The following is a 230,686-nucleotide window of genomic DNA, read 5'->3' as shown; positions in this document are numbered from 1 at the left end:
CGACGACCAGTTTGGCAGCGGCGAGGGGCATCCGGGTCTCGTCGCGCAGGATCTTGATGGCCAGGATCTGGCGGCCCGACAGCGCAGTGCTGCGCACCCGCTCCGCGAGCTCCGGCGAGATGGTGACGTCGGTGAAATCGGCGCCCCGGGTCGCCGCGCGCCGCGCAGCGAACACCAGTACGACGCACGCGCCCAGCACCAGCAGCAGCAGCAGGATCCAGACCGAGGAGGACACAGCTGAACAGTACTCACCCGTTCGGGTTGGAACGTCACCTACCGTGGGCCGATGGGTAGCCCTGGAAATCATCGTCGTCGCCGCGCTGCGGTGGCGGCTGCACTGCGGAGCGCGGACCTGCAAGCACTGCTGGTGACGGATCCGGTGAACATCCGGTACCTGACCGGGTTCACCGGTTCGGCCGGTGCCCTGCTGATCGGGTCCGGGTCCGGGTCCGGGTCCGGGTCCGGGGACGGGTCCGGTGACGTTGGCGGCACGGGCGGGGACGACCCGGCGAGCGCGCTGTGCACCGACGACCGGTATGCGCTGCAGGCAGCCGAGCAGACCCCTGACCTGGCATTGGTGATCGACCGCACCTACGAGTTGGCGCTGCTGCCCTCAGTCCGTGGTCGGTGCGGATTCGAGGCCGACCACGTCACCGTCGCGCGCTCCCGGCTGTTGACCGCCGCGGCGCAGGACGCCGGGTTCGCGTTGGTGCCGACCAGCGACGTGGTCGAGCGCGGGCGGGAGATCAAGGACGCCGGCGAGATCGCGCTGCTGCGTCGGGCATGCGCGGTGGCGGACGAAGCACTCGCCCGGCTGATCCAGGCCGGCGGACTTGCCGTCGGCCGGACGGAACGGGAGGCAGCCCTCGATCTGGATTTCCGGATGATGCGACTCGGCGCCCACGCACCGTCGTTCGCGACGATCCTGGCCGCCGGTGAGCACTCGGCCGTCCCGCACCACGAGCCGACAGACCGTCCGCTGGCGGCGGGCGACCTGGTCAAGATCGACTTCGGCGCCGAGGTGGCCGGCTACCACTCGGACATGACCCGCACCTTCGTGCTGGGCCGCGCCGCCGACTGGCAACGGGACCTGCATGCGCTCGTGCTGACGGCGCAGACGGCCGGTCGGGTAGCCGTCGCTGCGGGTGCTGACGGTGCCGCGATCGATGCTGCGGCCAGGGACGTCATCGTCGCAGCAGGTCAGGGCGAGTACTTCGGTCACGGTCTCGGACACGGGGTGGGGTTGCGGATCCACGAGGCACCGGCACTGGACGCTCGATCCACGGCTATCATGAGACCCGGAATGTGCGTCACCGTCGAACCCGGGATCTATCTGACCGGCCGCGGCGGTGTTCGCATCGAGGACACCGGGGTGGTCCGTGCGAGCGGGCCCGATGCTTCCGGGTACGAGGTCCTCACCCTGACCGGCACCGAACTCCTGGAGCTGTGACGCGCCGACAAGGCGTCGACCACGGCCTCGGGCGCAGCGAGTACAGAAAGAGGAACGACAGTGGCGAGCACCAGCGATTTCAAGAACGGCGTGGTCCTGAACCTCGAGGGTCAGCTCTGGACGATCACCGAGTTCCAGCACGTGAAGCCGGGTAAGGGTCCAGCCTTCGTCCGGACCACGTTGAAGAACGTGATGTCCGGCAAGGTCGTCGACAAGACCTTCAACGCGGGTATCAAGGTCGACATCGAGACGGTCGACAAGCGGGACATGACCTTCCTCTACAAGGACGGCGCCGACTTCGTCTTCATGGACGGCGACACCTTCGACCAGATCACCGTGGCGTCCGCGACCGTCGGCGACGTCGCGAACTTTTTGCTGGAGAACCAGGAGGCGCTGGTCGCGCAGAACAACGGCACCGTGCTGTACGTCGAGCTGCCTGCCTCCGTCGAGCTGGTGGTGCGGCACACCGACCCCGGCCTGCAGGGCGATCGCTCCACCGGCGGCACCAAGCCGGCCACCCTGGAGACCGGCGCCGAGATCCAGGTGCCGCTGTTCCTCAACACCGGTGACAAGATCAAGGTCGACACCCGCGACGGCCGCTACCTGGGTCGCGTCAACTCCTGACCTTCGCGGTCGTGACGGTCGTTTGCACCTGACCTTCGCGGTCGTGACGGTCGTTTGCACCTGACCTTCGCGGTCGTGACGGTCGTTTGCACCCGACTTTCGCGGACGTGACGGTCGTATCGCCCCGCCCCCGCCGCCCCGGCGGCACCCGAGCAGAAGGCAGTCAGCCGTGTCAGCCAGATCCAAGGCCCGCAAACGAGCCCTGGACGTGCTGTACGCAGCAGAGGCCAGGGGCGTCGACCCGATCGATGTGATGAGCGACCGGATCGACTCGCCGGAGCCGTACATCCTCGGCGAGTACGCCGAGGTGCTGATTCGCGGAGTCAGCGGGCATCTGCGACGGATCGACGACCTGCTGAGCCAGCACATCGAGGGTTGGACGCTGGAACGACTGCCGGCCGTCGACCGCGCGATCCTGCGCATCGCCATCTTCGAGATGGTCTACTCCACCGACGTGCCGCCGGCCGTGGTGATCGACGAGGCGGTCGAGGCGGCCAAGACGCTGTCCACCGACAACTCGCCGAAGTTCGTCAACGGCGTGCTCGGCCAGATCCAGGCGATCAGCAGCCGACTGCGCTGATCCGCCCACCGCGGACGTGCGTCAGGCAGGGTCCTCGCCGACCAGGCCGTCGATCGACTCCCGGATCAGGTCGACGTGACCGACGTGTCTGCCGTACTCCTCGATCATGTCGTGGACGATCCGGCGCAGGTTCGGGTGGCTGTCGCCCCAGTCCATCGCCCCGGGATGGTCCAATCCGCCCGCGGCCAGGGCTCGTGCAGTCTGCTCCCGGGATTCGGCGCACGACTGCTGCCAGAGCGCCATCAACGCTTCCGGGTCCCGCTCGCCGCCGAGATAGGGGTTGGCCCATTCGTCGGGTGTGTCCTGCTGGTCCCACGGGGATCGCGGTCGCTCACCCCACAACACCCAGCTGAACCATGAGTTCTCGGTGCGTGCGAGGTGCTGCAGCATCCCGGCCAGGGTGATCGCCGACGGCGGCAGGCGCTGGTCGAGCTGCTCGGCCGTCAGACCCCCGCACTTCCAGGCGATGTAGAACCGCAGCCGATCGAGGCTGGCGAGCAGGGCAGCGACCTCGTCGCCGGCGACCGGTGGTTCGGGGTAGTCCGCGAGGTCGATGTTCGGCGTCCGGGAGGTGGCGTCTGTGGCGGTCATGGAAGCAAACTAGAACCGTTCCCGGACGGAACTCGTCCTCATCGGGGGCTAGATTTGCCGGATGGGTGCGGACGTCGCAGGTCCAGTCGCGCGAGCGCTGCTGGCCCTGGAGACGATCCAGGGCGCCCCCGGTATCACCGCTGATGCGCTGGCCCGCCGGCTCGGAGTCTCCGACCGCGCGGCGCGGCGCTACGTCCAGACGCTGCGCGAGGCGGACATCCCGATCGAGTCGACTCCCGGGCGGTACGGCGGCTACCGGCTGGGGCGCTCGTTCCGTCTGCCACCGCTGATGCTCACCACCGCGGAGGCGCTGGGCCTGCTGATGGCGGTGCTGCCTGGCAGCGACGACGCGGACGCAGTCGCCGGTTCGGGCGACGGGACCGTGAGAGGGGACGCCGTCGCGCGGACCGCCCGGCAGCGGGCCGTCGCCAAGATCCTACGGGTGCTGCCGGCACCGGTGGCGGCGTCTGCAGAGCTGCTGCGAACGGTGCACCGAACGCGTAGATCATCTGCGCCGCAACCGGATCCGGAGCTCCTCGCGGTCCTGGTGCGGGCGGTGGACGATGCCCGTCTGGTCGGCTTCCGGTACCGCCTCTCGTCCCAGGAGAGCCGCCGGATGACGGTGGCGCCGTGGGCCGTGGTGCTGCGTCGCGAGCTGTGGTACCTGCTGTGCTGGTCGCACACGTCGGATGCCCGGCGGTTGTTGCGGATCGATCGCATGGACGAGGTCGGGCTGGAGCACGAGACCTTCTCCGCACCAACGGATCTGAGGGTCCTCGAGGTCGTCGAGCAGCACCTCAGCGAGGGCTGGCGACATCAGGCGGTGATCGAATTCACCGCCTCGGTCGCGGAGGTGCAGCACTGGGTCCCGCGCAGCATGGGAAGCCTGGAACCGTTGCCGGGCAACAGCTGTCGGCTTGCTGGAACCACACAGGACCTGCGCTGGTATCTCAGTGTGCTGGTGGAGATCCCGCTGGAGTTCCGGATCGTCGGTGGTGCCGAGCTCCTGGGAGCCGCCGAGGACGCTGCGCGCCGACTACTGGCACCGGTGGATCGATGACGTTCCCGCTGGATGCACCTGCTGGGCCGACGGTGTTGCTCGATCGAGTCGTGCTCACCGACTACGGCACCTTGGTCATCTTCTGGGACTGGGAGGGCTGTGCACCCGATCCCGACGAGGTGTTCCGCGGTCAGCACAACGGGATCATCGGGACCGGTAGGTCGGACTGCGTTTACTTCTTCCTGGCGGGCGGGTTCGGATACTCGCGCGTTCGCGTGCAAGTGACGAAGGACGAGCCCCGCCTGCTCGATGCGGAGTGGGGCGATGTCGTCGAGGTGTCGGTCGAGATTCCGACATCCGAGTTCGTGCGGTGGACGACCACGCAAGACCTCGACGGTGGCGAACTTCCGGAGCTCGCGCCGGGCAGCTACCGGGTGCGGCTGTCCGAGTTGGATCGCGATGCGGCTTCCCGTCGGCCGGGAACCCAGGACGATCCCTCAACGGACGGGCTGATCGAGCTCTGGCCGCACAGCCCTGAACCGGACCGGATCGTGCGGCTCACCAGTGCGAGCGCTCGCAGCATGCATGACGATCGACACTGATCGCCGCGTCGACGGCGGAGATCCCGATCGACGTCAGTGCAAGGTGGTGCCCTCGGGCAGCACACCCCATTCGACGAACTGCTCGGCCAGAGTCTGGGCACCCATTCCGTAGATCACTGCGAGTGAGCGGAGGTCCTCGGCGCGGATGGTCAGCGTGCGGCCCTGGTAGTCGCCGCGCTGGGACTGGATGGTGGAGGCATAGCGCGCCAACGGGCCGGCCTGGTACGTCGGCAGCTCGGAGAGTCGCTCGAGGTCGATGACCAGCTTGGCGGTCGGCGCGCTGGAGGAGGTCAGGTTCACGTCCGGCAGCAGTTCGGTGATCGGCACGGAGTAGAACTCGGCCAGCTCGGCCAGCTTGGTCACCGTGATGGCCCGATCGCCGCGTTCGTAGGAGCCGACGACGACGGCCTTCCAGCGGCCGGTGGATTTCTCCTCGACGCCGTGCAGGCTCAGACCTTGCTGGTTTCGCACGGCGCGAAGCCGAGCACCGAGTGCGTGCGCGTAATCCTGCATGCTCACTCCTCCCGTGTCCCCCGACACTACTGACCGTGACGCGATAGGTCGGTCCGCTACGAAGAGTAGTGCCCCCGACCGATCTGTACACCCTGGAGGGGCCTGTGTCCTGAACTTGCGTCCCGGCTACGATGGCAGACAGCCACTTCCTTCAAACCCGTCCGGTGAGGCGGGAAAGGAGAGCCCGGGATGAATCCTGGACCCAGTTCTGCGCGCCCGACAAGGGAGCAGCCGGGTTCCGCCGCCGGCGACACCCGCGGCAACGCCATCGTGTTGACATCCGGTGATCTCTCCCGGACCGTCGACCGGATCGCTCACCAGATCCTCGAACGCCTCGGTGACCGACCCTTCACCCTGCTCGGTATTCCGACCAGGGGAACCGACCTCGCCGCGCGGCTGGCGGAGCGGATCTCGGTCTTCTCCGGACATCCGTGCCCGGTCGGCTCGCTCGACATCACCCTCTACCGCGACGATCTGCGTCGCCGTCCCCCCAGGACGCTCGAGGAGACCCACATCCCGCCCGAAGGGGTCGACAACCGGGTCTGTGTGCTCGTCGACGACGTGCTGTTCTCCGGCCGCACCGTCCGGGCTGCGCTGGATGCGCTGCGTGATCTCGGCCGGCCGGCCGCCGTCCAGCTCGCGGTGCTGATCGATCGCGGGCATCGGGAGCTGCCGATCCGCGCCGACTACGTCGGCAAGAACATCCCCACGTCCCCGGTCGACGATGTCGCCGTCCGGCTCGTCGAACGCGACGGTCGAGATCTCGTGGAGTTGATCCGAGCATGAGCACCGCTACCCACACACCAGGACAGACTGCGCCCGCAACGTCCGGTCCCGCCGACTCCGCACCCTCGGGTCCGGTCGGCCCAGCGCCGCGGATGCCCCGGCATCTGCTCTCGGCGGGCGATCTGGACCGTCCAACGGCGCTGCACGTGCTGGACACCGCCCGGCGACTGGAACAGGCCATGGCGGGTCGCGAGGTGCGCAAGCTGCCGACGCTCCGCGGCCGCACCGTCGTCAACCTGTTCTACGAGGACTCCACCCGTACCCGGGTCTCGTTCGAGGTGGCGGCCAAGCGGTTGTCCGCCGACGTCATCAACTTCTCCGCCAAGGGCTCCAGCGTCTCGAAGGGCGAGTCGCTCAAGGACACCGCGCTCACCCTCCAGGCGATGGGGGCGGATGCCGTGGTGTGCCGACATTTCGCCTCCGGCGCCCCGCAACGCCTGTGCCAGTGGGTCGAGGGCAGCGTGGTGAACGCGGGTGACGGCACCCACGAGCACCCCACCCAGGCGCTGTTGGACGCCTACACCCTCCGGCGCCACCTCGGCGAGTTGGAAGGCCGGAAGATCGTCGTGGTCGGCGACGTCCTGCACTCGCGGGTCGCGCGGTCCAATGTGCTGCTGCTGTCCACGCTGGGCGCCCAGGTCGAACTGGTGGCGCCGCCCACCCTGCTGCCGGTCGGCGTGTCCGCCTGGCCCGCAACGGTCTCCTACGACCTGGACGCATCCCTGCGCGGTGCGGACGCGGTGATGATGCTGCGGGTGCAGCGGGAGCGGATGAGCGGATCGTTCTTCCCGACGGCCCGCGAGTACTCCCGCTCCTTCGGCCTCGACGGCCGCCGCCGCAGCCTGCTGGCTCCGCACGGAGTCGTACTGCACCCGGGCCCGATGAACCGCGGCATGGAGATCACCCCGGACGTCGCCGACGGCGCCGGGTCGCTCATCGTCGAGCAGGTCGGCAACGGCGTCACCGTCCGGATGGCCGTGTTGTACCTGCTTCTGTCCGGAGAAATGGAAGGCACCGCGTGAGCCACCCCTACCCTGCACCACCCCTGTTGATCACCGGGGCCGCTCCCTACGGTGAGGAGCCGGCCGACATCGCGATCGCCGGCGGCGTGATCCTCACAGTGGGCGCCGACGCCCGCGCAGCTGCCGAACGAGCCGCTCGCGAATCGGACATCGCACTCGTCGAGACCGATGGCGGCGGACTCGTGGCGCTGCCAGGTCTGGTCGACCTGCACACGCATTTGCGCGAGCCTGGTCGGGAGGACGCCGAGACCGTCGAGACCGGTTCTGCTGCAGCGGCTCTGGGCGGTTTCACCGCGGTCTTCGCGATGCCGAACACGCACCCGACAACGGACACCGCCGGTGTCGTCGAGCAGGTCTACCGGCTCGGTGCGGACGTCGGTCTGGTGGACGTGCAGCCGATCGGTGCTGTCACCGTCGGACGGCAGGGGCAGCAGCTCGCCGAGCTCGGCGCGATGAACGCCTCCGCGGCCGGGGTCACGGTGTTCTCCGACGACGGCGACTGCGTCGCCGATCCGCTGCTGATGCGCCGCGCGCTGGAGTACGTGAAGGCGTTCGGCGGAGTCATCGCCCAGCACGCCCAGGAACCGCGGTTGACGGTCGGCGCGCAGATGCACGAGGGGGACGTCTCCGCGGTGCTCGGGCTGGCCGGTTGGCCCGCCGTCGCCGAGGAGGCGATCATCGCCCGCGACTGTCTGCTGGCCGACCACGTCGGATCCCGGCTGCACGTCTGCCATCTGTCCACCGCCGGGTCCGTGGCGGTGGTCGCTGCGGCCAAGGCGCGCGGCACCGCCGTCACCGCGGAGGTGACGCCGCACCACCTGCTGCTCACCGATGAGTTGGCGCGCAGCTACGACGCCGTCTACAAGGTCAACCCGCCGCTGCGCACGGAGGCTGACGTGCAGGTGCTGCGGCAGGCGGTCGCGGACGGGGTGATCGACATCGTCGCCACCGACCACGCCCCGCATGCAGCGGAGGACAAGGACTGCGAGTGGGACTCGGCCTCGCCGGGGATGCTCGGTCTGCAGACGGCGCTGTCGATCGTCATCGACAGCTTGCTGGTGACCGGTCTGCTCGACTGGCGGGGTGTGGCCAGGGTGCTGAGCGAGAAGCCCGCAGAGATCGGCGGCCGGGCCGACCATGGTCGCCCGATCGCGGCCGGCGAACCGGCGAACCTGGTGTTCGTCGATCCGTACGCGCGCTGGACGGTGCGCGGGGCGGAGCTCGCCAGCCTCTCCCGCAACACCCCCTTCGAGGGAATGGAGCTGCCGGGCGTCGTTCGGCACACCCTGCTGCGCGGGCGGTTCACCGTCCGCGACGGCGTCGTCACCGGCTCCCAGGACGCTACGAACAGCACTGCGCAGCAAGGAGTCTCGGCATGAGCGGCCCGGCAGCACTCGTCCTGGAGGATGGTCGGATCCATCGGGGGACGGCCTTCGGTGCGCTCGGCGCGACCTTCGGTGAGGCGGTCTTCTCCACCGGCATGACCGGTTATCAGGAGACGCTCACCGACCCGTCGTACCGCCGGCAGGTGGTGATCGCCACGGCGCCGCAGATCGGCAACACCGGCTGGGTCGACCACCCCGATGTCGCCGAGGCCGCCAACGCCACCCTCGAGGGCAGCGACGACGAGTCCGGCCGGATCTGGGTCTCCGGTCTGGTGATCCGTGATCTGTCGCCGCGTCCCTCCAACTGGCGCTCGACGCGGTCGCTACCGGAGCAGATGACCGCCGATGGGGTCGTCGGCATCTGCGACGTCGACACCCGCGGGCTGACCCGGCACCTGCGCACCGGCGGTGTGCTGCGGTGCGGAATCTTCTCCGGTGACGAGCTGGGCACCGACGAGCAGATGCTCGCGCGGGTGCGCGCCACCCCGTCGATGGTCGGCGCCGACCTGGCCGGCGAGGTCTCCACCGGTGAGATCTACACGGTGGAACCCGCAGGGGAGCACCGGTTCTCGGTGGCCGCACTCGACCTGGGGATCAAGTCGAACACCCCGAAGATGTTCGCTGCCCGCGGGATCCGCACCCACGTGCTGCCCTCCGACGCGACGATCGACGACCTGCTCGCGCTCGAGGACGGCCGCGGGGTCGACGGGGTGTTCCTGTCGAACGGGCCGGGGGACCCGGAGACCGCCGAGGGGCCCGTCTCCCTGACCCGCGAGGTGCTGAGCCGCCGGATCCCGCTGTTCGGAATCTGCTTCGGCAACCAGATCCTCGGCCGCGCACTGGGTTTCGGCACCTACAAGCTGAAGTTCGGGCACCGCGGCATCAATCAGCCGGTGCGCGACCACCGCACCGGCAAGGTGTTCGTCACCGCTCAGAACCACGGTTTCGCGGTCGACGTCCCCGGCCCGCTGGGCGAGGTGGTCGACACCGAGTTCGGCCGCGCCAGGGTGGCCTTCACCTGCCTCAACGACGACGTGATCGAGGGCCTCGAATGCCTCGACGTGCCGGCGTTCTCGGTGCAGTTCCATCCGGAGGCAGCCGCCGGCCCACACGACGCCGGATACCTCTTCGACGATTTCATCTCGCTCATGAGCGCTACCCGGAAGGACGCCCATGCCGCGTCGTGACGACATCAAGCACATCCTGGTGATCGGATCCGGTCCGATCGTGATCGGTCAGGCGTGCGAGTTCGACTACTCCGGCACCCAGGCCTGTCGGGTGCTGCGCAGCGAAGGCATCCGTGTCTCGCTGATCAACTCGAACCCCGCGACGATCATGACGGATCCCGAGTTCGCCGATGCCACCTACATCGAGCCGATCACTCCCGCGTTCGTCGAGAAGGTGCTGGCGGACCAACGGGACCGTGGGTTCCCGGTGGACGCCGTGCTCGCCACCCTGGGCGGTCAGACGGCCCTGAACACCGCGATCGCGATGGACTCCCAGGGCATCCTCGATCGGTTCGGAGTGGAGCTGATCGGCGCCGACATCCCGGCCATCCAACGTGGTGAGGACCGGCAGATCTTCAAGGACATCGTGCGGTCGGTCGGCGGCGACGTCCCGCGGTCGGCGGTCTGCCACTCGATGGATGAGGTCCGCGCCACCGCGCAGGATCTCGGGCTGCCGGTCGTCATCCGGCCGTCGTTCACCATGGGCGGCCTGGGATCCGGGATGGCCTACACACCGGAGGATCTCGACCGGATCGCCGGGACCGGGCTGGCCGCATCACCGGTGACGGAGGTGCTGATCGAGGAGAGCGTGCTCGGCTGGAAGGAGTTCGAGCTGGAACTGATGCGCGACTCGGCCGACAACGCCGTGGTGGTCTGCTCGATCGAGAACATCGATCCGATGGGCGTGCACACCGGCGATTCGGTGACCGTCGCCCCGGCGATGACGCTCACCGATCGCGAGTACCAGCGGATGCGCGACCTGGGCCTGCAGATCCTGCGGGCGGTCGGCGTCGCCACCGGCGGCTGCAACATCCAGTTCGCGATCGATCCGGATTCCGGCCGGATGATCGTCATCGAGATGAACCCGCGGGTCTCCCGCAGCTCGGCGCTGGCGTCGAAGGCCACCGGTTTCCCGATCGCGAAGATCGCCGCGAAGCTCGCCATCGGCTACACCCTCGACGAGATCGCCAACGACATCACAACGCTCGGGGGGACACCCCCCGAGTCCCCCCCGAGGAAGTCGACGCTCGGGGGGACACCCCCCGAGTCCCCCCCGAGGAAGTCGACGCTCGGGGGGACACCCCCCGAGTCCCCCCCGAGGGAGTCGGCGCTCGGGGGGACACCCCCCGAGTCCCCCCCGAGGAAGTCGGCGCTCGGGGGGACACCCCCCGAGTCCCCCCCGAGGAAGACCTCTGCCGCCTTCGAACCGGCGCTCGACTACGTGGTGGTGAAGATCCCGCGGTTCGCGTTCGAGAAGTTCCCGGGCGCCGACCCGGTGCTCACCACCACGATGAAGTCGGTGGGGGAGGCCATGTCGTTCGGCCGGTCGTTCGCTGAAGCGTTCGGAAAAGCCCTGCGGTCCATGGAGACGAAGGCAAGTGGCTATCTGCTGGCGGCTGCTGCGGTCGGGCCGGACGAGGACCGGGCCGAGGTGATCGAGGCGCTGCGGCAACCGCAGGACGGTCGCTGGTACCGGGTGATCGGGGCGATCCGGGCCGGCATTTCGGTGGAGGCGATCCATGAGGCGACCGACATCGATCCCTGGTTCCTGGACCAGATCGCGCTGGTCACCTCGATTGCCGACGAGGTCGCCGCTGCCGACTCACTCGGCGCGGATCTGCTGCGCAGGGCCAAGCGGTACGGCCTGTCCGATGCCGATCTCGCGCAGCTGCGCGCCGAGGCAGGAGACGCTGCGCTGGGAGCCGAGGCGGCGATCCGCGCGCTGCGCACCGAACTGGGCGTGCACCCTGTCTTCTTCACCGTCGACACCTGCGCCGCGGAGTTCGAGGCGACGACGCCCTACCACTACTCGGCGTACGAGATCGACCCGCTCGCCGAGTCGGAGGTCGCTCCGCAGACCGAGCGGCCGAAGGTGATCATCCTGGGGTCCGGGCCGAACCGGATCGGCCAGGGCATCGAGTTCGACTACTCCTGCGTGCACGCGGCACTGTCGTTGCGGGATGCCGGTTTCGAGACCGTGATGGTCAACTGCAACCCGGAGACGGTGTCCACCGACTACGACACCTCCGACCGGCTCTACTTCGAACCCCTGACGATCGAGGACGTGCTCGAGGTGGTGGCCTCGGAGCAGCGCTCCGGCACCGTCGCCGGGGTGATCGTCACCCTCGGCGGGCAGACGCCGCTGAAGCTCGCCGCCGAGCTGAAGGCCTCCGGGGTGCCCATCCTGGGCACCCAGCCGGAGGCCATCGACCTGGCCGAGGATCGCAAGCTGTTCGGCGATCTGCTGACGCAGCAACAGCTTCCGGCCCCCGCGTTCGGCACGGCGATCTCCTTCGAGGGTGCACGGGACGCCGCCGCGCGGATCGGCTACCCGGTCCTGGTGCGGCCGTCGTTCGTGCTCGGCGGTCGTGGGATGGAGATCGTCTACGACGAGCAGTCGCTGTCGGACTACATCGACCGGGCCACCGAGATCGCCCCCGACCGGCCGGTACTGGTCGACCGATTCCTGGACGATGCCATCGAGATCGACGTCGATGCGCTCTGCGACGGCACCGAGGTCTACCTCGGCGGCGTGATGGAACACATCGAGGAAGCCGGTGTGCATTCCGGTGACTCCGCGTGTGTGCTACCGCCGATCACTCTGGGCCGCGGCGACATCGCCAAGGTGCGCGAGCACACCACCAAGCTCGCGCTCGGCATCGGCGTGCGGGGCTTGATGAACGTCCAGTACGCCCTCAAGGGCGAGACGCTCTACGTGCTCGAGGCGAACCCGCGGGCGTCCAGGACGGTGCCGTTCTCCTCGAAGGCGACCGCCGTCCAGCTGGCCAAGGCGGCCGCCAGGATCATGACCGGCAGCAGCATCGCGGAGCTGCGCGCCGAAGGGCTGCTGCCGGCCACCGGAGACGGGGGACAGCTCCCGCCGGGCGCCCCGGTCGCCGTGAAGGAGGCCGTGATGCAGTTCCACCGGTTCCGCCGCCCGGACGGCCGCGGGGTAGATTCGCTGCTCGGTCCTGAGATGCGCTCCACCGGTGAGGTGATGGGCATCGACAGCGCGTTCGGGCCGGCGTTCGCCAAGTCGCAGACCGCCTCCTACGGCTCGCTGCCGACCGCCGGCACCGTGTTCGTCTCGGTCGCCAACGCCGACAAGCGCTCGATCGTCTTCCCGGCGAAGCGGCTCGCGGATCTGGGGTTCGAGATCCTGGCGACCGAGGGTACCGCGGAGATGTTGCGCCGCAACGGGATGGAGGTGGAGACCGTCGGCAAGTACTTCGAGAGCACCGACACCGAAGGGGATCTGATCGCCGGCGTGGCCACTGTCGACCCGGCAGCAGGGGACTCGGTGGTGCACCGGATCCGGGCCGGGCAGGTGGACCTGGTGATCAACACTCCGTACGGCAACTCGGGTCCCCGGATCGACGGCTACGAGATCCGCACCGCCGCGGTGGCCGCAGACATCCCGTGCATCACCACCATCTCGGGTGCGGCCGCCGCCATCCAGGGCATCGAGGCGTTGATCCGCAGCAACATCGGGGTCGCCCCGCTGCAGGAGCTGCACAAGCGGCTGCGCTTCCCGGCCGCCGATCAGCCCGAGCCCGCGGTGGTCGGGGTATGAACCGTCTGGTCGATCGGGCCTATGCGCGGCTGGTGCGGCCGGCGATGTTCCGCTGGGGCGGTGGTGATCCGGAGATCGCGCACCACCGCACACTCGGAGGCCTGCGCAGGGTGGCGCGCAGTTCAACGGCGCTGAGCCTGCTGAGCCGCCTGCTGCGAGTCGATCCGTCACCACGCACGGTGTGCGGGATCGACTTCCCCAACGCCGTGGGCCTCGCGGCCGGGATGGACAAGGACGGCGTCGCGCTGAAGGCTTGGGGGGCAATGGGTTTCGGCTTCATCGAGGCCGGCACGGTGACGGCTCATCCGCAGCCGGGAAACGAGAAGCCGCGGCTGTTCCGGTTGCCGACCTCCGAGGCGATCATCAACCGGATGGGCTTCAACAACGACGGTGCGGCTGCGCTCGCCGACCGGGTCACGTCGTCGGGCGGCCGGGGCAGCCTCGGTGTGCCGCTGGGGATCTCGCTCGGCAAGTCCAAGGTGACGCCGGTGCAGGATGCGATCGGTGACTACCTGGCGTCGCTGGCCGCGGTCTACCCGGTGGCCGACTACCTCGCCGTCAACGTCTCCTCGCCGAACACCCCAGGGCTGCGCTCGCTGCAGGACCACGGACCGCTGAACGAACTGCTCGGCGCCCTGACCGAACAGGTCGGGGTGCTGGCGGGACCGTCAGCGACCCCGATCCCGGTACTGGTGAAGATCGCCCCGGATCTCACCGAAAACGCAATCGCCGAGCTGCTGCAGGTGTGCACCGACCGTGGGGTCGCCGGCGTCATCGCCACCAACACCACGACCGGGCGGACCGGGATCGCGGACGCCGATCTGCTGACCTCCCGCGAGCGCGGCGGGCTGTCCGGTGCGCCGTTGCGCGCGCGTGCCAGGGCGGTCGTCTCCTTCGTCACCAGGACCAGCGATCTGCCGGTGATGGGTGTCGGCGGCATCATGAACTACGACGATGCGGCGGCACTGCTCGACGCCGGCGCTTCCCTGCTGCAGTTGTACTCGGGGTTCATCTATCGCGGACCCGCGCTGATCGCAGAAGCGACCGCTGCGGCCGCCGATTCCGCGCGGCATCCGGACGGACAGAAGGAGACCCCATGACCACCACGACCTTCGGCGCGCGCTACGCCTCAGCACTGGACGATCGAGGCCCGTTGTGTGTCGGTATCGACCCGCACCCCGCGCTGCTGCAGGCCTGGGACCTGGACCCCGGGATCGACGGGCTGAAGCGGTTCGCCCTGGAAGCCACGGCGGCGCTGGCCCCGGAGGCGGCAGTCGTCAAACCGCAGTCCGCATTCTTCGAGGCCTACGGCAGCGCCGGGATCGCGGTGCTGGAAGCAGTGATCGCCGATGCCCGCGACGCCGGCGCGCTGGTGCTGCTGGACGTCAAACGCGGCGACATCGGATCGACCATGGACGCCTACGCGCGGGCCTACCTGAGCGACGACTCACCCCTTGCCGCGGATGCGATCACCGTGTCGCCGTACCTCGGCTTCGGGTCGCTGGGCCCGGCGATCGAGCTGGCGGCACGGACCGGGCGTGGCCTGTTCGTGCTGTGCCGCACCAGCAATCCGGAATCTGCACACGTGCAGCATGCGGTGCTCGACGGTGTCAGGACGGTGGCGCAGGAGATCGTCGACCAGGTCGCTGCACTGAACGTCGGTGCCGTTCCGCTCGGGTCGTTCGGCCTCGTGATCGGCGCCACCCTCACCGAGCTGGACGTCGACCTGTCCGCCTTGAACGGCCCGATCCTGGCGCCCGGTCTCGGCGCGCAGGGAGCCGACGCGACGAAGGTCGCCGCACTCTTCGGAGCCGTACTTCCGGCGGTCGCCTCCTCCTCCAGCCGGGAGGTGCTCTCGGCCGGACCGGATCCGGTGGCCCTGCGGGATGCGGCCCGCCGGCAGAACGAGGCCCTGCAGGACGCTGCCCGGCGCTGACAGCGCTGCCCTGCCGTCACCCCACGAACAGTGGGCTCGGGGATGGGATCTCGACTCACCGCGTTCGCTCCTTGCTCCCATGTCAAGCCGCGGCGGGCATCATCGAAACCTGACGGTGGTCGAGCGAGCGAGCGAGCGACGAAGGAGCGAGTCGAGGCCCCGTCCTCGGTCGATGGGCCCGGTCTCGTTCGATTCTCTGGATCACCGGGATTTCCGCGTCGGAGTTTGCAACGATGTGGCCATGGGGATCTCCTGGGGCCTGACCGGACCTCAATTCCTGGTGATCTACGGGATCGTGCTGGCAGGGCTGATCGTCCTGGCCGTGGTGGTGCGGTGCTGGCCACGTCCGGCCCTGACGGTTCCCGTCCGGATCACCGGCGAGGAACTCGGCTACCTGGTCGGTGGGGCACAACGGGCCCTGTTGGTGGCAGTGGGCGAGTTGCGCCGCCGTGGACAGCTGGTCGCCGGCCCGCTGGGCTGGCTGGGCCTCGCTCCTGACGCCGCCGCGCGGACCGATCTCGAAGCGGCCGTGCTGGACTGCGTCCGGGACAGGGTCGACAGCTCCCGACTGCTCACCGACCGTCGGATGCTGCGCGCTGTGGTCCGTCTGCGGGATGCGCTCGCGGAGCGGAACCTCGTGCTGGGTCGGGGTCGGCATGCGCTGCTGTTGGTCCTTCTGGGCGCGCTCTGGGTGACCTGGGCCGTCGGGACCGGCTACGCGGTGGTCGGTCACCACCCCGGTGTCCCCACGTTCTGGCTGTTCGTCGCACAGGCCGTGCTGCTGGTGGCGCTGCCGAAGGTCGGTCCCGCGCTGACCCGTCGGCAGCTCCGGGTCACTGCTGCCCTCGTCACCGAAGTGCGGCAGGCCAGGATCGATCCGGGTTCCCATGAGGATGCGGATCACCGGTTCGGTCCGCAGGTGGTGGTCGCCGGGATCTCCGGTGTGCCGGTGGCACTCGGCGGGTCAGGCGCCCTCACCGCGCTGGATCCCGTGCTGGCCCAGGCGGTCGGCGCCCAGCGGCTCACCTCCGATGGCCGGAAATCCTCTCGGACGAGGCGCCGGGCCACCGCGACCGGCGGCGCCTCCGGCTGGGTGGACTCCGGGAACTCGTCGACCTGCGGCACCACGTCCTCCGGCTGCGGCAGCGTGTCGAGTTGTGGGAGCTCGTCCAGCTGCGGCGGCGGGAGCAGTTGCGGCGGCGGCGGCGGATGCGGTAGCAGCTGATGAGCGAAGACAGCACCGACAGCATCGTCGGAACAGGGACCAGCGGCGTGGTGCGCACGGGGACCGTCGCCGGGGTCGGCATCGGCTGGCGCCCGGAGATCGACTTCGCGGTCCGCTCGCTGCCCGGGCTGCGCTGGTGTGAGGTGATCGCGGAATCGATCGATCCCGCCCGGCTCCCGGGCGGTCTGATCGGCCTCCGGGCCGCCGGCGTCGCGGTGGTCCCGCACGGGGTCCGGGTCAACCTGGGCAGCGCCGACGAACCCGATCACGCCCAACTCGACAGGTTCGCCGCGGTCGCAGCTGCGCTGCATGCTCCGCTGGTGAGCGAGCACATCTCGTTCGTCCGCGCCGGCGGCGTGGACGTGGGTCACCTGACGCCGCTCCCGCGTACCCGGGATGCCGTCGAGGTGATGGTGCGCAACGTCGCCACCTTCCGGTCCGCCGTGGGGCTGCCCGTCGCGCTCGAACCGATCGCCGTGCTCTTCGACTGGCCGGACGACGAGCTCACGGAGGGCCAGTTCATCACCGAGATCTGCGAGCGCAGCGACGCCCTGCTGCTGCTGGACGTCGCGAACGTGCACGCCAATGCACGCAATGCCGTCGGCGGGCGAGCAGGATCGGCGCCGACGCTTTTCGAGCAGATCCCACTGGAGCGGATCGCCTACGTCCACATCGCCGGCGGCGACGAGCACGACGGGATCTACCACGACACCCATACCGCGCCGGTGTCGCCGGAGGTGCTGGACCTGCTCACCGTGCTGACGTCGCGTCAGCCGATCCCGGCGGTGATGCTGGAGCGCGACGGCAACTATCCGCCGCAGGCGGAGATCTTCGCCGAGCTGGACTCGATCGCCGAAGCCTCCGGGCACCCGCGGATCACCGCAGCAGGCACCGCGGCGGGCGCAGTTGCAGGCACCGCAGCAAGCACCACGGCGGTCGGTGCGGCAGCCACGACTAGGCTGGACCCGCCGGCCTGATCGCCACCGCCGGTCGCCATGAAGGAGTGCGGATGTCCGTCGTCACCCGGGGTTTCGTCGGCAGACGCGACCATTCGGCCAAGCTCCCGCCCGGTCAGCACTTCGAGACCGGATTCCCCGTGCTGACGGTCGGCCCGGCGCCGCGGATCAGCACCGAGCGCTGGGAACTGACCGTCACCACCGAGACCGGTGACCGGACGGTCTTCGACTGGGCGAGCATGCAGGCGCTCGGCCTGGAGGAACTGCAGGTCGACATCCACTGCGTCACGTCGTGGTCGAAGTTCGACACCCGCTGGCGGGGCGTCAGCGTCGAGCGCGTACTCGCCGGGATCTCCACCAGCGCAACACATCTGATGGCGCACTGCTACGGCGGTTACACCACCAACCTGCCCCTGGCCGACGTGCTGGACGGGCGCGCCTTGATCGCCACCGAGTTCGACGGCGAGCCGCTGGCCCGGGATCACGGCGGTCCGGCGCGGTTGCTGGTGCCGCACCTGTACTTCTGGAAATCGGCGAAGTGGGTCTCCGAGCTGCGGCTGATGACCGAGGACGAGCTGGGATTCTGGGAACGCAACGGCTACCACGCCTACGGCGATCCGTGGCGTGAGCAGCGGTACTCCGATGTCTGAGTCGTCGGTGTCGCAGTCGTCGGTGTCGCAGTCGTCCGTGTCGCAGTCGTCGGTGCCGCGGCCACCGCGCATGGTGAGTGACCGCGCCAACCGGTCACTGGACGTCGTGCCGGACAGCGCGCGGTCACCGATTGCGAAACGCTGGCAGCGGGGCGTCCTGCGGGAGCGGATCGCCGAATCGTCGACCGCGGCGACATTGGTCTTCGACGTTCCCGGGTGTGTCGGCGCGTTGGCCGGTCAACGGATGGAGATCCGGCTGACGGCTGCCGATTTCTATCGCGCCCAACGCGCGTACTCGCTGTCCAGGGTGGGTGTGCCCGGTGAAGTGGAGGTGGCCGTCCAGGTGACACCGGGTGGTGAGATCTCCCCGTTCCTGGTGCGGGACCTCGCTGTCGGCGACGAGGTCGAGTTCCGCGGACCGATCGGTGGCTGGTTCACCTGGGAGCCCGCGCAGCCGGAACCGATCCTGCTGGTCGGCGGCGGATCCGGGATCACGCCGCTGATGGCGATGCTGCGTGAGCGGCGTCGAGTGCTCGATGCGGGTGAGCGCGCCACCCTGCCGCCGATGCGGATGCTCTACTCGGTGCGTACCCCGAGCGACGTCTGGTTCGCGCAGGAACTCCTGGCCGCTGCTGCGGGTGAGGAGATCTGCGTGGTCCACACCCGCCAGACCACGACGGGCGCACCCCGTCCGGCGGGCCGGATCTCGCCGGACGACCTGGTCTGGACCTCGCATGCCGTCGATCCGTCCGCGACGACCGCCTACGTCTGCGGACCGTCGGGATTCGTCGAACACGTCAGCGATCTGCTGCTCGGGTGGGGTCATCAGGCCACCCACATCCGGACCGAGCGGTTCGGCTGGACCTGAGCGTCTCGGCCCTGCAGCGCCTCAGCGACGGCGCCGGCTTGCCAGTGCCTCCTCGTAGGCGACGTCCTCCCCCGGGACGGCGTCGAGCGCGGCACCTTCGCGCGCGAGTCCGGTGAGAGCTGCCGCCGCGACGGTCGCGGTACCGGCGGCAGTGTCCGCGTGTGCGTCTTCGTGGACGAACTTCTTGCCGCGCAGCAGCGATGCCCCGGCCGCGATCAGCAGCATCACGATCGCCGAGGTGAAGGCGATCGCCAGGCCGTGGCGGAACGGGGCCGAGATGAGGTCGGGGAAGAACGAGTCGCCGTAGACCCTGGCGGCGACCGCGGGGTCGGCATTCGGGACGAGTTCCTTGATCGGGTTGCCGCCGAGGAACGCCGCGAACAGGATCCCCACCGGTGACGCACCCGAGGCAGCGGCCGCCTGGGACGGCGCCACGCCGGCTGCGACGAGGCCGGCGTTCATCGCCTGGGGGAGGCTGCCGGCCAGGCCGATCGCCATCAGCGTGAAGAACCCGCCGAGCGAGATCACCTGGCCGGCGTTCATGCCGGTGGCCCTGATACCAGAGGCCGCCCCACGCTGGGAGGCCGGAACAGCGTTCATGATCGCGGCGGAGTTCGGTGCAGCCATCAGGCCCATGCCGATGCCGTTCAGCGCCAGCAGGCCCGCGAACAGGACGTAGTTGAAGTCGGCGGGCAGCAGGATCAGACCCAGGAACGTCGCCGCCGACAGCAGCAGACCGCCGGTGGCGAACGCCCGCGCACCGAACCGGTCGGACAGCGCCCCGGACGCCGGCCCGGCGATCAGGAAGCCGATCGTCAGCGGCACCATGTAGATGCCGGCCCACAGCGGGGTGTCCTCGAAGGCATAGCCGTGCAACGGAAGCCAGATGCCCTGGAGCCAGATGATCAGCATGAACTGCAGGCCGCCGCGGGACATCGATGCCAGCAGGTTGACGGCCTGACCCGCAGAGAAGGCGCGCACCTTGAACAGCCTCATGTCGATCATCGGTTCGGCGACCCGGTTCTCGATGAGGACGAAGGTGACGAGCAGGGCGACACCGCCGATGACGGAACCGAGCACCAGGGGTGACGTCCAGCCCATGGTGTGGCCGCCGTAGGGCTGCAGGCCGTAGGTGACGCCGACCAGCAGGGCGATCAGGCCGACACCGAAGGTCAGGTTGCCCCAGAGGTCGATGACCACCTTGTGGCTGCGGTCGCGTGGCGGATCGCTGAGCGATCGGTACCCCCGCCAGGTGCCCCAGACGCCGACGGGAACGCTGACCCAGAACACCGCGCGCCAGTCCCACTCCGACAGCACGCCGCCGATGATCAGCCCGAGGAAGCCGCCGGCCAGCCCGGCGACCTGGTTGACGCCGAGCGCAAAGCCGCGCCGGGCCGGCGGGAAGGCGTCCGTGATGATCGCGGTCGAGTTCGCCATCACCATCGCGCCGCCGATGCCCTGCACGACGCGCCAGATGATGATCTCCAGGGCGCCGGCAGCGCCGCTGTTGGGAACCAGGGCGCACCCGAGCGAGCCGACCGTGAAGACGGCGAAGCCCAGATTGAACACCTTCGCCCTGCCGTACTGGTCACCCAGTCGACCGAACGTCACCACCAGCACTGCGGTGACGAGCATGAATCCCATCAGCATCCAGAGCAAATAGGAGATGTTCTGTGGCGCAAGAGGATCGAGGCCGAGCCCGCGGAAGATCGCCGGCAGCGAGATCAGCAGGATCGACGAGTTGAGGGTGACGGCGAGGATGCCGACGGTCGTGACGGACAGCGCGGTCCGGCGGCTCCTGGTCGCGGCCGCGATGGTGTCGACAGCGTCCGTCCGAGGCCTGTTGGTTGTCTGAGGCACACTTTCTCCCTGGTTCCATAGGGACCCTATGTAATTTCCTGGGGCAACGGGTTCTGCGGCGCTCGAGTGTGACCGGACAGTCAGTCGGTGAGTCTTGCGATGATGTCGGGACATCAAGGTTGCAGGTCTCGTCGGCCGGGGATTCCGGACCACGGGAGTGCGCTCTACGGTGGCTGGATGACCGGATCCGATGGCCCAGCGGCTCAGTCCGAGGCCGCTGCTGAGGCCGCTGCTGAGGTCGCTGCTGCCGCCGAACGACTGGCGGCAGCCCAGCACCGACTGGTCGCCGCCGTCACCGGTATCGGCGATACCCCGCCAGGTTTCGACGTCGCCCGGGTGGAGCTGGCGCGGACGTCTCTGCTGGCCAAACGATCCGGAGAGGTGCGGGCTGCCTGGCCGGCGCTGGCGAACAGCATGCGCTCGCGGTTCGCGGCGGAGTTCGCGCTGTGGGCGGCGCACCGGCCGACCCGTGGATCGCTGCAGGACGGCTGGCTGTTGGCCAGGGAGCGTCTCGCCGCCGGGCTGCTCGACGACGCGGCCGCGCTCGAGCTGGCGATGTGCGAAGCGCGGATGGTGTTCGACGGACAGGCGCCGCCGCGTCGTCGTCGGGGGTTGTGGACCCGGCGGACGGCCGATGGTGTGCGCGTCATCGGGTGGCGTGGTCGCGTCCGGGTGCGGTGACGACGAACTGCTCACATGGGCGCGTGTGCACTGTCCGCGCAGGTCACGCTCCGGTACCATGGCCTCTGACACGCACGCCCCGGGCTCGAGAAGCCCGGAGCGTCCGGTGCAGGGTTGCCACTGCGACGAGTTCAGCTCGATCGTGCCGCCCGAGTCCGGCCCCCGAGATCGCCGCGAATCGCGTGGCGTCGACATGCTCAAGGGAGCCCCCCGCTGTGACTGCAGCAGAAGCCATCAACCACTACGACGTCGACCTCACCGCTGACGTGGTGAACGGTCTCGACTTCAAGGTCGCCGACCTGTCGCTGGCCGATTTCGGCCGCAAGGAGATCACTCTCGCCGAGCACGAGATGCCCGGCCTGATGTCGCTGCGGCGCGAGTACGCAGATGTCCAGCCGCTCAAGGGCGCCCGCATCGCCGGCTCCCTGCACATGACCATCCAGACCGCCGTGCTCATCGAGACCCTCGTCAGCCTGGGCGCCGATGTCCGCTGGGTGAGCTGCAACATCTACTCCACCCAGGATCACGCCGCGGCCGCGACCGTCGTCGGGCCGCACGGCACCGAAGAGGCGCCGAAGGGCGTCTCGGTGTTCGCCTGGAAGGGCGAGAGCCTCGCCGAGTACTGGTGGTGCACCGAGCAGATGCTGCGCTGGCCCTCGGCTGACGGTTCGCATCTCGGCCCGAACATGATCCTGGACGACGGCGGCGACGCCACCCTGCTGATCCACAAGGGCCTGCAGTACGAGAAGGCCGGCGTCGTCCCGTCCACCACCGATGACGACTCCGACGAGTACAAGGTGATCCTCGACCTGCTGCGCAGCTCGCTCGCGCGTGACAACGGGTACTGGACCGCCATCGCCCCGGCGATCATGGGCGTCACCGAGGAGACCACCACCGGCGTCCTGCGGCTGTACCAGCTCGCCGCCGCAGGTGAGCTGCTGTTCCCGGCCATCAACGTCAACGACTCGGTGACCAAGAGCAAGTTCGACAACAAGTACGGCTGCCGCCACTCGCTGATCGACGGCCTGAATCGCGCCACCGACACGCTGATCGGCGGCAAGGTCGCGCTGATCTGCGGCTACGGCGACGTCGGCAAGGGCTCCGCGGAGTCGCTCCGCGGTCAGGGCGCGCGCGTCGTCATCGCCGAGATCGATCCGATCTGCGCGTTGCAGGCGCTGATGGATGGCTACGAGGTCGACACCGTGGACGACGCGGTCGGCCGCGCGGACATCATCATCACCACGACCGGCAACAAGGACATCATCACCCTGGACCACATGAAGGCGATGAAGCACCAGGCGATCCTGGGCAACATCGGCCACTTCGACAACGAGATCGACATTGCCGGTCTGCACCGTTCGGACGCCACGCAGCTGGAGATCAAGCCGCAGGTGCACCTGTGGACGTTCGCCAGTGGCAAGACGCTGCTGGTGCTCTCCGAAGGACGTCTGTTGAACCTCGGCAACGCCACCGGTCACCCGTCGTTCGTCATGAGCAGCTCGTTCGCGAACCAGACCATCGCCCAGATCGAGCTGTTCACCAAGAACAACGAGTACGACAAGGAGGTTTACCGGCTCCCCAAGCACCTGGACGAGAAGGTTGCCAAGATCCACGTCGAGGCGCTCGGCGGCAAGCTCACCAAGCTCACCAAGGACCAGGCGGAGTACATCGGCGTCGACGTCGAGGGCCCGTTCAAGGCGGATCACTACCGCTACTGAGCTTGTCCTCGTGAGCACCAGATGCTGACGTGTGCGGTACAGGCGCGCAGGTCCCGGACGTCCGGGGCCTGCGCGCCTCGCCGTTCCCGGATGCCGGGAGCGCACCGTCTGCGTAGCTTTTTTCCAGACTTTCCAGCCCGACCGCAATCGGGTTGCTGAAGCTGGTGTGCTGACACCCGTCCTACTCACCCAGGAGGGTTTCCATGAAGAACAGACTTGCAGTACTCGTCACCAGCGTGCTGATCGCCGCCGGCCTGTCCGTCGCCCTGCCCCAGGTCGCTTCCGCTGCCTCGTGCGCCGGGACCTACCGGATCGTGGTTCCTGGATTCGGACACGGCAGTGATGCCGGCGGGTTCTACAACTTCGACCAGCGCGTGGGGTATTCGGCCCAGCTGACCAGCCAGAGCGCCCGGGAGGGTGTGAACGAGCTGAACCGGCTCGTTCGCGACCAGCGCAATGTCTGTCCCGGCCAGCACGTGCGGATGATCGGCCACTCCGAGGGAGCCGCCGTCGTGCACATCTGGGTGACAGCGAACTGGCAGTCGTTCGGCAACGTCAATGCGGTACTGCTGGCCGACCCGAAGCGCGCCCCCGAGGGCCATGGCAGCGGTGGCCTCGCTGGTCAGCCGGGCACCGGCATCGTCGGCTTCCCGTTGGTGGGCGTCGACAATTTCTACGGCAACGTCCCGACGGTGACCATCTGCACCGACGACATCATCTGCGACAGCACCGCCCCGTCCGGCTGGTTGGGCTACTACCCGGGCACCAACCACATCAACTACAACTTCGATGCCAACGCCTACTCCGACAACGGGAACGGCCAGTGGTTCTACGGCCAGTTCTTCCCCCGCTGACGCGGATCCGGAATGTGCCGATGACCTGATGTGCAAGAACCCCGCTCGACCGAACCGGTCGGGCGGGGTTCTCGCGTTCCGGTGGGAGGTGCTCAGGCGCCGATCAGGTCGATGACGAAGATCAGCGTCTTGCCCGAGAGGCGGTGGCCGGAGCCCGCAGCGCCGTAGGCGAGCTGCGGCGGGATGGTGAGCTTGCGCCGTCCGCCCACCTTCATGCCGGGGATCCCTTCCTGCCACCCGGCGATCAGGCCGCGCAGCGGGAACGAGATGGACGCCCCGCGGTCCCACGAGGCGTCGAACTGCTCGCCGGTGTCGTACTCGACGCCCACGTAGTGGACCTCGACGGTACCGCCCGGGACGGCTTCGGTCCCGTCGCCGACGGTGATGTCCTCGATGACCAGCTCGGCAGGAGCCGGACCCTCGGGGAACTCGATCTGGGGCTTGCCCGTGTTCGCTTCTGTCATGTGACCATCCCAGCATGTCGGCCGTGCCGGGGCGAACCGGGGGATCACTAGAGTCGGCACTCGTGAGCGCACACCGAGGCCGACTGGTCGTCATCGAGGGATTGGACGGCTCCGGCAAGAACACCCTCACCCGGTCGCTGGTGGCGCGTGCGGAGCGCGCAGGTGCCCGGGTCGCGACCCTCGACTTCCCCCGGTACGGCCGCAGCATCCACGCCGACCTGGTGCGCGACATGCTCTACGGACGGTTGGGCGATCTGTCGCACTCGGTGCACGGCGGTGCACTGCTGTTCGCCCTGGATCGGCGGGATGCGCTGCCAGACATCGAGAGCGCCCTCGCCGACAACGACCTGCTCGTGCTGGACCGCTACATCTCGGCGAACGCGGCCTACGCCTCCGCCCGGCTCGGTGGCCCCGCGGGGGATGCAGGCACCGCGATGCCGAAATGGGTCCGGGAGTTGGAGGTCGATCGTTTCGGGCTACCGGTGCCGGATCTTCAACTGCTGCTGGACACAGATGCGGACGAGTCGGCCCGCCGGGCTGCACAGCGCGCCGGCGGGGACGCCACCAGAGAGCTCGACGACTTCGAACGCGACGGTGATCTGCAGGTCCGCACCGGGCAGATGTACGCCCGGTTGGCAGCTGGGTGCTACCTCTCTCCCTGGACCGTGCTGCGGTCCGGGCCGGACGGTGTCGATGAGGTGTCCGAGCGGGATCTGCTGGGCTGAGGTCGGGTGGCGGCTGCCCGCGCCGTGCCAGGTTCCGGTGCGGCTCCGGACAACCGCGCGCCGCGTTCAGGATCCGGCGGCCGCCGACAGGGTGACGGCGAAGTTCTCGGTGCGGATGCGCAGGTCGACATAGCTGAGCGCCATCGCCGCGGCTCCCCAGCTGGTCGTCACCATGGCCACCACGGCCCCGGCCAAGTCGGCGACGAGCAGGGCTGCCAGGTCCGAGGCGGACGCGGTCAGCGGCGCGACGAGTGAGCTGACCAGGATCGAAAGGACGAGGCCGATCGCGAGCAGGGCCACCGCCAGACCGAGCAGCCGCCCCCACGAACCGCGGGTCAGGACGAGTGACCGGCGCAGCGCGACGCCGGGTGTTCCGCGTTCCATCACCAGTGCCGGGCCGACGACGAACCAGGCCAGCATCAGCAGCAGGCCAGGCACGATCAGGAACGCGAACCCGACGGCGATCCCGGCGCCGGCCAGCACCGACACGCCGACGAGCTGCCACAGCCGCGGACCGGCCAGGCGGGCTCGACGCTCCTGGGTGGAGACGGACGTCCCCAGCACGTCCTGACCGACATACACCGCGGCCACCCCCGCGATCAGCACCGTCGTGGTCCCGTCGACGATCAGTTGCGCCAGGGTGGCGATCGAGATCCCTGCCGGCGGGAGGGACAGCTCGGTACCGCTCAGTGCCGCATCGATCCAACTGGCGTCGATGTACGCGTCGATGGTGCCGGTCGCTGCCAGCACACCCCAGACGACCGCCGATCCCAGCAGCGACGCGAGCAGCGCCAACGGTCCGAGGCGGGCGAAGTGCCGCCTGGCCATCCGGAACGACAGTCCCAGCACCTCGCTGATCGTGAGGGGGCGCAGGGGCACCAGACCGGGCTGGCGGACGGGGAGTGACGGGTGCGGGAACCAGGGCGCTTGACTCACCCAGCCATCGTTCCACGCGGCAGTTCGCGGCCCCACCTCCGCGGATCTGCGGGACGATGCGGCCACGGGATCCGCGGTCATCCGTGGCTCACCTCCGCGGATCTGCGGGACGATGCGGCCACGGGATCCGCGGTCATCCGTGGCCCACCTCCGCGGATCTGCGGGACGATGCGGCCACGGGATGACACGATGGAGGGATGAGACCGCGCGTACTGGTGGTGGACGACGATCCTGCGCTTGCCGAGATGCTCACGATCGTGCTCCGCGGAGAAGGCTTCGACACCGCTGTCGTCCGGGACGGGGCGAGGGCGGTCGACGCCTTCCGTGACAGTCACCCGGATCTGATCCTGCTCGACCTGATGCTGCCGGGCGTCTCCGGGCTGGACGTGTGCAAGGAGATCCGGGCCGAATCCGGGGTGCCGATCATCATGCTGACCGCCAAGACCGACACCGTTGATGTGGTGCTCGGCCTGGAGTCGGGTGCCGACGACTACGTGATGAAGCCGTTCAAGCCGAAGGAACTGACCGCGCGCATCCGCGCCCGACTGCGCCGCAGCGACACCGGTTCCGCCGAGCTGCTGCGGGTCGCCGACGTTGAGATCGACGTCCTCGGTCACCAGGTCACCCGTGCAGGCAGGCCGATCTCGCTCACGCCGCTGGAGTTCGACCTGCTGGTGGCACTGGCCCGCAAACCGCGTCAGGTGTTCTCCCGAGAGGTGCTGCTGGAGCAGGTCTGGGGGTACCGGCACGCCGCCGACACCCGGCTGGTGAATGTCCACGTCCAGCGGCTGCGCTCCAAGATCGAGAAGGATCCCGAGCGCCCCGAGGTCGTCGTCACGGTCCGCGGTGTCGGCTACAAGGCCGGCGTCTCGTGAGTCGTCGTGACTGCATGAGCAGTCCGGACAGTGGCCGTGATGTCGGCTCTGGCTGAGGATCCGGCACCCGCACCACAGCGACTGGCCAGAGCCAGGGCCGCCCAGCGTCGCGCCCGCTGGGGCCGGATCAGCCAGGCAGCCCGCAGCGGAGTCTCCTTCTGGAGCCGCTCGCTGCGGCTGCGGGTGCTCGTGCTGACGCTGTCGACTTCGATCCTGGTGATCGCCGTGCTCGGGCTGGTGCTGCAGCAGCAGATCACCGACCGCCTGCTCGAGACCAAGCGCGACGCAGCGATCGCCGAGCTGGAGAATGCCCTGGGGGTCACCCAGAGCCAGCTCTCCAACGCGGATCCGGAAGAGACGAGCCTGCAGAGCCAGCTGCTCAACGTGGTGAACGTGTTGGGCCGCCCGGTCGACGCGGGTGCTGCCCAGGGCGGACAGGCCGGCGTGTTCGAACCGGTGGTGGCCACCCTGCGTGGGGTGAGCGTGACAGCCGGGCTCTGGTCGGACGTCCCCGCCGAGCTGCGCAACAAGGTCTCCGAGGGCACCCTGGCCTGGCAGTACACGTCGATCATCCGCGAGGGTCAGCAGGGCGCAGCGTTGGTGGTGGGCGGTCCCGCCATCACCGGCACCGACTCCTTCGGGGTGTTCCTGATCTTTCCCCTGTCCGGTGAGCAGCGCACCATCCAGGTGATCCAACGGACCCTGCTGGTCGCCGGAGCGGCACTGGTCGCCGCAATGACGTTGATCGCGGTGGTGGTCGCCAGCCAGGTGGTGCGACCGGTCCGCCGGGCGGCGGCGGTCGCCGAGCGGTTCGCGGCCGGTGCGCTCGAAGAGCGCATGCCGGTCAAGGGCGCCGCCGAGCTGACCACCATGGCCCGGTCGTTCAACGGGATGGCCGAGGCGATCCGGGCGCAGATCCGGCAGCTGGAGGAGTTCGGTCGGTTGCAGCGCCGGTTCACCTCCGACGTGTCCCACGAGTTGCGCACCCCGGTCACCACCGTGCGGATGGCCGCCGATCTGCTGCACGCCGAGCGCAAGCAGTTCCCCGCCCACCTGGGCAGGGCCACGGAGTTGCTGGTGGACGAACTGGACCGTTTCGAGACCCTGCTGGCAGACCTGCTCGAGATCAGTCGCCACGACGCTGGCATGGCCGAGCTCAACGCGGAACCCACCGATGTGCGCGGCCACGTCGAGTCCTGCGTCACCGCCGTCCACGCGTTGGCCGATCGGGTCGGGGTCAGCATCTCCGTCGAGGTGCCGGACGACCCGGTGATCGCCGAGGTGGATGCCCGGCGCTTCGAGCGGATCCTGCGGAACCTGCTGGGCAATGCGATCGATCATGCCGACGGCGGGCGGGTGGAGGTCGAGGTGGCCGACGGCCCGGAGAGCATCGCGATCGCGGTGACCGACTACGGCGTCGGGCTGCGGCCCGGCGAGGCCGGGCTGGTGTTCAACCGGTTCTGGCGGGCCGACCCGTCGCGTCAGCGACAGACCGGTGGTACCGGCCTCGGGTTGGCCATCTCGCTGGAGGACGCACGGCTGCACGGTGGCTGGCTGCAGGCCAGTGGAACCCCCGGGCTCGGAGCGCGGTTCCGACTCACGCTGCCCAAGGTGTCGGGAACGCTGGTCACCGGTTCGCCGCTGCCGCTGCGATCGCCGGCGCACCGGGAGGGGCGGGACGATCATCTCGACCCGCACGACGATGTGGACGAGCACATCATCGATCCCGTCGCCGTTCGCACCGAGGGCGCCCGCGACCGCGATCCACGTGCCGGGATCGGGCGATGAGCGGCGCCCGGCGCTGGAGGATCGCCCTGGCGGTCGTCGTCGGTCTGCTGTCCGCGTCGTGCTCCGGTATCCCCTCCGGCGGCCAGGCCGAGGTGGTGCGCACTGTCGAGGGCCCGCAGAACCCCTCCCAACCTTTGACCCCGCAGTCCGGCCAGGCTCCCGACCAGGTGATCCGCGGTTTCATCGCGGCCAGCGCGGACAACCGATCCGACCAATCGCAGGGAAAGCCCTTTGCGGCGGCGCGGCCGTTCCTCACGGCGCGGGCCTCCGAAGCGTGGCAACCGGCGAAGGAGCGGATCGTCGTCGTGGGTGACGACTACGCCCTGAGCCAGGACAAGGACGACGCGAGCACCTACACATTGGTCGCCCAACAGGTGGGCGTGCTCGCCGTCGACAAGTCGTACACCGCAGCCGCCGCCGGCGTCGAGGCCCTGAAGATCCACGTCGTGGAGGTGGACGGCGAGTGGCGGATCGACGTCCCACCGACGGCGCTGGTGATCACCACCTCCGACTTCTCCGCCAACTACCTCGAGCGCCCCGTCTACTTCCTCAACAGCACGGGGACCAACCTGGTGCCCGACCTGCGTTACCTGCCCCGCAGCTCCACGGAAGCGGTGCGGGCCGACCGACTCGTCTCGATGCTGCTGTCCGGACCCAGCGCACGGCTGAGTTCCGGGGTGACGAGCATGCTGTCGGGCTCCGTGCGGCTGGCGGCCAACGTGGTGATCGACACCGGCGGTGTGGTGCGGGTCGATTTGACCGGTGTCTCGCTGCCCACCGACCTGGCCCGGCAGGCCCTGGCTGCTCAGCTGGCCTGGACCGTCCGGTCGGAAGGGACGGTGGCGATCACCGTGGACGGCGCCCCGCTGGATTCGGCTCAGCCCGATCAGATCTACTCCTCGGGCACGACGGCCTCCTTCGACCCGGACACCACACCGGCCATCGGCCGGACGGCCGCCCGCGACCCCTACTACCTGGACAGCGACGGCCGGATCGTGTCGCTGGTGGACAGCAAGCCCATGTGGGGCGAATGGGGCACCCGCGGCGAGGTGAAGTCTGCGGCCATGTCGGCCGCGACAGGCGCGGTCGCGGCGGTGGTGCAGGACGGCGACTCGCAGCAGCTGCGTCTCGGCTATCCGTTGGAGCAAGCGGAGGCCGAGCGCACCGTCCTGACGGCCAGCTCCCTCACCCAGCCCACGTTCGACCGCTTCGGCAACGAGCTCTGGGTGGTGCAGGACGGCCAGACGGATCCGCAGGTGATCCGGTTGACCATCTCCGCCCAGGTGTCGCAGCAGGTGGTATCGGTCCCGGGGCTGGACAAGCTGGGCAAGGTGACTGCGCTGCAGCTGTCGCCGGACGGGGTCCGGGTGGCGGTGGTGGCGAGCGAGTCGCTGTACATCGGGACCATCGAGCGGATCAGCCAGGAGGGCACGACCCGCGTGCAGGTGGTGGGTCTGACCGAGCTGTCGAGGGCACTCCCGGGGGGCGTCGGAGCGGTGGTGTTCCGCTCGGCCGCCGAGCTGCTGGTCGCCGCCGGGCCCGACAGGAGTCACCGGCCGGTCTCGGTCTCGATCGACGGTCGGGAGATCAGTCCGCGCACCAGCAGCGGGATCTTCGACAATGTGACCGCGCTGGCCATCGACGACGAGCATGCCTACATCTCCTTCGGTAGCCGGATCTGGAGACTGTCGGGGTCGCTGACGAGCGGCGAATGGGAGACGCCCGATCCGAAGATCCCGGCCTTCGTCGGGACTGCTCCTTTCCTACCGAACTGATCCCGGCGTCCTCCGGGCGATCAGCGTGTCGCCACCGTGTTGTCCACAGACCCGAAGTTGTCCACACTGAACGGCGCCGCGCTGCCGGGAGGTCGACCGGCGCAGCAGGCTGGGGTGTGTGCAGATCACCGGCGAACGGATCGACCAACCGCCCGGCCATCGCAACCGGCCGGGCGGATGGCCGCGCGGGCGGCCGCGCCCCGGCAACGGTGTGGCGGCAGCTGTGCGGGCTCGGTGGCGCCCTGGTTGAGCTGGTGCTGCCGCTGCCCTGTCCGGGCTGCGGAAGGGCCGGGCCGTTCTGCGCGGGGTGCCGGGCGGTGCTGGGCGGGCGCCCCAGGGAGCCGGTGCTGACGGAGGCGGCGGTGGAGGCACTGGCCGAGGCGGGGCCGCTGCCGTCGGTCCGGGCCCTGTGCCGGTACACGGCAGGAGTGCGGGCCGCGGTGATCGCCGGCAAGGAGCGCGGGCGCCGCGACCTGCCGCCCATGCTCGGCACGGCCCTCGGGGACGGCCTGCTCCGACTGCACGGGGTCGGCCTGGTGCCGGACCGGGTGACGCTGGTCCCGGCGCCGACGAAGCCATCCGCCGCGAGACGCCGGGGCGGCGATCCGGTGCACCGGATGGCGCGGGCGGCTGCCGCGTCGCTGGCCGGGGCGGGCCTCACCGCGGCGGTCGCTCCCGTGCTGTCCACCGCGCGGTCGGCGGCGGACCAGGCCGGGCTCGACGCGTCGGCGCGTGCCGGCAATTTGGCCGGGCGGGTCCGCTTCCGCGGTCGACTTCCCGAGGAGCCTGGGCAGATCGTCCTGCTCGACGACGTGTTGACCACCGGTGCCACCATGGTGGCCGCCTGCGCCGCGCTGTCCCGGCACGGCGCCGAGGTAGGGCTGGTGCTGACCGTCGCCAGCGTGCCGAAGTTCCGATCAGTACGGTGACAGCACCCGACCCCGGCGGCTCACGCAGCGGCCGGTCGCCCAGCGGCCGGGCACGCGGCGGCAGGAAGCAGGTGATTCTCCATGGCCTGTCGGATCGGCGAGCTGGTCCTCGGCTGTCGCGATGCCGAGGTCATGGCGCAGTTCTGGTGCGAGGTGCTGGACTTCGTGGTGCTGGGTCGTGAGGACGACGGCTCCGTGGAGATCGGCTCTGGTGCGGGATCCGCCGGGGGGCAACCGACGATCTTCCTCAGCACCCGAGAAGAGCCCGAGCCGGGGAAGTCCCGGCTGCACATCGACGTCAACGCCACCGACCGCGACCAGGACGCCGAGCTCACCCGGCTGCTCGCGCTGGGCGCCCGTCCCGCGGACATCGGTCAGACCGGTCGGGAGTCCTGGCACGTGCTCCTGGACCCGGAGGGCAACGAGTTCTGCCTGCTGCGCTCTCGCCTGGATCCGCTCTGATCCGGGCTCGCCGTTCCCGTCAGCGCAATCCGAACGATCTGCGCGCGACGACCACGGCGACCAGCGACAGCAGCGCCACAGCGATGAAGTAGTAGATCAGCGACATGTTCGAGCCGGTCCACTCGATCAGCGCGGTGAAGATCAACCCGGCGAAACCGCCGAACAGCAGCACGCCGATGTTGTAGCCGACGGCCATCCCGGTGGTGCGCACCGCGGTCGGGAACAGGTCTGCGTACAGCGCCGGCAGGGGGCCGAAGTACAGCGCCATCAGGATGCCGAAGCCGATCTGCACCACCGTGAGGGTGCCGACGGACGGCCAGGTGTTGAGGATCTTGAACAGCGGCCAGGCGAACACTGCGGCAGCGGCCGCAGCAATCGTCATCACCCGACCGGCACCCACCCGGTCGGCGAGCTTGCCGACGAACGGGGTACCGCAGAGGGTCACCAGACCGGCGATGATGCCCCCGAGATACCCCGCATAGGAGGGCAGCCCCAGGCTCTTCACGCTGTAGGTGGGCATGTACAGGATCAGGTAGACGGAGATGGAGGCCAGTCCGACGATGCCGGCGGAGGCGAGCACCCTCGTCAGGTGGGTGGTCAGCGCGGAGCCGAGCGGCGACTTCACCTTCTCCGCATCGGTGAACTCCGCGGTCTCGTCCATCTTGCGGCGGATGTACCAGCCGACGGGGCCGATCAGCACGCCGAAGAAGAACGGCACCCGCCACCCCCATGAGTCGATCTGGGCCGGGGTCAGTTGGGTGAAGATGACCAGCCCGAACAGCGACGCCAGGAACATCGCCGCACCCTGGGTGGCCACCTGCCAGCTTCCGTAGAAGCCCTTGCGGTCCGGGGCGCTCTCCACCAGGAAGGTGGTGGCGGTGCCGAACTCCCCGCCCGCGGAGAAGCCCTGGATCAACCGCGACACGAGCAGCCACAGCCCGGCGGCGACCGGACCGATGGCGGCCGCGGACGGCGCCACCGCCATCAGCAGGGTGCCGATCATCATCGCGATGATGGTGAGCGAGAGCGCCTTCTTGCGTCCGACGCGGTCGGCGTAGTTCCCGATCACGGCGGCGCCCACCGGCCGGATCAGGTAGGTCACCGCGAACAACAGGAACGACATCATCAGGCCGGCGAACCCGGACAGCCCGGGGAAGAACACCCTCGCGATCACGGTCGCGAAGCTCGAGTAGACGATGATGTCGAACCACTCGAGGGCGTTGCCGATCGACGACGCGACGACGGCCTTGCGGGCGCGCGCCCGGTCGGAGTCGGTCGGCCGGGGAGCGCGGAGGGTGATGGGTGTGTCGACCATCCGCCTACCGTTGCACCATCGGCCTCGATGCGCGAAACGGCGCCGCCGGGTGCCGGGACCGGGTCGCCGAGCAGACTGCGACCCACCCCCGGTCGGACGCTGGGTGCGATGCGCGCGTCAGTCGGTTGCGAGTGTTCTGTGACCACCCTCCGCCGAGCCAGGTGTCGCTTGCCAAAGCGGACATCACCGGTAGGTTCACAAGGACATTCCCGACGCGCGAGCCGGGACTTTCGACGCAGGTGTCACCCCGGCCGCCAGAGTTCAGGAGGTCTGCGTGGAGATCGTCGTCAAAGGCCGCAACGTGGAGGTTCCGGAGCATTTCCGGACCCATGTGGCCGAGAAGCTGAGCAAGACGGAACGGTACGACGCGAAGATCATCCGGGTCGATGTCGAGCTGTCGCACGAAACGAATCCCCGCCTGGCCAAGACCGCGCAGAAGGTGCAGATCACTCTCGGGTCCAAAGGCCCCGCCGTCCGGGCCGAAGCCTGCGCCGACAGCTTCTACTCCGCGCTGGACGCGGCCTCGCACAAGCTGGAGAGCCAGCTGCGCAAGGCAGCCGACCGGCGCCGCAGTCGCGAGCGCACCCCGGCGTCCGCGGTGGCGGCAACGCCGGACGAGCTCCTGCCGTCGGATCCCGCGACGGAGAACGCCGAGAGCGTGGAGGAAGGACACGTCCCGGGCAGGATCGTGCGGGTCAAGGACCACCCGGGCCTCCCGATCACCGTCGACCAGGCTCTCTACCAGATGGAGCTCGTCGGTCACGACTTCTATCTCTTCAAGGACGCCGAGACCGGGCTCAGTTCGGTCGTGTACCGACGGGTGGGTTTCGACTACGGCCTGCTCCGCCTGGCGGACGACGCTGCAGCCGAGGTGGCCGACGTCGCAGCGTCGTAACGCCTACGATGGAGCGCGACGTGGGGGCACCACTGGAGTGCTCCCGGTTGTGACGCGTGTCCGCGCCGAGTGCGCCGGCCGATCGGGATTCTGCGACCCGGCCGACGCACCCGGCGGCGGACACCCCTGTGCCCACCGGCGCGGGGCTGGACAAAGACGAGGGTGCGAACGTGGTTCTGTCCCGATTGCTACGGGTCGGCGAGGCGAAGACGGTCAAGCGGTTGGCTGCCATCGCTGCGCACATCAACTCCCTGGAACCCGACTACGAGAAGCTCAGCGACACCGAGCTGCGGGAACTGACGGACAAGTACAAGCAACGGCTCGCTGACGGCGAGTCGCTGGACGACCTGCTGCCGGAGGCCTTCGCCACGGTCCGCGAGGCCGCCAAGCGCACCCTGGGTCAGCGGCACTACGACGTCCAGCTGATGGGCGGCGCCGCCCTGCACCTCGGCAACGTCGCGGAGATGAAGACCGGTGAGGGCAAGACCCTGGTGGCCACCATGCCGCTGTACCTCAATGCGTTGCAGGGCAAGGGCGCGCACCTGGTCACCGTCAACGACTACCTGGCCAAGTACCAGGCCGAGTGGATGGGCCGGGTGTTCACCTTCCTCGGCATGGAGACGGGAATCATCCTGGCGCAGCAGACGCCGGACGTCCGGCGCGAGCAGTACCACGCTGACATCACCTACGGCACCAACAACGAGTTCGGCTTCGACTACCTGCGCGACAACATGGCCTGGTCGCTGAACGACCTCGTGCAGCGCGGTCACCACTTCGCCATCGTCGACGAGGTCGATTCGATCCTCATCGACGAGGCCAGGACGCCGCTGATCATCTCCGGCCCGGCCGACCAGAGCTCCAAGTGGTACGTCGAGTTCGCCCGCCTCACGCCGCGGATGGCCAAGGACGTCGACTACGAGGTCGACGAGTCCAAGCGCACCGTCGGTGTCACCGAGGCCGGGGTCGCCAAGGTGGAGAAGGCCTTCGGGATCGAGAACCTCTACGAATCGGTCAACACCCCGCTGGTCGGCTTCCTCAACAATGCGCTCAAGGTCAAGGAGCTCTACAAGAAGGACCGCGACTACATCGTGGTCTCCGGCGAGGTGCTCATCGTCGACGAGTTCACCGGTCGCGTGCTGCACGGCCGCCGGTACAACGAGGGCATGCACCAGGCGATCGAGGCCAAGGAGGGTGTGGAGATCAAGGCGGAGAACCAGACGCTCGCCACGATCACCCTGCAGAACTACTTCCGGCTGTACGAGAAGCTCGCCGGCATGACGGGTACCGCGCAGACCGAGGCCTCCGAGCTGCACCAGACGTACAAGCTCGGAGTCGTCCCGATCCCGTCGAACAAGCCCGTCGTCCGGCTCGACCAGACCGATCTGATCTACCGGGCCGAGGACGCGAAGTTCGACGCGGTCGTCGCCGACATCACCGAGCGCCACGAGAACGGCCAGCCGGTGCTGGTCGGCACCGCGTCCGTCGCGAAGTCCGAGAAGCTCAGCAAGCTGCTGTTGCGCGCCGGCGTTCCGCACGAGGTGCTCAACGCGAAGAACCACGCCAGGGAGGCGCAGATCATCGCGCAGGCCGGGCGCGCCGGCGCCGTCACCGTCGCCACCAACATGGCCGGCCGAGGGACCGACATCATCCTGGGCGGAAACCCGGACTTCCAGGCCGACCTCGATCTGCGGGCCCGCGACCTCAACCCGCTGGAGACGCCGGAGGAGTACGAGGCCGGGTGGCCCGAGGCCCTGGAGGAGGCGACCAAGAAGTCGAAGACCGAGGCTGACAAGGTCCGCAAGGCCGGTGGCCTGTACGTGCTCGGAACCGAACGGCACGAGGCCCGGCGCATCGACAACCAGCTGCGCGGCCGGTCCGGCCGTCAGGGTGACCCAGGGGAGTCGCGCTTCTACCTCTCGCTCGGTGACGAGTTGATGCAGCGGGTGGGCGGCAACGCCGTCGACATGATGATGATGCGACTCGGTGTCGATGACGACATGCCGATCGAGCACAAGTTCGTCTCCAAGGCGATCAAGAGCGCGCAGACCCAGGTCGAACAGCAGAACTTCGAGATCCGCAAGAACGTCCTCAAGTACGACGAGGTGATGAACCTGCAGCGCACCGTCATCTACGACGAGCGCAAGCGGGTGCTCGAGGGTGAGGACCTGCACGATCAGGTCCGCAGCATGATCGATGACGTCGTCAAGGCCTACGTCTCCGGCGCGACCGACACCGGCTTCGCCGAGGACTGGGACCTCGACACCCTCTGGGCGGCGCTCAAGACGCTGTACCCGGTGAAGACGACATCTGCCGAGATCGCCGAGACCGGTGAGCTGACGGCCGAGCGGATCACCGAGCTGGTGACCGAGGACGCGCGACGCGCCTACGACGAACGTGAGGAGACCCTGACCCCCGAAGTCACCCGCGAGCTGGAGCGCCGCGTCGTGCTGTCGGTCCTGGACCGGAAGTGGCGCGAGCACCTCTACGAGATGGACTACCTCAAGGAGGGCATCGGGCTGCGCGCGATGGCCCAGCGCGATCCGTTGGTGGAGTACCAGCGCGAGGGCTTCGACATGTTCGCCGCCATGCTCGACTCGCTCAAGGAGGAGTCGGTCGGCTTCCTGTTCAACCTGCAGGTGCAGGTGGTCGCCGAGGACGGCGCCACCACCACCACCGAGGGTTCCGGTGGTCAGCTCCCGTCCCAGGTGCCAGCGGTCGCCGCCGACGGCACCCCGGAGGGCGGCAGCACCGGCAAGGCCCTGCCGTCTGCCAAACGCCGCCGGCAGCGCCCGATCGCGGCCCTGCCGACCGATGAGGTCGCGGTAGCTCCGGCCCCGTCGAAGCCCGCGGAAGCTCCGAAGGCGTTGCGCGCCAAGGGACTCGCCGGCGATGCGCCGACGTCGTCGGCACTGAGTTTCTCCGGCCCCGGTGAGGACGGCGAAGCAACTCAGACCGGCGCCAGGCCGTCCGGCAAGGCGTCGCGCACCGCGCAGGACACCAAGGAGCCGGCACGCAATGCGCCGTGCCACTGCGGATCCGGCAAGAAGTACAAGCAGTGCCACGGCCGCCCCGGCGCCGTCTGAGCCGCGCCCGCTGAACCGCTGCTGCTGAACCAGTCGAGGCCCCCACCGGAATCCGGTGGGGGCCTCGTCCTACCCCGCCGCGGTCAGGCGCGGCGGGGCAGCTCAGCCGACCTGCAGTGCTGTGATCCGCCACCGTCCGTCCAGGCCGGTCATCCGGAATGCGATGGCGCGGCAGCGATCACCGCGTCGGAGCACCAGGCATACTTCAGCGACCCCGTCGGAGGGTTCACTCGTGTGCACCGACTGCACCCGCGCCAGGCCCCGCCCGGTGAGCGGGATGTGTCGCTGCAGTCCGGCGAAGACCGGCGGCGTGCAGTGGGAACGTAGCTGGGCGATCGGGCGGACCCCGGTGAGCGTCTCGATCAACGCCCGCCCGAGCGTCACCGCAACCTTCGCCGCTGGCGGTAGCTGGGAGCTGGGGGTCTGCTCCACGCCGAAGTCGGGCGCGTAGGACAGGTCGGGGACGTCGGCAGCGATGAGCGGGGCGGCTGCAGTCCCCGCCGCTCGGAACGCGGTCGCCGGCGCATGCGCATCCGGATCGGCCAGAGCCACCGGGCGCCGGGGGACAGCCCGGCGGATCCGATCGACGCTGCGGCGTTCGTCGTCGAACGGTGGCTCGGCATCGGGGACGGCGATCAGCCGCGGCCGACCCGGCTGGGACCGACGGGTCCGGCGGACCCGCGGGCCGGCCGGGATTGGGCCGACGGGGGAGATGGAAGTGGCCTCGGTGGCCGGAGCGAGTGCGGTGCTCATCGAGCTCTCCTTGCGGTGGATGGTCGGATGTCGGCAGCGGCCGGAGGAGCTGAGGAGCGGAAGATCATGGCGTCTGCGCGGGTGGGGCGTTGAGTTCCTGGCCGGGCAGGATCACGTCGGGGTCGTCCCCGATCACCCCGCGGTTCGCCCCGTACCAGCGGTGCCAGGCACTGTCGATCTGGGCGTCGGTGGCGTCCGGGCCGAGCTGGCGAGCCGCGATCGACCACAGCGTGTCGCCACGATGGACGACGACCGTCGTCGGCATCGGCCAGTCCAGGTCCACCGGAGCGCGCGACGTCATCGACGGACGGTGCACAGGCCAGTCGAGGTTGATCTCGCCGGCGGACGCCGGGGACGGCACCCCTCGTGCAGCTGTCCCCGATGCCGTCGGTCCCGGCGCAGCCGTTCCCCGTGCCGCTGTTCCCCGTGCCGCCGTTCCCGGTGCCGCCGGCGCGGATCCAGCGGTCCTCGATGTCGCCGTCTCCCCGGTCGGCCAGGAGACGCCGTCCTGCTGCCCGTCAGCGGACAGCAGCAGGCAGACCCGCGCGGCGGGTGCGGTGGTCGCGTGGTCGCCCACCCGATCTGCACCCGTCGCCACCGCGGACGCCACCCGGGTGATCGAGCCCGCGAGCTGACCGGCGGGCACCAGCGGTCCCGGCGCTGGTGCAGAGCCGCCGATGCTGATCGTGGCGACGGCGGTGCCCGCGACGGCTGTGCCCGCGACGGTGGGTGCCGTGCTGGTGGCCACCCCGGTGAGTGCGCCCACGCTCATGCCGATCGCGATGCTGCGACGGAGGAATCCGGGCGTGATCCGGGCCAGCGCACTGCGTGCCACTCGGCCGAGAGCACCGGGGGCGTTGGCAACGAGCGTGAGAACACCGATCACGAGCACCCAGCCGAGCAGCAGCCAGACCGCGATCGAGGCACCTCCGAGCGTCAGCGCGGTCAGCACGCTGTCGAGATCACGACCCGACGTGACCTCGCGGGCGCTCAGGTCGGCGGCGATCCGCCACGGCAGCGGGACCAGCAGGGTCGCGGTGCCCACGGCCAGCAGCAGTGCAGGCAGTCGCATTCGATCGAGCGCCTTTGCGGGCTGATCGCTGCGTTTGATGTCGTTTGGCACAAATCAAAGTGAATCAGATCGGGCGGAATGCCGTCAAGTCGAGGCAAACGAGTTCAAACGAACGAGTGAAGGCTCAGCACGGGCGACAGACGCAGATCGGGCGCCCCGGCGCCGTATGTGCCACCGTTGGTGCATGCGGTGGGAGCAGCTGTTCGGAGACCTCGAGGCACAGTTCGACGCGTTCGCGGAGGCCGGAGCACTGGCCGAGGTGGCAGAACGTCAGCGGATCGAGTTCGGTGGAGTGGGGCTGGTGGCCCGCTTGGTGCCGGCCGTCGGTACCCCGATCCGCGCCACGACAGCAGCCGGGACCGGGATCAGCGGGATCCTGCGACAGGTCGGACCGGATTGGCTACTCATCGACGAGTCCGCTGGTCGTGACGTGGTGCTCCCGCTGGCATCGGTGAGCATGCTGGAGGGTCTGGCGGCGGCCGCCGGTCAACCGCTCGGGGCGATCGCCGGAAAGTTGACGTTGACCTCGGCGCTGCGGGGTCTGGTCCGCGACCGGTCGCCGGTCGCGGTGGTGATCCCCGGCGGGGACGGTGGAGCGGAGCTGACCGGAACCCTGGACAGGGTGGGCGCCGACTTCTGTGAGCTCGCACTGCACCCGGCGTGGGAGGTGCGCCGGGCGAACGCCGTCCGGCAGGTGGTGGTGATCCCGCTGGGCGCGGTGATGTTCGTCCGTGCCCAGCCGCTGAACTGACCGAGGAGTTGAGGTGCGCGAGTCGAGGACCGACCGGCCCCGGGCGTGCGGATCGGCCGCTCAGCTCTCGCTCTCGGCCAGCGTCTGCGGCGCCTCGACGAGTGCTTCCTCGGTCCGCCGGTAGGCGCGTTCGATGTAGTCCTCCAGCTTGCTGCGTTCGACCCGCCACTGGTTGCGGCCGCCGATCTGGATCCCCTGCAGGTCGCCACTGCGGACCAGCGCATAGGTCTGCGACGCGGAGATGTTCAGGACGTCGGCGACGTCGGCCAACGTCAGGAACCGATCGTTCGCCATCGATGAAGTCCTCCCGAGTCGCAGCACTACCGGCTCCCAGGGCCGGCACTTCGCGCCGTGTTGCTGGACCCAGTATGACGAGGTTCCTGGCCACCCCGTGAGTTGTCCACACGCGCGCCGGTCGAGTTGCACACCATCGGGCGATCCGGCAGGCTCCGGCCAGGCAGAGTGGTGGATGGTCCGGGGGGAGCGTTGATGACGGTCGGTGGGAACGACGTGGGTGGGTCGCGACCCGATCCGCGGATCCCGGCAGCCCCGTCCCCGAGACGGATGAGCAGGCCGAAGTGGCTGAACACCAGGGTCGTGCTCGGGGTGCTGGTGGTCGTCGGCGCGGTCGTCCTGGGGTCCAGGGTGGTCGGCGCCCAACGTCAGCTGTCGACGGTCTGGGCGACCACGACCGACCTGCAGGCCGGCACCATGCTGACCGGCGCCGACCTGGCCGAGATCGAGGTCAACCTCGACGACACCGCCGGGCGCTACTTCGGCTCCAGCGCTGCGATCGTCGGCAAGCAGTTGACCAGGGCGCTCGGGGCGGGGGAGATCGTGCCGGTGGCCGCGGTCGGCGATCCGGTGGCCGACACCCGGTTGCTCGCGCTCACGGTGGCCGGCGACCAGATGCTGCCAGGCCTGACGCGCGGATCGGTGATCGACGTCTATCTGGTGCAAGGTTCGGGCGCCGATCTCACCACGAAGCCGGCAGCCGCGGACCTCACCGTCCAGGAGGTCACCGCGCCGTCCAGCGGGGGTCTGTCCGGCGCCGGCAGCAGCGGCTACCAGGTGGTTGTCCGGTTGCCGACGAAGAGGGCACAGGAGCTGGTCACCCAACTGTCCACCGGCACCCTCAAGATTCTCCTGCACCCGGCGGGCTGAGCAATGTCGGACGGTGTGCTGACCGCCGGTGGCGGCCACCAGTGGGAGAACGAATTGGTCGGCGCACTGTCGGCACCGGGCTCCCAGCTGACGGTGGTCCGTCGGTGCGTCGACGTCGCCGAGGTGCTCGCCGTGGCCGGCACCGGGCAGGCGGCCGCGGTCGTGCTGGCCGCCGACCTGCGGCAGCTGACCAGCGATGTCATCCAGCGGTTGCGTTCCTCCGGGGTTGCGGTGATCGGTGTCCACCCGGGTGATGATCCGGCCGGCAGACAGCGGTTGGAGCGCATCGGGGTGTCGATGCTGGTGGCCGACGATCTCGGCGCCGAGGCTGTCGCCGACGCGATCCGGACGGCGGTGGCGGAGTTCGGTTCGAGCGACCAGGGCAGCAGTGTGTCGTTGGCCGACCCGAGATCGGCACTCGGCGCGAACTCGTCGCGTGCGTCGGCGATGGATGCGACCGGCCCCGTCGAACTGTCGGCGCCGACTCCGCGGCCGCCGGGTCGGGTGATCGCCGTCTGGGGACCCACCGGCGCTCCGGGGCGCACGACCATCGCCCTCAACCTGGCCGCCGAGCTGGCCGACCAGGGAATGCTCACGATGCTCGTCGACGCCGACACCTACGGGGGTGTGGTGTCCAGCGCGCTGGGACTGCTGGACGAGTCGCCCGGTCTGGCCGGCGCGTGTCGGCTGGCGGCGAACGGCCGCCTGGACGCGACCCAGCTCGCGGCGCTGTGCTGGCAGGTCGGTCCCATCCGGGTCCTGAGCGGGGTGGCGCGGGCAGATCGCTGGCCCGAGGTGCGGCCGTCGGCGATCCCGGTGGTCCTGACCCTGGCGCGACAGCAGGCCGAGGTCGTGGTTGTCGACTGCGGCTTCGCCGTCGAGACCGACGAGGAGATCTCCTACGACACGGCGGCGCCGCGCCGCAATGGGGCGACGCTGGCTGTGCTCGAGGAGGCGGACCTGGTGCTCGCGGTCGGTTCGTGCGATCCGCCCGGAATGGAACGCCTGGTCCGTGGGCTCGCCGAATTGCAGTTGGTACTGCCTGGGGTGTTCCCGAGGGTCGTGCTCAACCGGCAACGAGGTTCCGCTGCCGGAGTGCAGGAATCCGTCGGCGCGGTCTCCCGTTTCACCGGCAGCGAGGTGATGGCGGTGATCCCCGAGGACAGGGAGGCGACGGACCGGGCCTGGCGCGACGGGCTTCCGTTGTCGCAGGCCGCCCCCGCGTCGCGGACCAGGACGGCGATCGCGCAGCTTGCCAGGGCCCTCTCGCCGCAAGCACCGTCCGGCACGGTCGAGTCCACTGCGCGACGCTCAGGTGGGCAGCGGGGTGCCCGCAGCCGGTGAGCGATGGCCGCTGCTCGCCACCGCCGGCGCGTGACACGATGACCTGGTGACGGACCGGCTCTCCGCAGCGGACACTGCCTTCCTCTATGCCCAGGACGAAGGCAGCCCGATGCACGTCGGGGGAGTGGTGGTGCTCGAGAGGTCGACCACCGACGGCGCCCGCCCGATCAGCTACGACGACATCGTCAGCCACATCGCCGACCGGATCTCGCTGGTGCCGCGGTACCGCCAGAAGGTCAGGATGGTGCCGGGTCGACTGGCCCGCCCGGTGTGGGTGGACGACGACGAGTTCGATCTGACCTACCACGTGCGGCGTTCCGCACTGCCCCGTCCGGGCACCGACGCCCAGCTGGACGATCTGATCGGCCGGCTCATCTCGCGGCCGCTGGACCGGGCGCGGCCACTGTGGGAGATGTACATCATCGAGGGCCTGGCCGACGGTCGGGTCGCGGTGGTCAACAAGACCCACGAAGCGCTGGTGGACCGGCTGGGAGCGGTCGATCTGGCCGCCGCGATCCTCGACCTCGATCCCGCCGCGCAGCGGGTCACCGACGGCGGCTGGATCCCGCGGCCGCAACCCTCCGACGTCGACCTGCTCGTCGATGCCGTAGCCGATCTGGCCGCCCGTCCGTCGGAGCTGATCGACGTGCTCAAGTTGGCCGCCGTCGATCTGCGGTCGACGATGTCCCGGGTGGGCGACGTCGCCGGCGGTGTGGCCGGCATCGTGCGCCAGACCCTGTCGCCGGCGCCACGGACCGCGTTGGGCGGCACCGGTACGGGACAGCGTCGCTACGGTCGGTTCTCCGCCGAGCTCGACGTGATCCGCCGGATCCGCACCCGCCACGAGGGCACCGTGCACGACGTGGTGCTGGCGGTGATCGCCGGGGCGTTGCGCAACTGGCTGCTCTCCCGCGGGGAAGCCGTGACGGGCGGCGGCACGCTGCGTGCGTTGGTGCCGATGTCGGTGGGGCGCGCAGAAACCTCGACGGTCTCGTCCCTGCTGCTCGATCTGCCCACCGGCGAACCCAACCCGGTGATGCGGCTGCACCAGATCGCCTTCGCCACCCGCGAGCACACCGCTGCTGATCGCGGAGTCGGCGCCGACTCGTTGATGGCCCTCGGCCGCTATTCACCGCCCACGCTGCACGCGCTCGGCGCGCGCCTGGGCATGCAGCTGTCCCGACGGTCCTACAACCTGCTGGTCACCAACGTCCCGGGGCCGCAGATCCCGCTCTACGTGGCCGGGCACCGGGTGCAGACGATGTACCCGGTCGCGCCGCTGGCGCTCGGGCACGCACTCGCGGTGGCGTGCACGTCGTACAACGGGCAGGTCCACTTCGGGCTGACCTGTGACCGGGAGGCCATCCCGGACGCCGGCGAGTTCAGCGAGCTGCTCGCCGAATCGTTGGCGGAGCTGGCCGCCGAGACCGTGCCGCGATCCACCGGCACCCGACACCACCAGGAGGACCAGTGAGGGTCTACATCCCGTCGACGGTCACGCAGCTGCGGACGGCGTCGGATCGCGGGAGCGTGCCGGCGACCGTCGGGTTCGGCGTCACCGCGTCGCTGCGGAGCGAGTACCCGGCAGCAGAGGAGGACGAGCTCGAGTACCTGGCGATGACGGATGCCGCGCGGGCGTCGCTACGGCTGCTCGCCGGCGAGGACGGAGCCGGCGGTGCCGACGGGGGCCATCCGGCGGCCGGCGTGCGGGTGGTGATCGCGGCGGATGTCGACGCGGTCACCGAGTACCCGCAGGGTGACAGGGCAGCGGTCAGGGTGGACGCGGAGATCACCTGGCGGCAGGTGGCCGCCGTCCACCTGGACGGCGCGGACGCCGCCGATGCGGTGCGGGCGGCGGTGGCGGTCGTCGACGAGGCCGACCTGGACGACCCGGACGCCGAGTTCGTCGTCGGTGAGGCGGAGTCCTACGAGCTCGCCTGGTATGCACCGGACGAGATCAGGTTCCTGCTGGAGGAACTGGGCTGAGCAGGTCCGGGGTCCCGGAACGGGCCCGGGAACGCACCGAGCCCAGTCCGCCGGAGATGATCCGGCGAACTGGGCTCGAATGGGTCTTGGCCCGGTGCATCAGTCGCTCAGTTGCGTGTCGTTCGGCGTGGTGGCTTCACCGGCGAGTCTCTCAACGGCGGGACACGCTGCGGTCGCTCACTCAGCAGCGTTGAGGGTGTACTCCAGCTCGAGGGCGATCTCGATCTTGTCGGCGACGACAGCGTTGCCCGCGCCGAAGCCCATCTCGATGTCGATCCCGAAGACCTTGCGGCTGATCGAGGTGGTGGCGGAGAAGCCGGCTCGCTCCGCGCCGTAGGCATCGGTCGTGGCGCCGAGGAACTCGACCGCCAGGTCGACCGGCTGGGTGACGCCGTGCAGGGTCAGGTTGCCCGCGAGGGTGAACTCCTCGCCGTCGAAGTTCTTGACACCGGTGGAGGTGAACTCCATGGTCGGGTGCTTCTCGACGTGCAGGAAGTCCTCGGACTTGACGTGGCCGTTGCGCTGCTCGTTCTTGGTCTCGATCGAGGCGGCATCGATGACGGCGGTCACCGAAGCGCCCTCGATGCCGTCGGCGCCGACCGTCAGGGTGGACGACAGCAGCTCGAAGTTGCCGCGGGCCTTGCCGACTGCCATGTGGCGGACCTTGAACGACACGTCGGAGTGGACGGTGTCGCCGGTCCAGGTGCCGGCGGCGATGGCGGTGGTGCTGGTGGTCATGTCGATGTCCCTTTCGGAAGGTGGAGCGGCCGGCGGACCCGCCATGCCGTTTCATGAGTGTTCAACGAATTCGATCCTCGCGCATTCCTCGTCAACCGTCGAACCGGCGTGAGATGGGTCACCTCGGGGCGTCTGGCAGGCTGCCGGGATGAGCTGGATCCGGTTGAACGACGTGTCCGTCGGTTACGAGCAGCGCACCGTGCTGAGGGAGGTCTTCTTCCGCCTGAGCGACGGCGATCGGGTCGGGCTGATCGGTCGGAACGGTACCGGCAAGACCACCCTGCTGCAGGTGCTGCTGGGCCGCGTGGCACCCGATACGGGGACCCTCGACGTCACCGAAGGGGCCCGGATCGGCTACTTCTCGCAGTTCTCCGAGCTCGACGGAGACACCAGCATCCAGACCGAGCTGGAGAATTTGTTCGCCGCAGTGCGTGCGATCGAGGCAGAGTTGGGAGAGGTCGAGGCGAAGCTCGGCGGAGACATCGACGAAGCGCAGATGTATCGGCTCGTGGACCGACAGGCCGAGCTGCTGGAGGCGATGGAGAGCGGCGGCGGGTGGACCTACCACCAGCAGATCGACACCGTGCTGTCGAAGTTGGGGTTCGATGCCGACCACCGGGACCTGCCCGTCGGCAAGCTGTCCGGCGGCTGGCGCAACCGCGCGGCGTTGGCGAAGATCCTGCTGGAAGCGCCGGACGTGCTGCTGCTCGACGAGCCGACCAACTTCCTGGACGTCGCCGGCATCGCCTGGTTGGAGCGGTGGCTGCGCACGTTCCGCGGCGGGCTGCTCGTGGTCTCGCATGATCGGCACTTCCTCGAGCAGGTGGCGAGCAGCATCGTCGAGATCGAGAACAACCGCCTGCAGGTCTACGAGGGGAGCTACGCCGACTACGTGCAGCAGAAGCAGTTCCGGCTCAAGAGTCTCGAGCGTGAGTTCAGCAACGAGCAGCAGTTGCTCGTCTACGAGCAGGAGGCGATCGCCGATCGGCGGGAGGCGATGAAGAATCCGTCGGGGGTGCTGAAACGGCGGCTGGCGAACATCAAGAAGAGCCGGACCAAGGGCTCGATCGACGCCGTGGTCACGGCGATCTACGGTGGTCTGCATGTGAACGACAGCCTGTGCGAGGTGACCGGGCTGACCAAGGCACAGGACGGACGGGTGCTCTTCGAGGACGTCTCGTTCGAGTTCGGACGGGGTGACCGGATCGCCATCACCGGCCCGAACGGCTGCGGCAAGAGCACACTTCTGGATGTCCTCACTGGTGCGCGGGAGGCTGATGCCGGTCGGGTGAAGTGGAAGACGCGGGGGCAGCCGTTCGTCCACTACAACCGGATGCTGGCGGACCTCGACGACGACGACACCGTCACCCACGCCGTCAACGGCATGCCTGACAGCCTTGCGCTGACCGCCACCCGCAAGGACGTCCATCGCTTCCTGACCCTGCTGCAGTTCTCCGAACTGGACCAGAAGCAGAAGATCGGCACGCTCTCCGGGGGTCAGCGCGCGCGTGTCGCACTGGCCCAGTGCTTGCTGTCGGGAGCCGGGGTGATCGTGCTGGACGAGCCGACCAACCATCTCGACCTGCCCAGCGCGCAGGTGCTCGAGCGCGCGCTCACGGCCTTCCCGGGCGCCGTCGTGCTGGTCAGTCACGACAGGTTCTTCATCGAGAAGGTCGCGTTCCGGCAGCTCGCGTTCGACGGCGCCGGTGGAGTCGCCCAGATCGCCGGCGTGCAGCTGTCCTGACGCGCACACCTGATCAGGGAGGTGTGGATCTCCTCGAGCACACGTCCGAGAGGTCGGACACGGCCACCTGGATCGCGCAGCAGCGTCCGCCGTTGACGAAGTGCCCGCGGCCGACGTTCCGTGGACCGGCCGGCCGTCGGGGGAGCCTGACGCCGAGCGGTGCGCCGTCGGCGCTGTCGGCGCCGAGCAACAGACCGGTGCCGCTCCTGGTCAGCTCGGCCACTGCACCGCGGAAGGCTCCGAGGCGCTCCAGCCGGGTACCCAGGACCATCGACTGACCGGGCTCGGCGTGTTCCAGGAATCGAACGAGCACGTCGCCGAGCTGGTCCTGCTCGAACCGGTGCGCATCATCGGCGACGAGCAGCAGGTGCCCCTCGTGGCGGGCCAGAATGCTGGCGAGCTCGGCCGCCGACGGGTCGGCGAGGACGCGCACCCGATCGTCGATGTTGCGCGGCTCCTGGGGAGCATTCCTGCCGATCCACAAGGTGGGGATTCCCGTCATCGATCCGCCGCGGACGATCGTGCGCAGCGCGGCGCTGGTTCCCGCGCCGGCCGTCCCTGCCACCACCAATCCGGCGGAACCGGCGGGGTCCCAGTGCACCGGGACACCCTCGTCGCCGCCGAGACCGAGGGTGATCGAGCCGACCGCCGGCTGTGCGAGGTTCGCGAGCCCGACGACCTCCGGCAACCTCCGGACCACGATCGGCGCAGCCGCATCTGCACTGCCTGCAGTGTCTGCGGCCCCGCTGCCCGGATGGCTGGGCCAGCGTCCCGGCAGTGCCCACTGCAGTTGCGCTCCCGGGATCTCGGCCACCCAGGCCCTGCCCGGTGCAGTGTCCGGTCGTGGTGTGGACGCTGCATCCGGAAGTCCCAGCTGCACGTGGTGGCCGAACGCTGCCGCCAGCCGTCCGCGGTCGGTGGCCGCGTCACCGCTGATCGCGCACCGGATCCCACAGGACGGCCCGCGTGCGATGAGGTCGGTGAGCTGCTGTGACCAGAGGGTCGGGTCCAGCGTGTCGAGCGCGGCAGCCATCGCCTCGTAGCCGTCGATCACGAGGCCGATCACTCCCGGGGGGATCCGATGCGGTTGATGGCGGCGCCGGGCCGCCTCGGCGGAGAGCCGTACGAACAGCCGCAGCACCAGGTCAGGCTGGTCGAGGCCGAGATGGCTGCTCACGCCGTCCGATCCGACGAGCTGCCCGAGATCCCCGGAGGCGTCGATCACCACCAGCCGGCCTCCCGATGCGCGGACGGCGGCCGACCACCGCAGCAGCGCCCGACTCCGTCCGCTGCGGGCCGGCCCGGAGATCAGCAGCGACCCGGCGGGCAGCGGCCACGGCTCGACCCGTTGCTCGTCCGGGCGGTCGAGCAGTCCGAGGACGCCCGGATCGTCGTGCTCCACGACAGCGCCCGGTGGGGGTCGCCACGGCGGTGCCGGCAGCGGGACCCCGCGCCGGGCGGCGACCCGGACGGCGGCATCGATCAGCAGGGACAGCGCGCTCGGCGCGCTCGCCACCGGGACCGGGTCGCCGATCCGGCCGACGGTCGCGACCTGCGAGCCAGGGCTGCTCATCCGGGCGACGTGCAGACGCTCCGGCGCCCGACCGGCACGCTGCAGGAATCCCTGCCCCGGGCTCTCCGCACGGATCGTGGCCGCGTCCGGCCGGCCGATCAGATCCACCGATTCGGCCGGGTCGGTGACCCGCAGACAGATCCTGGTGCCGATGTTCGCCCGGATGGCGGGCGTCACGACACCGGCCGGCCGCTGGGTTGCCAGGACGAGGTGCATGCCCAGCGATCGTCCTCGCTGGGCCACGTCGAGCAGACCGGGGACGAACTCCGGCAGCTCGGCGGCGAGGGTGGCGAACTCGTCGACGACGATCACCAGCCGTGGCGGCGCGTGTTGCAGGTGCCGGTTGCCGATCGTCGCGGTGCGTCCGGCCGGATCGTCGGGTTCGTGGTCGACGGCGTGCTGCTCCCGTCGTCTGAGCTCCGCACGCAGACTGCGCAGCACCCGCTCGCCCAGGGCAGGATCGAGGTCGGTGACCAGGCCGGCGACGTGCGGTGCCCGTACCAGGGGGGCGAAGGTGGAACCGCCCTTGTAGTCGATGAGCAGCAGCGACATCCGCTCCGGCGGGGCCGCGGCGATCAGCCCGCCCACCAGGGTCTGCAGCAACTCGGACTTGCCGGAACCAGTGGTTCCGGCGATCAGCAGGTGCGGGCCGTCCGCGACGAGGTCGAGCTCGACGGTGATGCTTCCTGCCGACCCGCTGCCCGCCGACCCGCTGCCCGCCGCGCTGCCGAGTGCGACGACCGGCGCAGCGTCCACGGCCCAGGCGCGATCCAGGTCGTGGTCCGAGGGGACCCGGAACGGGCCTGGTGGGCCGTCGTCCCCGGTGCCGCGCACGGTGAGCGGCGTGAGCGCCTCGGCCAGTTCCCGGAACCGAGCACGGGACAGACCGATCGCTGTCCCCGTGAGCTCGTCCAGATCGATGACCGCAGAGCAGGCGCGGGGCAGGCGTGACCGGGATCCGGCGGTCACCAGGACCAGACCCTCCGGCCGCGCCAGGATCTGCGCCACGACCGGATCGCGGTGCCAGCGTTCGTGGTCGTCGATCAGCACCGTGCGAGTCGGTGAGGAAACGTTGTTGCTGTTCCGGGGGGTATCGGACGGCAGCGGCTGCCGGTGGACCCTGCCGACCGACCCGGTGTCCGAACGCAGTTGAGGGATGCCGTCCAGACACCACAGATCTTCACGGCTCGAATGCACTTGCAGCTGCAGCCGGTGCGGGGGAACGGAGGTCAGCAGTTGCGCGAGCAGCCAGCGAAGACTCCCGCGCTCACCGCCGCAGAGCCCGACCACCCCGCGCGTCGGCAGGATGGTCTCCACCGGGACTGGACCGGTCCGCAGCGACAGCGCTTCGCTGCCCGAACCGACCGGAGCCAGGCCCGGCTCCGGCGCACCCACGCGGGTCGGGCGGATGCCGACGCCCATCGTCAGAGCATGACCGTTTTCCGGATCGTCCCGCCACAGGTCCTGCGCGCCCGTGAGCGCCCACCGCAGTCGATGTGCAGGGTCGGCGAATTCCCGCCACGCAGTTCGCAGGTCGGCGCGCACCACCGCGCGACACCGGCGGCGGTACTCCAGCTCGTCGGCACGCCAGCTGCGCACCGCCTGACTGTGTGAGCGTCGATCGCCGGCCCGGTCCCCGAGAGCGGTGGCGGCCATCGTGAGCGGGCCGAACAGCGCCATCAGCAGGAACATCCACATCCCGGTCACTGCGCTGATGACGACCCCGGCCAGCGCCCCCACCACGGTGGCGAGCCAAGGCGTCACCCTCGACGTGCGCAGTGGCCGTGAGCCAGGGTGCCGCGGAGCACTCGGGTCGATCCGGGTCGAGGGGACCCGCGCGGCGAGGGTCAGCTGCCACCGGCCACGTGCGTCCGGTTCGCGCAGCAACGAGGGTGTGCCGGCGAGCTCCACCCGGATGACGCTGCCGCCGAGCTGCAGTGGTTCGCCGATCGCGAGTGACTCATCGGTACCCATCAGCAGGGTCGTCGGCTCCGTTGCGTCGAGTCGGACGGTGCCGTTCGTGGAACCGAGGTCGCGTATCCGGAGCACCCCGGATGCGGTGCTGGTGACCCGCAGGTGGCGTTGTGAGACTCCCGGATCATCGATCACCAGGTCGCACCCGGCCGATCTGCCGACGACGACGGGACGACCGGCGATCAGCTCGATGCTGCCGCCGGCGTCGGGACCGGTGATGCAGTCGAGCACCAGCCCGTCACCGGCGGTCGCCGGTAGCGCGGGCACCGTCGCCAGCACCGCCCCGGCCATCAGCGGAGGGTGCCCGACGAGTTCGTCGCCCAGCAGCTCGGCCGGGCCCCGGTGCAGCACGGTCCCGGCGGGCAGCCCCGCGGTCACCGCGACCTGATCGGCCACCGCGCGCCAGGGGACCGCTGCCGGCGCCCGCACCACGGCCACCACAGGTCCCTGCGGACCGATGACGGTCAGTGGGATCTCGAGGGGTGGCGGCGCCGGCGTGCAGATCGCACCGCGGTCGGACCCAGGGCTGGACATGCACCCATCGTGGGACGCCGGCGTCGGCCGCCGGGTGGTCTGACTGCCCGGGTGTGGACTACTCACAGGCTGTGGACAGCCGGGTCCGATCGGGCGGGGGCTGTCGGACGTCCGTGCTGCGGATCAGCCCGCCGACGTGCCGGGGTCGGTGGGGTGCTCCGGCGCAGCACCCTGCTCCGGCGCAGCACCCTGGTCCGGCGCAGCACCTTGGTCCGGCGCAGCACCCTGGTCCGGCGCAGCACCTTGGTCCGGCGCAGCACCCTGGTCCGGCGCGGACTCGTCCGAAGCCGCACCGCTACGCGAGGAGAGCAGCCGCCGGAAGGATGCCAGCCGGCGGCGGTCTGCGGCACCGGCCTGGACCGCAGCGTCGAGCGCACACGGCAGGCCCTGGTGATCACAGTTCGGCGGGCAGTCGACCGAAGCCTCGTTGAGGTCGTCGAACGTCCTGAGCAGGTCGTCCGGGGTGACGTGGGCCAGACCGAACGAGCGCACCCCCGGTGTGTCGATCACCCAGCCGCCGTCGGGCAGCGCGAGGGCGATCGCGGAGGTGGACGTGTGCCGCCCCTTGCCGACCCCGCTGACCACACCGATCGCCCGGTAGGCGTGCGGCACCAACGCGTTCACCAGCGTCGACTTCCCCACGCCTGAGTGTCCGACGAGGACGGACTCCTTCTCGTTCAACAGCTCCCGGACCTCCTCGACCAACCGGTCGTTGAGGATCGCCCCCTGCGAGGCGTCGGCGGAGTCCTTGCGTTTGGACACCAGTACCGGCAGCTCGAGATCTGCGTAGAGATCCAGCAGGGCCTGTGGATCGGCCAGGTCGGTCTTGGTGACCACCAGCACCGGCTGCAGGTCGCCGGTGTACGCGGCCACCAGGCAGCGGTCGATGAATCCGGTGCGGGGCAACGGATCTGCCGCTGCCACCACGATCACCAGCTGGTCGGCGTTGGCCACCAGTACCTTCTCGACGGTCTCGGTGTCGTCGTCGGCCGACCGACGCAGCACGGAGGTGCGCTTCTCGATCCGCACGATCCTGGCCAATGTGTCGGTGGCGCCGGTGATGTCGCCGACGATCGCGACCCGGTCGCCGACCGCGACAGCGCGTCGGCCCAACTCCTTGGCGCGCATGGCCATCACGATCCGTGCCGCGGATGTCGAGCCCACCAGGCAGGTGTACCGGCCGCGGTCGACGGTCACCACGAAACCGGCCGCCGCGTCCTCGTGGGTCGGTCGGGTCTTGGTGCGCGGACGGGAGCTCCTGGACGGGCGGATCCGGACGTCGTCGTTGTCCCAACCGTCGGACAGCTTGCTCAGGAGGACCACCCCGTTCCGGGACGGTCGCCGTCCAGCAGTCCGGCCCAGAAGGTCCCGAAATCGGGGAAGGTCTTTGCGGTGCAGTCGATCTCGTCCACGACGATTCCCGGCACCCGCAGGCCGATGATCGCTCCGGCGGTCGCGATCCGATGGTCGGCGAAGGCGGCCCAGGCCGCCCCGTGCAGCGATCCGGACGGTGGGACGATGTGCAGTGCGTCGTCATCGCTGCCGGCATCGACGCCCACCGCCCGCAGGTTCTGTTCCAGCGCTGCCAGCCGGTCCGTCTCGTGGCCGCGGATGTGGCCGATCCCGCGCAGGTGCGACGGACCTTCGGCCATCGCCGCGAGCGCGGCAACTGTCGGTGTCAACTCGCTCGCACCGTGCAGGTCGATGTCGATGCCCTGCAGTCGATCCGGGCCGGTGACCCGCAGCACCCCCGCGGTGAGCGACACGGTGGCCCCCATCCGCTGGACGATGTCCCGGAACTCGTCCCCGGGCTGGGTGGTGAGCTCCGGCCAGTGCAGCACACTGACCGTTCCGCCGGTGACGGCCGCCGCCGCCAACGGCACGGTGGCGTTGGACAGATCCGGCTCGATGGTCTGCGTCCAGGGCCCGATCGGTCCAGGGTCGACGTGCCAGGTGTTCGGCTCGCTGTCGTCGACCGGCACGCCGTGACGCCGCAGGAGGTCGATCGTCATCGCGATGTGCGGCAGCGAAGGGACCGACCTGCCGTCATGGTGCACGGTCAGGCCTCGCTCGAACGACGCACCCGAGAGCAGCAGTCCGGAGATGAACTGCGACGACGCGGAGGCATCGATCGTCACCTCCCCACCGCGGAGCGATCCGGTGCCCTGCAGGACGAACGGCAGTCCGTCGCCCTCGAGGTCGGCGCCGAGTGCCCGAAGTGCCCGCAGGATCTCGCCCATCGGCCGTCGCCGGGCAGCCGGATCACCGTCGAAGCGGATGCGGCCGGCACCGGTGGCGACCAGCGGCGGCAGGAATCGCATGACGGTCCCGGCCAGACCGCAGTCGATGTCGGCCGGGCCACGGAGGGGAGCGGGTCGGACGAGCCAGCCGTCGGACTGCTGGTCCTCGCGCACCTCGGTGCCGAGCTGACGCAGCGCCGCAACCATCAGGTCGGTGTCCCGGCTGCGGAGCGGAGCGCCGATCCGTGACTCGCCGGCAGCCTGGGCGGCCAGGATGATCGCCCGATTGGTGACGGACTTGGATCCCGGCAGGGTGACCGTCGCGCTGACCTTGCCGTCGGCGACCGGAGCGGTCCAGGGCCTGGTGGCCGCTGCTGGCTGGGAGCTCATCCGTCCATGATCCCGCATCCGGTACCGGGTTCCGCTGTCGGTGCCGTGTGCCAGCATCGGAGTATGTGCGGTCGATACGCCACCACGATGGATCCCGAGACGCTCTACGGAGTGTTCGAGGCCGAGCCCGACCCGGTCGCCCCGCCGGGCACCGGGATGTACGGCGGCGACGTTCCGCGCCCGCGGTACAACATCGCACCCACCGACAGCGTGGCTGTGGTCCGGGTACGTCCCGCACGTGACGACCGCCCGGAGGGCCGCTTCGTCGGCGAGGCCAGGTGGGGGCTGGTGCCCTCGTGGGCGAAGGACCTCTCGATCGGCAGCAGGATGTTCAATGCGCGGGCCGAGTCGGTGGGCGACAAGGCGGCGTTCCGGTCCGCGTTCGAGCGGCGGCGCTGCCTGGTTCCGGCGACGGGGTACTACGAGTGGCAGGTCGTCGGTCTGGACGCCAAGGGCAAGCCCCGCAAGCAGCCCTTCTTCATCACTCCGGCAGACGGGTCGGTGATGGCGTTCGCGGGCCTGTGGGAGTTCTGGCGATCGCCCGAGGGTGAGCCGGTGGTGTCGACGACCATCATCACCACCCGCGCTCCCGAGCGGATGGCCGCGATCCACGACCGGATGCCGCTGGTGCTGCCGGCCTCCGAATGGCGGGACTGGCTCGATCCGGCGATCGAGGGTGCCGCGCTGCAGGCATTCCTCGAGCCCACGACGCCGGCACTGGTGGACGCGTTGGAACTGCGCCCGGTGGGCGCGGCGGTCGGCAACGTGCGCAACGACTCGGCCGAACTGATCGACCCGGTCGAGCCGCTCGCTGTCGGCTGACCCACGCCGGAGAGTCAGCGAGTGGTGCGGGAGGACGCGGCAGCGAGATCCGCCCTGGCGCGGCTGGAATCGGTGTCCCGGATCTGTTCGTCGGTGGCGAAGAGCGAGACCCGGTCCGTTCCGAACGGGGCCCCACCGATGACGGCGGCACTGCCCGAGCGGGACAGCGAGACCAGCACGGCGATGAAGAAGACGATGGCGGCGGCAGCGATGAGAGTGGTCATGGCAGTTATCCTGCGCGCGAAGACAATCCGCCACCAGTGGCAGTCAAGCCACCTGTCGTCGAGTTCCTGCCAATCTGTGGCACAGTGGAGAGATGGCACTCCGGACCGTTGCCCTGTTGGTGCTCGAGGGCACCGCACCGTTCGAGCTCGGGTTGATCCACGAGGTCTTCGGTGTCGACCGGACGGACGATGGGGTTCCGCCCTTCGACCTGCGGATCTGCGGTCCTCGCCCCGGCGAGATGATCTCCTTCGGTGCCGCCGCCGCCGGGATGCAGATCGTCGTGCCGCACGGCCTCGAGGTCCTGCAGGACGCCGACCTGATCGCGATCCCGGCCTACCAACAGGCCAGTGACGGGATGACGCTGGCCGGCCGGACCCCGCCGCACGTGCACGCGGCCCTGCGGGCGGCGTACGCCCGCGGAGCACATCTGTTGTCCGTCTGCTCGGGGGCGTTCCTTCTGGGCGAGGCAGGGCTGCTGGACGGCCGGGCCTGCACCACCCACTGGCGCCACGCGGCCGAGTTGCAGGAGCGGGTGCCGACAGCCCGTGTCGACCCCGACGTGTTGTTCGTCGAGGACGGAACGATCATCACCAGCGCCGGCACTGCCGCAGGGATCGACGCCTGCCTGCATTTGGTGCGTTCCGAGCTCGGTGCTGAGGTGGCGACCAGGATCGCCCGCCGGATGGTCGTCCCGCCGCAGCGGGACGGCGGCCAGCGCCAGTACATCGATCTGCCGGTACCGGAGTGCACGGGAGATTCGTTGCAGCCGGTGCTGGAGTTCATGGTGGAGCACCTGGGGCAGGAGCATTCCGTGAGCGCGCTGTCTGCCAGGGCCGCCATGTCGACACGCACCTTCGCCCGTCGGTTCGCCGCCGAGACCGGCACCACGCCAGGCAGGTGGCTCACCCTGCAGCGGCTCGGTCAGGCGAGGCGCCTGCTGGAGGAGACGGAGCTGACCGTGGAACAGGTGGCAGCCAGGTGTGGGTACTCCTCTGCCGCGCTGCTCCGGCACCACTTCACCCGTGCCGTCGGGGTGCCCCCACAGCAGTACCGCCGGCAGTTCAGCACGGTCGGCTGACCGGAGCGTCAACCCGCGATCGGCGCGAATCGCCCGCGGCACGCCCGCGCCAGATCCTGCGGCGCCAGCTCCACCTGGAGTCCGCGTTTCCCAGCGCTGACGCTGATCAGTGAGTGGTCCTCGGCAGAGGCGTCGATCACGGTCTGCAGCGCCGTCCGCTGCCCCACCGGTGAGATGCCGCCGGCCACGTAACCGGAGGACCGCTCCGCGTCGGCCACCGCCGCCAGCACTGCCTTCTTGCCGCCCAGCACGGCGGCCAGGGCCTTGAGGTCGAGGGAACCCGACATCGGCACCACCCCCACCACCAGGGTTCCGTCCATCCTGGCGACCAAGGTCTTGAACACCTGATGGGGATCCCGTCCCAGGGCCTCCACCGCTTCGTCGCCGAACGCGGTGGACCGGGGGTCGTGGTGGTAGGGCAGCAACGTGTGCGGGATCTTCGCGCGGATCAGCGCGGCAACGGCGGGGGTGGGAGCAGCGGCCATGACGTGGTCTCCTCCGGAAGTTCCGGGTCCCACCGGGAGACCCACGTGATGCGAAGGCGTGAGGTTTCCAGACCCTAGTACCGGGTAGGCAGCAGGGGACCTCGGCGGGCGCGCGACCCCGGTGTCGGTGGGTTGTGCTTGGCTTGCGACAAGTGGCAGGCTCCTGCCACCCGTTGGCAACACCCTGCAAGTTTCCGAATCGCCACCGACGTGCGAGCGCCGGCAGTCCCCGGGGAGGGCAGATGATGGTGGAACGGTCCTCAGTGCTCAGCGCTGTCCCGTCCGGTTCGACCCGGACCGTGGATCGTGCGCTCGACCTGCTGGCGGTGGTCTGTGAGCACTTCCCGGTCTCGTTGGCAGAGTGCTCGCGCCGGTGCGACCTGCCTGCCAGCACTGCACTGCGCCTGTTGCGCACCCTGACCGCCGCTGGATTCGTCGCCCGCGACGAGGGCGGCGCCTTCCGGCCGGGAGCCACCGTGCTGCAACTGGGCGCCCGCGCGCTCAGCCGTCAGTCGCTGGTCGAGCTGGCCGAACCCAGCCTGGCCAGGATCGTCGAACGCACCGGGGAGTCCGCCTACCTGGTCGTCCGGGGGACGGGCGACACTGCGCTGTACCTCGCAGTGGCTGAGGGCACCCACCCCGTCCGGCACACCAGCTGGGTCGGGCGAGCCATCGAGCTCGCCGATCTGGCCGTCGGTGCCGCGCTGCGCGGTGAAGTCCCGTCCGCCGGCTACCTGGCGCAACGCGACCGGCTGGATCCGGACATCACGGCCATCGCCGCTCCCGTCCGTCGCCCCGGCGGGATCGCCGCCGCGCTGAACCTGCTCGGACCCACCTACCGCATCGACACCGAGACTGCTCATCATTACGGGCGCATCGTCTCGGACGAAGCGGCCGTCATCGGGGCGCTGCTCGGCGCCGACGCACTCGCGGAGGCGACATGATCAGGTTCGAGAACATCGTGAAGAAGTACCCGGACGGCACGGTCGCAGTCGACGACCTCTCCCTGGAAGCACCGTCGGGTCAGATCACGGTGTTCGTCGGTCCGTCAGGATGTGGCAAGACCACCTCGCTGCGGATGATCAACCGGATGATCGACCCCACCTCCGGGCGGATCTGGCTCGACGACCGCGACACTTCGGCCGTCAAGCCGGCCGAGTTGCGGCGCGGAATCGGCTACGTCATCCAGCATGCCGGGCTGTTCCCGCACCGGACGGTGGTCGACAACGTTGCTACCGTCCCGCTGCTGGTGGGGGAGAACAAGCGGACGGCCAGGGCGAAGGCCATGGAGCTGCTGGAACGCGTCGGGCTCGATGTCGCGATGGCGAACCGCTATCCGGCGCAGCTGTCCGGGGGACAGCAGCAGCGGGTCGGGGTGGCCAGGGCACTGGCCGCCGATCCGCCGGTGATGCTGATGGACGAGCCGTTCAGTGCGGTCGACCCGGTGGTCCGCGAGCAGCTGCAGAATGAGTTTCTCAGGTTGCAGAGCGAGCTGGGCAAGACGATCGTGTTCGTCACCCATGACATCGACGAGGCCATCAAGCTCGGAGACACCGTCGCGGTGATGCGGGTGGGTGGGACGCTCGCGCAGTTCGCGGCGCCCGCCGCGCTGCTGTCGCGGCCTGCGGACGCCTTCGTGGCAGGTTTCGTCGGGCGTGACCGCGGCTATCGCTCGCTCGGTTTCGCCGAGGCCGGCGTCCTGCCGCTGCACCGGGAGGACACCGTGCGGCTCGGGGCGACGGTCGGCGAGGCCCGCTCGGTCGCCCAGGAGGGCTGGACGCTGGTCGTCGATGCGCAGGCGCATCCCCAGGGCTGGTTGGCCAGCGCGGGGCTCGGCGACGCGGAGAACCCGGCCGAGATCACCCCCGTGCTGCTGAACCTCGGCGGCACCCTGGCCGGAGAGGCCGGCACGCTCCGCGAGGCGCTGGACGCGGCGCTCTCCTCGCCCAGCGGGCGCGGCGTGGTGGTGCACGAAGACGGTAGTTTCGCCGGCACGGTGTCCGCGTCCGAGGTGGTGGCGCAGATCGAGAACCGAGCGGTGCAGACCCGCGCGACGGCTGCCGCCGCCGGCTTGCCGGGCGGTGAACGGCCGTGACGATCTGGAGCTACCTGACGAACGCGCAGACGATGGAGTGGCTGGTCACCACGCTGTGGTTGGCGGCCGTGCCCATCGTCGTCGGGTTGGCCGTGGCCCTGCCGATCGGCTGGGTGGCCAGCCGCTACCGCTGGAGCTATCCGCCGATCGTCTCGATCTTCGGCATCCTCTACACGATCCCGTCGTTGGTGCTGTTCCTGGTGCTCCCCGGCATCCTCGGCACCGGCATCCTCTCGCCCGTCAACGTGGCCGTGGCGCTGACGGTGTACACCATCGCCCTGCTCGCGCGCACGGTCGCCGACGGTCTCTCGTCCGTCTCGCAGGACACCCTGGCCGCGGCAGCAGCAATGGGATACACCAGCCGGCAACGGCTGCTCAAGGTGCAGCTGCCGCTCGCGCTCCCAGTGATCGGCGCCGGGCTGCGGGTGGCGGCGGTCTCCAACGTCAGCCTGATCTCGGTGGGCTCGGTGATCGGCGTCAGCCAGCTCGGCGGGCTGTTCGTGACCGGCTATGTCAACAGTTCGGTGACACCGACCATCGCCGGGCTGATCTGGTTCGTGGTGATCGCCCTCGTCTTCGACGCGATCGTGCTGCTGGTCGTCCGTTCGCTGACACCGTGGCAGCGGGCGGTGAGCGCTCGATGACGCTGTCGCTGCAAGCTGCCGACGACTCCCTGCTCCCGCCACTCGGAAGGGTCGGCGTCTGGTTCAACGACCCGGACAACTGGACGGGCCCGCAGGGTCTGCTCGCCCGCATCGTCGAGCACCTGGAGTACACGGCGATCGTGCTGGTGATCGCCGTGCTCATCGCGCTCCCCCTCGGGCTGCTCATCGGGCACACCGGCAGGGGGGTCGTGCTGGCCGTCGGCCTGGCCAATGCCTTCCGCGCCATTCCGACGCTCGGACTGGTGATCCTGCTGGTGGGTTGGCTCCGCCCACTGATCGAGTTCAAGGGAGCCGTCCCCGGCCTGCTGCAGAAGGGGGCGTTCCCGTTCTTCGTGCCGGTGATGATCGTGCTGGTCCTGCTGGCCCTCCCGCCCATCTTGACCAGCACCTACGCGGGTGTGAAGAACGTCGACCCGGCCGTCCGGGATGCGGCGAAGGGCATGGGGATGACGGGCTGGCAGGTGGTGCGGAAGGTCGAGATCCCGAACGCGTTGCCGCTGATCGCCTCCGGGATCCGCAGCGCGACGCTGCAGGTGATCGCCACCCTGACCGTGGCGGCCTACCTGCCCTTCCTGGGCGGATTGGGCCGGTTCATCAAGGACGGCACCGGGAGACTGCTCGACCCCCGGTACGGGTACCCGGCAATGGTGGCCGCCGGGCTCACCGTCGCCCTGCTGGCGGTCGCGATCGACGGCCTGATGAACCTGGTGCAGCGAGCGGTCGTCTCTCCCGGCGTCTCCGGTCGCTTCAGCAAGAAGGACCGCACCGCGGTCACCTCGTCGCCCACCTCGGTGGCGCAGGTGGTCCAGGAATGACCACGACAACAACCCCCGAAGAAGGAGAATCATGAAGCGCATTCCTCTGGTGTCGGCGCTCGCCGCCGCACTGCTGCTCGTCGCCGCCTGTGGAGACAGCGGCAGCTCGTCCACCACCAACACCCCGACCGCCCCCGCGACCAGCTCGGCCGCTCCCAGCACCTCCGCCGGTGGCTCGTCCCCCGGGGCCTCGTCCACCGGTGCCTCCTCGGATGGTGAATCCTCGTCCGCAGGGACCTCGGAGAGCTCCGCACCGTCCTCGAGCGGATCCGGGGGTTCCTCGTCGGCGGCCCTGCCGACCGAGCCCGGATCGATCGTCATCGGCTCCGCCGCATTCCCCGAGAACGTCCTGCTCGCCGAGATCTACGGCGGCGCGATGGCCGCGAAGGGCGTCACGGTCACCAAGAAGCTCAGCATCGGTGAGCGCGGCATCTATCTGACGGCGCTGAAGAACGGCGAGATCGGCTTCGTTCCGGAGTACTCGGGCTCCATCCTGAGCAACCTCGATCCGAGCGCGAAGGCGAAGTCGCCCAAGGACGTCGACGCGGCACTCAAGACGGTGGCTGCCGCCCAGGGCTTCGGCACGACGAACTCGGCCGAGGCACAGAACGCCGACACGATCACGGTCACCCAGGAGACCGCGGACAAGTACAAGTTGACGTCCATCGAGGATCTCAAGGCCGTGGCCGGCGAGCTCACGCTGGGCGCGCCCGCGCAGTTCCAGACCCGACCCGATGGTGTTCCGGCGCTGGAGAGTGTCTACGGCGTCAAGTTCGGCACCTTCACCCCGACCGAGTCCGGCGGCACGATCACCGTCGATGCACTGAAGGGCGGCAGCATCGATGCCGCCGACATCTTCTCGACGGACCCGTCGATCACGGCCAACGGCTTCGTGGTTCTCACCGACCCGAAGAGCATGTTCGCGGCGCAGAGCATCGTGCCGCTGTTCTCCCAGAAGGTGTTGACCCAGCCGATGGCAGACGCAGCGGACGCCGTCTCGGCAAAGCTGGACACCAAGACCCTTGCCGGCCTGGACGCGAAGCTCAGTGGCGACAACGCTGCCCAGATCGCCCAGGAGTGGCTGAAGAGCGAGAACCTCGGATAACTCCTCCGTGTGTCGGATGCGGCTGTGCCCCGGGTCCCGCCCGGCGGGCTCCGCGGGTTCGCAAGCTCGCCCGCGGTGTCCCGCCCATGCCCGAGCCAATCCCTGACCCGGGGCACAGCCGCATCCGGTCACCCTCGTCAAGAACGAGGGAGAAGAGGACGGATCTGCGATCCGGCCCGAGACCTTCGGTGGAATAGCGCACCGGCCCGTCCGGTTGACCCGTCCAGATGGCCCCGCCGCCGAGCGGAGCCGGGAAGGACGGGTTGACCGTGACGCAGATCGCAGGCCTGGAGCGCCCCGCACGCCGGGCGCTCCGAGTCGCTCCGGGACGTCCGCCGGGCAGAGGGCAGGGTGTAAGAATGTCCTCGAGCACCGATGTGAAAGTGAGGCGCGTGGACACCACACCGACGCCGCAGGATCCCGCAGTCGACACCACCGTCGCCGATGCTGCCTCACGGGCCGCGGCGACAGAGGTCGGCGGCGCTGCTGCCGCGCCCACGCTGAGCGAGGCCGAACTCTCGCAGCGATTCACCCAGGATGCGATGCCGCTGATGGATCAGCTCTACGGTGCTGCGCTGCGGATGACCAGGAACCCGCCCGACGCCGAGGACCTGGTCCAAGAGACCTACCTCAAGGCGTACGCGGCCTACCCGCGGTTCACCCAGGGCACCAACCTGCGGGCCTGGCTGTACCGGATCCTCACCAACACCTACATCAACTCGTACCGCAAGAAGCAGCGGCAACCGATCGTCACCCCGACCGACGAGATCACCGACTGGCAGCTCGCCGAGGCAGAGTCGCACACCTCGACCGGGCTGCGGTCCGCGGAGATGGAAGCACTGGACCGGCTGCCCGACTCGGATGTCAAGAACGCGCTGCAGGAACTCCCGGAAGACTTCCGGCTGGCCGTCTACCTGGCCGACGTCGAAGGCTTCGCCTACAAGGAGATCGCGCAGATCATGGGAACGCCGATCGGCACCGTGATGTCGCGGCTGCACCGTGGCCGGCGACAGCTCAAGGAGCTGCTGTCCGAGTACGCCACCGAGCGTGGGTTCATCCGTTCAGCGGCGTTGACCGGCGGGGGTGACGAGCGATGAGCGAGCAGCCCGGCGGTCTGACCCCGATCGGCGTGGACGGCGCCGGTGTCTGCGGCGGCGACGACGAGTGTTTCGAGGTGCTCCGCGACGTGTGGTTGTTCCTCGACAACGAGATGGACACCGATGCCCGGGCAGCGGTGCAGCGTCATCTGGACGACTGTTCCCCGTGCCTGGAAGAAGCCGGCGTCGAGGAGAAGCTGAAGAAGCTGGTCCAACGCACCTGCAGCGGTGAGCGTGCGCCGGACGAACTGCGGCTGCGGGTGGTCACCGCAATCACCCGGACCAGTGGCGCTGACGGCGTCGAGCGATTCCGGGACTCCGTCGAGATCGAGATCCAGACCCGCTCCGAGCAGTGACCTCCGGCCGTCGCGGAACTCGAGTCAGCCGGGGTGCGGGCCCGTACGGGACGAGACCATGCGCCCCCTGAGTCGGCCGATGGCCCAGAACAGGTAGCCGAGGACGGCAAAGCCGAGGAGCACCCCGGCGGCGACGATCCAGAAGTCTCCGTTGTCAGGATCCAGGAAGACGTACAGCGGCCGACCCCGTTGGTGCGTCGCCGCGATGTAGAACGGCAGATAGACCACCGGTCCGGCCAGCCACACCAGCGGCCACCACCACTGCAGGCGAGAGCTGTTGCGGCCGACGACGATCCAGTCGATCGCCGCCAGGACAGGCACCACCAGATGCTCGAGCTTCGAGCTCAACGACGAGTAGCTGCCGTGCAACAGGGTCGCGAAGACGATCATGATCAGCACCGACCAGGTGGTGGACGCACCCCGCAGGAAACCGCGGGCGCCTTCGATCCGGCCGTCGTTCCACAGCGGTGACAGCAGCCCGCCGAGTGCGGTGAGCCCGACGGCCAGCGCACCGAGCTGCGAGAAGTAGTTCAGGTTGAACGGGATGAACCCGCGTTCGAAGTCGCCGGTCAGTGCCGCGGCGAACCCGGTGAGCGCAGTGGCGGCCAGTACCAGCCGCCAGGTACTGATCAGCACCAGCGGTCCCGCGTGGTCGCGGGAACTGCCGCTGATGCCGCTCTGCACGTCTCGAACTGCTCGATCGGAGAAGCTGATCAGGCGTTGGGGCGCTTGCCGTGGTTCGCGCCACCCTTCCTGCGTGCTTTCCTCTTACGTCCGCGCTTGCTCATCGCCTCGCGCCTCTCTTCACTGGAGTGGTAGCCCTGCGGGCCGGTCGATCCATCCTGCCACGGAGGACGGGCCAGGGCCGAAACGAGCATCGCTGCGTGGTTGGATGGCAGAGCAGTTCCGCAGACTTCCCGGCCGGCTCCCGCAGCTGCTCCGGACCAACCCCGAGGAGATCGCGATGGCCGAGCAGGTCCTTGCCGAGATGGTCGCCAACGTCTGGAAGGTCCTCGTCGCCGAGGGCGATCAGGTCGCGGACGGCGACACGTTGGTCATCCTGGAATCGATGAAGATGGAGATCCCGGTGATCGCCGAGGTCGACGGCACCGTGACGAAGATCGCCGTCGCCGAGGGCCAGGTCGTCCAGGAGGGCGACCTGATCGCCGAGATCGGTTGATCGACCCCGGCCGCTGATGTCGACCCTCTCCGACCTGCTGGCCGAGCACACCTCGCTGACCGGGGGCGCTGTTGCGCACCTGCAGCAGCTGGTGTCCGAATGGCAGTTGATCTCCGACCTGTCCTTCGCCGACCTGACGTTGTGGGTGCCGACCGACGCCCCGGACAACCGGGGTGCGGGGCATCACGGCGACACTCTGGTCTGCGTGGCGCAGGTCCGCCCGACGACGGTGGGCACCGTGCACCCGGACGATCTGGTGGCCCGCAGGATCGACGGACCGGACGCCAGGGTCTTCCACCAGGCAGTGCTGGGTGTCACGTCCTCCGGCCCGATCGACACCGGCGCCGACGGCGAGGTGCAGCGCACCTGCCTGGCGGTGCCCTACCAGGACGCCGCGGTGGCGGTGCTGGTGCACGATTCCGCCGATCACCCGGCGGACGGGCCGAGTGCCCTGGAGACGGCCTACCGGGATGCGTCCCAGTCGCTGCTCGGGATGGTGGCAGACGGCACCTTCCCGTGGCCCGACCAGCCCGGCGAGATGCACACCGGTCCCCGCGCCGGTGACGGCCTGCTCCGCCTCGACCCCGACGGTTCGGTCGAGTACGTGAGCCCCAATGCGCTGTCCGCCTACCACCGCCTCGGCTTCGCCGGCGACCTCGCGCACACCCAGGTCGCCGCGCTCACCCGGAGCCTGGTGCCCGATCCGTTCGACGCCTCCGAGCTGGCCGCCAGGATCGTCGGCGCCGTACACGGACGACCGAGCCTGCGGATGGAGATCGAGGCCAAGGGTGCGACCGTGCTGTTCCGCGCCATCCCGTTGCTGATCGCCGGAGTGCCGGCAGGTGCACTGCTGCTGGTCCGGGACGTCACCGAGGTACGTCGGCGGGACCGGGCGCTCATCAGCAAGGACGCGACCATCCGGGAGATCCACCACCGGGTCAAGAACAACCTGCAGACGGTGGCGGCGTTGCTGCGGCTGCAGGCCAGACGGTCGAAGGAGGAGTCGGTCCGGCACGCGCTCAACGAGTCCGTCCGCCGGGTGGCCTCGATCGCGCTCGTGCACGAGACACTGTCGACAGCACCCGACGACCGGCTCGACCTCGACCAGATCATCGACCGGCTCGTGCCCACGTTGTCCGAGGTCGCCGCCGCGGAGAGCCCAGCCAGGATCCAGCGGGTGGGCAGCTTCGGGGTGCTCGCCGCCGATCGGGCGACGCCGCTGGTGATGGTGCTCGCCGAGGTGGTCCAGAATGCGCTGCAGCACGCCTATCCGCAGGGCGGCAGCGGCAACAAGGTGGTGGTGAAGGTGGAGCGCACGGCCCGGGAGCTGCAGGTCGACGTGATCGACGACGGGGTCGGCCTGCCGGAGGGCTTCCGGCTCGATGCGAGCACGGGCCTCGGTCTGCAGATCGTCAAGACGTTGGTCTCGGCCGAGCTCGGCGGCTCGCTGGTGATGCGCAACCGCGAGGACGGCCCCGGTTCGGTCGCCCGGATCTCGGTGCCGCTGCGCCGCCGCGGCTGAGTGATTCGTGACGGGGTCTCGACCACTCCTTCGTCGGCGGCGCTCGCGCTGGGCACGACTGCCCTCAATGCTCGACCACCGTCACCGTGCCGACGAGGCAGAACCCCCACGGTGCTCGAGCGAACGCAGTGAGTCGAGATCCCGATGTTCGGATCCACGAGTGCCGCTCCGCCACGGGCATCCTCGACCACCCTCACCGTGGCCGACGACGCAGAACCGCCCCCGGCCGGGCCGGGGGCGGTTCGCGATGCTGTGGTGTGCGGCAGCTCAGTGGCTGCGGGCGCGTGCCCTGGCGCGGCGACGCTTGAGAGCGCGGCGCTCGTCCTCGGACATGCCGCCCCAGACGCCCGCATCCTGGCCGGACTCGATCGCCCAGGTCAGACAGTCGCTCATCACGGGGCACCGTTCACACACGGCCTTGGCTTCTGCGATCTGCAGCAGCGCAGGGCCCGAGTTCCCGATCGGGAAGAACAACTCGGGGTCTTCGTCGCGGCAGATTGCGCGGTGACGCCAGTCCATCTGTGGCACTCCTTCATCAGCCCGATCCCGGGCACGTGTGTGGTGGTTGATACTGATTGTTCGACGGGGGCGCTGCAGACGAGCTCGGCAGTCTTCACTCGGACCGGTGTCGTCCTCGTCAGCTGTCGAGCCAAACCCGCGTCGTTGAGGGATCGGTGATGGTGCGATCGGTCATTCTGGCCGTATGTGCTCGTTTGTGGCGCAACTTGAATGCTTCCACGCATCACGGCGATGTCAAGAGCAAGTGACGCGCAGGTTACGTAACTCACTCAGGGTGTTTTCTTCGCCGTGCTAGGCCCAAGGGTCGTGCAGCGGGCCCACCCGACCGTGCGAGCCCGACGCTCAGACCACCACTCGCAGCGCTGCTGGTACCGAGGTGAACTCGACCTCGTCGAACCTGCCGAGGTAGTCACCGTCGGCCTGCACCCCGACCGGCCCCTCCGTAGCGGTCACCCGAACCCACGCCACGTCGTCAGCGGTGAGCAGGCCGCGGCCGTGCGGACCCCGACCGGGCCGGGACCTGACGAGTTGGGCGATGGTCCTGGCCACCGTCGGCAGCCGCAGCGATCTGGCCACGAAGACTCCCAGACCCCCGTCCGGTGAGGTGGTCGGATTGGTCCGGATGGGTCGTGACCCGAGGTAGGTCCACGGGTCGACGTTGGAGATGAATGCGAGCTGGCAACCGGGCAGCGGCTCGCTGCCGGGCAGCGTGACGGTCAATGGTCCGGTGCCGGTCTCGGTGGCGCGATAGGCGGCCACGGCATGACGGACGTGAAGTGCGTTGGAGATCCTCCGGCCGGCGCTGCGCTCCTCCTCGACCCTGCGGACCACCTCGGCGTCCATCCCGATCCCGGCGTTGAAGGTGAAGTACCGGCGACCTGCGCGGCCGAGCGACACGATCCGCGGCTCCCTGGCACTCTGCAGGCTCTCCAGGATCTGTTCGGTCGCGGCGGTCGGGTCCGGATCCATCCCGATCGCCCGCGCGAAGACATTGGTCGACCCGCCCGGGACGACGGCCAGCAGGGGCAGGTCGGGTCGCAGCCCGTCCGCGAGCAAGCCGTTGACCACTTCGTTGACGGTGCCGTCTCCGCCGTGCACGATGACCAGCTCGACGTCGTCGGCTGCTGCCTGTGCCGCGAGATCTGCGCCGTGACCGCGGGCGCCGGTCTGCTCGACCTGCACCTCCATCTGCCCGGCAAAAGCATGCGTCAACAGATCGCGCCGCCGCGGGGTGGTGGCGGTGGCGTGCGGATTGACGATGAGGACGGCGCGCATGGCCCGTCGACCCTACCCAGCAGTAGTGCGCACTCGACCCGTCCCGACGGACGTCACAGCCCGAACCCCTGATGAGTCGCAGCGATACCCTGAACAGGTGTCCCAGCCGGTCGATCCACCCCCGCTGTCCTTCCCGCCGCCGCCCCCGGTGCGGCTCGCTGCTGCGGCCGTGCTGGTCGAGGGCCTCGGCGTCACCGTGTTCGGTGTGCTCGCCGGGCTGTCGGGGATCCGCGCCGGTCACACCGGGCCGGCTCTCGCCCAGGTGGCCTACTTCCTGGCGCTGGCATTGTTCCTGGCCGCGGTCGGGGTCGCGCTGCTGCGCGGTCGGCGGTGGGGGCGAACGCCCGCGATCGTCATCCAGATCCTCGCCGGAGCCATCGGCGGGTGGCTGGCGATCCCCGGCGAACACCTCGGGTGGGGGATCGCGCTCGCACTGATCGCCGTGCTCGTGGGTTACCTGCTGCTCAGCCCGTCGGCGACCGTCTGGATGGCCCGGTTCCCGGCGCTCTTCGGGCCGGATGCACCGGATCCGACACCACCGAACGCCACCGGCACTCCTCGGGGTGGTCGGCGTCGGTGAACCGGCACGCCCGGTCCCCGATCGTTGCATCGGGGAACTTCTCGACGGCACCGGACGCTGAGGGGGAAGGAGACCCCCGCCGCGACCGCATGCCCCTGGAGGCCGATCGATGACCCAGCCCACCGTTCGTCTGGTGCTGCTACGACACGGGGAGACCGAGTGGAGTGCCTCGGGACAGCACACCTCCGTCACCGACATCGACCTCACCGAACGCGGGGTGCGGCAGGCGGTCGCCGTAGGCGGCACCCTCGGTCGACTGGGCGTGGCACCGGTGTGCGTGCTGAGTTCACCCCGACTGCGAGCCCGTCGGACGGCCGAGCTGGCCGGACTGGTGGTGGACCAGGTGGTGCCGCAGTTGGCCGAATGGTCCTACGGGGACTATGAGGGGATCACCTCCGCCGAGATCCACCAGACCCGGCCGGGCTGGTCGATCTTCGCCGACGGGGCGCCCGGCGGGGAGAGCGTCCGGGAGGTGTCCGTCCGCGCCGATGCGGTGATCGCGCGTGCGCTCGAACTGGGCGTCGAAGCGGGCGGCGGGGATGTGGTGCTGATCGGCCACGGGCACTTCTCCAGGGCCATGGCCGCGCGGTGGATCGGCGCGCCGATCGCCACCGGCGCGGCATTGTCCGTCGATCCCGCGAGCGTCAGCATCCTGGGGTACTACCACGGCGACCGGGCGCTGACGCAGCTCAACGTCCCGACCGTGGTGTCGCAGGCGGGTCCCCGGGACGCCTTGGTGACAGCGGTCGAGAACGACGTGGTCGCCTTCGGACAGCGCTCCCGGTCGGGTCAGGCGCGCCTGGCGCACCAGGCCAGCACCGAGCTGACCCTGGCGGCCTATCGGATCCTGGTCCAGGTGGCGGCGGACAAGCAGTGCCGGATCACCGACCTGGCAGCCGGCTTCGAGGTCGGCAAACCGACGATGAGCCGGCAGGTCGTGTCCCTGGAGACGTTGGGGCTCGTCGACCGCCGTCCCGATCCCCTCGACGGACGTGGGGTGCTGGTGTCCCTGAGCCCCGCCGGTAAACGCTTGCTGCGCAAGGCCCGCACGATCCGGCACCAGTGGGTGGACATCCTGCTGCTCGGGTTCGACGACGAGGAGGCTGCCGAGTTCGCCCGGCTCTTCCATCGGTTCGTCACCCGGCCCACCGCGTACGGCGACGACTGAGCCTCCGGCGATGACGACTGAGCCTCCGGCGATGACGACTGAGCGACGGCGTGAGCGGCTGAGCTACGGCGTGGACGACTGAGCCCGGGGAGACCGAGCCTGGGGAGGCCGAGCCTGCACAGAGCGAGCCTGCGCAGAGCGAGCCTGCGGGGTCCGGCCCAGCCGGACCGATCGACCGCGGCCGCCGATCGCTGCCGTCAAGCGGGCAGCAGCGTCCAGCACGTCGGCGACGTACGGCTGCACCGCGGCCAGCCCGTCGCAGCTGTCGGTGACGCAGAGATGGCGGACGGTCAGGCCGACCGCCGCCAGTGGCCGGCCCTCGTGATCGACGGCGGCCGCTGCCACCGAGGCAGTTCCGGCACTCACCCGGCCGTCTTCGACGGCCCAGCCGCGTTGCCCCACAGCGGCCAGCTCGGTCCGTAGCTCGGGCAGAGTCCGTGGTCCGCGACCGGTCCGGTCGACGAAGGCGTCGCGATCCGGGAACAGGGCGCGGACCTGCTGCGCCGGCAACCCGGCCAGCAGCGACAGGCCGGTGGCGGTGAGGGCGGCCGGCAGGCGGACCCCGACGTCCGTCACCAGCGTCGGACCGTGGCCGCCGGAGCGCTCCTTCACCAGGTAGAGCATCTGCGCTCCGTGCAGCACACCGAGGTGCGCGGTGACCCCGCCCTCGACACCACCGTCCCCGGAGCCGCCGCGACCTCGCGGGGACCCGGCAACAGCCGGCTGCGCCGAGGTGTGGGCGAGACGCCGGACGACGGGGGTGCCGAGCAGCTCCAGCGGTTGACCGCGCAGATAGGCCGACCCGATCTCGAACGCTGCGACGCCCAGCCCCCATCGCCTGGCCTCGCCGAGATGGCTCACGAATCCGGCAGCGGCGAGTTCGGACAACAGCTCGTAGGCGGAGGATCTGGCGATCCCGAGCTCGCGGGCCACAGCGGTGGCCGAGACCGGGGTGGCCCTGGACGCCAGGAACTGCAGCGCTTGCAGCCCGCGGCGCAACGCGGGGACCGCGGGTCGTCGGGCGGCCTGTCGGTCGGGCGGGAGCGGGTCACGTTCCATCTGTCCGGTATACCGGACAGATGCCATGTCGAACCACTCGCGCGAGTGGTCCGGAAGGACTGCAATGGGGACATGACTCCCCCCGCGAACACAGCGCCCGCGGTGACCGTCGGCACCGGTCCGCTGACCATCGCCGAGGTCACGGTCGTGGCGCGCCACGACCGAGAAGTGCTGATCGACCCCGCTGCGGAACGGGCGATGGCGGCCACCAGGGCGCACATCGATGCGCTCGCCGAGGACCCGCATCCGCACTACGGCATCTCGACCGGGTTCGGTGCACTCGCAACCACCCACATCGGCCGCGAACGACGGGCCGACCTGCAGCTGTCGCTGATCCGCTCGCATGCTGCGGGCAGTGGGGCGCCGGTCGAGCGTGAGGTCGTGCGCGCCATGATGGTGCTGCGGCTCTCGACGCTGGCCACCGGTCGGACCGGGATCCGGCCGGCGACCGCCGCCCTGCTGGCCGGCCTGCTGAACGCCGGCATCACCCCCATCGTCCCCGAGTACGGATCGTTGGGCTGCTCGGGGGATCTCGCGCCGCTGTCCGCGGTCGCCCTGTGCTTGATCGGCGAGGGACAGGTGCACGACGCCGCCGGCGAGCTCCGATCCGCGGCCGAGGCGCTCGACGCCGCCGGGCTCACACCTGTGGTGCTGGCGGAGAAGGAGGGTCTGGCTCTCATCAACGGCACCGACGGCATGCTGGGGATGCTCTGCATGGCGCTGACAGATCTCGCGATGCTCTGGGACACAGCGGATCTCGCGGCCGCGATGAGCGTCGAGGCCCTGCTGGGTACCGATGCGGTGTTCGCTGCCGAACTGCAGGCGCTCCGGCCCCAGCTCGGCCAGGGCGTCTCGGCCGCCGTCATCCGCGGAGCGCTCGCGGGCTCACCCATCGTCGCCTCCCATGCCGGACCGGAGGACGGCCGGGTTCAGGATGCCTACTCCCTGCGCTGTGCGCCCGCGGTGCACGGCAGTGGACGCGACACCGCGGCCCACGCCACCCTGATCGCCGACCGAGAACTCGCCTCCGCCATCGACAATCCGGTGGTACTGCCCGACGGCCGGATCGCCTCCAACGGCAACTTCCACGGCGCCGCGGTGGCCGCGGTCCTGGACTTCCTGGCGATCCCGGTCGCCGACGTCTCCTCGATCAGCGAGCGACGGACCGACCGGATGCTGGATCGCGCACGCTCCCAGGGACTTCCGCCGTTCCTGGCCTACGAGGTCGGCGTCGACTCCGGCCACATGATCGCCCAGTACACCCAGGCAGGGATCGTCGCGGAGCTCAAGCGGTTGGCTGTTCCCGCCTCCGTCGACTCGATCCCCAGCTCGGCGATGCAGGAGGACCACGTCTCGCTCGGTTGGCATGCGGCCCGCAAGCTGCGCCGCGGGATCGACGGCTTCCGGCGCGTGCTGGCGATCGAGATCCTCACTGCTGCCAGGGCTCTGGACCTGCGCGCGCCGCTGGTCGCGGGCGACGTCACCGGTGCGGTTCGGGACGAGGTGCGCACCGTGGTCGCAGGGCCCGGCCCCGATCGGCACCTCGCCGCCGAGATCGACGCGGTCATCGCCCTGCTGGACGCCGGCCGCATCACCGCCGCCGCGCATCGTGCAGGTGCGCAGCTCCCGTCGCTGGAGGCACCGGTCGAGACCGCCCAGCCGCCCACCACCGCACCGACCCAGCAACCCAGCCAGGAGAACCGATGACCACCACCAGCACCCCGGCATCCAGCGGCGCGCTGCCGGGCGCCCGTCCGGTCCGCGCTCACCGTGGGAGCACGCTCACGGCCCGGTCGTGGGCGACCGAGGCGCCGCTGCGGATGCTGCAGAACAACCTCGATCCCGAGGTTGCCGAGGATCCGGACAACCTCGTCGTCTACGGCGGTACCGGTCGGGCTGCCCGGGACTGGCGCAGCTTCGACGCGATCTCCCGCTCGCTGGTCGACATGACCGACGACGAGACGCTGCTCGTGCAGTCGGGTCGACCGGTCGGAATCCTGCGGACCCACGAGTGGGCGCCGCGGGTGCTGATCGCGAACTCCAACCTCGTGCCGGACTGGGCGAACTGGCCGGAGTTCCGCAAACTGGAGCAGCAGGGCCTGACCATGTACGGCCAGATGACGGCCGGTTCATGGATCTACATCGGCAGTCAGGGCATCGTCCAGGGCACCTACGAGACTTTCTCCGCCATCGCCGCGAAATTCACGGCTGCCGGCAAGGCTTCCGGCACGTTGGCCGGAACCCTCACTCTCACAGCGGGTCTGGGCGGCATGGGCGGTGCGCAGCCGCTCGCCGTGACGCTCAACGGTGGCGCCGTGCTGGCCATCGACTGCGACCCGGTGCGGGCCGGGCGCCGGGTCGACACCCGCTACCTCGACGTCGTCGCCGACTCGCTCGATCACGGCGTCGAGCTCGCGGTCGCGGCGAAGAACGATCGCCGTGCGCTGTCGGTCGGGGTGATCGGCAATGCCGCAGAGCTCGTTCCGGAGCTGTTGCGCCGGGGGGTGCCGATCGACATCGTCACCGACCAGACCAGCGCCCACGACCCGCTGGCCTACCTGCCGATCGGCGTCGAACTGCAGGACTGGCATGCGTATGCGGCGGCGAAGCCCGAGGAGTTCACCGACCGCGCCAGGGAGTCGATGGCCCGGCACGTCGAGGCGATGGTCGGCTTCGCCGATGCCGGCGCGGAGGTCTTCGACTACGGCAACTCGATCCGCGGCGAGGCGCAGCTGGCGGGCTACGAGCGGGCCTTCGACTTCCCGGGATTCGTTCCCGCCTACATCCGGCCGTTGTTCTGCGCCGGGAAGGGGCCGTTCCGCTGGGTGGCGCTGTCGGGTGACCCGGCCGACATCCACGCCACCGACCGCGCGGTGAAGGAGATGTTCCCGGAGAACGAGTCGCTGCAGCGCTGGATGCGGCTGGCGCCCGAGAAGATCGCGTTCCAGGGACTGCCCGCACGGATCTGCTGGCTCGGCGCCGGCGAGCGTCATCTGGCGGGGCTCCGGTTCAACGAGATGGTTGCCTCCGGTGAGCTCAGCGCGCCGGTGGTGATCGGCCGCGACCACCTGGACAGCGGATCCGTCGCCTCGCCGTACCGGGAGACCGAGTCGATGGCCGACGGCAGCGACGCGATCGCCGACTGGCCGCTGCTGAACGCGCTCATCAACACCGCCTCGGGGGCCAGTTGGGTGTCGATCCACCACGGCGGCGGCGTCGGGATCGGTCGGTCCATCCACGCGGGCCAGGTCTGCCTGGCCGACGGCACCGCGCTGGCCGCACAGAAGCTGGAACGGGTGCTGACCAACGACCCGGCGATGGGCGTGCTGCGGCACGTCGATGCGGGCTATCCGCTGGCGGACGCAGCCGCGGAGGCCACCGGCCTGCAGGTGCCGATGAACAGTCCTGCCGACACCGAGACCGGGGCCTGACCCGATGAACAGCCGCGGACACCGTGCGGAGGCGGCCGGACGGTTCACCGCCCTGCAGGCGGATCTCGCCGGGATCGGGCGTGACCGGCACCGGGGCGGCTACTCGCGGCACGGGTTCGACGATGCCGATCTGGTGCTGCGGGAGTGGTTCGTCCACCAGGCGGAGCGCCGTGGGTTGGACGTCGAGACCGACCGCAACGGCAACCTGTGGGCGTGGTGGGGGAGTGGGCCGGACGCGCTCGTCACCGGCTCGCACCTGGACTCCGTGCCCGGCGGCGGGGCATTCGACGGTCCGCTCGGGGTCCTCTCGTCACTGCTCGCCGTCGACGAGCTCCGGGTGCGCGGCGTCGTCCCCGCGAGACCCGTTGCGGTTGTGTGTTTCGTCGAGGAGGAGGGCGGCCGGTTCGGTCTGCCGTGCCTGGGCAGCAGGTTGCTCACCGGCGCCGCCGACCCGGATCAGGTGCGTCGGCTCAAGGACCAGGCCGGCGTCCCGCTGGTGGATGCGGTGCGCCGCAGCGGGATCGACCCCACTCACCTGGGTGCCGATCCCGACCGGCTGGCGGGCATCGGAGCGTTCGTCGAACTGCACGTCGAACAGGGCCGTCTGCTGGCCGCGCAGGCGCCGGACGCAGTCGTCGGGGTGGGCGCCGGGATCGTCGCGCACGGTCGTTGGCGGCTCAGCCTCACCGGCCAGGGCAACCACGCCGGCACCACGCTCGTCGATGAGCGGCGCGACCCGATGATCCCCGCGGCCGCCACCGTGCTGGCGGCCCGTCGCGCCCTGACCCGGTACCCCGGAGCGGTCGCGACCGTCGGCCGGATCGTGCCGAAACCGGGTGGTACCAACGTGATCGCCTCGTCCGTCGACGTCTGGCTGGACGCCCGGTTCGGCTCGGTGCGCTCCACTGCTGCGCTGGTCGACGAGATCATCGCCGACGTCCGGACCGAGGCCGAGCTGGAGGGCTGCTCCCTGGTGGTGCACCGGGAGTCGCTGTCGCCGGACGTCGATTTCGATGCCGGGTTGATCGCCCGCTCCGCCGAACTGTTGTCCGCACCGGTGATCGCCACCGGCGCCGGCCACGACGCCGGCGTGCTGTCCGCCCATGTGCCCTCGTCGATGTTGTTCGTGCGCAACAGGTCCGGTGTCTCGCACGCTCCGGACGAGCACGCCGAGACAGCGGACTGTCTGGAAGGTGTGCAGGCACTGGCGGACGTCCTGCAGGATCTGCTGCGATGAGCTCCGGGGACGAGCCGACGATCCTGCGGTGCACGAGCGCCTGGTTGCCGGACGGTCCCAGCGGTCCGGTCGAGCTGACCGTCCGCGCAGGCGTCATCACCGCCATCGATCTGGTGCTGCCCGGGGCCCCGACGGGCCCTGCACCGGCAGCACCGGCACAGATCCTCCCGGGGCTCGTCCTGCCAGGCTTCGCCGATGCCCACAGTCACCTGTTCCACCGGGGCCTGCGCGGGCGCACCCACCGACCCGCTGCGGACGGCTCCGGGTCGTTCTGGACCTGGCGGGAGGCGATGTACGCGTTGGCAGGTCGGCTGGAGCCGGACGGGCTGTACGAGCTGGCGGTTGCCGGGTTCAGCGAGTTGCTGTCCGCGGGCTACACAGCGGTGGGGGAGTTCCACTACCTGCACCACGACCGGTCCGGCCGTCCCTATCAGAACCCGAACGCGATGGGGCTCGCGCTGATCGCCGCGGCGCGGGACGTCGGTATCCGGCTCACCCTGCTCGACACACTGTACCTGGCAACGGGTTTCGACCGGCCGGGGTCGGCGGCCGCCCCACTGAGCGCCGTCCAGCAGCGTTTCTCCGACGGTAGTGTCGGTGCCTGGGCCGAGCGGGTCGCCGACCTCGGCGAAAAGGACGGCGTCCGCATCGGCGCTGCGGTGCACTCGGTGCGGGCCGTGCCGCCCGCCCGACTCGCCGAGCTTGCTGGGGTGCTCGGCGAGCTGGATCCCGGGCGACTGCTGCACGTGCACCTGTCGGAGCAGTTGCAGGAGAACGCGGACGCGCTGGCGGCGACCGGGCTCACGCCCACCGGACTGCTGGCGGCTGCCGGGTTGCTCGGTCCCGCGACCAGCGCCGTACACGCCACCCATCTGGACGACGCCGACCTCGCACTGCTGGGCGGATCGGGAACCACGGTGGTGATCTGCCCGAGCACCGAGGCCGATCTGGCCGACGGCCTCCCGCGGATCGCCGACCTGGTGACGGCGGGTGTCCCGATGGCGTGCGGCGGAGATCAGCAGGTGCTCGTCGATCCGTTCCACCAGGCGCGGGGCATCGAGTGGGGCGAGCGGCTCCGAACGGGACGTCGCGGCACCGTCGATCCGGGTGATCTGCTGACGGCCGCCACCGTGCACTCACACCGCAGCATCGGCAGCGGCGCGGGTGTCATCGCCGTCGGACACCCTGCCGATCTGGTCTGCGTCCGGACCGACTCCGCGCGGACAGCAGGGTCCGAGCTCCATCAACTGCTGATGGCGGCGACCGCCGCCGATGTGGTCCAGGTGCTGGTCGGCGGTCGGATACTCGCTCGGGACGGTGTGCACACGGCCCTGGGCGACCCCGGACCGCGATTGGCCACGGTGCTGGGCGGGAAGTGAACGAATGGTGGTGCTGCCGTCGCCGGTGGATGGGATCCTGATGGCGCGGGCGGCGCACCAGCCCACCGGTCCGCTCCACCGGACTGCTCCTCCGAGCAGTTCACCCCACAGCAGTTCCCGACAGCGAGGACGCCACCCATGAGCGACAGCAGCGACATCTCCCGGGGCTCGGAGTGGGAGCCGGACGGGTCGCTGCTGCTGCACAACATCTCCTCGCTCGCGACCATGGACGACCAGATGGCGGCCGGACCGATGGCGACCTTGCAGGATGCTGCGGTGATCATGGAGCAGGGCCGGATCGTCTGGGTGGGCGCAGCGGACGATGCCCCTGCCGCTGACGATGCCATCGACCTGGGCGGACGGTCGGTGCTACCCGGTTGGGTCGATTCGCACACCCACCTGGTCTTCGCCGGCGACCGCAGCAGCGAGTTCGTCGCCCGAATGGCGGGTGAGCAGTACACCGCCGGCGGGATCATGGACACTGCCAGGGCGACGCGGGCGGCGTCCACCGAGGATCTGGTGGACGGGATCCGACGACACCTGGCGGAGATGGCCAGGGGCGGCACGACCTGTGTCGAGACGAAGACGGGTTACGGGCTCACCCAGCCGGACGAAGTGCGTAGCGTCCAGGCGGCCGTCCTCGCCGGCGTCGATGCAGTGACGTTCCTCGGCGCCCACGCGGTGCCCGATGAGTTCACCGGCGAGACGGACGATTACGTGGACCTGGTCTGTGGGCCGATGCTCGACGCGGTGGCCGATCAGGTCCAGTTCGTCGATGTCTTCTGTGAAGACGGTGCGTTCAACGATTCCCAGGCACGCCGGGTACTGGCCGCCGCCGAACGGCACCAGCTGCGGACCAAGGTCCACGGCAACCAGCTGGGCACTGGCTCCGGCGTCCAGTTGGCGGTCAGCGCTCGGGCCATCTCCGTCGACCACTGCACGCATCTGCAGCAGGCCGACATCGATGCGCTGGCCTCCGGTTCGACGATCGCCACCCTGTTGCCGATCACCGACCTGTCGACCCGCCAACCCGCAGCGCGGGGTCGGGACCTGGTCGATGCAGGCGTGCAGATCGCCATCGCCTCCAACTGCAACCCGGGATCCGGGTACTCGTCGTCGATGGCACTGGCGGTGGCTCTCGGGGTGCTGCAGTGCGGCCTGTCGGTCGGCGAGGCGGTGGCTGCGGCCACCCTCGGCGGCGCGAAAGCGTTGGGACGCACCGATGTCGGGATGATCGCTGTGGGCAGGCGAGCAGATCTGCACGTCATCGACGCACCGGGGCCCGAGTACCTCGCCTATCGGGTCGGGGTACCCCTCACGTCCGCGGTGTGGCGCAGCGGCGTACGAGTGGTCTGAGCAGGTCTGCTGACGCCCGACACCGAGCTCGTCGGGACATGGCGAGATCGGCGTTCTCAGTCGGCGAACGCCGCGGTGATCACTGCGGCCTGTTCCACCTCGTGCACCCGGGTCGATCCGGCGGACGGCGCGGCCATCGAGCGACGCGAAACCCGGCGCACCCTGGCCAGCTGGTCGGGCAGCATCTCCGGCAACGCCAACGCCAGGAAGGTCCAGGACCCCTGGTTCGCCGGCTCCTCCTGGACCCACCGGATGTCGGTGACGTCCGGATAGGCGCTCAGGATGTGCGACAGCTTGCGCCGCGGGACCGGATAGATCTGCTCCAGCCGGATGACCGCCGTGTCGGTGATCTCCTGCTTCTTCCGGTAGGCGTCCAGCTCGTAGTACAGCTTGCCGGAGGTGAGCAGGATGCGGCGGACCTTGCCGGGTTCGGCAGTGGTGTCGGGGAGCACCGACTCGAACTTGCCCTCGGTGAAGTCGGAGACCTGCGACACCGCAGCCTTGTTGCGCAGCATGGACTTCGGGGTGAAGACGACCATCGGCCGGTGCACCCCGTCCAGCACGTGACGGCGCAGCAGGTGGAAGTAGTTCGCGGGGGTGGACGGGACGGCGACCGTCATCGACCCCTCTGCGCACAGCTGCAGGAAGCGCTCGATCCGGCCCGAGGTGTGGTCGGGACCCTGGCCTTCGTGACCGTGCGGCAGCATCAACACCACGCCGGACTGCTGGCCCCACTTGGCTTCTCCGGAGGAGAGGTATTCGTCGATGATCGACTGGGCGCCGTTGACGAAGTCGCCGAACTGCGCCTCCCACATCACCAGTGCATCGCGGTTGATGACCGAGTAGCCGTACTCGAAGCCCAGCGCCGCGTACTCGGTGAGCGCCGAGTCGTACACCTGGAACTTGCCCTGGTCGTCAGAGAGGTGTTGCAGCGGAACCCATTCGGCGCCGGTGTTGCGGTCGATGAGGTACGAGTGACGTTGCACGAAGGTGCCGCGCCGGGAATCCTGACCGGACAATCGGACCCGGCGGCCGTTCATCGCGATGGAGCCGTAGGCGAGCAGTTCGCCGAAGGCCCAGTCGATGTCGCCCTGCCGGGACATCTCGACCCGGCGGTCCAACACGGTCTTCACCCGAGGGTGCGGGGTGAACGTGTCCGGATAACCCAGGTGGGCGTCGGCGATCGTGCGCAGCATCTCCGGCGAGATGGCCGTCTCGACCTTCCGCGGGATCGGCTGCTCCTCCTCGATGGTCGGGGAGGCAACGGCCTGCGTCTTCTCCATCTCCCGGACCTCGTTGAAGACCCGCTCGAGCTGCTGGTGGTAGTCGCGCAGGGCCTCCTCGGCGTCCGCCTCCGACATGTCGCCGCGGTCGATGAGCGCCTCGGTGTAGGTCTTCCTGACTGAGCGCTTGCCGTCGATGATCTGGTACATCAGCGGGTTCGTCATCGAAGGGTCGTCGCCCTCGTTGTGACCGCGTCGGCGGTAGCAGATCAGGTCGATCACGACGTCCTGGCGGAACTGCTCCCGGTACTCGACCGCGAGTTCGGCGGCCCAGACGGCGGCTTCCGGGTCGTCGCCGTTCACGTGGAAGATCGGTGCCTGGATCATCTTGGCGACATCGGTGCAGTACTCGCTGGAGCGGGACTGCTCGGGAGCGGTGGTGAATCCGACCTGGTTGTTGATGATCACGTGCACGGTGCCGCCGGTGCGGTAGCCGCGCAGCAGCGAGAGGTTCAGCGTCTCGGCGACCACACCCTGGCCGGCGAATGCGGCATCGCCGTGGATCGCCACCGGCATCACGGTGAAGCCGTTCTCGCCGCGGTCCAGCAGATCCTGCTTGGCGCGGACGACACCCTCGAGCACCGGGTCGACGACCTCGAGGTGACTGGGGTTTGCGACCAGCGTGACCTTGACGCCCCCGTCACCGAACGGGCGGGTGTACTTGCCCTCGGCGCCCAGGTGGTACTTGACGTCGCCCGAACCGTGCGCCTGACCGGGGTCGAGGTTGCCCTCGAACTCGCGGAACACCTTGGCGTAGGGCTTGCCGACGATGTTGGCCAGCACGTTCAGCCGACCTCGGTGCGCCATCCCGATGACGATCTCCTCGATACCGTTCTCGGTGCCCTTGTTCAGGATCGCGTCGAGCATCGCGATGACGGTCTCGCCGCCCTCGAGGGAGAAGCGCTTCTGACCGATGTACTTGGTCTGCAGGAAGGTCTCGAACGCCTCGGCCGCGTTGAGCCGGCCGAGGATGTACTTCTGGTGCTCGAGGTCGGGCACCGGGCGCGGTGATTCCACCCGCTGCTGCACCCACTTGCGCTGCATCGGGTCCTGGATGTGCATGTACTCGACGCCGACCGTCCGGCAGTAGGCATCGCGGAGCACGCCCAACACGTTGCGCAGCTTCATGAACTGCTTGCCGTTGAACCCGCCGACGGAGAACTCACGCTCCAGGTCCCACAGTGTGAGTCCGTGGCTGAGCACGTCGAGGTCGGGGTGCTTGCGTTGCCGGTAGTTGAGCGGATCGGTGTCCGCCATCAGGTGGCCGCGGGTGCGGTAGGCGTCGATCAGCTCCAACACGCGCGCGGTCTTGTCGAGCTCACCGCCGGCACCGGCGCCGATGTCCTGGACCCAGCGCACCGGCTCGTACGGGATCCGCAGCGACGCGAACACATCGTCGTAGAAGTTGTCCTCACCCAGCAGCAGTCCGTGCAGCCGCTTGAGGAACTCGCCCGATTCGGCCCCCTGGATGATCCGGTGGTCGTAGGTCGAGGTGAGCGTCATGATCTTGGAGATGCCCAGCTCGGCAAGGGTGCGCTCGCTGGCGCCGGCGAACTCCGCCGGGTACTCCATCGCGCCGACGCCGATGATGGTGCCCTGGCCCTGCATCAGCCGGGGCACCGAGTGCACGGTGCCGATCCCGCCGGGGTTGGTCAGCGAGAGCGTGGTGCCCTGGTAGTCGGCAGCGGTCAGCTCACCCTTGCGGGCCTTGCGGACCACGCTCTCGTAGGCGGCCCAGAACTGCTGGAAGCTCATCGTCCCTGCACCCTTGATCGGCACCACGACGAGCGAGCGCTGACCGTTCTTGCCGGGCAGGTCGATGGCCAGGCCGAGGTTCACCTGGGCCGGCGTGACGACTGTCGGCTTGCCGTCGGTCTCGGCGAAGTGCCGGTTCATGTTCGGGTAGTCGGCGAGCGCTCGGACCAGGGCGTACCCGATGAGGTGGGTGAAGGAGATCTTCCCGGCGCGATTGCGCTTGAGGAAGTTGTTGATGACGATCCGGTTGTCACCGATCAGCTTCGCCGGGACGGCGCGGACGCTGGTCGCGGTGGGGATCTCCAGCGACGAAGTCATGTTGCGGACGACCGCTGCCGCGGCTCCGCGGAGCGGCCCGACGGTGTCGGCGTCCTGCTCCGGGGCGACGTCCTTCTTCATGTCGTCCGGCGTGGCGGTGACCTTGGCGGGTGCTGCCTTCGCCGGCGCGGGCTGGGTGGCGGGTTTGTCCGCTGCCGGCTTCGCGGGTGCGGCTGCCGGAGTGGTGGCGGCCGGCTTCGCAGCTGCCGGACGGGACGGTGGCGGGGGCGGCGGCGGGGGAGCAGCAGCGGCAGCGGCGGGAGCGGCAGCGGCAGGAGCGGCAGCGGCGGGAGCCGGTGCGGTCGTCGTGCTGGTTCCATCACCTGCGGCATCGTCACCCCCGGCGCCCAGTCCGGCGAAGTACTCGCGCCAGGTCGCATCGACACTCTGCGGATCGGCGCGGTACTGCTGGTACTTCTCCTCGACGAACCAGTCGTTGGGACCGAACTCGGGGATGGTGGACGACGACGGTGAGGACACGGTCGCTCTTCGCCTGCTCTCTGACTCTCGTTCTGTGGCCGCGGCTGGGCGCGCTCGGGGGGTACGCGCACTCGCGCACCCGGTGCTTCCCAGGTTAGCGCTGATCGTCATCCCGTTGGGCATCCCCCGTCCGGTTCGCACGTGCTTCTCGCGGATGCGGATGAGCGCGGATGAGATCGGCCGTGAGTACTCGGCGGGGCTGAGGAGAGCGGACGTCCGGCCGCTGGCAGGATCTGCCGTTATGACCGTGCACGAGCACCAGGCAGACGAGCACCTGTCCGAGCACCCAGCGGGAATCGCCGGAGCCGCCACGAGCTCCGCCGAGGTGTTGGTCGTCGGTGCCGGCCACAACGGGCTGGTCGCCGCGATCCTGGCCGCCGAGCAGGGGCTCCGGGTCACGCTCCTGGAGCGATCCGATCATCTCGGTGGCGCGTCGATCAGCGCCGAGGTGTTCACCGGTCACGACGCACGTCTGTCGCGGTACTCCTACCTGGTCTCGCTCTTCCCGCCGGAGCTGCTGGAGCGGCTCGGGGTGTCGGTCCGACTGCTGGAGCGCACCGTGTCGTCGTACACGCCCTGCACGGTCGACGGGGTACCGACCGGCCTGCTGGTCGAGCGCGATCCGGGGGCAGCGACCAGGAAGTCCTTCCGTGCGGTCACCGGTACGGACCACGACTTCGACGCCTGGCAACAGTTCTACGGCGAGCTCGCCGCGATGGCCAGGGTGGTGGCGCCGGCGCTGCGCGGACCGCTGCAGCGGCGCGCGGAGGTGCGGGATGCGGTGATCGCGGCGGCCGGCAGCCCCCTCTGGGACGACGTCTTCGAACGACCGATCGGGGAGGCGATCAGCCGCCGGTTCGCCGACGACGTGGTGCGCGGAGTGGTGGCCACCGATGCACTGATCGGGACCCACACCTCCCTGTTCGCACCGGAGCTGCTGGCCAACCGGTGCTTCCTCTACCACCTGATCGGTCGCGGCACCGGCGAGTGGCTGGTGCCCGAGGGTGGGATGGGGGCGGTCTCCGGAGCGCTGGTGGCGCGTGCAGTGGAACTCGGTGTCGAGATCCGCTGCGGGGTGGCTGTCCAGGCCGTCACCGAATCGCCGGCAGGCGTGTCGGTGCTGGCCCGGGATGCGGGCGGGGTGGACGTCACCGTCACCGCCGGTCACCTGCTGGCTGCGGTCGGGCCGGCTGTCGTCGACCGGTGGCGCGGCCTGGATCCGCAGCCGGTGACCGGGGCGCAATTGAAGGTGAACCTGCTGCTGACCCGGCTGCCGGCGCTGGCGTCGGGCGCGGATCCGGTGCAGGTGTTCGCCGGGACGACGCACCTGCACGAGGGGTTCGCCACGCTCGAGCAGGCCTATGTTGACTCGGCCGCCGGGATCCTGCCCGATCCGCTGCCGGCCGAGATCTATTGCCACTCGCTGACCGATCCGTCGATCCTCGGGTCGGCGGCCGGTACGACGGCTGCCACGATCACCCTGTTCGGACTGCACGCGCCGGTCGAGCTGTTCCGGGCCGACCCCGACGGGATGCGCGACCGGGCGGTCGCCGCGGCGCTGCGGGCGCTGCAGCAGTACCTGGCCGAGCCGCTCGAGGACGTGCTCGCGCTCGATGCGGACGGCCGGCCGTGCATCGACGTCGCGACGCCGGTCGATCTCGAGCAGAGCCTCGCCATGCCGGGCGGCAACATCTTCCACGCCGACCTGTCGTGGCCGTTCGCGGACGACGACGAGGACCTGTCCACTCCCGCCCGCCGGTACGGCGTCGAGGTGGCCGGCAGCGAACGGATCCTGATGGCCGGAGCGGGTTCCCGGCGCGGCGGCGGAGTCTCCGGGCTGGGCGGCGAGGCGGCCGTCGACGCCCTGCTGGAACTGCTGCACCCCTGACCTTCGCGGTCGTGACGGTCGTGTGCGCGCCGGGTTCGCGGTCGTGACGGTCGTGTGCGCGCCGGGTTCGCGGTCGTGACGGTCGTGTGCACGCCGGGTTCGCGGTCGTGACGGTCGCGTGCACGCCGGGTTCGCGGTCGTGACGGTCGTGTGCGGGCGGTTCAGTGCTGGGCGGCGAGCACCGCTGCGGCGCGGCCGCGGAAGGCCGCCCGGACGCTGTCCGGTGCGAGTACCACGACCCGGTCCGCGAGCGGCCAGAGCGTGGCGATGGCGTGCTCGATCGCGGCGAAGGTCGCGCGAAATCGGAGGGATCCGTCGTCGGCAGCCGCGGGTAGTTGCTCGAGCACCCGCACGGCGCTACGCAGGCCGGCGACCAGCCGGCCGTCCTGCGGGTCCCGCACCTCCAGCTCCACCTGGTACTCCGCGATCCGCTCGATGAAGCGGGCTCGGGACTCGGCCCACCAGGTGGTCAGCTCGGCCGGGTCGACCGTCGTGCGCAAAGGCTCGCCGGTCGGCTTGATCTCCTCGATCCGGTCGACCCGATAGATCCGTCGCTCCCCGCGGTGCAGGGCCAGCAGGTACCAGACCCCGGCGGCGCTCACCAGACCGGCGGGATCGACGGTGCGGGTGGTCGCAGGTCGCGGACCGTGATCACGCCGTTCGGCGAGCGTGCCCGAGCTGTACGTGAAGGTGAGTCGCCGTCCACCGGTGACGGCCTGTTGCAGTGCCCCCAGCCCGGGGGTCTGCTGGGAATTGCCGAACCAGCCGACGTCCAGCACCAGGATGCGCGCCGCTCCCTCGGCGGCGGCCCGCCGTCCTTCCTGCGGCAGCGAGGACAGCACCTTGGCCAGCCCGCTGGAGAAGGCGGCACCGATCCCCAGTCCGGCAACGGCCGAGGACCCCGCGATCAGCAGGGCTCTGGCCTCGTCACCCGAGAGCCCGGACAGATCCGTGCTCCAGCCGGGCAGCAGCGAGAAGCCGCCGGCGCGGCCCCGTTCCGAGTAGACCGGCACCCCCGCAGCTCCGAGCGCCTCGATGTCCCGCAGCACCGTCCGCTCACTGACCTCCAGATCGGCGGCCAGCTCGCGCGCCGTCACCCGATCCCGGTGCCGCAGCACCATCAGCAGGGCGAGCAGCCGGTCGGCGCGCATGGTCCCCAGTATGTCTGCAAAGCCTGACAGGACGTGTCGTGATTGAGCGGGAGGGTGGCAGCAATCCCGGAGAGCCCGGGTGCAGGACCAGGGAGATCCCATGACCGACACCACCGCCCCCGACACCACCACCTCCGACACCACCACCTCCGACGACACCGTCATCACCGACGGCCGGCTGTACTACGCGGCCGCCCAGGACTGGGTGGTCGAGCTGATCGGATCCATCCAGAACTCCGCCGACTGGGAGCGCCCGACGCCGTGTTCGGAGTTCTCGGTGCGACAGCTCGTCCAGCACCTGCTCGCGACCCTCGACCGGGCCAGGGTGATCGCCGAGGGCGGCGATCCGAACCCGATGCCGCGCATCGTCGAACTGCCCGATGACGCACTGCTGCAGGGGTTCTCCTCGCGCCTACCGGGAGTGCGTGCGGCCTGGTCCGATGCTGCGATGCAGTCGTCGGTGACGGTGCCGCCGGGGGTCCAGGTCCCCGGACACGTGGCGATCTGGAAGTACGCCAACGAGGTCGTCGTGCACGGTTGGGATCTGGCCTGTGCGCTCGGGCTCGACGCCGAGGCCCCGAACGGCATCGCCGCGCCGGTGCTCGAGCATGCGGCCGAGGCGATCCCGGCTGAGGTGCGCGGCGGCTTCGTCCCGTTCGAGTCGGTCGTCGCTCCCACACCAGGGGCGGGCCCGACCGAGCAGCTCGCCAACTGGAACGGCCGCGATGCCGCAGCCTGGGTCCGGCACTGACCCGGCCCGGGCGCTGGGTGGAGCTCGGTCAGCCCAGACCGAGCTCCTGGGTGGTCACCGCGCGCATCTCGATCTTGCGGACCTTGCCGGAGACCGTCATCGGGAAGTCGTCCACGATCCGGACGTACCGCGGGATCTTGTAGTGCGCGAGCTTGCCGGCGCAGAACTGCCGCAAGCTCTCCGCGGTGATCTCGTCCGCGCCGTCCCGGAGTTGGATCCAGGCGCAGAGCTCCTCGCCGAACTTCTCGTCCGGGACGCCGATCACCTGCACATCCTCGATGTCGGGGTGGGTGTGGAGGAACTCCTCGATCTCTCGGGGGTACACGTTCTCGCCGCCGCGGATCACCATGTCCTTGATGCGGCCGGTGATCTGCACGTAGCCGTCCGGCGCCATCACGGCGAGGTCGCCGGTGTGCATCCAGCCGTCCCGCAACACCTCTGCGGTCTTCTCCGGCTCGTTCCAGTAGCCGATCATCACCGAGTACCCGCGGGTGCAGAACTCGCCCGTCTCGCCGCGGGGCAGCGTCTCGCCGGTGGCGGGATCGACGATCTTCACCTCCAGGTGCGGGGTGACGCGGCCGACAGTGCCGACCTTGTGTTCTAAGGAGTCGTCGGTGCGGGTCTGCATGGAGACGGGAGACGTCTCGGTCATGCCGTAGGCGATCGTCATTTCGTCGATGCCCGCTGCGATCACCTTCTTCATCAGCTCTGCGGGGCAAGGGGAACCGGCCATGATCCCGGTGCGCACGCTCGACAGGTCGTACGAGGCGAAGTCGGGCAGCGCCCACTCGGCGATGAACATCGTCGGTACGCCGTACAGCGACGTGCACCTCTCCTGCTGGACGGCGCGCAGCGTCGCAGCCGGGTCGAACGCGGGCGCCGGGATCACCATGGCCGCACCGTGACTGGTGGCGGCGAGGTTCGCCATCACCATCCCGAAGCAGTGGTAGAACGGCACCGGGATGCAGATCCGATCGACCTCGGTGTAGCGGCACATCTCGCCCACCAGGAAGCCGTTGCCCAGGATGTTGCGGTGCGAGAGGGTGGCGCCCTTGGGGAACCCGGTGGTCCCCGAGGTGTACTGGATGTTGATCGGATCGTCGGGTCGCAGTGCCGCCTGGACCGCGGTGAGTTCCTCGTGGGAGGTCTGTGATGCCTTGTCCAGCAACGTATCCCAGCTCGGGGTTCCGATGAGCACCACATCCACCAGGTCGGGGCACTCGCCACGGACCTCGTCGATCATGGCGGCGTAGTTGCTGGTCTTGAACTCCGCAGCGGCGATGAGCCGGGAGATGCCTGCCTGGCGCAGCACGTAGCCGAGTTCGCTGGTGCGGTAGGCCGGGTTGATGTTGACGAGGATCGCACCGAGGCGGGCGGTCGCGTACTGGGTGAGCGTCCACTCGACGCAGTTGGGGGCCCAGATACCGACCCGGTCGCCGGTCCGCACGCCGCCGGCGTGCAAGGCCTTCGCCAGGGCCCTGGTGCGTTCGCCGAACTCGTCGTAGGTCAGCCGTACGCCGGTATGGGTGTCGATGAGCGCGTCCCGGTCGCCGAATCGCGCGATGGTCGCGTCGAGGTCGTCCGCGATCGTCGCCGCGGGCAGCGCCGGGCCGTCCTCACCGATGGCGTGGGAAAGCGCTGAGGTCTGAGACATCCTTGTCCGTTTCCCGGGGTCGTCCGTTTCTCGTGCGGAAGGGCGATGCTGCGCACTGTATCCCCGGCCGCCGGTCCCCTGCAGGACCGTGCCGCCGGTACATGCGGGACACTGCGGGGATGACGTCTGCATCCGAGAGTCCCGCACCTGAGAAGCCGGCACCCGACCAAGCGCTCGCGACCCGCGCCGTGCACCCCAGGGTGCCGGTCGACTTCGCCGGCCGACCGGTGTCGGTGCCGATCTATCAGACCACCGTCTATGCGCACGACGACATCGCCGTGCAGAAGGAGTCGCTCGACAACCCCCGCGGTGCGTTCGGCTACTCCCGGATGGGAAACCCGACGGTCCGCTCGCTCGAGGAGGTGGTGGCCGGTCTCGAGGGTGGTGTCGGTGCCGTCGCGACCTCGTCCGGGATGGCGGCCATCCACACCGCACTGGGCGCGAACCTGCGTGCGGGGGCGCACCTGGTGGTGCAGAACTCGATCTACGGCGGCACCAGCGGCCTGCTCGACGACCTGCGGAAGCGATGGGACCTGGGCATCACGTTCATCGACGGTGACGATCCGGAGCAGTTGGCGGCAGCGCTCCGACCGAACACCGCGGCGCTGTATCTGGAGACGATCTCGAACCCGGTGACGGCGGTGGCCGACATCCCGGTGATGACGGCGGTGGCGCGCGAGCACGGCGTGCTCTCGGTGGTGGACAACACCTTTGCCTCGCCGATGCTCTGCCGTCCGCTCAGCCTGGGGGCGGACATCGTGCTGCACTCGGCCACCAAGTACCTGGGTGGGCACTCGGACGTCACCGCGGGCGTCGTGGTCTATGCCCAGGAGCAGCAGTTCGTCGACGGGTGGAAGTACGCGGTCGGCGTCGGGTCGACTCCCGATCCGTTCGGGGCCTGGTTGGTGATCCGCGGGATCCAGACGCTGGCGCTGCGGATGGGCGCGGCCACCGCGAACGCCACGGACTTGGCCGAGCGGCTGGCCGCACACCGCAGGGTGACCAAGGTGCACCATCCGTCCAACCCCGAGCACCCGCAGTACTCGTTGGCGGCCAAGATCCTCGACGGTCCCGGCCCGATGCTGTCGTACGACGTGGACGGCGGGGCGGACGCGGCCCGCGCCGTCATCTCCCGGCTGAAGCTGATCCAGAACGCCGCCTCGCTCGGCGGGGTCGAAACCCTGACCATGCATCCCGTGTCCACCTCGCACCGGACGCTCTCCGACGAGCAACTGGCGGTCGCCGGGATCGCCGCCGGCACCGTGCGACTGTCCACCGGGGTCGAAGCGGTGGAGGACATCTGGGCGGATCTGGAGCAGGCGCTGGACGGCTGAGCTCCGGTGCCGCAACGGGTTCGGTTCGACCCACGCATCGTCCAGGTGACCGGTGACGAACGCTCGATGAGGAGCGACCGCACCAGTGGCAGCGACCAGTGGCCGCAACAAGTGAGCGCAACCAGTGATCGCAACCCAGTGATCGCAACCAGCGATCGCAACCAGCGATCGCAACCAGTGACCGAGATGAGGAGCGTCGATGAGCGTCCGCCGGGCGCGATCGAGCGACGCGCTGAGCATCCGGAGGCTGGCCGAGGGGTTCGGCACCGCCGGAGATCCCCCGGCCAGCGGCCAGTTCGATCACGAGTACGCGCGGATCATCTCCGACGACACGTGGTTGCTGGCTGTGGCCGAGGATGCGGGAACCGTGCGCGGTTACGCCCTGGCCCAGGACTACGGGCCAGGCCTGCGGGCATCATTCACCACCGGCAGACTGCGCGATCTGTATGTGGAGCCCGCATTCCGACGTCGCGGAAGTGCGCGAGCCCTCGTCCGGTCAGTCGTCTCCTGGGCACATACGCGGCCGCTGCCGATGATCCTCGACTGGCAGGCATCCGCGTCGGCTGTCGACTTCTATCGCAGGCTGGGATTCGAGCCCGATCACGTCGGCGACTTCCCCGAATACCCGGGTTTCTCCCTCGACACGCGGACGCCACCGGGCTGACGACCATCCTCCGTGCGGGTGATCGCAGCGGCAGCAATCGCCCGGGTGGACCCTGCATCTTCGGAACCGGTGGCTCTGGCACCTGCTGCGGCGCGCTGATCCGGACGCAGCAGTGGGTCTGCGCGACAGTTCGTCGTCAACCGAAGCGTCCGCGCCACACCATCGAGGAATGAGCACACTCCGCGAGGCCGGACCTGAGCAGTCCGGTGCACCTGTCCCTGTCGCCCGGATCAGGACCGCGCTGGTCACCCTCTCGCTCGCGTTCGGCCTGGTCCAACTGGACGCCACCGTCGTGACCGTTGCCCTGCCGGCGGTCCGCGCCGATCTCGGCGGCGGGCTCGCGTTGGGCCAATGGCTGATGGACGCCTACGTCATCCCGTTCGCAGCCGCGATGTTGGCTGCCGGCGCGCTGGGAGATCGCCTGGGACACCGCCGGACCTGCGCGCTCGGCTGCCTGGTGTTCGCAGCCTCCTCGACGGCGGCAGCGCTGGCCGGCTCGTGGGACGTGCTCATCGCCGCGCGGATGGTGCAGGGGCTCGGGGCAGCGATGATGCTGCCTTCCTCGCTGGCGATGATCGGCACGCTCTTCCCCGACAAGGTGGCCAGGGCGCGAGCGCTGGGGATCTGGGGCGGTATCGCGACCACCGGGTTCGCCCTGGGCCCCGTGGTGGGTGGCCTGCTGGCGACGCACGCCGGGTGGCCGGTCGTGTTCTGGATGAATCTACCGCTCGGCGTGCTGCTCGCCGTCGCCGTAGGTCTGTTCTGCCCGGCGGGACGGACGAATCCCAGCCCGATCGACCGACTGGGCACCCTGCTGGGCAGCGCGATCCTGGCGGCACTCGTCGGCGCGGTGATCTGCGCAGGGCAGGGCAGGACGGTGATCACGCTGGCGCTGGTGCTGACGGCAGTCGGCTTCGCACGACTCTTCCGGCGCGTCGAACATCGAGCGACCCGGCCGCTCGTCCCGCCCTCGATGCTTCGGCGGGGACCGTTCCGGTACGCGCTGATCACGGGATTCGCGTTCAACTTCGTGCTGTACGGGATGCTGTTCGGCGTCACCGTCGTGCTGACAGGTGATCTCGGACTGAGCGTGTTGGCGGCTGGTCTCGCCGTGCTGCCGATGGCCGTCGTGGTCTGCGTCGGGGCGACGTCCAGCGGCTTCCTGGCGGCCAGGATCGGTCCGCGGCGACCGATGGTGATGGGCTTCCTGGCGGCGGCAGTCGGATCGCTGCTCCTACTGCTGGCCTGGGTGCTGCAGTCCGTCGTGATCGTGGTGATCGGGACGGCGGTGATCGGGATGATCTCCCTGGCGATGCCGGCGATGACGTCCGTTGCGCTCGGGGCGGTGGGTCCGCAGCAGGCAGGTACCGGTGCTGGCGCCCTGAACTCCGCTCGTCAGATGGGTGGCGCGATCGGGGTCGCACTCCTGGGCGCGTTGCTCAACGCAGGTTCCGGTGGCTGGGGTTTCACAGCGGCCGCGGCAGTCGCTGCGGCAGTATGCATGGCAGCGGTGTGGACCAGCGCCAGGTCCACCGATCCCGGGCGACAGGTGGTGACGTCATGACGGGAGACGCCGACCTGTCCCGCATCGCAGAGCTCATCGGTCATCGCGCGCGCAGCCGGATGTTGATGGCACTGATCGCCGGCCGGGAACTGTCCGCGAGCGTGCTGGCCACCGAGGCCGGGGTCAAGCCGTCCACGGCCAGTGAACACCTGCACCGACTCGTCGAGGGCGGCCTGCTGGTGGTGCGTTCGCAGGGGCGGTACCGCCACTACGGCATCGCCGATGCGCGGGTCGCCGACCTCCTGGAGCGGATGGTCGAGCTCTCGCCTGCCGAACCGATCACCTCCCTGAGATCGAGCACCCGGGCAGCGCAGCTGCGCCGCGCGAGGACCTGTTACGACCACCTGGCCGGACGGCTGGGGGTCGGCATCATGAACAGCTTGATCGAGCACGGTCACCTCGTCGGCGGGGACGGGCGCCACGAAAGTGCCATCGCCGAGCACGACCGGCCGGCCGGACCCGGCCGCGATCTCGACTACCAGCTGACCGACTCGGGCCACGAGTTCATCGGTGGTGTCGGGATCCGGTTGGCCGGCGGCGACCGACCGCTGATCCGCTACTGCGTCGACTGGACCGAGACCAGACACCACCTGGCCGGTCAGCTCGGCCGAGGTATCCGCGACCGATTCCTGGAAGCGGGCTGGATCCGTCGCCACGACGTGCATCGAGCGCTCGTCGTGACCGGTGAGGGCGCGCGGGTCCTGGACCGGGAGTTCGACCTGGTGCTGCAGGACTGACGGACCGCCACGATGGGTCATGAGCAAACGGGGGATGTCACACCTGTTCCAGGCAGAGAATTCGAACTGCTGTATGATAGAGGCATGCGGGGGCACACGGGGACTGTCGAGCACACACTGACGGGGATGTTGGCCGTCGCCAGGTGTCGTTCGATCAGCCCGATCCGTGTGACCCACCATCACCGGATCGTCGATCCAGGAAACCGCTTCCCGCCGATCCAGGTGGTGGAGACGACCACAGATGAGATGGTCGAGTTCGTGGCGCCGACCGGGGAACGGTTGGGCCGGATGATCGCGCGGGACGCAGATGCTCGCTGGGTTGCGGACGCCGCGACCCTGATGGGGGAGTTCCCGCTGACGGATTCGACGTTCGATCGCGGATTGGCGCCGACCCTCGTGGCCGCACTGACCGCCGGCCACGTCGCACCGGTAGGAAAGGTCGCTGCCACGAATCTGGTGCAGGTGATCGCGGTGACGGACAGGATCGTGTCCTGGGCGCAGGCTGTGCAGACCCAGGCGGTGGCCGCTCTGGCCCGACCGGGGGTCGCGGTGCCGGTCGGTGATCTGTTGCAATTGGCGACGCACGGCGGTCGGGTCGCCCCGGACGGTACCGATCCGTCAGAAGTGCTGTGCGACAGAGATTTTGAGGCTGATTGTTTCCGGGAAGTGTCGGTGGCCGGGAACGCCGAGTGGGACACGGTGATCCGCGAGGAGGCGACGCGACTGGCGTCGGCCGAGGTGGGTGTGGCCTTGGGTCTGCCGCCGACGACGGCAGGGGCCCGACTCTCGGAGTCGGTCGAGCTCGTCGATCGCCATCCCCGCGCCGTCGACTGCTGGCAGACGGGCCGCATCGATCGGCAGCGGGTGCGGGCGTTCGCGGCGCGGACGGCCGGTCTGGATGCGTCGACGGTGGCGGAAGTGGAGTCGGCGCTGCTGTCCGACGGCGGCAAGAAGGTCGGCGCCACCACCTGTGTGACGCTGCGCCGCCAGCTCGAACGGGAGATCGCGCGCCGGGATCCGGCAGCCAACCGGCGGCGCGAGAAGCTGGCGCGGGAGGACCGGGGGGTGTTCGTGCAGCCGGGTGACGACGGAATGTCGCGATTCTGCGCCGCCCTTCCTGCCCCGGTCGCCCTCTTGGCCTACGAGGTGATCGACACGGTTGCCCGGGGGTTGCCCGATGCCGCGCGTGCGGGACGCACGGCGGCGCAGGCGAGAGCGGACGTCTTCGGCGACATCATGACGGAGCTGGCCGCGTTCGGTCGGGTGGATCTCCGGTCTGGTCCAGCCGAGAATGCTGACAGTCCCTCAGATCCGAGTCATCCCGACGATGGAGGCTGTGGTGAACGCGATGGTGACGGCGGCGCCGGGAGCGATGACCGTCTGCTGCCGGCCGTCTGGGAGGCGCTCGGCGCCTCGGTCTCCGTGGTGGTGGCCGCTGACGTGTTCTCGAAGTGCACCGACGATGGTGTGCGTTCCCTCGAAAGCGCCCTGCTCGAGCGTTACGGCGACCTCCCGGTCAACCTCGCGCATGCGCTGGCCGTGTCGGCGCGCCGTGCGCGGCTGTGGATGCCGGGTGTGCAGCCATCGGCCGCATCGGTGCCGGATGACGGCTCTGGCGCGCAACAACCGGACACCGAGCCGCCACTGCACGAGGATCAGCAAGTGGGTCACTGGGCCTACCGTCCGGAACGGGAGACGGCCGAGCGGGTGATCGAGCGGGACAGGGTGTGCCGTTTTCCGGGATGCCGCCGGCCGGCTCGGCAGTGCGACCTCGACCATCGGATTCCCTACGACGAGGGCGGTTCGACGACGTTCGACAATCTGGATGTGCTCTGCCGATACCACCACAGGATCAAGACCCATGCCGGCTGGCGGGCAATCCGGTTGCCCGGCAACAGGATGCGCTGGACCTCGCCGCTCGGTGCGGAGCTTGTCGACGAACCCGAGGTCGACACGGTCGGTCGCGGCGACCGGACAACCCTTTCGCAGGTGCCGACCTCCGATCACGACCCGCCGCCGTTCTGACGCGGTGCCGTTCTGATGCGGCGCCGTTCTGATGCCGCGCCGTCCCGCCGCTACCCGGTCCTGGGGGGTTCGAGCTCGCGCGTTCGATAGGTTCGAGTCCGTGACCAGCACGCACGAGTTCACCCGTTTCCAGAGCGCCGTTCCCAACCGGCTCGGCACGTTCCCCGGGGTCTTCGCACTGGTGAACGGACTCGGTCGGGAAGGATCGCTGGACACGGCCGACGAAGCTTGGCGGCGGCGGATGAACGACGGGATCACGGCCCTGTACCTGGATCCGACCACGGTGGACCCGACGTGTTACGACCGGCAGATCAATCCGGGCGCCCGCGCATGGTTCCGCTGCACCGCAACACATCTACTCGACCTCACCGCGGAGTATCTGACAGTGCTCGACCGTTACTCGGTACCGTGGGTCGAGCTCAGCACCCGGTCGCCCGGGACCGTCGTCTATGCCGACGACGTCCAGGTCGTCGCCGTCCCGTACCGCCACCCGGACGACTGGCCCCTCCGCGAGCGCACACCAGTTCCCGTCTGAAGCGCGGCCGAGAGCGACCGATCCGGCGCAGGGATCCGGGGGCGATGGCCCGGCCGCGCATCCGGCGCAGTCGGTCGTGCTGATCAGGGCAACATGGCGAGCGGGGGAGCGAACACCCACAGCACTTCCGCCGACCGCTCGACGTCCGCATTGGCCCAGGAGTGCAGCGACCGTCCCGGGTAGCTGGTCGAGCGCCCCGCACCGAGCAGCCGCTCCTCGCCGTCGATGGTGATCAGCACGGCGCCGGAGAGTACGTAGGCGAAGACCGTCTCCGTCTCGAGCCGGTACGCGCCGCCGGAGCTTCCTCCGGCGGCCACTTCGCTGCGCATCACCTGGAGGTTCGGCTGGTCGGCGGCGGTCAGCACGAACTCGTCGACACCGATTCCGCCCATCTGCGAGCGGCGCCCACGGTCGACGACCGGCTCCGACGGGAAGTCGAACAACGATCCGACGCTGATGCCCAGAACGGTGCACACCGTGAGCAGGTTGGGCACCGACATGCTCGCCCGGCCGCGCTCCACGAGCGACAGGAAACCCTTGCTGAGTCCGGCCCCGTCTGCCACCGCACTCAGGGTGCGACCCTGGGCGCGGCGCGCGGCGCGCAGCCGGGGGCCGGCATCCTCCATCCCGGTCCGGGACGGCTCCGCGGCGGTCGGTGGCGTCGGCGACCCGGTCATCCGGCGCCTCGGACCACGGGGGCAGGCCCTCTGCTGGGTTGCGCGCGGTCTCGCATGAGAAGTAGTTTTACCCCATAAAACACGCATCTGCCGAGGAGTTCATCATGACCGTCACTGCCGACGCCGTAGCCGCCCTCATCTGCGGCGTACCGACCGGACTGTTCATCGGGGGCCAGTGGATCGACACGCCCGAGACGATCGACGTGGAGAACCCCGCCACCGGCGAAGTGCTCGCCAAGGTCGCCGATGCCACTCCCGAGCAGGGCATGCTGGCCCTCGACGCCGCAGTTGCCGCGCAGAAGGATTGGGCTGCAACCGATCCCCGCGAACGCGGCGAGATCCTGCGGAAGGCGTTCGAACTGCTGCACGCCCGTGCCGACGATTTCGCGCTGCTGATGACACTGGAGATGGGCAAGCCACTGGCCGAGGCCAGGGGCGAGGTCACCTACGGTGCCGAGTTCTTCCGCTGGTTCTCCGAGGAGGCCGTCCGGATCTCCGGTCGCTACTCCGTCGCTCCCAGCGGCGGTACCCGGTTGCTCACCATGAAGCAGCCGGTCGGCCCGGTCTATGCGATCACCCCGTGGAACTTCCCGCTGGCCATGGGTACCCGCAAGATCGGACCCGCGTTGGCGGCCGGCTGCACGGTGGTCGTGAAGCCTGCCGCGCAGACCCCGCTCACCACGCTCGCGCTGGCCGGGTTGCTCACTGAAGCAGGTGTCCCCGCCGGCGTGGTCAACGTCATCACCACCTCGCGATCCGGCGCGGTGTCCGAGCCGATCATCCGCGACCCGCGACTGCGCAAGCTCACCTTCACCGGCTCCACGCCGGTGGGGCGGAAACTGATCGAGCAGTCGGCGCAGCAAGTGCTGAAGGTCTCGATGGAGCTGGGCGGCAACGCGCCCTTCCTGGTGTTCGCCGACGCCGATCTGGACAAGGCGGTCGCCGGCGCGATGCTCGCGAAGATGCGCAACATCGGTGAGGCGTGCACCGCGGCCAATCGGTTCATCGTGCACGAATCGGTGGCCGAGGAGTTCGCGCTGAAGTTGGCCGAGAAGATGGGCGCGATGAAGGTCGGACCCGGCATCGACGACGGCGTCCAGGTCGGTCCGCTGATCGACCGCGCCGCGATCGAGAAGGTCAGTGCGTTGGTCGCCGACGCCACCGACCGCGGGGCGAAGGTGCTCACCGGTGCAAAAACGTTGGGCGACAAGGGATACTTCTACGCGCCCACCGTACTCACCGATGTCCCCGACAGCGCCGATCTGTTCGCCGAGGAGATCTTCGGACCGGTCGCCCCGATCATCACCTTCTCCTCCGACGAGGAGGGCATCGCGCTGGCCAACCGCACCGAGTTCGGTCTGGTCGGCTACGCCTTCACCGAGAACCTGTCGAAGGCGATCCGGGTGGCCGAGGCCCTGGAGACCGGCATGGTGGGTCTCAACCAGGGCATCGTCTCCAACCCGGCCGCCCCGTTCGGTGGCGTGAAGGCCTCCGGCATCGGCCGCGAGGGTGGCGCCGAGGGAATCGAGGAGTACCTCGAGACCAAGTACGTCGGCATCGCGCTGTGACACGTCGAGCCTCCGACCCCGCCGGCACCCCTCCCGCTCACCGACTGTTCCAGGAGCAACCATGACGACCACCGAGACCGCCCTCCCGCAGCGTCGTGAGCTGCGCACCGCCATCCCCGGCCCGCAGTCCCAGGCCCTGCACGCCAGGCGGGCCGCGTCGGTCAGCGCCGGTGTCGCCTCGACCCTGCCGGTCTACGTCGCCGACGCCGGTGGGGGAGTGATCGTCGATGTCGACGGGAACTCGCTGATCGACCTCGGTTCGGGGATCGCTGTCACCTCCGTCGGTAACAGAGACCCGAGAGTGGTTGCGGCAGTGCAGGATGCGGTGGCCCACTTCACCCACACCTGCTTCATGGTGACGCCCTACGAGAGCTATGTCGCGGTGGCCGAGAAGGTCAACGAGCTCACCCCCGGCGGGCATACGAAGCGCACGGCGCTGTTCAACTCCGGGTCGGAAGCCGTGGAGAACGCGGTCAAGATCGCCCGGTTCGCGACCGGGAAGCCCGCGGTGGTGGTGTTCGACCACGCCTACCACGGGCGCACCAACCTGACGATGGCGCTCACCGCCAAGGTCGCTCCGTACAAGAAGGGCTTCGGCCCGTTCGCCGGCGAGATCTACCGCGCGCCGATGTCGTACCCGTTCCGCGATCCAGAGGGCTACAGCGGCAAAGAGGCTGCACAGCGGGCGATCTCCATGATGACGACCCAGGTCGGCGTCGACCAGCTGGCGGCCGTGCTGATCGAACCGGTGCAGGGTGAGGGCGGGTTCATCGAGCCCGCCGACGGTTTCCTGCCGGCGCTGTCGGAGTGGTGCACCGCCAACGGCGTGCTGTTGATCGCCGACGAGATCCAGTCGGGCTTCTGCCGGACGGGCGATTGGTTCGCCTGTGATCGTGAGGGGGTTGTCCCCGATCTGGTCACCATGGCCAAGGGGATGGCCGGCGGGATGCCCCTGGCAGCCGTCACCGGCCGCGCAGAGCTCATGGATGCCGTCCACCCGGGTGGGCTGGGCGGTACCTACGGTGGCAACCCGATCGCCTGTGCCGCAGCGCTCGCCACGATCGAGACCATGCAGCAGGACAACCTCAACGCCGCCGCGCGGCACATCGAACAGATCATTCTGCCGGCCCTGCGAGAGGTGGCCGAGAAGACCGGCCGGATCGGCGACATCCGCGGCCGCGGCGCGATGATCGCCGCCGAGTTCGTCACCCCCGGCACGAAGGACCCCGACGCCGCGGCGGCGGGAGCCGTCGCGAAGGCCTGCCACGCCCAGGGTGTGGTGGTGCTGACCTGCGGTACCTACGGCAACGTCATCCGGCTGCTGCCGCCGCTGGTGATCGGTGACGATTTGTTGCGCGAGGGCCTCGGGGTGCTGACGGCGGCGATCGAGGCGCTCTGAGTTGCTACCGGTAGATGGAGCGAGCGACGGCCAAAACGGTATCCGCAGGAACGTTTCCGCAGACCTCGGCTCCGCCGGCTGTCGCGTCGGCCCACCTGACGCAGTGCTGGACCCCGTTCTTGGACGTGACGAGGGTTGCTGGGTGCGACCCCACCGTGGTGCTACCCGGTCCGTCGGCTCTTGGGGCCGAGCGCATCAGACCTTGACGGACGGTGAGAACGGCACTCCCTGCGCTGAAGGTCTGGACGACGGTGCCATCCTCCAACTCGGCGAACGGGGGAAAGACTGGACGCTCGGGGTCGAGGATCTGTGGGAATGCCTGATTGCCGTTTCCTTCGACGAATCCTTGGGGCAGCACCCTCGGTTTGAGAAGAATGGGGAACGGCGTGGAACGCGACCCTGCACGGGCTCCGTCCTCGGCGGTCGCCGGGGGAGTGGAGTCGAGTTCGAGGGTGGCGACGAAGGGCGACAGACCGATATCTACGCAGGCAGTAGGTTCGGGCGTGCTCACCGGTAGGTAGTGGTAGCTGGTCAGGATCAGCCGGCCGGCGCGAGTGGTGGCAGTCAGTCGATAGAGATCTGTGTCGCACGCCCCGCGCACCTTCGCGCCGGTCGTCACTGCCACGGTGTTGCCGATGCGGATCGCCGAGTACCAGGGTACGGCCCCGATCAACACGAAGTCCCGGCCGCTGACGGTGATCCGCTGAGCGGGCTCGGCGCCCGCGGACGGTGTGCCGCTGGGGGTGGACGGTGCAGCGCCGGAGTTAAAAGGATCGGTCGATCGGGAGTTGTAGATGGAACGGGCCATTGCGATCAGGGCATCGTCGCCGCCGGACAGCACGCCGCACATCAGCGTGTTTCCGGCCCGGTCATCCTTCCAACCCAGACACCGCTCGCCGGGGCTGTTGTTGCCCTGGAGCACGGCCTGGTACCGGCCGATCGTCGCGACCAACGCCCGGGGACCCTTCTTCGGCAACGACTCAAGACCCTGGGTGATGGCCAGGCGCTGACCGCCGCCGCTGTACGACTGTCCGATCGGACTGTCACGGCTGGCGGGGGACTCGTACCCCGGTGCGGCAGGGAACAGGGGCCGGGCTGGATCGGCGACCTGGGGGAAGTAGGAACTCGGCGGCTGTGCAACGAGTCCGTCCGGCAGGCCATGGGGAATGAGCACCGTGGTCAGTGCCTGGTGTCTGCCGGTCGGTGCCGAGCCGTCGACCACTGATTGCGGCAGATCGAGATCCGTGGGGACGGCCGCGACATAAGGAGGGAGGGCAATTCCTGCGCACATCGTCGGCGCCACAGCACCGACTGGGTCGTACCGATAGCTGGTCAGCACCAGATCGTCATCCCGGACGGTGACGGTCAGGCGGTAGAGATAGATGTCGCAAGCGCCGCGCATCTCGGGGCCGGTCGTCACCGCGACGGTGTTCCCGGACCGCATGGCGCGGTACCACGGCACGGGTCCACCCCGTCGGTACTGCTGGGTGCCGACGGTGATGATCGGCGGTGCTGGGTCGGCCTCCGTCCCCAAGCTGGAGGTGGTCGTCCCTGCGCTCGGCCCGCTCGGTGCCACGCCCGCCGTCGGTCCGCTCGACGGAGCCGTCGACGACAGGATCAGGACGGTGGCGGTTGCCGCGGCGATCAGCCCACCGGCCACGGTGGCAGGTGCCCACCAACGACCGCGGGGCCGACGGGCCGGGAGCAACGAGGCGATGGACGGTTGCCGAGTCGGAGTGAGATCTGCTGCAGCAGTGGCGAAATGCTTGCGCAGTGCACTGTCCATGGTCACGTCGTCACGGGTCACGTCGCCACGGGCCTCGTCATCCGGTGTGCCGTCGACCGACGACGGATCAGGATCTGGCTTCGTCATGATGTCTCCTCGACGATCAGCAGGGAACGCAGCTTCGCGCGGGCATCGCGCAGGGTGGACTTGACGGTGCCGTCCGCACAGCCCATGACGGCGGCCACCTCTGCGATGGGCAACCCGATCGCGTAGAACAACGTGATCGCGAGTTGCTGGCGGTCGGTGAGCATCGCCACTGCCCGGTTCAGATCGACTTTTGAGGCCATATCGGACCTGTCCTGCCGGACGTCGCGATCGGATCCCGCGATGGCGGACAGTTCCGTGGTCCTGGGCCGGGACAGCGTGCTGCGGTGCGCCTTGTAGGCCCGGTCCGCGACGATCGCCAGCAACCAACTGCGGGGCGCGCCCCGGTCGGCGTCGAACTGGGATCGCTTGTGCCAGGCGGCCAACAGCGCCTCGGCGAGCACGTCGTCGGCGGACGGCCCGGCCAGCCTGGTGGCCAGCAGCGCCATCGAACGCCAGTGCGGACGCACCCAGGCGTCGAACCCCCGGGCATCGAGCATCGACACCGCCTCGACGGACACGCCGTCGATCCGCACCTCGTCGGCCGCCGCCTCGTCCACCGCCGCCCCCGCCCGTCCGCCGCTCATACCTGATCTACCCCCCGGACGCCGGATCGGTGGGGCCCGGTTGCAGGAAATTCCGGCTTCCGCATCGCGCCGGCGGGTGAGCTCGACCTGATCCTTCACCCGATCGTCGACAACGCGTCACCCGAGTTCGGTACGGCTGTCCGTCTTCCGCGCCCACGCTCATCGCGTGACGACAACCGAGTTGCTCCTCGACGCACCGGATCCACACCGCCCCGCCACCGACAGCTACCGACTGACGCTCGCGTATTCCGCCGAAGACGTCGACGCCGCCCGCCGCCTCCGGTTCGACGTCTTCAGCACCGAGTTCGGCGCCCTCACCCCCGGCCCCGACGGGCTGGACGCCGACGAATTCGACGATCTGTGCGATCACCTCATCGTCTGGCACACCAGTACCGATCGACCCGATCACCGCGAAGCCGTTGCCACGTACCGACTTCTGCCGCCTCATGCCAACGATGCCAGCCCGCTGGCCGCCGGTCTGTACTCCTCCGCCGAGTTCGACCTCTCGCCACTGGAGCCGCTGCTGGGGAGTGCGGTCGAGGCCGGCCGATCCTGCGTGCGCGCGGATCATCGTTCGGGAACGGCGGTCTCGCTGCTCTGGGGCGGCATCGCCCGGTACATGCACCTGTCGGGCTACCGCTACCTGATGGGCTGCGGGTCCGTGTCGCTGGCGGACGGGGGTGGCGCTGCCGCAGCATTCGACGATCTGGTGCAGCGCAAGCATCTTGCGCCCGATCACCTCCGTTGCGCCCCGCGGCGCACCTTCGATCCGGTCGGGATCGAGCGGCCTGCCCGGCCCGCGATCCCGCCGCTGCTCAAGGGATATCTGCGGCTGGGCGCGGTCGTCTGCGGATCGCCGGCACTGGACGTGGAGTTCGGGACCGCCGACTTCCTGGTGTTGCTCGATCTGGAGACCGCGGACCAGCGGTACCTGCGCTTCTTCGCGGGCGAGCGCCCCCCGGCCGGGCAGAGCTCACGATGATCTGCCGTCGACCGGCCTGCACGCCGGGCTGCCTGGATGCCCCTGCGGCCGAACTGCGCCGCGGACGGATCGGGCAGCTCGCGGTCCTGGCGCGCGCGCTCTGGGCGGTGCTGGCGTCGGTGGTGCTGATCCATCTGCTGACCCACGGTGCCGGAACCCGGGCCGAGCGGCGCGGTGCGTGGCTGCTGCACCGCAGGTCCGCTGCCATCCTCCGCTCGCTGGGAATCACGGTCCACACGCGTGGCACCCCGCGGGAGGGCGGCGCCCTGGTCGTCGGAAACCACCAGTCGTTCCTGGACATCCTGGTGATGTCGGCGCAGACCCCGGTGCACCAGATCGCCAAGACCGAGGTCGGCGGCTGGCCGGTGGTCGGCGCGCTGGCCACCCGGACCGGGACCCGGTTCCTGGACCGATCTGCCCTCTCGACGCTGCCCCAACTCGTCGACGATGCGGTGCTCCTGCTCCGCAGCGGACGCAAGGTGCAGGCGTTCCCCGAGGCCACCACCCGCTGCGGTGGAGCGATCGACGAGTTCCACCGGTGTGTGTTCCAGGCAGCCATCGACGCGGCCGTGGTCGTGGCACCGGTCACTGTCCGGTACACCGGTCCCGATGGCTCGCCGGTCACCGCAGCAGCCTTCGTGGGCGATGAGACACTGACCGACTCGCTCCGCAGGGTGCTGGCCCTGCGCGGTCTGACGGTGCAGGTCAACTGGTTGTCGCCGATCCCGGCGATCGCCGGCACCGGGCACCGGGCCACCGACCGCCGGCGGCTCACCACCCTCGTGCAGGACGCGGTGGCCCGTGATCTGCAGGTGCCCGTCGTGTGGCGTTCCGGTCGTCGTCTTGCGGATGTCCCGACCACGCGGGTGGGCGCCTACGCTGGAGCGTGATGGTGTACCTCGATCATGCTGCGACCACCCCGATGCTGTCGGCGGTGGCCGCTCGCATGTCCGAGGTACAACGGGATCCGCTGGTCGGTAATCCGTCGTCGCTGCACACGGCCGGCCGACGCGCCAGGCGCATCGTCGAGGAGTCGCGCGAGCAGGTCGCGGGGGCCTTCGGCGCCCATCCCAGCGAGGTCCTGTTCACCTCCGGTGGCACCGAGAGCAACAACCTCGCGATCGTCGGTCTGTACCGAGCCCGCCGTACCGCAGATCCGGCCCGGCGACGCATCCTGGTCTCGCCCGTCGAACACCATGCGGTGCTGGAGGTCGTGGAGAGCCTGGCCATGACCGAGGGAGCCCAGCTCGACTGGCTCCCGGTCGACCCGGCCGGACGGGTGCTTCCAGAGAGCTTCGCCGCCGCTCTGCAGCGTGACCCGCAGAGCATCGCGCTGGCCACCGTGATGACAGCGAACAACGAGATCGGTACCCTCACCGCGATCCGGGACCTGGCACACCAGGCTGCCGAAGCCGGTGTCCCGCTGCACACCGACGCCGCCCAGGCCGCCCCGGTGCTGCCGATCGACTTCGGCGCCGACGGTGCGAGCGCCGTGTCGATCACCGGTCACAAGCTCGGGGGTCCCGGTGGCACCGGGATCCTGTTGCTGCGCAGGGATGTTGCCCTCACGCCGTGGCTGCACGGTGGCGGACAGGAGCGCGGCCTGCGCTCGGGAACCCTGGACACCGCAGGCATCGCCGGCCTGGCCGTCGCAGCATCGGATGTCGTGGCGCAGCGGGCGGATCGCGCAGGTCGGCTGACGGCACTGCGCGAGCAACTCTTCGACGGCATTCTCGCCGCACTGCCGGACGCGGTCCGCACGGTGGGTCCGGACGTCGGGCAGCTCCCCGGGATCGCCCACCTTCGTTTTCCGGGCGCCGAGGCCGAGACGCTGCTGATGCTGCTGGACCGGGCCGAGGTCCAGTGCTCGGCCGGAGCGGCCTGCAGCGCAGGGGTCACCCGCGCGTCGCACGTCCTGCTGGCACTCGGTCTCGACGAGGACGCTGCCCGCAGCGGCCTGCGATTCTCGTTGGGGCACACCAGCACCGAGCACGACGTGCAGGTCGCGATCGCTGCTGTTCCGGAGGCGGTGGCCCGTGCCCGCGCGGCCGCCCGTCCCATCCCGGTGGGCGCCCGATGAGGGTGCTGGCCGCCATGAGCGGTGGTGTCGACTCCGCCGTCGCCGCAGCGCTCGCCGTCGACGCCGGCCACGACGTCACGGGCGTGCACCTGGCGCTGTCCAGGCAGCCGGGGACGCTGCGGACCGGCTCCCGCGGTTGTTGCACGGTCGAGGACGCCTTCGACGCGCGCCGGGTCAGCGACCTGCTCGGGATCCCGTACTACGTCTGGGATTTCAGTGCCGAGTTCGCCCGCGACGTGGTTGATGACTTCCTGGCCGAGTACCGCGCCGGGCGCACTCCCAATCCCTGTCTGCGCTGCAACGAGAAGATCAAGTTCGAAGCCCTGCTGGACCGGGCGATCGCACTCGGCTTCGATGCGGTCGTCACCGGTCACCACGTCGGTCTGGTCGACGGCATCCTGCAGCGCAGCGTCGATCCGGCCAAGGACCAGTCGTACGTGCTGGCCGTCCTCACCCCGCAGCAGCTGGCGCACACCATGTTCCCGCTCGGACAGATGACCAAGACGCAGGTGCGCGCCGAGGCTGCCCGCCGCGGCTTCGCGGTGGCTGCCAAGCCCGACTCCTACGACATCTGCTTCATCCCGGACGGCGACACCCGCGGTTATCTGACCGAGAAGCTCGGTGCGACCCCGGGGCCGGTGGTGGATGCCGACACCGGGGAGCGGATCGGTACCCACCAGGGACATTTCGGCTTCACCATCGGCCAGCGCAAGGGCCTGGGCATCGATCACCCGGCGGCGGACGGACGTCCACGCTTCGTGTTGGGGATCGAGCCGGTCAGCGGGACCGTCACCGTCGGTGGACAGCAGCACCTGGACATCATCCGGATCGAGGCCGGGCACCGGATCATCTTCTCCAGCGGACGGTCGCCGGAGTTCCCGTTGCGGGCACGGGCCCAGGTCCGGGCACACGGCGCCGCCGTGCCGGTCCGGGTGGAGCTGATCGACGAGGTGTTGCACGTGACGTTCGACGAGCCGGTCCAGGGGATTGCCCCTGGCCAGAGCGTGGTGCTGTACGACGAGAGCGACACGTCCGTCATCGGTGCGGCGACCATCACCGCTTCCGTGTCGGCGGCCGAGGCGTCGGTGTGACCAGCGATCTTCCGTCGACGGCCAATCCGCCGTGGGGGAGCGGGACAGCCTCCGGCAGTGGGGTGCTGCCCGGGACCGATGTCGACGAGGCGATCAGGACGATCGCCGGTGAGCTGACCGCGCTGCCCTTCCAACCGGACCTGCCCGATCGCGGAGTCGGCGCCGACCCGCTGGGTCGCTGCGTCGGGCTGCTCGTCGATCTCCATGCCGAGGTCGTGCCTTCCGGTTGGCGGGTCACCGCGAGACCGGGGCGGGACGTGGTGCGCGCCACTGACTTCCGGGAGCGGGACCTCGACGCGGTGGAGCGGCATCTGGCGGGTGCTCCGGCGCTGAAGATCCAGGTGCTCGGGCCGTGGAGCTTGGTGGCCGGACTGGAGACCAGGGCCGGCCACCGAGCGGTCACCGATGCCGGCGCGGTTGCAGACCTGATGGAGTCCTACGGCGAGGGCTTGCGCCGACATCTCGCCGAGTTGGCCAGGCGGTTGCCGGGGACGGACTTGTTGGTGCAGGTCGACGAGCCTGCACTGGAACAGGTGCTCGCCGGATCGCTGCCGACGGCCAGTGGGTTCGGCACCGTGCGCTCCGTGAGCGCCGACGTCGTCCGTCAGCGCCTGGATTCCTTCGCCGTCACGCTGGTCGAGACGAACCCGAGCACCGTGCTTGCCCTGACCGGCGTCCGGCCCGGGACCTGGTGGCCTGTGTTGCAGCGGTGCGGGTTCACCCGATTCGCCGCCGAACTGCCCGACCTGGAACGCACCCGCTCGCTGGACGTGATCGGGGAGGCGATCGGTGACGGAGCCGGTCTGCTGGTGACCGTCCGGCCGTCCGACGAACCTGATCTGGTCGAACAGACCTGTCGCCGGCTGCTGGCCGGCTGGCGGGCTCTCGGTTTCGCCGAGGATCAGCTCGCCCGCTCCGTCGTCCCCGTGGCGGGAACGCCTGCCGGGGCACCGGCGGTGGCCAAGGGTCTGCGATCAGCGGTGCAGGTGGGGGCTGCCCTGCTGGATCCGCCGTCGTCCTGGCGGGAAGGTCTGATCACTCCCGGACGCTGAGGAGCAGATCAGTGTCCGAGGGGCTCGAAACCGCGCGTGATCCGGGGAACATCCACCTGCCTTGAGATACATAGGTGCCCTATGCAAATATATTGAGGTGATCGAAACCGTCCAGGAGTCCCTCGTCGACGTGGGCAGCAGACTGCTCACGGCTGTTGCCGGCTTGAACCGTTGGGCGACGGCGCAGGCCCAGACCCCGTTCGACATCCCGTATGCCCAGCTGCGGTTGCTGTCCCTGGTCGGGCAGCTCGAACCGGTACGCGTCACCGAGCTGGCCGAGGCCGACAACTGCTCGCAACCCACGGTGACGCAACAGATCCGCAAACTGGCGGCGCTGGGCTGGATCGATCGCGCCGACGACCCCGACGATGCTCGTGCATCACTGTTGTCGCTGTCGGCCCGGGGGAACGCCGCGATCGGCCAGGCGCGGGCAGCGCGGGCGCGGGCCATCGTCCCGCTGTTGGCCGATCTCGAGAAGGCAGACCGCGAAACCCTCGTCCGCGCAACGGATCTGCTGACCCGACTGGCGGCCACCTCATCGATCGACCACCGACACCCGAACCGTCGCACCGGTTCCGAACGAGGAGAATCATGACCACCGTCCACCGTCCGTCCCCCGCTGCAGCCACCGTCTCCGGCGGGCCGCCGGCAATCACCGACAGCATGTGGAAGCAGCCGAAAGCGGTCTGGGCCGTTGCCTTCGCCAGCGTCATCGCGTTCATGGGCATCGGTCTGGTGGACCCGATCCTCAAGCCGATCGCCGAGCAGCTGTCGGCGTCCGCCTCCCAGGTGTCGTTGCTGTTCACCAGCTATCTGGTGGTGATGGCGGTCGCCATGCTGATCACCGGCTACGTCTCGAGCCGGCTCGGCGCCAAGAAGACCCTGCTGCTGGGCCTGGCGATCATCATCGTCGGTTCGGTGCTCGCCGGGTCCAGCGCGGGCATCGGCGGGATCATCGGCTGGCGAGGCGTCTGGGGACTCGGCAACGCCCTGTTCGTGGCGACCGCGCTGTCCACCATCGTCGCCTCGGCCCGCGGCAGCGTCGCCCAGGCGATCATCCTCTACGAAGCCGCGCTGGGTGTCGGCATCGCCGTAGGGCCACTGGTCGGCGGTGTGCTGGGCAACATCTCCTGGCGCGGCCCGTTCTTCGGGGTCGGCGTGCTGATGGCGATCGCTCTCGTCGTCACCACCTTCCTGCTGCCGGCGACCAAACCGACAGGCACGCCGATCAAGCTCGGTGATCCGTTCCGGGCGTTGGCACACAAGGGACTACTCAGCATCGCGCTGGCCGCACTGCTGTACAACTTCGGCTTCTTCACACTGCTCGCCTTCACCCCGTTCGCCCTGGCGTTCAAGGCAATCCCGATCGGAGGAATCTTCTGCGGCTGGGGTCTGGCACTGGCGTTCAGCTCCGTGGTGATCGCCCCGATCGTCCAGCGCTGGTTCGGATCGCTGCGCGCGGTGATCGGCAGCCTCACCTGCTTCGCGCTGATCCTGGCCGTCATGGCGGTGTTCACCGACAGCAAGCCTCTGCTCATCGTCTGTGTCGTCGTGGCCGGATTCTTCCTGGGCATCAACAACACTCTGGTCACCGAGATCGTGATGGAGATCGCCCCGGTCGAGCGTCCGGTGGCCTCCGCCGCCTACAGCTTCGTCCGCTTCGGTGGCGGAGCTGTCGCGCCGTGGCTGGCCGGCAAGCTGGGTGAGGAGTTCGGGATGCATGTGCCCTTCTGGGTCGGCGCGGCCGGTGTGCTGGCCGGCGCGGTGCTGCTGGTGCTCACCCGGTCGTTCTTCACCGGCCTGGACCACCACGCGCCGCCCGCCGAGGGCAGTGTCGAGCTGGCGGACGATCTGACGGTTGCCCAGGCCGGCGCCTGAGGTCACGACCTGAAGCCATGACCTGAGGCAACGCATCCCGGTTCGCTGTCGGTGTGCGGTCGTAGGGTGGGCGCGTGAGGAAGAGCATCAACGACACAGGTACCGAGACGGGTTCTGGCGTGAGCATCGACAACACTGCGATCGATCCCGACGTGCAGCGCCGGCATGCCGAGCTGGCCGAGCAGATCACCGGTGCCCAGTTCCGGTACTACGTGCTCGACGCTCCGACGATGGCAGATGCCCAGTTCGACGAGCTGCTCCGCGAACTGCAGCAGCTCGAGGACGCCCACCCGAGCCTGGCCACGCCCGATTCACCCACCCAGCGGGTGGGCGGCGGCTTCGCGACCGGCTTCGCACCCGTCGAGCACGCGGAACGACTGCTCAGCCTGGACAACGTGTTCTCCGCCGACGAACTCGCCGGATGGCTGGATCGCACGCTGAAGGCCACCGGCGCCGAGGGGGTCCGCTGGCTCACCGAACTGAAGATCGACGGCCTCGCCGTCAACCTGACGTACGAGCGCGGCCGGCTCACCCGTGCCGCCACCAGGGGTGACGGCCGGGTGGGGGAGGACGTCACCCTCAATGTGCGCACCATCGAGTCCATCCCGCACCAGCTCCGCGACGACGGCGGCCACGACATCCCCGAGCTGGTCGAGGTCCGGGGCGAGATCTTCTTCCCACTGACCGCCTTCGCCGAGTTGAACGCGTCGCTGGTGGCGGCCGGGAAGGCGCCGTTCGCCAACCCACGCAACTCCGCGGCCGGGTCGCTCCGGCAGAAGGACCCGAGGGTGACGGCCTCCCGCAAGCTCGCGATGCTCTGCCACGGCATCGGCGCCCGCCGGGGGTTCGACATCCAGCGGCAGTCCCAGGCCTACGAGCGGCTCGCGGCCTGGGGGCTGCCCATCTCCGACCACAACCAGGTGCTGGACACTGCGTCAGAGGTCGCCGCCCGGGTGGCCTACTGGGCCGAACACCGGCACGACGTCGCGCACGACATCGACGGCCTGGTCGTGAAGATCGACGACATCGCGCTGCAGCGACGGCTCGGCTCGACCTCGCGCGCCCCGCGGTGGGCGATCGCCTACAAGTACCCGCCGGAGGAGGTCACCACGCTGCTGCGGGACATTCAGGTCAACGTGGGGCGGACCGGCAGGGTGACCCCGTTCGCCGTCCTGGAACCGGTGTTGGTGGCCGGATCGACGGTCGGCATGGCCACGCTGCACAACGCCTCCGAAGTGGTGCGCAAGGGCGTCAAGATCGGCGACACGGTGGTGATCCGCAAGGCCGGCGACGTGATTCCCGAAGTGCTCGGACCGGTCGTCGAGCTCCGGGCCGGCCGGACGATCCGCGATTTCGTGATGCCGACGCACTGTCCGGAATGCGGAACCGAACTGCGGCCGATGAAGGAGGGGGACATCGACATCCGGTGTCCCAACTCCCGCTCCTGCCCCGCGCAGCTGCGGGAACGGGTGTTCCACCTGGCCGGCCGCGGAGCCTTCGACATCGAGGGTCTCGGCTACGAGGCGGCATCGGCCCTGCTGGAGGGGGGTGCGATCGCCGACGAGGGCGACCTCTTCGCTCTTGACAACCGTGCGCTGCAAGGCATTCCACTGTTCACCACCAAGGCCGGAGCGCTCTCGGCCAACGGTCGCAAGTTCCTCGACAACCTCGGGATCCGCAAGCAACAGCCGCTGTGGCGGGTCCTGGTGGCGTTGTCGATCCGGCACGTGGGTCCGACCGCGGCTCGCGCGCTGGCGCAACACTTCGGCGACCTGGATGCAATCCGCACTGCAGCAACATCATCCGTCGACGACCTCGCAGCGGTCGAGGGCGTCGGTCCGACCATTGCTGCGTCCGTCCGAGACTGGTTCGACGTCGACTGGCACGCCGAGATCGTCGAGAAGTGGCGGGCGGCCGGCGTGCGGATGGCCGACGACGTCACCGACCGTCCCGAACAGACTCTGGTCGGTCTGTCGGTGGTGGTGACCGGATCCCTCGAGACCTTCTCGCGCGACGAGGCCAAGGCTGCGCTGCTGGAGCGTGGGGCGAAGGCCGCCGGTTCGGTGTCGGCGAAGACGGCGTTCGTGGTGGTCGGGGAGGCGCCCGGTTCGAAGTACGACAAAGCGGTCTCGCTCGAGGTGCCGATCCTGGACGAGACCGGCTTCCGGGTGCTGCTCGAACACGGTGCAGAGGCAGCGCGAGGGGTGGCCCAGATCGGGGAGCGGGACGCCGAGGACGCATAGTTCGTAGTATTCACAAAAGCCTGAACATAGGCGTAGGGTCATGCTCCATGAGCACTGATCTGGTGGTGGAGACGCGCGGTCTGCAGAAGCGGTTCGGTACGACGGCCGCCCTCGACGGCATCGATCTGGCTGTCCGGGCCGGGGAGGTGCACGGCTTCCTCGGCCCCAATGGCGCGGGGAAGTCGACCGCCATCCGGGTGCTCCTCGGGCTGCTGCGGGCCGACGGCGGTACCGCCCGGGTACTGGGCCGCGACCCTTGGGCCGACGCCGTCGCCGTCCACCGGGAGATCGCCTACGTTCCCGGTGACGTGGCGCTGTGGCCGACGCTGTCGGGCGGTGAGGCGATCGATCTGCTCACCCGGCTCCGTGGGGGCGCCGACCCGGCGCTCCGTGAACGGCTGATCCGAGACTTCGATCTCGACCCGACGAAGAAGGCCCGCAGTTACTCGAAAGGTAATCGCCAGAAGGTGGCGTTGATCGCCGCGTTGGCCAGGCCCGCCCGGCTGTACATCCTCGACGAGCCCACCAGCGGGCTCGACCCCCTCATGGAGGAGGTGTTCCGCCACGAAGTGGAGCGGGTCCGGGCAGACGGCGCCAGCGTGCTGTTGTCCAGCCATCTGCTCGACGAGGTCGAAAAACTCTGTGAGCGGGTCACGATCCTCCGCGCGGGGCGGGTCGTGGAGAGCGGAACGCTGGCTGAGCTGCGTCACCTGACGCGGACCAGTTTCCGGGTCGGCACCCGGGCCGACCCGGCCGGGATCGCCCGTCTGCCAGGTGTCCACGATCTCGAGTCCGAACCCGGACAGCTCGCCTTCGACGTGGATACCGAAGCAGTGCAACAGGTTCTGCAGACGCTGGTCGTCGCCGGAGTGAGCACCCTGACCGTCACTCCGCCGAGCCTGGAGTCGTTGTTCCTGCGCCACTACGGTTCCGACCCGGAAGACAGCTCGGCCCGGGCAGCGGGGTCGGCATCGCGATCGGGATCGGGATCGGCACCGTGATGGGCACCGTGCTGACCCTGGTCCGGATGCGCCTGCGGCGTGATCGCGTCGCGTTGACCGTCTGGGTCCTCGGAATCACCGCGCTGGTCGGGGGCGCCTCGTCAGCAGTGATCACCGAGTTCGGTGATCCCGACCAACAACGTCAGCTGATCACCCTGGCGCTGACGACCCCTGCCCTGCTGGCCTTCCGTGGGGTCCCCAACGGGTTCTCCTCGGGGTCCATCATCTGGTTCCAGCTGTTCACCTGGTTGGCGGTGCTCATCGGTCTGCTGAACACGTTCCTGGCCTCCCGACACGGCAGAGCGGAAGAGCAGGACGGCCGCCGCGAGCTGCTGGCCTCGACCCCGATGGGCCGGATGACGCCGATTGTTTCGACGCTCGTCGTGGGGATCGTGGTCGACGTGCTGATCGGGATCCTGTCAGCTGCGGCGCTGGTGGCCGTCGGCGAGTCCATCGTCGGCGCGGTCACGGTTGGCGCGACCTTCGCAGTGACCGGACTGCTGTTCCTCGGGATCGGGCTGCTCGCCGGTGAACTGCTGCCGACGGCCAGGGCGGCCAACTCCTGGGGAGTGGGCATCGTGCTGGGGAGCTACGTCGTGCGAGCGGCCGGGGACGCCCTGGGTACCGCCGACCTGGCCGCCGGAACCCTGACGCCGTCCTGGATCGGATTGCTGTCCCCGATCGGTTGGGCCGAAAGAACTCTGGCGCTCAGCGCCAACCGAGCGGTGTGGTTGGTTCCCGGTCTGGTGTGCGCCGTCGCCGCCATCGGTGTCGCAGCGATGGTGGGAGCCAAGCGGGACCTCGGCGCGAGCCTGGTCACCGAGCGCCGCGGACCGGCGACCGCGTCGCCGTCGCTGCACTCGACCCTGTCACTGGCTCTGCGTCAACAGCGCGGATCGGTGCTGGGGTGGGCGCTCGGTGCCGCCGTGCTGGGTGGGGTCACCGGCTCGCTGGCGACCGCGATCGGCTCGGCAGCAGTGCAGAACTCGGCGATCAGCCGGGTACTGCGGCAGCTGGCGCCGGGAGGTGACGTCAGCGCGCAACTGGTGACCGTCTTCACCGCGGCGATCATGACGATGATGGGCATCGTGGCAGCCGCCGCCGGCGTCCAGGCGGTGCTGCGGACCAGGGCGGAGGAGACCGAGGGGCGTGCTGAGCTGCTGCTGGCATTGCCGGTCGGGCGGGTGCGTTGGATGGTGCAGACGGTGCTGATCGCGATCGCCGGCTGCGCCGTGGTGCTGCTGGCGGCCGGACTGGCCGCCGCGCTGTCGTTCGGAGTCCGCGGCAACTCCGCGGCCGGCTGGCGTGCGCTGCAGCAGGCCGCCGTCGAGTTCCCCGCGGCCGCCGCCGTTGCAGCGGTGGCCGGTCTCGCGCTGAGTACGGTCCCCCGATGGGCGATCGGAATCGGTTGGGGCGCATTGGGTCTGGCTGCGGTGCTCGCGTTGTTCGGCGGTCTGCTATCGCTACCGTCGTGGCTCGTCGACATCAGTCCCTTCGCCCATGTGCCCGCGGTGCCGCTTCGATCGGCGACGGCGCTGGTGGTGGTCGCGACGGTCGGCATCGTGCTGGTGGCGGCGACCGGAGTGACGGCGCGACGGCGGGAGTGGACGGCGTGAGCACGCTGGTCGGTGCGGAACTCGAGGCGGTACGGGTGTTCACCGAGCGGGCGGCGGCCGAACTGATCCGGTCCGGCTTCCCCCGGGTGCCGGCCGGGGTCCTGATGGCCCTGACCGGCAGTCGGCAGGGCCGGCTGTCGGCCGCCGAACTGCGTGCTGTGTTGCAGGTGAGCGCGGCCGCGATCTCCTCGGCCGTCGGCTATCTGGACCAGATCGGCATGATCACCATCTCGACGGTCCCCGGCACCCGCCGCCACAGCTACTTCGTCGGCGAGGATCCGTGGTTCACCCGGATCGCCGCCACCGACACCTACCGACGTTCGGCCGACGCGATCCGGACCGCGGTCCTGGAGTTGCCGCCCGCCTCTGCCGGCGCGCGCCGGGCGGGCGAGATGGCCGACTTCCTGACCTTCTGCGCCGACCGGGTGCCGGACCTGGTGCAGGAGTGGTTGGCCGCGCGCAGCGGCAACGCCGACTGATCGTCGGAGCCGGCGGCGCAGGCGAACACGAACGACCGAGCAGGTTGTCATCGACTGAACCGGCGACCTGGCCCGCCCGGAACAGCTCAGCCCGCTTCGATGATCTGCTTGATCCTGGCCAGGGTCACCGGAATCTCGGCGACCGCCGCCCGGTGCCGGTCGTCGATCTGCTGCTGCGCCTGCGGCCCGAATTTCTGCTGGAAGTACTCGATCCCGGCGGGGAGGAACTCCCACGTCTCGGTGAGTCGGGTGCCGGTGCCCTCGGGCGACATCGTGTAGCTCCAGCTCACCAGCGACGCGTTCACCATCCAGGCGAACTCGCGGCCCCGATCGGCGACGGCAACCCTCGACCTGGTCTCCCAGGTGCGATCGGCGGTCACGTTGCGGCCGTGGAACCAGCTGTCCACCCGGGGCCCGTCCACATCGGGCTCCTCGCCATCGGCCCACCAGCAGGCCTCGCAGATGGGGCTCCATTCGCCCGTCCTGCGGACATCGGAGACCACGTCGTAGACCGTCTCGGCAACAGCGTCGACAACGATCGAATCGGTGAACGCCAGGGACTCGGTCATGTGGTCTCCCTCGTCGAGCGGACAGCGCGGTTCTGCGCCCACCGCTGTGTGGACGGATGTCAGCCGGTGGTCTGACCCAGCTCCGGTTGCTGCGCCTGCAGCTGGGCCAGCCGCGCCGGATCCTGCACCTTCATCCAGGCGATGACATCGCGGAACGGCACGCACTGGGTGTCGGCCTTGCCGCAGGTGTCGGCGACGAACGTGCCGATGGCGTCGGAGTAGGCGTTGTTGTTCCACTGGTTGAAGTGGTTGCCCAACACCAGCGGCGCCCGGTTTCCGGCGAGCGCGGCGTTGTACATGTCCTCGTACGTCTGCACCACCTGCTGGGAGTCCTTCGCGGACTGCGCCGGATCGGTCGGGGTGTTCGCCTCGAGGTTCACGCCCTCCTGGCTGTACCAGAAGTTGTAGTCCATGGTGATCTGCACGTGCTGGGCGCGCTGACCGGGATCCAGGAGCGTGTTGCCGGAGATGGTGCCGTGCATCGGGAACTCGGCCATCCCGAACTGCCAGATGCCGTTGCCGGCGGCCTTGGTCGGCCAGGTGATGCCGCGACGGGTGAAGGAGCTGTCGTACTCCATCTTGTGCGACGTGAGCGCGGGGTACAGGTCCTCGGCATGTCCTTCCAGGCACGGCGTCCGCTCGCCGCTGATGTCGGCGGCCTTCAGCTTGAGCGCGGGCAGCTGCGCGTCGGGATTGTTCGCCTGATAGTTCTTGACCAGCGAGAAGAACTGGTCGAGCTCGCTGTTCCAGTCGGCGGTGCTCCACTCGCTGCCGCCGCCCGGTCCGCAGAAGTGCCCGTTGAAGTGGGTCCCGATCTCCATCCCGGAGTCCAGAGCCTGGTTCAGGTCGTTGATCTCGACCGGCAGATCGGCCGGCAGGTTCCAGTTGATGTCGGACGCGCCGACCGCGTGCTGCGGACCCTTGTAGTGGTCCTTCGTGCCTTCGGTCAGCATGTACGTCCCGGACAGGAAGCCGGTGAAGCGGAACGGCACCTTCTTGCTGATCCCGAACCAGTACTGCCACTTCTCGTTCCAGCCGACGCCGTCGAAGGAGACGATCACGAACTGTGGTGGCTTCTCGCCGGCCTTGAGCTTGTGGGGGATGTACCCGTCCGGCAGTGCGACCCCGTCCTGCGGGTTGTCGAAGCTGCCGGTGCCGGGCTCGGCCTGGCTGGACGGAGTGAGCGGGGTGCTGCTGCTCGCCGAGCTGCGCGGCGTCGTCGACGGCGCGGCGGTGCTTGTCGGATCTGCGCTGCTGGGCCCGGTGGCCGGGCTGCTCGGAGGCGTCGTGCTGCCGTTCGTGGAGGTCCGGCTCGGCTGGCCGTTGCCGTCCTCGCTCGCCGGGACGGTCACCTTCACGGTCACCGGACCTTCCGAGGCCGTCGAGCTGCACCCGGCCAGCAGGACGGCGACGAGAGCGGTCGCCGTGGCGGCGGTGGCGCGAACGCGTCTGATACGCACTGGATCACTTCTTTCACTTCGCAAGGCGGTCGAGAGCGCACCGAGTTCCGGGGCCGCAATCGGTGTTCGATGTCAGGACGCACGGGCCATGGGCAGGTTGCTGTGATGCGGCAGACACACCCGTGCCCCGAAGCCAACGGTACCCGCGCCGCCGCGGCGGACTCCTCGCTGCGGCTTCGTCCTGGGCCGATCGCGGGGGGCCGGACTGCCCGTCGGGACCATCAGCCGGCAGGAGCGTCCCAGCTGCCCGGAGCCGGAGCTCGCCCGGACATCACCGCGGCCAGCATCGCCAGGTGTGCCAGGCGACCGACCTCCGACCTGCGCAGAGCGGGCCCACCGGGCCGGCCGATCAGCACCGCCTCACGGGAGGAACCGATCGGCGCCGCGGCGAGTTCGGTGCCCACTGCGCGCCACGGCTCCGGAACCCAGTTCTCCTCGATGTCCAGCACGGTCGGCCCGGTCAGCGGTGCCCAACCGGGGACGACGCCCTCGAAGGACGGCACCCCGCCGCCGCCGGCGAGCAGTTCGACGGTGCCGTCGTCCCGGACGCGTACCACTGCGGCCCAGCCGGCCCGCAACACGTCGGGCAACAGCTCAGCGAGGACGTGGTAGGCGCGTTCCGGTTCGCCGGCCAGTGCCTCCACGAGTTCCCACTCGCGGTGCGCGTCGGCGATGCCCGGATCCGGCCGGACCGTCTCGACCCGCACGCCCGGCACTGACTCGGCGGCGGTGATCAGCACATCGGGGGACTTGCCCTTGGGCATGTCGACGACCAGGTCGTCGACGGCATGGCCGTGCGAGCGTTCGACGATGTCCATGGCCAGGATGTCGGCGCCGACAGTGCCCAACGCGGTGGCAACCGCGCCCAGGGTGCCGGGGCGGTCGGGGAGCTCCAGGCGCAGCACATACGACACTCGGCCCACGCTCCTTCTGCTCGCTCGCCGTGCTCCGGTCGGGGGAACGTGCGACTCCCCGGCAGTATGCCGCGAGCCTGCCGCAGCCAGGGTGCGTGACCGGCGTCCGCAGTGTTACCAGCAGATCACACTCGGGTGGGGCGTCGGCGCGTCGGTGCCGGGCGACCGGTCGGCGGCCGCAGCGTCGCCGCCTAAACTGGAGGGTCGAGACAGGCGTCAGGCGCAGCGCAGTTCATCCCCGCACACCACAGCGGGACCGACAGCAGGCGAAAAGAGGATCGTGTCCGCACTTCAGGAGAGCAACAGTGGTGTCAGCATCGCTGCCCAACAGCCGGCACTGACCAGGGATGATGTTGCACACCTCGCGCATCTGGCCCGACTGCAGCTCACCGAGCCCGAACTTGACCTCTATCGCCGGCAGCTGGACGTCGTTCTGCACTCGGTGGCCAGGGTGAGCGAGATCGCCACTGCCGACGTCGAGCCGACCACCCACGCCGTGCAGCTGGTGAACGTCTACCGCCCGGACGTCGTGGTGCCCGGTCTCGAGCACGCCGCTGCGCTCGCCGCCGCGCCGGCGACCGACGAGGGACGATTCAGGGTTCCGCAGATCCTGGGGGAGGAGGAATGAGCACAGTGAGTCCTTCGGCAGACCTGACCCGGCAGACCGCTGCCAACCTCGCCACCGCCATCGCCTCCCGCGAGGTGAGCGCCGTCGAGGTGACCCGCGCTCATCTCGATCGGATCGAGGCCGTCGATGCGGACGTGCACGCGTTCCTGCACGTCTCGGGCGAGCAGGCGTTGGCAGCCGCAGCTGCCGTCGACGAGTCGCTGCAGCGCGGCGAGGCTCCGGCGTCCCCGTTGGCCGGAGTTCCGTTGGCGCTCAAGGACATCGTTGTCCAGCAGGGAGTCCCGACCACGGCCGGATCGAAGATCCTCGAGGGTTGGCTCCCGCCCTACGACGCCACCGTCACCCAGCGGCTGGTCGCTGCCGGGATCGTCATCCTCGGCAAGACGAACCTGGACGAGTTCGCGATGGGTTCCTCCACCGAGAACTCGGCCTACGGTCCCACCCGCAACCCGTGGGACCTGACCAGGATCCCCGGCGGGTCCGGCGGCGGTTCGGCGGCCGCGTTGGCCGCCTTCGAGGCGCCGCTGGCGATCGGGACCGACACCGGCGGATCCATCCGGCAACCGGCCTCCGTCACCGGCACCGTCGGCGCGAAGCCGACGTACGGCGGCGTCTCCCGGTACGGCGTGATCGCGTTGGCGTCCTCGCTCGACCAGGTCGGGCCGTGCGCCCGGACCGTGCTGGACACGGCGATGCTGCACGAGGTGATTGCCGGCCACGATCCGCGCGATTCCACCTCGATCCCGCAGCCGGCGCCGAACGTCGTGGACGCGGTCCGCCGCGGGCAGAGCGATGGCGTCGCCGGGATGCGGATCGGCATTGTCAAGCAGCTCGGCGGTGACGGCTACCAGGCCGGTGTCAGCGAGTCGTTCGCGCAGGCGGTGGCGACCCTGACCGCAGCCGGCGCCGAGATCGTGGAGGTCGACTGCCCGCACTTCGAGTACGGGTTGGCCGCCTACTACCTGATCCTGCCGTCGGAATGTTCGTCCAACCTGGCCCGCTTCGACGCGATGCGGTACGGCCTCCGGGTGGAGCAGCGGCCGGACGGCACGCTGATCGAATCGGCGGAACAGGTGATGGCCGCGACCCGCGGTCAGGGATTCGGCGCAGAGGTCAAGCGCCGCATCATGTTGGGCACCTACGCGCTGTCGGCCGGATACTACGACGCGTACTATGGCTCGGCGCAGAAGGTCCGGACCTTGATCCGACAGGACTTCGAGCGGGCGTACGAACAGGCGGACGTGCTCATCTCGCCGTCCTCGCCCGTCACGGCGTTCGCGATCGGCGAGAAGGTCGACGACCCGATGGCCATGTACCTCAACGACCTCGCGACCATTCCCGGGTCCCTCGCGGGGATCCCGGCGATGAGCGTGCCGTCCGGCATCGCGTCCGACACCGGACTTCCGGTCGGCCTGCAGATCATGGGCCCAGCGCTCGGCGAGCTGCCGATGTACCGGGTGGCCGCTGCCTTCGAGGCTGCCTATCTTGCCGAGCACGGCACCCTGGTGCCGGATCTCGCACCCGCTCTGGAGGGAGCCAAGTGAGCGACCACACCGCAGTGACCGGCGCGCCGGTGGAGGCTGGGATGATCGACTTCGACGAGGCCCTCGAACTCTTCGATCCGGTGATGGGCCTGGAGGTCCACGTCGAGCTCGGCACCGCGACCAAGATGTTCTGCGGCTGTCCGAACGCCTTCGGCTCTGCACCCAACACCCAGGTCTGCCCGGTGTGCCTGGCACTGCCCGGCGCGATGCCGACGGTCAACGCCCAGGCCGTCGAGTTCGCGACGCTGATCGGCCTCGCACTCAACTGTGAGATCGCGCAACTGTGCCGGTTCTCCCGGAAGAACTACTTCTACCCGGACATGCCCAAGAACTTCCAGACCAGCCAGTACGACGAGCCGATCGCGTCCAACGGTCACCTCGACGTCGACCTCGGCGACGGGGAGATCTTCCGCGTCGAGATCGAGCGGGCCCACATGGAGGAGGACACCGGCAAGTCCACCCACGTCGGCGGGCTCACCGGTCGGATCCACGGCGCCGAGTACTCACTCCTCGACTACAACCGCGCGGGCGTACCACTGGTCGAGATCGTCACCAAACCCATTGTCGGAACAGGGAAGTCGGCGCCCGTCGTGGCCCGTGCCTATGTGGCGGCTCTCCGCGATCTGCTGCTGACGCTGGGTGTCTCCGATGTCCGGATGGACCAGGGATCGCTGCGCTGCGACGTCAACCTGTCGCTGATGCGCAAGGACGCAGGAGAGTTCGGCACCAGGACCGAGACCAAGAACGTGAACTCGCTTCGTAGCGTGGAACGTGCTGCGCGGCACGAGATCTCCCGGCAGGCGGGGATCCTGGAAGCCGGCGGGACGATCGTCCTGGAGACCCGACACTTCGACGAGACCACCGGCACCACCAGCTCCGGTCGGCCCAAGGAGACTGCCGAGGACTACCGCTATTTCCCGGAACCCGACCTGGTGCCGGTCGTCCCGGACCGGGAGTGGGTGGAGAAGCTCCGCGCCGGTCTGCCGGAGCTGCCGTGGCTGCGCCGCGCGCGGCTGCAGCGCGACTGGGGCTTCACCGATCTGGAGATGCGCGACCTGGTGGCGGCCGACGGCGTGGTGCTCGTCGAGAAGACCGTCGCCGCCGGCGCCACCCCGGCCGAGGCGCGGTCGTGGTGGAACGCCTACCTCGGTCAGCGGGCGAACGAGCGGGGGGTGACCCTCACCGAGCTGCCCATCACGCCCGAGCAGGTGGCCGCCGTCTCGGCGCTGGTGCGGGACGGTGCGCTGAACGCGAAGCTCGCCCGTCAGGTGATCGACGGCGTGCTGGCCGGCGAGGGTGAGCCGCAGGACGTCATCGCGGCGCGCGGGCTGGCCGTGGTGAGTGACGACGCCGCCCTGCAGACCGCAGTCGACGAAGCTCTCGCCGCGCAGCCGGCCATCGCCGAGAAGATCCGCAGCGGCAAGCTGCAGGCCGTCGGTGCTGTCGTCGGTGCCGTGATGAAGGCGACCCGCGGTCAGGCCGACGCCGGCCGGGTGCGGGAGCTGGTGCTCACCACCCTGGGCGTCGAAGGCTGAATTATCTCGCGAGTCCGCGAATGGTCGCGGCCCCGGGGTGCCGCTCTGACCGTTTCTACGCCCATCGAAAACACCGGTGATCGAGCGAGTGAGGAACGAGCGAGTCGAGATCCTGATTGATCCACAACGGGGGTCTCGACTCCTTCGTCGCTCGACCAGCGCGTTTCTCGGTGATCGAGCGAGTGAGGAACGAGCGAGTCGAGATCCTGATTGATCCACAACGGGGGTCTCGACTCCTTCGTCGCTCGACCAGCGCGTTTCTCGGTGATCGAGCGAGTGAGGAACGAGCGAGTCGAGATCCTGATTGATCCAGAACGGGGTCTCGTCACGCTCCTTCGTCATCTGCTCCTTGTCCTGAGCGACGAAGGAGTCGAAGGGGACCACCGTAGGAACTCAGTCCTTACCGCCGCCGCCACCGCCACCCGAGGACTGGATGATCACGACCCGGTCGTCGGCGGCGATCGACTTGCCCTTGCCGTCCTTGTTGGACGTGGTGGCCCAGAACAGTTCCTGCTCGGTCCCGGCGCCGCCGAGCTCGAGCGTCAGCAGTCGGCCGTAAGTCTTGTCCACCAGTGCCTTCGGTGCTCCGGTGAAGGAGCCGTCGGTGTCGGTGTCGAGAGCCACGACCCGTTGGGCCGGTAACGAGGTGAAGGCGAGCTGGCGCGAGGCCTGCGCACAGTCGTTCGCACCGCCCTCGGCGGCCTTCCAGGTCCAGATCGTGTTCGGCGGCTTCGCCGCGGAATACTTGGCACCCGATTTGGGGGCGATCACGACATCGGCCGCTGCACGGTGGTCGATCGCGGCAACCGAGTTGTTGACCAGGCACATCCCGGTCACGTCGGTGAAGCCGGACGCGAAGATCGCCGACCCCGCCGTCGGGTTGCCCTTCGACGGCTTGCCGAAACCGTCGACGCGCAAGATCTTGCCCGCCAACGACTTCGGATCGGTGGCCAGCTTCGCTGCCCCGGTGTCGCCGGTGCCGATGTAGAGCTGTCCGTCCGGGCCGAACAGGATCCGGCCGCCGTTGTTCTTCCCGCCCTTGGGGATGCCGGTGAAGATCGCCTTCGGGGTGTCGCCCTTCGCGATCCGCAGGATCCGGTTGTCCTTCGCCGTGGTGACGTAGGCGTAGATCAGCCCGTCCTCACCGAACGACGGCGACAGGGCGATCCCCAGCAGGCCGCCGGTTCCGGAGGAGTCGAGGTCGCGGACGGTTGCGTACTCCGCGGGTTCGGTCTGTGGGGCGACTGTGAGGATCTTCCCGGTGGTGCGTTCGCCGACCAGCGCCGACTGATCGCCCGGCAGCAGAGCCAGACCCCACGGGGCCGCCAGACAGGCAGCGACCACCGCCGGATCGGTCGGGCGGCACGGGTCTTCCGGGGGCGCCGAGGAGCTCGAGGGCGCCGAGCTCGAGGGAGCGCTGGGATCCGACGACGACGGAGATGGTGAGGCGCTCGCGGTGCCGCCGCCGAGACCGGGAACGACCGGCTGGATGACCTCGGGCGTCAGCGACGGTTGGGCGCCGAAGCTGGATTGCGGCCGGGACAGATCGGCGCACCCGGCCAGCAGCAGGAGCGCTGCCGCAGACCCGACCCAGCACGGCAACGCGCGCGGGCTTCGGCGAGGCGGGCGGCGGGCGACGCGGCCGCGGGGTGGGTGTCCGGACATCACCACCACGGTACGCAAGCGCCCCTCGCGGCGGGCTGGAACCGGGCGGCGGCGGCCAGCGAGCCCGTGACAGGGTGGAGACATGACAGTCGTCCTCGTCGCTGACCCTTCCCACGCCGCGAAGATCGCCGCTGCCGCCGATCTCGACCTGTCCATCGAGATCATCACCACGGGCCCAGGGGAGGGCCTGCCGGCCAACGCCCACGAGGCGACGGCGCTCGTTCCCGGATTCCTGGCGGTCGCGGACGCGCTCGAGGTGTTGGACGCGCTTCCCGCCCTGCGTCTGGTGCAGCTGATGTCCAACGGGGCAGACGTCTGGCTACCGCGGGTGGGCGGCCCGCTGACGATCTGCACCGCCAGCGGCGCACACGGCGGCTCGACCGCGGAATGGGCGATGGGTGCGCTGCTCGCCGTGCTGCACGACTTCCCGAACTTCGTCGCCGCGCAGCATCGCGGGGAGTGGGACCGCCACCTGACCGAGGAACTGGACGGGAAACGGGTGCTGGTGCTGGGAGCAGGTGATCTGGGTACCCAGATGCGCCGACGGCTGGAGCCGTTCGGTGCGCACATCACGATGGCGGCGCGGACCGCGCGCGAGGGTGTCATCGCGATCGGCGACGTCCCTGCCGCGCTGCCCGAGCACGACGTGGTGGTGCTGATGGTGCCACTCACCGAGGCCACCCATCACCTCGTCGACGCCGAGTTCCTGGCTGCGCTGCCCGACGGGGCGATCGTGGTGAACGCGGCTCGCGGCCCGGTCGTCGACTCTGACGCGCTGATCGCCGAGCTGACCTCCGGGCGACTGCGCGCGGCGCTGGACGTCACCGATCCCGAGCCGTTGCCCACCGGGCACCCGTTGTGGAGCGCTCCCGGAGTGTTCATCACCCCGCACGTTGCAGGCGCCGTGCCAGGGGGTCAGGCCCGGGCGCTGAAGGTCGTCGTGGAGCAGCTCAACCGGTTCGCCCGCGGCGAGGAACTGCAGAACATCGTCGCCGACCGCGGCTATTGAAACCAACACAAAGCTGTTGACAACTACGGTGTGGGGGTGCATTCTCTGTGCTAGGGGGGGGCGGCCGAGCCCCCGCAAGAGCGGAGGATTCTTGAACAAGCTCATTCGACAGGTCGTTTCACTCACTGGGTCGATTGTTATGGCGTCGGGAGTGATCACCATCGTCGCGCAGCCTGCGAGTGCCGCATTCAACTGTGCCAGCGGATACTTCTGCTTGTGGGCAGATGCCAACGGAAATGGTGGAATGGGTCGAGCGAACGATACTCAACTGCACAATGTTGATTACGGTTCGACATCCGGGCAGAGTAGGCGATCCGTGGACACCGTGTTATGGGCTGGACCCGGAGCCACCGGGCCATCGTTCTGCTTCAAGCGTGGTTTCTCGGCCAACTTCTACAACTACCCGTTTGTTGATGGCGGTACGTGGGATAATCGGCCGACATCGTTCCGGAATCAAACTATCAACTGCCAGTGACGCAGGCAGTTGAGCATTCAGACCGAAGCGGAATTTCGGTCACGGACCTGTCTCACGTCTACCGAGCCGGTGGTCAATCCGTCGAGGCGCTGTCACGGGCCGATCTGGCGGTTTCCGCAGGAGAATTCCTCGCCGTGATGGGCATCAGCGGTAGCGGTAAGTCCACTTTGGTGAGCATTCTGGGCGGATTGCTCGTCCCATCAGGCGGAGAGGTGAATTCCTTCGGCTTCGACCTGGTGCACTGTTCCAGTGACGAACGTGCCCGCTACCGCGCCGAGGTCGCAACGGTGGTTTTCCAGGAGTTCAACCTTTTCTCGATGTTGACCGCCCAGGAGAATGTGGCGACAGCGCTGGAGCTGTGGGGTCACGAACGTGCGGAGGCCACGACGGAGGCGACCACGGCGCTGGAGAAGGTCGGCCTGGCGGACCTGGGCGACCGATTCCCCGGTCAATTGTCCGGTGGGCAACGTCAGCGGGTGGCGATCGCACGTGCGCTGGCCGCTCGTCGGCCGCTGGTGCTCGCGGACGAGCCGACAGCGGCCATCGACCGGCATACCGGAGCGACGGTGCGCGCTCTGTTCCGAACACTCGCCGACCAGGGATCCACGGTGATCGTCGCCACGCACGATCCTCAGTTCGCGCAAGCAGCCGACCGGGTACTGGACATTGTCGATGGCCACATGGTCGCGGCGTCGGCACTGTGAGGGTCGTCCGGCTGGCGTGGCACTTCGGTTGGCGAGGTGGGCGGCGTGCGTGGGCGTACCCGCTCCTCGCGTTCGTACCCTTCCTGCTGATCCTGACGGGCATCACCGCCGCCAACTCCATCACCGCCACCGCCCAGGACGCCGCCGACGGCCTGGGTGGCAACTATGCGACCTTCCAGTTGTCGGACTCCTCGGGCGCACCTGTCAGCGACCGCGCCTCGTACGACCGTGCGGCGGCAACACTCGCCGGGGTCGCCCCACTCGTGGGTGTCGGCCTCGAAGGTGACCTGATGGTGCGGTCGGAGACGTCCATCGCGGTGGTGAGGAGTCTGGAGGAGGACTGGGCCATCTCGTACCTCACTCGCGGCTACCGGATCGTGGAGGGGCGATTCCCCGCGGCGGCCGGGGAAGTCGTTCTCGCGGCCCCGACCGCGCAAGCCCTCGACGCCGGGGTGGGCGACACCCTTCGCTGGGGCTACGAGCAGACACCGGTCCGGGTGGTCGGCGTGGGTCTGTTTCGGCAAGCTCATCAAGCCGCGTTCCTGCTGGCGGGGCCGGGCACCTGGTGGAGTGAGCCCCGCAGCCCGACGGAGCTGATGAGCCTCGTACTCAGGGTCGATCCCGTCCACGGTGATCGGGCGGCGGCTGCGCTGGGCCAGACCCCATCCGACTTCACCGGCCTGACCAGCCAGGGCGCCCCACTGCCGTTCTACGTGCGGCAGACGCTGCTGGTGGCGATACCGGTCATACTCGCGGCGGGTGCGGCACTGGGTGCTCTGGTGTTGATCCGGTTCCGTCGGCTGGGTTCCGACCTCGCGATCGCCAGTGGATTGGGACTGCGGGACTCGCAGGTGCGCAGGTTGGCGCTCTTGACGCACCTGGGCACGGTCGTCCCAGCCATCGTGCTCGGCTGTGTCCTTGGAGTGCCGCTGGGCAACTGGCTGTCACCCTGGGTGGCGGGGGCGGCCGACCGCGATGTCGTCCCGCACGGAATCCCCGTTTCCGCGTTGCTGTGGGCGATGGTCACCGGGGTCGTGGGGACCTCGGTCATCGCGACGCTGGCAGGCGGTGCGGTGGTCAGGGAACTACGCGCCGGCGCCGCGGCCCGACCCAGCACAGATGCCCTGCAGATACGTGGACCCCGCTGGTGGCACATCGGTGGCGTCGGGTTGGTCGGAGCAGCGCTCACCGCGTTCGGCGCCGTCCAGGAGCAGACCCCGGACGTTGCGAGCATCAACTCCGTTCGGTCCCTGTTGCTGTCAGTCGGCGTGATCACGATCTTGGCCTCGGTCGGGATGGTGCTGTCCGTTCTGCTGTCGAAGGTGCTGAGCCGGAACGGAATTGCGCTGCGGTTCTCGTCGCTGCACACGGCCAGGGACAGCGGAAAGTCGACGGCCATCGCGCTGGTGGCCCTGGTACTCCTGGCGCTCCCGCTCAGCGTGCTGGTCAATCAGGCGAGTTACGCCCGGCTCAGCGCCGTGATCTACCACCCGATCATGTTGCCCGGCCAGATCCGTATTTCCCCGTCGGAGAACCCGCTGACCGATCGCCAGGTGCAGGAGATCGAGGAGGCAGCCGGCGCTCCGGTGATCACCCTCCCGACGCTGGCCGACCCGGATCCGGGGTCGGGTGCGTCGCAGTGGGACCTCGTGACCGCATCGTCGGCGGAACCTTCCCGCACGGTCCTGATGATCGACGACCCAGCGGTCCTCACCACCGTCGCCGGGTACGTACCCACCGCTTCCGACATCGCCACGCTGAAACGTGGCGGAGTGCTGGTGTTCGGCATCGATCCCGCATCCCCTGCACGGATCCAACGGCCGCAGGATTCCGGTGAGGCCGTCACCCTGCCGGTCGAGGCGTCCCGGGCGAGCGGGACCGTCGACGCGATCGTCAGCTATGCCTTCCCGGCGGTCGTGCTCCGCGGTTCGTTCGAGACCACGCCCGACGTGCAACCGGGCGTCGCCTTCTACCGCGTGCTCGGGGGTGCCGGTCGCGTCGATGTCGTGCGGGCCGTGGCCGCCGCGTCGGGATTCGCGGCCTTCACGATTTCCGTGGACGAGCGGTTCCTCCCGCCGCGGAACGTCCCGGCGGAGCTGACGCTGTGGATCGCCTATCCGCTCGGAGCCCTGCTGATTCTGGTCCTGACCGCGGGGGTGCTGCGCGAGCGCAATCGCGAGCTGAAGATCATGTCGGCGCTCGGAGCACGCTCAGCAACGGTGCGAACGTCGGCGATCGGCCTGGTCGTGCTTCCGCTCCTGACAGGATCGTTGTGCGGCCTAGCCGCGGGCATCATCGGCGGCTGGATCAGTTTCCTGCCGACCCTGTCGACCACCGCGGACGCGGAACTTGTGGTGCCACTTCTCGCCGCAGCTCTCGGCGTGGTGGGCGCGCTGGTGCTCGGCGGTGCCATGGCCCTGGGCAAGGCGCGCGGTATCGAACGTCAGTAGGCGCTCCCGCCGGAGAGCGACACCGCTCCAGTGGGGTGCCAGACGGTCTTCTGCTCCAGGAAGGCCCGCAGCCGTCCGGTGCCGGGGGCGCCGCTGAAGTCCTGACCGGCACGCGGCCGGTACACCCGCTTGACGGTGCCGGACGCGGCTCGCGCGAGCGAGGTGCCCAGCTCCTCGTTGCAGCCGGTCAGGTCGAGCGCGTTCACGTCCCCGTGGCTCGCGAGGTGCGGCATGATCTCGGCGGTGTCCCCGGTGAGCAGATTGACCACCCCGCCGGGCAGATCCGAGGTGGCCAGCACCTCGGCCAACGCGATCGCGGGTAGTGGCCGCGCTTGCGAGGCGACCACCACGACGGTGTTGCCGCTGGTGATGATCGGCAGGATCACCGAGACGAGCCCGAGCAGCGAATCGTCCTGCGGCGCGACGGCGGCCACTACGCCGGTCGGTTCCGGACTGGTGATGCAGAAGTACGGTCCGGCAACAGGATTCATCCCGCCGAACACAGCGGCGATCTTGTCGGTCCAGCCCGCGTAGTGCACCACTCGATCGATCGCAGCGTCGACAGCGGACACCGCGGCGGCCTCTGACACGCCCTCACTGGTGCGGACCAGCTCGATGAACTGGTCGCGGCGGCCCTCCATCATCTCGGCGATCCGGTAGATCACCTGGCCGCGGTTGTACGCCGTTGCCGACGCCCAACCGCCGTGAGCCTTGCGGGCGGCGACGACCGCGTCACGGCCGTCCTTGCGGGAGCCCTGGGCAGCATTGGCGGCGAACGTCCCGTCGCTGGTCGTCACCTGGTAGGTACGACCGCTCTCGCTCCGCGGGAAGGCGCCGCCCACGTACAGCTTGTAGGTCTTGGCGACCGGGACTCGTGCTGCTGCCACGGCGTCGACCGGGTCGGACTTCTTGCGCGCCATCAGTTCTCCTCCTGCAGGTAGGCGCCGAGACCGGCCCGCCCGCCCTCCCGGCCGAAGCCGGATTCCTTGTAGCCGCCGAACGCCGCGGTCGGGTCGAACCGGTTGAACGTGTTGGACCACACCACGCCTGCGCGCAGCGCCGAGGCCATGCCGAGGATGCGCGACCCCTTCTCGGTCCAGATTCCCGCGGACAGCCCGTACGGGGTGTTGTTGGCCTTGGCGATCGCCTCGTCAGGGGTGCGGAAGGTGAGCACCGACAACACAGGCCCGAAGATCTCCTCCCGCGAGATCCGCATCGACTGCGAGACACCGCTGAACACGGTGGGCGGGAAGAAGAACCCGCGGTCGGGGACGGGGCACGGCGACGTCCAGCGCTCGGCGCCCTCCTCGTCACCGGCGTCCGCCAGCGCGGTGATCCGGTCCAGCTGCTCGCGGGAGTTGATCGCGCCGATGTCGGTGTTCTTGTCCATCGGATCGCCGAGCCGCAACGTCGCCACCCGCGCCCGCAGCTTGGCCAGCACCTCGTCCGCCACCGATTCCTGCACGAGCAGACGACTGCCGGCGCAGCAGACGTGACCCTGGTTGAAGAAGATCCCGTTGACGATGCCCTCGACGGCCTGGTCGATCGGCGCATCGTCGAACACGATGTTGGCGGCCTTGCCGCCGAGTTCGAGGGTCAGCTTCTTCCGGGTCCCGGCCAGCGAGGCCTGGATCGCCCGACCGACCGCGGTGGATCCGGTGAAGGCGACCTTGTCCACCCCCGGATGGTTCACCAGTGCTGAGCCCACGTCGCCGGCGCCGGGCAGGATGTTCACCACGCCCGGCGGCAGGTCCGCATCGGCGATGATCTCGGCCAGCACCAGGATCGACAGCGGGGTGGTCTCCGCAGGCTTGATGACGACGGTGTTGCCGGCAGCCAGGGCCGGCGCGATCTTCCAGGCTGCCATCAGCAACGGGAAGTTCCACGGGATCACCTGTCCCGCAACGCCCAGCGGTTTGGGATCCGGTCCGTAACCCGCGTGCTCGAGCTTGTCCGCCCAGCCCGCGTGGTAGAAGAAATGTGCTGACGCAGTGGGGATGTCGCCGTCCCGGGACTCCTTGATCGGCTTGCCGTTGTCGAGGGTCTCCACGACAGCCAGCTCCCGGGCGCGTTCGGCGATCCCGCGGGCGATCCGGTACAGGTACTTTCCGCGTTCGGCCCCCGGCATCCGCGACCAGACGTCGTCATAGGCCTTGCGCGCCACCGAGACCGCGGTGTCGACGTCCGCGGTGCTCGCGGTGCTGACCACCGCGAGCGGTTCCTCGGTGGCGGGGTTGATGGTCTTGAGGTCGTCGCCCCGACCGTCGACGAACTTCCCGCCGACGAACATCGAGTAGCGCTCCTTGATCCTGCCGATGGCGGCCGATTCCGGGGCGGGGGCGTACTCCCAGTCGAGATGAGTCACGAGGATTCCGTTCAGTCAGTCAGTCGACGGTGACGTACGTGGGGCCGCTGTAGTGACCCTGGGTCTGGGCCCGGCGCTGCATCAGCAGGTCGTTGAGCAGCGAGGAGGCGCCGAAGCGGAACAGGAACGGATCCAGCCACTCGTCACCGGCTACCTCGCGCACGGCGACCAGGTAGCGAAGAGCGTCCTTGGTGTTGCGGATCCCGCCGGCGGGTTTGACCGCGCGACGCTCGCCGGTGCGGTCGTACCAGTCACGGACCGCCTGCAGCATCACGTGCGTGACGGGCAGCGTCGCGGCCGGCGAGATCTTGCCGGTGGAGGTCTTGATGAAGTCGCCGCCGGCCAACAGGCCCAACCAGGAGGCCCGGCGCACGTCGTCGTAGGTGCCGAGTTCACCGGTCTCCAGGATCACTTTGAGCCTCGTCGCGCCGCAGGCCTGCTTGACGGCCACGATCTCGTCGAACACCTTGCCGTAGTTGCCGGCCAGGAACGCACCTCGATCGATCACCATGTCGACCTCGGTGGCGCCCGACTCGATGGCGAGCCTGGTGTCGGCGAGCTTGATCGGCAGGGCGGATCGTCCTGACGGGAAGGCGGTGGCGACCGAGGCGATCCCGATGCTGCTGCCGCGCAACACTTCTGCCGCCGACGCAACCATGTCGGGGTACACACAGACCGCAGCGACGGATGGCGTACCCGGTACGTCGGGATCGGGGCGGCGGGCCTTGGCAGCGAGCGAGCGCACCTTGCCGGGGGTGTCGGAGCCCTCCAGGGTGGTCAGATCCACCATCGAGATGGCCAGGTCGATCGCCGCCAGTTTGCTGGCCTTCTTGATCGAACGGGTGGCCAGGCCGGCCGACCGCTGTTCGAGCCCGACCGGATCCACGCCCGGCAGTCCGGCCAGGAACCGGCGCAGGCTCTGCTCGTCGCGGGTGGCATCGGCGAGGTCCGGGGGGAGCGTCGTCGCCGCGGGCGCAGTCGCGGGCCGGGCCGTGCCGGGGGCGTCTCTCCCAGAAGCAACGGTGTCCCTCCCAGAAGCAACACTGCCCTGTGTGGTGGTCATCGGACCATCCTAGGGATCCGTCCCCGAACCGCAGAGTCGTGCGCATCGGTGCTGGTCAGGGGCTCGAGGAGGTGGTCAGTTGCCGGCGAACGGGACCACCCCGGAGGTCCCGCCGACGACGAATCCGATCAGGGCGAGCCCCAGCAGCGCCATCCAGACGAGGCCGAGTACCAGACCGGCGATCGCCAGTCCTCTGCCGCGCAACCCTTCGCGCTTGATCTTCCCGAGTGCGACGGCCGCGAAGACGATCGCCAGGATCGAGGTGATCCAGTAGACCCAGACGATGCCGCACACCAGTGAGGCGACGGCAAGCCCGCACATCGGGGCCTCGCGGACGGCATACGGATAGCCGGCCGGATTCCGCCCGGCGGAACCGTACGGCTGGTAGGACCCAACGGGGTGGGCGCCAGGGCGGTACTGCTGCTGCACCGGCGGGACTGCGCCACCCTGGTAGCCGTACGGGTCGGCTGCGGGGTACGCGGGCGCTGCGGCCGGGTACGTCGGCACCGTTTCCCAGGCCGGCGCAGCGGGGGACGGGTCGGGCATCGGATAGGTAGATGGATACGCAGTCGGATACGCATCGGTCGGGAGGTGGGCCTCCACCGGGACGTGCGGTTGCGCCGAACTTCCGGAGTCCGCAGCGGTCGACTGCTGGCCCTGGTCCCCCGGTTCGCTCATGGTGCCAGGATAGGGGCCAGCCTGCCGGCGACCCGGTCGGGGATCGACCCGGCCGATCGCGATGATCTAGCGTTGCCGGTATGCCTGCACCGCACGAGATCCCCGCCGGATTCGACGTCGTCGTCGTCGAGCATCCACTGGCTGCCGCACGGCTGTCGACGATGCGCGACGCCCGTACCGACAACGCGTCCTTCCGGGCGGCGTTGCGCGATCTGACCCTGATGTTGGTGATCGAGGCCAGTCGCGGGTTGGCGACCGAGATCGTCCAGATCCACACCCCGGTGGCCAGGACCGGCGGGACCCGGTTGATCAATCCGCCGCTGCTGGTGCCGGTGCTCCGGGCCGGCCTGGGGATGGCGGACATCGCCCACGCACTCATCCCCGAGTCGCAGATGGGCTTCGTCGGGATGGCCCGCGACGAGCAGACCCATGAGCCGACGCCGTACATGGAGTCCCTCCCGGCGTCCCTGGCCGGACGCCCGGTGTTCGTCCTGGACCCGATGCTCGCCACCGGCGGATCGATGGTCAACACCATCCAGCTGCTGGTCGACCGGGGCGCCACCGCGGTGACGGCGGTCTGCGCGTTGGCCGCCCCGGAAGGGCTGGTCCGGCTGGCCGAGTCCGGGCTCCCGGTCCGAGTGATCACCGCCTCCGTCGACGAGCGGCTCAATGATTCGGCCTACATCGTGCCCGGTCTGGGAGATGCGGGAGACCGCCAGTTCGGCGCGGTCTGAGCGCGGATCGGACGATCCGACGAGGGTCCACCGGACGATCTGGTCGAATCCCTCCGAAACTGACGCCCCCGGTGGCGCTGTTCGTCGGCGGTGCTTACGGTGTGTGCCTACTAGGTGACCGTCCCGGTCCGCCAGTGACCGAGTGCTGACGAATTCGAGGACGATCATGAGGTTCTCCCGCCCCCAGGGTGCCGGTGTTGCGGCGATGCTGTCGTCGATCGTGCTGGTGTCGCTCGTCCTGAGCGCTCCGGGCTCCAGCGCCTCCCCTGCAGCGCCCGTGGCCCAGCCCGCGAGTGCTGCGGCTGCCCAGCCGCAGGTGCGGCCGGCTGCTGCGTCGCCTGCTCGTCCGTCGCTGCTCGATTCCGGGAGTGCGGCGGCACGTACCGCCGCACCAGCTGCACCGTCACTGCTGAGCGCGGCGGCAGTCGCCGCGCCGAAACGGATCGGCACCCCGGTCCGCAGCAAGGTCTACGACGGTGGTTACCTGCAAGGGACCACGCGGACCACGGCGAACGGTGAGGCCTTCTCCGCCGCTGTGGTCGGCAACGTCACCAACCACACGGACGGCGACACCGACATCATCGGGGCCTACCTGGACGGGACGGTGCACGTCTGGAGCCAGAAGAGCGGACGTCAGCTGTTCGTGGTGCAGACCGGCGGGCCGATCGCGGCCTCGCCCGGTCTGTTCCGGATGAAGCCCGGCGGCCAGTTGTACGTCACCATCGCCAACAAGGCAGGGCACGTCTACGTCTACTCCTTCACCGGCGGCCGGATTCGGGTCGTGTTCCACAAGCGGGTCTCCTTCGAGGGCAAGTACAACGGTGTCTTCGGCACGCCCACCGTGGCTGACCTGGACCGCAACGGCAGGATGTACCTGGTCGCCACCACCTGGACCCAGCAGGTGTACGCGTGGGACGTCGCGACCGGCGCGAACAAGCGCGGGTTCCCGATCTGGGTGAAGGACACCGTCTGGTCGTCCCCAGTGGTCAGCGACATCGACAACGACGGCTGGTCCGAGATCATCTTCGGCTACGACTGCGGCGGTGCTGGCACCCAGATCTGCAACGTCAAGTACCACAGCAAGGGCGGCTTCGTCACCGTCTACGACCACAACGGCCGTCTGCGGCCGGGCTGGCCGAAGTTCATCCCCGGGCAGGTGGTCTGGTCCACCCCCGCGGTGGCGAACATCGCGGGCGACTCGGGCAAGGAGATCATCGTCGGCACCGGCCTGTTCTATCCCGGCGCCGGTAAGCAGACCTGGGTGCTGGACCGCAACGGCCGCACCATCAAGACGGTCCCGATGCTCGGCCGGACGTTCTCCTCCCCGGCGATCGGCGACATCACCCACTCCGGCCGGCAACAGATCGTCATCACCGACGACACCGGGTACACGGACATCATCGACACGAAGTGGCACCGGCTGGCCCACATCTGCACGGCCAAGATCAGCGGTGGCCGGTGCGCCACCTCGCACACCAGCCCGATCATCGGCGACGTCAACAACGACGGCTACCAGGAGGTGATCACGGCCGGCTCCAACAGCTTCTACGTCATCGACCACACCAGAATGGCGGTGGTCAGCGTCCAGATCCCGGAGACTTTCTACGGCCTGTCCGCCTCGCCGACCCTGGTCAGCAGGGCGGGCGGGGCGACGCTGTACTTCGCCCTGATGGCGAAGAGCAGCGGCGGCAACCGCGCCCAGGTGATGGCCTACACCTTCCCGACGGCGGCGGGCGCCAGCTCCTGGCCGACCTTCAAGATCAACGCTGCCCGCAACGGCGTCACCAACCAGACGAGCGTGTACCCGCCCCTCGGTCAGACCCGATGACCGTCCTGGCGACGGTCGAACGCTGATCCCTCGGAAGTACAACCCGGGACGTGCAACCCGTTCGTGGAGCGGGACCGTCCTTGCGGGTGAGACACCGCAACCCGGTGCGAACCCGACTCGGTACCTCGAGGATGGAGAACCATGCACAGCAATGCCCAGCAGACGACACGACCGACAGCATCACCCCGCGGTGATGGTCGGTTGCGTCGACTCGGCGCGATCCTGGCAGTCACTGCTCTTCCGCTGATCGCCGTGGCCTGCGGCGAGTCCGCAAACACGAATGTCGGTGCGGGCGGCGCCGCGGCCGGTCCGTCCGCCACGCCCACGCAGTCGGACGGCGGTGCCACCCCGTCCTCCACCTCCGGCACCAGTTCGTCCGGAACGGCCGGGAATTCCGGCAACCAGCCGTCGAGCCAGGAGCCCCCCATGTCTTCGCAGTCTTCGCAGTCTTCACAGTCAGAGCAGTCATCCGGCGGGACCCCGGTTCCCGATTCCGTGAAGGGGTCGGCGTACACCGCGACGTCGATCAAGGGTCGACCGGCGGTGAAGGGTTCGCCGCTGAAGATCTCGTTCGACGCGAGCGGTGAACGCAGCGGTCTGCATGCCGGGTGCAACTCCATGGGTGGAGCCCCGGTCTTCGACGGCGACGCCCTGAGCATCCCGCAGATCGTCTCGACGATGATGGCCTGCGAGGCCGGTGGCGGCGTGATCATGGAGCAGGAGTCCTGGTATTCGAAGTGGCTGACAGAGGGTGTCAGCTACACCGTCGACGGCACCACGCTCACCCTCGAGGGAGCCGGCGTGACAGTCGTGTTCGAGCGGTCCGGCGATGCCGACGCTGCCCCGTCGCGCACCGAGGACCCGGCTTCACCGACCTCGGACGGCGGGATGACCACCCAGGCAGAGACGGGACCGGTGGTCACCCCGCGCACGCCGATCTCCGGCGCCACCATCGAGCTCGGCACCATGGGAACGGCGATCCCGATTCCGCCGACCACCCGATGACCTGCGGGCAGCTCGGCCCGCGACCGGTCATGACCGGTCGCTGAACCGGGGCCGTCTAGAGGCCGAGCACGCCCGCCACCTCGCCGCGGAGCCGAGCGATCAGCTCGGCTCCGCGGCGGTGTGCTCCGGGCAGATCACCCTCGACCGGGACCACCACCTGCAGGTAGGCCTTGAGTTTCGGCTCGGTCCCCGACGGCCGCACCACCACCCGAACGCCGTTGCCCCGCAACACGATCGCGTCGGTGCGCGGCATCACGTCGGTGGCCGACACGCTCGTGTCCAGCAGGGTGTCCGGCGGCGCAGCGCGCAGCCCGGTCATCACGTCACCGATGAGCTGCAGGTCTTGCACCCGCACCGAGAGCTGATCGGTGACGTGCAGCCCGTGCTGCACGGCCAGCTCGTCGAGGGCATCGAACACCGTGCGGCCCTGTGCTTTGAGGTCGGCCGCCATCACCGCGGCCACCGCAGCAGCGCTGATCCCGTCCTTGTCGCGGACGTGATCAGGGTCGACGCACAGCCCCAGGGCCTCCTCGTAGCCGAACACCAACCCGGTGCCCTGACCGTCACCGGCCCGGACGATCCACTTGAACCCGGTGAGGGTCTCGTCGTACCGGGCGCCGTGCGCCGCCGCGACGGCGCCCAGCAGCGAGGACGAGACGATGGTGGTGGCGACCAGTGGATCCGGGTGGGCGGCGCGGTCGAGACCAGCCAGCACATGGTCGCCCAGCAGGACGCCGGTCTCGTCCCCCCGCAGCATCCGCATGCTCCCGTCCGCCGACCGAGCGCCGATGGCGCACCGGTCGGCGTCCGGGTCGTTGGCGATGGCCAGATCGGCGCCGAGCTCATCCGCCAGCGCCAGCAGCGCGTCGGTGGCGCCGGGCTCCTCCGGGTTCGGGAACGTGACGGTGGGGAAGTCAGGATCGGGATCCTGCTGCGAGGCCACAGCGGTGACATCGGTGAACCCATTGTCCTGCAACACGTCCAGCAGGAGCTGGCCACCCACCCCGTGCATCGCGGTGGTGACGAGGCGCAGCTCGCGGTGTCCGGCCGGCACCAGCGCAGCGATCGACGCGCGGTAGGCATCGACGAGGTCGTCCGGCCAGGGCGAGGGGTTGCCGTCGGTTTTGACGGCGCCCGCTGCCGGAGCAGCCGCGATGGCCGCTTCGATGGCTGCGTCGGTCGGCGAGACCAGCTGCGCCCCGGCCTGCAGATAGACCTTGAGTCCGTTGTCGCGGGGAGGATTGTGCGAGGCCGTCACCTGCAGCCCGGCGGCCGCCTGCAGGTGACGGACCGCGAACGCGGTGACCGGAGTGGGAACCGGACCGGGCGACAGGACGACGTCGAAACCCGCTGCCGACAACACGTTCGCCGCATCCTCGGCGAACTCGCGGGAGCGGTGCCGGGCGTCGTGACCGACCACCACGGACTGCCGGGTACCGCCGTTCGCACGCAGGTGGGCAGCGATCCCGGCCGCCGCGCGACGCATCACCACCAGGTTCATCCCGGATGGTCCGGCGCGCAGCGGTCCGCGCAGTCCGGCGGTGCCGAAGCCGAGCGGTCCACTCATCCGATCCTCGAGCTCGGCGATCGCGGATGCGTTCCCGCTCGACGCCGCCGTGAGGATCTGCTGGAGTTCGTCTCGATCGGCCGGGCACACGTCGGCCGAGATCCAGTCGGTGGCAGCTTGCCGGACCTGCTCGTCCAACGCGCTCATGATCGCGAGATCAGCTCGGCCAGCAGCGCGCCCATCCGGTTGGCGGCGCCGCGTCCGGCCTCCAGTACCTCGGCATGATCGAGCGGTTCACCCGTGATCCCGGCTGCCAGGTTCGTCACCAGGGACAGGCCGAACACCTCGGCGCCGGCCTCCCGGACGGCGATCGCCTCGAGCGCCGTCGACATGCCGACCAGGTCGGCTCCGAACGTGCGGTACATCCGGATCTCGGCAGGGGTCTCGTAGTGCGGGCCGGGCAGTTGCAGATAGACGCCCTCCTCGAGGGTGGGATCGATCTCGCGCGCCAGCTTCCGCAGCCGGGGCGAGTACAGATCCGTGAGGTCCACGAAGTTCGGACCGATGATCGGTGAGGTCGCGGTGCCGTTGAGGTGGTCGCTGATCAGAATCGGCTGACCGACGCTCATCCCCTCCCGTAGACCGCCCGCAGCATTGGTCAGGATGACAGTCCCGGCGCCGGCCGCGACGGCTGTCCGCACGCCGTGTACCACTGGCGTGACTCCGCGACCCTCGTAGAAGTGCGTGCGCCCCAACAGGACCAGCACCTGTTTGTCGCCGACCGACACCGACAGGACGCGTCCGGCATGCCCGGCGACCACCGGCGCGGAGAAGCCGGGAAGATCGGCCATGCTGACGTCGGCGGTCGGGGTGCCGAGCGCTTCGGCAGCAGGGACCCAGCCCGAACCCAACACCAGAGCGACATCGTGGTGCAGCACACCGGTTGCCCGGGCGAGGGCGGCTGCCGCCGTGTCGGCAGCGGCCCGGGCTGCGGCCGCAGCCTCGGCGGGATCGAAGGCGGGAGTGAAGGAAGTGTCATCCATCAGGCGCCGTCCACGGCATCGTTGCTCATGACGCCGACCTTAGGTGCTCGGCGCAGGCTGGGCCATCAGGGCGCCCGGCCACCACTGCTCAGCCGAGCGAGTCCCCCAGATCCCAGAGCAGGTGGACACCGAACCAGGCCATCGCGGCGACCACCAGCGCCAGCGCCACCGCTGCAGGGATCAGCCAGCGCGGCCGGCCCTGCGGCTGCCCACTGGGGGCAGGCAACGGGGCCAGGGCCGGGAGCGGATTCCCGCTGGTGGCCCAGGGCGGAGGCGGCTGGGCCACCGGCGTGCGCTGCACCGGTCGCCGGGTGCCGTTGGTCAGCGTCGCCGAGGCAGGGGCGATGGCATGGGCAGCCTTGACCCCGCTGCGCCCGTCGTTGGGGTGACCGTTGTTGATGTGACCGTCGTTGGGGTGACCGTTGTCGGGGTGACCGTCGTCGGTGTGACTGCGGGAGATCTCGGTGAGCAGTTGTCCTGCGTCCCGGACGTTCATCCGGCGCTCCGGATCCTTCTGCAGCAGGGCATCGATCACCGGTCCGAGAGGCCCCGAGCGCGGATGCGGCGGGACCGGGTCCGAGACCACCGAGGTCAACGTGGGGATCGGGTCACCCTTGTCGAAGGGCGGTCGCCCCTCGACGCAGGCGAACAGCAGCCCGCCCAGCCCCCAGGCATCCGACAGAGGTGTCGCGGGAGACCCGCCGGCGACCTCCGGTGAGATGTAGGCGGGGGAGCCCATCAGCAGCCCGGTGGACGTCATCGTGTCGTCGTCGATGGCTCTGGCGATGCCGAAGTCGGTCAGCTTCACCCGGCCGGCATCCTCGACCAACACGTTGCCCGGCTTGACATCCCGGTGGGTGATGCCCGCGCGGTGGGATTCGACCAGGGCAGCCGCGACGGCGGCTCCGATCCGGGCTGTCCGTCCGGGGCTGAGAGTCCTCTCGTCCCTGATCACCTGCGACAGCGGCCGTGCCTGCAGCAGCTCCATCACGATGTAGGGCCGGTCGGCGACGACGATGATGTCGTACAACGTGATCACGTGCGGGTGCGAGAGCGCACCGATGGCCCGCGCCTCCCGCAGTGTGCGATCGGTCAGCGCGCGGATCTCGTGCTCGGGCATGCCCGGCGGCATGTTGATCTCCTTGATGGCCACCCGCCGGTGCACGACCTCGTCCCAGGCCCGCCAGACCGTCCCCATCGACCCGCTGCCGATCACCTCGTCCAGCCGGTAGCGGGCCGCGAGCACGCGGGCGTCGCGGGGCGGCAGGGCTGGGGTCACCCGCTCATTGTGCCCCGGTGGGTTGTCGAGTGGGCGGGTGCGCGCCGATCGCCTCGCCCCGGCCCACATCAAGGACGCGTCAAGATTCCGCCGCCGACCGTCAAGGGTGCGTCCGGACTGCCGCAGTCGATCGGGGAGCGGACCTAGCGTCTGCCTGGTCGATCTCCTCCGATCGACATCGGTTTCGACATCGGTTTCGACATCCGTTTCGAAATCGACCCGGCTCGACCTGGAAGGCATTGATGATGACGGCAGTCGCGGGAATCCTGGGGATCCTGCTGCTCGGCTACCTGGTCGCTGCGTTGATCGTCCCGGAGCGGCTCGGATGAGCGGCGCACCGGCCACCGCGGCGTCGATCGCGGCGCTGGTGATCCTGTTGGCGATCGCACACCGACCACTCGGCGGGTACATCGCCAGGACCCTCACCTCGGATCGTGATCTGCTTCTCGAGCGCGCGTTCTACCGACTGGTCCGCATCGACGCGCGGGCTGATCAGCGCTGGGGGACGTATCTCGTTGCGGTACTGGGCTTCTCGGTCGTGTCGATCGGCCTGCTGTGGCTGATCGTCTCCGTCCAGGGGGTGCTGCCGAAGTCGCTCGGGTTCAGCGGGATGGGTGCCGATCAGGGCTTGAACACTGCGGTCTCGTTCGTCACCAACACGAATTGGCAGTCGTACTCCGGCGAACAGACGCTCGGCATGACCGCTCAGACCGCCGGGCTGACCGTGCAGAACTTCCTGTCGGCCGCTGTCGGCATCGCCGTGACGGCCGCGTTCATCCGCGGCTTCATCCGCAAGAACACCGACCGGCTCGGCAACTTCTGGGTCGATCTCACCCGGATCACCGTGCGCGTCCTGCTGCCGATCAGCGTGATCGGCGCGATCGTGCTGATCGCGGCCGGGGTGATCCAGAACCTCGCCGATCCGATCACCATCAGCACCCTCGGCGGCGGGCAGCAGACCATCCCCGGCGGGCTGGTCGCCTCGCAGGAGGTGATCAAGGAACTGGGGACCAACGGTGGCGGCTATTTCAACGCCAACTCCGCCCATCCTTTCGAGAACCCCAACGCCTTCACCAACCTGTTCCAGATCTTCCTGATCCTGCTCGTGCCCACCGCGCTGACCCGCACCTTCGGCATCATGGTCGGCTCTGTTCGGCAGGGCTACGCGATCCTCGCGGTGATGACGGCGCTGTTCGCGATCTCGTTGACCGTCACGCTGCTCACCGAGAACGCGCACCCCGGCATGGCCATGCAGGCGGCCGGCGCTGCGATGGAGGGTCGTGAGGTGCGCAACGGTATCCCCGGTTCCTCGCTGTTCGCGGTGGCCACCACCCTGACCTCCACCGGCGCAGTCGATTCCATGCACTCCAGCTTCTCCGGGCTCGGCGGCGGCGCACTGCTGCTCAACATGTTGCTGGGTGAGATCGCCCCCGGCGGCGTCGGTTCCGGGATCTACGGAATGTTGGTGCTCGCGGTGATCACCGTCTTCGTGGCCGGGCTGATGGTCGGCCGCACACCAGCTTTCCTGGGCAAGCAGATCGGCGCCCGGGAGATGAAGTACGCCGCCGGCTACATCCTGGTGACGCCTGCACTGGTGCTGCTGGGTACCGGCGCCGCCCTGCTCTGGCCGGGGGCCAAGGACTCGGTGCTCAACCCGGGCCCGCACGGCCTCACCGAGATCCTGTACGCCACCGGATCAGCGGCCAACAACAACGGTTCCGCGTTCGCCGGCCTGTCGGCGAACACCCCGTTCTGGAACGTCACGCTGGCGATCCTGATGTTCGTGGGCAGATTTGCTTGCATCGCCCTCGCACTCGGCCTGGCGGGATCGGTTGCCAGACAGGGCATCAAGCCCGTCGACGCCGGGACACTGCCGACCCACCGGCCGTTGTTCGCCGGCATGTTGTTCGGCGTGGTCATCCTCGTCACCGCACTCACCTACCTGCCCGCGCTCGCACTCGGGCCGATCGCCGAAGGACTGTCATGACCGCCCCCGTCACCGACCGGGACGGTGCACACGCCGCTGCCCGGCCCGCCGCATCACCGGCCGTCACCACTGATGCTCCGAACCACAGGATCGCACCGACCTCGGTGTTCCGTCCGCGCTCCCTGCTCGCGGCCCTGCCGACGGCCCTGCGCTACCTCGATCCACGGCACATGGTGCGGATCCCGGTGATGTTCGTGGTGCTCGTCGGTGCCGTGCTGTGCACCGTGCTCTGCTTCACCGAGCCGAGCCTGTTCGTGGTGCTGGCCACCGGGTGGCTGTGGTTGACGGTGTTGTTCGCCAACCTGGCCGATGCCGTGGCCGAGGGTCGCGGGAAGGCCCAGGCAGCATCGCTCCGCGCCGGTCGGGACACCCTGGCTGCTCGGCTGCTCGCCGCGGACGGGACCGAGGGCTCCGTCGCTGCGGCCGATCTGAAGATCGGCGACCGCGTCGTCTGCGAGGCAGGGGACATCGTGCCGGGTGACGGCGACATCATCGAAGGTGTTGCCAGCGTTGATGAATCGGCGATCACCGGTGAGTCCGCGCCGGTGGTGCGGGAATCCGGTGGCGACCGGTCGTCGGTCACCGGCGGAACCAGGGTGCTCTCCGACCGGGTGGTCATCCAGATCACCACCAAGCCCGGCGAATCGTTCGTCGACCGGATGATCGCGCTGGTCGAGGGATCGCAGCGGCAGAAGACCCCCAACGAGATCGCGCTCAACATCCTGCTGGCCTCGCTGACCATCGTGTTCCTGTTGGTGGTCATGGCATTGCAACCGATGGCCGCGTTCTCCGGGACGGATCAGTCGGTGGTGGTTCTCGTCTGTCTGCTGGTCTGCCTGATCCCCACCACGATCGGTGCGCTGGTGTCCTCGATCGGCGTCGCCGGGATGGACAGGTTGGTGCAACACAACGTGCTCGCCATGAGCGGCAAGGCCGTCGAGGCGGCGGGTGACGTCTCGACGCTGCTGATGGACAAGACCGGCACCATCACCTTCGGCAACCGGCAGGCCGCCAGACTCATCGCCGCACCCGGCGTCGACGACCAGCATCTCGCGGAGGCCGCGGCCGCCGCTTCGCTGGCGGACGAGACCCCGGAGGGCAAGTCGCTGCTGGAGCTGTGTGCCCGCTCCGGTGCCGACCCGGACGTGCAGCGGGAGCGGACCAGCGGCGGCGTGATCGTCGAGTTCTCGGCCCGCACCAGGATGAGCGGTGTCGACCTCGGTGGCGGCCGGTTCCTGCGCAAGGGCGCTGTCAGCGCGGTGACCGCGTGGCTCGCCGAGCGGGGCGTCCGGGTGCCGGTCGAGCTGAGGACAGTGGCCGACGAGATCGCCTCCGACGGTGGTACCCCGCTGCTGGTCGCCGACGAGGGCGCCGCACTCGGGGTGGTGCACCTGAAGGACACCATCAAGCCGGGCATGACGCAGCGGTTCGCCGGCCTGCGAGCCATGGGCATCCGCACGGTGATGATCACCGGCGACTCGGAGCTCACCGCCCGCAGCATCGCCAGGGAGGCCGGCGTCGACGACTACCTCGCCGAGGCCACCCCCGAGGACAAGATGGCCTACATCCGCAAGGAGCAGTCGGGTGGGCGGATCGTCGCGATGACGGGCGACGGCACGAACGACGCACCCGCGCTGGCGCAGGCGGACGTCGGGGTGGCGATGAACACCGGGACGGCCGCGGCCAAGGAGGCCGGCAACATGGTCGACCTGGACTCCGACCCCACCAAGCTGATCGAGATCGTCGAGATCGGCAAGCAGTTGCTGATCACCCGCGGCGCGCTCACCACGTTCTCGCTCGCCAACGACGTGGCCAAGTACTTCGCCATCCTGCCGGCCATGTTCATGACGGTGTTCCCCGGCCTTTCGGCGCTGAACGTCATGCGGCTGTCCACACCGCAGTCGGCGATCCTGTCGGCCGTCATCTTCAACGCCGTCATCATCGTTGCGTTGATCCCGCTGGCCATGCGTGGCGTCTCCTACCGCGCCACCTCGGCGGCGAAGTTGTTGTCCCGCAACCTGTTGATCTACGGCCTCGGCGGCGTCATCGTGCCGTTCATAGGCATCAAACTCATCGACCTGCTCGTCTCCCTGATCCCCGGAATCGGCTGAACACCATGACATCTGACACTCCGAACTCCTCGTCCGCGTCGTCCGCGGTACTCGCTTCTGAGTCGCACCCGCCGTCCGAGGTGGGGACGTCGAGCGTCACCGCGAGCACGGTGGTGCGGCAGTCGCTGATCGGCCTGCGACTGCTGCTGGCGATGACCGTGCTGCTCGGCGTGCTGTACCCGGCAGTGGTCTACGGCGTCGGTCGGCTGATGTCCGACCGGGCTGACGGATCCCTGGTCACTGATGCGTCCGGCCGTACCGTCGGCTCGTCGCTGATCGGCCAGTCGTTCACCGATCCGCAATGGTTCAGCGGGAGACCGTCCGCAGCAGGCAGTGACGGCTACGACGCGCTGTCCTCCGGCGGCTCCAACCTGGCGGCGGACAACGCCGAGCTGGCCGAGCTCATCGCCCAGCGCCGGACGGAGGTCGCGAGACTGAACGGTGTCCCGGAGTCGGCCGTGCCGGCCGACGCGATCACCGCATCCGCCAGCGGACTGGACCCCGACATCAGCCCGGCCTACGCCCGGCTGCAGGTGACCAGGGTCGCGGCCGTCCGCGGCCTGTCGCCGGCGAGCGTCGCAGCCCTGGTCGAGCAGCGCGTCGACGGGCGGATCCTGGGCTTCCTCGGCGACGAGCAGGTGAACGTGCTGGAGCTGAATCTGGCCCTGCAACGACTCAGGGGCTGACGGACGGCGGTGAGTCGGTGACGGCGGACGAGCGTGCGGCGGACGACACTGGGGAGATGACACCGACCCCGGGAGACGGTGCCACCGGCTCGAAGGTGGCCAGGGGCAGCCTGCGGGTCTACCTCGGCGCGGCGCCCGGTGTCGGCAAGACCGTCGCCATGCTCGAGGAGGGCCACCGACGGGCCGAACGGGGGACCGACGTCGTGATCGCCGTCGTCGAGGACCACGGTCGGACCTACACCCGGGATCGGGTCGGAGAGCTGCCGACGATCCCGCGCCGAACCGTCTCGCACCGCGGGGTGGCGCTCGACGAGATGGACACGGATGCGGTGCTGGCGCGGCGTCCCGAGGTGGCGCTGGTCGACGAGCTGGCCCACACCAACGCACCCGGCGGGCGGTACCGCCGGCGGTGGCAGGACGTCCAGGAGCTGCTGGCGGCCGGGATCGACGTGATCACCACCATCAACGTTCAGCACCTCGAGTCGCTGAACGACGCGGTCGTGCAGATCACCGGTGTGCCGCAACGGGAGACGGTGCCCGACGCGGTGGTGCGGGCGGCCGAGCAGATCGAGCTGGTCGACATGACTCCGCAGGCGCTGCGCCGCAGGATGGCGCACGGCCACGTCTACCCGGCGGAACGGGTCGACACCGCCCTGGCCCACTACTTCCGCGAGGGCAATCTGACGGCGCTGCGCGAACTCGCGCTGCTGTGGGTGGCCGACCAGGTCGACGACGGGCTCGCGACGTACCGCGAGCGGCACGGCATCACCTCCACCTGGGCTGCTCGGGAGCGCATCGTGGTGGCGCTGCCTGCGGGTGACGGTGGCGCAGCGCTGATCCGCCGCGGGGCCAGGATCGCCGGCCGGGCCAAGGGTCGCGACCTGGTGGCCGTGCACGTGCTGCGCTCCGACGGCTCCCTGGGTGCCAGTGCCAGCGAGATCGAACGGTTGCGCACGGTGGCTGAATCGGTGGACGGGACACTCCAGGTGGTGGTGGGTGAGGACGTGGCCGAGGCGGTGCTCGCCTACGCCCGCGGGGTCAACGGCACCCAGATCGTGGTGGGCGCGTCGGCGCGGCGCGGTGTTGCAAAGGTCCTGCGGCCCAGTACGTTCCGGGCGATCGTCGATGCGAGTGGGGACATCGACGTCCACGTGGTGACGCTCAGACCGGCACCGTCGGTACGCCGGCGCGGTCGGCTGCCGGTCCGCCGGACGATCGTCGCCTGGCTGGCCTCGGTGTGCGTCCCGGCGCTGTTGGCGGCCTCGCTGCTGGCCTTCCGGCAGTCGCTGGACCTGGCGTCGGTGCTGTTCGTGTTCCAGCTCGGGGTGCTGGTCACCTCGCTCATCGGCGGAGTGGTGCCGGCTGTCTTCACCGCGCTGTGGGCCGGCCTGCTGGCGAACTACCTCTTCACCGAACCGACCGGCTCGCTGACCATCACCTCCCCCGAGAATGCCTTCGCGCTGATGGTGTTCGTCGTCGTCGCAGCCGTGGTGGCTGCCCTGGTCGACCGCCTGCGGCGGCGGACCAGGGAGGCTGCGCTGCGTTCCGAGCAGGCCCAGCTGCTGGCGTCCATCGCGGTCGGCGGGGCCCGCGCCGACGACCCGGTGGCCACGATCCTGGAGCAGGTCAGGGTGGCGTTCGGGATGGCCTCGGCCGTCCTGCAACCGGCGGGGACACCGGCGCCGGAGGGCGCGACGACGGTCGACGCAGGGCACGGTGCGGAGCTGATGTTGAACGGTCGACCGTTGTCCGCCGACAACGCCACCTTCCTGGATGCCGTTGCGCGGCAGGTGGGAGCGGCCCGGCATCAGGTGATGCTGGCCGCCGAAGCGGCCCAGAACGATCGGCTGCGGCAGACCGACACCGTTCGCACGGCCCTGCTGACCGCTGTCTCGCACGACCTACGGACCCCGCTGGCCACCATCAGCGCGTCGGTCAGCAGCCTGCTCGACTCCTCGCTGCGGCTCCCGCCCGCCGACCGTCAGGAACTCACCGGATCGATCGCCGCTGCCGCCGGTCAACTGGACGACCTGATCGGGAACCTGCTGGATCTCTCCCGGTTGCAGACCGGGTCGATCGCTCCGCTGCTCCGGCCGTCGTCGGTCGACGAGATCATCGGTCGAGCGCTCGTCGGCCTGGACAGATCGCGGGTGCGGGACGAGGTTTCCGATGCGCTGCCGTTGATCGTCACCGATGCCGGCCTGCTGGAACGGGTGCTGGCGAACTTGGTGGCGAATGCGTTGCGGCACACGGACTCACAGGTGCGGATCGACGCCGGGGTGGTGGCCGCGCGGATGGAGATCCGGGTCGCCGACCACGGGCCGGGCGTCCCTGAGGAACAGCGGGACTCGATGTTCCACGCCTTCCAGCGGCTCGGCGACGTTCCGCGCGGCGCCGGCGTCGGCCTGGGGCTGGCGGTCGCCCGCGGTCTCACCGAAGCGGTCGGCGGCACCGTCGAGGCCGACGACACCCCTGGAGGTGGCCTGACCATGACGATCTCGATCCCGGTGCTCGGACCGGCGACGGCCCCGCAGATCGGTGGCGGTGCCGCTGACACCGTCGACGTCGCGGGGGAGGTGTGATGGCCGCCGACGAAGCAGCGGCGAGCGTGTTGGTGGTCGACGACGATGCGGCGTTGGCCCGCGCCCTGGCGATCAACCTGACGGCGCACGGGTATCGGGTGACGGTGGCCCAGACCGGACGGCAGGCGCTCATCGACGTCGCTCACGTCCATCCCGACGTGGTGGTCCTCGACCTGGGGCTACCGGATCTGGACGGACTCGAGGTGCTGGCCGGGATCCGCGGCTGGTCGACCGTCCCGGTGATCGTGTTGTCGGCGCGCGCGACGTCGGGGGAGAAGGTGCTGGCGCTGGACGCCGGCGCCGACGACTACGTCACCAAGCCGTTCGGGATGGACGAGCTGCTCGCGCGCATCCGGGTCGGGGTGCGCCGACAACGGGTGTCGGGCGACGCACCCGAGGGTGGGATCGTCGAGACCGCTGACTTCACCGTCGATCTCGGGGCCAAACGGGTGGTGCGGGGCGGGTCGCCGGTGCGGTTGACGCCGACCGAGTGGGAGCTGCTGGAGATGTTGATCCGGCACACCGGGAAGCTGGTGCCGCAGAAGGCATTGCTCGAGCGGGTGTGGGGCCCCGGGTACGAGAACGAGACCCACTACCTGCGGGTGTACCTCGCGCAACTGCGGCGCAAACTCGAACCCGATCCGGCACATCCTCGGTACCTGCACACCGAGGCGGGAATGGGGTACCGGTTCGAGAGCGGCAGCTGACCGTCGGGCTCCAGCACAAGTGCGGCTGGGCCGTGTGGGCGACGCCGAAGAGGCAGCGACGCTCGCGCTGTTCCTGCTCTCCGACGACGCGTCCTACATCACCGGCAGCAGCCACCTGGTCGACGGCGGGATGCTGAATCTCTGACCGCCGTCGGTGATCGGGCAGACCGATGGTGACCGAGCGAGGGACGAGCCGAGAGCCTGCGCCACTGATCGTGCGTTCCGAAACCAGAACCCGGGCCAGCTGGGGCGTGATGTCCAGATCCAGCACGGCCTCTGCGACGGTCTTGAGATCCGGCCCGCGCAGTACGGCCGCGGCTTTCGCCAAGGAGCCTGCCTGTGATCGGGCGTGGCCTGCGACGTGGTCGCGCGTGGTGGCGTACTGCGCTCGATTTCACCTACCACCTCGGCGGCTCACGGCAGGTACAGCAGGACGCCGCTCGGCCGCGGCGCCGGATCCGACCGCAGACGGCCATAGGTTGCCACGTCGAAGCGCTCGTCCCCGTAGCGCAGCTTGGCGCGCTCGGTGCCCTCCCGGACGAAGCCTGCGCGCAGCGCGATCACGCCCGAGGCCGGGTTGTTGAGGCGGTGGCCCAGCTCGAGCCGCTCGAGGCCGAGACCGGCCGGGTCGAGGGCCCAGTTCGTCAGTGCAGCAGCACTTCTGCCGATGTGACCGCGGCCCCGGACGTCACCCGAGGAGAAGTAGGAGACCCAACCGGTGCCGTGGCGGAACTCGACACCCGTCACAGCGATGTTGCCCACCGGGTCGCCGTCGAGATCCGGGCCGGGCACGATGGCAGCGTTCTTGCGAGTCGCGTCCCACCCCAACATCTTCTCCAGACAGGCATCCGCTTCTGCAAGCGATGTGACCGGCGACGGGTACTGGGTGCTGAGGTCGTCGCTCGCGGCGAAGATCGCCAGTAGCGCTGCCGCATCCGTGGTCTGCCACGGTCGCAGTACGATTGGGACCGGGTCAGTCAACGACGACAGTCGCATCAGAGCTGGTCTCTTGGGGGGCGGCTCCGTCGAACGCGGCCAGGATCTCGTCGGCCGCCTGCGCGGCGCCGAGAGATCCGCCGAGCACCGCCTGTCGGAGCGCGCCGCGATGCTCCCGGACAGCTGGGGAACGCTCCAACCGCTGCAGCAACTCCTCGCGCACCAGCGCCCAGGCCATGTCCCACTGCTGACGGGATCGCTTGCGGTGCAGGCCTTCTGCGCCGAGGTGCTCCGCGTGCCGCAGGCACATCTTCCAGACCTGCACGACGCCGTCGCCGGACAGTCCCGAGCAGGTCAGCACCGGCGTCACCCAGGCCGTTCCCTTGCCGTGCACCAGATGCAGCGCCCCGGTCAGCTCGCGGGCGGCGGCCGAGGCCTCGACGACCCGGTCTCCGTCAGCCTTGTTGATGGCCACCACGTCGGCGATCTCCAGCACGCCCTTCTTGATGCCCTGCAGCTGATCACCGGTGCGGGCCAGCCCGAGCAGCAGGAACGTGTCGACCATACCGGCGACGGCGATCTCGGACTGCCCGACGCCCACCGTCTCGACGAGGATCACGTCGTACCCGGCCGACTCCAGGATGGTGATCGCCTGGGCGGTCGCCCTCGTCACCCCGCCGAGCGTTCCTGCCGTCGGTGATGGCCGCACGTAGGCGGCGGGATCGGCGGTGAGCTGCGGCATCCGCGTGCGATCACCGAGGACCGAACCCCCGGTGCGCGCACTGGACGGGTCCACAGCGAGCACCCCCACCCGATGACCGGTGGAGGTGAGCAGCCGGCCCAGCGATTCGATGAACGTCGACTTGCCGACGCCGGGCACCCCGGAGATGCCCACCCTGGTCGCTGGCCGCTCCGGAGAAGGCAAGTGCTGCAACAGCTCCCGTGCGCGAGCCCGGTGGTCGATGCGGGTCGACTCGATGAGGGTGATGGCCCGGGAGATCGCCGAACGGCTCCCCGCGACCACCCCGTCGGTCAGCTCCTGCGTCGAGGCGGAGGCGAGCATCAGCTCGTGGGGTCCGGATGACCGAGCTGGGCGGCGAGGCGCCGCAACAGATCCAGCGCAGCATCGGCGATCACCGTGCCGGGACCGAACACGGCGGCGGCGCCCATCGTCAGCAGCTCTGGGACGTCCCCGGGAGGGATCACGCCGCCCACCACGATCATCGTCTCCGGCCGGCCGGCGACCGCAAGTGCATCCCGCAACGCCGGAACCAGCGTCAGGTGCCCGGCAGCGAGCGAGTTGACTCCCACAATGTGCACATCGGCGTCGACCGCCTGCTGCGCAACCTCTTCCGGGGTGGAGAACAGCGGACCGACGTCCACGTCGAAACCGAGATCGGCAAACGCGCTGACGATCACCTTCTGGCCGCGGTCGTGACCGTCCTGGCCCATCTTGGCGACCAGGATGCGAGGCCGACGTCCCTCGTCCTGTGCGAATCGCTCGGTCGCGGCGAGCACGGCGGCGACGTTCGGCGCGTCACCAGCTTCCTGTCGGTACACCCCCGAGATCGTACGGATCACGGCCGTGTGCCGGCCGTACGCCTTCTCCAGCGCATCCGAGATCTCACCGACCGTGGCGTGGGCGCGCGCGGCCTCGACGGCCAGCGCGAGCAGGTTGCCCTGCAGCTCGGGCCCCGGGTCGGTGCCGGCGGCAGCGGTCAGGGCGTCGAGCGCCGCCGTGACCGCTGCGGTGTCGCGTTCGGCGCGCAGCTTCTCCAGCTTGGCGATCTGCGAGGCGAGCACCGCCTTGTTGTCGACCTTGAGGAACTCGATCTGGCTGTCCGCAGACGCGTCCACCCGGTAGCAGTTGATCCCGACGACCGGCTGGGTGCCGGAGTCGATCCGGGCCTGGGTGCGCGCCGCTGCTTCCTCGATGCGCATCTTGGGGATGCCGGCCTCGATGGCCGCGGCCATCCCGCCCGCCTCCTCGACCTCGGTGATGTGCGCCCACGCCTTGGTCGCCAGGTCGTGGGTGAGCCGCTCGACGTACCAGGACCCACCCCAGGGGTCGATGATCGAGGTCGTCCCGGATTCCTGTTGCAGCAGCAGCTGGGTGTTGCGGGCGATCCGCGCGGAGAAATCCGTCGGCAACGCGACCGCCTCGTCCAGCGCATTCGTGTGCAGTGATTGGGTGTGTCCCTGCGTCGCCGCCATGGCTTCGATGCAGGTTCGGGCGACGTTGTTGAACATGTCCTGCGCGGTGAGCGACCAGCCCGAGGTCTGCGAATGTGTCCGCAGCGACAGGGATTTCGGACTCTTCGGGCCGAACTCGGCGACGATCCGGGTCCACAGCGCGCGGGCCGCCCGCATCTTGGCGACCTCGGTGAAGAAGTTCATCCCGATCGCCCAGAAGAAGCTCAACCGGGGCGCGAACGCGTCGATGTCCAGCCCGGCAGCGACGCCCGCACGAAGGTACTCGAGCCCGTCCGCCAGGGTGTATGCCATCTCCAGGTCGGCTGTCGCGCCGGCCTCCTGGATGTGGTAGCCGGAGATCGAGATGGAGTTGAACTTCGGCATCTTCGCCGCAGCGAAGGAGAAGATGTCCGAGATGATCCGCATGCTCGGTGCGGGCGGGTAGATGTAGGTGTTCCGGACCATGAACTCCTTGAGGATGTCGTTCTGGATGGTGCCGGCCAACTTCTCGGGCGACACCCCCTGCTCCTCGGCGGCCACGATGAACAGCGCCAGGATCGGCAGCACGGCGCCGTTCATCGTCATCGAGACGCTCATCGTGTCCAGCGGGATGTGGTCGAACAGCTGCCGCATGTCCAGGATCGAGTCGATGGCCACACCGGCCATCCCCACGTCGCCCGCGACCCGTGGGTGGTCGGAGTCGTAGCCGCGATGGGTGGCCAGGTCGAACGCGACGGACAGGCCCTTCTGGCCAGCCGCGAGGTTGCGCCGGTAGAAGGCATTCGACTCCGTGGCGGTGGAGAACCCGGCGTACTGCCGCACGGTCCACGGCTGGGTGGTGTACATCGTGGGATAGGGCCCGCGCAGGAAGGGTGGCAGGCCCGGGTATGTGTCCTGGGCGTCCAGGCCGGCGACGTCATCCGGGCCGTAGAGCCGCTTCAGGGTCAGCCCCTCCGGAGAGGTCCAGGTCCCCTCGGGCTCGGCAGCCTGCACCCGCGATTCGGCAGCTTCGGCAGCCGGGGATTCGCCGCGCAGCGGCAGGTCGGCGAACGAGGCCGGAACACCGGCTCGGGTGGTGGCGCTCATGCGGTATTCCCTTCCAGCGCGGTGCGGAGTGTCCGCCCCAGGGCGGGGATGTCGTCGCCGAACGCGATCGAGCCGTCGAGCGACCCGGTGAGAGCAGCGGGCGGCTTGCCGGCCAGCAGCACTGTGGTGGCGCCGGCAGCACGGAGCGCAGCAATGGTGTCGGTCCCCTGCTGGGCGTAGGCGTCGTCGGTGCCGACGAGCACCGCGACGGGCGTCGAGGCCTCGGTGAACCCGGCGACCACCGCGGCTGCATCCGTGGTGGGCCCGCCGAGCACCACACCGATCCCTACTGCCGCGAGGGCACTGGTGATGAAGCCGGCGCGGGTGGCGTGGGCGGCGACCGGCCCGAGCGTGGCCAGGAAAACCGGTGTAGCGCAGGGCTTGTCACGCAGGTCCTCGTACGCGGAGTGCCAGCTGACGCGGTCGTAGGGTTCACCCGCTGCCCGGGTCGGCAGCGTCTCCCCGATATGGGGGAACTCGCTGACCCCGGTCAGCGGCAGTTTCCGGGTCGCGATCAGTGCGTCCCGCTCCGCGCGCTCGGTTGTGGCTCGCTCACGGACCAGGGCGACGGCCGCTTCGGTGTCTGCGCCGCCGGCGGTTTCGAGCTGCTGGACGAAAGCCCAGGCCGCCTGGGCGAGCGCATCGGTCAGCTGCTCGACCGCGGCTGCACCACCCGCCGGGTCGGCCACCTCCGCGACCCGGGACTCACCGACCAACAGGTGCGAGACGTTGCGGGCGATGCGTCGGCCGAAGGCGTCGGGCAGCCCGAGCGCGGTGTCGAAGGGCAGCGTGGTCACCGCCTGCGCACCACCGACCCCGGCCGCGAACGTGGCCACCGTGCCGCGCAGCAGGTTGACCCAGGGGTCGTAACGGGAGGTCATCGGGCGGCTGGTGACCGCGTGCTGGTACTGCGGATGCCCGATCGGGTCGACTCCGGACAGCTCCAGCACCCGGGACCAGATGGCCCGTGCCGCACGGAGTTTCGCGATCTGTCCGAACTGGTCGTCGGTGACCGCATAGCGGAACGAGATCAGCCCTGCCGCCTCGGCCGGTGTCCGGCCCTGCCCCACGACGGACCGGAGGGTGGCGATCCCGGCGGCAATGCTCCACCCGATCTCGGTGACGTCGCCGCCGCCCAGCTCGTGGACCCGGGTGCCATCGATGGTCACCGCGCCCACGCCGAACTCGTGGGCCAGTGCGAGGACCTCGGGCAGGAACGAGTGATCCCCTTCGCCTGAGCCGGCGTGGCCGTCCAGCAGCGCACCCACCGGGTCGACTCCGAACGACGTCCCCGCGGCCGGCGCGACGCCCCGGTCCCGCAGGGCAGCCGAGAATGCCTGCGCCGCAGCAACTTCCGAGCCCGGTACCGGATCCAGCACCACCGCAGCGATGTCGAGCAGGACCGGCGCCAATGCGGCGGCGAGCGCGCTCGGGTCAGTACCGGCGCCGCCGACCCCGATGACCAGCGAAGTCGCCCCACCCTCCAACTCGGCCAGTGCGGTTGCGGCCGCGAGCTCGGGGTCGGCGACGGTGACGAGGGAGCGGATGTCCCAGGACCCGACGCGGGGTGAGCGGCGTCCGGCGGGGAGGTCGTCGGCGACATCCGAGCTCCGTCCCAACGGCGGAACGAGGACACCGTCACCGGTGGTGCGGGCCAGGGTCTTGATCACCAGCGGCGCCAGCTCGTCGGCGGGAAGTTCGGACGAGTCGGCCGGAAGCCGCTTCGCCTTGCGCAGCACGCCGGCCGCGGCGTCGATCCACTGTGGGTAGCTGCCGGAGGTGACCGTGGGGGGCTCGAGCTCGACAGGAGTGCTGATCCGGGGCTCCGGCGGAGGTGGAGCTGCGCCTTCGAGGAGGACCGGGCCGGCGGGAAGCGCGCTGTCTTCGTCAAATGGAGCGCCGACAGCCGCGGAGTGGTCGGCTGATCCCGAGGACTGCGTCGTCCGTGTACTCATCGTCCGATGGTAGGCACTGGGCCGCCACATATTGAACTCCGCGCGACGTGAGGCCCCCCACCTCGGACCTGCCGGCAACTGGCAGGTCCCCGAGTGGCAGTTCGCCGAGTGACCGTTCGCCGAGTGACCGTTCGCCTCGAGGGAGGGCAGCTCACGGGATCTCCCAGGTGTGCACCGGATCCCCGGCATGCATGCCCTCGCAGTAGAGCTCCAGCATCTTGGCCAGTGCTGCGCGACGGTCCATCCCGCGACGTTCCAGTCCCGCTACCGCCTCGACCTGCCAGGAGGCCCCGTTGCGCTGCAGCCGGCAGCGGTCGGCGACGATGCCGAGGTACCGGTCACGCGCCTTGGTGGCGACGCCCCAGCGGGACAGGCCCTCGTCGGCCAACGGCAGCAGGTGCCGCAGGATCAGCTCGTCCCAGCGCACCTCGCCGAACCCCGGCCAGTAGAACAGGGCATCAACACCCCGCCGCGCGCCGGCGTCGAAGTTGGCCTTCGCGGCGTCGAACGACATCTTCGTCCACACCGGACGCTCGTCCTCCGAGAGCATGCGCAGCGCGCCGTAGTAGAAGGCTGCGTTGGCCATCACGTCGGCGACCGTGGGCCCGGCCGGCAGCACCCGGTTCTCCACCCGCAAGTGCGGTCGACCGTTGGCGACGTCGTACACCGGACGGTTCCAGCGGTAGACGGTGCCGTTGTGCAGCCGCAGTTCCTGCAGCTTGGGTGCGCCACCCGCGGCCAGCACGGCCTCAGGATCCTCGTCGGTGGTCTCGGGCAGCAGCGCGGGGAAGTACCGAACGTTCTCTTCGAACAGGTCGAAGATCGACGTGATCCAGCGTTCACCGAAGAACACCGGCGGCCGCACGCCCTGGTTGCGCAGCTCGGGCGAGCGGGTGTCGGTGGCCTGCAGGAACAGCTCGGTACGCGTCTCGGCCCACAGTTGCTTGCCGAACAGGAACGGCGAGTTGGCGCCCAGCGCGAGCTGCGGGCCGGCCAGCACCTGGGCGGCGTTCCAGTTCGGCGCGAAGTCGGCGGGGGAGACCTGCAGGTGCAACTGGACGGAAGTGCAGGCGGATTCCGGTGCGATGGTGCTGGCGAACACCCGCAGGCTGTCGGCGCCGGTGATGTCGAGCTCCAGGTCCTCCCGACGGGCGGCGAACACAGCCTCGTCCAATGCCTGGTAGCGCGGGTTCGCGCTCATCCACTCGACACCCTCGAGATGTTCCAGCTCCAGGGTCGGCAGGATGCCGATCATCACGATCCTGGTACCGGAGGCGTTGGCCCGCTCCTCCGCATGGTTCAGGGAGTTCTTGAGCAGTTCCTCGAGTTCCAGCGCCGATTCCCCCGGCAGGGGCCGCGGGGGGACGTTCAGCTCGATGTTGTACCGACCGAGCTCGGTCTGGAACGCCGGATCCTCGATGGCGTGCAACACTTCTGCGTTGCGCATGGCCGGCTGAAGGTGCTCGTCGACCAGGTTGAGCTCGATCTCCAGGCCGGTGAGCGGCTTGTCGAAATCGAAGTGGTGGTCCACCAGCATGCGCTCGAACACGTCGAGGCAGGTGCGCACCTTCTCCCGATAGCGCTGGCGTTGTTCACGGGTGAACTGACCACTGCTGATGTCATCTCCCACTGCGGACTCCCGCCCTTCGGTTGTCGGGTCGCACGGTTCTCGGTCGGCACGGTTGCCGGTCAGCACGGTTCGGGTCGGCACGGTTGTCGGGTCGGCACGGTTGTCGGGTCGGCACGGTTGTCGGGTCGGCACGGTTGTCGGGTCGGCACGGTTCTCGGTAAGCACGGTTGTCGGACGGCACAACTCTCACCGGTGAGGCTCCACCGGAGCGTCCGACACTAGCCGGTGCCGCGGGAGCGGCGTGCGCCAGCGTGCGGACTCCTCAGGTGGAGCCTCACCGGTCAGCGGCCCATCAAGACTGGCGCCTCCTGCGCTGGAGGAGCACCAGTCCGGCTCCGGCCAACAGCAGACCCAATGCCCACCACAACAGGGACGTGACCGGAGCGCCGGTGTTCGGCAGTTCACCCGGCGGCGTGGGACTGCTGGGCCCGGTCGTCGGTGCGGTCGTCGGTCCAGTCGTCGGAACTGCCGGCGCCGTGGTGCCGGTGGGGGCTGACGTTCCTGTGGGTACCGTCCCTGTGGGTACCGAGGTGGGCACCGTTGCTGTGGGCACCGAGGTCGCAGGCCCCGTGGTCGTACCCGTTGGCACCGTGGTCGTACCCGTTGGCACCGTGGTCGTACCTGTTGGCACCGTGGTCGTACCTGTAGGCCCCGTGGTCGGCCCCGTCGGAACGGTGGTCGGCCCCGTCGGCACGGTGGTCGGAACAGTCGGAACGGTCGGAACCGTAGTGGTCGGCGGCACCGCAGCCTCGACCACGGCGTCGCCGACGGCTGTGTTGGATGCCGGATCCTGGTCCGCCACTCCGCCGAGCACGACGGCCGTGTTCTCGATCGCACCCGAGAAGCCTGCGTCCACCACCGTCCGGAGCACGATGGTGCGCGTAGTCCCGTCCGGCACGGTGCCGAGCGAACAGCGCACCGTGTGGACGTCGACAGCGGCACACCCGTCCGGCAGCGCGGCCGTGTCGACGGTCAGGCCGGCCGGCAGCTCGTCGGTGATCTGCACGTCCGGCGCATCCACCGGTCCGTCGTTGCGGACGGTGATGGTCCAGTCGAGCCTGCCGCCTGCGACGACGCGATCGGTGGCCGGGGTCTTGGTGATCACCAGGTCGGCCGCCGGTGTGACGGGAGTGCTGACGGTGGCCACGTTGTCCGCCGGCGCAGCCTCGTCCGGAGAGAGGACGCCGACGGTGTTGACCAGCGATCCGCCGGCCCGGTCTCCGAGCGTGCCGGTGACGGTGACGGTCACGGCGGCTCCCGGGGCGATGGACCCCAGCGAGCACACCAGCGACCGGCCGTCGACGTCGGAGCAGCCGGCGGAGGCTTGCGCCCCGCTCACCTCGACCCCGCTCACGTCGACACCCTCGGGCAGGGCATCGGTGAGCAGCACGGACCGCGCCGGACCCTGCGCGTCATCCGCATTGCGGACCACGATCGTCCAGGTGATGTCGCCGCCCGGCAGGACCGCATCCACGTTCGCCGTCTTGGTGACCGACAGGTCGGCCTGTGCGGTTTCGGCCCCGACCGTCGCCGTGTTGTTCGTGGTGTCGGGGTCGGCGGTGCTGGACGTGACGGCAGCGGTGTTGGACACCTCACCCGGCTCCGCCGCGGGGTCCAGGGTGCCGGTGATGGTGACCGCCAGGCTGCCGGCGTCCGCCAGCGGCCCGATCGCGGTGCAGGTCACGACGGTGTCGTCACCCTGCGGTGTACTGCTGCACTCCACCCCGGCACCGCCGGCGTGGGTGACGTCGACTACGCCGGCGACGACGTCGGTGAACACCAGGTCGCGGGCTGTTGCCGGACCCGCGTTCGTCGCGGTGAGGGTGTATTTGACCGGGCCGCCCGGCACCAGCGGGTCCGGGGAGACCGACTTCGTGAGCGACACGTCCGCACTGTCGGTGACCGGGACGTCCAGGGTCACCGTGTTGTCCCGCGGATCGCTCTCGTCCGGCGACACCGCAGACGCACTGTTGGCGAGCGTGCCCGTCCGGTCGTCGTCGACCGTCGCCGTGACGGTGACCGTCACGGCTGCCCCTGGGGCCAGCGAGCCGAGCGTGCAGACCAGTGGCCTGCCGTCGACCGGGTCGCAGCTGCCTGCGGTATCGGGGCCGACCGTGACGCTCGTGACCTCGATGCCGGCGGGCAGGATGTCGGTGAGGACGATCGAGCGGGCCGGACCCTGCGCGTCCACGGCGTTGCGCACGGTGACGGTCCAGGTGATGGCCTCGCCCGGCCGGACCTCGGTGACGTCGGCGGTCTTGCTGACCGTCAGATCAGCGGTGGCAGTGGCAGCGCCGGCGGTGGCGGCGTTGTTCGCGGACGTCGGGTCGAAGGTCGCCGAGGCGACCGCCGCGGTGTTGGACAGCGCGCCGGGGTCGACGTCGGCGTCCAGGGTGCCGGTGATCGTGACGACGAGGGTGCCGGCGTCGGCCAGCGGATCGGTCGCGGTGCAGGTGACCACGGTGGCGCCGTCGCCGGCCGGTGCGGTGCTGCACATCACGCCGTGGTCGTCCGTGGTGACGCCCGAGACGGTGCCGGCGACCACGTCGGTGAAGGTGACGTCCTCGGCGGGCGAGGGGCCGTTGTTGGTGGCGGTCAGGGTGAACGTCACGTCCTCGCCGGGCACCAGGGGATCCGGGGTGAGCGTCTTGGTGAGTGACAGGTCGGCGGTCGGGGTGACCGGGGTGATCGCCTGGACGGGCGCACCTGCGCCGTCGATGTCGTCGCGGGAGCTGACGACGACATTGTTGGTGAGGCTGCCGGTGCGGCGGTCGTCGACGGTCGCGGTGACGGTGACGGTGACCGTCGCTCCGGGGGCGATGGACCCGAGCGAGCAGACCAGCGACTGTCCCTCGACCTGTGCACACGTGCCGGCAGAGGGTGTCACCGAAGTGACGTCGATGCCGGTGGGCAGGGTGTCGATGAGGTCGACGGCGCGGGCCGGGCCCTGCGCGTCGGCGGCGTTGCTGACCTCGATGGTCCAGACGATGGTGCCGCCGGGCCGGACTTCGGGGACGTCGGCGGTCTTGGTGACGGACAGGTCGGCGGTCGCGGTGACGGTGCCGACGGTGTCCTGGTTGTTCGCGAGGTCCGGGTCCGCCGTGCTGGTCGACACCGACGCGGAGTTGGCCAGTGCGCCGGGACCGACGTCGTCGTCGAGGGTTCCGGTGATGGTGACGACGAGAGTGCCCCCGTCGGCCAGCGGGCCGGTGGCGGTGCAGGAGACCAACGTGCTGGCGCCCTGCGGGGTCTCGGTGCAGGTGACTCCGGCGCCGGCAGCGGTCACGTGGGTGACGGTGCCGGGCACCAGGTCGGTGAAGGTGACGTCGTCTGCCGGGGACGGGCCGTCGTTGGTGGCGGTCAACGTGAATACCACCTTGGCGCCGGGCACGACGGGATCCGGGGAGACCGTCTTGGTGAACGACAGGTCCGCCGTCGGGGTGACAGGAACGTCGAGCCGGTCGGTGTTGTCGGCCGGCACCCCCTCGTCGGGGGACAGCGCGGTGGCGGTGTTGACCAGGGTGCCGGTCCGCCGGTCGTCGACGGTGGCGGTGATGGTGACGATGACGGTGCTTCCGGGCGTGATGGTGCCCAGCAGGCAGCTCAGCGATCGTCCGTCGACGGGGTCGCAGGTGCCGGCGGAGGTTGTCACGGCGGTGACGTCCACGCCGGCGGGCAGGGTGTCGGTGAGCACCACGGAGCGGGCCGGGCCCTGGGCGTCGGCGGCGTTGCTGACCTCGACAGTCCAGCTGATCGTCCCGGCGGGTCCGACCTCGGCGACGTCCGCCGTCTTGCGCACGGTGAGATCGGCGGTCGCGGTGGTGGCACCGACCGTTGCCGTGTTGTTGCCGGAGCGCGGATCCGGTGTGCCGGAAGCGAGCGACGCGGTGTTGGACAGCGTGCCGGGGTCGACATCGGCGGCCAGGATGCCGGTGATCGTCACCGTCAGGGTGCCGGCGTCGGCCAGCGGATCGGTGGCGGTGCAGGTGACCAGGGTGGCGCCGTCGCCGGCGGGGGCCGTGCTGCACACCGCGCCGATGCCGGTCGCGGTGGGATCGGTGACGTCGGCCGACACCACGTCGGTGAACACCACGTCGCGGGCGACCGACGGACCGGCGTTGGTGGCCGTCAGGGTGAAGGTGACCGGCTGACCGGGCACCACCGGATCGGGGCCGACCGTCTTGGTGAGCGCCAGGTCGGCGCTGCCGGTGACGTCGGTGATCGCGGTGGCCTGGTCGAACGGATCCTCGTCCGGGGTGTCCGAGGTCGTCGAGGCGATGTTCTCGATGCGTCCGATGGTGTCGGGGTCGACGGTGCCGGTGACGGTGATGGTCGCGGACGCCCCCGGCGCCAGGTCGCCCAGTGCGCACAGGGCATCCGCACAGGTGCCGACGCTCGGGGTGAAGAGGATCCCGGAGACACCGTCGGGGGTGAGGTCGTTGACCCGGACCGACCGGGCCAGCGACGATCCGTCGTTGGTGACGGTGATGGTCCACTCGATGGTCCCACCGGCGACCACCGTGTCGGGCCCGAGCTTGGTGATCGTCAGGTCCGCCAGCGCGTCGACGTCGGTGTCGACACTGGAGGAGTTGTTGCCGCCGACCGGATCCGCGGTGTCAGCGTCCACGACAGCGACGTTGGTGACCGCGTCGCCCGCGTAGTCCGCGGTGACGGTTCCCGAGACGACGACCGTCGCGGTACGCCCCGCGGCGATCGCGCCCAGCGTGCAGACCCCTGCGGTGGTGCAGGAGCCGGCAGACGGGGCGAAGGCGATGCCGCTGACACCGGCGGGCAGCGTGTCGGTGACCGTCACCCCGCGGGCGGTCGCCGGGCCGTCGTTGGTCACCGTGATCGTCCACTTGATGGACTCACCGGCGGTCACCGGTCCGCTGGGCCCGGTCTTGACGACGGACAGGTCGGCCGACGGCACCAGCGACACGGATGCCGACGCGGTGTCGTTCTCCTCGTTCAGATCCGGCGTCACACTCGACACGGTCGCGGAGTTCACGACCTCGGTCGCCGTGGTGTCCGACGGGACGACGCCGCTCACCGTGATCTGCAGCGCACTACCGGCGCCGGGATCCAGAACCTGGGCGCCGAAGTCGCAGGACAGCACGCGGCCAACGAGCTCACAGGTGACGCCGTTCGGGGCGGTGAACTGCTCGCCGGTCAGCCCGGCCGGCAGGGTGTCGACGACAGTGACACCACGGGCGGAGGACGGACCGTTGTTCTGCACGGTGACGGTCCAGGCAGCCCGCTCGCCGGGTGAGACCGACGTGGTGACGGCGTCCACGGAGATCTGGACGTCCGAGGAGATGTCGACCCCGGTCGTCTCGGTGTCGGAGTTGTCGGCAGCCTGCGGGTCGGGTGTGGATGAGGCAACGGTGGCAGTGTTGACCACGTCGGCCCGCCGGTCCGGGTCGACGGTTCCGGTGACGGTGACGGTGATGTCGGCGCCAGGGACCACGTCGCCCAGCGCGCAGACGCCGGCCGGGCAGCTCACTCCGTCGGGGGCGTCGAACGTCACGTCGGAGACATAGTTCGGGACCAGATCGGTGAGGGTGACGTCGGTGGCGACCGACGGGCCCTTGCTGGCGACCCGCAGGGTCCAGGTGATCCGGCCCCCGGCGGTCACCGATGGGGGACCACTCTTGACCACGGCGAGATCGGCGCTGGTGCCGATCTCGGTGTCGACCGTGGCGGTGTTGTTCGCGGTGTCGGGATCGGTGTAGGCACCGGTGTCGCCGACCACCGAGACCACGTTGGTGAGGTCCGCCGTCCGACCCGGATCCACCGTCGCCGTCACCGTGAGCGTCACGGCGGCAGCAGAACCGGGGGCGAGATCGCCGATGGTGCAGATGATCTCCGCGGTGGTCACGTCGCAGGTCCCCGGCGCGCCGCCGTCGACCTCGACGCCGCTGACTCCGCTGGGGAGGGTGTCGGTCGCCACGACGTCGCGCGCCGTCGAAGGCCCGTTGTTGGTGACCACGACGGTCCAGCTGACGGGTCCACCGGCCAGGACGGGGCCGGGGCCGTTCGCCTTGGTCACCGACACGTCGGCCACCGCGGCGAGTGCGATTGCCGACTCGTCGGTGTTGTTGCCGGGAATCGGATCCGGGGTCGGATCGATGGCATCGTCCGCGACCTCGACGTCGGCGGAGTTGCGGATGAGAGACCCGGTGGCGTCGGGGTCGACGGTGCCGGACACCGTGATGGTGACCTGGTTGTCCGCGCCTGGGAGGAGCGCCAGATCACCGAAGTCGCAGACCCCGGCGGCGGTGCAGGTGATGCCGTTCGGAGCGGTGAACTCCGGGTCCAACAGGCCCGCGGGCAGCGTGTCGATGACCACCAGATCACGCGCCGTCGAGGGCCCGTTGTTGCGGACGATGATGCTCCAGTCCACGGCCTCACCCGGCGCGACCCCGGTGAGGTCGGTGACCTTGAACAGCTGCACGTCGGCGGACTGTCGCACGGCGGTGGTGGTGGCGGACCGCCGGCCACCCTCGGTCGGATCGCCGGGATCGACGCCGGCGGGTTCCGGCGTCGTCGAACTCACCCGGGCGGTGTTGACCAGAGACGTCCCGGTGAAGGACGGATCGAGAACCCCGTCGATGGTCACCCGCACGCTGGCGATGTCGCCGGCGGCGAGATCACCGATGGTGCACCGGATCTCGCGGTCGGTGACGACACAGCTGCCCTGGGATGCGGTGACGTCCACGTCGCCGACGCCGGCCGGCAGGGTGTCGACCAGTACGACCCCACGCGCCGTCGAAGGTCCACTGTTGTCGACCTTGATGGTCCAGCCGAGCGGGGATCCGGCGGTGACGGTGGCCGGCCCGGTCTTGGTCACGGTGAGGTCGGCCAGCGGCGTCACGGCACTCTCGATGGACCCGGTGGCGCTGGGGCCGTACGGGTTGGTGGCGATGGCCTGGTTGAGGATGCTGCTCCCGGTGAAAGCGGGATCGACAGACACCGGGACGGTGATCGTTGCGGTCGAGCCGGCGGGGAGAGTGCCGAGGGTGCAGTCCAGCTGCCGTCCCACCGGCGTGCAGGACCCCTGGGTGGTGGTCACGCCGGGTGCGCGCACCGTCAGGCCGTCGGGCAACGCGTCCGAGAGCAGCGACGCAGGGGCGTCCGACGGTCCGTCGTTGGTGACGGTGATCGTGTAGGTGGCAGGACGGCCGGGGACCAGCGTCGTCGGTTCGGCTGCCTTGGTCACCCCGAAGGTCGCCACCCGGTCGATCTCGGCGACGGTGGAATCCGAGTTGTTGCGATCGTCGGGGTCCGGGGTGCTCGCGGCCACCGAGGCCTGATCGGTCACCGAGCTGCCGGAGTATGCGGCGGACAGTCGGCCGCCAACGGTTATGGTCACGGACTCGCCGGGGGCCAGGGTGCCGAGAACGCAGCGGGCCGGGTCGTCGCAGACGACCCCGCCGGGCAGGGTGACGACGACGTTCCCCACGCCGGCCGGGATCAGGTCGCTGAGCACGACCCCACGGGCGTTGGACCCGCCGTTGTTGGTGACGACGATCGACCAGCTGATGTCGGCGCCGGCGACGGCACGGCCGGGTCCGGTGATGGTCAGCGCCAGGTCGGCCGACTCGCCGATGGTCGCGGTGGCGGTGGAGGTGTTGTTGGCGCCCACCGGGTCCGGCACGGAAGAGGAGACCGTGGCGGTGTTGCTGAGCCTGTCACCGACGCTCTGCGCCAGGGTGCCGGTGACGTCGATCGTCACGGTGGTGCCGACGGCGACGCCGCCCAGGTCGCAGGAGATGGTTCCGGCCGCGACCGTGCACGAACTGCCAGGGCTGCCCCCGGCGGTGACGGTGGCCGTGGCGTTCATCACTTCGGCAGGCAGCGGGTCGGTCACCGAGACGGAGGTGGCGACCGAGGGCCCGTCGTTGACGACGTCGATCAGGTAGTGCACCTGGGTACCGGCGATCGGCGGGCCGGAGGTGATGGCCTTGCCGATGCTCAGATCGGCGGAGCGGGAGACCGGTTCGATCGCCGTGGAGGTGTTGTCGGTCGCGTCGCCGTCCGGGGTGTCGCTGCCGACGGTGGCCGTGTTGGAGAGCGTGCTGCCGGTGTAGTCCGCGGCCAGTGTGCCGGTGACGGTGATCTGGTCGGGGAGGCCGGGTGCGAGAGTGGCCACCGTGCAGGAGATCTGCTGCCCGGTGACCGTGCAGGTCTCGCCGCCCGCCACGCTGGCCGCGACACCGGTGACGGCGGTGGGCACCGTGTCGGTGACGACGACGTTCCGGGCGGTCGAGGGGCCCTGGTTGTCGACCGTCAGCACCCAGCTCACGGTGCGGCCGGCGACGGCCGAGCCGATCTGGTCCTTGACGATCGACAGGTCGGCCGCCGCCACCAGCGTGGTGGTGACCGAGGCGGAGTTGTTGGCGGGGGTCGGATCCGCAGTGCCGCTGGTCACGGCGACCGAGTTCACCAGGGTGCCGCCACCGTCGGGATCGATGGTGGCGCGCAGGGTCAGCGTGACCGACTGGCCGGCGGCCAGGGCGCCCAGGGAGCAGGTCGCCGTCCTGTCCGTGACGGGGCAGGATCCTGATGGCCCGACCAGGCTGACGCCCAGCACGCCGGCCGGCAGCGTGTCGGTGAGCCGGATGTCGGTGGCGTCCGATGGGCCGTCGTTCCGGACCACGATGGTCCAGGTCGCCTGGCTGCCGGGGGCAGCCGTTGCCGGGCCGGTCATGATCACTGCGACGTCGCTGGAGCGGCCGACCGCGTTGCTGCTGGATGCAGAGTCGTTGGATCGGTCGGGATCCGGGGTGTCCGCGGTGACCCCGGCCGTGTTCGAGAGGGCACTACCGGTGTAGCCGGAACCGACGGTCCCGGTGAGGGTGACGACCGCCGAGGCTCCGACCGCGAGGGAGGCGACGGTGCAGCGCAGGGTCCCCTCGGTGACGGCGCAGGTGCCGCCGGGGACGGTGCCGTTGACGGCCGACACCCCGGCCGGGATCACGTCGGTGACCACCACACCGGACGCCGTCGACGGACCGACGGCGTTGGTCACGGTGATCGTCCAGGTGACTGTGCTGCCTGCCACCAGGGCGGTCGGGGCCCCGGTCTTGCTGATCGAGAGATCGGCCTGGGTCGCGGTCGGGGTGGTGGAGGTCGACGTGTTGTTGTCGGTGGCGCTCTCGGGGGTGGTCGTCGCGGCGGTGGCGGTGTTGGCGAGCGTGTCGCCGCCGAAGTCGGCGCTGAGCGTTCCGGCCACCACGACCGATACGGAGGCGTTCGGAGCCAGGTCGCCCAGCGTGCAGGCGACGTCCCGCCCGGTCACGGTGCAGGACTCCGTCGTCGGGCCCTGCGCCGTGGTGCCGACCAGAGCGGCCGGAACGGTGTCGGTGGTGGTGACGGCGCGGGCGGTCGACGGTCCGTTGTTCACGACGGTGATCTGCCAGCGCACCGGCCCACCCGCCACCGGCTGACCGGACAGCAGGGTCTTGGTGGTGACCAGGTCGGCCGTGTAGGTGACGGTGCCCGGGACGGTGGCGGTGTTCGGGGTCGGGTCCGAACTGTCGGACCCGCCGGTCACGGTGTTCGTCACCGTGCCACCGGCGGCGAGGTCGGCGGGCACCCGGAAGGTGATGTCCGCGGTCCGGGTCGCGCCGTTCGGGATCGTGTCCCAGGTGCAGCCGATCACCAGGTCGGACCCGGCGCCGACGGTGCTGCAGCTGCCACCACCGGAGGCGGTCGCCGACTGGTAGGTGGTGCCGGCAGGGACCGCGTCGTTGATGTAGGCGTTCGCGGCGTCGGACGGTCCCCGGTTCGCGAGGGTGACCCGGTAGGTCACGTCCTGACCGGCGACCACCGGGCCGCTGGTGATCGTCTTGGTCAGCAAAAGGTCCGACCGCGCGCTGACGATCTGCGACACCGTCGAGGAGTCGTTCGCGGGGGTGGGGTCCGGGGTGGCCGCACCGGTCGAGGGGGCGGACGTGGCGGATGCGGCGTTGGTCAGAATGCGGCCGCCGAGTGCGGCACCGAGCTGGACGGTGATCTGCACCGTTGCCGATGCCCCGGCCGCGAGATCGCCGATGGCGCAACGGATCGCACCGTCGACGGCAGTGCAGCTGCCGCTGCTGGAGATGGCCGAGACGTACGTCGTCCCGGTCGGGAGTGGGTCCGTCAGCACCACGCCACGGGACAGCGACGGGCCGTTGTTGGTGACGGACACGGTGTATCCGTGCTGCGTACCGGCCTCCGGGGTGTCGCTCGCCGGCGCCTTGGTCACCCGGAGATCTGCGGACGTGGTGACGGTGACGTCCACCGATGCCGTGTTGTTCGCCGGGGTCGGGTCCGCAGTGGTGCCGGACACCGAGGCGCGGTTGGTCAGGACCGTGCCGGCAGCGGTGCCGCTCGCGACCAGCGCCTCGATCACCACGACCCGGGATTCGCCGGCCGGGATGGTGCCGAAGTCGCAACTCACCCCGGTGCGGTCGGTCGAGGCGGTGCAGGTGCCGCCCGAGGTCGAGAGTCCTCCGGGGAGAACGGTCAGCCCGGCGGGCAGGGTGTCCGTGACGGCGGAGCCCGCCGCGATCGACGGACCCGCGTTGGTGACCGTCAACGTGTAGGTGACGGTGGTTCCTGCGACGACGCCGGTCGCGTCCGGAACCATCTGCAGCTGCAGATCGGCACTGCGGTCAACGGTCGACGTCCGGGTGGCCGCGTCGTTCGTGGCATCGGGATCGGTGGTGGCGGATGCCGCGGTGGCGGTGTTGCTGATCGTCCCGGACGCGTCCGTCGGCACGCTCACCGGGATGCGGACGGTCATCACCTGCCCGGTCGACAAGCGGGCGACCGAACAGTCGACGCGTTGCCCGGTCAGGGTGCAGGAACCGACGGACGCGGTCGGCGTGCCGGGGGTGAGACCGGCCGGAACGGTGTCCGTGAGGGTGGCTCCGACAGCGTCCGAGGGACCGTTGTTGGTCACGGTCACTTCGTAGGTGGCGGTGCTGCCGGCGACCAGGGTCGTCGGGGTCACCGTCTTCGTGGTGGCCAGGTCCGCGCGGGTGACCACCGTGATGGTCGCGTTCGAGACGTTGTTGTCGGGGACCGGGTCGGAGGTGGTCGATCCGACCCGTGCGGAACCGGAGATCGGGCCGGCCGGCGTCGAGGCGTCGACGGTGGCCTGGAAGGCGATCGGGATGACCTGACCTTGCGGCAGGTTGCCGACGTTGCAGGTCACGGTGCCGGCACTGACGACGCACGCACCGCCGGAGGAGCCGGCGACCGGCGTCAGACCGGGCGGCACAGCGCCGGTGATGACCACGGAGTTCGCGGTCGCCGGCCCATTGTTGACGACCCGCAGGTCGTAGGTCACGACGGTACCCGCGGTGACGGTGGTCTGCCGCGGTACGAGGGTGACCGCGACGTCGGCCACCGCCTGCACGGTGACCGTGCTGGAGGCGGTGTTGTTGGCCGGGGTCGGGTCGTTGGTCGTGGCCGCGACGGTCGCACTGTTGGTGATCGCCTGGCGGGTGTTGTTGCCGACCCTGGTGGTGAGTTCGATGGTGGCGGCAGCGCCGTTGGCCAGGTTGCCGACGGAGCAGGTCACCACCTGCCCGTTCGGCGTACAGGCTGCGCCGGTGGACGAGGCGTAGCTGATGCCGGCCGGCAGGGTGTCGGTGACGACGACACCGGTGGCCGACGACGGGCCGTTGTTCGTGGCGACCAGCTCGTAGACCAGGGTGCCGCCGGACACTGGCGTCGCGGTCACGGTGCGCTTGGTGAGCGAGAGGTCGGACTGGGCAACCCCGTTCGAGACGGCGCTGGCGGAGTTGTTGGCCGCGGTCGGATCCGGAGTGGTGGCCGACACCGTCGCGGTGTTGGTGACGTTGCCCGAGCCTCCCGCCGGCGTGCTGACGGTGAAGCTGCGGGTAGCGGTGGCGCCGGCGGTCAGGGTGCCGACCGTGCAGGTGACGGTGTTGTTGGCGGCCGCAACACAGTTGGTCCCCGAGATGAACACGAACCCGGCCGGCAACGGGTCGCTGGTGGCCACCCCGGCGCTCGAGGAGGGACCGTTGTTCGTGACGACCAGCGTGTAGGTGACCGGGGAGCCGAAGGTGATCTGGGCCGGGTCGGCCGACTTCGAGAGCGACAGGTCGGCGGACGCGACGACCGCGACGGTGAGGGTGCTGCTGTTGTTGCCGGCGGTCGGGTCGGTGGTGGTGGTGGCGGCGGACGCCGTATTGCTGAGATTGCCGGGCACGAACGTCGGGCTGATGGTGCCGCGGATGGTGATGGTTGCGGTGGCGCCGCTGGCCAGGGTGCCCACCGTGCAGCTGACGGTGGTACCGACGGCATCCGAGCAGGTGCCGAGGGTGCTGGCAAGGGAGGTGACCGTGTACCCGGTCGGTACCGGGTCGCTGATGGTGACGGCTGCGGCGTCCGACGGACCGTTGTTCCGGACGGCGACCACGAAGGTGGCCGGCCGGCCGGCGACGAACGGGGTGTCGGTGGTGGTGGTCTTGGTGACCTGCAGGTCTGCACTGCGGGTCACGGTGGTGGTGGTGGCTGCGGAGTTGTTGCTGGTGACGGTTTCCGGGGTGGTGGTGCTGACCGACCCGGAGTTGGTGACGGACGTCGCCGCGATGTTGGCGTTGACCGTGACGACCAGGGTCGACGTCACGGCGCCACCCGCGGCGATCGTGCCGGTGTCACAGGTGACGGTGGTCCCGGCGGTGGTGCAGGTGCCGGCACTGGGGGTGGCGGAGACCAGGGTGACCCCGGCCGGGAGCTGGTCGACGATCTGGGTCCCGGCCGCCGACGAGGGGCCCGCGTTGGTGGCGGTCAGGGTGTAGGTGACCTGGGTGCCCGCGGCTGCGCTGGCCGGAGTACCGGACTTCGTCAACGCGACGTCCGCCTGCCGGGTGACGGTCGTGGTCGCGGTAGAGGAGTTGTTGGTCGTGACGTCGTCGGCGGTGGTGGCGCTGACGGTCGCGGTGTTGGCCAGCGACCCGGTGGCGGACCCGGAGGGGATCGACACCACGATCGGGATGACGAGGGTTGCGCCGTTGGCCAGCGTGCTCGCGGTACACGTCACCGTCCGGCCCGAGTTGGTGCAGGTGACGCCGGCGGGTGGATTCGACGCCACATAGTCGACGCCGGTCGGCAGCGTGTCCGTGACCACCACGCCGGCGGCGGCGTTGGGTCCGTTGTTCGTCGCGGTCACCGTGTACGTGACCTGGTTGCCGGCGTTCTGGCTCGTCGGGTTGGACGTCTTGGTGACAGCCAGGTCGGCTAGTTCGCGGACCGGCGTATCAACGGCGTTGCCCGTGAAGGTGTAGTCCTTGTTGATCGCCCGGGCCCGGTAGTCGAGCAGCGCGACGTTGGTGATGGTGGTGCCGGAGGCAGCCCGGTCAACAGTCGCGCGGAAGCGCACCGAAGTACTGGCGTTCGGTGCCAGGGTGCCGCCGGTGGTGGCGGTGGCGCCGGTACCGACCCGGAAACTGACCTCACGGGCGGCGGCTGCGTAGCTGCCGACGTCGTCCCCGGCGGCATCCGTTTTTGCTCCGGGGTTGGCGCCGGTCAGGACGGACAAGGTGCCGGGAGAGTAGGTGATGCCCGCGGGCAGCGGATCCCGGATGACGGCGTTGTCGGCGAAGTCCGCTCCGGTGTTGGTGAACGAGATCTGGTACTCGAGGGTGTCTCCGGGTTGTGCCGGGGAGTTGCCGCTGAGGTTGGTGACCGTCTTGGAGATGGCGTTGAAGGCCGGCGTGTAGAGGTCGATCTGCGTGGTCAGCTGGGTCGGGTAGTAGACGTCGCCGCTGCTGGTCAGCTGCAGGTTCGTCTGGGTGGCGCCGTTGGGGATCAGACCGTTCGCGTTGACCCGGCCGATGTCCACCCCGAGGTTGTTCACGTAGGCCGGGTCGCGGTTGGTCAGGTTCGTCCCGAGGTCGGAGATCGCCGAGTCGAAGAAGTTCGCCGTCGGCCGACTGGCGTCGCTGAGCGGACTCGACACCCCGGCTGCGCTGACGAGCGACGCACTGTCGCCGGCAAACCCGGCGTCGCCTTCCCACACGACAAATCCGACTGAGGCATTGACAGTCCCTGCCGGGGGCGTCAACAGGCCGGTGATCGGGATGGTGACGGGCGCTCCGTTGGAGACATCGGCGAAACCCTCGTACACGCGGAGGTCGCGGAGCGGGAAGGCCGGATTCTGATACACGACGGTCAACGACCAGCCGGCGTACCGATCGGCCCCGGTCGCGGCCGAGATGTCCGCGGCCCAGTACGTGCCGTTCCCGGCTGCCTTGACGAGAGCGGTGACGTCCAGGGACGAGTTGTACGGCGTGCCGTTCAGAGTCGGGTAGGAGACAGAGCGCGGGGCGGTCAGTGTCTGGTAGGCACCCCCCGGCACCCGGAACTTGATCTGGTTGGCATTGCCGGTCGCTGCGACACCGCTGGTGCCGGCCGTGCGGCGCGCACCCCAGGACAGGTTGGCGTACAGCACGGTGGACCCACCGGCGAGCGTCAGGCCGGCACTGGTCGAGTTGGTCGTGGTGGTGTTGCCGTCGTTGTCGACGAACTGCATGGCGAAGTCGTTGTTGCTCCCGGTGGTCTGGTTCGCCGTCGGCACGGTGTTCCGGGCGGTCGTGCACGCCGTGGCGGCGGGACAGGTCATCTGGGAGTTGCCGGTGACGGTGATTGCACCGTTCTGCTGGGCGTTGAACGACGCCACGAAGTCCTGCTGGATCGCTGCCGCCGCCGGCGGGGCGACGCTCGGCAAGGTGGTGATGGTCAGGATCCCGGCGATCAGCATGAGCACTGTGAGCAGCGTCCGCTTCGCGCCGTCTCGTCCGATGATCGTGCCGGTGCTGGAATGGCGACTCATGAACTGAACCCCTCGTCGATGCTGACGGCGCGCATCACCCAAAAGATGCGGGTCTGGGGTCATGGTCACACGAAAGGCGGAACACCACAATCGTCGCAGCGCTCTGCGTCCCCCAGTCGGTGGGTCTTCGAGTGAACAAGACGCGCCCTACTAGCATCCATTAGTGTGAACGACTCCTCATCGCGTGCGCCCAACAGTGCGGATGCGTCCAAAATGCCTGGCTGGCACACGGCCGTTCAGGTCACCGACCCCGGATCCGGTCGCGGACCGGAGTGGTTGGACGACTTCCTCATCCGCACCCTCCCGGCACTGGTTGCGATCCGTCGGGACATCCACGGCCACCCGGAACTGGCTTGGCGGGAGCACCGCACCACCGATCTGATCGAGGCGCGTCTGACTGCAGCCTCCGTACCGACGCGCCGGCTACCGCGCGGAACCGGCCTGATCGCCCAGGTCGGCACCGGCGCGCCGGTGATCGGGCTGCGTGCTGACATCGATGCGCTGCCGTTGCGGGAGGCGAGCGGACAGCCGTTCGCCTCCACTGTCCCGGGTGTGGCACATGCATGCGGGCACGACGTACACGCGACCGTCCTGCTCGGCGCAGCCCTGGCGCTGCGGCACGCGGCGGAGCTCGGCGAGCCGGTCGGCACCATTCGACTGATCTTCCAGCCGGCCGAGGAAGTGATGCCCGGGGGCGCCCGTGAGGTGATCGCCGCCGGCGGGATGGCCGGCGTCGACCGGGTCTTCGCGGTGCACTGTGAACCCAAGGTGCCGGCCGGTCGGGTCGGGCTGCGGGTCGGCGCGATCACCTCGACGGCCGACCAGATCGAGATCAGCGTGAGCGGCCCCGGTGGCCACACCTCGCGGCCGCACCTGACCGCCGACGTCGTCAACGCGCTCGGTCTGCTGATCACCGGCCTGCCGCTGCTGCTGAGCAGGCGGCTCGATCCGCGTGCCGCGGCGGTGCTCGCCTGGGGATCGGTGCACGCGGGGGAGGCGCCGAATGCGATCCCGCAGGAGGGCACCCTGCGCGGCACGCTGCGATTGATGCGCCGCGAGGCGTGGGAGGGCGCCGAGGCGGTCGTTGCGGACATCGTCGCCGGGCTGCTCGCACCGACCGGTGTCGGGTACGAGCTGCACTTCCAGCGCGGGGTGCCACCGGTCGACAACGACGCCTACGCGACCGCGCTGCTGCGGGCCGGTGCGCTCGCCGGACTCGGACCCGACTCGGTGGTGGAGTCGGAGCAGTCCACCGGCGCCGAGGACTTCGCCGATCTGCTCGAGCATGCGCCGGGGGCGCTGGCCAGACTCGGGGTGTGGGACGGCGTGTCGGAACAGTGCGACCTGCACTCGGCAGGGTTCACCGCCGACGAGCGGTCGATCGCCTCCGGCATCCGCCTGTTGGTGCACACCGTGCTGGCCGCGCGCCGGGGCCCCTGACCGCCTCGTGGGACGGGTTGCCTGCGCGGGTGGGTTGCCTGCGCGGGTGGGTTGCCTGCGCGGGTGAGTGGCTGAGCGCGAGGCTCAGTTGCCGATCGAGCGGCACTCGTGGTGTCGCAGGCTGCGGACGTACTCCGTGGGGGCGTCCGCCGCCTCGGCAGCGTCGGCGATCACCCCGAGATAGCGGGCCGACGGCAGGCCGCCCTCGAACGCATCGAGGGCGTAGAGCCAGGCGAGGCGGTCGCCCTCCAGGGTGTGTACCCGGAGCCGGATCTTGTTGTACAGCCCCAGATCTGCGCCTTCCCACGAATCGAGCGTGCGTTCGTCGTGGTCGGACAGGTCGTACAGGACCACGAACACCGCATTGTCTGCCGGGTGTCCGGCATCGTCGTCGATTGCCGGATCCTGCTCGTCGGCGGGGACGACGGTGGCCAGCGCACCCTCCCAGCCGAGGTCCTCCCCGCCGAAGGTCAGCCGCCAGTCGGGGAGCCAGCCGGTACCGGCCATCGGGGACGACGGACACCGCTGCAGCATCTGCGCAGGATCCATGTTCGACCCATAGGCCGCGTACAACGCCATGGGGTGAGCCTAACCGGCGCCGGCTGCTCCGGCGGGAGCCCGGCGAGACGGCGAACCGAACACCACCGGCGAACCGATAGCGTGGTGCACCATGACGCGGATCGTGATCATGGGCGGCGGACCGGCCGGCTACGAGGCTGCGCTGGTCGCAGCCCAGTACGGCGGCGAGGTGACCCTCGTCGAGGACATCGGGCCCGGCGGGAGCTGCGTGCTCTACGACTGCATGCCGTCCAAGACCTTCATCGCCTCGGCGGGCGGCCGGACTGCGGTGATGGAGGCGCCCGCGCTGGGCATCGACATCGACCCGGCCCAGGTCCGCGTCGACATCTCTGCTGTGCACGCCAGGGTGCTCGGTCTTGCCGCTGCGCAGTCCGGTGACATCCGGGCCCGGTTGACCGGCGAGGGCGTCACCGTGATCGACGGTCGGGCAGCGCTCGCCGACTCGCAGACGGGACTCGCCCGGCACCGCGTGCAGGTGACGCCCGTAGACGGCAGCGACCCGTACCCGCTGGAGGCCGAAGTGGTGTTGATCGCCACCGGTGCGACACCGCGGGTGGTCGACGGCTGCGAACCCGACGGCGAGCGGATCCTCACCTGGCGGCAGGTGTACGACCTTCCGGCCCTGCCCGAGCACCTGATCGTGGTGGGCTCCGGTGTCACAGGGGCCGAGTTCGCGTCGGCGTACACCGAGCTCGGCGCCAAGGTCACGCTCGTCTCCAGCCGTGATCGGGTGCTGCCCGGCGAGGACGCCGACGCCGCCGCGGTGATCGAGGAGGTCTTCGCCTCCCGCGGCTCGACGCTCGTCAAGAAATCGCGGGCCGAGTCCGTGCGGCGCGACGGTGACGAGGTGGTGGTGACCGTCACCGGCAGCGCCGAGGTGAGGGGCTCGCACTGCCTGATGACGGTGGGATCGGTTCCGAACACGAGCGACATCGGCCTGGAGAAGGTCGGCATCGAGACGAACAAGAACGGTTTCGTCGACGTCGATCGCGTCTCGCGCACGTCGGTACCGGGGATCTACGCGGCCGGCGACTGCACCGGTGTGCTGATGCTCGCATCGGTCGCTGCGATGCAGGGCCGGATCGCGATGTGGCACGCACTCGGTGAGGGTGTCCCTCCGTTGACCCTGAACACGGTGTCCGCCAACGTGTTCACCCACCCGGAGATCGCCACCGTCGGCGTCACCCAGACCGAGGTGGACGCCGGTCTGACCAACGCCCACACGCTGATGATCCCGCTGACCACCAACCCGCGCGCCAAGATGGCAGGCGTCACCCGCGGCTTCGTCAAGCTGATCGTGCTCAAGCCGACCGGCATGGTGGTGGGCGGCGTGGTGGTCGCGCCCGAGGCCTCCGAGTTGATCCTGCCGATCGCGATGGCCGTCCAGAACCGGTTGCGCGCCAAGGATCTTGCGTACTCGTTCTCCGTCTACCCGTCGCTGTCCGGATCCATCACCGAGCTCGGCCGGCAGCTGATGTTCTGGAGCGACAACTCGACGAAGGTCGATCCCTGACGCTGGTCGACGACGACGGGATCTCGACTCGTTCCTCGCTCGATCAGCAGAAGTTCACGCTGGTCGACGACGACGGGATCTCGACTCATTCCGTTGGTCGAGCAAGCGAGGAACGAGCGCGTCGAGACCCTGTCAGATCCGCGGCGGGGCGTTCAGGACGGGATCTCGACTCACTCCGTTGGTCGAGCAAGGGAGGAACGAGCGCGTCGAGACCCTGTCAGATCCTCGGCGGGGCGTTCAGGACGGGACCTCGACTCACTGGGTTCGCTCATTGATCCACCATGGTGGGTGTCGGTGCCCGGATGGTGTCGACAGCTCCTGGTACCACCGGATCATCGCCATTGTTCGCAAGACCCGATGTTGAGGTCCCGATCGAGTTTCGCGAGGTCCGGTGGCCCAGGACGCCCAGACCGGCTACAGGGCTATGCGCCGTGAGCGCCAACCAATGAGCCACCGGCTAGTGCGTCCCGGGACCACCGGGTGTTGCTCACTGCTACGAACAGCGAGGAACCACACATGACTACCACTTCGCAACCCTCGACCGAAGGGGCCCAGGACCGCCGATGGGCAGGGATCGACTGGTCCAGCACCGACCACGCGGTGTGCATCATCGATGAGGCCGGCACCGCGATCGACCAGTTCGTGATCACCCACGATGCCCCCGGACTGCGGCAGCTGATCAAGGTCCTGCTCGCCGCCGGTGTGCAGGAGGTCGGTATCGAACGCGGCGACGGACCAGTGGTCGAAGCGCTGCTGCAGGCCGAACTCACGGTGCTGGTGATCCCGCCGTCGCAGGTGAAGAACCTGCGCTCGCGGTACCGCTCCGCCGGGAACAAGGACGACCGGTACGACGCGTTCGTCCTGGCCGACACGATCCGCACCGACCGGGCCAGGCGCACACCCCTGCAGCGGGACAGCGCAGCGACCGTCGCGATGCGCACCACGACCCGTGCCCGCCGCAACCTCCTCGCGCACCGCATCGCGGTGTGCAACCAACTCGCCGCGCACCTGCAACTCGTGTTCCCAGGCGCCGCAGGACTTTTCAGCAAGCTGGACATACCGATCAGCTTGCAGTTCCTCACCAAGTTCACCACCCAAACCGACGCCGACGCACTCACCGAAAAGAAACTCGCCAGGTGGCTCACCTCCGTGTCCTACAGCGGCGGAACCGAGCCCGCGGACCTGCACACCCGCCTCACCACCGCAGCCCGCGGTATCACCGGGCCCGAGGCCGCCACCCACGCCGTCACCACCCGCGCCTACATCGCGATCCTGCAAGCGCTGATCACCCAGATCGCTGCCCTGGAAGTAGACCTCGCACAGCAACTCACCCTGCACCCAGACGCGGTGATCTTCGCGTCCCTACCCCGGGTCAGAACCCTGCGCATCACCCGCCTGATCAGTGAGATCGGCGACGCCCGAGGCCGCTTCCCCACCCCCGACGCTTTGGCCGCCCTCGCCGGCGTCGTCCCCTCGACCCGACAGTCCGGGAAAGTCACCACCATCAGCTTCCGCTTCGCCTGCAACCGCGAACTACGCGACGCACTGTGCGACTTCGCCGACGGATCCCGCCACGCCCACCCCTGGGCAAAGGACATCTACCAACACGCGATCGACCGCGGCCACACCCACCCACACGCCATCCGCGTCCTCGCCCGAGCCTGGACCCTCATCATCTGGCGATGCTGGCAAAACCACGAGGCCTACGACCCCACCAAGCACGGCGCACTACAAGCCCTCACCCACCAACAGACCGCCTGAACACACAGGGGGTAGACACAGGGCACTCGATCACCGTGTCCACGCTGGTCGAGCACGCGAGGGACGAGCGCCCATTCCGTTGGTCGAGCAAGCGAGGAACGAGCGCGTCGAGACCCTGTCAGATCCTCGGCGGGGCGTTCAGGACGGGACCTCGACTCACTCCGTTCGCTGGATCACCGTTCAGATCTGTTGGTCTGTCGCAGCGAGGTCGCGCGCGGGCTCCGGGGACGGCAACAGGGTGAGAACCGCTGCCAGCGCGGCCATTCCGACCCCGAGCACGACGAACGTCACGGCGATTGCGCCGGCGGCGTGGATCCGCGCATCCATGAACGGATACGGGTACCAGTCGACGATCGGGCCGCGGATCATGCTGTAGGCGAAGTACGCCAACGGGAACAGCAGCCACCAGGCTGCAGTCCGGAGTGCGATCCGGGCCCGCGGGGTGATCAGCCAGTCGACCAGGAGCACGATCGGCATCAGGTAGTGCAGGACGGTGTTGGTCCACTCACTGCCGGTCTGCACGTCGACGTTGCGCAGCAATGCAACGTAGATGATGCCGGTGGCGACCATGGAGAACGTGGCGAGCCCGCGCCACAGGGTCAGCGTTCGTCCGAGGGTGGATCCTCCACGCAGCACGACGACGGCGGTGATCGTCAGCATCACCGCGGCCAGGATGTTCGACTCGATCGTGAAGTACGACAACAGGTTGCTCACCCGGGAGCCGCGGACCGCGGACACCAGCAGGGTCAGCACCGCGGCCAGTTCCAGCGCCGCGAGGAGCAACCGGACCACTGCGATCAACCGCTGCACGGAGTGCCTCCGACGGGCTGCAGAGATGGGGGAGATGAGTGTCGCACACGGGTGTCGGCGATGCTCCGCTCAGGACGGGGGGTCGGGCAGCGGTTTCAGCAGCCGGAGCCAGGCCTCGGTCTGCGCGATGTGATCCGCCGCTGCGGTTTCGGCGGCGCCCGGATCGCGGTGCAGCAGTGCGCGGTAGATCGCCCGGTGACCGCGGTCGCTGACGACCTTGACGTCGGCGGTGCCGGCGGCCCCGAAGATCTGGTAGTTGCGCCCACGCCGACGGAACACGGTGAGCATGGCCGTCATCGTCGGGTTGCCGGCGGCCTCGTCGACCAGGGTGTGGAAGCGGGAATCGAGCTCGGATGCAGTGGCCGGATCGTGCACCTGCTCGAGTTCGGTGAGGATCGCGTCGAGCTCCGGCATCAGCTCATCCGGGCGTCGCGCGGCCGCCTGACCGGTCGCGTGGGCCTCCAAGACCCGCCGCATCTCGTAGACCTCCAGCAATCCCTCCAGCGGCAGCAGGCCGAGGGTCAGGCTCAGCGAGGAGACGATGTCGGCGGCGCGCAAGTCGGAGACGTAGGTCCCGGATCCGTGTCGCACGACGAGCACGCCCAGCGCGGCGAGCATCCGGATGGCCTCCCGCAGCGAGCTGCGGGAGACGCCCAACAGCCTGCCGAGCTCTGCCTCGGACGGCAGTCGCTGGCCGGGGGAGAACTCGCCGGTGCCGATCGAGCGCCGCAGCGCCTGCAGGGCCACGTCCAGCGCGCTGCCGCTGGTCGGCTCTCCCGGCCGGCGCCGCTCCCCGGGTGCTGCGTCTGGGCGCGCCCCGGCGACGGGCGCTGTGACGGGCGCGAAGGCGGGCGCTGTGGCGGGCGCTGGGGCGGGCGCTGTGGCGGGCGCAATGACGGACGCAGTGACGGGCGTGGGAACGGACCCGGCCGCGGCGGGCGCGGCTGCTGACGGCACGTCGACTGGCATGGGTTGATACTCTCACTCTCGAACTCGTCTGATGACTCAGCCCGAAATCAGGCTGGATTCGGCTCACAGTCTTTACAAGAGGCAATTCGTCAGACAACTATGACTCCTGTGATTGCTCCCACCTCCACCCGTGAGTCGCCCGTCGCTGCCGCACCGTCCGCGCTGCGGACAGTGGACGGTCGCCGCGCGGACGAGCTGTTCTCGCTCGATCCGAGCCTGCGTCACCTCAACCACTCCTCGTTCGGATCGCCACTGCGCGCCGCCACCGAGCTGCAGGAGCGCATCCGCGCGGAGATGTTCGCCGCACCGGTGCGGTGGTTCCCGGCCGCTCCGGAACTGATCGCGGCGGCACGCGCCGAGCTGGCCCCGTTCCTGGGGCTGGAACCTGACGCGTTCGCTTTCGTGCCCAATGCGAGCGCCGGCGCTTCGGTGGTCTACAACTCGCTGGACCTTCCCCGAGGCAGCGAGATCGTCGTGACCGACCACGGCTACGGCGCAGTGGTCATGGGCGCCGAGCGACTGGCCCGCCGGATCGGTGGACGGGTCGTCGTGGCACCGGTCGATCTGGAAGTCGACGCTGACGCCGCCGCCGACGCGGTGATCGGGGCATTCACCGACCGCACGGCGCTCGTGGTGGTCGACCAGATCACCTCGCCGACCGCGCGCGGGTTGCCCGTCGGTGAGATCTGCGCGGCTGCTCGGGAGCGCGGCATCGTCAGCGCCGTCGACGCGGCGCACGCACCGATGCTGCTCGAGAACGCGGTCGCCGCGGCGGATGCCGACTACTGGTTCGGCAACCTGCACAAGTTCGGCTGCACCGCCCCCGGTGCCGCGATCCTCGTTCCCCGGCCTGGGCTGTGTGACGCGCTCTACCCACTGATCGATTCCTGGGGTGCACCACTGGGTTTCCCGCAGCGTTTCGACCACCAGGGCACTCTCGACACCACGGCCTGGTTGACCGCGGCGATGGCCATCGGCGAGATCGAGCGGCAGTTCGGCTGGGCGCGGGTCCGGGAGCACGTCACCGCGTTGGCCGATCACGGCGAGCGGGTGATCTCGGGCGCCATGTCGGCGGCGAGCGGTGTCCCGTGCCGGGTCGCTGTCGGGATGCGGACTGCATCGATGCGCCTGGTCGCGCTGCCGGCGGGCATCGCCACGACCAACGAGGAGGCCAACGCGCTGCGGGACGTCGTGCTGGCCGATCTCGGTATCGAGGCCGCGTTCACCAGTTTCCGCGGCCGTGGGTACCTGCGGTTCTCGGCGCACGTCTACAACACCGCAGACGACTACGACGACTTCGCAGAACGTGCTGTTCCGCACCTGATCCGCCTGGCCGCTGAAGCCAGCACGGCACTGGCCACGACCTACGACGCCACCCCCGCCGCCAACCGGTCGACGGTCATCCATCCTGGAGGAGAACAGTGAAACGATCCATCCGCTCCATCGCCCTCGGCAGCGCTGCGCTGGTCGCGGCCGGAACGCTGATCGCCTGCGGCAGTTCGGATTCCGGCACCGCAGCAGGTGGAACCGTGACCCTGCAGATGATCGAGAGCCTGTCCAGCCCCGACCGCACCACCCTGCTCAAATCGATGCTGGCCACCTTCGAGTCGCAGAACCCCGGGATCAAGGTGCAACTGGTGACGCCGCCGACCGAGCAGGCGGACAACAAGATCCAACAGATCCTGCAGGCCGGGAGCGGCGCCGATGTGCTCGAGGTCCGCGACACCACCGTCGGCCCGTTCGGCACCAACGGCTGGCTGTACGACATGACGCCCGATCTGGCGAAGTGGACCGGGTGGAACGACCTGACCGCCACCGCCCAGAAGTACTCGAAGACGACGGACGGCAAGACCTATTTCGTCCCCTACGGCTTCTACGGGCTGAGCCTGTTCTACCGCACCGACCTGATCAAGGAGGCAGGCTTCTCGGCGCCGCCGAAGAGCTGGGACGAACTGCTGGAACAGGCAAGCAAGGTCCAGGACGCCGGCAAGAACAAGTACGGCTACGCCTTCCGCGGCGGCAAGAACGGCTTCTCCAACGTGGTGACAGCCATCGAGGCCTACGTCGGTGACGATCTCGACACCGAGAACGCCTTCAAGACCAAGGACGGCAAGACCATCTTCGCCACCGAGGAGGCGAAGCAGGCGGCCGCCACCTACTTCAAGCTGTTCAAGCAGGCGTCACCGCCGTCGTCGGTCGCCTGGGGTTACCCGGAGATGGTGGAGGGGTTCAACAACGGCTCCACCGCGTTCCTGCTGCAGGATCCCGAGGTGATCGCAGCGATCAGCAAGTCCAGCGCCGTCAAGGCGGACCAGTGGAGCACAGCGCCGTTGCTCGTCGGACCCTCCGGCAAGGCCGCGCAGCCGGTCGCCACCGCGGGGTGGGGTGTCGCCCAGGCCAGCACCCACAAGCCAGAAGCGGTCAAGTTGATCCAGTTCCTGTCGGGCGAGGCGTCCAAGGAGTTCGACCAGAAGAACTCGTTGGTGCCGATCCTCAAGAGCGCAGGTGACGACGCGTTCTACAAGACCGGCCCGTGGGCGTCCTACGTCACGATGACCAAGGACACCTCCACCTGGTTGACCGTCGTCCAGCCGCGCGGCGTCGCCTGGTGGAGCGAGTGGCAGACCAAGGCGGACTCCGACCTGCAGCAGGTGCTGATCGGCAAGTTGAGTTCGGACGACATGCTGGCCGGATGGGACACCTATTGGACCCAGAAGTGGGCGACGAAGTAACCATGACCACCACCGAGCAGCGTCCCGGGGTGCCGGTCGGCGCCCCGGGACGCCGCAAGGCCGCCAGCCACGGCCGTCGGACCTTCAGCAGCAGCAAGGGTTTCACCGTGTTGGCGTTCCTCGCGCCGGCGATCGTGGTGGTGCTGCTGTTCACCTACTACCCGATGATCCGCGGCGCCCAGATGGCGTTCCGGCAGTGGAACCTCTACGACCTGCGCACCACGCCGTGGATCGGCTTCGACAACTTCCGTTCGCTGATGGACGACCCCAACTGGGGGACGATCGTCAGCAACACGGTGATCTGGGTGGTCGGTTCGCTGGTTCCCCAACTGGTGATCGGCTTCGGCCTCGCGCTGCTGCTGCGGCGCAAGTTCCGCGGCCGGGGGATCTACCAGGCGTTGGTGTTCTTCCCGTGGGCGGTGTCCGGGTTCCTCATCGGCATCCTGTTCCGCTGGATGTTCAACAGTGAGTTCGGCGTGATCAACGACCTGCTGAAGAAGGTCGGACTGATCGATGCGAACATCCCGTGGCTCGCGGATCCCGACCTCGCCAGGCTCTCCACGGTCATCGCGAACGTCTGGTACGGCGTCACGTTCTTCACCATCATGATTCTCGCTGCGCTGCAGTCGGTTCCGGACGACGTGCTGGAGGCGTCGGCGATCGACGGGGCCGGCAAGGTGCGCACGCTGTGGTCGGTGGTGATCCCGTACATCCGCACGACGCTGGCGCTGACCGTGCTGCTGCGGGTGATCTGGATCTTCAACTTCCCGGACATCATCTACGGCATGACCGGCGGTGGCCCGGCCAACCAGACCCACATCATCACCACCTGGATGATCTCGCTGACCCAGCAGGGTGACTACGGCCGGGCGTCCGCGCTCGGGCTGATCGTGCTGGTCGTGCTGGTGGCGTTCGCCACCTTCTACCTGCTCGCCGTGAAGGAGCGGGACAAGAAATGATGAACCGTGAGAGCAAGGGCTACAAGATATTTCGCGGGGTGATGCTGGGCATCTGGCTCGTCATCACGCTGTTCCCGCTGGTGTGGATCCTCATCACGTCGTTCAAGCCGGCGGGGTCGATCACCAGCTATCCGCTGCAGTACTGGCCGAAGCCGTTCACCCTGGACAACTACAGCCGGCTGTTCGAGGACTCATCGTTCGGCACCTACGTCCTCAACAGCCTGATGATCTCGCTGGTGGCCGGTGCGATCGCGACGGTCATCTCGCTGCTCGGAGCGTACGTGTTGGCGCGCTTCACCTTCCGTGGGAGGGGCGCGCTGCTGATGGCGTTCCTGGTGACGCAGATGATCCCGGCCTTCATCGCGCTCGGACCGCTCTACGTGATGATGGTCGACTTCGGTCTTGTCGATTCACGTTCCGGCCTGACGATCGTCTACATCGCGCTGTGCATCCCGTTCTGCACCATCATGTTGCGCGGCTTCTTCGCCAACGTGCCGGCGGAGCTGGAGGAGGCGGCGATGGTGGACGGCTGCAACCGGCTGACCGCTCTCGTGCGGGTGATCGTGCCGGTGATGACGCCGGGGATCGTCGCGACCTTCATCTTCAACTTCGTCAACTGCTGGAACGAGCTGTTCCTGTCGGTGACGCTGATCAACAGTGACTCCAACAAGACGATCCCGGCCGCACTCAACGGCTTCATCTCCAGCTTCAACATCGAGTGGGGACCGATGTCGGCGGCAGCGGTGCTGGCCATCATCCCGACGATGATCCTGTTCGCGGTCGCCTCGAAGTTCATCGTGCAAGGGCTGACGTCGGGAGCTGTCAAGGGCTGAGCACGAGCTCGACTGGACGCGGGGGTCGGTGACGAGGATGCGACTCTCGACCGCCGTTTTGGCAGGACGTCCTGCGGATTCGCTGATCGAGGGCCATTCCCTCGTCACAAACCCGGGGTTGTCCACACGCCCGAAGCTGTCCACACCGTGGTTGCTCGGTCAACGAACGCGTGAGGCGAGCGCCGACCATCGCATCCATGAGCACCGGTCGTCGACATGTCCAGATCTCGGCCGCGCTGGCGGAAGGCGGCGGAGTCGTCCTGGCGCGTTCACACCCGACGCTGAGGCGGACGCTGCTGCGCGAGGTGGAACGAGGGACCCTGGCGTCCCCGATGTGGGGCACCTTTGTCGCTGCCGGCGCGGAACGCAATCCGCTCGTGCTCGCAGCCGTTCTGTGCGCAGTCTGCCCGGAGGCGGTGATCGCGGGGTGGACCGCGGCGGCGCTGACGTTCTGGCCCGGTAAGGAGTGCCTGCCGATCCGGGCGATCAACCTCGCCGTGGGTAGGGCGCCATCCTGGCTGTCTGCGAGTCGTGCGTCAGTCCCGCCCGAACTCGTCCTGACCCGGGGGTCGTTGCGTCTCACCTGCCCCGAGCTCACCGCGCTGGACCTGGCGGTCGAGTCGCAGGGTGAGTCGATCTTCGCTCTGTTGCGCTCAGAGACCGGATCCGTCGAGGGTCTGAAGACGGCGCTGGCTCTCCTCCCCGGCCGTCGTGGGAACGCAGCTCGAGGGCGAGCGCTCGGCCGAGCAGCCAACAACCCCTGGTCGGGCGGAGAGCAGCAGTTCCAGCAGTTCCTGCTGAACGAACAGTTGACAGAGTTCGTGGGGAACCTCCGGGTGCGCGTCTTCGGGCGCACCTACCGCGTGGATCTCGCTCTCCCGCGGCTGAAGATCGGGATCGAGTTCGACAGCATCGCGCACCACACCGACCGGAAGTCTTTCGAGGCCGACCGCCGCAAACACAATGATCTGGAAGCTGCCGGTTGGCGGATCCTGCACGTCACCTGGCAGATGCTCGTCGGCGGACCCGACGAGGTACTGCGGCGCATCCGGCAGCTGATCGTCGGTGTGGCGCGAACGTGACGAAGAAATGGCCCTCGATCAGCGTTCCGGCAGGACGTCCTGCCAGTTCTGTGATCGAGGGCCACATCCTCGTCAGATCATCATCCGGAGTGAGGCTCAGCTCTCGACGGCTTCCTCCGCCACTGCTTCCTCGGCCTCTTCGGCGTCATTGTCGACCCAGTCGAAGGTCTTGGTGACGGCCTTCTTCCACTGCTTGTAGCGCTTCTCGCGCTCGGCGGCCTCGAGCTGGGGCTCCCAGCGCTTGTCCTCGGCCCAGTTGGTGCGGATGTCATCCTCGGACTCCCAGTAGCCGACCGCGAGACCGGCGGCGTAGGCGGCGCCCAGCGCGGTGGTCTCGGCGACCACCGGCCGGATCACCGGCACGCCGAGGATGTCGGCCTGGAACTGCATCAGGGTCTCGTTGACGACCATGCCGCCGTCCACCTTGAGTGCCGTGAGATCGACGCCGGAGTCGGCGTTCATCGCGTCGAGCACCTCGCGGGTCTGGAAGGCCGTTGCCTCCAGCACGGCGCGGGCGATGTGGCCCTTGTTGACGTAGCGGGTGAGCCCGACGATCGCGCCGCGGGCATCGGAGCGCCAGTACGGTGCGAACAGCCCCGAGAAGGCCGGCACGAAGTAACAGCCGCCGTTGTCGTCGACGCCCTTCGCCAGGTCCTCGATCTGGGCGGCATCGCTGATCAGACCCAGGTTGTCGCGGACCCACTGGACCAGGGAGCCGGTGACGGCGATCGAGCCCTCGAGGGCGTAGACCGTCGGCTGGTCGCCGATCTTGTAGCAGACCGTCGTCAGCAGGCCGTTCTTGCTGGGGACCTTCTCGGTACCCGTGTTGATCAGCATGAAGTTGCCGGTGCCGTAGGTGTTCTTGGCCTCGCCGACCGACAGACAGGCCTGGCCGAAGGTGGCCGCCTGCTGGTCGCCGAGGATGCCGGCGATCGGTACACCGGACAGCGCGCCGCTCTCGCGGCCCTTGGCGTACACCTCGGAACAGGACTTGATCTCGGGCAGCATCGACATCGGGATGCCCATGTCCTTCGCGATGCCCTCGTCCCAGGACAGCGTGTCCAGGTCCATCAGCATGGTGCGGGAGGCGTTGGTCGGGTCGGTGATGTGCAGCCCGCCGTTGACGCCGCCGGTCATGTTCCAGACCAGCCAGGTGTCCATGTTGCCGAACACCAGGTCGCCGGCCTCGGCCTTCTCCCTGGCCCCCTCGACGTTCTCCAGGATCCACATCACCTTGGGGCCGGAGAAGTAGGTGGCCAGTGGCAGGCCGACCTTGGCCTTGTACCGGTCCTGACCGCCGCCGAGCTCCCCGAGCTTGTCGACGATCTTGTCGGTGCGGGTGTCCTGCCAGACGATCGCGTTGTAGACCGGCTCGCCGGTGGTCCGGTCCCACACCATCGCGGTCTCGCGCTGGTTGGTGATGCCGACCGCGGCGATGTCGGCGGGCTTCAGGTCCTTCTTCGACAGCGCCGCTGCGGTGACCGCGCGGGTGTTCTCCCAGATCTCCTTCGGGTCGTGCTCGACCCAGCCGGCCTGCGGGAAGATCTGCTCGTGTTCCTTCTGGTCGACCGCGACGACGCGACCGTCGTGGTCGAAGATCATGCAGCGGGTGGACGTGGTGCCCTGGTCGATGGACGCGATGTACTGCTGCGACATGTGGAGCCCTTCGTGTCGAATGAAGATGTGGGTCGGATGGTGACGTGGGGTCGGATGGTGACGTGGGTCGAACGGGGACCTGGGTCAACGAGGACGTAGGTCGGATGAGGATGTTTGTCGGATGAGAATGTGGGTCGGAGGGAGGTCCGCCGACCGTCGGCTCAGCTGGTCTTGGGGTTGAAGACGGCGAACAGAGTCGGGGTGTCGAGCACCTTGAACAGCAGCGCAGCCAGCACCGCACCGACCAGCGGCCCCACGATCGGGACCCAGGAGTAGCCCCAATCGGAGCTGCCCTTGCCCCTGATCGGCAGGATCGCGTGTGCGATGCGCGGACCGAGATCACGGGCCGGGTTGATGGCGTATCCCGTCGGACCGCCGAGCGACGCGCCGATGCCGACGACCAGGAAGGCCACGAAGAGCGGGCCGAGCTTGTCGGGGGTACCACCGGACATCAGGATCACGAAGATCAGCACGAAGGTGGCGATCACCTCGGTGACCAAGTTCCACGGCAGATTACGGATCGCCGGCCCGGTGGAGAACACGCCGAGCTTGGCGCCCGGGTCCTCCTCCTGGTCGAAGTGGTCCTTGAACGCGAGCCAGCAGAGCACCGCACCGATGAAGGCGCCCAGGAACTCCGCCGCCCAGTAGACCAGGGCCTGGCCGAAGTCGATCTTGCCCAGCACCAGCTGGGCGATCGTCACCGCCGGATTGAGGTGCGCGCTGGTCGGGAACGCGACGTAGACACCGGCGAAAACACCGAGGCCCCAACCGAAGTTGATGAGCAGCCAGCCGCCGCCGAGGCCCTTCGACTTGATCAGGATGGCCGTGGCGACGACGCCGCAGCCGAGCAGCAGCAGCATCGCCGTGCCCATCGTCTCGTACAGGAATATCTGGCCGTTGGTCACGGTCACCGCGCGCCTCCAGGGATCGGCCGGAGCCCCAGCGCCGGCGCTGCGTTCACCAGACGCTCGAGTGCGCTGGTGAGGACGGTCACAACCTAACCCACCCCCGCAGTGCAGAACAGGGCTGCCCGGGGTGAGTACCAGATCGGTGATCGGAGCACAATCCAGGCGGTGCCGGCCACTGCACGACCTGAGCGCGATCCGTGCAGGTCCGCCATCCTGAGCCGGGCAACGACCGCCCGGGGACGGCGGTAGGTTGGAGCGAAGTTGGCGCGCTCACCGCGCCCGGGTAGGAGGACACGATCATGAGTGACGCAGCCCAGAGCAGTGCAGCCCCGAAGAGCAGTGTGGCCCCGGAGAACGGCGCAGCCCCGGGGAGCAGTGCAGCCCGGAAGGCCCCGTCGATCCCGGCCGGGATCGGCCCGCAGACTGCCGGCGCCCGCCTCGGCCCGCAGGAGCGTGCCGACAGTTTCCGGCGGCTGGGCGCCGAGGAGTTCGACGTCGTGGTGATCGGAGCCGGCGTCGTCGGCGCCGGCGCAGCGTTGGACGCCGTCACCCGCGGCCTGTCGGTGGCGCTGATCGAGGCCCGCGACATCGCCTCCGGCACGTCCTCCCGCTCCTCCAAGCTGTTCCACGGTGGCCTGCGCTACCTCGAGATGTTCGAGTTCGGGCTGGTCCGCGAGGCGCTCAAGGAACGCGAGCTGATGCTGACGAAGATCTGTCCGCACCTGGCCAAGCCGGTGTCGTTCCTGTACCCGTTGTCGCAGCACGTGATCGAGCGGCCCTACGTCGGTGCTGGGCTGATCATGTACGACTCGATGGGCGGTGCGCGGTCGGTCCCGCGACACAAGCACCTCACCCGCGCGGGTGCGCTGCGGATGGTGCCCGCGCTGGCGAAGAACTCGCTGGTAGGCGGCATCCGGTACTACGACGGTCAGGTCGACGACGCCCGGCACACCCTGGCGGTTGCCCGCACGGCCGCCGCCTACGGCGCCCTGGTCCGCAACTCCACCCAGGTGATCGGGTTCCTCAAAGAAGCTGATCGGATCGCCGGCGTGAAGGTCCGCGATGTCGAGACGGGCGAGGAGACCTCGGTCAGGGCCAAGGTCGTCATCAATGCGACCGGCGTGTGGACCGATGAGCTGCAACGACTCTCGGGTGGTCGCGGCCGGTTCAAGGTACGCGCTTCCAAGGGCGTGCACCTGGTCGTGGCGCGGGACAAGATCCCGTCGGAGTCGGGGATCATCCTCAAGACCGAGAAGTCGGTGCTGTTCGTCATCCCGTGGAAGTCGTCGCACTGGATCGTCGGTACCACCGACACCGACTGGAACCTCGACCTGGCGCACCCCGCCGCCACCAAGAAGGACATCGACTACATCCTCGAGCACGTCAACAAGGTGCTCGCAGTGCCGTTGACGCACGACGACATCAATGGGGTGTACGCCGGTCTCCGGCCGCTGCTGGCCGGTGAGAGCGAGCAGTCCAGCAAGCTGTCCCGCGAGCACGCTGTCGCCCGGGTCGCCCCCGGCCTGATCGCCATCGCCGGTGGGAAGTACACGACCTACCGGGTGATGGGGATGGACGCCGTCGACGCGGCCGCCGAGGACCTTCCAGGTCGCCTCAATCCGTCGTGCACCGAGGACATCCCGCTGATCGGCGCCTCCGGGTACCAGGCCCTGATGAACCAGGCCGACCGGCTCGGCCAGCAGCACGGCGTGCATCCGTACCGAATCCGGCACCTGCTGGATCGCTACGGTTCGCGGATCCACGAGCTGCTGGCACCCGCGGCCGACGATCCAAGCCTGCTGCAGCCGATCACCGGTGCGGACGACTACCTGCGGGCCGAGGTGCTGTACGCGGCGACGCACGAGGGTGCGCTGCATCTGGAGGACGTATTGGCCCGGCGGACCAGGATCTCCATCGAGACCCCGCACCGGGGCACCGAATCCGCGCAGGCGGTCGCGGACATCATGGGTCCCGTGCTGGGCTGGTCGGAGCAGGAATCACGCCAGGAGGTCGAGGGCTACATCGCCCGCGTCGAGGCCGAGCGGAAGTCGCAGACCGAGCCGGATGACGCCGCCGCGGACGAGGTGCGGCTGCGGGCTCCGGAGATCCGGGACCTGTTGGTCTCGCCGGTGGCCTGACGAACGGGCTGATGAGCGGCATGGGGGCGGACAGCAGCAGGAACGGCGCGGGGCCTGTCCGGACCGGTGGCTGGGCGGTGGCGGTCGGGTCACGGGCGCGGGTGCTGGCTTTCGGCACCGCATTCGTGGTGCTGATCGGCCTTGCGGTGCTGATCGGCCGGATCGGCGGGTGGACCGCTCGGCCGACGGGCGGCGGTGTCCGTGAGCTGCCGACGGCGCCGTCCCGGCCGCGGCCGAGCGTCACCCGGGTTCCGGCCCAGGTCGACCGGTCGATCCCCGACACCTCGAACCAGGCCGCCGCCTGGGTGTGGTTGGTGGTGGCTGCCGTGGTGGCGATCATCGTGTACCTGCTGCTGAGACGGGCCTGGGACGCCCGACGACGGATCGCCGAGCGTCGCCGACTGCGCATCGAGCCCGACGCCGCCACCGGACCACAGCTCGACGAGGAGCCGCCGCCCCCGGTCGCGCAGACGCCGCCGGGCAGGCAGTTCGATGCCAGGGCTGCCGCCGACGCGATCGTTTCCTGCTGGGTCTGGGTGGAGGACTGGGCCACTGCTCGCGGACGTCCCCGGCTCTCGTTCGAGACCCCGACCGAGTTCCTGGACCGGGTGGTCGGGCAGGGGGAGCCGGACCCGGGGGAGTCGGAACTCCCGATCGAGCCAGCGGCCTCGGGTTCATTGCCCCCGAGAGTTGTTGCGACGCAGGCTTATCGGGCTGGAGACGCGGCACAGCGGAGCGCAGCAGCACGCACCCTGTTGCCGCTCTACCAGCGAGCTCGGTTCGACGTCGCCGCGCTCGATCCCGAGTCCGCCGTGCGAGCACGGGACGCAGCCCTGATCGTGTGTGGCAAAGACCCGGTGGACTCCCCGTGAGCCCACCGGGAGCGTGGTGGCGGCTGCTCACGATGCCGATCCTGGCTGCGCTGGCTGCGGGGATCGGGGTGTTCGCCACCGGCGGACCGGTGACCCGCAGCGTCGTCATCGCCCTCACCGCCGGCGTGGTGACCTGGCTGCTGGTGCGGGCCCTCACGGTGGAGGTCGATCCGTGGCCGCCCGAACCGGAAACCGGGTTCGCCCACGGGCGGGTACCCCAGCTGTGGGAGATCAGCGGGTTCGAGTCGGCGCTGCAGCGACCCGAGTACCTGGGGCGACGCGCGATCCGAGCCGTCCGCGAGATCGCCGTTCCTGTCCTGCTGCGACGGGCGATCGACCTGAAGGCGCCCCAGGACGCGGACCGGGCCAGAGACCTGTTGGGTAGCAGGAACTTCGAGCTGCTGACCGACCCCGATCATGGCGCGGTGAGTCGCGCGGATCTGGTCCAGCTGGTGGACCGGGTCACCCGGTTGGCCACCGCGACCGGCGATGGGTTGCGGCCGGTCAGGATCGATCCCCGACTGCTCCCGCACCGCGGACGGCGGTCGTTGCGCGCCCTGATCGGCGCACGCTCGTCGCGGCGATCGACCGGAGGGTCGGCAGACCATTCGGGATCGGGGCCTGCTGCACCCGCTGCCGCCACATCCGCTGCGGCCACATCCGCTGCTGCCACATCCACTGCTGCACCCACCACCGAGAAGGATCGATCATGACCAGCACTGAATCACCCGTCAACGACCCGGTGGCCGCCGGTGGAGCGGCGGAGCGGGTGCCGTCCGCCGAGGAGGTCGCTGCTGTTGCGGGCCGGATCGCCGCAGCGGTCGGCGGCGCGATGGTCGGCAACACCGCGGCCCTGCGGATGGCACTGGCAGCGATCCTGGCGGGTGGGCACGTACTGGTGGAGGACAACCCCGGGCTGGGGAAGACCCTGATGGCGCGCAGCCTGGCCGGTGCCCTGGGGCTGGAGTTCCGCCGGCTGCAGTTCACCCCCGACCTGTTGCCGGCCGACATCACCGGTTCCTATCTGTACAACCCCGGCACCGCCGAGTTCACCTTCCAGCCCGGTCCGGTGTTCGCCGGTCTGCTGCTCGCCGACGAGCTCAACCGCACGCCACCGAAGACCCAGTCGGCACTGCTCGAGGCGATGCAGGAGGGCCAGGTGAGCGTCGAAGGGACGACCCATCCGCTGCCCAGCCCGTTCCACGTGATCGCGACGGCCAACCAGATCGAGTACGAGGGCACCTATGCACTGCCCGAGGCCCAGCTCGATCGGTTCGCCGTCCGGCTGCGATTGGGCTATCCCACTGCCCAGAGCGAACTGGAGATGCTGCGGCGCCGGGTCGGCCGCGCCGCCGGTGACCCAGCCGTCTCCGCCGTGATCGACGCGGCTGGGCTGCGGGCCCTGCAGGCGGGGGTCGAGCGGGTCGCGGTCGATGCCGACGTGATCGGCTACTGCGTCGATCTCGCGCGTGCCAGTCGAGGACACGAGGCCGTCGAGGCGGGTGTCTCACCCCGCGGAACCCAGACGCTGATGCTGATGGCCCGCGCCTGGGCGGTGCTGGAGGGGCGGACCTTCGTGCTTCCCGAGGACGTGAAATCGGTTGCGGTGCAAACCTTGTCGCACCGCCTGGTGTTGCGCCTGCAGGCCTACGCAGATTCGCTGACCGCCGAGGAGGTGGTGCGTGGGTTGCTGTCGACGGTGCCCACTCCGCCGAGCCTGCGGGCCAGGACCGAGCCGATGCTGCGCCCGTCCGGTGCGGCGCGCTGAAGGCGGCCAGTTGAGGACGGCGAGCTGATGACAGTGACCGACCGCACCCCCGCACGAGCCCGGCACGCACCCGGTGTGGGTGAGGCACCTGCCGCGCCGCCCGGACCGTGGCGGCGGACGGCCGCGTTCTACCGGGTCCTCACTGTCGCGGTGTTCGGGACGGGTCTCGCGCTGGGGACCGGGCGCCCGGATCTTGTCGTGCTGGCCGCGCCGATCGTGCTCGCCGGCGCACTGACCTTGCCGGGCACCCTCCGACTGCGCTGGGGTGGCACAGCTGCGGATCCGGGGTCCCGCGCGGGGATCGCCCGCGGGATGGTGGCGGCAGCTCGACTATCGGTGCGCATCGAACTGTCCGGTGTCCGGGAGGCGGAGCTGGTGACCGTCAGGGTGCCGGAATCGACCCGTAATCCGGTGGGGGAGATGGCAACCCTGCCCGGCGGCACCGCGTTGGAGGAGCGCTCCGACAGTCTCACCGTGCTGCAGGACGTGCGGGTGCGCGGCTGGGGTTCCAGCCTGATCAGCCGTCCGGATCTGCTGGCGATCACGGCGGACGGACTGCTCAGAGTCGGTCCCGGCAGAGCCGCTGAGATCTCACAGATGGTGCTGCCGGGCATCCGGGTCCAGGATCCGCTGCCGCTGCCGCCGATCATCGGTGGCTGGGCCGGCAGTCATGTCAGCCGGCGTCCGGGGCAGGGCAGTGATCTCATCGACCTGCGCGACTACGCGCCGGGTGACCGGATGCGATCGGTCCACTGGCGCGCCTACGCCCGCCGCGGCAAGCTGTACACCCGCCGCACACTCTCGGAGGCCGAAGCGGAGATCGCACTGTGTCTGGACGTGCGACATGTGCTGGGCCCCAGGGACATCAGTGAACCCACCGGTCGGCTGGAGCAGGCCGTGGCAGGCGGGCGCGCGCTGCTCAGCAGGGTCGGCGACGAGGGCCGTCGGAGACGACTGGAGGAGCGGCACGAGCGGTGGGACGCACTCGAGCAGAGCCAGTGGAACAGCCTGGACCTCACCGTGCAGGCGGTCACGGCCGTCGCGGCCGCCCACCTGGGCGGCGGGGATCGGGTGTCCGTGCAGACCGTCGATGTGTACCGCCGGATGCTGCGCCACGGCAGCGGCAAGCGGCAGATCGATCGGGTGCGCTACTTCCTGTCCGGGCTGGTCTCGCGGTCGGTCCGGTTGCTGGACGTCGAGCACTGGCTGTTGCGGCCGGGTGCCGTCGTAGTGCTGTTCAGCCCGCTCACCGATGACGCGGCGGTGGACGCGGCGCGGGCAGCGCGGGCGCGTGGGCATCGGGTGATCGTGATCGACACCCTTCCGCTGCAGGGCATCCTGGCGGCCTCGGAGCTGCGGGACACCCGCACCCTCGGCCTGCTCAGCATTGCCCGGGGGTTGCGCGTCGAACGGGTGCTGGCCGCGGGGATCCCTGTCCTGCACTGGGAGGAGGGGTCCATCGACACTCAGATGGCCAAGGCCCTGGTGGGTCTGCGGGCCCGCCGATGAACGAGCAGATCCGGGCCTCCGGCGATTCCGGCGACGCAGTGGACAGGCCTGCGACGCAGGGCGCACCGAGCATCGACATCGCCGCGGGCGTGGGACCGGGATTTCCGGGCTGGTGGCTGCGACTCGCGCTGGGCGTCGTCTGCGCAGGAGCGGTGCTGCTGAGCCTGCAGGTCGGGGCCGGAGCCGGGGTGCTGACCGCGCTCGGATTCCTGCTCGTCAGCCTGGCCGGGGCCACGATGATCGCCCCGCACTCGATCGCCCCGACACTGCTGATCCTCGGCGTGATGACGGCGCACCTGCTGGGCCGGGACGGCGGCATCTCCGTGCTCACCGGGGTTCTCGCCGCGCTGGTGCTGGCGGTGCACCAATTGTCCGGGATCTGCGCGGCGATCCCGCCGCGGTCCATCGTGCATCGGGACGCGCTGCGGCCCGCTCTGCTGCGGTTCGTGCTCTGCGCCGGCGTGGTGCTGATCGGCGTGGTGGTCACGACCCTGTTCTGACGGGCGCGGGTATGAGGGGCGCGTTCTGACGGGCGCGGGTCTGACGGGCGCGGGTATGACGGGCGCGGGTATGACGGGCCAGTCGGCAGGTGACGGAAAGTGGCCGCCCGCCGCGGGCCGGTGCAGGACGTTCTGCAGGATCTCTTCGCCGGCGGCCGCTCCGCGTCATCGACGGACCGGACTGCGCCGCCGGGTCAGCGGTGTATCCGGAGGTCACCGGAGCGTGCTCTACCGGGTGTGGGCCGGACCGTCCGGTCACCGGAGGTCATCATGAGCGACACGGTCATCGCCGTCACTCCCGCAGTGCTCTTCATCGAAGTCGGGAAGGGAATGAAGAGCGGGACGGCCACCGTCACCTACACGGCGCTGAATCCGATGGTGCTGTGGCAGCGGCTCAATCTGGGGGTGTGGACCGAGGTCAACCTGTTTGCCACCGTCGGTACCGTCGACGCCGACCTGAAGGGCTCGTTCGTGACGCCCCCGCTGCGACCCGGCGATCTGCTGGAGTTCCGCAGCTACTTCTACAGATCCGTCGATCCGAACGGCCGGACCAGTGAACGCGATCTGTTCACCGGTGCCCAGGTGCAGGCCCTGGTCAGCGTGCCCGAGGAGCAGCCCTGGATCACCGATCAGACCACCGACGTGGGCGGCACGTTCTACCGGCGCATCATCGCCACCCCACCGCTGTTCACCGCGATCCATGCCGAGATCGGCACCGGTACGCCGTCCCGCGGCACCTTCGGCGAGATGATCCTGCCCAGCGTGGTCGCCACCGCGGACAGCCAGCTGAAGCAGGTGCACACGGTGGAGCTGCTGCCGCTGCTGGCCGGGCAGTCCTATGTGTGCACGGTGCGCATCAACGATGCGGCAGGACGCTGGTTCACGCTGGTCGAGAATCTGACGACACTGCTGCGGACTGTCACCGTCGATGTCGCTTCGGTGTTCATCAACAACGACGGCGACGGCGGCGGGGCCGGCGAGGCCGAGTTCTGGATCACCACCTACGAGGGCGAGACCGAGATCGACCAGATCCATTTCGGTGACGACGAGAACGACGTCTACACCGGCACCGCGGTGCTGCTGGGCAATCAGATCGTGCGGGGCCCGAAGGTGGTGACCGCGGCCGACCACGACATCGGCATCAACGCGGCCGGCATCGAGTACGACGGCTTCCTGGAGGCGGACGAGCACGCGAACACCTGGGGTCATCCGCCGCACCTGCGGCGACAGCTGGACTTCCCGGCCGGATCGGGTCGGGAGACGTTGTCGCAGCAGTACTTCCAGGTGCCGGCCGTGCCCGGCTCGGTCGGCGACGACTTCGCGTTCACGGTGATCGGGCACTACTCGGTTGCCTACACCTGAGCTCAGCTCTCGGTTGCTGCCTCGGCCGATCCTGTAGCCGCCGGCTCGATCACGGCGAGCGTCGCTCCGCTGGAAACGGTGGCGCCGACCTCGACGTCCACCGACGACACCGTGCCGTCGATCGCGGCCGTCACCGGGTTCTCCATCTTCATCGCCTCGATCACCGCGACCAGCTCGCCGGCGCTGACGCTCTGTCCAGCGGTCACCGCGAGCTTGACGACGGTGCCCTGCATCGGCGCGACCACCGTGCCGCCACCGGTCGATGTCGCCGCCTTCGCCCTGGATCGCCTGGGACGCTGCGCTTTCGGCCCGCCGGGGGCCGCGACCGCGATCGATCCCGGCAGGCTCACCTCGACCCGGCGACCGTTGACCTCGGCCACGATCGTCTGTCGCGGGAGGTTGTCTGCTGCATCGTCGGCACCCTCTCCACCGTCACCGGCGGGTGCGTCGAACGGCGGAATGGTGTTCTCGAACTCCGTCTCGATCCACCGGGTGTGCACCCGGAAGTTGCCGTCCGCGGCGGTGAACGCAGGATCGTCCAGTACGACGCGGTGGAACGGCAGCACCGTCGCCATTCCCTCGATCTGCAGCTCGGCGAGTGCCCGGCGGGCCCGGGCGAGGGCCTGATCCCGATCGGCGCCGGTGATGATCACCTTGGCCAGCAACGAATCGAAGGCGCCGGAGACCACGGACCCAGCCTCGATCCCGGCGTCGACCCGCACGCCGGGCCCGGCCGGCAGCGTCAGCGCGGTCACCGTTCCGGGAGCCGGCAGGAAACCACGTCCGGCGTCCTCCCCGTTGATCCGGAACTCGATCGAATGTCCCCGCGGTGTGGGATCCGTGTCGTAGCCGAGGGTTTCGCCGTCGGCTATCCGGAACTGCTCGAGCACCAGGTCGAGTCCCGAGGTCTCCTCGCTCACCGGGTGTTCGACCTGCAGCCGGGTGTTGACCTCCAGGAAGGAGACCATGCCGTCCTGGCCGATGATGAACTCGACCGTGCCAGCTCCGTAGTAGCCGGCCTCCCGGCAGATCGCCTTGGCGGCGGTGTGGATCTGCTCGCGCTGGGCGTCGGTGAGGAACGGCGCGGGCGCCTCCTCCACCAACTTCTGGTAGCGACGTTGCAGTGAGCAGTCACGGGTGCCGACGACGACGACGGTGCCGTGCTGATCGGCCAGCACCTGGGCCTCGACGTGCCGCGGTTTGTCCAGGAATCGTTCGACGAAGCACTCGCCCCGGCCGAACGCAGACACCGCCTCGCGGACCGCCGACTCGTACAGCTCCGGGATCTCCTCCAGCGTGCGAGCTACCTTGAGGCCGCGGCCCCCGCCGCCGAACGCCGCCTTGATCGCCACCGGCAACCCGTACTCGTTCGCGAAGGCGACCACCTCGTCCGACCCCTGCACCGGGTTGGGGGTGCCGGGGGTCAGCGGTGCGCCGGCGCGCAGGGCGATGTGCCGGGCGGTCACCTTGTCGCCCAGGTCGCGGATCGCCTGCGGTGACGGTCCGATCCAGGTCAACCCGGCATCGATCACCCGCTGTGCGAAGTCGGCGTTCTCGGACAGGAAGCCGTAGCCGGGGTGGACGGCGTCGGCGCCGGAGCGCGTCGCGACGTCCAGCAGCTTGGTGATGTCGAGGTAGGTCTCCCCCGAGGTGGCACCGTTCAGCGCGAAGGCCTGGTCGGCAGCCCGCACGTGCGGCGCGTCCCGGTCCGGATCGGCATACACCGCAACGGATTCCAGGCCGGCATCGTGGCAGGCGCGGACCACCCGGACGGCGATCTCGCCGCGATTGGCGATCAGTACTGATTTCACGAGGTCTCCTCGATGCTGGGCACGGCGGTATCGGGCACGGCGGCGCTGGGGGGCAACCGCCACAGATCGGTGACGCGGATGCCCACCCCGGCCAACAGTCGCCGGGTGAGGGGGAGGGAGATGCCGATGACGGAGGACGGATCGCCGTCGACACCGTCGACGAACCAGCCGCCGTAGCCGTCGATGGTCAACGAACCCGCGACCTGCAGCGGCTCGCCGGTGGCCAGATACGTCTCGAGCTCCGCCGGATCGGGTGAGCCGAAACGGATCCCGGTGCTCTCGGTGGCAACCTGTTGGGCCACCACCCGACCTTCGCTCAGCCGGAGCACCGCATGGCCGGTGAGCAGTGTCGACGTCCCGCCGCTCATCTGCCTCCATTGGCGGCGGGCGTCGTCCGGGTCCTTCGGTTTGCCCACCAACTCACCGGCGCACCACAGCATGGAGTCGCAGCCGATCACGATGATGTCGGTCGCCTTGGGTCCGGAAGCCCTGCGCGGCAACAGCTTCGCGACCTCCGGCAGCACGGCGATCGCCTTGGCAAGCGCCAGTTCGGCGACGATCGTCTCCGGTGGAGCACCGGCATGTGCGCGCTGGACGGCGTCCTCGTCGACACCGGACACCAGCACCATCGGGTCGATGCCGGCGGCTCGCAACACGGACAGTCGCGCCGGTGACTGGGACGCGAGCACCACCGTCGGCCCCGTCACCGTGCAGCTCCGCTGCTCCACCATGTGTGCCGACCCGGTGCGAGAGCTCCGAGTCGGTGTGCGGGGGTGCCCCACACGGACCTGGGGGATTCTTGTTGCGGGACCGCAGCATGCGCGGCCAGGGCAGTGATGACGGCGATCACTGCGGCGGCGTCCTCGAGATCGCGGTCGGCGCGGGTTGTGGACGACATCTGCGTCACAGTGCCCGATGTTTCGCCGCCGCTGTCGCTGCGGGCCACGCGGTGGGGCTCCTGCGTCGCGCCACCGCGCGTGTCCTGCGCTCCTGCGCGACTCACAGTGCCCGATGGTTCGCCGCCGCTGTCGCTGCGGGCCACGCGTTGGGGCTCCTGCGTCGCGCCACCGCGCGTGTCCTGCGCTCCTGCGCGACTCACGGCGCCTGATGGTTCGCCGCCGCTGTCGCTGCGGGCCACGCGTTGGGGCTCCTGCGTCGCGCCACCGCGCGTGTCCTCCGCTCCTGCGCGACTCACAGTGGGATGTTCCCGTGCTTCTTGGGCGGCAGGCTCTCGCGCTTGTCCGCCAGGATTCTCAAGGACCGGGTGATCACCCGACGGGTCTGCGACGGGGCGATGACCTCGTCGACATACCCGCGTTCGGCCGCGATGAACGGATTGGCCAGCGCATCCTCGTATTCCGTCTGCAGCCGGCCGCGCAGCGCGGCAACCTCGTCGGAGGCGGCGCCGTGCTCGTCCTCCGCTGCCTTGATCTCCTTGCGGTACAGGATGTTCACCGCGCCCTGGGCGCCCATCACGGCGATCTGGGCGGTCGGCCAGGCGACGTTGATGTCGGCCCCGAGATGCTTGGAACCCATCACGTCGTAAGCTCCGCCGAATGCCTTGCGGGTGATCACCGTGATCAGCGGGACCGTTGCCTCGGCGTATGCGTACAACAACTTCGCGCCACGCCGGATGATGCCGTTCCACTCCTGGTCGGTGCCCGGCAGGAAGCCGGGGACGTCGACGAACGTCAGCACCGGGATGTTGAACGCATCGCAGGTCCGCACGAACCGAGCCGCCTTCTCCGAGGCGTCGATGTCGAGGGCACCCGAAAGGTGCTGCGGCTGGTTGGCGACGATGCCGACACTGCGGCCGTCCACCCGACCGAAACCGACCAGCACGTTCGGCGCGAACAGCTCGTGCACCTGCAGGAGCTCGCCTTCGTCCAGCACGGCCCGGACCGCGTCGCTCATGTCATAGGCCTGCATCGCAGAATCGGGGATGAGCGTGTCGAGTGCCTGGTCGACGTTGGTGAGCTCCTCGCCGGCGCCGCTGCCGAGCGGAGGAGTCACCGACAGATTGTTGTCCGGAAGGTACGACAGGAGTTCCTTGACGTAGTCGAGGGCGTCCTGCTCGTCCGTGCCGAGGTGGTGGGCGACCCCGGATCGGGTGTTGTGGGTGCGGGCTCCGCCGAGCTCCTCGAGGGTGACGTCCTCTCCGGTCACCGCGCGGACCACGTCGGGGCCGGTGATGAACATCTGCGAGGTCTCATCGACCATCACCACGAAATCGGTGAGCGCGGGGGAGTACACGTGGCCGCCGGCAGCGGCGCCCATGATCACCGAGATCTGCGGGATGACGCCCGAGGCGTGCACGTTGCGCTTGAAGATCTCCGCGTACAGGCCCAGCGAGACGACACCCTCCTGGATCCTGGCCCCGCCACCCTCGTTGATGCCGATCACCGGTCGGCCGGTCTTGAGCGCGAAATCGAGGATCTTGACGATCTTCTCGCCATACACCTCGCCGAGCGAGCCGCCGAAGACGGTGACGTCCTGCGAGAACACACAGACGTCGCGGCCGTCCACGGTTCCGTACCCGGTGACGACGCCGTCGCCGTACGGACGTCTCGTCTCGAGGCCGAAGCTGGTGGACCGGTGCCGGGCGAAGGCGTCGAACTCGACGAAGGAACCGGGATCCAGCAGCATGTCGATGCGTTCGCGGGCCGTGTGCTTGCCCTTGGCGTGCTGCCGCTCGACCGCGGCCTCGGAGCCGGCGTGCACCGCCTCGGAGATCCGGCGCTCGAGGTCGGCGAGCTTGCCGGCGGTGGTGTGCGGGGCGTCGATCCTGGTGGGCGGAGGGTGCGGGGCTTCTGCCTCAGCGGGCACCGCGTGTGGGGCTTCGGGCACGCCCGCGGTGCTCTGCGCGCCGGGATGCTCGGCAGCGGTGTTCGGGGCGCTCGTCTCTGAATCGGCCACGTGGTCATAGTGCACGTCCGGAGCGTACGGATCACCTCCGGGCCGCGACGGTGTCGTCGCTCTCACAACGGTGCCCACTCGCCGGGACGGCTGGGGACCTACAGTGCCGGAGTGCCTGTGAATCCCCGTCCGACCTCGCCGCTGGACGCCGCTTCGGTGACGGCAGCGCTCGGTGCGGGGACGCCCTGGCGGGTGCGCAGCATCGGCACCACCGGCTCGACCAACAGCGACCTCGCCGCCGAGTACCTCGCCGGCACGATCGCGCCGGGGCAGGTGCTCATCGCGCAGGAGCAGACGGCGGGTCGCGGACGGTTGGGCCGCGGCTGGCAGGCGCCCTACGGCAGCTCGCAGATCCTCTCGGTGCTCGTCAGACCCGATGGGGTGCCGCTGGCCAAGCGCGGCTGGATCGGCGCGCTCCTCGGCCTCGCCCTGGTCAACGCCATCGGTGAGCGCTGTGGGATCAGGGCGCAGCTGAAGTGGCCCAACGATGTCGTGCTCGGCGACAGCAAGTGCGCCGGCATCCTCGCCGAGGTGGTGGGCGATGCAGTGGTGGTGGGCGCCGGACTGAACCTGGACGTACACCTCGACGAGTTCCCACCGCCACCGATCGGGTCGACATCCCTCCCGCCGGTGTCGCTGGACACTCAGGTGCCGAATCATGCATCGCTCGAAAGGGTGGAGCTGGCCGCGGCCACGCTGCGCAGTTTCACCGTTCTGCTCGACATGTTCGTCGCTGCAGGAGGTGATGCTGTTGCCTCCCGGATCCGGTCGCTCTACACGCTTCAGTGCCGCACGATCGGGCGAGCGGTTCGGGTGGAATTGCCGGACGGTACCGCCGTGGTCGGTGTGGGACACGACATCACGGACGACGGTGCGCTCGTGGTCCGGACCATCGCGGCGGACGGAGCGTCCTCCCTCCGGACGTTCAACGCCGGCGATGTGGTGCACCTGCGTCCGATCGATCCGCCTGATCCACCGGGGCGACCGGGCGCGCTGCCCGTCTGGGATGCGCTCGGCGGTCGCTGACGTCCGCCGGCCCGCTGCTAGCGTCGGTTCCTGTGAGCGCCACCGAGGGACCCGATGTCGCCGCGCAGATCGACGTCATCCACGGGCGGATCGCTGCCGCAGCCACCGCTGCCGACCGTGACCCTGCGAGCGTCACCCTGCTGCTGGCCACCAAGACGATGCCGGCCGAGGTCATCCTGACCGCTCTGCGCAGCGGCTCGACGCTGATCGGCGAGAACCGGGTGCAGGAGATCACCGAGAAGGCCGACGCACTGGCGGCCGTTCCGCACACCACTCACCTGATCGGTCATCTGCAGCGGAACAAGGTCGGGGCCGTGCTGCCGTTCATCGACTGTCTGCAGAGCCTGGACTCGGCGGATCTCGCCACCAGGTTCGAGCGGCGGCTGGCCGAGCACGAGCCGGATCGGGTGCTGCAGGTGATGGTCCAGGTGAACGTCTCGGGGGAAGCCTCGAAGTCGGGGGTGGCGCCCGAGGATGCGGCGGAGCTCATTGCGGCGGTACGTGACTGCCCGCACCTGCGGCTGACGGGGTTGATGACGATCGGGCTGAACAGCCCCGACGAATCGGCGGTGCGGCAGGGCTACGCATCGTTGCGTCAGCTGCGGGACGAGCTGGTCCCCGGCGGTGAGCTGTCGATGGGGATGAGCGGCGACCTGGAAGCAGCGATCGCCGAGGGCGCCACGATCGTCCGGGTGGGTTCGGCGGTGTTCGGCCGACGCTCCTGACGACCGCTGGGTCCGCGATGGTGGCGGCGAGACGACCGTTGGGTCCGCGATGGTGGCGGCGAAACGACCGTTGGGTCCGCGAAGGTGGCGGCGAAACGACCGTTGGGTCCGCGAACCCCCGTGGTGAGGTCGGGGCGGCGCGGTAGGTTCTTCGCAGGGGCTTCCACCGGGGGAGCACCGTCGGACCACGAGGTGGATCATGGCGTACCCGGATCATCTGCTGTCCCGCGGTGAGCGCGTCGTGCTGCACAAGCATCCGCACTGGAAAGTGCTGGCTCTGCCCGTCCTGGCGTTCATCATCGTGGTCGGTGGCGGTTCGGCACTGGCCGCCTGGGTCAGCCACTGGAACGATGTCGGCTTCACCAGCCACCCACAGTGGTACATCGGCATTTCCGTGGTCGGCGTCCTCCTGCTGATCTGGTGGGTCCTGGTGCCGTTCCTGCGGTGGGGGACCGAACATTTCGTCATTTCCAGCTCCCACGTCTTCTTCCGCACCGGCATCCTCAAGCGTCGTGAGCACCAGATCCCGTTGAGTCGCATCCAGAACATGGAGACGGAGGTGACCTTCTGGGGTCGGCTGCTGGGCTTCGGGTCGCTGATCGTGGAGTCTGCTGCCGACCAGCCGCTCGAGTTCGACAACGTCGCTTCCCTCGGCCAGGTGCAGGCGACACTGAACCAGCTGATCTCCGACGATCGCGGAAACCGCGGAGTCGAGTCGAGCGACGGCATGGGCAGCTCCGGTGACTATCCGGCCGGTGCCAGGGATTCCGCATCCGACCAGGACGCACCCCGTCGCCTCGCCGCCGGTCGCCGCTACGCACCGACCGTCGCCGACGAGCAGTACGCCGACGAGCAGTACGCCGACCAGCAGAACACCGACGAGGGCTACGCGGCCCAGCCGGATCAGGGCTACCCAGCCGAGACCCACTTCGATCCGGCACCGCGCTCGAATCCGGCACCGCGCTCGAATCCTGGACCGGATGCGCCGCCCCAGGCGTTCGACGATCCGCGCAACTCGCACGATCGACGGCCGCGGCAGTGACCCGCTCCTCGTGACCGTGCCGCCAGGGTTGCCTGATCCGACGCCGTCGCCGGGGCTGCCGTCCCGGGTGACGATCGTCGAGGTCGGTGCGCGTGACGGCCTGCAGAACGAGAAGACGCCGATCACAACGGCGGACAAGGTGCGGTTCGTGCACGCTCTTGCCGATGCCGGCCTGCCGGTGGTGGAGGTGACCAGCTTCGTCAACCCGCGCTGGGTACCGCAGCTGGCGGATGCTGCCGAGCTGTTCCCCGCGATCGAGCAGCGGCCCGGTGTGCGCTACCCGGTGCTGGTGCCGAACGAACGCGGGCTGGACGGCGCGCTGGCCGCCGGGGTGCAGGAGATCTCGGTCTTTGCGTCTGCGACCGAGACCTTCGCGCAGCGCAACCTGGCCTCCACCCTGGACGACCAGTTCGCCATGTTCGCGCCGGTCGTGGGCCGGGCTCGCACTGCAGGGCTGCGGGTCCGCGGGTACCTGTCGATGTGTTTCGGCGATCCCTGGGAGGGACGCGTCGCGCGCTCCCAGGTGGTGGCTGCGGCCGCCAGGCTGATCGAGCTGGGATGCCAGCAGATCTCGCTCGGCGACACCATCGGGGTGGGGACGGCCGGTCAGGTCCGGGCGCTGATCGGTGACCTCGTCGCTGCCGGAATCGGGGTCGACCGGCTCGCCGTCCACTTCCACGACACCTACGGTCAGGCGCTGGCCAACACCCTGGCGGCCCTGCAAGCCGGCGTCACCGTGGTGGACGCCTCGGCCGGGGGTCTGGGCGGCTGCCCCTATGCCAAGTCCGCCACCGGCAACCTGGCCACCGAGGACCTGGTCTGGATGTTGGACGGGCTCGGCATCGCACACGGCGTCGATCTCGGAGCGCTGGTACGAGCCAGTACCTGGATGGCCGGGCTGCTGGGTAGGCCGTCGCCGTCCGCGGTCGTCCGAGCGCTGACCCCGCCACCGGACTGAGCGCAGGCACTGTCCGAGCCGCGCTGGGGGAATGTCACCCACAGTGACAACGCGCTCCCGGCCGACCATCCGTCGGTTCAGACGGGTGGACTTCGTTTCCCGCAGTCCCAACAGTCCCTTTCGACCCATCGGCCACGGTGAGAAGGCGGTCGGCGTGTCATACCCTCGGCGGGTTCGGCACGGGCCGTCCGTGCCGGGACCACCGAGAGGCCGCCGCATGTCGCACCCCGCTCGCCCCCGTCGGCGCCGATCGGCGGCACCTCTGTGTGCCGCCGCGCTCGCTGCCCTGCTCGCTGCCGTGCTCACGGTGTCGGTGGCACCCGCTGCAGCCTCGGCGGCTCCGGTGCCGCCCGCGGTTCCGAGCACAACGGTTTCGTCGGCGACGGCGGTTCCGTCGGACACCCCGGCGCCCTCGTCCTCCGCAGCCGCGGTTGTCGCGGCCCCGTCGGCGACCGGAGCTGCCACCTCCCCGATTCCCCCAGAGCCCTCGAGTCCGGCTGAACCTTCGACCCCGTCCCCGGCGCCGTCAGAACTCTCCCCGTCCCTGTCCCCGACATCCCCGCCCGCTCGCTCTGCAGAGCCGACCGCTGCTCCCTCTGCAGAGCCGACCGCCGCGGGGCCGTCAGCTCCCGAGCAGACGGTCCCCACCGGGCAGACCGAACCGTCCGACCAGGCTCCCGCCGGTGCCACCGACGGTATTGCGGTGGGAGATCTGTCCACCCCCGTCACCAGGATCCAGGTCTCACCCAGGATCCCGGACCAGCCGACGGCGACCGCCGCGGAGGGTGCCACCCGTCGCTACTTCGGCTCACACCCGTGGACCGCGATCGGCAATGCCGCCACCGCGGCGTCCAAGTGCACCGGTCTGACAGCCGCGGAGCTGCGGGCCATGGCGGTGGCACCGATCTTCAAGGAGTCCGGGGGCGCCGCCACCTCCAGCACCGCCCCGTCGCCGATGACGCTCTCGCGGTACGACGAGTGGACCGGTGTGCGCGCCGGCAACACGAACGCGAACGCCAACTACGGCCTCTATGCATTCCGCGATCCGTCCACCGCATACAAGCGGGCCTACTGGACGCCGGGGATCGGCATCTGGCAGTACGACAGCGCCGGAGTGGGCGCGCCGTTCACCGCTGCCGAGCGGATGGACGTCGGGGTCATCTCGGTCGACGTCGTCTCAGGGATGCGCGACCGATGGTGCTCTCCCGGCGGGTGGATCAACCATGCGGCACCGTTCTCCGAGGCCGAGCGGCGGGCCGCCGCCTGGGCCCCCTGGTGGTACACCGACAACGGCGGCTGCCCGCTGTGCGAGCAGGCGTACCAGGACATGGCGCCGGGAACGAGCCTCGCGTTCGCCAACATCAGCACCGTCGCGATGGACCCGGCCGGGGGCGCCCAGCTGCGGACCTGTCGGCTCTCCGGCATCGCCGGCACCCTGCCCTGCTGGTACGTGGATCCGGCGCAGGCGCAGGGCGCGTCGTGGTGGGCAGCCCTCACCCCGCTGGACGGGGGTTCCCCGACCGACGCACCCGCGCCGCTGTCGGCACCGTTCTACGACATCAAGATCGGTGGCCAGGAGAGGCGATACTGGCTGCAGGCGGACACCGGCTACAACGTTGATGTGAGCGGGACCCGCACCCTCGGCAAGAACGCAAGGCCGAAGGACAACCAGAGCGGCTCGGGCATCACCTGGTCCGCAGGCGGGGTGCTCTGCGACGTCACCGGCCGCCGCGGATCCTGCGACCCGTCGATCCCGCCCAGCGGCGTGAGCTCGACCCGGTTGCTGGTGGACGGTATCGGCCTCACGGTCAGATCATTGGACGCAGACGGTGACGGCCGCGGCGATCTCCTGTTCTACCGCTCCGGTCCCGGGACCGCAGATCTGTGGACGGCCACCAGCACCCCCGGCAGGTTCACTTCCCGCACCCTGAGCTTGCTGCCGGGTGCGCAGTTGGTCATCGCCGACATCGACGGGGACGGTGGTGACGACATCGTCAGCTACCGCTCCACCGTTGAACAGGTCAAGATCGTGCGCGTCAAGGCGGGCGTGTCCATCCTGCAACGCATGGGCTCACACCGATCCGTGTTCGCCTTCAACCCCGATGGCGACAACCGGCAGGAGCTGTTCTTCTACGCCCCCGGTTCGCTGACCGACGTGATCTGGAAATGGACCGGCGGTAACACCTTCAGCAAGACGGTCCGGAAGATGGATCTGAAGTTCCAGCCACTGGTCGGCGACTTCAACGGGGACGGCCGGGACGACATCTTCTGGTACGGCGCCGGGCGGTCGGTGGACGTCATCCACTACAGCCGGGCCGGCGGGAAGTTCACAGCGAAGTCCGTCAAGGTGGATGGCACCTACCGTCCGGCCGTCGGCGACTTCGACGGGGACGGCAGGGCCGACATCCTCTGGTACGCACCGGGTTCCGGCGCCGACTCGGTGTGGTTCGGCAGTGCCACCGAGGCGTTCACCGGCACGCCGGTGGCGATGGGCGGCGACTACCGTCCGCTGATCGTCGATCTACCGGCCGACGGTCGCGACGACGTCGTCTGGTTCGGTCCGGGCGCCGACTCCGACCGGTGGACGCGGTGGTCCACCGGACGGGTCCCGAGCACGGTGGTGGCCGACCTCGGCGGGACCCAGCAACCGGTCGTCGGGACGTTCGGCGCCGATGGTCGGGACGGGATCTTCTGGTACGGATCGGGCAGCGCAGCCGACTGGTTGTGGCGCTGACCTGCGCTGCTGTCGACATGCCGTCGGTGTGATCCCGTCCGGTGGACCCGCTCGGGGCATGACGAACGCGGGCACTGTCCGTACTCTCGACAGAGGTCCGATCGGGTTGCCGACCCCCTGTGGGGTGGCAGTGAGCTACAGGCGGTGTGTGGGTGTCCTCTGGGCGACAGTCCCTGGTGAGGCTGACGGCGCGCACTGTGCTGCCCCTGGTCGCGGCGTTGATGCTCGCCGCGGCGGGGTCGCAGGTCGCCACCGCAGCACCGGCGCCCGCGGCCGCCGCGGCGGAGATGACGCCGCAGGCCGCCGTCGACCTCGGTGCTGCGCAGGCGCAGAAGGCCCAGGGGGTGCGGACCTATGCCTCGGTGATCGATCTGGAGACCGGTCAGGTGATCGCGCAGACCGACAACGCCGATGAACAGGTCGCCTCCGAATCAGTGGTGAAGATCCTGCTCGCGGCTCACTACCTGGTGAAGTACGACGGGAAGCTGCCCGTCGACGTCGACGCCGACCTCGCGGAGATGATCAAGTACTCCGACGACGACATCTGCAGTGCCTACTGGGATGCCGACGGCGTCACCGCGATCGCCCGGCGGTACTTCCTGAAGAACACCGAGGTGAATCCCGACGACCCCGGCAGGTGGGGCGCCACCCGGATCACCGCCCACGACATGTCCTCCTTCCTCTACCAGGCATCGCTCGACCCGGTGGTCGGCCCGTGGCTGGTGAAGGCGATGCAGTCGACAGCCGACGTCGGCCTGGACTTCTTCGACCAGAACTTCGGCTTCAACTCGCTGGACGGAGCGGCCAGCAAGCAGGGGTGGGGGAGCGACAACTTCTCCGACCAGGCCAATGCCGTGCACTCGGTCGGCATCACCGATCGCTATGCGGCAGCGATCCTGCAGACGGGGCCGTCCGGCACCTACCGCACGATGGGAGCGCTGGCGACCAACACCGTCGAGCTGCTGATGAGCGCCGATCGACCTGCGGTGCCGGTGGCGACCGCGGGCGCCGCACCCCCACTCCCCACGTCGCCCACCGGAACCGTGAGTCTGGCCGCCGGCGTGAAGCTCTGGCTCACCGCGATCACCTTCTGACAGCCTGCTCGTGCTGGGCGCGCTGGTCGGAGTGGGTCGGTCGGCGGCGCCCGCGGCTCGAATGCTCCGGTCCTGAAAGTTAATCGCGGATAACCTAAACTCTTTTCCATGAGCGACGACGCCCAGCCGGGTCCAGACCACACCTTCAACGCCCTCTCCGCGCGGGTGGAGGTCGGCGGTGCCACTCGGTACCACGAGTCGAACGCAGCCAAGGGCAAGATGTTCGCTCGGGAGCGCATCGCCGTGCTGGTCGACGAGGGCTCGTTCGTCGAGGACGGCAAGTACGCCAACGTCGAGGCGACGGGACTGCCCGCCGACGGCGTCATCACCGGCACTGCGCGGATCGGTGGCCGACAGGTCGCGCTGATGGCCAACGACTCGACAGTCAAGGCCGGGTCCTGGGGTGCCCGGACGGTCGAGAAGATCATCCGGATCGTCGAGAAGGCCTACGCGACAGGTGTTCCGATGATCTACCTGGTCGATTCGGCTGGTGCCAGGATCACCGATCAGGTCGACCTGTTCCCCGGGCGCCGCGGGGCCGGCAAGATCTTCCACAGCCAGGTGCGGGCGTCCGGGTCCATCCCGCAGATCTGCGCGCTGTTCGGGCCGAGCGCCGCCGGCGGAGCCTACATCCCGGCGTTCTGCGATCTCGTGGTGATGGTCGCCGGCAACGCTTCGATGTACCTGGGCAGCGACCGGATGGTCGAGATGGTGACCGGCGAGAAGACCACCCTGGAGGAGATGGGCGGCGCCAAGATGCACACCTCCGTCTCCGGGGTCGGGCATCTACTGGCCAAGACGGAGACCGAAGCGCTGCAGATGATCTCGCAGTACCTGGGTTACTTCCCGTCCAATTGGACACAGTCGCCGCCCGCGCAGCCGGCCGCCGGCCCCGGCAAGGGCGACCTGCGCGCGATGGTGCCGGAGTCGGAGCGTCAGGCGTTCGACATGCGGCGCTACGTGAAGGCGCTCCTGGACGACGGGTCGTTCTTCGAGATCCACCCCGACTGGGCGAAGGAGCTCACCGTCGGGCTCGGTCGGTTGGACGGCGAGGTCGTCGGGGTCGTCGGCAACAACTCGATGTTCCGCGGCGGGGTGCTGTTCGTCGATTCCGCCGACAAGGCAGCCCATTTTGTCCAGCTCTGTGATGCGTTCTCGATCCCGCTGGTGTTCCTGTCCGACGTCCCGGGATTCATGGTGGGGACGGCCGTGGAGCGCCAGGGGATCATCCGGCACGGGGCGAAGATGATCACCGCCATCTCCGAGGCGACGGTGCCGAAGCTGTGTGTCGTCGTCCGAAAGGCCTACGGCGCCGGGCTGTATGCCATGGCTGGTCCGGGATTCGATCCGGAGGCGACGCTCGCGCTGCCGACGGCCAAGATCGCGGTGATGGGTGCGGAGGCCGCGGTCAACGCGGTCTATGCGGGCAAGATCGCGCAGATCGAGGACGAGGCGGAGCGGGCCGAGTTCGTCACGCAGCGGCGGGCCGAGTACGAGCAGGACATCGACATCGTGCGACTCGCCTCCGAGCTGGTCGTCGACCAACTCGTGGAGCCGGAGAACCTCCGGGACGAACTCATCGCCCGGCTGTTGGCGGCGGTCGGCAAGGACCGCTCGTTCTCCCGCCGCCGGCACGGCGTCACACCCGTCTGAGCACGCCTGCCCGACGTTCGCGGACGTGACGGTCGTTTGGGCTGGTGGATCGCGGACGTGACGGTCGTTTGGGCCGGTGGCTCGCGGACGTGACGGTCGTTTGGGCTGGTGGCTCGCGGACGTGACGGTCGTTCGGGCCGGTGGCTCGCGGACGTGACGGTCGGTTGGGCTGGTGGTTCGCGGTCTTGTCGGTCGGTTGGGCTGGTGGTTCGCGGAGGTGACCGTCGTCAGGCCTCGGCTGCGTGGTCGCTCAGCGGACGGGGGCGGCGACGTCCGGCGCGTCGGGATCGACCGTCTCCGCGTTCTCGGAGAAGTCCTCCGGGAAGACGTAGCGCCGGTACGCCCAGTAGCGGAACACCATGCCCACCAGGGTGCCGATCACGTTGGCGGAGATGAAGTCCGCGAAGGTGACGACCCACTGCGGGTGGTTCGCCAGGTTGAATCCGAAGGCGTAGCGGGACAAGGCCAGCGGGACGAGGTTGATGGCCAGTGCCAACCCGTTGACGACGAAGAACAGCGCCGCCTCGTGCCGGCGTTCGCGTCCGCCCCGGCTGCTGAAGGACCACTCACGGTTCAGGACGTACGACAGCACCGTGGACACCAGGATCGAGATGATCTTCGCGGTGATGACCTTCTCGGCCAGGATGGTGTGCGAGAGCAGGGTGAAGATGCCGGTGTCGACGATCCAGGCGGTGCCGCCCACCACCAGGAACTTGGCCAGCTCCCGATACTTCGGCGGCAGGTGTCGACGGACGGTTTCGATGAGCGGCACCGGGCGAGTCTACGCATCGGGACGGGCGGACCTCCGGCGAACGGAAGTCTCGGTGGAGCCGGGCGTCCGACCTGACGGGCGACCCATGGATCAGGCGCTGGGGTGTGCAGGCGTGTACTCGGGTCAGCGGGTCAGCGCGGGGTGATGACCGGGCCGACCACCAGTCCTCGCGCAGTGTCGTCGTTGGTCGACCAGGTGACGACGTCGTCCGCGGACGACAGCCCCGCACCGTCGGTGAGCTGTACGACCTCAACGATCAGGCCTCCCACGGCGTCGTACCAGCTGCGCAGCCAGCTCGTCGGCTGCGGAGCCCCGAGATCGAACAGCGAGGCTGTGGTGCCGGGGACCTGGGCGATCGTGTGGTCCACCCGGACGACGTCCAGGGAGTCGTCGACCTGAACGGTTGCCGGGCTCGAGACGGAGGCGTCGGTCCACAGCACGACGACCGTCCAGCCGCCGATGGCACCCTCTGGTGCGCTGACACCCAACTGGGCTGCTTCTCCGGCAGTCAGCGCTGCCCGCGCGCCATCGTCGAGCACGATCGGTGCGGTCCGGTATTTGGCGGAATCGACGGTTTTCAGACCCGATGGTGGGCCCAGAGTCAGCGGGGTACCTGCAGTCGCGTCGGCCCCGGAGAACAGGCTGATGCCGGAGTCGGCGGGTACCAGGTCGGTCCGCCAGTTCCAGACGAGCTCCGCCCACAGGATCGTGGCCCCCACGGGAATGTCGGTCATGCAGGCTGTCGGTGCCTTCGGACCGGCTGGTGCAGCACCCTGGCACGCCTGGTCGAGTGCCGCTCCGGTGGCGCTCACCTGGAACGGGCCGGTCAGCGAGATCGGGACGGATCTCGGAGCGACCGTGATGTCCCGCTCCGCAGTGAACCTGCCGATGCTGATGGTTGCGGTGTCGCGGCGGGCGTCGGGCAACGGGTTGACCGCGACCTCCACCGTGGCGGTGGGAAAGCCGTCCGTGATCGTGACGTCGGCCGGGCAGTCGAGCGTCGAGTCCGAGGACGCGTCGCATCCCGAGCGAATGTTCGCCAGCAGGATGCGGTCGCTCTTCCAGGCGACACCGATGCGGCCTGGCAATGTGGAGCTCGCAGCGCCGGTGACGGTCACATCCAGGTTTCCCGACACTCCGGCCGTCAGCGGCGAGAGCGTGATGGTTGGCACCGCGGGTGCCACCGCCACCGACGTGGCCCGGGTCAGATCCCCGCTCGTCACCGTCAGAGTGAGCGTGTCTGAACGCAGCGCTTCCAGCTGGACGACTCCGGTGGTCTTCAGGGCAAGGGTGACCGTGACGGTGGCAGTTCCTCCCGCACCGATGACAGGGAGGGCGCACCCGGCATCGGTGCAGCCGTCGACCGCCACCGCACGCCTGACCCTGGCCGCGGATGTCACCGTCGCGCTGACCGACACGGGCGTCAGCAGGTCTGATCGGGCCGTGAGCTTGGCATCGGTGAGATCCGCGGTGCCGGTGTTCTTGATGTCCTGCACGAGGGTGACGGTGCCGACGCCGAGATCAGCCGCGACCCCGACCTCCGAGTCGAAGGTGATGACGGGGGCCGGCACCGGCAGCACTTCGGTGGGCGGCGGCGGTGGCGGCGGCGTGCTGGTGGTGGTCGCTGTGGTTTCCGACGTGGTCTCCGGGGGCGGATCCGTCGTGGTCGTCGGGTCCGGGTGGGTGGTGGTCGGGTCGGTGGTCGGAGTCGGGGTCGGGGTCGCGTCGGTGGTCGGGGCGGTGGTCGGAGTCGGAGTCGGGGTCGGGGTCGGGGTCGCGTCGGTGGCCGGGGCCGGGGCCGGGGCCGGAGTCGGAGTCGGGTCGGTGGTCGGGGCGGTGGTCGGAGTCGGGGTCGGGGTCGCGTCGGTGGCCGGGGCCGGGGCCGGGGCCGGAGTCGGGGCCGGGGTCGCGTCGGTGGTCGGGGCGGTGGTCGGAGTCGGGGTCGGGGTCGGGGTCGCGTCGGTGGTCGGGTCGGTGGCCGGGGTCGGGGTCGGGGTCGCGTCGATCTGCGTGGTGGTCGGCTCGCCGGGTTCGGTCGGCGCGTCGGTGGTGCCGACTGCAGGATTCGTGGTCGGGGCGACGCCGGTCTCGGTGTTCAGCGGGACCGGCTCCGGAATGACCGGGGCTGCCGAAGTCTGCGGGGCTGCCTCCGGGTCCGGTTCGATGATCGGGAGCGGAACCTGCTCGATCGGCGTCGGCGTCGGCGTCGGCGTCGGCGCGGTGGTCCTGGCCGTCGCCGCGGTGCGGGCCGAGGTCCGGATCACCACGGTGCCGTTCGTGGCTGCAGGAAGAGCCGGCGGGGTGCGCACGGTCGAATCGACGACCACCGGGGCGGGTGTTGCCACGTCCGGCGCCGGGAGCTGGGTGGGGGTACCCGCGAGTACGGCGCCGGCGACCGCCGCGCCGCTCATCGTGGATCCGGCGACCGCCAGCACCGTCTTGGGCAGACCCACCAGCAGCGTCCCGAGTCCGCTGAAGCCGGAGGTGATACCGACCGCCGCGAGGCCTGCTCCGATCCCGCCGACGGACACGAGTCCGATGCCGGTCCCGGTGGCGAGCCCCGCTCCGACCGCACCTGCTCCGATCGCGCCTGCTCCTACGGCGGCGCCTGCCCCTACGGCGCCTGCTCCTACTGCACCTGCTCCTACTGCACCTGCTCCGGCAGCGCCGGCAGCGACAGCGCTCGAGCCGGCACCCACCGCCGCGGTGCCAACGGCTGCGGTTCCACCGACCGTGGTCCCCGCCGCGGCCGTACCGACCACGGCCGTTCCGCCGCTTCCCGCCGCGGCCGTCGTGCCGGCCACTGTGGTTCCGGAGGTAGCTGCAGCGCCTGACGTGACCGCGGTGCCGGATGTTGCTGCGGTGCCGGATGTTGCTGCGGTGCCGGATGTTGCTGCGGTGCCGGACGTAGTCGCGCCCACCGAGGTGCCGGCGGCTGCGCCGCTCCCGGCTCCGGTGGCTGCGGTGCCGGTTCCGGCTGCTGCGGTGCCGATGAGCCCGATCTTGGCGATCGCCGTCGCCGGTCCGACCAGCTTCAGATAGGCCAGCGCGGCTCCACCCAGCAGCAATGGTGCCAACAACGCGCGCATGCCCGAGTTGATCTGTCCGAGTTCGGAGGCCAACGAGCGGCAGTCGGGACAGGAGTCGAGATGGGCATCGACCGCGATCCGCTCGCGACGGGACAGACCGGCTCTGGTCCACGCGCCCAGCTTGCCCACGACCGAGCTGCACTGCTCGGCTTCGGTCTGCATCAGGTGCGCCTGCAGGTAGGCCTCGCGGAGACCTTCGCGAGCCCGGAAGGCGAGCGAGGTGACCGCGTTGGCGCTCAGCCCGAGCAGTTCGCCCGTCTTGGCTGGGGAGTAGCCCTCGACGGTGAGGTACCAGAGCACTGCCTGCCAACGCTCGGGAAGTGACTGGTACGCCTGGCCGACCATCCCGTTCTCGGCCTGCAGCATCACGACGTCGGGGTCGGAGACCGCGGAGTCGAACGCGGTCTGGTCGTCGGTGAAGGTGACCCGCTTGTCGCGGCGGAACCGGTCGTTGGCGGTGTTGCGCACCGTGGTGAAGACGTAGGCGCGGAATGCGGCATCCGGGCCCTTGCCCTCGAGCAACCCGTCCAGCACCCTGGCGAAGGCCTCGGAGACCAGGTCGTCGGCGCCGGCGCCGGGAACGATCTGCCTGGCCAGGTTGGTGGCCGCTCCGACGTGACGGCGATACAGCTCGGCGAAGGCCTGACGGTCGCCGCCCCTGACCCTGGTGATCAGTTCGGGATCGCCGGCGGGGGGGCCCATCGAGCCGGATTCGGCGAGGTCGAGATCCCGATGGTCCGTCACGGTGCGCTTCCTCCTTCCCGCTGCGATGTCCCGGAGATCATCTCACCCGGACGGCCCTGTGCGAAGGCCCCCGGGTGGATCGGGGGTGGAGCGCCGGCGTGGCTGCCGGCACGCTGATTGTGCCTGGTCAGATCCCTGTTGCCGGCCCGGAACCCGGTGTCGGTCCTGCGCACCTCCGCGTGGCCGGACATCCGCCGAACAGGTGAGTCGACCCGCTCGGACCCTCGTTCGCGGGGGAAGCCTGATGTGTCACCCTTCCGGGCACAGTGGCTACCGGTGGATCCGCGTCATCCCGGGTGGGTGAATCAGCCATCGGCGGCGTGACGGTCACGTGTTCCGTTCGTCGTACAGGCGTGACAGGGTCGATCTCGGCCCGCGCCCGGCCGAGGAATGCGTGATGGAGTACGACGTGGGCACTGCAGGACCAGAGAGGAGACGCCCATGACGTCCGGAACCCCTCCGGTGGCCGGCGATTCGCTCCGTGCACAGTGGTGGGAACTCGCCTCCGGCCAAGGCTGGGCCACCGAGGTGGAATGGCGCCTGCAATCGGTGGATGCGCTGTGCGAGGCGCTCGGCGACGGCCGCGATCCGTGGGCCGCGGCGGAGCGTCTGGGTTTCGAACGGGCAGCCGCCTCCATCCCGCTCAGTGAGGCCCTGGCCGACATCGATCTGCTGGCATCGCTCGTCAGTACACAGATGGCCGAGGCGTTGCGACGAGCGGTCTCGTTGGGGTGGTCGGCGCGCACGTCGACACCCCCGATCGGGATCGTCGATCCGCTCACCGGACTCACCAGCCTCGGCTATCTGCAGGTGCGGCTCGGCGAGGTCTACCGCGCACTGGGCGCGAAGCGCCTGCAGCCGGATGAGGTCGCCCTGGTGCTGGTGCGGATCGAATCGACCCAGTCCGGGCTCGGCCGGAACCTGCCCATGATGCTGCTCGCCGAGGGCATGCGGGGCATCTTCGACGCCGGCGAGACGCTGTCGGTGGTCTCCGAGACGACGATGGCCATCCTGGCCAGACGGGATGCCGAGCTCGCCCGACGGATCGAGCTGGGCCGATCGCTGGCACAGCGGGTGATCGATCGCGACCGGCACGGCGCCGGATCGACGGTGCGGGCCTGGATCGAACCGTTACCGGGAACGGCGGCGTTGGCCGCGGAACTGCTGGAGTCGTCGGGGCGCTGAAAGAAGTCACCCGTAGGCTGCGCAGTCGTGGATTCTCGTACCGGACTGCCCAGGGTGGGAATGGTCGGCGGCGGCCAACTCGCCCGGATGACCCACCAGGCCGCCATCCCGCTCGGCCAGAGCCTGCGGGTGCTGGCGCAGCACGCGGATGATTCCGCTGCCCTGGTCGCGCCGGACGTACAGCTCGGTGGTCACACGGATCTGGACGCGCTGCGCCGGTTCGCCGCCGACTGCGATGTGCTGACCTTCGACCACGAACACGTCCCGGGCGAGCACCTGCGGGCGCTGCAGGCAGACGGGGTGCTCGTGCATCCGGGGCCGGATGCGCTGCAGTTCGCGCAGGACAAGGCCCTGATGCGGCAGCGGCTCCAGCAGCTCGGCCTGCCGGTGCCCGCGTTCCGCGTGGTGCAGGGCGACCCCACCGAGGCGATCGTCGAGTTCCGGGCCGCGTGCGGTGATCCGGTCGTGGTGAAGACGGCTCGCGGCGGGTACGACGGGCGAGGCGTCTGGGTGGTGCGGGCGGGGGAGTCGCCCCAGTGGCCGTCCTCGGACATTCCCTGGGTGCTGGAGGAGTTCGTCCCACTGCGACGCGAACTGGCCGTCGTGCTGGCGCGCTCCCCGTTCGGTCAGGCGGCGATCTGGCCGGTGGTGCACACCGTGCAGGAGGACGGGATCTGCGTCGAGGTGATCGCACCCGCTCCCGGGCTGTCCGACAGGATGTCGGCTGCGGCCAGCCGATTGGCAGCCACCGTCGCCGAGCAACTCGATGTGGTCGGGGTACTCGCGGTCGAGCTGTTCGAGGTGGAAGCCGGCGACGCCTTCCCGGACGGCCTGGTGGTCAACGAGTTGGCGATGCGTCCGCACAACTCCGGGCACTGGACGATGGACGGTTCGGTGACCTCGCAGTTCGAGCAGCATCTGCGGGCCGTACTGGACTATCCGTTGGGCAGCACCGCATCCAGGGCCGAGGTGACCGTGATGGGCAACGTGCTGGGCGGACCGGACGACGGGCCCGGAGCGGGGATCGGCATCGACGAGCGGATCCATCACCTGTCCGCCCGCTACCCGCAGGTGAAGATCCACTGGTACGGCAAGGGAATCCGGCCGGGACGCAAGCTCGGCCACGTCAACGTGTGCGGTGACCGGCTGGCGGCGGACGGCTCCGACTCCGTGCCGGAGTTGCGCCGGATCGCCCGCCTCTGCGCGGACTGGTTGGGGAGCGGGGTCTGGACCGACGGTTACGAAATCCACGGTGGCACAACGCTTCCGACGCACGAGCTGCAACGCGATGAGGAGTCGGGATGAGTGGGATCGAGACCGGAGCGGCTGGCTCAGCCACCGATTCATCGGCCGGTGCGCCGGCGGGAACGTCGGTGGGCTCGCCGGACGGTGCATCGGCGGGACCGTCGGCGGAACGGCCCGATGCGCCGGTCGGGCTGGTGATGGGAAGCGACTCCGACTGGGGTGTGATGAGCGCGGCGGCCGACGTGCTCACCGAGTTCGGCGTGGCGTTCGAGGTCGGTGTGTACTCCGCGCACCGCACTCCTCAGCGGATGCTCGACTATGCGACAGGCGCTGCGGCACAGGGGTTCCGGGTGATCATCGCCGGAGCCGGTGGGGCAGCGCACCTGCCGGGCATGATCGCCTCGGCCACCACCCTGCCGGTGATCGGGGTACCGGTACCGCTGCAGTACCTGGACGGGATGGACTCGCTGCTGTCGATCGTCCAGATGCCGGCCGGCATCCCCGTCGCCACCGTGTCGGTCGGCGGCGCGCGCAATGCCGGTCTGCTCGCGGTGCGGATGTTGGCCAGCGCGCCGGACGCTCTCGGCGCCGAGCTCACCGGCAAGCTCGCAGCCTTCGCCCGCGACCTCGAGCGGATGGTGCTGGAGAAGGACGCGAAGCTCCGGGCTCAGCTCGACTGATATCTGCACCCACGGGTGAGTGTTCGAAGGGGCTTGACGGGTGACTCGAGCGGCCGTACCGTCTCGGCCCACTGGGCTGAACGGGTGATCGTCTGCTCCGCATGGTGATGTGACGGTGCTGGATGACCCCCGTCGCGGACCGAAGGTCGTCGAAGGGGAATCGTGCCGCAGCAGCGAAGAGCAGTCCTGTCCGCGTGGGCCGGGCTGGTGGTGCTCATCGCACCTCTGGCCGTGGCGTGCAGCAATGCCGAGGACGCTCCGGTGAGGCAGAGCGATGTGGTGGCCGTGGCTGACGTGCGCCCCGGGTCCACCGGGACCGTGAAGACGGTCCGCACCACGGTGATCCAGACGAAACCGGTCACGAAGGCGTCCATGAAGACGATCTCGAAGACGGTCACGCAGACCCGGACGATCACGCAGACCCGGACGATCACGCAGACCCGGACGATCACGCAGACGAAGACCGTCACGGCCGCGCCGCAGACTGTCCGGGTCACCGCGTCGCCGACCACCGTCACAGTGCAGGCTCCCGCCACGACTGTCACCGAGACCTCCGTGCAGACGGAGACGGCCGCCGCCGCGGCGCAGGGCCTCGCGGAGACCGGCTCGGTGTACTACGCGAACTGTTCGGCTGCCAGGGCTGCCGGTGCCGCTCCGGTGATGGCCGGCGATCCCGGTTACCGCTCGGCGCTCGATCGCGACGGGGACGGCATCGGCTGCGAGTGAGCTTCGGCGCCGGAGGTGCTCGCACCGACGCTGCTCCAGGGTTCCACTGCTGCGCGGCTGACCGGGCGGACCACCGGGCCCGGTCCAGCGGGCCGGTCTACGATCGTGGTTACCGGCCGGTAACGTGGCCGGTCGCCGGTCGGTGATGATCGGCTGATCCGAGCACAGGAGCACCGCGTGACCGCAGAGCTGTTCGCCCTCACCGAAGACCACCGGGCCATCCGGGAGGCCGTGCGCGAGATCTCCGAGAAGGAGATCCTGCCGTTCGCCGCCGAGTGCGACGAGCACGAGCGCTATCCGATCGAGGCCCAGAAGGCTTTGGTCGCTTCGGGTTTCAACGCAGTGCACATTCCGGAGGTATACGACGGGGCCGGAGCTGACGCCGTGGCCACGGTGATCGTCATCGAGGAGGTTGCGCGGGTCTGCGCGTCCAGTTCGCTGATCCCGGCCGTCAACAAGCTGGGCTCGATGCCCGTCATCCTGTCCGGATCGGAGGAGCTCAAGCAGCAGGTGCTGCCGTCGATCGCTTCGGGTGAGGCGATGATCTCCTACGCGCTGTCGGAGCGCGAAGCGGGTTCTGACGCTGCTGCGATGCGTACCCGCGCCGTCCGCGACGGTGACGACTGGGTGCTGTCCGGCACCAAGTGCTGGATCACGAACGCCGGCGAGTCCACCTGGTACACGGTGATGGCCGTGACCGACCCCGATGCGGCGAAGAAGGCCGACGGCATCTCCGCGTTCGTGGTGAAGTCCGACGATCCCGGGTTCGTCGTCGGGACGAAGGAGCGCAAGCTCGGGATCAAGGGATCACCGACCCGGGAGATCCACTTCGAGCAGTGCCGCATCCCTGGGGACCGGATCATCGGTGAACCCGGTACCGGGTTCCGGACGGCATTGCTGACGCTCGACCACACGCGGCCGACGATCGGCGCCCAGGCCGTCGGGATCGCCCAGGGCGCGCTGGACGTCGCGATCGCATACATGAAGGAGCGCAAGCAGTTCGGCAAGGTGATCGCCGAGTTCCAGGCCCTGCAGTTCATGGTCGCGGACATGGCGATGGAGATCGAGGCGGCCCGCACCCTGGTCTACCAATCCGCTGCTGCCACCGAGCGGGGTGACGCGAACAAGGGTTTCCTGGCCTCGGCCGCCAAGTGTTTCGCCTCGGACGTCGCGATGAAGGTGACCACCGATGCGGTCCAGCTGCTCGGCGGCGCCGGCTACACCCGCGACTTCCCGCTCGAGCGGATGATGCGCGACGCCAAGATCACCCAGATCTACGAGGGCACCAACCAGGTGCAGCGCCTGGTGATGGCGCGGAGCCTGCTCAGGTAGGGACGGTGTGCCCGCTCGGCCCTGGCGCCGACGGAAGGAGCTCGACAGCCAGGTGCAACGCTTCCTCGTATCCGCCGCCGCACTCCACCCGAGTGATGTCGTCGAGGTCATAGCTGGTGGTGTCCGTCTCCCAGACGGCTTCGGGGGTGATCAACCGCATCCCGACCCGGTCGTCGTCGAGGTCCACCAACGTTCCGATCACACAGCTGTCGGGATTCTCGAGCTCCCTGAACAGTGTGACGAGCGGGGAGCTCCGAGCAGCTGTTTCGATGGCGCTCCGTACCGAGCCCAGCTCCGGACGGTCAGGCACCGTCGGCGGCCAGTGCCCGCGTGCTCTCAGCGCGCGGTTGGGAAAGCAGTCGGGATCCGCATCCACCGACACCTGATGCACGTCGTCCAGCGGAACGAAGGTCCAGCCGTCCGGCGACAACCGGTCCGACAGACGGACCATGGCGACCCAGCCGTCGCCGACGGCCACCACATGACCGAGGATGTCGTCGGATTCGGGGATCGTCCGCCCGACCACCACGTGGAGCTGGGCTTCCTGCGCGACGAGCAGTCGCTGCTCGAGTGATCCCGCTCGCTCCCCGGGGAACTCGATGATGTCGGCCACACCGCAATGGTCGCAGGCCGAGGAGCCGGATGCGATCGGGTTCGCAGGACCCGCGTCGCCAGCGTGACGGCCCGAGCCGTCGCACGTCGATCTGGGTGGCTGTGTAGGGGAAGACGCTGTGCTGACAGCGGCGAACCGCCGAGCAGCGGGCGATGCAGGATCCGGTCGGCTCAGCCGGCGAACTGCACCGAGCAGTGTTCGGTGGCGGCGATCGCGGCCACATCTGCTGCAGGATCGGAGATCTGGACGATGACACCGTCGGCGAGCAAGGTGCCCAGCAACAGTCCGACGGCGGGCTCGGGCAGAGTCCACGGTGCGGTGCTTGCCACTCTGATGCCGCTCCAGAACGCGCCGGCCGAACTGCGGGCGATGGCCAGCACCTCGCCGACACTGCGGATCCGACCATCAACAGACAGCGCCGCAGACTCGGAGGTGACCGCCGGTGGCGCGTCGAATCTGTCGGCCTGTCCGAGCACTGCAGTGGTGAAATCGCGCTGGTGTGCCGCCACCTGCCGCGACGGGGCGCCGAGCGGGTGTCCGGAGACCACGAACACGTCGTCGGCCACCGCGTCGTCACCGTCGGCGACGAAGGCCACGGCAGCGTCAGCATCGTCGTCGGGTGTCACGACAGCCCCGTTCCACCAGCAGCCCAACAGGATCGGCAGGCTCTGCCAGAAATCGGCGGTCCGCACCGACACCACCGATCCGGGGCTGAGCCCTAGTTCGTCGCGCAGCAACCCCGCCACCTTGGCCGACCAGTTCCCCAGCGAGGCCGTCGACAACTCGGTGCGACCGAGGGGGCTGTAGGTGACCAGCCGCGGAACGTGCAGATCTGCCCGCAGCAGCGGGCCGAGCACCACGTCGGTGACACTGCCGGCGCCGATGTGCGCTTCGGAGGGGGAGGCCATCAGTTGATGCACGCAACGCCGTCGATACTGTCCGGCACGGCGCCGGCAGCTGGGAGAACAACGACAGGTGCTGCGGCGCCCGCGACGGCGGGAGTGCCGTCGCCAGCGAAGGCAGGCAGTGCCGCCCGCAGGCCGGACGGAGCCGGAGCATCCTTGCCGGCGACGACCAGCACGTGTCCGGCAGCGACGTCCCCGCTCGGGGTGGCGGTGCCGAAACCGAGGGCGGCGACGACGGCATCGGCATTCGCCTTCGCCCCGGACGGATATCGCACTTCGGTGGTCTCCAACTGGTTGGAGTTGCTCTTGCCCGGCAGGTCGGCCGGCTTGGTGACCGTCATGCCCTTGCCCTCCAGGATTGCCGCGACGCTCTTCCCGAGAGCGGCGGTCATCGTGCCGTTCTGCACGTCGACGGTCAGCTTCTGCGCCGCTGCGCTGGTGGTGGCCCCCTTGCTGCCACCGGTTGACGACGCAGAGCCGCGGATCTTCGCGAAGAAGGCCTTCACCTCGGCGGGGTCGGCGGCCAACGCGTCGGTGCCGGCATCGACCGCCGCGCCGTGGGTCGGCAGCGTCTCGAAGGTGATCTGCCCGCCACTGAGCGCCTGCATCTGCTGGCCGAGGGTCAGCAGATCCAGGCCCTTGTCCATCACCAGGGATTGTTGGGCGGCGTCGGCCAGGGAGGGGATCGTGGTCGGCGCAGACAGCACCTTCTTGATCGCCCCGGACAGGAACGCCTGCTGGCGTCGCACCCGGTCGAGATCACCCCCGGGGAGACCGTGGCGCTGTCGGACGAAGGCCAGGGCTGACGTGCCCTCGACCTCCTGGAGTCCGGCCGGGAAGTCGGCACCGGAGAACGAATCGCTGACGGCCGCCTTCAGACAGACCGGAACTCCTTGCAGCGCAGTGCTGATCGTGTAGAACGCGATCAGGTTGACCTCGGCGAAGTGGTCGATGTACATGCCGGTGAACTTGCTGAGGACGGAGATCAGCATCTGTCGGCCGGCCTCACTGGAGCGTCGCTCGCGCTCCGCCCCGGTGACGCCCTGCGACGTCAGGTACTGGGCGGAGTAGGTCTTCGCGGTGCCGTAGAACGCGTTGATCTTGTTCGGCTTGTACTCACCCTCGCTGCCGTCCGAGTACGGGCCCTTCACCGTCGAGGTGACGGACTCGTCGATCCAGGTGTCACGGGGGATGGAGACAGCTGTCGCCCGTGCCCCGCCGGCCGGGATGTGCAGCAGCATCAGGGTGTCGGTGTTGGTTCCGGAGCTCTCCGTGGTCGACACCAGCTTGAGCTCCTCTGCGTTCAGCGGGGTGCCGTCGGCATGCGAGCGGGAGTCGGACCCGACCAGCAGGATGGTGATCCCGCCGCCGGGGATCTTGTCGACCTGGGTCGCATTCGTCTGGGCGTCGGAGGTGCCGCCCTGGTTCACGAAGTAGCCGATGCCGGTGACGAGCAACAGTGCGACCGCGGCGATCGTGGACACGATGCGGGACGCGAGGATGCCGCCCGGGGTGCGTCGTCGGCCCGAGCCGTCGTCAGGTCCGTCGGAGCCGCCGCCGAGCCGGACCGGCCCACGCGGTCCGCCCGGCCCCCCGGGACCACCCGGCCCCCTGGGACCTCCGGGACCTCCCGGACCGCCGGCGACCGGTGGGGCCGAGGGCATCATGCGGGTGGCCGGACGACGATCGTCCAGTTCCGACCAGGCCTTGCTCGGCGGTCGAGCACTGGCCGGCTGTTCGGGTGTCAGTGCGGTGGGCCCGGCGGCGACACCGCTGCGGTCGGTGGTGCCCGGCCGGGCGGGATCGACGGGCAGCGCCGCGCGGAGTGACCCGGGCGGGACCGGACGGCGACCCACCTGACTGGCATCCCCAGGAACGGCGCCCCCAGGAACGGCGCCCCCAGGAACGGCGCCCCCAGGAACGGCGCCCCCAGGAACGGCGGATGCAGCAGTCGGGGAGACAGGTGGTCGGGCGCCTGGCGAGGACGGTGGTCGACCGACGTCGCGCTGGACGCCGGCCCGCGGGCCCGGCGGCGGCATCTGAGGCCCACGGTCGGGCGGACCACCGGGTGGTGGGGGCTGGGGCGCGGCGCCACGTGGGGGTGCCTCCGGTCGAGGACCCTGGGCGCGGGGAGAGACGGGTTGCCCCGGGCCTGCCGAGCCGGCGCCGGCGGACCGGGCGGGGCCGACAGGATCCGCGGGGCCGGCCATGCCTGCGGGACGGGCGGGACGTGCGGGGCCTGCTGAACCTGCGGGGCTGGAAGCGTCGGCACCGGCGGGTGGACCGGTGCGTGGACGGCCGGACGGGTCGCCCGCGCCACGCGCTGGATCCTCGGCGGAGGGCCCGAACCTGCGCGGCCCCCGTTCTCCGGAGGACCCGTCGCGGGGAGTGCTCATGCGGTGCAACCTCTCTGCCGGACAGCCGACTGCCCGATGGGCGACGGCGCACTGCGCCGCGGCCCGGCGGCCACCGGTTGGGGCCCAGTTCGCCGGGCGCTGCGACCAGCCGGTGGTGGCTCGTCCGGATCCCAGGGTAGCGATCGCAGCCATGGACTCTCCTGACCGAGAGCAGGCGTGTCCGGTCTCGCGTCCCATGCCGCCTCTGATGTGGCCGACGGATCGGCCGCCTGCAGATTGTTGTCATGGCTGCCGGCACGCTCACAATGGGTCCATGACGAACACCCCCGACGCCGCGTCGGCGCCTGCGTCCGAGACGCTCGAGCCGCTCGAGCTGCCGCGTGCCGGAACCGTGCTGATCACCGGGGCCAGAGGACAGCTCGGGTCGGATCTCGCCCGCCTCGCCGCGGCGAACGGGACGCCGGTGCAGGCGTACTCGTCGGCCGAGCTCGACGTCACCGACCCGGCGGCTGTCCACGAGGCGGTGGCGCGCGCGGCCGCGGCGGATCCGCGCACGGTGGTGATCAACGCCGCAGCCCACACCGGCGTCGATGCCGCCGAGACCGAACGGGACCGGGCGTTTGCGATCAACGCCGACGGTCCCGCGCACCTGGCTGCCGCCACGGCGGCCGCCGGGTTGCGGCTGCTGCACGTCTCCACCGACTACGTCTTTCCCGGCAACGGGACGCGGCCCTATGCGGCGGACGACCCCACCGGCCCGCTCGGGGCCTACGGCGCCAGCAAGCTCGCCGGCGAACAGGCAGTGCTGCAGGGCAACCCGCGCGGCCAGGTGGTGCGCACTGCTTGGTTGTACGGCGCGACCGGACCGAACTTCGTCCGCACGATGGTGCGACTGGCGCTCGGCGACGGCGTCGTCACCGTCATCGACGACCAACGCGGCGCCCCCACCCACGCAGCCGACCTGGCCGTCGGCCTACTGCAACTTGCTGCCGCCGAGCCGGACCGGTCGGACGGGCGCGTCCTGCACGGGACGTCCACCGGGGAGACCACCTGGTTCGAGTTCGCCAGGACGATCTTCGCCGCGGTCGGGGTCGACCCCCAACGGGTCCAGCCGATCAGCTCGGCCGACCGTCCTTCGCCCGCCGCTCGCCCCGCGTACTCGGTACTGTCGAACACGTCGTGGATCGCTGCCGGTCTGACCCCGTTGCCGCACTGGGAGCAGGCCTTCGAGCGGGCCTTCGCGGCCCACCGGGTCGCGTTCGGCGTGCCGTCACGGCGGTCGGGGGAGACGGTCAGCGCGACCGACTGATTCCCGCACAGTGCCGCACGCCTCTGTAGCCGAGGGCGGCGCATCACCTCGGCCCGTCCGAACAAGTTGCCCGGACCACACAATTGCTGCAGGGTGGGTGGCAGTCGGCGTCCGTCCGCGACACGTGTGACGCGGCGTCCGTTGTCGTTCAGTACTGCTCGATGCAGTACTGCTCGATGCAGCACTGCTTGATGCAGCACCACCCGGTGCGTACCGCTCGATCCCGTACCGCGCGATCGAGCACCGCCCGTCCAGCTCTGCTCTGTTCCGCTCCACTCATCTTTGGGGGATTTCTTGTTCAGCACGCTTGCAGGTCCGTACGTTTCCTCCGCTGCGACCGCTGCGACCGCTCGGTCCGCCGATCTCCCGGCGAAGGGCCACCGGCAGCTCGGACGTCGGGCCGGGACTGCAGCAGCGCTCGGTCTGGCCTTCATCTCCGGTCTGCTCGCCGCACCGGCCCAGGCAGCGCCCGCACCGGCAGCGGCCCACGCTGCGCCGGCAGCCTCGTCGACCGCAGTCGCGGCACTCAGCCGGATCACCCTGACCGGCCACGGCTTCGGCCATGGCCGCGGCATGGGTCAGTACGGCGCCTACGGCTATGCCGTCGCGTACGCCTACCCGGCCTCCAAGATCCTGGCGCGTTTCTACGGGGGGACCCGACTGGTCACCAGCCCGGTTGCCGCAGCGTCGCAGAAGATCACCGTCCGGCTCACTGCCTGGGACGGCGTCAACGTCCGGATCACCTCGCCGCACGCCTCCTTCCGTGCCGGCGGAGTGGGGTTCCCGGCCGGCAAGGTCGCCGTCCTGCAGTACTCCGCGACGACGAGAGCCGTCACCGTCTCCTCGACCAGCAGCTGCACCTCGACGTCGGTGTCGCCGCTGGCCCGGATCGATTCCGGAGCGGCGCTCGTCACCTCGTCGGTCGTCGCTCCGGGCGCTGACGTCAGCAAGATGCTCAACGTCTGCGCCGGCAGCGTCCTGAAGGCCTACCGCGGATCGCTGACGTACCGGTCGGTCGACGCCACCAACCCCGGCCGTCGGCTGATCAACTCGGTCGGCGTGGATGACTACTTGCGCGGCGTCGTCCCGCGCGAGATGCCTGCCTCGTGGGGTGACGCCGCCGGCGGCCGCGGGTTCCAGGCGTTGCAGGCGCAGGCGGTCGTCGCCCGTTCCTACGCGCTGGCGTCCCCGCCGCACCGGCCGTACGCGAAGGTCTGCGACACGGCGGTCTGCCAGGTCTACGGCGGTGCCGGCTCCGGTGGCCGGCTGATCGAGGACAACCGCGCCACCCGCGCGGTCTCGGCCACCACCGGCAGGGTGCTGGTCAATTCCTCCGGCGCCATCGCCAAGACAGAGTTCTCCGCGTCGACCGGCGGGTTCTCCGCGGGCGGGGTGTTCCCGGCGGTCTCCGACGCAGGTGACGCCCGTGCGCCGGGCAACATCTACCACTCCTGGACGACCACGGTGCCCACCACACCGCTGCAGGACAAGTACCGCTCGCAGATCGGCGATCTGAAGGAACTGCGGGTCACGAAAAGGGACTCCGGTAATCGCCGGGTGATCAGCGTCCGGCTCTATGGGACCGACGGGCGATACACCGACCCGATCTCCGGTGATGAGATCGCCTCCCTGCTCGGGCTGTACTCGAACTGGTTCACCGTCGCCTGAACGGAACTGGGCTGAACTGGGCTGGGCTGGGCTGATCAGATCTGGACTGCCGAGCAGATGGATCTGCTGACGGCGGTGTCCTGATCGGCGGTGTCCTGATCGGCGGTGCCATGACCGGCTCGATCGAGCCCATGAGGCACCTCTCAGCCGGCGTGCAACCGCCGGTAGGCGTCCAGGATCGACGAGGCATGACGGCGCCAGGTGTAGGGCTGGGCTGCCGCTGCCCGAACGGCGGGCGACGGCGCGGTCGACGGATCCTGTAGCACCGTGGTCGCCGTCGCGACGAAGGCCTCCACGTCGCCGACCGGAGCAGTGAGGATCGCGTCACCGGCGATCTCCCGGAACACCGGGAGGTCCGAGGCCAGCACGATGCTGCCGCAGCGCAGGGCCTCGACGACCGGCATCCCGAATCCCTCCGCCTCGCTCGGCACCAGCACCAGCTGGGCACCCCGGTAGAAGGACGCGAGCAGCGCGTCGTCCACGTCGCGCGGCCGGAGCACCGCGTCCGTCGGCAGCCCGTTCGTGCGCGGAGACGCTCCGCTCGTCGGCAGTGTCGCCGCACCCACCTGCACGAGCACCAGGCCAGGGAACGTCGGAAGCAGCCGGGCGAAGGTCTCCACCAGCACGTCCAGCCGCTTGCGGGGGATGTCACTCCCGACGTGCAGCAGGTACGGATGACCGCCGGTGATCGCGTCCCGCCGGGCATCAGGGGCGTGGTCGGCGGCGACGTCGAAGACCGCGGCAGCACCCAACGGGGCGAGCACCAGCCGGCCCGGATCGATCAGGCCGGTGGCAGTCAGCTGCTCGCCGACGGTACGGGTGGAGTGGAACACCAGCGCCGCTTCGGCGAGGCCTCGCAGGGCGTCCCTGGCCAGGATGCGGGTGAGTGGATGTGCCCGCTCGTCGGGATCCAGTACGGGTGCGAATCCGTCGAGGTCGTGGCAGTAGACACCGGTCCGGGCCGCCGGTAGCCGTCCGACGAGGTGCGCGTAGACGTGGTCGGCGAGGTGGAAGAACCCCGCACCGTCGCCGACCCGATCCGCGCGGAGCAACTGGCCGATCGCCACCGGGTAGCGGGCCACCACCCGGTCGAGGTTGAGCGCGAGGTGCCGGCGCCCGATCACCGGCAGCGAGCGGGCCACCGACGGCATCCGCAGCTGGACGGGATGCAGGCGCACCTGCGCGGGCAGCTCTCGCAGTTCGGTGACGAGCATCCGTCCGCACCGGTCGACGCTGGGCGCCCCCTCCTGTGGTGACTCCAGCACGACGGTCAGGTCGATGGTTCCCGCGTCGGTGGCTCCCGCGTCGGTGGTTCCTGCGTCGGTGGTTCCTGCGTCGGTGGTTCCTGCGTCGGTGGTTCCTGCGTCGGTGGCTCCCGCATCGCTGACTCCCGCATCAGTCCCTCCCGGGACGGTGGCTCCCGAGCGCGCGGCCGCCGGATCCCGCACCATCGAGTCCTGCGCCGAGTCCTGCGCCGAGTCCCACACCCCACCGGCGCCCGGTTCCACCGTGGGGGTGGGCGTGTTCGCGAGCTCCACCAGGAGGGCGGCGAAGACGACTGGCCGATGGGTCGGCAGCTGCGCTGATCCGGCGGCGGCGAGCGCATCGAGTCGGTCGGGTTCGCGCAGTGCCGCGGCGATCTCGGCAGCGGGCAGGACGACGTCGTCGGGCAGGCCCAGCTCGGCCGCTGACCCCGTGGTGGCCGGGACGACGCCGAGGCGGAGCACCCTGGCCGCCGTCACCGGTTCGGCGCGGTCCAGGCGCGCGATCGCCGCGCGCGCGATCCGGGAACCGGCCCGGTCAGTGTCTTCGGCGGCCCGGCCGGTGGCGATACGGGCGTCGGTCGTGAGCTCGTCGCGGACCTCCACCGACACGCGCTCGTGCCGCACCAGCTCCGGGTGCGACAGCAGCGGAGCGGGCGCCGGGGCGCAGATCACCTTCCGCTGGTCGACCCCGAAGGTCTCGCACGCCTCCCGCAGTAAGCCCGCCCGCACCTCGTCGAAGACGACGACCCAGCGCGCGGTGGCCAGCACGGACGCCAGGTGGTGCACGCCGTTCGGCTCCTGCGCGTGCAACAGCTCGCCGCCCGCGATCCGTCCGGCGGACAGCAACCCGACCTCCTCGAGCTCTCGCCAGGGCCCGCTCAGATCGGTGTCCAGCACCACCGCGATGCCGGGGACGCTCATCGCGTGCAACAGGGTCAGCGCGCAGGCGGGCGAGCTCGACAGCAGGTGGACCTGGGTCCGGGTGTCGTCCGGCGAGGTCCCGCGGATCAGTTCCCTGGCCCCGAGCGCTCGCCGGACCAGGTCGCCGCCGCCGGCTTCGACCAGCACCGTGGTGTCGGCCTGACGCGACACCTCGGCGACGACGTCCAGCAGCATCCGGCCGGCTCGGGCGTCGTCCGCGGGGTCGGGGCCGACGAGTTCCAGCCGGGTCGACGGGATCGTCGGGTCCGGCGGAAGCAGGGCGGTCGCGAGGTCCGAGGTGCAGCTGACGAACCTCCCGGCGACCTCGGGCCAGCTGAACCGGCGCAGGACGGCGCCGCGCTGGTCCTCGGTCAGCCGCGGTCGCTGCGCGTCGGGTCCGCACACCCGACGCAGCGCCTGCACCATCTGCGGAACGGACTCCGGATCGAACCAGGCGACCCCGCCGTCGGTGATCTCCCGGAACACCGGGATGTCGGAGCAGGCGACCGGCACCCTGCGCTCCACCGCCTCCAGGACGGGCAGCCCCAACCCCTCGTAGACGGGAGGGAAGAGCACGGCCGTGGCGCCGGCGTACAGCTCGTTCATCTGCTCGCCGCTCACCGGGCCGGTGAACAACACCTGATCGGCCGGATCGCCCGCCAGTGCGGCGCGCTGCGACGCGGTGAAGTCGGACGTCACCACCAGCTGGACGTCGGGATCGGTCGCCGCGAACTCCCGGAACGCCGCCACCGCTCGGCCGTTGTTCTTGCGCACGTCGTTGCCGGTCGGCATCAGCACGTACGCATCGCGCAGGCCGGGGACGGACGCGCGACCGACGGCGTGCGGGATGGGTGCGCCGTCGATGCTGGCGATCCGGTCCGCGTCGATGCCGAGCCCGAGCACGACGTCGTTCGCCACGGTCGCGGAGATGGTGAGGACGCCGTCAGCGACCAGGATGTTGCCCAGCCGCCGCTCGTACTCCGACTGCTTCACCGGGTGCTGCAGGTACAGCTCCGGGAACATCAGCGGGATGAGGTCGTAGACCAGCGCCCACCGAATGACGCCGGCCACGCGGGACGGCATGACCGGCAGGATCGTCCCCTGCATCGGGGACAGCAGCAGGAACCCGAGCGGGTCGCCATCGGCAGTCCGCGTGCGCAGGAAGGTGTCCCAGGTTGCCAGGTTCCGCTTCCGGTGGGAGGCCCCGGCCAGGTCGTCCAGCAGCAACGGCAGCACGGCGATCTCGATGCCGGGCGCCCGCTCGGCGAGCGAGGCGCGGGCGGCCGCATCGGGCAGCGCGTCGGTCAGCACGACCGTCACCGCCAGATCGCTCCGGGTGCCGAGGGCGACGAGCAGCTCGAGTGCGTACTGGCCCATCCCGCGCAGCCGTGCCTCGGTCTGCAGGACCTGACCGTCGATCACCCAGCGGCTCGGGGTCTGCGCCTGTGTCGCGGTTGCCTGTGTCGCGGTCGCATCTGTCACGGTCGCTGGGATCACCGTCCGCGCTCCGCCCGCAGCAACCGCGGCAGGTGCTTGCGCAGCCGGTAGGCCTTCAGGGCGGTCAGGAAGGCGGACGTCGAGAGCCGCCGGAACCCACTGCGCGCAGCCGGCCGGACGCCGCCGCGAGCCAGCGAGGCCACCGTCGCGGTATCGGCCGCCCGGCAGGCGAGCAGGACGGTCGGCAGCGGGGCGCCGGGGGAGGGGACGGCCATCTCGCCGGCGTGGACGCCACCGAAGGACAGTCGCCGATCGATCTCGTCGTGGCTGTCGATGAGCAGCCTCGGCAGCCTCCGCAGCAGACCGCGGATCCCCCGCGAGCGGACCGGAGCCGAGCCCGTCGCGGTCGCGCCGCCGGCCGTCGGTGCCGGGACGGCACTCACCGGTACGCGCGCGTTCGAGCAATGGGCATGGGGCCAGACGCTACCGGAGCTGGACCGGCCGGTCGGGAACGCCGGAGCGGCTGATCTACGATTCGCCCCATGAAGGGAATCGTGCTCGCCGGCGGCGCCGGAACCCGTTTGCACCCGCTGACCAGGGCGGTGTCCAAACAACTGGTCCCGATCTACGACAAGCCGATGATCTACTACCCGCTCTCGGTGCTGATGATGGCCGGCATCCGGGACGTGCTGGTGATCACCACCCCGCACGATGCGCCGTCCTTCGTCCGGCTGCTCGCGGACGGGTCCGCCTGGGGGATGAACATCACCTACGCCAAGCAGGCGGAGCCCAACGGCCTGGCCGAGGCGTTCATCATCGGCGCCGACCACATCGGTACCGACACCGTGATGCTCGTGCTTGGCGACAACATCTTCTACGGCGCCGGGTTCTCGCAGACCCTGCGCCGCGCAGCGGAGAGCCTCGACGGCTGCGTGCTGTTCGGGTACTCGGTGGCCGATCCCGAGCGCTACGGCGTCGGGGTGGTCGACGCCGACGGCAAACTGCTCAGCATCGAGGAGAAGCCGGCCGAGCCGAAGTCGAACCTGGCCATCTCCGGGTTGTACCTCTATGCGAACGACGTGGTCGCGAAGGCGGCCGCGTTGCAACCGTCGGCCCGCGGTGAGCTGGAGATCACCGACCTCAACAACCGGTACGTGGCAGAGGGCCGCGCCGAGCTCGTCGATCTGGGCGCCGGGTTCGCCTGGCTGGACACCGGCACCCACGACTCGTTGCTGCAAGCCGGCCAGTTCGTCCAGGTCCTGGAACAGCGGCAGGGGATCCGGGTGGCCTGCCTGGAGGAACTCGCGCTGCGGCAGGGATTCATCGACGCCGACCAGTGTCGCAGGCTCGGCGAGGAGATGGCGAACACCAAGTACGGGCAGTACATCATCGGGGTGGCCGACGCAGCAGCCGTCACCGCAGCCGCGGCCACCACCGCAGCCGCCACCGCCGTCCGGTGACGTCCGGCGCAGCTGGCCCTGCACTGGCGGAGCCCGTCGAACGGACGACGCGCGGGGCAGGGTGGACCAGCAGGCTCGCCGCGTTCGCGATCCGGCTACCGGACATCCTGGCGGTCCTGGCGCTGGCGGCGATCGTCGCGGTGGCGATCCCGGTCGAGCTCGGCCTGTTCCACCCGTGGGTGGTCGCGCCGCTGTTCGTGGTCGCCGCAGTCGGCGCACTCGCACTCCTGCCGACGATTCCGACACGCCGCGTCGTCGCAGACCGGTGGTGGGTGGTCGGCACCGTGCTTGTGCTGCTGGTCGCGGTTAGTTGGTTCCTGGTGAACCGCGGATACAGCTCGCAGCTGCTCTCGATCCGTCGCGACCCGTCGATCTACACGCTGCGCGGGATCTGGCTGATGGACCACGCGTCGCCCAACACCGACCTGAGCGAGGATTTCCTCCCCCTACGCAAGGCGGTCCCCGATCTGTCGCTGTACCAGGGCGGGGAAACCGGCAAGACCGAGCGCTATCTGCAGAGCACCACGATCGTCCCGGGGTTGATCGCCGTGGCCGGGTGGCTCGGCGGGATCACCTGGTTGCTGCAGGCCAACGTGCTGATCGGGGCCGGCGCGTTGGTCGCCGTCTACACGATCGCGCGACGGTTGGCCGGCCCGCTGTTCGGACTGATCCCGGTGGCGGCACTGGCAGTCTCGATGCCGCTGATGGCCTTCTCCCGGGCGCCGTACACCGAGCCGCTGTCGCTGCTGGCCGTGTCGGTCGGAGCGCTCGGCCTGCTGTGGGGCGCCCGCGGCGGCGGCCGTCGCGGCTGGCTGCTGGGCGGGATCGGGATCGGCCTGGCGGCGATGACCCGGATCGACGGCCTGCTGGTGGTGATCGGCGCCGTCATCGGCATCGGGACATGTGTCGCTCTGGCGGTGGGGCGCGAGCGACGCAAGGAGATGGGCGCGGCTCTGCTCTGGTTCGGTATCGGCGCGGTCCCCACCACCCTGCTCGGGTTGACCGATCTGTTGCTCAACTCGCCCGACTACCTGCACGTCCTGCGTGATCAGGCGTTGGCCCTGTGGCTCGCGCTGGGTTTCGCCACCCTGGTCGCGATCACCGTCCGCTGGCTACCTGCCGCCGTGCGGGACTGGACCGCCTCCCACCGCCGCCGCCTGGCCGCCGTGGTGAGCGCGCTGGTCGGTCTCGTCGTCGTGGTGCTCGCCGCGCGCCCGTTGTTCCTGACCAGCCGGCACACCATCGAGCCGTACGCCACGGAAGTACGGATCCGTCAACAGCGCCAGGGGCTGCCGATCGATCCGACCCGCGCCTACGACGAGCAGACGATCAACTGGTTGGCCTGGTACTTCGGCTGGGCGGTGGTGATCGCAGGTGCGGTCTGTGCCGTCGTCCTGGTGTGGCAGATCATCGCCCGTCGGCGCCGTGACCTGCTGGTCGCGATCGCGCCGGTGGGATTTTCGTTGGTCTACCTGGTGCGGGCCCAGATCACCCCCGATCAGGTGTGGGCGATGCGCCGGTTCCTGCCGGCCGTCATCCCTGGGATCCTGCTGGTGCTCGGTTGGGGCCTGGCTGTCGGCGCCACCGCGCTCACCCGACGGTTCCGGGAGCGCACGACGCCGATCTTCGCGGCGGCGTTGGCACTGTCCGCGGTCGCGGTGATCGTCCCGGCGGCGCTCACCACCCGGCCGATGTTCCCCGTCATCGAGGGCGAGGGTCAGCTCGCCTTCGTCCAACAGATCTGCGCACAGTTGCCCACCGACAAGGTTGCTGTCCTCGGCCCGATCCCGGTCATGGGCTACTACCAGGTGACGGTCAAGAACCTCTGCGGCGTCGACACGGTCGCACTCCGAGCGCCGACGGCGGCCAAGCTGGCTGCCCTGGACAAGGCCTGGGGCGGTGGGGTGACGGCGGTGGTCTTCGACGACACCGGGCTGCCCTGGGCCGACGGCCGGCGTCCCGCTGCTCCCGACGTGAGCGTCGGCTACGAGATGTGGGACACGCCGCTCGGTCATCCGCCGACGGCAGCGGTCCGGGAGAGCACCGTCGCCTACCTCGGCACGATCGACTCGACCGGCGATGTCGTTCCGCTGCACGCTCCCTGACGGTGCAGCTGGGCGCCGGGTAGGCAGGTCGCACCGCAACTGTCGCGACATCGCAGGATCCCACTGGGGTGACGCGGGCGACGGGGGTCACGCGCCGGCGTTGTGCTTCGCCTCGTCGTCCTCGGTCGCAGTTCCGGCTTCTTCGGCCTTCGGACGCGACCGACCGTCGGCGCCCGGAGGCGACGATCTGGGGTTCGTAGCGACGGCTGTCACCACCAGGGCGATGCAGATCAACAGACCGAGCACCGCAGCGAGCGTGGCCACCGCACCGAACACCTCGGCCGTGCCGAGACCCAGTAGTGGCGGTTTCCCCCGGGCGATCTGGAATCGGGTGAACCAGTCGACCGTCACCCTCTGCGTGAGAACCCCGAACACCACGAACAATCCGGCGCCCATGGCCGCTGCGATGGTCACGGCGATGGCACGGGCGCGCGCCCACGGAATCCAACTGGCCAGACCCGCGACGCCCAGACCCAGCGCGATCGTCAGAAGAGGCTCGACGGGCATCAGGTAGCGCTCGTGGCTCCCGACTCCGGCAGCGAGTCCGGCAATCGTCGCCACGATCGTCGCCACCGATACGGCCACCAACGTTGCCCAGAGGATGGCCGTGGACCACCATCGGATCGGGCGCGACCGCACGCTGAACAGGCGCCGATCACGGATCCAGCTGGAGACCACGAGCACCGCGAAACCCGCGGCCAGGACCTTGCCGACCACCCGGATGAAATGCACCCAACTCGATGACGACGGCTTGAGACGCCGTTGGGTGAACAATTGATCCCACTGCGAGCGCAGGTAGATCAGCGAGCCGTCGATGGTGGTCAGACGTGGGTTCGGTTTTCGACCGAACCGTTGCAACAGAGCGTTGCTCGCGGTCGCATCCCCGAACAGGATGATGTTGCGCAGATAGAACCACCCCACGAGGAGTGCAGGGACGGTGCCGACCACCAGGGCGAACCGGATCGCCTGCCCGCGGCTCCGACCCTGGACGAGGCAGATCAACAGGACAGCGACCACGACCACCGCGGTGAGCACCACGCCCGTCGGCCTGGTGCCGGCTGAAGCGGTGCACCACACGGTGATCCAGCCGACCCGCCCTGCTGTCACACCGCGCCGAGCTGCCCGGGCCAGCACCAACAGGGCCAGTCCACCGGTCGCGGTGGCGAAACCGTCGTTGTACGCGAAACCCCCCTGGAAGACGATCGTTGTCATCGCGGCCGTTGCAGACGCACTCACCAGGGCCACGACGGGTCGTCGCGGAAGCAGTTCGAGGGCCAGATGTCCACTGATCAGCACGACCAGCGCCGTGCTGGCCGCACTGATGAACCGCATGGTGAACAGGGCCAGTCCAGGGGTTCCGGTCCAGTCGGCGATCCATACCGCGGGGACGGCGAGCAGGTGGTAGAGCGGTGGATGGTTCGCGGTCCAGATCATCTGTTGCACAGGAAGCGCCACCTGCGCCAGCCAGACGCCGGGAAAGCCGCTGGTGCCGTGGGCGGTGCGGGTGGTGATCGTCGGCGAGACCCACCGGGCCAGGGCTGCGGCATAGGACGCACTGGACGTCTCGTCCACCTCGACAAGAGGCGAACCGATTGCCGTGTACTGCAAGGACTTGAACAGACTTGTGAATGCTGCGAGCAGGATGAAAGCAGCCACCAGCCGATCTGGTTCAGACAGGAATGCCCGAACTCTGGAACCGGATCCCCCCCAGGGCGCGCGTACGACAGTCACTACTCTCCTCGAGATCCCCGGCGTCGTGGTCCACCACCATTCGCGTGCTCACGAAGGCCTCACCCCGCTCCGCACTCCGATCATCGCACAGGAACTCCTGGTCGGGGCGTCACGCTCTCATCCGCGAGTGGACGATCGAGCCTCCCTGACTCAGTGCTCCCGACGGGTCACGGCTCGGAGGGATCGACACTCCGATACCGCGCCAACCCACACCGCGCCGACGATCGCCAGCGCTCAGGCTGTCAGCGCCGGTTCCTGCAATGACGTCCGCCAGAGCGCCGGGCGCGGCACCTCGCGCACGCTGCGGCTGAGCGTCGGGATCAACGCGACGCAGGCCGTCATCCCACCCAGCACGGCGACCGCCGCCGAGCCACCGAGCCCGGCCAACAGCGCGCCGCCCAGCACCGGAGCGAGCGGCATCATGCCCATCGAGATGAACTGGTCCGTCGACTGGACGCGCCCGATCAGCTCCCGCGGCGTGACGGCGATCCGGTACGACTGGATGCCGGCGTTCCCCGCCGGGTTGAGCAGCAGCCCGAGTCCGAGCGCGGCCGCGACCACCACCGGGCTGTCCCAGATCACCATCGGCACCAGCAGCGGGACGAAGCTCCAGGCGATGACGACGGTGAGCCGGCCGGTAGCGAATCGTTCGATCAGCCACGGCGCTCCGATCGCACCGATCAGCCCGCAGGCGCCGGCGACGGAGGAGACCAGCCCGATCTGCCAGGCCGGGACACCGTGCTGGACGAGCCGGAGGATCGCGGCGAAGAACAGCGCGTTGACGGTCAGGTTGGTGAGCGCGCTCCAGCAGAGCATGACGCGGAAGAACGGTCGGGACCGGATGAAATGCAGACCGTCCGCGAGGTCGGCGCGGATGCGCCGCCGCGG

The 230,686-nt window shown here is 69.5% G+C and carries 181 protein-coding genes and 1 pseudogene (2 of these 182 running past the window's edge); 121 read left to right on the top strand and 61 right to left on the bottom strand.

Features of this window, described 5'->3' with window-relative positions; genetic code table 11:
• A protein-coding gene (locus ABLG96_RS16530) for a hypothetical protein (protein ID WP_353648426.1) crosses the window boundary here: on the bottom strand, nt 1-235 show its 5' portion. It extends 68 nt beyond the left edge of the window; the window shows 235 of its 303 coding nt (coding positions 1-235); the start codon lies at nt 233-235; its stop codon lies off the left edge, out of view.
• 51 nt (nt 236-286) lie between these two features.
• Here ABLG96_RS16530 and ABLG96_RS16525 point away from each other — a divergent pair, with 51 nt between their 5' ends.
• The 3 genes from ABLG96_RS16525 (at nt 287) to nusB (ending at nt 2,654) form a co-directional block, all read left to right on the top strand.
• Nucleotides 287-1,450, top strand: coding sequence for an aminopeptidase P family protein (locus ABLG96_RS16525; RefSeq protein WP_353648425.1), 1,164 nt, complete (start codon nt 287-289; stop codon nt 1,448-1,450).
• 60 nt (nt 1,451-1,510) lie between these two features.
• A complete protein-coding gene (gene efp, locus ABLG96_RS16520; RefSeq protein WP_353648424.1) occupies nt 1,511-2,074 on the top strand; it encodes an elongation factor P in 564 nt (187 codons plus the stop codon).
• Nucleotides 2,075-2,243: 169 nt separating this feature from the next.
• Nucleotides 2,244-2,654 (top strand): transcription antitermination factor NusB, encoded by a 411-nt coding sequence (gene nusB / locus ABLG96_RS16515; protein ID WP_353648423.1) that lies wholly within the window; start codon nt 2,244-2,246, stop codon nt 2,652-2,654.
• Nucleotides 2,655-2,675: 21 nt separating this feature from the next.
• On the opposite strand, the gene ABLG96_RS16510 is transcribed toward nusB, so the two are convergent.
• On the bottom strand, nt 2,676-3,245 hold the full coding sequence (locus ABLG96_RS16510) for a DinB family protein (RefSeq protein WP_353648422.1): 570 nt from the start codon (nt 3,243-3,245) through the stop codon (nt 2,676-2,678).
• A 61-nt stretch (nt 3,246-3,306) separates the two neighbouring features.
• On the opposite strand from ABLG96_RS16510, the gene ABLG96_RS16505 reads away from it, so the two are divergent.
• Together ABLG96_RS16505 and ABLG96_RS16500 are read left to right on the top strand one after the other, a co-directional pair.
• A complete protein-coding gene (locus ABLG96_RS16505; protein WP_353648421.1) occupies nt 3,307-4,305 on the top strand; it encodes a WYL domain-containing protein in 999 nt (332 codons plus the stop codon).
• Nucleotides 4,302-4,847, top strand: coding sequence for a hypothetical protein (locus ABLG96_RS16500; RefSeq protein ID WP_353648420.1), 546 nt, complete (start codon nt 4,302-4,304; stop codon nt 4,845-4,847). Before ABLG96_RS16505 ends, ABLG96_RS16500 begins: the two co-directional genes overlap by 4 nt.
• A gap of 33 nt (nt 4,848-4,880) precedes the next feature.
• Here ABLG96_RS16500 and ABLG96_RS16495 read toward each other — a convergent pair whose 3' ends face one another.
• Entirely contained in the window at nt 4,881-5,360 is a 480-nt protein-coding gene (locus ABLG96_RS16495) for a transcriptional regulator (RefSeq protein ID WP_353648419.1), read from the bottom strand.
• Nucleotides 5,361-5,549: 189 nt separating this feature from the next.
• Here ABLG96_RS16495 and pyrR point away from each other — a divergent pair, with 189 nt between their 5' ends.
• From pyrR to ABLG96_RS16440, 11 genes are all read left to right on the top strand, one after another.
• A complete protein-coding gene (pyrR, locus tag ABLG96_RS16490; protein ID WP_353648418.1) occupies nt 5,550-6,146 on the top strand; it encodes a bifunctional pyr operon transcriptional regulator/uracil phosphoribosyltransferase PyrR in 597 nt (198 codons plus the stop codon).
• Between the two features lie 92 nt (nt 6,147-6,238).
• On the top strand, nt 6,239-7,168 hold the full coding sequence (locus tag ABLG96_RS16485; RefSeq protein WP_353651556.1) for an aspartate carbamoyltransferase catalytic subunit: 930 nt from the start codon (nt 6,239-6,241) through the stop codon (nt 7,166-7,168).
• Nucleotides 7,165-8,547, top strand: coding sequence for a dihydroorotase (locus ABLG96_RS16480; RefSeq protein ID WP_353648417.1), 1,383 nt, complete (start codon nt 7,165-7,167; stop codon nt 8,545-8,547). Before ABLG96_RS16485 ends, ABLG96_RS16480 begins: the two co-directional genes overlap by 4 nt.
• Nucleotides 8,544-9,740, top strand: coding sequence for a glutamine-hydrolyzing carbamoyl-phosphate synthase small subunit (carA, locus tag ABLG96_RS16475; protein ID WP_353648416.1), 1,197 nt, complete (start codon nt 8,544-8,546; stop codon nt 9,738-9,740). Before ABLG96_RS16480 ends, carA begins: the two co-directional genes overlap by 4 nt.
• A complete protein-coding gene (gene carB, locus ABLG96_RS16470) occupies nt 9,727-13,353 on the top strand; it encodes a carbamoyl-phosphate synthase large subunit (protein WP_353648415.1) in 3,627 nt (1,208 codons plus the stop codon). The genes carA and carB overlap by 14 nt, the downstream gene beginning before the upstream one ends.
• Complete coding sequence (locus ABLG96_RS16465; RefSeq protein WP_353648414.1) at nt 13,350-14,453, top strand: quinone-dependent dihydroorotate dehydrogenase; 1,104 nt, start codon at nt 13,350-13,352, stop codon at nt 14,451-14,453. Before carB ends, ABLG96_RS16465 begins: the two co-directional genes overlap by 4 nt.
• Nucleotides 14,450-15,289: an orotidine-5'-phosphate decarboxylase gene (gene pyrF / locus ABLG96_RS16460; protein WP_353648413.1), complete on the top strand. Its 840-nt coding sequence runs from the start codon at nt 14,450-14,452 to the stop codon at nt 15,287-15,289. The genes ABLG96_RS16465 and pyrF overlap by 4 nt, the downstream gene beginning before the upstream one ends.
• A 241-nt stretch (nt 15,290-15,530) precedes the next feature.
• On the top strand, nt 15,531-16,514 hold the full coding sequence (locus tag ABLG96_RS16455; protein WP_353648412.1) for a TIGR04222 domain-containing membrane protein: 984 nt from the start codon (nt 15,531-15,533) through the stop codon (nt 16,512-16,514).
• Nucleotides 16,514-17,491 carry a DUF692 domain-containing protein gene (locus ABLG96_RS16450; RefSeq protein ID WP_353648411.1) on the top strand — a complete coding sequence of 326 codons (978 nt, stop codon included), beginning with the start codon at nt 16,514-16,516 and terminating at the stop codon, nt 17,489-17,491. The genes ABLG96_RS16455 and ABLG96_RS16450 overlap by 1 nt, the downstream gene beginning before the upstream one ends.
• A gap of 32 nt (nt 17,492-17,523) precedes the next feature.
• Nucleotides 17,524-18,120 (top strand): sulfite oxidase-like oxidoreductase, encoded by a 597-nt coding sequence (locus ABLG96_RS16445; protein ID WP_353648410.1) that lies wholly within the window; start codon nt 17,524-17,526, stop codon nt 18,118-18,120.
• On the top strand, nt 18,113-18,988 hold the full coding sequence (locus tag ABLG96_RS16440) for an FAD-binding oxidoreductase (protein ID WP_353648409.1): 876 nt from the start codon (nt 18,113-18,115) through the stop codon (nt 18,986-18,988). The genes ABLG96_RS16445 and ABLG96_RS16440 overlap by 8 nt, the downstream gene beginning before the upstream one ends.
• A 21-nt stretch (nt 18,989-19,009) precedes the next feature.
• Here ABLG96_RS16440 and ABLG96_RS16435 read toward each other — a convergent pair whose 3' ends face one another.
• Complete coding sequence (locus ABLG96_RS16435) at nt 19,010-20,803, bottom strand: MFS transporter (RefSeq protein ID WP_353651555.1); 1,794 nt, start codon at nt 20,801-20,803, stop codon at nt 19,010-19,012.
• Between the two features lie 222 nt (nt 20,804-21,025).
• On the opposite strand from ABLG96_RS16435, the gene ABLG96_RS16430 reads away from it, so the two are divergent.
• From ABLG96_RS16430 to ABLG96_RS16420, 3 genes are all read left to right on the top strand, one after another.
• Nucleotides 21,026-21,529, top strand: coding sequence for a hypothetical protein (locus ABLG96_RS16430; protein WP_353648408.1), 504 nt, complete (start codon nt 21,026-21,028; stop codon nt 21,527-21,529).
• Nucleotides 21,530-21,762: 233 nt separating this feature from the next.
• Nucleotides 21,763-23,247: an adenosylhomocysteinase gene (gene ahcY, locus ABLG96_RS16425; RefSeq protein ID WP_353651554.1), complete on the top strand. Its 1,485-nt coding sequence runs from the start codon at nt 21,763-21,765 to the stop codon at nt 23,245-23,247.
• Nucleotides 23,248-23,450: 203 nt separating this feature from the next.
• On the top strand, nt 23,451-24,101 hold the full coding sequence (locus ABLG96_RS16420) for a cutinase family protein (protein ID WP_353648407.1): 651 nt from the start codon (nt 23,451-23,453) through the stop codon (nt 24,099-24,101).
• Between the two features lie 92 nt (nt 24,102-24,193).
• On the opposite strand, the gene ABLG96_RS16415 is transcribed toward ABLG96_RS16420, so the two are convergent.
• On the bottom strand, nt 24,194-24,565 hold the full coding sequence (locus ABLG96_RS16415) for an FKBP-type peptidyl-prolyl cis-trans isomerase (protein ID WP_353648406.1): 372 nt from the start codon (nt 24,563-24,565) through the stop codon (nt 24,194-24,196).
• A gap of 62 nt (nt 24,566-24,627) precedes the next feature.
• Here ABLG96_RS16415 and ABLG96_RS16410 point away from each other — a divergent pair, with 62 nt between their 5' ends.
• A complete protein-coding gene (locus ABLG96_RS16410) occupies nt 24,628-25,290 on the top strand; it encodes a dTMP kinase (RefSeq protein WP_353648405.1) in 663 nt (220 codons plus the stop codon).
• 66 nt (nt 25,291-25,356) lie between these two features.
• Here the strand turns inward: ABLG96_RS16410 and ABLG96_RS16405 are convergent, their stop codons facing one another.
• Nucleotides 25,357-26,226: a hypothetical protein gene (locus ABLG96_RS16405; RefSeq protein ID WP_353648404.1), complete on the bottom strand. Its 870-nt coding sequence runs from the start codon at nt 26,224-26,226 to the stop codon at nt 25,357-25,359.
• Nucleotides 26,227-26,423: 197 nt separating this feature from the next.
• Here ABLG96_RS16405 and mtrA point away from each other — a divergent pair, with 197 nt between their 5' ends.
• From mtrA to ABLG96_RS16380, 5 genes are all read left to right on the top strand, one after another.
• The gene (gene mtrA, locus ABLG96_RS16400; RefSeq protein WP_353648403.1) at nt 26,424-27,101 is read left to right on the top strand and encodes an MtrAB system response regulator MtrA; all 678 of its coding nucleotides are present in this window, start codon (nt 26,424-26,426) and stop codon (nt 27,099-27,101) included.
• A gap of 39 nt (nt 27,102-27,140) precedes the next feature.
• Entirely contained in the window at nt 27,141-28,889 is a 1,749-nt protein-coding gene (mtrB, locus tag ABLG96_RS16395) for an MtrAB system histidine kinase MtrB (protein ID WP_353648402.1), read from the top strand.
• Nucleotides 28,886-30,664 carry an LpqB family beta-propeller domain-containing protein gene (locus ABLG96_RS16390; protein WP_353648401.1) on the top strand — a complete coding sequence of 593 codons (1,779 nt, stop codon included), beginning with the start codon at nt 28,886-28,888 and terminating at the stop codon, nt 30,662-30,664. The genes mtrB and ABLG96_RS16390 overlap by 4 nt, the downstream gene beginning before the upstream one ends.
• 317 nt (nt 30,665-30,981) lie before the next feature.
• Entirely contained in the window at nt 30,982-31,593 is a 612-nt protein-coding gene (locus tag ABLG96_RS16385; protein ID WP_353648400.1) for a ComF family protein, read from the top strand.
• 81 nt (nt 31,594-31,674) lie between these two features.
• Nucleotides 31,675-32,055, top strand: a complete 381-nt coding sequence (locus tag ABLG96_RS16380) for a VOC family protein (protein ID WP_353648399.1) — start codon at nt 31,675-31,677, stop codon at nt 32,053-32,055.
• A 19-nt stretch (nt 32,056-32,074) separates the two neighbouring features.
• Here ABLG96_RS16380 and ABLG96_RS16375 read toward each other — a convergent pair whose 3' ends face one another.
• Nucleotides 32,075-33,370: an MFS transporter gene (locus ABLG96_RS16375; RefSeq protein WP_353648398.1), complete on the bottom strand. Its 1,296-nt coding sequence runs from the start codon at nt 33,368-33,370 to the stop codon at nt 32,075-32,077.
• 274 nt (nt 33,371-33,644) lie between these two features.
• Here ABLG96_RS16375 and raiA point away from each other — a divergent pair, with 274 nt between their 5' ends.
• Both raiA and secA read left to right on the top strand, forming a co-directional pair.
• Complete coding sequence (gene raiA, locus ABLG96_RS16370; protein WP_353648397.1) at nt 33,645-34,265, top strand: ribosome-associated translation inhibitor RaiA; 621 nt, start codon at nt 33,645-33,647, stop codon at nt 34,263-34,265.
• A 170-nt stretch (nt 34,266-34,435) separates the two neighbouring features.
• Nucleotides 34,436-37,348, top strand: coding sequence for a preprotein translocase subunit SecA (gene secA, locus ABLG96_RS16365; RefSeq protein WP_353648396.1), 2,913 nt, complete (start codon nt 34,436-34,438; stop codon nt 37,346-37,348).
• Between the two features lie 102 nt (nt 37,349-37,450).
• On the opposite strand, the gene ABLG96_RS16360 is transcribed toward secA, so the two are convergent.
• Nucleotides 37,451-38,101: an Rv3235 family protein gene (locus ABLG96_RS16360; protein ID WP_353648395.1), complete on the bottom strand. Its 651-nt coding sequence runs from the start codon at nt 38,099-38,101 to the stop codon at nt 37,451-37,453.
• 64 nt (nt 38,102-38,165) lie between these two features.
• Nucleotides 38,166-39,173: a LysM peptidoglycan-binding domain-containing protein gene (locus ABLG96_RS16355; RefSeq protein ID WP_353648394.1), complete on the bottom strand. Its 1,008-nt coding sequence runs from the start codon at nt 39,171-39,173 to the stop codon at nt 38,166-38,168.
• A gap of 184 nt (nt 39,174-39,357) precedes the next feature.
• On the opposite strand from ABLG96_RS16355, the gene ABLG96_RS16350 reads away from it, so the two are divergent.
• Entirely contained in the window at nt 39,358-39,924 is a 567-nt protein-coding gene (locus ABLG96_RS16350) for a hypothetical protein (protein ID WP_353648393.1), read from the top strand.
• A gap of 60 nt (nt 39,925-39,984) precedes the next feature.
• Here the strand turns inward: ABLG96_RS16350 and ABLG96_RS16345 are convergent, their stop codons facing one another.
• Nucleotides 39,985-40,218: a helix-turn-helix domain-containing protein gene (locus ABLG96_RS16345; RefSeq protein WP_353648392.1), complete on the bottom strand. Its 234-nt coding sequence runs from the start codon at nt 40,216-40,218 to the stop codon at nt 39,985-39,987.
• A gap of 270 nt (nt 40,219-40,488) precedes the next feature.
• On the opposite strand from ABLG96_RS16345, the gene ABLG96_RS16340 reads away from it, so the two are divergent.
• The 4 genes from ABLG96_RS16340 to ABLG96_RS16325 are packed head-to-tail and all read left to right on the top strand — an operon-like array spanning nt 40,489 to nt 44,418.
• The gene (locus tag ABLG96_RS16340) at nt 40,489-41,088 is read left to right on the top strand and encodes an SAF domain-containing protein (protein WP_353648391.1); all 600 of its coding nucleotides are present in this window, start codon (nt 40,489-40,491) and stop codon (nt 41,086-41,088) included.
• Between the two features lie 3 nt (nt 41,089-41,091).
• Nucleotides 41,092-42,432, top strand: a complete 1,341-nt coding sequence (locus tag ABLG96_RS16335) for a chromosome partitioning protein (protein WP_353648390.1) — start codon at nt 41,092-41,094, stop codon at nt 42,430-42,432.
• A 46-nt stretch (nt 42,433-42,478) separates the two neighbouring features.
• A complete protein-coding gene (locus tag ABLG96_RS16330) occupies nt 42,479-43,906 on the top strand; it encodes a wax ester/triacylglycerol synthase family O-acyltransferase (RefSeq protein WP_353648389.1) in 1,428 nt (475 codons plus the stop codon).
• Nucleotides 43,903-44,418: a hypothetical protein gene (locus ABLG96_RS16325; protein ID WP_353648388.1), complete on the top strand. Its 516-nt coding sequence runs from the start codon at nt 43,903-43,905 to the stop codon at nt 44,416-44,418. Before ABLG96_RS16330 ends, ABLG96_RS16325 begins: the two co-directional genes overlap by 4 nt.
• A 177-nt stretch (nt 44,419-44,595) precedes the next feature.
• On the opposite strand, the gene ABLG96_RS16320 is transcribed toward ABLG96_RS16325, so the two are convergent.
• Nucleotides 44,596-45,156 (bottom strand): YceI family protein, encoded by a 561-nt coding sequence (locus tag ABLG96_RS16320; RefSeq protein WP_353648387.1) that lies wholly within the window; start codon nt 45,154-45,156, stop codon nt 44,596-44,598.
• Between the two features lie 148 nt (nt 45,157-45,304).
• On the opposite strand from ABLG96_RS16320, the gene ABLG96_RS16315 reads away from it, so the two are divergent.
• Nucleotides 45,305-46,900 (top strand): ABC-F family ATP-binding cassette domain-containing protein, encoded by a 1,596-nt coding sequence (locus ABLG96_RS16315; protein ID WP_353648386.1) that lies wholly within the window; start codon nt 45,305-45,307, stop codon nt 46,898-46,900.
• 13 nt (nt 46,901-46,913) lie between these two features.
• Here the strand turns inward: ABLG96_RS16315 and ABLG96_RS16310 are convergent, their stop codons facing one another.
• From ABLG96_RS16310 to aroA, 3 genes are all read right to left on the bottom strand, one after another.
• Nucleotides 46,914-50,981, bottom strand: a complete 4,068-nt coding sequence (locus tag ABLG96_RS16310; protein WP_353648385.1) for an FtsK/SpoIIIE domain-containing protein — start codon at nt 50,979-50,981, stop codon at nt 46,914-46,916.
• Nucleotides 50,982-51,104: 123 nt separating this feature from the next.
• Nucleotides 51,105-52,304 (bottom strand): ribosome small subunit-dependent GTPase A, encoded by a 1,200-nt coding sequence (gene rsgA, locus ABLG96_RS16305; protein ID WP_353648384.1) that lies wholly within the window; start codon nt 52,302-52,304, stop codon nt 51,105-51,107.
• The gene (gene aroA / locus ABLG96_RS16300; protein WP_353648383.1) at nt 52,292-53,611 is read right to left on the bottom strand and encodes a 3-phosphoshikimate 1-carboxyvinyltransferase; all 1,320 of its coding nucleotides are present in this window, start codon (nt 53,609-53,611) and stop codon (nt 52,292-52,294) included. Before aroA ends, rsgA begins: the two co-directional genes overlap by 13 nt.
• A gap of 6 nt (nt 53,612-53,617) precedes the next feature.
• Between aroA and ABLG96_RS16295 the strand changes: the two genes are divergently transcribed.
• Nucleotides 53,618-54,433 carry an SOS response-associated peptidase gene (locus ABLG96_RS16295; protein WP_353648382.1) on the top strand — a complete coding sequence of 272 codons (816 nt, stop codon included), beginning with the start codon at nt 53,618-53,620 and terminating at the stop codon, nt 54,431-54,433.
• Nucleotides 54,434-54,447: 14 nt separating this feature from the next.
• Here the strand turns inward: ABLG96_RS16295 and ABLG96_RS16290 are convergent, their stop codons facing one another.
• Nucleotides 54,448-54,657 (bottom strand): hypothetical protein, encoded by a 210-nt coding sequence (locus ABLG96_RS16290; RefSeq protein ID WP_353648381.1) that lies wholly within the window; start codon nt 54,655-54,657, stop codon nt 54,448-54,450.
• A 92-nt stretch (nt 54,658-54,749) separates the two neighbouring features.
• Between ABLG96_RS16290 and ABLG96_RS16285 the strand changes: the two genes are divergently transcribed.
• Nucleotides 54,750-55,736 (top strand): helix-turn-helix domain-containing protein, encoded by a 987-nt coding sequence (locus ABLG96_RS16285; protein ID WP_353648380.1) that lies wholly within the window; start codon nt 54,750-54,752, stop codon nt 55,734-55,736.
• Nucleotides 55,737-55,744: 8 nt separating this feature from the next.
• Here the strand turns inward: ABLG96_RS16285 and ybaK are convergent, their stop codons facing one another.
• Entirely contained in the window at nt 55,745-56,221 is a 477-nt protein-coding gene (gene ybaK, locus ABLG96_RS16280) for a Cys-tRNA(Pro) deacylase (protein ID WP_353648379.1), read from the bottom strand.
• 242 nt (nt 56,222-56,463) lie between these two features.
• Here ybaK and ABLG96_RS16275 point away from each other — a divergent pair, with 242 nt between their 5' ends.
• The 7 genes from ABLG96_RS16275 (at nt 56,464) to rsrA (ending at nt 62,354) form a co-directional block, all read left to right on the top strand.
• Nucleotides 56,464-57,165 carry a helix-turn-helix domain-containing protein gene (locus ABLG96_RS16275; RefSeq protein ID WP_353648378.1) on the top strand — a complete coding sequence of 234 codons (702 nt, stop codon included), beginning with the start codon at nt 56,464-56,466 and terminating at the stop codon, nt 57,163-57,165.
• Nucleotides 57,162-58,316 carry an ATP-binding cassette domain-containing protein gene (locus ABLG96_RS16270; RefSeq protein ID WP_353648377.1) on the top strand — a complete coding sequence of 385 codons (1,155 nt, stop codon included), beginning with the start codon at nt 57,162-57,164 and terminating at the stop codon, nt 58,314-58,316. Before ABLG96_RS16275 ends, ABLG96_RS16270 begins: the two co-directional genes overlap by 4 nt.
• On the top strand, nt 58,313-58,960 hold the full coding sequence (locus ABLG96_RS16265) for an ABC transporter permease subunit (RefSeq protein ID WP_353648376.1): 648 nt from the start codon (nt 58,313-58,315) through the stop codon (nt 58,958-58,960). Before ABLG96_RS16270 ends, ABLG96_RS16265 begins: the two co-directional genes overlap by 4 nt.
• Nucleotides 58,957-59,796, top strand: a complete 840-nt coding sequence (locus ABLG96_RS16260; protein ID WP_353648375.1) for an ABC transporter permease — start codon at nt 58,957-58,959, stop codon at nt 59,794-59,796. The genes ABLG96_RS16265 and ABLG96_RS16260 overlap by 4 nt, the downstream gene beginning before the upstream one ends.
• A gap of 31 nt (nt 59,797-59,827) precedes the next feature.
• Nucleotides 59,828-60,901 (top strand): ABC transporter substrate-binding protein, encoded by a 1,074-nt coding sequence (locus ABLG96_RS16255; protein WP_353648374.1) that lies wholly within the window; start codon nt 59,828-59,830, stop codon nt 60,899-60,901.
• 359 nt (nt 60,902-61,260) lie between these two features.
• Nucleotides 61,261-61,998, top strand: coding sequence for a sigma-70 family RNA polymerase sigma factor (locus ABLG96_RS16250; RefSeq protein ID WP_353648373.1), 738 nt, complete (start codon nt 61,261-61,263; stop codon nt 61,996-61,998).
• On the top strand, nt 61,995-62,354 hold the full coding sequence (gene rsrA / locus ABLG96_RS16245) for a mycothiol system anti-sigma-R factor (protein WP_353648372.1): 360 nt from the start codon (nt 61,995-61,997) through the stop codon (nt 62,352-62,354). Before ABLG96_RS16250 ends, rsrA begins: the two co-directional genes overlap by 4 nt.
• Nucleotides 62,355-62,378: 24 nt before the next feature.
• On the opposite strand, the gene ABLG96_RS16240 is transcribed toward rsrA, so the two are convergent.
• Nucleotides 62,379-63,038 carry a Pr6Pr family membrane protein gene (locus ABLG96_RS16240; RefSeq protein ID WP_353648371.1) on the bottom strand — a complete coding sequence of 220 codons (660 nt, stop codon included), beginning with the start codon at nt 63,036-63,038 and terminating at the stop codon, nt 62,379-62,381.
• Between the two features lie 280 nt (nt 63,039-63,318).
• Between ABLG96_RS16240 and ABLG96_RS16235 the strand changes: the two genes are divergently transcribed.
• Together ABLG96_RS16235 and ABLG96_RS16230 are read left to right on the top strand one after the other, a co-directional pair.
• Entirely contained in the window at nt 63,319-63,534 is a 216-nt protein-coding gene (locus tag ABLG96_RS16235) for a biotin/lipoyl-binding carrier protein (protein WP_353651553.1), read from the top strand.
• Between the two features lie 16 nt (nt 63,535-63,550).
• Nucleotides 63,551-65,056 (top strand): histidine kinase N-terminal domain-containing protein, encoded by a 1,506-nt coding sequence (locus ABLG96_RS16230; protein ID WP_353648370.1) that lies wholly within the window; start codon nt 63,551-63,553, stop codon nt 65,054-65,056.
• 267 nt (nt 65,057-65,323) lie between these two features.
• On the opposite strand, the gene ABLG96_RS16225 is transcribed toward ABLG96_RS16230, so the two are convergent.
• Entirely contained in the window at nt 65,324-65,575 is a 252-nt protein-coding gene (locus ABLG96_RS16225; protein ID WP_353648369.1) for a WhiB family transcriptional regulator, read from the bottom strand.
• A gap of 342 nt (nt 65,576-65,917) precedes the next feature.
• On the bottom strand, nt 65,918-66,850 hold the full coding sequence (locus ABLG96_RS16220; RefSeq protein ID WP_353648368.1) for a diacylglycerol kinase family protein: 933 nt from the start codon (nt 66,848-66,850) through the stop codon (nt 65,918-65,920).
• A 97-nt stretch (nt 66,851-66,947) separates the two neighbouring features.
• On the opposite strand from ABLG96_RS16220, the gene ABLG96_RS16215 reads away from it, so the two are divergent.
• The 3 genes and pseudogenes from ABLG96_RS16215 to ABLG96_RS16205 all read left to right on the top strand — a co-directional run bounded on the left by ABLG96_RS16215 (nt 66,948) and on the right by ABLG96_RS16205 (nt 68,598).
• On the top strand, nt 66,948-67,430 hold the full coding sequence (locus tag ABLG96_RS16215; RefSeq protein ID WP_353648367.1) for a hypothetical protein: 483 nt from the start codon (nt 66,948-66,950) through the stop codon (nt 67,428-67,430).
• A gap of 109 nt (nt 67,431-67,539) precedes the next feature.
• Nucleotides 67,540-68,127 (top strand): annotated as a pseudogene (locus ABLG96_RS16210) (histidine phosphatase family protein); the annotation flags it as partial.
• Between the two features lie 6 nt (nt 68,128-68,133).
• Complete coding sequence (locus ABLG96_RS16205; RefSeq protein ID WP_353651552.1) at nt 68,134-68,598, top strand: MarR family winged helix-turn-helix transcriptional regulator; 465 nt, start codon at nt 68,134-68,136, stop codon at nt 68,596-68,598.
• Between the two features lie 63 nt (nt 68,599-68,661).
• Here the strand turns inward: ABLG96_RS16205 and ABLG96_RS16200 are convergent, their stop codons facing one another.
• Entirely contained in the window at nt 68,662-69,657 is a 996-nt protein-coding gene (locus tag ABLG96_RS16200) for an IclR family transcriptional regulator (RefSeq protein WP_353648366.1), read from the bottom strand.
• A 72-nt stretch (nt 69,658-69,729) separates the two neighbouring features.
• Between ABLG96_RS16200 and hutH the strand changes: the two genes are divergently transcribed.
• The 5 genes from hutH (at nt 69,730) to hutI (ending at nt 77,060) form a co-directional block, all read left to right on the top strand.
• Nucleotides 69,730-71,364, top strand: coding sequence for a histidine ammonia-lyase (hutH, locus tag ABLG96_RS16195; protein ID WP_353648365.1), 1,635 nt, complete (start codon nt 69,730-69,732; stop codon nt 71,362-71,364).
• 32 nt (nt 71,365-71,396) lie between these two features.
• Complete coding sequence (locus tag ABLG96_RS16190; protein WP_353651551.1) at nt 71,397-73,088, top strand: urocanate hydratase; 1,692 nt, start codon at nt 71,397-71,399, stop codon at nt 73,086-73,088.
• Between the two features lie 4 nt (nt 73,089-73,092).
• The gene (locus tag ABLG96_RS16185; protein ID WP_353648364.1) at nt 73,093-74,325 is read left to right on the top strand and encodes an allantoate amidohydrolase; all 1,233 of its coding nucleotides are present in this window, start codon (nt 73,093-73,095) and stop codon (nt 74,323-74,325) included.
• Nucleotides 74,322-75,704 carry a formimidoylglutamate deiminase gene (locus ABLG96_RS16180; RefSeq protein WP_353648363.1) on the top strand — a complete coding sequence of 461 codons (1,383 nt, stop codon included), beginning with the start codon at nt 74,322-74,324 and terminating at the stop codon, nt 75,702-75,704. The genes ABLG96_RS16185 and ABLG96_RS16180 overlap by 4 nt, the downstream gene beginning before the upstream one ends.
• 225 nt (nt 75,705-75,929) lie before the next feature.
• Nucleotides 75,930-77,060: an imidazolonepropionase gene (gene hutI, locus ABLG96_RS16175; protein ID WP_353651550.1), complete on the top strand. Its 1,131-nt coding sequence runs from the start codon at nt 75,930-75,932 to the stop codon at nt 77,058-77,060.
• Nucleotides 77,061-77,116: 56 nt separating this feature from the next.
• Here hutI and ABLG96_RS16170 read toward each other — a convergent pair whose 3' ends face one another.
• Nucleotides 77,117-80,896: a multifunctional oxoglutarate decarboxylase/oxoglutarate dehydrogenase thiamine pyrophosphate-binding subunit/dihydrolipoyllysine-residue succinyltransferase subunit gene (locus tag ABLG96_RS16170; protein ID WP_353648362.1), complete on the bottom strand. Its 3,780-nt coding sequence runs from the start codon at nt 80,894-80,896 to the stop codon at nt 77,117-77,119.
• A 241-nt stretch (nt 80,897-81,137) separates the two neighbouring features.
• Between ABLG96_RS16170 and ABLG96_RS16165 the strand changes: the two genes are divergently transcribed.
• A complete protein-coding gene (locus ABLG96_RS16165) occupies nt 81,138-82,784 on the top strand; it encodes an NAD(P)/FAD-dependent oxidoreductase (protein WP_353648361.1) in 1,647 nt (548 codons plus the stop codon).
• Nucleotides 82,785-82,945: 161 nt separating this feature from the next.
• Here the strand turns inward: ABLG96_RS16165 and ABLG96_RS16160 are convergent, their stop codons facing one another.
• Complete coding sequence (locus ABLG96_RS16160) at nt 82,946-83,935, bottom strand: WYL domain-containing protein (protein ID WP_353648360.1); 990 nt, start codon at nt 83,933-83,935, stop codon at nt 82,946-82,948.
• A 100-nt stretch (nt 83,936-84,035) separates the two neighbouring features.
• On the opposite strand from ABLG96_RS16160, the gene ABLG96_RS16155 reads away from it, so the two are divergent.
• Entirely contained in the window at nt 84,036-84,686 is a 651-nt protein-coding gene (locus ABLG96_RS16155) for a TIGR03086 family metal-binding protein (protein ID WP_353648359.1), read from the top strand.
• 28 nt (nt 84,687-84,714) lie between these two features.
• On the opposite strand, the gene ABLG96_RS16150 is transcribed toward ABLG96_RS16155, so the two are convergent.
• Nucleotides 84,715-86,340: an AMP-binding protein gene (locus ABLG96_RS16150; protein ID WP_353648358.1), complete on the bottom strand. Its 1,626-nt coding sequence runs from the start codon at nt 86,338-86,340 to the stop codon at nt 84,715-84,717.
• A 119-nt stretch (nt 86,341-86,459) separates the two neighbouring features.
• On the opposite strand from ABLG96_RS16150, the gene ABLG96_RS16145 reads away from it, so the two are divergent.
• From ABLG96_RS16145 to ABLG96_RS16120, 6 genes are all read left to right on the top strand, one after another.
• Nucleotides 86,460-87,674, top strand: coding sequence for an aminotransferase class I/II-fold pyridoxal phosphate-dependent enzyme (locus tag ABLG96_RS16145; RefSeq protein WP_353648357.1), 1,215 nt, complete (start codon nt 86,460-86,462; stop codon nt 87,672-87,674).
• Nucleotides 87,675-87,873: 199 nt separating this feature from the next.
• Entirely contained in the window at nt 87,874-88,338 is a 465-nt protein-coding gene (locus tag ABLG96_RS16140) for a GNAT family N-acetyltransferase (RefSeq protein WP_353648356.1), read from the top strand.
• Nucleotides 88,339-88,507: 169 nt separating this feature from the next.
• Nucleotides 88,508-89,902 carry an MFS transporter gene (locus ABLG96_RS16135; protein ID WP_353648355.1) on the top strand — a complete coding sequence of 465 codons (1,395 nt, stop codon included), beginning with the start codon at nt 88,508-88,510 and terminating at the stop codon, nt 89,900-89,902.
• A complete protein-coding gene (locus ABLG96_RS16130) occupies nt 89,899-90,639 on the top strand; it encodes a winged helix-turn-helix domain-containing protein (protein ID WP_353648354.1) in 741 nt (246 codons plus the stop codon). The genes ABLG96_RS16135 and ABLG96_RS16130 overlap by 4 nt, the downstream gene beginning before the upstream one ends.
• 126 nt (nt 90,640-90,765) lie before the next feature.
• Nucleotides 90,766-92,664 carry a DUF222 domain-containing protein gene (locus ABLG96_RS16125; protein ID WP_353648353.1) on the top strand — a complete coding sequence of 633 codons (1,899 nt, stop codon included), beginning with the start codon at nt 90,766-90,768 and terminating at the stop codon, nt 92,662-92,664.
• 100 nt (nt 92,665-92,764) lie between these two features.
• Nucleotides 92,765-93,199 carry a hypothetical protein gene (locus tag ABLG96_RS16120; protein WP_353648352.1) on the top strand — a complete coding sequence of 145 codons (435 nt, stop codon included), beginning with the start codon at nt 92,765-92,767 and terminating at the stop codon, nt 93,197-93,199.
• Nucleotides 93,200-93,282: 83 nt separating this feature from the next.
• Here the strand turns inward: ABLG96_RS16120 and ABLG96_RS16115 are convergent, their stop codons facing one another.
• Nucleotides 93,283-93,876 carry a cupin domain-containing protein gene (locus tag ABLG96_RS16115; protein ID WP_353648351.1) on the bottom strand — a complete coding sequence of 198 codons (594 nt, stop codon included), beginning with the start codon at nt 93,874-93,876 and terminating at the stop codon, nt 93,283-93,285.
• Between the two features lie 104 nt (nt 93,877-93,980).
• Here ABLG96_RS16115 and ABLG96_RS16110 point away from each other — a divergent pair, with 104 nt between their 5' ends.
• On the top strand, nt 93,981-95,444 hold the full coding sequence (locus tag ABLG96_RS16110; protein WP_353648350.1) for an NAD-dependent succinate-semialdehyde dehydrogenase: 1,464 nt from the start codon (nt 93,981-93,983) through the stop codon (nt 95,442-95,444).
• A gap of 61 nt (nt 95,445-95,505) precedes the next feature.
• Nucleotides 95,506-96,843, top strand: coding sequence for a 4-aminobutyrate--2-oxoglutarate transaminase (gabT, locus tag ABLG96_RS16105; RefSeq protein WP_353648349.1), 1,338 nt, complete (start codon nt 95,506-95,508; stop codon nt 96,841-96,843).
• Nucleotides 96,844-96,847: 4 nt separating this feature from the next.
• Here gabT and ABLG96_RS16100 read toward each other — a convergent pair whose 3' ends face one another.
• Both ABLG96_RS16100 and ABLG96_RS16095 read right to left on the bottom strand, forming a co-directional pair.
• Nucleotides 96,848-98,716: a hypothetical protein gene (locus ABLG96_RS16100; RefSeq protein ID WP_353648348.1), complete on the bottom strand. Its 1,869-nt coding sequence runs from the start codon at nt 98,714-98,716 to the stop codon at nt 96,848-96,850.
• Nucleotides 98,713-99,300, bottom strand: a complete 588-nt coding sequence (locus ABLG96_RS16095) for an RNA polymerase sigma factor (RefSeq protein WP_353648347.1) — start codon at nt 99,298-99,300, stop codon at nt 98,713-98,715. Before ABLG96_RS16095 ends, ABLG96_RS16100 begins: the two co-directional genes overlap by 4 nt.
• A 166-nt stretch (nt 99,301-99,466) precedes the next feature.
• On the opposite strand from ABLG96_RS16095, the gene ABLG96_RS16090 reads away from it, so the two are divergent.
• From ABLG96_RS16090 to ABLG96_RS16040, 11 genes are all read left to right on the top strand, one after another.
• Nucleotides 99,467-100,282 (top strand): GNAT family N-acyltransferase, encoded by an 816-nt coding sequence (locus ABLG96_RS16090; protein ID WP_353648346.1) that lies wholly within the window; start codon nt 99,467-99,469, stop codon nt 100,280-100,282.
• Nucleotides 100,279-101,172: a lysophospholipid acyltransferase family protein gene (locus tag ABLG96_RS16085; RefSeq protein WP_353648345.1), complete on the top strand. Its 894-nt coding sequence runs from the start codon at nt 100,279-100,281 to the stop codon at nt 101,170-101,172. Before ABLG96_RS16090 ends, ABLG96_RS16085 begins: the two co-directional genes overlap by 4 nt.
• Nucleotides 101,172-102,362, top strand: coding sequence for a cysteine desulfurase family protein (locus ABLG96_RS16080; RefSeq protein WP_353648344.1), 1,191 nt, complete (start codon nt 101,172-101,174; stop codon nt 102,360-102,362). The genes ABLG96_RS16085 and ABLG96_RS16080 overlap by 1 nt, the downstream gene beginning before the upstream one ends.
• On the top strand, nt 102,359-103,453 hold the full coding sequence (gene mnmA, locus ABLG96_RS16075) for a tRNA 2-thiouridine(34) synthase MnmA (protein ID WP_353648343.1): 1,095 nt from the start codon (nt 102,359-102,361) through the stop codon (nt 103,451-103,453). Before ABLG96_RS16080 ends, mnmA begins: the two co-directional genes overlap by 4 nt.
• The gene (locus ABLG96_RS16070) at nt 103,450-104,505 is read left to right on the top strand and encodes a methionine synthase (RefSeq protein WP_353648342.1); all 1,056 of its coding nucleotides are present in this window, start codon (nt 103,450-103,452) and stop codon (nt 104,503-104,505) included. Before mnmA ends, ABLG96_RS16070 begins: the two co-directional genes overlap by 4 nt.
• Before the next feature lie 97 nt (nt 104,506-104,602).
• Nucleotides 104,603-105,100 (top strand): MarR family winged helix-turn-helix transcriptional regulator, encoded by a 498-nt coding sequence (locus ABLG96_RS16065; protein WP_353648341.1) that lies wholly within the window; start codon nt 104,603-104,605, stop codon nt 105,098-105,100.
• Between the two features lie 68 nt (nt 105,101-105,168).
• Nucleotides 105,169-106,383 (top strand): MFS transporter, encoded by a 1,215-nt coding sequence (locus ABLG96_RS16060; protein ID WP_353651549.1) that lies wholly within the window; start codon nt 105,169-105,171, stop codon nt 106,381-106,383.
• 119 nt (nt 106,384-106,502) lie between these two features.
• Nucleotides 106,503-108,626: an NAD-dependent DNA ligase LigA gene (gene ligA / locus ABLG96_RS16055; RefSeq protein ID WP_353651548.1), complete on the top strand. Its 2,124-nt coding sequence runs from the start codon at nt 106,503-106,505 to the stop codon at nt 108,624-108,626.
• Between the two features lie 47 nt (nt 108,627-108,673).
• Nucleotides 108,674-109,627 (top strand): ABC transporter ATP-binding protein, encoded by a 954-nt coding sequence (locus ABLG96_RS16050; RefSeq protein ID WP_353648340.1) that lies wholly within the window; start codon nt 108,674-108,676, stop codon nt 109,625-109,627.
• Nucleotides 109,624-111,243, top strand: coding sequence for a polyketide antibiotic transporter (locus tag ABLG96_RS16045; RefSeq protein WP_353648339.1), 1,620 nt, complete (start codon nt 109,624-109,626; stop codon nt 111,241-111,243). Before ABLG96_RS16050 ends, ABLG96_RS16045 begins: the two co-directional genes overlap by 4 nt.
• Nucleotides 111,240-111,722, top strand: a complete 483-nt coding sequence (locus tag ABLG96_RS16040; RefSeq protein WP_353648338.1) for a MarR family transcriptional regulator — start codon at nt 111,240-111,242, stop codon at nt 111,720-111,722. Before ABLG96_RS16045 ends, ABLG96_RS16040 begins: the two co-directional genes overlap by 4 nt.
• Nucleotides 111,723-111,808: 86 nt before the next feature.
• Here ABLG96_RS16040 and ABLG96_RS16035 read toward each other — a convergent pair whose 3' ends face one another.
• The 3 genes from ABLG96_RS16035 to ABLG96_RS16025 form a co-directional block, all read right to left on the bottom strand.
• Entirely contained in the window at nt 111,809-112,291 is a 483-nt protein-coding gene (locus ABLG96_RS16035; RefSeq protein ID WP_353648337.1) for an SRPBCC family protein, read from the bottom strand.
• 59 nt (nt 112,292-112,350) lie between these two features.
• Nucleotides 112,351-113,751: a polysaccharide deacetylase gene (locus ABLG96_RS16030; protein ID WP_353648336.1), complete on the bottom strand. Its 1,401-nt coding sequence runs from the start codon at nt 113,749-113,751 to the stop codon at nt 112,351-112,353.
• 221 nt (nt 113,752-113,972) lie between these two features.
• Entirely contained in the window at nt 113,973-114,665 is a 693-nt protein-coding gene (locus tag ABLG96_RS16025) for an amino acid-binding protein (protein WP_353651547.1), read from the bottom strand.
• 316 nt (nt 114,666-114,981) lie between these two features.
• On the opposite strand from ABLG96_RS16025, the gene gatC reads away from it, so the two are divergent.
• The 3 genes from gatC to gatB are packed head-to-tail and all read left to right on the top strand — an operon-like array spanning nt 114,982 to nt 118,372.
• Complete coding sequence (gene gatC / locus ABLG96_RS16020) at nt 114,982-115,293, top strand: Asp-tRNA(Asn)/Glu-tRNA(Gln) amidotransferase subunit GatC (protein WP_353651546.1); 312 nt, start codon at nt 114,982-114,984, stop codon at nt 115,291-115,293.
• Nucleotides 115,290-116,837 (top strand): Asp-tRNA(Asn)/Glu-tRNA(Gln) amidotransferase subunit GatA, encoded by a 1,548-nt coding sequence (gatA, locus tag ABLG96_RS16015; protein ID WP_353648335.1) that lies wholly within the window; start codon nt 115,290-115,292, stop codon nt 116,835-116,837. The genes gatC and gatA overlap by 4 nt, the downstream gene beginning before the upstream one ends.
• Before the next feature lie 41 nt (nt 116,838-116,878).
• The gene (gatB, locus tag ABLG96_RS16010; protein WP_353651545.1) at nt 116,879-118,372 is read left to right on the top strand and encodes an Asp-tRNA(Asn)/Glu-tRNA(Gln) amidotransferase subunit GatB; all 1,494 of its coding nucleotides are present in this window, start codon (nt 116,879-116,881) and stop codon (nt 118,370-118,372) included.
• A 393-nt stretch (nt 118,373-118,765) separates the two neighbouring features.
• Here the strand turns inward: gatB and ABLG96_RS16005 are convergent, their stop codons facing one another.
• Nucleotides 118,766-120,037, bottom strand: a complete 1,272-nt coding sequence (locus tag ABLG96_RS16005; protein ID WP_353648334.1) for a PQQ-dependent sugar dehydrogenase — start codon at nt 120,035-120,037, stop codon at nt 118,766-118,768.
• An 82-nt stretch (nt 120,038-120,119) separates the two neighbouring features.
• Between ABLG96_RS16005 and ABLG96_RS16000 the strand changes: the two genes are divergently transcribed.
• From ABLG96_RS16000 to ABLG96_RS15985, 4 genes are all read left to right on the top strand, one after another.
• Entirely contained in the window at nt 120,120-121,046 is a 927-nt protein-coding gene (locus ABLG96_RS16000; RefSeq protein ID WP_353648333.1) for a 2-hydroxyacid dehydrogenase, read from the top strand.
• A 139-nt stretch (nt 121,047-121,185) separates the two neighbouring features.
• On the top strand, nt 121,186-121,521 hold the full coding sequence (locus ABLG96_RS15995; protein ID WP_353651544.1) for a peptidase inhibitor family I36 protein: 336 nt from the start codon (nt 121,186-121,188) through the stop codon (nt 121,519-121,521).
• The gene (locus ABLG96_RS15990) at nt 121,518-122,225 is read left to right on the top strand and encodes an ATP-binding cassette domain-containing protein (RefSeq protein ID WP_353648332.1); all 708 of its coding nucleotides are present in this window, start codon (nt 121,518-121,520) and stop codon (nt 122,223-122,225) included. The genes ABLG96_RS15995 and ABLG96_RS15990 overlap by 4 nt, the downstream gene beginning before the upstream one ends.
• A complete protein-coding gene (locus tag ABLG96_RS15985; protein WP_353648331.1) occupies nt 122,222-124,675 on the top strand; it encodes an FtsX-like permease family protein in 2,454 nt (817 codons plus the stop codon). The genes ABLG96_RS15990 and ABLG96_RS15985 overlap by 4 nt, the downstream gene beginning before the upstream one ends.
• On the opposite strand, the gene ABLG96_RS15980 is transcribed toward ABLG96_RS15985, so the two are convergent.
• The 4 genes from ABLG96_RS15980 to ABLG96_RS15965 all read right to left on the bottom strand — a co-directional run bounded on the left by ABLG96_RS15980 (nt 124,669) and on the right by ABLG96_RS15965 (nt 128,781).
• The gene (locus ABLG96_RS15980; protein WP_353648330.1) at nt 124,669-125,595 is read right to left on the bottom strand and encodes an aldehyde dehydrogenase family protein; all 927 of its coding nucleotides are present in this window, start codon (nt 125,593-125,595) and stop codon (nt 124,669-124,671) included. The genes ABLG96_RS15985 and ABLG96_RS15980 overlap by 7 nt on opposite strands.
• A complete protein-coding gene (locus ABLG96_RS15975; RefSeq protein WP_353648329.1) occupies nt 125,595-127,040 on the bottom strand; it encodes an aldehyde dehydrogenase family protein in 1,446 nt (481 codons plus the stop codon). Before ABLG96_RS15975 ends, ABLG96_RS15980 begins: the two co-directional genes overlap by 1 nt.
• A gap of 19 nt (nt 127,041-127,059) precedes the next feature.
• Nucleotides 127,060-128,103, bottom strand: a complete 1,044-nt coding sequence (gene deoC / locus ABLG96_RS15970; protein ID WP_353648328.1) for a deoxyribose-phosphate aldolase — start codon at nt 128,101-128,103, stop codon at nt 127,060-127,062.
• Between the two features lie 75 nt (nt 128,104-128,178).
• Nucleotides 128,179-128,781 carry a DUF4190 domain-containing protein gene (locus ABLG96_RS15965; protein ID WP_353648327.1) on the bottom strand — a complete coding sequence of 201 codons (603 nt, stop codon included), beginning with the start codon at nt 128,779-128,781 and terminating at the stop codon, nt 128,179-128,181.
• A gap of 80 nt (nt 128,782-128,861) precedes the next feature.
• Here ABLG96_RS15965 and upp point away from each other — a divergent pair, with 80 nt between their 5' ends.
• The 3 genes from upp (at nt 128,862) to ABLG96_RS15950 (ending at nt 132,348) form a co-directional block, all read left to right on the top strand.
• On the top strand, nt 128,862-129,515 hold the full coding sequence (gene upp, locus ABLG96_RS15960) for a uracil phosphoribosyltransferase (RefSeq protein WP_353648326.1): 654 nt from the start codon (nt 128,862-128,864) through the stop codon (nt 129,513-129,515).
• A gap of 166 nt (nt 129,516-129,681) precedes the next feature.
• Entirely contained in the window at nt 129,682-131,343 is a 1,662-nt protein-coding gene (locus ABLG96_RS15955; protein WP_353648325.1) for a VCBS repeat-containing protein, read from the top strand.
• A gap of 141 nt (nt 131,344-131,484) precedes the next feature.
• Nucleotides 131,485-132,348 (top strand): META domain-containing protein, encoded by an 864-nt coding sequence (locus ABLG96_RS15950; protein ID WP_353648324.1) that lies wholly within the window; start codon nt 131,485-131,487, stop codon nt 132,346-132,348.
• Nucleotides 132,349-132,403: 55 nt separating this feature from the next.
• Here the strand turns inward: ABLG96_RS15950 and ABLG96_RS15945 are convergent, their stop codons facing one another.
• The 3 genes from ABLG96_RS15945 to ABLG96_RS15935 form a co-directional block, all read right to left on the bottom strand.
• A complete protein-coding gene (locus ABLG96_RS15945; RefSeq protein ID WP_353648323.1) occupies nt 132,404-134,062 on the bottom strand; it encodes a phospho-sugar mutase in 1,659 nt (552 codons plus the stop codon).
• Nucleotides 134,059-134,898, bottom strand: a complete 840-nt coding sequence (locus ABLG96_RS15940; protein WP_353648322.1) for a purine-nucleoside phosphorylase — start codon at nt 134,896-134,898, stop codon at nt 134,059-134,061. Before ABLG96_RS15940 ends, ABLG96_RS15945 begins: the two co-directional genes overlap by 4 nt.
• 88 nt (nt 134,899-134,986) lie before the next feature.
• Entirely contained in the window at nt 134,987-136,177 is a 1,191-nt protein-coding gene (locus tag ABLG96_RS15935; protein WP_353648321.1) for a serine/threonine-protein kinase, read from the bottom strand.
• A gap of 242 nt (nt 136,178-136,419) precedes the next feature.
• Here ABLG96_RS15935 and ABLG96_RS15930 point away from each other — a divergent pair, with 242 nt between their 5' ends.
• Genes ABLG96_RS15930 through ABLG96_RS15900 form a run of 7 tightly spaced genes read left to right on the top strand, consistent with a single transcriptional unit; the run spans nt 136,420 to nt 144,395 of the window.
• A complete protein-coding gene (locus ABLG96_RS15930; protein ID WP_353651543.1) occupies nt 136,420-136,506 on the top strand; it encodes a potassium-transporting ATPase subunit F in 87 nt (28 codons plus the stop codon).
• A complete protein-coding gene (gene kdpA, locus ABLG96_RS15925; RefSeq protein WP_353648320.1) occupies nt 136,503-138,164 on the top strand; it encodes a potassium-transporting ATPase subunit KdpA in 1,662 nt (553 codons plus the stop codon). The genes ABLG96_RS15930 and kdpA overlap by 4 nt, the downstream gene beginning before the upstream one ends.
• The gene (gene kdpB / locus ABLG96_RS15920; protein ID WP_353648319.1) at nt 138,161-140,275 is read left to right on the top strand and encodes a potassium-transporting ATPase subunit KdpB; all 2,115 of its coding nucleotides are present in this window, start codon (nt 138,161-138,163) and stop codon (nt 140,273-140,275) included. The genes kdpA and kdpB overlap by 4 nt, the downstream gene beginning before the upstream one ends.
• A 5-nt stretch (nt 140,276-140,280) precedes the next feature.
• On the top strand, nt 140,281-140,961 hold the full coding sequence (gene kdpC / locus ABLG96_RS15915) for a potassium-transporting ATPase subunit KdpC (protein ID WP_353648318.1): 681 nt from the start codon (nt 140,281-140,283) through the stop codon (nt 140,959-140,961).
• A gap of 56 nt (nt 140,962-141,017) precedes the next feature.
• Nucleotides 141,018-143,543, top strand: a complete 2,526-nt coding sequence (locus tag ABLG96_RS15910) for a DUF4118 domain-containing protein (protein WP_353648317.1) — start codon at nt 141,018-141,020, stop codon at nt 143,541-143,543.
• Nucleotides 143,543-144,250, top strand: coding sequence for a response regulator (locus ABLG96_RS15905; protein ID WP_353648316.1), 708 nt, complete (start codon nt 143,543-143,545; stop codon nt 144,248-144,250). The genes ABLG96_RS15910 and ABLG96_RS15905 overlap by 1 nt, the downstream gene beginning before the upstream one ends.
• The gene (locus tag ABLG96_RS15900) at nt 144,183-144,395 is read left to right on the top strand and encodes an SDR family oxidoreductase (RefSeq protein WP_353651542.1); all 213 of its coding nucleotides are present in this window, start codon (nt 144,183-144,185) and stop codon (nt 144,393-144,395) included. Before ABLG96_RS15905 ends, ABLG96_RS15900 begins: the two co-directional genes overlap by 68 nt.
• A gap of 269 nt (nt 144,396-144,664) precedes the next feature.
• Here the strand turns inward: ABLG96_RS15900 and ABLG96_RS15895 are convergent, their stop codons facing one another.
• From ABLG96_RS15895 to ABLG96_RS15870, 6 genes are all read right to left on the bottom strand, one after another.
• The gene (locus ABLG96_RS15895; RefSeq protein ID WP_353648315.1) at nt 144,665-145,231 is read right to left on the bottom strand and encodes a GNAT family protein; all 567 of its coding nucleotides are present in this window, start codon (nt 145,229-145,231) and stop codon (nt 144,665-144,667) included.
• Complete coding sequence (meaB, locus tag ABLG96_RS15890; RefSeq protein WP_353648314.1) at nt 145,224-146,249, bottom strand: methylmalonyl Co-A mutase-associated GTPase MeaB; 1,026 nt, start codon at nt 146,247-146,249, stop codon at nt 145,224-145,226. Before meaB ends, ABLG96_RS15895 begins: the two co-directional genes overlap by 8 nt.
• Nucleotides 146,249-148,465 (bottom strand): methylmalonyl-CoA mutase, encoded by a 2,217-nt coding sequence (scpA, locus tag ABLG96_RS15885; protein ID WP_353648313.1) that lies wholly within the window; start codon nt 148,463-148,465, stop codon nt 146,249-146,251. The genes meaB and scpA overlap by 1 nt, the downstream gene beginning before the upstream one ends.
• Nucleotides 148,462-150,420: a methylmalonyl-CoA mutase family protein gene (locus ABLG96_RS15880; RefSeq protein ID WP_353648312.1), complete on the bottom strand. Its 1,959-nt coding sequence runs from the start codon at nt 150,418-150,420 to the stop codon at nt 148,462-148,464. Before ABLG96_RS15880 ends, scpA begins: the two co-directional genes overlap by 4 nt.
• A 151-nt stretch (nt 150,421-150,571) precedes the next feature.
• On the bottom strand, nt 150,572-152,050 hold the full coding sequence (locus tag ABLG96_RS15875; RefSeq protein ID WP_353648311.1) for a glutamate--cysteine ligase: 1,479 nt from the start codon (nt 152,048-152,050) through the stop codon (nt 150,572-150,574).
• 292 nt (nt 152,051-152,342) lie between these two features.
• Nucleotides 152,343-166,904, bottom strand: coding sequence for an LPXTG cell wall anchor domain-containing protein (locus ABLG96_RS15870; protein WP_353648310.1), 14,562 nt, complete (start codon nt 166,902-166,904; stop codon nt 152,343-152,345).
• 213 nt (nt 166,905-167,117) lie between these two features.
• On the opposite strand from ABLG96_RS15870, the gene ABLG96_RS15865 reads away from it, so the two are divergent.
• Nucleotides 167,118-168,344, top strand: coding sequence for an amidohydrolase (locus ABLG96_RS15865; RefSeq protein ID WP_353648309.1), 1,227 nt, complete (start codon nt 167,118-167,120; stop codon nt 168,342-168,344).
• Between the two features lie 84 nt (nt 168,345-168,428).
• Here the strand turns inward: ABLG96_RS15865 and ABLG96_RS15860 are convergent, their stop codons facing one another.
• The gene (locus ABLG96_RS15860) at nt 168,429-168,923 is read right to left on the bottom strand and encodes a gamma-glutamylcyclotransferase (protein WP_353648308.1); all 495 of its coding nucleotides are present in this window, start codon (nt 168,921-168,923) and stop codon (nt 168,429-168,431) included.
• A gap of 91 nt (nt 168,924-169,014) precedes the next feature.
• Here ABLG96_RS15860 and ABLG96_RS15855 point away from each other — a divergent pair, with 91 nt between their 5' ends.
• A complete protein-coding gene (locus ABLG96_RS15855; protein ID WP_353648307.1) occupies nt 169,015-170,436 on the top strand; it encodes an NAD(P)H-quinone dehydrogenase in 1,422 nt (473 codons plus the stop codon).
• 516 nt (nt 170,437-170,952) lie between these two features.
• On the top strand, nt 170,953-172,197 hold the full coding sequence (locus ABLG96_RS15850; RefSeq protein WP_353648306.1) for an IS110 family transposase: 1,245 nt from the start codon (nt 170,953-170,955) through the stop codon (nt 172,195-172,197).
• 180 nt (nt 172,198-172,377) lie between these two features.
• On the opposite strand, the gene ABLG96_RS15845 is transcribed toward ABLG96_RS15850, so the two are convergent.
• Nucleotides 172,378-173,007 (bottom strand): Pr6Pr family membrane protein, encoded by a 630-nt coding sequence (locus ABLG96_RS15845; protein ID WP_353648305.1) that lies wholly within the window; start codon nt 173,005-173,007, stop codon nt 172,378-172,380.
• A 69-nt stretch (nt 173,008-173,076) separates the two neighbouring features.
• Nucleotides 173,077-173,976: a FadR/GntR family transcriptional regulator gene (locus tag ABLG96_RS15840; RefSeq protein WP_353648304.1), complete on the bottom strand. Its 900-nt coding sequence runs from the start codon at nt 173,974-173,976 to the stop codon at nt 173,077-173,079.
• 108 nt (nt 173,977-174,084) lie between these two features.
• Here ABLG96_RS15840 and ABLG96_RS15835 point away from each other — a divergent pair, with 108 nt between their 5' ends.
• From ABLG96_RS15835 to ABLG96_RS15815, 5 genes are all read left to right on the top strand, one after another.
• Nucleotides 174,085-175,401: an aminotransferase class V-fold PLP-dependent enzyme gene (locus tag ABLG96_RS15835; RefSeq protein WP_353648303.1), complete on the top strand. Its 1,317-nt coding sequence runs from the start codon at nt 174,085-174,087 to the stop codon at nt 175,399-175,401.
• 38 nt (nt 175,402-175,439) lie between these two features.
• Nucleotides 175,440-176,708 (top strand): sugar ABC transporter substrate-binding protein, encoded by a 1,269-nt coding sequence (locus ABLG96_RS15830; protein WP_353651541.1) that lies wholly within the window; start codon nt 175,440-175,442, stop codon nt 176,706-176,708.
• A gap of 2 nt (nt 176,709-176,710) precedes the next feature.
• A complete protein-coding gene (locus ABLG96_RS15825) occupies nt 176,711-177,667 on the top strand; it encodes a sugar ABC transporter permease (protein ID WP_353648302.1) in 957 nt (318 codons plus the stop codon).
• On the top strand, nt 177,664-178,500 hold the full coding sequence (locus ABLG96_RS15820; RefSeq protein WP_353648301.1) for a carbohydrate ABC transporter permease: 837 nt from the start codon (nt 177,664-177,666) through the stop codon (nt 178,498-178,500). Before ABLG96_RS15825 ends, ABLG96_RS15820 begins: the two co-directional genes overlap by 4 nt.
• A 197-nt stretch (nt 178,501-178,697) precedes the next feature.
• On the top strand, nt 178,698-179,582 hold the full coding sequence (locus ABLG96_RS15815; protein ID WP_353648300.1) for a DUF559 domain-containing protein: 885 nt from the start codon (nt 178,698-178,700) through the stop codon (nt 179,580-179,582).
• A gap of 96 nt (nt 179,583-179,678) precedes the next feature.
• Here the strand turns inward: ABLG96_RS15815 and glpK are convergent, their stop codons facing one another.
• Both glpK and ABLG96_RS15805 read right to left on the bottom strand, forming a co-directional pair.
• A complete protein-coding gene (glpK, locus tag ABLG96_RS15810; protein WP_353648299.1) occupies nt 179,679-181,238 on the bottom strand; it encodes a glycerol kinase GlpK in 1,560 nt (519 codons plus the stop codon).
• Nucleotides 181,239-181,399: 161 nt separating this feature from the next.
• The gene (locus tag ABLG96_RS15805; protein ID WP_353651540.1) at nt 181,400-182,143 is read right to left on the bottom strand and encodes an MIP/aquaporin family protein; all 744 of its coding nucleotides are present in this window, start codon (nt 182,141-182,143) and stop codon (nt 181,400-181,402) included.
• Between the two features lie 302 nt (nt 182,144-182,445).
• Between ABLG96_RS15805 and ABLG96_RS15800 the strand changes: the two genes are divergently transcribed.
• From ABLG96_RS15800 to ABLG96_RS15770, 7 genes are all read left to right on the top strand, one after another.
• Entirely contained in the window at nt 182,446-184,284 is a 1,839-nt protein-coding gene (locus ABLG96_RS15800) for a glycerol-3-phosphate dehydrogenase/oxidase (RefSeq protein ID WP_353648298.1), read from the top strand.
• An 11-nt stretch (nt 184,285-184,295) separates the two neighbouring features.
• On the top strand, nt 184,296-185,156 hold the full coding sequence (locus tag ABLG96_RS15795) for a hypothetical protein (RefSeq protein ID WP_353648297.1): 861 nt from the start codon (nt 184,296-184,298) through the stop codon (nt 185,154-185,156).
• Nucleotides 185,153-185,869, top strand: a complete 717-nt coding sequence (locus ABLG96_RS15790; protein WP_353648296.1) for a hypothetical protein — start codon at nt 185,153-185,155, stop codon at nt 185,867-185,869. The genes ABLG96_RS15795 and ABLG96_RS15790 overlap by 4 nt, the downstream gene beginning before the upstream one ends.
• A complete protein-coding gene (locus ABLG96_RS15785; protein ID WP_353648295.1) occupies nt 185,866-186,924 on the top strand; it encodes a MoxR family ATPase in 1,059 nt (352 codons plus the stop codon). Before ABLG96_RS15790 ends, ABLG96_RS15785 begins: the two co-directional genes overlap by 4 nt.
• A 27-nt stretch (nt 186,925-186,951) precedes the next feature.
• Nucleotides 186,952-188,433 carry a DUF58 domain-containing protein gene (locus tag ABLG96_RS15780; protein ID WP_353648294.1) on the top strand — a complete coding sequence of 494 codons (1,482 nt, stop codon included), beginning with the start codon at nt 186,952-186,954 and terminating at the stop codon, nt 188,431-188,433.
• Nucleotides 188,430-188,933, top strand: coding sequence for a hypothetical protein (locus ABLG96_RS15775; RefSeq protein ID WP_353648293.1), 504 nt, complete (start codon nt 188,430-188,432; stop codon nt 188,931-188,933). The genes ABLG96_RS15780 and ABLG96_RS15775 overlap by 4 nt, the downstream gene beginning before the upstream one ends.
• Before the next feature lie 270 nt (nt 188,934-189,203).
• Nucleotides 189,204-190,295, top strand: a complete 1,092-nt coding sequence (locus ABLG96_RS15770; RefSeq protein ID WP_353648292.1) for a hypothetical protein — start codon at nt 189,204-189,206, stop codon at nt 190,293-190,295.
• Nucleotides 190,296-190,297: 2 nt separating this feature from the next.
• Here ABLG96_RS15770 and ABLG96_RS15765 read toward each other — a convergent pair whose 3' ends face one another.
• The 4 genes from ABLG96_RS15765 to ABLG96_RS15750 all read right to left on the bottom strand — a co-directional run bounded on the left by ABLG96_RS15765 (nt 190,298) and on the right by ABLG96_RS15750 (nt 194,932).
• Nucleotides 190,298-192,106, bottom strand: coding sequence for a biotin carboxylase N-terminal domain-containing protein (locus ABLG96_RS15765; protein ID WP_353648291.1), 1,809 nt, complete (start codon nt 192,104-192,106; stop codon nt 190,298-190,300).
• Entirely contained in the window at nt 192,103-192,813 is a 711-nt protein-coding gene (locus ABLG96_RS15760; protein ID WP_353648290.1) for a Maf family protein, read from the bottom strand. Before ABLG96_RS15760 ends, ABLG96_RS15765 begins: the two co-directional genes overlap by 4 nt.
• Complete coding sequence (locus ABLG96_RS15755; protein WP_353648289.1) at nt 192,810-193,004, bottom strand: acyl-CoA carboxylase epsilon subunit; 195 nt, start codon at nt 193,002-193,004, stop codon at nt 192,810-192,812. Before ABLG96_RS15755 ends, ABLG96_RS15760 begins: the two co-directional genes overlap by 4 nt.
• Before the next feature lie 293 nt (nt 193,005-193,297).
• Complete coding sequence (locus ABLG96_RS15750) at nt 193,298-194,932, bottom strand: acyl-CoA carboxylase subunit beta (protein WP_353651539.1); 1,635 nt, start codon at nt 194,930-194,932, stop codon at nt 193,298-193,300.
• 201 nt (nt 194,933-195,133) lie between these two features.
• On the opposite strand from ABLG96_RS15750, the gene ABLG96_RS15745 reads away from it, so the two are divergent.
• The 7 genes from ABLG96_RS15745 (at nt 195,134) to ABLG96_RS15715 (ending at nt 204,254) form a co-directional block, all read left to right on the top strand.
• Entirely contained in the window at nt 195,134-196,048 is a 915-nt protein-coding gene (locus ABLG96_RS15745) for a biotin--[acetyl-CoA-carboxylase] ligase (protein WP_353648288.1), read from the top strand.
• A gap of 32 nt (nt 196,049-196,080) precedes the next feature.
• Entirely contained in the window at nt 196,081-196,773 is a 693-nt protein-coding gene (locus ABLG96_RS15740; RefSeq protein WP_353648287.1) for a YggS family pyridoxal phosphate-dependent enzyme, read from the top strand.
• A gap of 199 nt (nt 196,774-196,972) precedes the next feature.
• On the top strand, nt 196,973-197,815 hold the full coding sequence (locus ABLG96_RS15735) for a PH domain-containing protein (RefSeq protein ID WP_353648286.1): 843 nt from the start codon (nt 196,973-196,975) through the stop codon (nt 197,813-197,815).
• Nucleotides 197,816-197,825: 10 nt separating this feature from the next.
• Complete coding sequence (locus ABLG96_RS15730) at nt 197,826-198,773, top strand: hydroxymethylglutaryl-CoA lyase (RefSeq protein WP_353648285.1); 948 nt, start codon at nt 197,826-197,828, stop codon at nt 198,771-198,773.
• Nucleotides 198,774-199,476: 703 nt separating this feature from the next.
• Complete coding sequence (locus ABLG96_RS15725) at nt 199,477-201,507, top strand: VCBS repeat-containing protein (RefSeq protein ID WP_353648284.1); 2,031 nt, start codon at nt 199,477-199,479, stop codon at nt 201,505-201,507.
• 152 nt (nt 201,508-201,659) lie between these two features.
• Nucleotides 201,660-202,601: a hypothetical protein gene (locus tag ABLG96_RS15720; RefSeq protein ID WP_353648283.1), complete on the top strand. Its 942-nt coding sequence runs from the start codon at nt 201,660-201,662 to the stop codon at nt 202,599-202,601.
• Between the two features lie 108 nt (nt 202,602-202,709).
• Nucleotides 202,710-204,254, top strand: coding sequence for an acyl-CoA carboxylase subunit beta (locus ABLG96_RS15715; RefSeq protein WP_353648282.1), 1,545 nt, complete (start codon nt 202,710-202,712; stop codon nt 204,252-204,254).
• A 250-nt stretch (nt 204,255-204,504) separates the two neighbouring features.
• Here ABLG96_RS15715 and ABLG96_RS15710 read toward each other — a convergent pair whose 3' ends face one another.
• Nucleotides 204,505-205,026: a GtrA family protein gene (locus ABLG96_RS15710; RefSeq protein ID WP_353648281.1), complete on the bottom strand. Its 522-nt coding sequence runs from the start codon at nt 205,024-205,026 to the stop codon at nt 204,505-204,507.
• A 131-nt stretch (nt 205,027-205,157) separates the two neighbouring features.
• On the bottom strand, nt 205,158-208,859 hold the full coding sequence (locus ABLG96_RS15705; RefSeq protein ID WP_353648280.1) for a sigma-70 family RNA polymerase sigma factor: 3,702 nt from the start codon (nt 208,857-208,859) through the stop codon (nt 205,158-205,160).
• A gap of 441 nt (nt 208,860-209,300) precedes the next feature.
• Here ABLG96_RS15705 and ABLG96_RS15700 point away from each other — a divergent pair, with 441 nt between their 5' ends.
• The 5 genes from ABLG96_RS15700 to ABLG96_RS15680 all read left to right on the top strand — a co-directional run bounded on the left by ABLG96_RS15700 (nt 209,301) and on the right by ABLG96_RS15680 (nt 214,027).
• Complete coding sequence (locus ABLG96_RS15700; RefSeq protein WP_353648279.1) at nt 209,301-210,044, top strand: hypothetical protein; 744 nt, start codon at nt 209,301-209,303, stop codon at nt 210,042-210,044.
• A gap of 27 nt (nt 210,045-210,071) precedes the next feature.
• The gene (locus ABLG96_RS15695) at nt 210,072-211,349 is read left to right on the top strand and encodes a 5-(carboxyamino)imidazole ribonucleotide synthase (RefSeq protein WP_353648278.1); all 1,278 of its coding nucleotides are present in this window, start codon (nt 210,072-210,074) and stop codon (nt 211,347-211,349) included.
• A 137-nt stretch (nt 211,350-211,486) separates the two neighbouring features.
• Nucleotides 211,487-211,969, top strand: a complete 483-nt coding sequence (gene purE / locus ABLG96_RS15690; RefSeq protein WP_353651538.1) for a 5-(carboxyamino)imidazole ribonucleotide mutase — start codon at nt 211,487-211,489, stop codon at nt 211,967-211,969.
• A gap of 162 nt (nt 211,970-212,131) precedes the next feature.
• Nucleotides 212,132-212,695, top strand: coding sequence for an excalibur calcium-binding domain-containing protein (locus ABLG96_RS15685; RefSeq protein ID WP_353648277.1), 564 nt, complete (start codon nt 212,132-212,134; stop codon nt 212,693-212,695).
• A gap of 189 nt (nt 212,696-212,884) precedes the next feature.
• The gene (locus ABLG96_RS15680; protein ID WP_353651537.1) at nt 212,885-214,027 is read left to right on the top strand and encodes an acyl-CoA dehydrogenase family protein; all 1,143 of its coding nucleotides are present in this window, start codon (nt 212,885-212,887) and stop codon (nt 214,025-214,027) included.
• On the opposite strand, the gene ABLG96_RS15675 is transcribed toward ABLG96_RS15680, so the two are convergent.
• From ABLG96_RS15675 to ABLG96_RS15665, 3 genes are all read right to left on the bottom strand, one after another.
• A complete protein-coding gene (locus ABLG96_RS15675) occupies nt 214,020-214,640 on the bottom strand; it encodes a hypothetical protein (protein WP_353648276.1) in 621 nt (206 codons plus the stop codon). The two genes, ABLG96_RS15680 and ABLG96_RS15675, sit on opposite strands and share 8 nt — an antisense overlap.
• 170 nt (nt 214,641-214,810) lie before the next feature.
• Nucleotides 214,811-215,548 carry a TIGR03089 family protein gene (locus ABLG96_RS15670; RefSeq protein WP_353648275.1) on the bottom strand — a complete coding sequence of 246 codons (738 nt, stop codon included), beginning with the start codon at nt 215,546-215,548 and terminating at the stop codon, nt 214,811-214,813.
• Nucleotides 215,548-217,401 (bottom strand): LCP family protein, encoded by a 1,854-nt coding sequence (locus ABLG96_RS15665; RefSeq protein ID WP_353648274.1) that lies wholly within the window; start codon nt 217,399-217,401, stop codon nt 215,548-215,550. The genes ABLG96_RS15670 and ABLG96_RS15665 overlap by 1 nt, the downstream gene beginning before the upstream one ends.
• 814 nt (nt 217,402-218,215) lie before the next feature.
• Here ABLG96_RS15665 and rfbD point away from each other — a divergent pair.
• Together rfbD and ABLG96_RS15655 are read left to right on the top strand one after the other, a co-directional pair.
• Nucleotides 218,216-219,211 (top strand): dTDP-4-dehydrorhamnose reductase, encoded by a 996-nt coding sequence (gene rfbD, locus ABLG96_RS15660; protein ID WP_353648273.1) that lies wholly within the window; start codon nt 218,216-218,218, stop codon nt 219,209-219,211.
• 294 nt (nt 219,212-219,505) lie between these two features.
• Entirely contained in the window at nt 219,506-220,879 is a 1,374-nt protein-coding gene (locus tag ABLG96_RS15655) for a SpoIID/LytB domain-containing protein (protein WP_353648272.1), read from the top strand.
• A 143-nt stretch (nt 220,880-221,022) separates the two neighbouring features.
• Here ABLG96_RS15655 and ABLG96_RS15650 read toward each other — a convergent pair whose 3' ends face one another.
• Together ABLG96_RS15650 and ABLG96_RS15645 are read right to left on the bottom strand one after the other, a co-directional pair.
• Nucleotides 221,023-224,547: a glycosyltransferase gene (locus tag ABLG96_RS15650; protein WP_353648271.1), complete on the bottom strand. Its 3,525-nt coding sequence runs from the start codon at nt 224,545-224,547 to the stop codon at nt 221,023-221,025.
• An 11-nt stretch (nt 224,548-224,558) separates the two neighbouring features.
• Nucleotides 224,559-224,945, bottom strand: coding sequence for a hypothetical protein (locus tag ABLG96_RS15645; RefSeq protein WP_353648270.1), 387 nt, complete (start codon nt 224,943-224,945; stop codon nt 224,559-224,561).
• A gap of 99 nt (nt 224,946-225,044) precedes the next feature.
• Between ABLG96_RS15645 and rfbA the strand changes: the two genes are divergently transcribed.
• Complete coding sequence (rfbA, locus tag ABLG96_RS15640; protein ID WP_353648269.1) at nt 225,045-225,962, top strand: glucose-1-phosphate thymidylyltransferase RfbA; 918 nt, start codon at nt 225,045-225,047, stop codon at nt 225,960-225,962.
• Nucleotides 225,959-228,067, top strand: a complete 2,109-nt coding sequence (locus ABLG96_RS15635; protein ID WP_353648268.1) for a hypothetical protein — start codon at nt 225,959-225,961, stop codon at nt 228,065-228,067. The genes rfbA and ABLG96_RS15635 overlap by 4 nt, the downstream gene beginning before the upstream one ends.
• Before the next feature lie 87 nt (nt 228,068-228,154).
• Here the strand turns inward: ABLG96_RS15635 and ABLG96_RS15630 are convergent, their stop codons facing one another.
• Both ABLG96_RS15630 and ABLG96_RS15625 read right to left on the bottom strand, forming a co-directional pair.
• Nucleotides 228,155-229,723 carry a hypothetical protein gene (locus ABLG96_RS15630; protein ID WP_353648267.1) on the bottom strand — a complete coding sequence of 523 codons (1,569 nt, stop codon included), beginning with the start codon at nt 229,721-229,723 and terminating at the stop codon, nt 228,155-228,157.
• A 309-nt stretch (nt 229,724-230,032) separates the two neighbouring features.
• Nucleotides 230,033-230,686, bottom strand: the 3' portion of a protein-coding gene (locus ABLG96_RS15625; RefSeq protein ID WP_353648266.1) for an MFS transporter. The gene runs 600 nt beyond the window's last position; the window shows 654 of its 1,254 coding nt (coding positions 601-1,254); the start codon falls outside the window, past its right edge; the stop codon is at nt 230,033-230,035.

Origin of the sequence: Nakamurella sp. A5-74 (assembly GCF_040438885.1) — a bacterium.
Lineage (GTDB): Bacteria > Actinomycetota > Actinomycetes > Mycobacteriales > Nakamurellaceae > Nakamurella.
This window is presented reverse-complemented; position numbering and strand designations above follow the sequence as displayed.

What these genes read in the sequence shown, in the direction of transcription:
- ABLG96_RS16525 (WP_353648425.1), top strand. Translation starts at nt 287, where the DNA reads ATGGGTAGCCCTGGAAATCATCGTCGTCGCCGCGCTGCGGTGGCGGCT.
- ABLG96_RS16510 (WP_353648422.1), bottom strand. Translation starts at nt 3,245, where the DNA reads ATGACCGCCACAGACGCCACCTCCCGGACGCCGAACATCGACCTCGCG.
- ABLG96_RS16505 (WP_353648421.1), top strand. Translation starts at nt 3,307, where the DNA reads ATGGGTGCGGACGTCGCAGGTCCAGTCGCGCGAGCGCTGCTGGCCCTG.
- ABLG96_RS16500 (WP_353648420.1), top strand. Translation starts at nt 4,302, where the DNA reads ATGACGTTCCCGCTGGATGCACCTGCTGGGCCGACGGTGTTGCTCGAT.
- ABLG96_RS16495 (WP_353648419.1), bottom strand. Translation starts at nt 5,360, where the DNA reads ATGCAGGATTACGCGCACGCACTCGGTGCTCGGCTTCGCGCCGTGCGA.
- pyrR (WP_353648418.1), top strand. Translation starts at nt 5,550, where the DNA reads ATGAATCCTGGACCCAGTTCTGCGCGCCCGACAAGGGAGCAGCCGGGT.
- ABLG96_RS16485 (WP_353651556.1), top strand. Translation starts at nt 6,239, where the DNA reads ATGCCCCGGCATCTGCTCTCGGCGGGCGATCTGGACCGTCCAACGGCG.
- carA (WP_353648416.1), top strand. Translation starts at nt 8,544, where the DNA reads ATGAGCGGCCCGGCAGCACTCGTCCTGGAGGATGGTCGGATCCATCGG.
- carB (WP_353648415.1), top strand. Translation starts at nt 9,727, where the DNA reads ATGCCGCGTCGTGACGACATCAAGCACATCCTGGTGATCGGATCCGGT.
- ABLG96_RS16465 (WP_353648414.1), top strand. Translation starts at nt 13,350, where the DNA reads ATGAACCGTCTGGTCGATCGGGCCTATGCGCGGCTGGTGCGGCCGGCG.
- pyrF (WP_353648413.1), top strand. Translation starts at nt 14,450, where the DNA reads ATGACCACCACGACCTTCGGCGCGCGCTACGCCTCAGCACTGGACGAT.
- ABLG96_RS16455 (WP_353648412.1), top strand. Translation starts at nt 15,531, where the DNA reads ATGGGGATCTCCTGGGGCCTGACCGGACCTCAATTCCTGGTGATCTAC.
- ABLG96_RS16450 (WP_353648411.1), top strand. Translation starts at nt 16,514, where the DNA reads ATGAGCGAAGACAGCACCGACAGCATCGTCGGAACAGGGACCAGCGGC.
- ABLG96_RS16445 (WP_353648410.1), top strand. Translation starts at nt 17,524, where the DNA reads ATGTCCGTCGTCACCCGGGGTTTCGTCGGCAGACGCGACCATTCGGCC.
- ABLG96_RS16440 (WP_353648409.1), top strand. Translation starts at nt 18,113, where the DNA reads ATGTCTGAGTCGTCGGTGTCGCAGTCGTCGGTGTCGCAGTCGTCCGTG.
- ABLG96_RS16430 (WP_353648408.1), top strand. Translation starts at nt 21,026, where the DNA reads ATGACCGGATCCGATGGCCCAGCGGCTCAGTCCGAGGCCGCTGCTGAG.
- ABLG96_RS16420 (WP_353648407.1), top strand. Translation starts at nt 23,451, where the DNA reads ATGAAGAACAGACTTGCAGTACTCGTCACCAGCGTGCTGATCGCCGCC.
- ABLG96_RS16415 (WP_353648406.1), bottom strand. Translation starts at nt 24,565, where the DNA reads ATGACAGAAGCGAACACGGGCAAGCCCCAGATCGAGTTCCCCGAGGGT.
- mtrA (WP_353648403.1), top strand. Translation starts at nt 26,424, where the DNA reads ATGAGACCGCGCGTACTGGTGGTGGACGACGATCCTGCGCTTGCCGAG.
- mtrB (WP_353648402.1), top strand. Translation starts at nt 27,141, where the DNA reads ATGTCGGCTCTGGCTGAGGATCCGGCACCCGCACCACAGCGACTGGCC.
- ABLG96_RS16390 (WP_353648401.1), top strand. Translation starts at nt 28,886, where the DNA reads ATGAGCGGCGCCCGGCGCTGGAGGATCGCCCTGGCGGTCGTCGTCGGT.
- ABLG96_RS16380 (WP_353648399.1), top strand. Translation starts at nt 31,675, where the DNA reads ATGGCCTGTCGGATCGGCGAGCTGGTCCTCGGCTGTCGCGATGCCGAG.
- ABLG96_RS16375 (WP_353648398.1), bottom strand. Translation starts at nt 33,370, where the DNA reads ATGGTCGACACACCCATCACCCTCCGCGCTCCCCGGCCGACCGACTCC.
- ABLG96_RS16360 (WP_353648395.1), bottom strand. Translation starts at nt 38,101, where the DNA reads ATGAGCACCGCACTCGCTCCGGCCACCGAGGCCACTTCCATCTCCCCC.
- ABLG96_RS16355 (WP_353648394.1), bottom strand. Translation starts at nt 39,173, where the DNA reads ATGCGACTGCCTGCACTGCTGCTGGCCGTGGGCACCGCGACCCTGCTG.
- ABLG96_RS16350 (WP_353648393.1), top strand. Translation starts at nt 39,358, where the DNA reads ATGCGGTGGGAGCAGCTGTTCGGAGACCTCGAGGCACAGTTCGACGCG.
- ABLG96_RS16345 (WP_353648392.1), bottom strand. Translation starts at nt 40,218, where the DNA reads ATGGCGAACGATCGGTTCCTGACGTTGGCCGACGTCGCCGACGTCCTG.
- ABLG96_RS16340 (WP_353648391.1), top strand. Translation starts at nt 40,489, where the DNA reads ATGAGCAGGCCGAAGTGGCTGAACACCAGGGTCGTGCTCGGGGTGCTG.
- ABLG96_RS16335 (WP_353648390.1), top strand. Translation starts at nt 41,092, where the DNA reads ATGTCGGACGGTGTGCTGACCGCCGGTGGCGGCCACCAGTGGGAGAAC.
- ABLG96_RS16320 (WP_353648387.1), bottom strand. Translation starts at nt 45,156, where the DNA reads ATGACCACCAGCACCACCGCCATCGCCGCCGGCACCTGGACCGGCGAC.
- ABLG96_RS16315 (WP_353648386.1), top strand. Translation starts at nt 45,305, where the DNA reads ATGAGCTGGATCCGGTTGAACGACGTGTCCGTCGGTTACGAGCAGCGC.
- ABLG96_RS16310 (WP_353648385.1), bottom strand. Translation starts at nt 50,981, where the DNA reads ATGTCCAGCCCTGGGTCCGACCGCGGTGCGATCTGCACGCCGGCGCCG.
- aroA (WP_353648383.1), bottom strand. Translation starts at nt 53,611, where the DNA reads ATGAGCTCCCAGCCAGCAGCGGCCACCAGGCCCTGGACCGCTCCGGTC.
- ABLG96_RS16295 (WP_353648382.1), top strand. Translation starts at nt 53,618, where the DNA reads ATGATCCCGCATCCGGTACCGGGTTCCGCTGTCGGTGCCGTGTGCCAG.
- ABLG96_RS16290 (WP_353648381.1), bottom strand. Translation starts at nt 54,657, where the DNA reads ATGACCACTCTCATCGCTGCCGCCGCCATCGTCTTCTTCATCGCCGTG.
- ABLG96_RS16285 (WP_353648380.1), top strand. Translation starts at nt 54,750, where the DNA reads ATGGCACTCCGGACCGTTGCCCTGTTGGTGCTCGAGGGCACCGCACCG.
- ybaK (WP_353648379.1), bottom strand. Translation starts at nt 56,221, where the DNA reads ATGGCCGCTGCTCCCACCCCCGCCGTTGCCGCGCTGATCCGCGCGAAG.
- ABLG96_RS16275 (WP_353648378.1), top strand. Translation starts at nt 56,464, where the DNA reads ATGATGGTGGAACGGTCCTCAGTGCTCAGCGCTGTCCCGTCCGGTTCG.
- ABLG96_RS16270 (WP_353648377.1), top strand. Translation starts at nt 57,162, where the DNA reads ATGATCAGGTTCGAGAACATCGTGAAGAAGTACCCGGACGGCACGGTC.
- ABLG96_RS16260 (WP_353648375.1), top strand. Translation starts at nt 58,957, where the DNA reads ATGACGCTGTCGCTGCAAGCTGCCGACGACTCCCTGCTCCCGCCACTC.
- ABLG96_RS16255 (WP_353648374.1), top strand. Translation starts at nt 59,828, where the DNA reads ATGAAGCGCATTCCTCTGGTGTCGGCGCTCGCCGCCGCACTGCTGCTC.
- ABLG96_RS16250 (WP_353648373.1), top strand. Translation starts at nt 61,261, where the DNA reads ATGTCCTCGAGCACCGATGTGAAAGTGAGGCGCGTGGACACCACACCG.
- rsrA (WP_353648372.1), top strand. Translation starts at nt 61,995, where the DNA reads ATGAGCGAGCAGCCCGGCGGTCTGACCCCGATCGGCGTGGACGGCGCC.
- ABLG96_RS16235 (WP_353651553.1), top strand. Translation starts at nt 63,319, where the DNA reads ATGGCCGAGCAGGTCCTTGCCGAGATGGTCGCCAACGTCTGGAAGGTC.
- ABLG96_RS16230 (WP_353648370.1), top strand. Translation starts at nt 63,551, where the DNA reads ATGTCGACCCTCTCCGACCTGCTGGCCGAGCACACCTCGCTGACCGGG.
- ABLG96_RS16225 (WP_353648369.1), bottom strand. Translation starts at nt 65,575, where the DNA reads ATGGACTGGCGTCACCGCGCAATCTGCCGCGACGAAGACCCCGAGTTG.
- ABLG96_RS16220 (WP_353648368.1), bottom strand. Translation starts at nt 66,850, where the DNA reads ATGCGCGCCGTCCTCATCGTCAATCCGCACGCCACCGCCACCACCCCG.
- ABLG96_RS16200 (WP_353648366.1), bottom strand. Translation starts at nt 69,657, where the DNA reads ATGGAACGTGACCCGCTCCCGCCCGACCGACAGGCCGCCCGACGACCC.
- hutH (WP_353648365.1), top strand. Translation starts at nt 69,730, where the DNA reads ATGACTCCCCCCGCGAACACAGCGCCCGCGGTGACCGTCGGCACCGGT.
- ABLG96_RS16185 (WP_353648364.1), top strand. Translation starts at nt 73,093, where the DNA reads ATGAACAGCCGCGGACACCGTGCGGAGGCGGCCGGACGGTTCACCGCC.
- ABLG96_RS16180 (WP_353648363.1), top strand. Translation starts at nt 74,322, where the DNA reads ATGAGCTCCGGGGACGAGCCGACGATCCTGCGGTGCACGAGCGCCTGG.
- hutI (WP_353651550.1), top strand. Translation starts at nt 75,930, where the DNA reads ATGGACGACCAGATGGCGGCCGGACCGATGGCGACCTTGCAGGATGCT.
- ABLG96_RS16165 (WP_353648361.1), top strand. Translation starts at nt 81,138, where the DNA reads ATGACCGTGCACGAGCACCAGGCAGACGAGCACCTGTCCGAGCACCCA.
- ABLG96_RS16160 (WP_353648360.1), bottom strand. Translation starts at nt 83,935, where the DNA reads ATGCGCGCCGACCGGCTGCTCGCCCTGCTGATGGTGCTGCGGCACCGG.
- ABLG96_RS16155 (WP_353648359.1), top strand. Translation starts at nt 84,036, where the DNA reads ATGACCGACACCACCGCCCCCGACACCACCACCTCCGACACCACCACC.
- ABLG96_RS16150 (WP_353648358.1), bottom strand. Translation starts at nt 86,340, where the DNA reads ATGTCTCAGACCTCAGCGCTTTCCCACGCCATCGGTGAGGACGGCCCG.
- ABLG96_RS16145 (WP_353648357.1), top strand. Translation starts at nt 86,460, where the DNA reads ATGACGTCTGCATCCGAGAGTCCCGCACCTGAGAAGCCGGCACCCGAC.
- ABLG96_RS16140 (WP_353648356.1), top strand. Translation starts at nt 87,874, where the DNA reads ATGAGCGTCCGCCGGGCGCGATCGAGCGACGCGCTGAGCATCCGGAGG.
- ABLG96_RS16135 (WP_353648355.1), top strand. Translation starts at nt 88,508, where the DNA reads ATGAGCACACTCCGCGAGGCCGGACCTGAGCAGTCCGGTGCACCTGTC.
- ABLG96_RS16130 (WP_353648354.1), top strand. Translation starts at nt 89,899, where the DNA reads ATGACGGGAGACGCCGACCTGTCCCGCATCGCAGAGCTCATCGGTCAT.
- ABLG96_RS16125 (WP_353648353.1), top strand. Translation starts at nt 90,766, where the DNA reads ATGTTGGCCGTCGCCAGGTGTCGTTCGATCAGCCCGATCCGTGTGACC.
- ABLG96_RS16115 (WP_353648351.1), bottom strand. Translation starts at nt 93,876, where the DNA reads ATGACCGGGTCGCCGACGCCACCGACCGCCGCGGAGCCGTCCCGGACC.
- ABLG96_RS16110 (WP_353648350.1), top strand. Translation starts at nt 93,981, where the DNA reads ATGACCGTCACTGCCGACGCCGTAGCCGCCCTCATCTGCGGCGTACCG.
- gabT (WP_353648349.1), top strand. Translation starts at nt 95,506, where the DNA reads ATGACGACCACCGAGACCGCCCTCCCGCAGCGTCGTGAGCTGCGCACC.
- ABLG96_RS16100 (WP_353648348.1), bottom strand. Translation starts at nt 98,716, where the DNA reads ATGACGAAGCCAGATCCTGATCCGTCGTCGGTCGACGGCACACCGGAT.
- ABLG96_RS16095 (WP_353648347.1), bottom strand. Translation starts at nt 99,300, where the DNA reads ATGAGCGGCGGACGGGCGGGGGCGGCGGTGGACGAGGCGGCGGCCGAC.
- ABLG96_RS16085 (WP_353648345.1), top strand. Translation starts at nt 100,279, where the DNA reads ATGATCTGCCGTCGACCGGCCTGCACGCCGGGCTGCCTGGATGCCCCT.
- ABLG96_RS16080 (WP_353648344.1), top strand. Translation starts at nt 101,172, where the DNA reads ATGGTGTACCTCGATCATGCTGCGACCACCCCGATGCTGTCGGCGGTG.
- mnmA (WP_353648343.1), top strand. Translation starts at nt 102,359, where the DNA reads ATGAGGGTGCTGGCCGCCATGAGCGGTGGTGTCGACTCCGCCGTCGCC.
- ABLG96_RS16060 (WP_353651549.1), top strand. Translation starts at nt 105,169, where the DNA reads ATGTGGAAGCAGCCGAAAGCGGTCTGGGCCGTTGCCTTCGCCAGCGTC.
- ABLG96_RS16050 (WP_353648340.1), top strand. Translation starts at nt 108,674, where the DNA reads ATGAGCACTGATCTGGTGGTGGAGACGCGCGGTCTGCAGAAGCGGTTC.
- ABLG96_RS16035 (WP_353648337.1), bottom strand. Translation starts at nt 112,291, where the DNA reads ATGACCGAGTCCCTGGCGTTCACCGATTCGATCGTTGTCGACGCTGTT.
- gatA (WP_353648335.1), top strand. Translation starts at nt 115,290, where the DNA reads ATGAGCACAGTGAGTCCTTCGGCAGACCTGACCCGGCAGACCGCTGCC.
- gatB (WP_353651545.1), top strand. Translation starts at nt 116,879, where the DNA reads ATGATCGACTTCGACGAGGCCCTCGAACTCTTCGATCCGGTGATGGGC.
- ABLG96_RS16005 (WP_353648334.1), bottom strand. Translation starts at nt 120,037, where the DNA reads ATGTCCGGACACCCACCCCGCGGCCGCGTCGCCCGCCGCCCGCCTCGC.
- ABLG96_RS16000 (WP_353648333.1), top strand. Translation starts at nt 120,120, where the DNA reads ATGACAGTCGTCCTCGTCGCTGACCCTTCCCACGCCGCGAAGATCGCC.
- ABLG96_RS15995 (WP_353651544.1), top strand. Translation starts at nt 121,186, where the DNA reads ATGGCGTCGGGAGTGATCACCATCGTCGCGCAGCCTGCGAGTGCCGCA.
- ABLG96_RS15980 (WP_353648330.1), bottom strand. Translation starts at nt 125,595, where the DNA reads ATGGCGCGCAAGAAGTCCGACCCGGTCGACGCCGTGGCAGCAGCACGA.
- deoC (WP_353648328.1), bottom strand. Translation starts at nt 128,103, where the DNA reads ATGACCACCACACAGGGCAGTGTTGCTTCTGGGAGGGACACCGTTGCT.
- ABLG96_RS15965 (WP_353648327.1), bottom strand. Translation starts at nt 128,781, where the DNA reads ATGAGCGAACCGGGGGACCAGGGCCAGCAGTCGACCGCTGCGGACTCC.
- upp (WP_353648326.1), top strand. Translation starts at nt 128,862, where the DNA reads ATGCCTGCACCGCACGAGATCCCCGCCGGATTCGACGTCGTCGTCGTC.
- ABLG96_RS15955 (WP_353648325.1), top strand. Translation starts at nt 129,682, where the DNA reads ATGAGGTTCTCCCGCCCCCAGGGTGCCGGTGTTGCGGCGATGCTGTCG.
- ABLG96_RS15950 (WP_353648324.1), top strand. Translation starts at nt 131,485, where the DNA reads ATGCACAGCAATGCCCAGCAGACGACACGACCGACAGCATCACCCCGC.
- ABLG96_RS15945 (WP_353648323.1), bottom strand. Translation starts at nt 134,062, where the DNA reads ATGAGCGCGTTGGACGAGCAGGTCCGGCAAGCTGCCACCGACTGGATC.
- ABLG96_RS15940 (WP_353648322.1), bottom strand. Translation starts at nt 134,898, where the DNA reads ATGGATGACACTTCCTTCACTCCCGCCTTCGATCCCGCCGAGGCTGCG.
- ABLG96_RS15930 (WP_353651543.1), top strand. Translation starts at nt 136,420, where the DNA reads ATGATGACGGCAGTCGCGGGAATCCTGGGGATCCTGCTGCTCGGCTAC.
- kdpA (WP_353648320.1), top strand. Translation starts at nt 136,503, where the DNA reads ATGAGCGGCGCACCGGCCACCGCGGCGTCGATCGCGGCGCTGGTGATC.
- kdpB (WP_353648319.1), top strand. Translation starts at nt 138,161, where the DNA reads ATGACCGCCCCCGTCACCGACCGGGACGGTGCACACGCCGCTGCCCGG.
- kdpC (WP_353648318.1), top strand. Translation starts at nt 140,281, where the DNA reads ATGACATCTGACACTCCGAACTCCTCGTCCGCGTCGTCCGCGGTACTC.
- ABLG96_RS15910 (WP_353648317.1), top strand. Translation starts at nt 141,018, where the DNA reads ATGACACCGACCCCGGGAGACGGTGCCACCGGCTCGAAGGTGGCCAGG.
- ABLG96_RS15905 (WP_353648316.1), top strand. Translation starts at nt 143,543, where the DNA reads ATGGCCGCCGACGAAGCAGCGGCGAGCGTGTTGGTGGTCGACGACGAT.
- meaB (WP_353648314.1), bottom strand. Translation starts at nt 146,249, where the DNA reads ATGCTCGCCTCCGCCTCGACGCAGGAGCTGACCGACGGGGTGGTCGCG.
- scpA (WP_353648313.1), bottom strand. Translation starts at nt 148,465, where the DNA reads ATGAGCGCCACCACCCGAGCCGGTGTTCCGGCCTCGTTCGCCGACCTG.
- ABLG96_RS15880 (WP_353648312.1), bottom strand. Translation starts at nt 150,420, where the DNA reads ATGAGTACACGGACGACGCAGTCCTCGGGATCAGCCGACCACTCCGCG.
- ABLG96_RS15870 (WP_353648310.1), bottom strand. Translation starts at nt 166,904, where the DNA reads ATGAGTCGCCATTCCAGCACCGGCACGATCATCGGACGAGACGGCGCG.
- ABLG96_RS15865 (WP_353648309.1), top strand. Translation starts at nt 167,118, where the DNA reads ATGCCTGGCTGGCACACGGCCGTTCAGGTCACCGACCCCGGATCCGGT.
- ABLG96_RS15860 (WP_353648308.1), bottom strand. Translation starts at nt 168,923, where the DNA reads ATGGCGTTGTACGCGGCCTATGGGTCGAACATGGATCCTGCGCAGATG.
- ABLG96_RS15855 (WP_353648307.1), top strand. Translation starts at nt 169,015, where the DNA reads ATGACGCGGATCGTGATCATGGGCGGCGGACCGGCCGGCTACGAGGCT.
- ABLG96_RS15850 (WP_353648306.1), top strand. Translation starts at nt 170,953, where the DNA reads ATGACTACCACTTCGCAACCCTCGACCGAAGGGGCCCAGGACCGCCGA.
- ABLG96_RS15840 (WP_353648304.1), bottom strand. Translation starts at nt 173,976, where the DNA reads ATGCCAGTCGACGTGCCGTCAGCAGCCGCGCCCGCCGCGGCCGGGTCC.
- ABLG96_RS15825 (WP_353648302.1), top strand. Translation starts at nt 176,711, where the DNA reads ATGACCACCACCGAGCAGCGTCCCGGGGTGCCGGTCGGCGCCCCGGGA.
- ABLG96_RS15820 (WP_353648301.1), top strand. Translation starts at nt 177,664, where the DNA reads ATGATGAACCGTGAGAGCAAGGGCTACAAGATATTTCGCGGGGTGATG.
- ABLG96_RS15815 (WP_353648300.1), top strand. Translation starts at nt 178,698, where the DNA reads ATGAGCACCGGTCGTCGACATGTCCAGATCTCGGCCGCGCTGGCGGAA.
- glpK (WP_353648299.1), bottom strand. Translation starts at nt 181,238, where the DNA reads ATGTCGCAGCAGTACATCGCGTCCATCGACCAGGGCACCACGTCCACC.
- ABLG96_RS15800 (WP_353648298.1), top strand. Translation starts at nt 182,446, where the DNA reads ATGAGTGACGCAGCCCAGAGCAGTGCAGCCCCGAAGAGCAGTGTGGCC.
- ABLG96_RS15795 (WP_353648297.1), top strand. Translation starts at nt 184,296, where the DNA reads ATGAGCGGCATGGGGGCGGACAGCAGCAGGAACGGCGCGGGGCCTGTC.
- ABLG96_RS15785 (WP_353648295.1), top strand. Translation starts at nt 185,866, where the DNA reads ATGACCAGCACTGAATCACCCGTCAACGACCCGGTGGCCGCCGGTGGA.
- ABLG96_RS15780 (WP_353648294.1), top strand. Translation starts at nt 186,952, where the DNA reads ATGACAGTGACCGACCGCACCCCCGCACGAGCCCGGCACGCACCCGGT.
- ABLG96_RS15775 (WP_353648293.1), top strand. Translation starts at nt 188,430, where the DNA reads ATGAACGAGCAGATCCGGGCCTCCGGCGATTCCGGCGACGCAGTGGAC.
- ABLG96_RS15770 (WP_353648292.1), top strand. Translation starts at nt 189,204, where the DNA reads ATGAGCGACACGGTCATCGCCGTCACTCCCGCAGTGCTCTTCATCGAA.
- ABLG96_RS15755 (WP_353648289.1), bottom strand. Translation starts at nt 193,004, where the DNA reads ATGTCGTCCACAACCCGCGCCGACCGCGATCTCGAGGACGCCGCCGCA.
- ABLG96_RS15735 (WP_353648286.1), top strand. Translation starts at nt 196,973, where the DNA reads ATGGCGTACCCGGATCATCTGCTGTCCCGCGGTGAGCGCGTCGTGCTG.
- ABLG96_RS15715 (WP_353648282.1), top strand. Translation starts at nt 202,710, where the DNA reads ATGAGCGACGACGCCCAGCCGGGTCCAGACCACACCTTCAACGCCCTC.
- ABLG96_RS15700 (WP_353648279.1), top strand. Translation starts at nt 209,301, where the DNA reads ATGACGTCCGGAACCCCTCCGGTGGCCGGCGATTCGCTCCGTGCACAG.
- purE (WP_353651538.1), top strand. Translation starts at nt 211,487, where the DNA reads ATGGGAAGCGACTCCGACTGGGGTGTGATGAGCGCGGCGGCCGACGTG.
- ABLG96_RS15670 (WP_353648275.1), bottom strand. Translation starts at nt 215,548, where the DNA reads ATGGCCTCCCCCTCCGAAGCGCACATCGGCGCCGGCAGTGTCACCGAC.
- rfbD (WP_353648273.1), top strand. Translation starts at nt 218,216, where the DNA reads ATGACGAACACCCCCGACGCCGCGTCGGCGCCTGCGTCCGAGACGCTC.
- rfbA (WP_353648269.1), top strand. Translation starts at nt 225,045, where the DNA reads ATGAAGGGAATCGTGCTCGCCGGCGGCGCCGGAACCCGTTTGCACCCG.